The organism is Allobosea sp. 2RAB26 (genome assembly GCF_052115465.1).
Lineage (GTDB): Bacteria > Pseudomonadota > Alphaproteobacteria > Rhizobiales > Beijerinckiaceae > Allobosea.
In genome coordinates this window covers 281766-457090 of sequence record NZ_JBFRGS010000005.1, presented here as the reverse complement: position 1 = coordinate 457090, position 175325 = coordinate 281766, and the positions used below count along the sequence as shown (strand labels likewise).

Here is a 175325-nt window from a genome sequence, read left to right as displayed (position 1 = left end):
TCGACTTGCCCGAGCCTGAGGGTCCGCAGATCACCAGCTTCTCGCCGCGCGCCACCTTCAGGTTGATGTCGCGCAAGACATGGAACTCGCCATACCACTTGTTGACCCCGATCATCTCCACGGCCGTATCCGTGTTCAGGGAGGTCTGCTTCAGCGCCGCCGGACGCATCGAGATGTTGCTCTCTGCCATTGCCATGTTCTTGGTCTCCCTCAACGTCTTTGGCCGGCAGCAAGACGGCGTTCGACCGAGATCGAATAGCGCGACATGCCCCAGCAGCACAGGAAATAGAAAATCGCGGCGAAAGCATAGCCCGTCGCGCGTGTCGTCGGCGTCGCCCAGGTCGGATCGACCAGGGTCGCCTCGATGGTCCGCAGGAAGTCGAAGATGCCGACGATGGTGACCAGCGTCGTATCCTTGAACAGCCCGATGAAGGTGTTGACGATGCCTGGAATCACGATGCGCAACGCCTGCGGCAGGATGATCAGGCGCATCATGTTCCAGTAGCCGAGGCCGAGCGACATCGCCCCTTCGTACTGGCCCTTCGGGATGGCCTGCAGGCCGCCGCGAATGACTTCGGCCATATAGGCCGCCGCAAAGAGGGCAACACCGACCAGCGGGCGCAGCAAGCGGTCGGGCGACCATTCCTGCGGCACGAAGAGCGGCAGCATCGTGTTGGCCATGAACAGCACCGTGATCAACGGCACGCCGCGCACGAACTCGATGAAGATCACCGAGAGCAGCTGGATGATCGGCAGGCGGGAGCGCCGTCCGAGCGCCAGCACGACACCGAGCGGCAGCGAAAAGACGATGCCGACCGCCGCGATCAGGAAGGTCACCGTCATCCCGCCCCAGAGGCCGGTATCGACCCGAGGCAGGCCGACGCTCTGGTCCAGAATGGCGATCAGGCCAAAGGCGACAAGAGCCATCAGGATCAGGCGCTTGGGCCGATAGAAACGCTTCCAGGGCGGCAGCTCATGTTCGACTGCGAGCTGTCCGGCTCCGGTGTGGAAGCGCGCCAGCGAAGGCACGAAGGACAACACCATGTACACCGCCGCCAGCGCGACCGTGGCGATGATCAGGTAGCGCAATAAATTGAGCGCGCCGGGACCGCCGAGCAGCAGGACATAGGCACTGATCGGCAACAGCACGAAGAAGAAGAAGGCGCCGAGCTTCTTCAGGGGGGCGTTGTTCCAGAGCAGCCAGACGACGCCGAGCGCGAACATCGCAAAGACGATGTTGACGCGCCAGCGCTGGCTGACCGGATAGGAGCCGTAGACGAAATACTGGAAGCGGTCGGCCACATAGGCCCAGCAGGCGCCGACCGGCCGGCCGACCTTCTCGGCAAGGCAGGCATCGCGGTTTGAGCCCGTCCAGACCGCATCGAGGAAGTAGAAACGGATAATCTCTGGCAGGCTCGTGACGACGATATAGGCACAGACCAGCGTCAGAATCGTGTTGACGGGTCCGGAGAAGAGGTTGGCCCGGACCCAGGCAAGCGGGCCTGCCACGGATAGCGGAGCTGCTTCCTGCGGCAAGGTTTCGCGACGGATGAAGAAGGCGGAGTTCTCGGTGGTTGCATCGGTCATCGGGGCGCCCTCACCGTTCCACCAGCGCCATGCGCTTGTTGTAGATATTCATGAACAGCGAGGTGACGAGAGAGATCGTCAAATAAACCGCCATGGTGATGGCGACGACCTCGACCGCCTGCCCCGTCTGGTTCAGCACCGTGCCGGTGAAGACCTGGACGAGATCGGGATAGCCGATGGCGACCGCCAGCGAAGAATTCTTCGTCAGATTCAGGTAGTTCGAGGTCAGCGGCGGAATGATCACGCGCATCGCCTGCGGGATCACGACGAGCTTCAGCGTCGGCCCAGGCCGCAGGCCGAGCGCATGGGCTGCTTCCGACTGTCCCTTGGAGACGGCGAGAATACCCGCGCGCACGACTTCGGCGATGAAGCCCGCGGTATAAGTGGTGAGGCCGATCAGCAAGGCCACGAATTCCGGGAAGATCTGGATGCCGCCGCGCAGGTTGAAACCGGCGAGCTCGGGATAGATGAAGGTGATCGGCCGGCCCATCAGCAGATAGACGAAGAAGGGCAGCACAACGACGAGGCCGAGAGCGACCCAGCCGATCGGATACTGCTTGCCGGTTGCCGTCTGCTGCTTGCGGGCCCAGTAGCGGAAGGTGATCGCCGCCACGATCCCGAGCAGGAAGGTCAGGACGATCAGGCTGCCGCCAGGCTCGAGTTGCGGATCGGGCAGATAGAGGCCGCGGTTATTCAGCAGGATGCCGGCCGGAAGCGCGATCGACTGGCGTGGGTTCGGCAGCGGCTTGAGCACTGCGTTGTACCAGAAGAACAGCTGCAGCAGCAGCGGCAGGTTCCGGATGACCTCGACATAGACCATGGCGATCTTGGCGAGGATCCAGTTGCTGGACAGGCGCGCCACACCGACGAAGAAGCCGAGGAAGGTCGCCAGCACGATACCGATCGAGGCGACGAGCAAGGTGTTCAGCAGGCCGACCCAGAAGGCCTGGCCATAGGTCGAGCCCGAGGCGCTGAACGGGATCAGCTTCTGATTGACGTCGAAGCCGGCGGCATTGTGCCAGAAGCCGAAGCCCGAGGCGATCTTCTGCGCCCGGAGGTTCTCGATGGCATTGGAGGCGGCCGAGTAGATGAGGAACCCGACGACGGCCAAGAGGGCAAGCTGATAGACATAGCCTCGAATCTTCGGATCGTAGAGCAGTGAGGCCTTGCCCGGTTGGACCGGCTCCGTCGGTATGGTCGTCACGTGTCACGCCCTCTTGTTCTTGGGTGGCGGCCGGTGGTCCGGCAATGCCCGCGTCGAGCATCGCCAGTCGTCTTCTTCTCCGTGCCGTTCGGCGGTAGCGAGCGCTGCGCGGCGGTCGCCGCGCAGCGCGAATATCAGCGGATCGGCGGCGCGTATTGCAGGCCGCCCTTGGTCCAGAGCGCGTTCTGGCCGCGAGCGATCTTCAACAGCGAGTTGGCGCCGACGTTCCGTTCGAAGGACTCACCGTAATTTCCGACGTGCTTGACGATGCGGACGACCCAGTCGTTGCTCAGGCCGACAGCCTCGCCGAATTTGCCCTCGGTGCCGAGCAAGCGCTTGATCTCCGGGTTCTCGGATTTCAGCATCTCATCGAGATTGGACTTGGTCACACCGAGTTCCTCGGCGTTCAGCATGGCAAAATGGGTCCATTTGACGATATCGAGCCAGGCGTCGTCGCCATGGCGCACGACGGGACCGAGCGGTTCCTTGGAGATGATCTCCGGCAGGACGATATGGTCGGTCGGGACGCCGAGCTTCAGGCGCTCGGCATAGAGCCCGGACGCATCGGTCGTGAAGGCGTCGCAGCGGCCCGATTCATAGGCCTTGATCGTCTCGTCGGCGCTCGCAAAGGCGACGACTTCGTATTTCAGTTTGTTGGCGCGGAAGAAGTCCGCAAGATTGAGTTCCGTCGTCGTGCCCTGCTGGGTGCAGACGGAGGCGCCCGCCAGCTTCAGGGCTGAATCGATCCCGAGCTTCTTGCGGACCATGAAGCCCTGCCCGTCATAGTAGTTCACGCCCGCGAAGTTCAGGCCGAGCGACGTGTCGCGCGACATGGTCCAGGTCGTGTTGCGCGAGAGCAGGTCGACCTCGCCGGACTGCAGGGCAGTGAAGCGGTCCTTCGACGAAAGCGGGATGAATTTGACCTTGGCCGGATCATTGAAGACCGCAGCCGAAATGGCGCGGCAGAGATCGACGTCGAGGCCGCTCCAATTGCCCTGAGCATCGGGGATACCGAAACCCGCAAGGCCCGGGCCGACACCGCAGATCAATTGGCCCCGGCTCTTCACCTGAGCCAGAAGCCCCGTTTGGGCCTGCGCTCCGCCCGCGAAAGTAGCGGTTGCCGCAACGGCGAGCGCTGCACTGACAAACCTGTTCATTCTTATTTCCCCTGTTGCCGGAACGGGTTTTTCCCGTTCTCGAACCTTGCAAGTCTCGGACCAGATTTTTGGGCCCGACCGTACGTCCTTTCAGCGCGCCTCCGTCTTCGGCATCGGTCAATGAAGCGGAGGCAAGAATGCCCCCGCCTGGTCTTTTGTTCAACGCACCGGAGGAGCGTATTGCAGTCCGCCCTTGGTCCACAACGCATTCTTTCCGCGGGCGATTTTCAGGATCGATCCTGATCCGACATTCGCCTCAAAGGACTCGCCATAGTTGCCGACCTGCCTGACGATCCGATAGGCCCAATCCGGGCTGAGGCCGATAGCTTCTCCAAACTTGCCCTCGACACCGAGCAACCGCCGAACCTCTGGATTGGTCGATTTCAGCTGCTCATCGGCATTGGCTTTGGTGATACCGAGTTCCTCCGCATTGAGCATGGCGAAATGACTCCATTTCACCAGGTTGAACCATTGCGTGTCGCTGCTCCGAACGACCGGGCCCAATGGCTCCTTCGAGATGATCTCCGGAAGCACGATATGGTCATCCGGCGCCTCGAATTTCAGCCGTTGCGCATAGAGAGCCGAGGAATCGTCGCTGAAAGCGTCGCAGCGACCGGCCTCGTAGGCCTTGATCGTCTCATCCCCTGTGTTGAAGGCCACCACCTCGTACTTCATGTTGTTGATGCGAAAGAAATCCGCCAGATTCAGTTCGGTCGTGGTGCCCTGCTGGGTACAGATCGAGGCACCGCCCAGCTTCAGCGCCGAATCGACGCCGAGCTTCTTGCGGACCATGAAAGCCTGGCCGTCATAGTAGTTCACCGTCGAAAAGCTCAGGCCAAGCGCGGTATCCCGAGACATCGTCCAGGTGCTGGTCCGTGAAAGCAGGTCAACCTCGCCTGCCTGCAGGGCCGTGAACCGGTCCTTTGACGAGAGCGGCACGTATTTGACTTTGCTCGGATCGTTGAAGATCGCCGCGGCGATCGCCCGGCACAGATCGACGTCCAGGCCTGTCCATTTCCCCTGAGCGTCCGGGACACCGAAACCAGCCAAGCCCGGGCTGACGCCGCAATTCAGCTGCCCGCGGTTCTTGACCTGCGCCAAGGTGGTGGTTTGCGCCTGGGCGGCGCCCGCCGCGCAGAGCATGAGGCCTGTGGCTACAACCGCAGTTACGGTCCGTTTCATCTGTGTACTCCCAAGTTCCGAAGCAGGTTCGTCCCGCTCTCGATCATCTTGTCGGCTGGGAGCCAGATATTATGCCGTTTGTCGCAGGCTTCATGGCATGGACGGCGGTTTAGAGGGGGCCTCGGCTGATGCCGAGGCCCACATGTCTAGCTGCGTTCAGCGAACCGGCGGAGCGTATTGCAGGCCGCCCTTGGTCCAGAGACCGTTCTGGCCGCGGGCGATCTTGAGGAGCGAACCCTGGCCGACGTTCTTCTCGAAGGATTCGCCGTAATTGCCGACCTGCTTGACGATCCGGTAGGCCCAGTCGGGGGTCAGGCCGATGCCTTCGCCGAACTTGCCCTCGGTTCCGAGCAGACGCTTGATCTCCGGGTTGGAGGACTTCAGCATCTCGTCGACATTCGCCTTGGTCACGCCGAGCTCTTCCGCGTTCAGCATGGCGAAATGCACCCACTTCACCAGATTGAACCATTGGGCGTCGGTGTTGCGGGTTGCCGGTCCAAGCGGCTCCTTGGAGATGATCTCAGGCAGAACCATGTGATCATCGGGCGCAGTCAGCTTCAGGCGCTCGGCATAGAGGCCCGACGCATCCGTGGTGAACGCATCGCAGCGGCCAGCGTCATAGGCCTTGACCGTCTCGTCCGAGGAGGCGAAGGCGACGACTTCATATTTCAGGTTGTTGGCGCGGAAGAAGTCCGCGAGGTTGAGTTCGGTCGTGGTGCCCTGCTGGGTGCAGACCGACGCGCCGGAGAGCTGAAGAGCCGAGGTGACGCCGAGCTTCTTGCGGACCATGAAGCCCTGGCCGTCGTAATAGTTCACGCCGGTGAAAAGCAGGCCGAGCGCGGTGTCGCGCGACATCGTCCAGGTCGAGTTGCGCACGAGCACATCGACTTCGCCGGACTGCAGGGCCGTGAAACGGTCCTTGGCAGACAGCGGAATGAACTTGACCTTTGTCGGGTCGTTGAAGATCGCCGACGAGATCGCGCGGCAGTAATCGACATCGAGGCCTTGCCAGTTGCCCTGAGCGTCCGGCACGCCGAAGCCAGCAAGACCGGTATTCGAGCCGCAGTTGAGGATGCCGCGGGACTTGACCTGCGCCAGCGTTGCGGGCGCCTGGGCCGTTGCCACCGTAGCGGTCATCGCGAGGCCCAGCCCCGCGATCGCAACTGCCATGAACTTTTTCATCGAACTCTCTCCCGTTGAGGTCTCCCGGCTGGCCGCAGCCAGCGGGCAGTATTCAGTTGCGTCGCCAGTGGGAGTGCGCGCCCCACTTGTTGCCCATATATTGAGCGACGTTCCCCTGCGTCGATTGCCAGAGCAGCGCATGTGCGTCAAGCAAGGGACCCTTTCCTGGAACGCATCTATCCACCCCTTGCATCACATGCGACTTTCAAAATGTGGTCAAGCCTGACTGCCTCGATCGGGACCTCCCTCCAGCGCCGGCTCCATGAAAAAACTGTCTCCATCTGCGTTCGCGCAGCTTCGCGAAAAGACCCGCCTCGCCCTTGCCGGCCGGGATCCCGCCGACAGCTACGGTTTCGTCAATCCGCCGATCGTGCGAGGCTCGACGGTGATCTATCCGAACATGGAGGATTTCCTGGCGCGCAAGGCCCGCTACACCTATGGCACGCAAGGGAATCCGACGATCGATGCGCTGATCGCGGCGCTCAACACCATGGAAGGCGGTGCGGGAACCGTCGTTTGCCCGTCGGGTCTGCTCGCCTGCACCCTGCCCATGCTCGCGACCCTGTCGTCCGGCGATCACTTCCTGGTCACTGACAGCGTCTATCGGCCGACGCGTCATTTCTGCGACAAGGTCCTGCCGCGCATGGGCGTCGAGGTCACCTACTACGACCCGGCGGCCGGCGCCGACATCGCAAAGCTGTTCAAACCGAATACCAGGGCGGTCTGGACCGAGGCTCCGGGCTCACAGACCTTCGAGATGCAGGACATTCCGGCCATCGTCGCGGCCGCCCATGCCAGCGACATCCTGGTGCTGATGGACAACACCTGGGCGACGCCGCTGTTCTTCGATTCGCATAAATACGGGGTCGATCTCTCGATTCAGGCCGGCACGAAGTATTACGCCGGCCATTCCGACGTGCTGATCGGCACGATCTCGGCACGTACCCCCGAACTCTACAGGCAGTTGCGCGAGACCTGGGAACTGCTCGGCGTCATCATCGCGCCCGAGGATGCTTTCCTCACGCTGCGCGGCATCCGCACGATGCATATCCGCCTGAAGGAGCAGATGCCCGCCGGTATCGAGATGGCCAATTGGTTCGCCGCCCGTCCCGAGGTGGCGCGCGTGATGCACCCTGCCCTGCCGAACGATCCCGGCCACGATCTGTGGAAGCGCGATTTCACAGGCGCCTCCTCCCTGTTCGCGATCGAGTTGAAGCCGGTGGCGCAGAAGGCTGTCGGCGCGATGCTCGACGGACTTACCCTGTTCGGGATGGGGGCCTCCTGGGGCGGCTATGAAAGCCTTGCCCTCCCCTTCGACTGCAAGGGCTATCGCACGGCAACGGAGCCTGATTTCAAGGGGCCGACCATCCGCTTCCATATCGGACTGGAGGATCTCGAAGATCTCAAGGACGATCTTGATGCCGGCTTTGCCCGCCTCCGGGCAGCGGTGTGATTCCAAAGGCCGGAGCGGCGATGCGAGAGGCGATCATCTTCGCCTATCTCGATGAGCCGCCGTTCTGCTGGCCCGGCCCCGATGGCCGCGCGCTCGGCAGCGATGTCGAGCTGATGACGGAGACCTTGCGGGAGATCGGCATCGTCTCGGTCGAGATGCGCCTGACCAGCTTCCCCGAGTTGCTGCCAGGCCTTGTCGATGGGCGCTGGACCATCACCACGCCGCTCTTCGTCACGCCGGAGCGGAAGAGAAGCGTCGACTTCAGCCGGCCAGTCTGGGCGCTGAGCGACGGACTGCTCGTCAGGCGCGGTGATGAAGATCGCTTCTGCAGTTACGAGGCGCTGGCGCAGGATGGAAGCGCCCGCCTCGTTGTGGTGGCGGACCAGGTCCAGGAGCAGTCGGGCCTCGCGGCCGGCATTCCGCGAAACCGCGTCTTGCGCGTCGCGACGCAGGAAGACGCCGTGCAGATGGTCAGGGATCGAGGTGCCGAGGCCTATGCCAGCGTCGCCATGGCGCATCGTGGCTTCCTCGGTCACACCCCCGATGCCTCCCTTGCCATCGTGCCCGGAGCCGCCGAAGCGAAGGACAGAGAACCCGCAAAGGGCGCCTTTGCCTTCGCCAGATCGCAGGCGGATCTGCGGACCCGGTTCGATCAGGCTCTCGACGGGCTGATCGGCAGCGATTGGCACCGCGCCATGATGGCGCGATACGGCTTCGCGGCCAGCGATTTCGAAGTCGGTTAGCTCAGCGGCTTTCCCGCAAGCCGCAATCCAGTGTTGAGGACGTGCTTTAGCCTGGACCGGCGTTGGTATCCTCGCCCCTCGCCCTGGCGCGCAGGACGAATTGTAGGTTGCGGCAATAGACGAACAGGCCGAAGCCCTGCCCGAGAATGAAGACCGGGTCACGGCGGTAAAGCGCATAGACCAGCAGCAGGGCTCCGCCGCCGATCGAGAACCACCAGAAGGTCATCGGCACGACCGACCGCTTGGCCTTCTCGCTCGCCAGCCATTGCACCACGAAGCGCATGGTGAAGAGCGCCTGCGCCACGACGCCAAGCAGAACCCACCAGTCGATATTGTTCACGAAGACGTCGTGAAAATATTCGCCGATCATTTGCTGGAGGTCGATCAGCATCAGAGCGTCTCCGGCACGATCTGCGGCACGCGCTTGCGACGGCGGATCAGCCACCAGACGCCGGCGAGATCAAGAATACCGACCCAGAGCCGGTCGAAGAAGCCATAATTGGAGACACCGGTCAGGCGCGGGCGATCGCGTACATCGACATGCGTGACCTGGTAGCCCTCCCGCACCATCAAGGCCGGCATGAACCGGTGCAGCGCATCGAAATAGGGCAAGGCGAGATAGGCTTCACGGCGGAAGCATTTCAACCCGCAGCCCGTGTCGCGGGTGCCGTCCTTGAGAATGCGGCCGCGGACGCCATTGGCAATGCGCGACTGCCATTTCTTGAAGCCGGTATCCTTGCGTCCGACACGCTGGCCCTGGACGAGCCCGGCCTGCAATCCGGCCTTGTGCAGGGCCTGCACCATCGCCGGGATGAAGGCCGGATCGTTCTGGCCGTCACCGTCGAGCGTCACCACGACCGGCGCCCGGGCGTGGCGGACACCGGTACGCACTGCCGCGCTCTGCCCGCAGGATTGTTCGTGGCGGACCGCACGCAGCCAGGGGCGCGTCGCGCCGAGCTCGCTTAGCGCGGCCGCCGTACCATCGGTCGAGCCGTCATTGACATAGATCACCTCGAAGGCGCCGAGCGTTTGGCAGGCCGCCTCGATATCGGCCAGCAGCGGCCCGACATTGCCGACTTCGTTGCGAACGGGCACGACAACGCTGAGTTGCGGCAAGGTGATGGGTTGTGTCTCGGTCACGAAAGCTTCATCCGGGAAAACGGCGCGCAAACTGCGTCAAGCGCGCAAACAGGGCAAGCAGGTTTCACTGTCGCGCGAACACGGCCATCTCGAGCCGCTTGCCGCCATTGAGATTGAAGCCGGGAATCGAGGTGACGAGACGTGGCGTGATCCCGGCGGCGGCAACGCCGGCATGGAACTCCGCTTCGAAACGCTTCTCGACGAGCGCGATCCGGCAGCCAGGCTCCTTCAGGAAGGCAGCGGCCGCCGCACCATTCGCCCCCATGGCAAGATCGGTCCCGGTCAGGAAGACGAGGCTCGGCTCGCGATAACCCACGGTCATCACTGCGGGATCGGCACAGCCGACCGCCCGGACGGCTTCCGCCAGACGAGGCGAGAGCTTGAGCGAACGCAGGCTCTCGATCGCAAAGCCGTAGACGCCGATCGAGAGCAGGAGGCTCGCGAGGACGCAGCGCCAGAGCGCCCCCTCCAGGTCGCCCCGCCGGAACGCCATGACGACGCGCCAGGCCACGAACAGCGCCAGCGCGAAAACCGGAAGTGCGAGATAGGGTACGGTGCGATCCAGCGTCCAGTTGGCATAGATGATCACGCCGACAAGCGCCGTCGGGACCAGCAGGACCAGCGCGGCGGTCGCGGTCGCGCCACGCCGAACGCGATCGATGCCGCCATTGACCATCGCCAGAAGCAGCAGCGCCGTGACCGCCGGATAGAGCGGCAGCACGTAATGCGGCAGCTTGGTCGGCACCGCCTCGAAGACGATCCAGGACGGCACGATCCAGGCCAGCAGGAAGATGATCTGCGGCTCGCGGCGACGCACCCAGGCAAAGGGGATCGCCATCGCGGCGAAAGCAGCCGCCGGCCAATAGGTGCCGAAGAAGATCAGCAGATAGAGCCCGGGCGGACCCCAGTGCTTCTCCTGGCCCTCCGCGACCTTGCCCAACATATCGTTGCCGACGCTGGCCGTGAAGAAACTGCCGCCGGTCTTCCAGGCGATCGCCACGAACCAGGGCAGCACGACGAGCAGGCAAAGCAGCAGCCCCCAGGACGGGCGCAACGATGAGAACCAACGCCAGGAGCGCTCGCGGATGCATAGCACGATCGTGGCGAGTCCCCAGACCATCGGCACGATCGGCCCCTTGATCAGCAGGGCAATCGCTGTCGCGCCCCAGAAAACCAGCCAGTTGCGGCGGTCCGGCACGAAGGCGAGCGAGCGGGTCCAATCCAGCCAGGCGCGCGCCAATGCCCCCATCGTCGCCACCGCGCAGGCTGCGAGCACCGCATCGGTCTTGGCGATCCGGGCTTCGACGCCGAGCAGCACAGCAGCGGCCATAAGAGCCCCGCCGAGCAGCGCCACGCCCGGGCTGAAGAAGGCGAGCAGCGCCCAATAGGTCAGCAGCACCGTGGCAACCGCGCCGATCAGCGACGGCACGCGATAGAGCCAGATCTGATGACGAGGGTCCTGGACACCCAGCGCCTCGCCGGCGGTCACAGCCGCGCTCTGCAGCCAATAGATTCCGACGGGCTTCTTGTGCCGCGCCTCCTGCTGGAAGCGGATATCGACGAAATCGCCGGTCTCGAGCATCTGTTTGCTCGCCTGGGCGAAGCGCGGTTCGTCGCGATCGAGCGGCTGGAGGCTCGTGAATCCCGGCAGGAAGGCTGCGAGGGAGAGCAGAAGCAGGAAGACGCAGGCGCGCCAATGGCTGGCCGATGCGAAAACGGAGATGCGGTCAAACACGGGCCGGAGCGAAAGCATTGTCCATCCTCGCGACCGGCCAGGTCGCGTTCATCGCAGGCATGAATGTCGCAAGGCCAGGTATCGACCCAGGGCGCCGCCGGCATGGCGGGGCTTTCGGGCGCGATCAAGGCAAAACGGCCCGCGTCCCGGCGACGCACGCCGTTTACGACGCCACCTCCCCTCCTGCAAGCCAAACGCAGGATATCCCTTGCGGGCGCCGCAACCGCGACGACGAGGCAGGAGGATTATCCGTGGCCAGGCTTCTCTGGCGCAGTCCTCGCGGCCTTCGTCCTTTTCGGCCGGATGATCTTCGACCTACGATGCGCAGGCGCCGTCGATTCCGGCGGCTCCGAAACTCGGGGGAGAAGGTTGGACCCTTCGGGCCAGCGTCAGGCCTTCTTCAGGAATTCCGTTCTGAGCACAAGTCCCTTCACCTTCTCGGCGTTGCACTCGATCTCATCCTCGCTGCCGGTCAGGCGGATGTTCTTGACCAGGGTACCGCGTTTCAAGGTGACGGAGGTCCCCTTCACCTTGAGATCCTTGATCAGCGTCACGGAATCGCCGTCCCTCAGGACATTGCCGTTGCTGTCCTTCACGTCGCTCATCGCGGGAATCCAGTCTGTGCGATTCTTGGTGGATCTCAGCGCGTCCCGCGACTGCGATCGATAGAAGTGGCGAGCCCGGCAGGATTCGAACCTGCGACCAGCAGCTTAGAAGGCTGCTGCTCTATCCAACTGAGCTACGGGCCCGTAGTCGAAAGCGCCCGGTCAGGCGCCAAATGGTTGGTCAGTGGGTCCACTGCCCGACACGATTGAACTTGAAGTTATCCGAATAGGCCATGCCGCGCCGCTTCGGCACATGGGGCTGCTCCACCCGATAGGCGATGCCGTTGCGCGTGGCATAGGCCACTGCCTCATCCTCCGTGTCGAACCAGAGTTTCACCTGGCTCTTCATATCGGCAGAGGATGTCCACCCCATCAGCGGTTCGATCTGGCGCGGCTGCTCCGGCTCGAATTCCAGCAGCCAGCGCTCGGTCTTTGCCGTGCCGGACTGCATGGCATTGCGGGCTGGGCGGTAAATGCGTGCGGTCATGCTCTGGCTCGGCCGTCAGCTCGTCATTCCATTGGCCCGCGACAGCGGGCCAGGCGATCTCGAGAATGGTCGGGGCACCAGGATTCGAACCTGGGACCCTCTGCTCCCAAAGCAGATGCGCTACCGGGCTGCGCTATACCCCGACTGTCTGCAAGTGCATCAAATCACTCACGAAACGATCGCACACGCTCCTCGACGGCCACATGCGACGCGCAACGAGATAGCACCGAACTGCCGCCATGGGAACCGTAAGTTCCGATGAAATTCCCAGGCAAATTCGTCAGGCATTTCCCGCCGTGCCTTCGCGCAACCCAGAGCCCGAACGACGAAATTGGCCGTACGGCCGTCGAAGCACACTCAATTCGTTCGCCTTCGCGTGCGCCGACACCCTGCGCGCAGATGCAATCTACCACTTTCGCGCCCTGCCGTTCCTGCAACGAGCTAATGCGAGATGCTGCACTTTCGAGCCCTCTGGCCGGAATGCCTACCTTTTCGGATGACGAGGGAGCCTCGGGCGGGGTGTAGGCAAATCCCCCCTAAGGAGAAACGACCTAGCGTAAAAGCCAAATTGAGCAAAACCAACAAATCTCGATATGTTCAAAAATGAGAAAGCACGAAAAATAATGAAGATGAACTTCACATTTCAAAGAAAAACCAATTAGCGCCCTGGTGGCTTAATGCCTCCCTGGGCGGGAGGCATTGCTATGAAATATCTAAAATCCAGCATACTGATTGCCGGCTTGCTTGTTACAACATCAACATTATCCTACGCACAGAATACTGCCGCTCGTGGCCTTCCCGAATATTATGAAGGCCTCGCGATAGACGGCACTCCGACGCAACAGCCCTATCGTTCCTGCGAAAGCAAACTCATCGGAAGCCAGAGGCTCTGGCAGTGCGATCCGTCCGGCCGCAACAGGATGAGTGGACCTGTAGGCCTGGATTGGTCCGCGAGCAGTGCGGCTGCGACATCCGGATCGGCTTCCAGCCTCCCCGGTCCCGGCGGGGTGCGGTATTACAACGCGGTCACGGCCAACGGGCGCAAAACGCGGGCGCCGAGTCGGGACTGTGTCATTCAGGAATATGACAGCGGACCCTTGTGGGCCTGTCCACCGCGCGCCACGGCGGCGATCGGCACCGGGGCGCCCGCCTTCCAGGGGGCTGCCCCTGGCGGCGTTCAGTATTACACCGCTGTCACCCCCAACGGTCGCCGGACGCGCGCGCCCAATCAGGCATGTGCCCTCTACCAGCAGGACGGCGGCGAGTACTGGGCGTGCCCGCCGCTGACAACGGGAGCGCTGTCTTCAGGAGCACCCGGCAGCGCCGGAAATCCGGCAGGCAACGGTAACGGCAACGGCGGCGAAGGCGGAAATCCTGCTGGCGGCGGCGCCAGCACAGCGAGCAACAGCAGCGGTTCGGGTTCGGGCGGCGGGTCCGGCGGAGGCGGTGGATCCGGTGGGGGCGCTGGGTCCGGTGGGGGCGCTGGGTCCGGTGGGAGCGGCAGTTCGGGCGGCGGTGGCGGCTCCGGAGGTGACGGCCGTTCCGGCGGCAGTGGCGGTTCCGGCGGTAGCGGTGGCTCCGGTGGCAACGGTGGCTCAGGCGGCGGCCACGGCGGTGGCAATGCCGGTGGTCACGGTGGCGGCCACGGCGGTGGCAATGGCGGCGGTCACGGCGGCGGCAATGGTGGCGGCCACGGCGGTGGCAATGGCGGCGGTCACGGTGGCGGCAATGGTGGCGGCCACGGCGGTGGCAATGGCGGCGGTCACGGTGGCGGCAATGGTGGCGGCCACGGCGGTGGCAATGGCGGTGGTCACGGCGGCGGCAATGGTGGCGGCCACGGCGGTGGCAATGGCGGCGGTCACGGCGGTGGCAATGGTGGCGGCCACGGCGGTGGCAATGGCGGCGGTCACGGTGGCGGCAATGGCGGCGGTCACGGTGGCGGCAATGGTGGCGGCCACGGCGGCGGCAATGGTGGCGGCCACGGCGGCGGCAATGGCGGCGGCCACGGCGGTGGCAATGGTGGCGGCCACGGCGGTGGCAATGGCGGCGGCGATGGTGGCGGCAATGGCGGCGGTCACGGCGGTGGCAATGGCGGTGGCCAGGGTGGCGGCAATGGCGGCGGTCACGGTGGTGGCAATGGCGGTGGCCAGGGTGGCGGCAATGGCGGCGGTCACGGTGGCGGCAATGGCGGCGGCCACGGTGGCCGGTAACCGCCAGTGTCTTCAGAGCATGTGAAACGAGACACGCCCCGGGTCACTCCGGGGCGTTTGCTGTCTGGCGGCTAACGGCCGGATTGAGGATGGAACCCGTGTCGCGTCGCTGCGGTGAATCTCGCATTCCCGCCGTCGATCGATTCCCACTGGCGCGGATTGGCCTGCGCCACCCGGCTAAAGAAGACATAGCCTGTTTGCGACCAGAGCAGGATGCGCGATCTCTTGTTGTCCAGAACGAAATCTCCCGAATCGGTCACCACCGTCAGCACGGCATGGCCCTCCCCCTCGGGCGTTCCGACAACCGTCATCAGCAGCGCCGATGACGGCCAACCGCGCTGGATCAGCAGCTTGCGCTTCAGGAGCGCAAAATCTTCGCAATCGCCTCGACCATCCGCCGGTATGCTCCAGACATCTTCCTGACCATGATGCGCCAGGTCGGAGACCTCCTGAATGGTCGCATTCACATGCGCATTCACTTCCTGCAGCTCACCGTGGCGCTGGGGAGAAAGCGAGACGCTACGCACCACAGGCCCCGATCGTGCGCATTCCGCCGGATTCTTCGCGCAGAAGGTGAGGAACGCAGCTGGTGGCGAGGTGCGCCCCCGAGTCGCGGCCGCGATCTGCTCGGCATGGGCGTCATCCGGGCGGCCTCCGGTGATCAGCGCAACGCACATCGCTAGCGTTGCGACCACGGCACGTGTCGTCATGATCCGTCCTTCGCAAGCGTGCTGGGTAGCGGGGATGAAATCCGGGATGACCGCCTTTGATTAAGGAAGTGGGCAATTCTGTGATTCGCCGCCAGATTTCTTCCGCAATCCACAGAGCTTCGACGGCGCGACACCCTTCATGCGGTGGCCGTCACGGCCCGCGCGTTCACCAGGAATGCAGGAGGAGTACAGGCCTGGCCGACCGGTTTCGAGGGACGATCGCAACGCTGCCCTGCGCGCGAAAAACCGCCTCACCGCTTGAAGAGCGGATGCTCCACCTTGTCGCCAGGCTTGATGCCGAGCTTGGCGGCGATGCCGCCATTGATCTCAAGGACCGAGAGCACCGGCTCGCCTGAGGGTATCGTACGGGTCGAGAGCGGCTCGGTCTGCGCGGCGATACGCACGACAGTTCCATCAGCGCGGATAAACAGCATGTCGAGCGGGATGAAGGTATTCTGCATCCACATCGCGACCGGCTCGACCTGGCCGAAATCGAACAGCATGCCGCGGTCCGGCGGCAGGTAATTGCGGTGCATCAGGCCACGCGCTCGCTGATCGGGCGTGCGCATGACCTCGACCTGGAAGACATGGCGCTGCCCGCTGCCGACGATCGCAAGCGTTTCCAGGCCGGTCGCGGGAGCCGCCTGCTGCGCGAATGCCATGACGGGGGCAAGAGCCAGGAGCAGCAAGGCAAGGCAGGCTGCAGGGAATCGTCGGGCGGACCGCATCGTCTCTAAGCTCCATTGCATTCGTCGCCCGCACCGCTCCTGCACGGGCCGGATGGCGGATCTGAGACAGATACGAAAGATCACAGCGAGGCGGTCAAGTTTTTCCTGCGTCCGCGAGAGCAAGTCGTCTTCCTTTCCTCGCTGCGTTGCGGCAGGTTCGCTGCCGCCATCTGGAGACCGTCATGATCACGTCGACCCTTCGCAGCCCGATGCGCCGCCTGCGCATAACGGCGGCCGCAGCCTTTATCCTCGTTCTGGCGCAGCCGTCCTGGGCAGCCGATTTCCAGATCGACAATATCCGCCTGGACCTTGGCGCGATCGTCGTCGCCATACCGAAGGTCGACGTGAAGGGTTCCAGCCTCGAGCGCGAAGCCTTTGTCTCGTTGTTCAATGGTAGCACCGGCGAGAGCGCGGTTGCCCGGACGGGCCGCCTCACCGCGTCGGAAATCAGTGCGCCCGAATTGACGGTCGAGCAGGTTCTCGGGCCGCAAAGGCAGGTTACGACCTATCGCGACATCCGCTTCAGTGAGATTCGCGACGGCAAGATCGGCCGCGGCTCGGCGGGAGGCGGAGCGATATCCGCCACCGGTGGGCCGACCGGCGCGATGAAGGGCGAGATCAAGCGCATCAGCTTCGAAGCGTTCGACATGCACCATCTCGCACGCGTGCTGAGCGAGCGCGCCAAGCCCGGCGTGGAAGAAGCCATGCAGCCGATCTTCGGCCGTGTCGATCAGGACGGCTACGCCATCGATCTGGGCCAGCTCGGCAAGATCTCGCTCGGCAAGGCGACCGGCCGCGACTTCAAGATGCGTGTCGGAGACGAGCCTGTCGGAGAACTCCTGTCGCGGATCATCGCGCAGGCGGAGGCCGACCAGAAGGCAGGGATCGACTCGAAGGACCATAGCGACCCGGCCCGGCTCGAGGCCGACAAGCGCATGGCGCTTTCCATGTTCTCGCTGTTCGATGCCATCGACTATGGCAGCGGCGAGGTTCGCGATATGGTGATGGCACTCTCCGTTCCGCCGAATCCGGGCGAAGCGCCGGTCGCCATGGACGTGAGAATCGCCAGGATGGCGTATGGCGAAGATGCGCCGGCCAGGTCCGGCTACGCCGTGGAAGGTTTCTCTTTCGCGGGTGCGGGCGCCAAGGCAGGGTTCGAGTCGCTCAGCTATTCCGGCTTTTCGCTCGCGCCCATGTTCAAGGGCCTGAAGGAGGTCCTGGCCAAGCCCGAAACCGAGATCGATTCGCTCGATTTCCGCAAACTGATCCCCAAACTCGGCACGATCCGGCTTGCCGGGCTCTCGGTCGATGTGCCGCAAACGGCAAAGCCGGGTCAGCCAGCGCAGGCCCCAATCCGCGTCGGGCTCGGTACCTTCGAGATTGCTGCCGCCGACCAGATCAACGGCATCCCCACCAAGCTTGCCTTGACGATCGACAAGCTCACCGCTCCGGTGAGCGAGGCAACCGGCAATCCCGCGGCCGCGGATCTGATTGCCATGGGCTACCGCGCCCTCGACCTCTCCGCGAAGCTCGACCTCGCCTGGGACCCCGCACGCAACGAGCTTGCGATCCGTACGCTCTCGCTTGGGAGCGGCGGCATGGCGCAGTTCGAGGCCTCGGGTACCCTCGGTAACGTCACCAAGGACCTGTTCTCAAGCGATCTCGCGCTCGCACAGGTTGCAGCGCTCGGCGCGACAGCCCGCAGCCTGGATGCCAAGCTGAAGAATCTCGGTCTGCTCGAGAAGTTCATCGAGAACGAAGCCCGCAAGAACAAGCGCAAGCCCGACGATCTGCGGCGCGAATATGCGATGATGGCCAGCCTCGGCCTTGCCGCGGTCCTCGGCCCGTCCGATGCGGCCAAGACCCTGACCGCGGCGGTCTCGCGCTTTGCGGCGAAGCCAGGCACCCTGACCGTCCAGGCCAATGCGAAGGCGACCGGGGGTCTCGGCCTCGCCGACGTCATCACGATCACCGATCCGACCGAAATCTTCGACAAGATCGACCTCAAGGCCAATGCCGAATAACTGGTCTGTCGAGCTTCTTCCCGAAGACGAGTCCTGGCGGCCCTCCGCGATCGCAGCGTGGTGGGCCGGGCTGCCGCAGGGCCCGCGCAGCTTTCTGCGCCGGCGCTTCAACCCCGACAACCAGGCCCGGTTGTATCTGGCCAACCTGATCGCTCGGCACCCGGGGCAGATCGTTGTCGGACGCTACACCTATGGGCGGCCGAAGGTGCGCTTCGCCGGAAGCGGGGCGCGCCTGATCATCGGGCGCTACGGCTCGGTCGGAGACGGCGTCGAGATCCTGCTCGGCGGCAACCACCGCACGGAATGGGCGACGACCTACCCATTCCACGACTACCCACGGCTATGGCCCGAAGCGAAGCACCATCCAGGCAATCAGGTCTCGCGCGGCGACGTCGTCATCGGCCATGATGTCTGGCTCGGGTCGCAGGCGCTGATCCTCTCCGGAGTCCGCATCGGTCATGGCGCCGTCATCGGCGCGCGCGCCGTCGTCACGAAGGATGTTCCGCCCTATGGCGTCGTCGCCGGCAATCCGGCACGGCTGCTGCGGCACCGCCTGACGGAGGAGAAGATCGCGACCCTGCTGGCGAGCCAATGGTGGGCCTGGCCCGAGGCCGACATCAGACGACTGATCCCGGTCTTGATGTCCGACAGGATCGAGGATTTGCCTCCGAGAGCCGTTTCCTGATAGTTCGCCGTTCAGGATCGAAGGCTCCCCCTCCGATACGGCCTCCCTCCATTGCCGGACCGCCCCCATGCATGATTCTGCCAACGACAAGGCGCGGGTCTTCCGCAAGGCCTATCTCTCCGCCGTCGAGACCTCGCCGCTGACCGTGCTCGACGTCGGCTCGGCCATCGTCGACGGACAGAGCCTGTCCAACCGCGACGTCATGTCGAACCCGGCCTGGAAACTTGTCGGCATGGACATCGAGCCGGGGCTGAACGTCGATGTGGCTGTGGCCGATCCCTATGACTGGAAGGAGATCGCCACCGGCTCGGTCGATGTCGTGACCTGCTCGGAGGTCTTCGAGCATGCAGAGTATTTCTGGATCACCATCCTTGAGATTTCGCGCGTGCTGAAGGGCAATGGACTCGCGTTCATCACCTCACCGGGCGGCGGTCCACGGCACCGCTTCCCCGTCGATTGCTGGCGCTTCTACGACGATGCCTTCCCTGCCCTGGCCCGCTATGCCGGGCTGAACCTGCTCGAAGCCCAGGTGCAATGGGTTCCGGCCTATCGAAGGGGCATCCAGTGGCGCGATTCCAGCGCCGTGATGCAGAAGCCGGTCCGGGATGCCGCCGCAAGCCGCCTCGACGCAGCGCGCAGCATGATCGGCAAGAGCCTTCGCGGAGCCGCGCCGGCTCTGACGGAGCTCGATCTCTCGGCCTTGCCGAACACCCCGCTGCCGCTGAGCCCAATCCCTGCCCTGCAGGGCAAAGCCGCCTTTGCCGCACGCGAGGCCGAGTTGCTCGCGGCCGACAGCAACGTGCTGCGCAAGGCACGGCTCGTCTTCAGGCAGTTGCGCGAGATCCGCAGGATCATCACCACGCCCATGAAGGACCTGCACCTCTAAGGCATCGGCCCGAAAAGTGGATTGCGGTTTTCGGGGCAAAGCCGATGCAAGCACAAAGGGTGAGATCATCGAACCGGATACGATATCCGGTCCGATGATCTAAGGCGCGCGAGCTATTCGTCCAGGCCCTGCCGCGAGCGCGCCGTCCGTCCCCGCCGCCAGTCGAGCGCGCCAGCGGCAGATCCGGCATGCGCCATCATCTTGAGGCGGTTAAAGATCAAGGCGTAACCGACTGTCTTTGCAATGTTTTCGAGAATCGCCAGGGATGACGGCCCGGCTTGCCCGTATTTGGCCGCGATATAGGCGTGCGACCAGGCGAGATGCCAGCGTGCGTTGAAACGGCGGCCGGGGCTGGGCTTGCTGGAACGCCCGCGCGCGTGATGAGCCTGCGCCTCGTGCACATGCACGAGCGCATGCCCGGCGTCCCTCATGCGGCGGCAAAGATCATCATCCTCGTAGAACAGGAAGATTCGCGGATCGAAACCACCGAGCGCTTCGAAGACCTCGCAGCGGAGCAGGAGGCAGGCGCCCGAGAGAAACGGCAGGCAGGCATCCCCCTCCGGTACAATTGCCGCGCCGGAATGATTGAGATGAGCCGGTGACAGCAGCGAACGCGGCTGGATGAAGACGCGCCCTGACGGCTCGACAATGCGCGGAGCCAGCATCCCGGCATCGGGGTAGCGCCCAGCGGCCGCCAGCAGCCCTGCCATGGCGCCAGGCTGCAGCACGAGGTCGGGATTGACGATCAGGGCGTAGGGAGTGCGGCAGGCTGCGATGCCGAGATTGTTGGCTCGACCGTAACCTTCATTCCTGGGGCTCGCGATCACCGTTGCGCCACGCGCCCGCGCGATTGCGGCCGAATCGTCACTGCTGGCATTGTCGACGACGATGGCAGGCACGCCTTCGCGCCGCAGCGCATCCAGGCAGGCCGGCAGGACATCGGCGCTGTCATAGGCGACGACGACCGCGGTGACGGTTTCGTGGAGCGGGAGCAACTCGTTCGCGGGCGGCATTCCTGCCTTCTGGCCGGGATCGCCCCCGGCAGGCAAGCAGAATTCAGCGCCGTGTGAGGCCGGCGAGCTCGTGCTGAACCGCGCTACGCTCGGCGGCGTCGCAGTGGCGCGGCGCCTTGTAGGACTTCACCGCGAGGCTGGCATTGACGGCGACGAAGCGTCCGCGCTCGGCCGGAGCAAGCCCCGCCATCACACGGCGGCGATCGACGGCGACACCGCAATCATAGCCGCGCGAGACTTTGACGGCCGCAAACTCCGCCGTGCCGGGCACTGGACCGGCAGTCGTCGTACAGGCAGCAAGCGCAGGCAGAAGCAGGCTGCAGAGGAAGGCTCTGGCGAAGGGCATGGCTGATCGCGCTCAGAGCCCGCTGAAATCGCCGGCCCGGACGCGCGCCATGCGTGGCTTCAAGGAGCTGCGTTCTTCCGCAGAGCAGGCTTCGGGCCGGACTTCCTGATTGATGGTCGCCGCCTCCGAAACGGTGACATAGGTCGAGCGCGCTCCCGCGATCTGCTCCGGCGTCGCGCCACGGGCACGCTCGGCGTCGAGGAAGCGGTCGAGTGTGCTGGTGCGTGGTGCTCCAGCACGGCAGGCGATCGAGCGCGAGACCAGATTGGCAAGCTCCACCGCCCGCCCCGAGCTTGTGTGGGGCGCAGCGGTGACACAGGCGGTTAGCGGCAGCGCGAGCAGGCAGGCGAGCGCGGACAAGCGCGCTCCGGTCGGGGCAGGCATGGCGGGGGGTCAGCCGTTCTTTTCAGGCAGGTTCAGGCGGATATGGAGCTCGCGCAGCTGCTTCGGACCGACCTCGGAGGGCGCCCCCATCAGCAGGTCGACGGCTTGCTGGTTCATCGGGAACAGCGCGACCTCGCGCAGGTTGCTGGCGCCGGCGAGCAGCATGATGATGCGGTCGATACCCGCTGCCATGCCACCATGCGGCGGCGCGCCATACTGGAAGGCGCGGTACATGCCGCCAAAGCGCTCGATCACCGTCTCCTCGCCATAACCGGCGATCTCGAAGGCCTTGACCATCGCCTCAGGGCGGTGATTGCGAATGCCGCCCGAGGCGAGTTCGTAGCCGTTGCAGGCGATGTCGTACTGGAAGGCCTTGATCGCCAGCGGATCGTCTTTCTGCAGCGACTCCAACCCGCCTTGCGGCATCGAGAACGGGTTATGCGAGAAATCGACCCGCTTCTCGTCCTCGTTGTACTCGTACATCGGGAAATCGACGATCCAGGCGAAAGCGAAGGCGTTCTCGTCGATCAGGCCGAGCTCCGAGCCAACCTTGTTACGGGCGGCGCCGGCGAACTTGTAGAACTTGTCGGGGTTGCCCGCTGCGAAGAAGGCAGCGTCCCCATCCTTCAGACCAAGCGCGACGCGGATCGCCTCGACCCGCTCCGGACCGATATTGTTGGCGATCGGGCCAGCACCCGCGCCTTCGCGCCACATGATGTAGCCGAGGCCGGGCTGGCCTTCGCCTTGAGCCCAGGAGTTCATGCGGTCGCAGAAGGCACGCGAACCGCCGCCCGGCGCCGGAATCGCCCAGACCTGGTTCTTCTCGTCTTCCAGGATGCGGGCGAAGACCTTGAAGCCCGAACCACGGAAATGCTCCGACACATCCTGCATCTCGAGCGGGTTGCGAAGATCAGGCTTGTCCGAGCCGTATTTGCGGATCGACTCGGCATAGGGAATGCGCGGCCAGTTCTTGGTGACCGACTTGCCGCCGCCGAATTCCTCGAAGACGCCGGCGATCACCGGCTCCATGGTACGGAAAACGTCTTCCTGTGTGACAAAGCTCATCTCGACGTCGAGCTGGTAGAATTCGCCCGGCAGCCGGTCGGCGCGCGGATCCTCGTCGCGGAAACAGGGCGCGATCTGGAAATAGCGGTCGAAGCCCGCCATCATCAGCAGCTGCTTGTACTGCTGCGGCGCCTGCGGCAGGGCGTAGAAATGGCCGGGATGCAGCCGGCTCGGCACCAGGAAGTCGCGCGCGCCTTCCGGCGAGGACGCGGTCAGGATCGGCGTCTGGAATTCCGAGAAGCCCGAGGTCTTCATGCGGTTGCGCAGCGAGTCGATGACCTTGCCACGCAGCATGATGTTGTTGTGCAGCTTCTCGCGACGCAGGTCGAGGAAGCGATATTTCAGGCGCGTGTCCTCGGGGTATTCGAGATCGCCGAACACCGGCAGCGGCAGCTCGCCGGAAGGACCCAGCACTTCGAGCGCCGTGGCGAAGACTTCGATCGCACCGGTCGCAAGATTGGCGTTCCCGGTCCCCTCGAGGCGAGCCTTGACCTTGCCGTCGATGCGGATGACCCACTCGGCCCGAATCTTCTCGGCCTCGGCGAAAGCCGGCGAGTCCGGATCGATCACGACCTGGGTCATGCCGTAATGGTCGCGCAGATCGATGAAGAGCACGCCGCCATGGTCGCGGATGCGGTGGCACCAGCCCGAAATGCGAACCTGATTGCCGATATCGCTCTCGCGAAGGGCGCCGCAGGTGTGGGAGCGATAGCGATGCAAGGTCACGGGACTCGTCTCTCGGAAATGCGAAGGAGCCGGCGCAAGGCCAGCTGAAACCTTCGGCGTAAGCACACGCAGGCGCGCGGATTGTCAAGAATGGCAGCGACAATCGTGATGCGCGAAGCCGGCATTCCAGCTGTTCGCCGCAAGGAGGCGGCAGAGGCCGTCGCACCATGGTGTGAAGGTTTCAATACGTAGACAAGGCAGATGACCTTGCCCGGGCGCCGAGGGACAGGCCCGTTCTTCTGCAGGTCATGCGGCGCCGGCGAGCAGAAGCATGAAACGCGGACTCGACGGACAACCCGTTCCTCCGCTAAGCCGCTAATCATGAGCCTCATCACCACCACACAGGATCTGGCCGAGGCGTGCGCGCGGCTGGCCCAGCATCCCTTCGTCACGGTCGACACCGAATTCCTGCGGGAGACGACCTATTATCCGAAGCTCTGCCTGATCCAGCTCGCCTCGCCCGACGAGGCGGTGCTTGTCGATCCGCTCGCACCCGAAATCGACCTCGCGCCCTTCCTGGCGCTGATGGCCGACCAGAACGTCGTCAAGGTGTTCCACGCCGCACGGCAGGACCTCGAGATCATCTGGATCATCGGCAAGATGCTCCCGACCCCGCTATTCGACACGCAGGTCGCCGCAATGGTCTGCGGCTATGGCGACTCCGTCGGTTACGAGCAGCTCGCCAACGACCTCGCCAAGGCGCGGATCGACAAATCCTCGCGCTTCACCGACTGGTCGCGCCGACCGTTGACCGAGGCGCAGCTGACCTATGCCGAGTCCGATGTCACCTATCTGCGTGACATCTATCTCGCCCTATCGGCCGATCTCGCCGCCAGCGGCCGTGAGGGCTGGGTTGCCGAGGAAATGGCGATCCTGAATTCACCGGGCACCTATGAGGTCAGGCCCGAGAACGCCTGGCAGCGCCTGAAGGGCCGGATTCGCAAGCCCAAGGAAGTCGCGCTGCTGATGGAGATCGCCGCCTGGCGGGAGCGGGAGGCGCAAAGCCGCGACGTGCCGCGCCAGCGGGTGCTGAAGGACGATGCGCTGATGGATATCGTTCAGCGCGGTCCGCGCTCGGTCGAGGCGCTGGCGGAGCTTCGCTCCGTGCCAAACGGCTTCGAGCGCTCGCGCGCCGGCGGCGAGGTGCTCGCGGCGATCGAGCGCGGCCTGGCGCTCGATCCCAGGACCCTGCCCCGTCTCGAACGCGAGCGCGGACGCCCGACCAATGGCGCCGTACTCGACCTGCTCAAGGTGTTGCTGAAGGCGACCGCCGATGCCGAACGCGTCGCCCCCAAGATCCTCGCCTCGACCGATGATCTCGAGGCCATCGCCTCGGACGACCTAGCCGATGTACCGGCCCTGCAGGGTTGGCGCCGCGAAGTCTTCGGCAACAAGGCGCTGGCGCTGAAGAACGGGCAGCTGAGCCTGAAGATCTCCCGCGGGCGCGTGACCGTCGCCTGAGCGGCCGATGATCTAACCTTCTGCGCTTGCAGCAGCCTTCCCGAAAGCCGCAATCCGCGTTTCGGGCCGATGCCTTGCGTCAGAGACGCCCTGTCTCGTCGTCACGAGCGAAGCAATCCCCTCAGGCAGAGGCCGGGATTGCTTCGCCGCCGCGCCCCTCCCATGACAGATGAGGCTAAGGCCAGCGTCTCGTGCTGATGCTCACGCCGCCTTCTTTCGCTCGGCGATGCGCGCCAGATCGGTCAGCAACCGGCGCGTGCCCTTGAGCCGCTGCTCCGCCGTCTCGAAGTCGTCGATGAAGACGACGCGCATGTCGGGACGGACCTTGGCCAGCGTTCCCTGCTTCGCGACATAGCCGACCAGCCCCTCGGGATTGGCGAACTCGTTGTCGCGGAAAGCAACGATGATGCCCTTCGGTCCGGCCTCGACCTTCTCGACATTGGCCCGGCGGCAGAGCGCCTTGATCGCCACGATCTCCAGAAGTTGCTGCACCTCTTCCGGCAGCGGCCCGAAACGGTCGACCAGCTCGGCACCGAAGGATTGGATCTCGCCATCCTCGTCGAGCGTCGAGAGCCGCTTGTAGAGGGTCAGGCGCAGCGTCAGGTCGGTGACATAGTGCTCGGGGATCATCACCGGCGCGCCGATCTGGATACTTGGCGACCATTGGCTTTCGGCAACGATGTCGATGCCGGCCTTGAGCTGCGCCACCGCCTCCTCGAGCATCTGCTGGTAGAGTTCGTAGCCGACCTCCTTGATGTGCCCGGATTGCTCGTCGCCGAGCAGGTTGCCGGCGCCACGGATGTCGAGATCGTGGCTGGCGAGCTGGAACCCCGCACCCAACGTGTCGAGCGATTGCAGAACCTTCAGCCGGCGCTCGGCCTGCTCGGTCAGCTTGCGATTGGCCGGCATGGTGAAGAGCGCGTAGGCGCGGATCTTCGAGCGGCCGACGCGCCCGCGCAGCTGATAGAGCTGGGCGAGGCCGAACATGTCGGCGCGATGCACGATCAGGGTGTTCGCCGTCGGGATATCGAGCCCGGACTCGACGATCGTGGTCGAGAGCAGAACGTCGTACTGGCCCTCGTAGAAGGCCGTCATCACGTCTTCGAGCTGGCCCGCCGCCATCTGGCCATGGGCAATGCCGACCTTGGCCTCGGGTACCTGCTTGTCGAGGAAGTCCTTGACCTCGGCGATGTCCTCGATGCGCGGCACGACATAGAAGCTGCGGCCACCACGATAGCGCTCGCGCAGCAACGCCTCGCGCACGATCAGCGGATCGAACGGCGTGACGAAAGTCCGCACGGCCAGCCGATCGACCGGCGGCGTCGCAATGATCGAGAGCTCGCGCACACCCGTCATTGCGAGTTGGAGCGTACGCGGTATCGGCGTGGCCGACAGCGTCAGCATATGCACCTCGGCGCGGAACTCCTTCAGCCGCTCCTTGTGGTTGACGCCAAAATGCTGCTCCTCGTCGACGATGACGAGGCCGAGATCCTTGAACTCGACGCCCTTGCCGAGCAGGGCATGGGTACCGACGACGATGTCCATGGTGCCGTCGGCGATGCCCTGCTTGACCGCCTTGAGATCCTGAGCCGAGACGAAGCGCGAGGCCTGGCCGACCTTCACCGGCAACCCCGCAAAGCGCTCGGCGAAATTCCGGTAATGCTGGCGGGCGAGCAATGTCGTCGGCACCACGACCGCGACCTGCTTGCCGGCCAGCGCCGTCGTGAAGGCGGCACGCAGCGCCACCTCGGTCTTGCCGAAGCCGACATCGCCGCAGACCAGGCGGTCCATCGGCCGACCGGCCGCGAGATCGTCCAGTACCGCATCGATCGTGTTCTGCTGGTCTTCCGTTTCCTCGAACGGGAAGCGAGCCCGGAATTCATCATAGAGCCCGTCCGGCGGAACGAGGCGCGGCGCCTCCTTCAGCGCGCGGGCGGCAGCGATCTGGATCAGCTTGCCCGCCATCTCGCGGATGCGCTGCTTCAGCTTGGCCTTGCGCGCCTGCCAGCCACCGCCGCCAAGCCGGTCAAGAGGAACCTCGGTATCCTCCGAGCCATAGCGCGAGAGCAGCTCGATATTCTCGACCGGCAGGAACAGCTTGGCATCGCCCGCATAGTGGATTTCGAGACAATCATGCGGCGCTCCGGCCGCCGTGATGCTCTGCAATCCAATGAAGCGGCCAATGCCGTGATCGACATGGACGACAAGGTCGCCCGGCGCGAGCGATGACAGCTCGGCGATGAAATCCTGCGGCCGGCGCGTCTTGCGGCGCGGGCGCACGAGGCGGTCGCCCAGAATGTCCTGCTCGCCAATGACCGCAAGCTTGCCGGCCTCGAAGCCGGTCTCGAAGCCCCAGACCGCGAGTGCCGTGATGCCGGGCTTCAGATCGAAGGCCGCGCGCAGGGACCCCGTGGTCTGTACGGTCTTGAGACCATGATCGGCCAGCACATGGGCCAGGCGCTCGCGGGAGCCCTCCGACCATGCCGCAAGGATGACGCGCCGGCCATCGGCCTGCAGCGCTTTCACATGGGCGACCGCCGCATCGAAGACGCTGCCCGCATTGTCGGCGCGCTCGGCCGCAAAGCTCCGACCCTGGCGGGCGCCGAGATCGACGATCAGCTTGCCGTCGCTATCGGGCAGCTGGAACGGCGTCAGCGACGCGACGCCGGCATTGTCGATCACGCCGCGCCATTCGGCCGGGGACAGGTAGAGCGCATCGGGTGGCAACGGCTTGTAGGGCGTCCCTCCCGTGCCGCCCTGGTCGAGGGCGGCCTTGCGCGCATCGTAGTAGTCCTTGATCAGGCTGATGCGCTCGCCGACCGCATCCTCGGCCTGCGCGTCGAGAACCAGCGGCACATCCGGCAGATAGGTGAAGAGCGTGTCGAGCCGGTCGGCCAGCAAGGGCAGCCAATGCTCGAGCCCCGCAGGCCGCCGGCCTTCGCTGACCGCCTCGTAGAGCATGTCGTCACGGCCGGGCGTGCCGAAGCTCGTGATATAGGACTGGCGAAAGCGCTTGATGCTCTCGCTCGTCATCTGCGCCTCGGACATCGGCACGAGATCGAGTCCGCGCAACTGGCCCGTGGTGCGCTGCGTCTCGGGGTCGAAGGTCCGGATCGATTCCAACGCGTCGCCGAAGAAGTCGAGGCGGATCGGCGCAGGCATGCCGGGCGGAAAGAGATCGACGATGCCACCGCGCACCGCGAACTCGCCGGTCTCGCGCACCGTCGAGGTCCGCAGGTAGCCGTTCATGTCGAGCCAGCGTGCGAGCTGCTCTGTGTCGACCATGTTGCCTGGCGCAGCCGAAAAGCTCTCCGAGGCCACCTTGCTGAAGGCCGGCACGCGCTGCAGCGCGGCGTTGACCGTCGTCAGCAGCAGACGCGGCTTGTCGCCTGACTTGGTCTTGGCCAGTCGCGACAACGTCGTCATGCGATGGGCCACGATGGCAGGAGCCGGCGAGACGCGGTCATAGGGCTGGCAGTCCCAGGCCGGGAAGCTCATCACCTCCAGATCGGGCGCCACGAACTGGAGCGCATTTTCCAGAACCTGCAGCCGCTGCCCGTCACGCGCGACGAAGACGAGCATTGCCGCGCCTTCCACCTTCTTCGCCCGGGTCCGGACGAGATCGGCAAGGACGACGGCGTCGAACCCGTCCGGCACGCTGGCGAGCGTCGGCTTGTCGCCCCGCTTCAGCGCGTCGAGGATGCGGTCGATCTGCAGCTTGGCGAGCTGGGCGGGGGGCGGAATGCTCATATCGGATTGTCGCTGCGTGCTCAGACGTGAATCGGCTTGCTGTGGTTGTGGAACGCCTTCAGCCGTCGGAACACGGCCGTATCGTAGTTCACCGGCACCTCGGCCTCTCCTGTGATCCAGGACAGCAGGTCTCGGTCGAGAACCTCGATCAGTTGCTCGAACTCGTCGAGTTCGGCATCGCTCAACGTGCCGATCTCGGCGTCGGCGAAGCGGCCCATGATCAGGTCCGTCTCCCGCATGCCGCGATGCCAGGCACGGAACAGGATCTTGCGGCGGCGCGGATCGAGATCGGCACTGGTGCGGGAAGAGCCACTCATCGTAAGCCTCGCATGAAATGCAAATGGCGGAACGGGCCGGCCCCGTCGCGGAACCTGCCGATGCAGGCTATATAGCGATGGCGTCGGGGCGAGTCAGTGGCCGAACCGCCGCGTTTCCCGCAATTCCGGTTCCCACCCGAGGCAGATGCGTCCTTCCCTGCTTGATCCGCTCTTTGCTCCCGCGACGACATTGCCCGGCGTCGGCCCCAAGCTCGGCAAGCTTCTGGACAAGCTGCTCGGCGACGAGACGCAGCCGGCGCGGGTCGTCGACCTGCTCTTCCACCTTCCCACGGGCGCGATCGATCGTCGCCCCAGCGCCAGCATCGCCGACGCTCCGGTCGGCGATGTCGCGACCTTTTCGGCCCGTGTCACCGAGCATCGCCCGGCCCCGCCCGGCAAGGCCAAAGCTCCCTATCGCGTCATCGTCGAGGACGAGACCGGGGACGTGACCCTGGTCTTCTTCCATGCCGATGTCCGCCATCTCCAGCAGACGTTGCCGGTCGGCGAGTTCCGCATCATCTCGGGCAAGCTCGAGCTCTGGGACGGCATGCGCCAAATGGTCCACCCCGACCGCATCATGGATGCCCGGGCCTTCGCCAGCCTGCCGTCGATCGAGCCCGTCTACGGCCTGACCGAAGGCATCGGGCCCCGCGTCATGACACGCATCGTGGCAGCAGCGGCGGAAAAATGTCCGGAGCTCGCCGAATGGCAGGACCGCAGCTTTCTGCAGAAGGCCGGCTTCGCCTCCTTCGCCGAGGCCATCCGTGCCCTGCACCACCCGCCGGACCTGCGCGCCGTCGAGGGTGACACGATCGCACGCAGGCGCGTTGCCTATGACGAATTGCTGGCGAGCCAGATCGCGCTTGCCCTGGTGCGCCGGCAGCAGAAGAAGGCAGCCGGGCGCGTCACCGCCGGTGACGGCCGCATGCTCAAGGCGATCGAAGCAGCCCTGCCCTTTTCGCTCACCGATGGCCAGCGCCAGGCCGTGGCCGATATCCATTCGGACATGGAGAAGCCCGAACGCATGCTGCGCCTGCTGCAAGGCGATGTCGGCTCGGGAAAGACCGTTGTCGCCCTGATGGCGATGGTCGCAGCCGCCGAAGCCGGCCGGCAATCGGTGTTGATGGCGCCAACCGAAATCCTGGCGCGCCAGCATGCCGAACGGCTGGCGCCGCTGGCAGAAACGGCCGGGCTCAAGCTCGCCCTGCTGACCGGCCGCGAGAAGGGCGCCGGCCGACGCCAGGTGCTCGAGCGGTTGGCGAGCGGCGAGATCGCCATCGTGGTCGGCACCCATGCGCTGTTCCAGGAAGGCGTCGTCTTCCACGATCTCGCGCTGGCGGTGGTCGACGAACAGCACCGTTTCGGCGTCCATCAGCGCCTGATGCTGGGCTCGAAGGGCGAGGCCGTCGACGTGCTGGTCATGACGGCAACGCCGATCCCGCGCACCTTGGCGCTGACCTGGTTCGGAGACATGGATGTCTCGGTGCTCGCCGAGAAGCCGGCCGGCCGCAAACCGATCTCGACACGCGCGATCTCGCTCGAACGCTATGACGAGGTCGTTGGCGCAGTCGGCCGCGCGGTGGAGGCCGGCGCGCAGGTCTATTGGGTCTGCCCGCTCGTTCAGGAATCGGACACGCTCGATGTCGCCGCCGCGCAGGAGCGCTTCGAGGAACTGGGGGGGCACTTCGGCGCCAGGGTCGGGCTGCTGCATGGCCAGATGCCCGGGCGCGACAAGGACGCTGCGATGGCGGCCTTCGTTGCCGGCGAGACGCGCATCCTGGTGTCGACCACCGTCATCGAGGTCGGGGTCGACGTGCCCAATGCCAGCGTCATGGTGATCGAGCATGCCGAGCGCTTTGGCTTGGCCCAGCTCCACCAGCTACGCGGGCGGATCGGGCGCGGCTCGGCCGCATCGACCTGCCTCCTGCTCTATAAGGGGCCGTTGGGTCCGGTCGCGGAAGCGCGATTGACCATCATGCGCGAGACCGAGGACGGCTTTCGCATTGCCGAGGAAGATCTGCGCCTGCGTGGCGAAGGCGAGGTGCTCGGCACGCGCCAGTCCGGATCCCCCGACTGGCGCGTTGCCCGCCCCGAAATCGATGGCGATCTGCTGGCCGCCGCTCGCGATGATGCGCGGCTCCTGATCGAGCGCGACCCGCACCTCGCCGGCGAACGCGGCGAAGCCGTCAGGACGCTGCTCTATCTGTTCGAGAGGGACGTCGCGATCAAGCTCTTGCGCGCCGGCTAGATCGTCGGACCGGATATCGTATCCGGTCAGACGATCTAGCCATCTGTGATTGCATCGGCTTTCCCGAAAACCGCAATCCACTTTTCGGGCCGATGCTTTAGCGCTGGAGATCCTGCGGGAGATCAATCCCGATCAAGCGGCCGTAGCGCGGGATCGGCATCGTCCGGGTGTGCCTTCGTGAGAACCACAATGGACCCAATCAGCAAAGCCGTGTGGTGCGTCGAGAGCCGCTTCGCCTCCGGGATCTCGCTCGACGAGATCGCCTCGGTCAGCGGCGTCTCGCGCTTCCATCTCTGCCGCGCCTTCGGCAACGCGACCGGCCGCTCGGTGATGCGTTATGTGCGCGAACGCCGGCTGACCGAAGCCGCCCGGAGACTGGCGAATGGCGCGCCGGACATCCTCTCCGTCGCGCTGGACTGGGGGTACGGCTCTCACGAGGCCTTCACCCGCGCCTTTCGCGAGCAATTCGGCCTCACGCCCGAAGAACTGCGCGAGCGGCGCGACCTCTCGGCGCTCAAGCTCGTGGAGCCCATCGTCATGGACGCAAGCCCAACCGTTATCCTGGAAGAACCCCGCTCACTGACCGACAAGAGCATGCTCGTTGCCGGGTTCGGCAGCCGCTACACCTATGAGACCACTGCCGGCATTCCGTCGCTCTGGCAGAAGCTCACCCCGCATTTCGGCCATGTCCCGGGCCAGATCGGGGGCATCGGCTACGGGGTCTGCTACAACGCCGACGACGAGGGCAGCTTCGACTATCTCGCTGGCGTCGAGGTGAAATCCTTTTCCGACCTGCCACCCGAATTCGACCGCATCCGCATCCCCGAGCAGAACTATGTCGTGTTCCTGCATCACGGCCATATCTCGGGCATCAAGGGCACATTCGACGCAATCTGGCGCGACTGGCTGCCGAAGAAGGGCTGGAAAGCCTCGGAAGGGCCGAGCTTCGAGCGCTATGACGAGCGCTTCGATCCGCAAAGCGGTACCGGAACCGTCGAAATCTGGGTTCCGTTGAAGGCCTGACGACCTCCCGGACCAAAAAGGACGGCAAGTCCGCAGATCAGTTCTGGGACTTGCCGTTGCCTGGTGGCGCCTTCGAGCCATTCTCCCCCGGCTGGATCAGCCCGGCGGACATGATGAGCTTGGCGCCGTCCTCCACGGAGATTGAAAGCTCCACCACCTCGCGACGCGGCAGGTAGAAGAAGAAACCCGTGGTCGGGTTCGGCGTGCAGGGCAGGAAGACGCCGATCTGTTCGCTGCCATCCGGCAGCCGTGAGCTGATCTCGGGCGCCGCCTCCTGAGAGATGAAAACGATGGACCACATGCCCGGCTGCGGGAACTGCACCATGCCGACCTTGCGGAACGATGTGCCCGATTGCGAGAAGATCGTCTCGAAAACCTGCTTCACGCCCTTGTAGAGGCCGCGGATCACCGGCATCCGGTGCAGGATCGCCTCGCCGGCATCGAGCAGGGTACGCCCGACCAGGTTGGCCGTCAGGAAGCCGAGCAGCGTCAGGCCGATCAATCCGATCACCAGCCCGAAGCCGGGGATCGGATAAGGCAGATAGGTCTCGGGCAGATAATTGTTGGGGATCAGCGGCTTCACCACCCCGTCGATCAGGTTGATGAACCACCAGGTCACCGAAGCGGTGATCGCCAGCGGCCCCGCGATCACGAGCCCGGTCAGGAAATAGCGGCGTAGCCGCGTGCCCGCAGTCGGCCGCAGCAAATCCGGCTGAAGCATGTGGCTGGGATCAGGAGGGCCGTCTGACGTCATGGCGGTCCGGGAATCCGATCTCCACAGGGCGTGCTTGCCTCGGCGGCGCTGCATCGCGATATGAGCAGGATAGCCGAGCCGGTGCTGCTGACCAGCCCCGTCTCACGTGCCGACGCGAATGCGGATGGATTTCGTGACCGAAACACCCCGGCAACTCCGCCGCTGGTACAGGCCGCTGATGTTCGCCGCTGGTTGGGTGTTCACCGGAATCGGGGTTATCGGCCTCGTGCTGCCGCTGATGCCGGGAACAGTCTTCCTGATTCTCGCGGCCTGGTGCTTTTCGCGGTCTTCGCCTCGCTTCGAGGCCTGGCTGCTTGGCCATCCCAGGCTGGGTCCGCACGTCCGTCGCTGGCGCGCAACCGGCGCGATCGACCGTCGGGCGAAATGGATCGCCTGCGGCTCCATGCTGTTCAGCTTCGGACTGGTGGCGCTGAGCGACGCTCCGCCTGTCGCGCTCTGGGCCAGCGGCGCCAGCCTGCTCGCCGCCGGAAGCTATGTCGCGAGCCGGCCGGAGCCGACCCGCCAGGATTGATCACTCGACCGAGGATTGATCACTCGACAGTGACGGATTTTGCCAGGTTGCGCGGCTGGTCGACGTCCTTGCCCATGAAGACGGCCGTTTGATAGGCGATCATCTGGATCGGGACTGCATAGACGATCGGTGCGAATAGCGGGTCCATATCCGGCATCACGATCGTCACCTCGGGCTCGATGCCGCATTCGGCAGCGCCCTTGGCGTCGGTGATCAGGATGATCCGGCCGCCACGTGCCGCGACCTCCTGCATGTTGGAGGCGGTCTTCTCGAACAGCGTATCATGCGGTGCGATGACGATGACCGGCATGTCCTCGTCGATCAGTGCGATAGGACCATGCTTCAGCTCACCTGCCGGATAACCTTCGGCGTGTATATAGCTGATTTCCTTGAGCTTCAGAGCGCCTTCGAGCGCCATCGGGAAGCTCGTGCCCCGGCCGAGATAGAGCACGTCGCGCGCCTTCGACAGCTTTCGGGCGAGCTTCTCGATCTCGGGTTCCAGCGTCAATGCCTGCGCCATCAATCCCGGCAGCGCGATCAGCTCGCGGACATATCGGGCCTCTTCCGCCTCCGAAAGCGTGCCGCGGGCGCGAGCCGCCGCAAGGGCCAGGCTCGCGAGCGCGGTCAACTGGCAGGTAAAGGCCTTGGTCGAAGCCACGCCGATCTCCGGCCCGGCCAGGGTCGGCGCCACGACATCGCTCTCTCGCGCGATTGTCGAGGTCGGCACGTTCACGACGGCAAGGACGTGCTGCCCTTCCTGACGGGCGTAGCGCAGGCAGGCCAGCGTATCGGCGGTTTCACCCGATTGCGAAACGAAGAGCGCGAGACCGTCCTTGGGCAGCGGCGCCTCGCGATAGCGGAACTCGGAGGCGACATCGATCTCGACGGGCAACCGCGCCAGCTTCTCGAACCAGTACTTCGCCGTCAGTCCCGCATAATAGGCGGTTCCGCAGGCCGAGATGGACAGCCGCGACAGCGCCTTCCAGTCAAAGGGGGCATCGAAGGGCAGGCGCACGGTTCCCGCAGCCATGTCCAGATACTTCGTCAGCGTATGGCCGACGACCTCCGGCTGCTCGTGGATCTCCTTGGCCATGAAATGATGGTAGTTGCCCTTCTCGACCAGGAAGGTGCCGGCGGCGACCCGCTGCGCGCGACGCTCCACCTGCGCGCCCGTGACGTCGTAGAAGGTCGCGCCTTTGCGATGGAGCACGACCCAATCGCCTTCTTCCAGATAGGCGATGAGATTGGTGAAAGGGGCCAACGCCAACGCGTCAGAGCCGAGATACATCTCGCCATCGCCGACGCCGACCGCGAGCGGCGAGCCCTTGCGAGCGCCGATCAACAGGTCTTCCTCGCCCTGGAACAGGAATGCGAGGGCAAAGGCACCGCGCAGGCGTGGCAGGCTGGCTGCAACCGCCGCAACCGGATTCTTGCCCCGCTCCATCTCGCTGGTGACGAGATGGGCGACGATCTCGGTATCGGTCTCGGTCTCGAAGACGCGGCCCGCAGCTTCGAGCTCGGCGCGCAGCTCGCGGAAGTTCTCGATGATGCCGTTATGCACGACCGCGAGCTTCTCGGTCGCATGCGGGTGAGCATTGGTCTCGTTTGGCTTGCCATGCGTCGCCCAGCGCGTATGGCCGATGCCGATCATCCCATCGAGCGGCTCGTTCGACAGGCGGATCTCGAGGTTCCTGAGCTTGCCCTCGGCACGGCGGCGCGTGAGCAGACCCTTCTCCAGCGTCGCGACGCCGGCGGAATCATAACCCCGATATTCGAGCCGCCGCAGCGCCTCGACCACCTGAATGGCTACGGCTTCCTTGCCCAGGATCCCCACAATGCCACACATGCCCGACCTCTTTGAGTGTTGCCGTTGCCGGCCCGTGTAGCTGCGAACGCCAAAAACACCCAATCACGTTGAATGTCAGACTGTGAACAGGCGGTTTCGGCGTCGATTCAATCCGTATTCTTGGCCGCGCTCAGCTTCCTGACCTTTGCCCTATCTCGGAACACCTTCGCCCAACCGTCCCGCCCGACTTGCCTGCCGCGAGCGATCGCCAGCCCGTCAGGCGGAACATCGGAGGTGATGACCGAACCGGAGCCGACATAAGCCCCATCGCCGATCGTCACCGGGGCAACCAGCGACGAGTTCGAACCGACAAAGGCGCCGGCACCGATCGTCGTCTTGTATTTGAAGAATCCGTCATAATTACAGGTGATCGTACCGGCACCGATATTGGCCTCGGCGCCGACGCTCGCATCCCCGATATAGGTGAGATGGCTGACCTTGGCTCCTTCCCCGATATCCGCCGCCTTGATCTCCACGAAGTTCCCGACCTTGGCCTTGCGCGCCAGCTTCGCGCCGGGGCGCAGCCGGCCATAAGGCCCGACACTCGCCTGCGGGCCAACCTCGGCGCCCTCCAGATGCGAGAAGGCATGAATCACCGCGCCATCGGCAACGCTGACGCCGGGGCCAAAAACGACATTGGGTTCGATCAGGACATCGCTGCCGATTGTCGTGTCGTAGCTGAAGAACACGGTCTCGGGCGCAATCAGCGTCGCACCCTCCTTCATTACCGCCAGGCGCTTGCGGCGCTGGAACTCTGCTTCCGCAGCAGCGAGTTGGGCGCGGTCATTGACGCCCTGCACTTCGCTTTCGGGGGCGCTCAGCGCGACCACCTTCAAGCCTTTGGCGCGAGCGAGCGCCGGGGCGTCGGTCAAATAGAATTCGTTCTGGGCGTTCGAGCTGCCGATTGAATCGAGAATGGCAAGTGCGTGCCGACCGTCCAAGGCCATCAGCCCGGCATTGCAGAACCGGATCGTCCGCTCGGCCGCGCTCGCATCCTTGTGCTCGACGATCGCTTCCAGCACGCCGTCGCGCATCACAAACCGCCCGTAGCCAGTCGGGTCGGCAGCCTCGAATCCCAGCGCCACAACCGGCGCACCATCGGCGAGCCCAGCCCGCAGCGACAGGAAGGTCTCGGGCCGAACCAGCGGCGTATCCGCGAAGGCGACGAGGATATCGTCATAGCCCTCGGCCAGCGCCGCACGCGCCGCCAGCACCGCATGCGCCGTGCCGCGGCGCTCGGCCTGGACGAAGACGCGTGCCGACGGCAGGAGCGCCTCGACCTCGGCTGCGACGTCCGGCCGATCCGGCCCGATCACCACCGCGACCGCATCTGCCCCCGCCGCAGCAACTGCCGCGAGCGCATGACCGAGCAGCGAGCGGCCGGCCATCTCATGCAGCACCTTCGGGCGCTGCGATTTCATCCTTGTGCCCTCGCCCGCGGCGAGAATAACTGCAAGGCAGGTGCGTCCGGGCTGTATTTCGGTCATGATTGTCGGCTTCCCTGCGGATCTAGCCTTTCGCTCCCGTGACCCTGACGGTGTCGCGTGGGCGATTTGGTGCATGGTGGCATTGCGGTCGCCGTGGATAGCCGATCCTGATGGCATTTGCCAAAACCTCCGGAGAGATCTTCGGCCGGCGTATTCGAGGGGCGAGACGCAATGGCAATACCTTTCCGCCGGCAACGCAAACGCGTTGCCCAAGTCGCTGGCCGCACGCAATTTTTAAGCGGCGACCGCTTTTCAGCCAGCCGGGAAATGATCTAGAAGCGCTGGGGTGCGACTGCGCCGCCCGCGTATGTTGGAAATAATGTCGAAATCCTTGAATCGCCGATGGTTTCTGGAGGGTGCGGCGTACAGCCTCGCCGCCGCGCCGCTTATGGGCACGAGCCCTGCATTTTCTCAGGCCAGCTGGGCCGCAACTGTACAGTCGGTGATCGCGGAAGGTCAGCGTTTCGATGCCGCACTGGTTGTCGAGGCCGCCCGCATGCTGTCGCGGCGCCCGATGGTTCCGGTGACGACCAATGATCTGCCCGAAGGCTACGCCACCCTGCCCTTCGACCAGTTCTCCGGGATTCGTGCGCAACCCGGCGGCCTGATCTGGGCTGGAGAGAACCGCGGCTTCACGGTCGAGCCGCTGCATCGCGGCTACGTCTTTTCTGCTCCCGTCAGCCTGTTCACGGTCGAAGACGATGTCGTGCGCCGCGTTGCGTTCGATCGCGGCAAGTTCGACTACGGCAAGGTTGCTCCCCCCCCGGCGGGCGTCGATCTGCAGTTCTCCGGCTTCCGGGTCTCCGCCGGGCTCGAGCGGCCTTACGAGGTTGCGATCTTCCAGGGCGCGACCTTCTTCCGCGCCGTGGCGCGCGGCCAGAACTTCGGTGCGCTGGCGCGCGCGCTGATCCTGCGTCCCGGCGAGACGCGGGGCGAGGAGATTCCCTTCTTCCGCGCCTTCTGGATCGAGCGCCCCAATCCGGCATCGGGCATGCTCGTGATTCACGCCCTGCTCGATTCCGAGAGCCTGTCAGGTGCGGCCCGGATGACTCTGCGCCCCGGCGACGTCACATTCATCGATGTCGAGATGACCCTGTTCGCGCGGCAGGTGTTGGACCATGTCGGCTTCGGCTGCACCACGGGCACCTTCATGTCGGGGCCTCAGAGCCGCCGGACCTTCGACGACGTCCGCCCGGCCGTGCACGAGGTCTCCGGTGTCCAGATGCTCACCGGCGCCGGCGAATGGATCTACCGCCCGGTCAGCAACCCGACCAATCTGCAGGTCTCTTCTTTCGTCGACACCAATCCGCGCGGCTTCGGTCTCGTCCAGCGGGAGCGCGATCCGGCAGCGTTCCAGGATGACGACCAGCGCTTCGAGCTTCGCCCCAGCGTCTGGATGGAGCCGCTTGGAGAATGGGGAGCCGGTTCAGTCCAGCTGATCGAGATCCCAAGCGATTCCGACATCAACAGCAACATCATTTCCTACTGGCGGCCGCGCCAGCCGATCGCCGCGGGCAGCGAAACCACGATCGCCTATCGCCAGGCCTGGTGCTGGCAGCCACCCGAGCGACCACCGCTCGCCCTGGCCACGCGCATGCGTCAAGGCCGCGGCACGCAGGGTCGGCGTCGACGGTTCATGGTCGAGTTCACAGGTGACAAGCTGGCGGACCCCGCTGTGGTTGCCGCGACGCGCGCCAATATCACGGCGACGACCGGGGCGATCCAGGGTTTGCGTCTTTGGCCTTATCCGGAACGCAAGCTGATGCGGGTCCGCTTCGAGGTCGACCCTGGCAATGAGAATCTCTCCGAACTGCGCCTTGTGCTCGAAGCCGGCGGCCAGCCCGTATCGGAAACGTGGTTGAATCGATGGACGTGGTGACCGAGATGCCGCCGCGCGCGGTCGAAACCGCTCCCCGTCCGGGCTTGCCCCGTCCGGAGGCAGCGACCCCGCCTGAGAACCGGCTGGTGATGCCGGTCCAGTCCTTCCGCAGCTGGAAGGCCTCGGAACGCCGCAAGCCCGCCGCACCATTGGCCTGGACGACGCCGTGGCTGAAGCGCCTCTTCGTCTTCGGTGGCGGTCTCGCGCTCACCGCCTATGGCGCCTGGGAAATGTACCATGTCGTGTCGGTCAGCCGCACGACCTTCCTGCAGTACGTCTTGCTGCTGCTGTTCACGGTCAATTTCTCGTGGATCGCACTCGCCTTCACCAGCGCACTGATGGGGTTCTTCGGCCTGCTGTTTAGGACCGGCCGGACCGAACGGGCGGAATCCCTCCAGCATCGCACCGTCGTGGTGATGCCGATCTACAACGAGTCGACCGCGCGAACCTTCGCGGCGCTGGCCGCGATCCGGGAATCGGTAGAGGCCACGGGCCTCGGGGCGCATTTCGACTATTTCATCGTCTCGGACACGACCAATCCTGATGTCTGGATCGCCGAGGAGCGCGCCTTTCTCGCTCTGCGTGAACGGCTCGGCCCCGGCGCGCGCGTCTACTACCGGCACCGCCCGAAGAACCATCACCGCAAGGCCGGCAACATCGCCGATTTCGTCACCCGTTGGGGCGGTGACTACGAGCACATGGTCGTGCTCGACGCCGACAGCCTGATGACCGGCACCTGCATCGTGCGCCTCGCTGTCGCGATGGAGGCCGATCCCGACGCAGGAATCATCCAGTCGCTGCCGCTGATCATCAATCGCAACACCTTCTTCGCGCGGCTGCAGCAATTCGCGGCACGGGTCTACGGACCGGTGATCGCGACCGGCCTCGCCATGTGGTCGGGCCGCGACGGCAATTACTGGGGCCATAACGCGATCATTCGCACCAAGGCCTTCGCCGATCATTGCGGACTGCCCGATCTGAAGGGCAAGCCGCCCTTCGGCGGACATGTCTTGAGCCATGACTTCGTCGAGGCCGCGCTGATGCGCCGCGCCGGCTGGTCGGTCTATATGCTTCCCGACCTGACGGGTTCGTATGAGGAGAGCCCGCCCTCCCTGATCGACATATCAGTGCGCGACCGCCGCTGGGCGCAGGGCAATCTCCAGCACTCGCGCATCATCGGCGCGAAGGGTTTCGTCTGGTCGACGCGCCAGCATTTCGCCACCGGCATCATGGGCTATCTCGCCTCGCCGTTCTGGTTGATGCAGCTCGTGGTCGGCATCCTGATCGTGCTGCAGGTCAATTACGCGCGCCCTGAATACTTCACCCAGGAGTTCACGCTCTTCCCGGTCTGGCCGCGCTTCGACCCCGAGCGCGCCTTGAACCTGTTCGCCCTCACCATGGCGATCCTGCTCGCACCAAAGCTCTTTGGGCTGCTGCTGACCCTGTTCGACGGCAAGCTGCGGCGCGCCTGCGGCGGTACCATCCGGCTGATTCTCTCGTCGCTGCTCGAGATCCTGTTCTCCGCCTTCTTCGCGCCGATCATGATGCTGATCCAATCGGGTTCGGTCTTCCAGATCCTGCTCGGACGCGACACGGGCTGGAACCCGCAGCGCCGCGACGACGGCTCGATTCCGTTGAAGGACATCATCCGGCGCCACCGAATGCACACCGCACTCGGCGCCATCGCCGGTATCTCGGCCTTCATGATCGCGACCTCGCTCTTCGCTTGGATGTCGCCGACGATCGTGGGTCTCGTGCTGGCCATTCCGCTGTCCTGGGCATCGGGCCAGCTCGCGCTCGGGCTCTGGCTGAAGCGGCACAAGCTCCTGGTGACGCCGGAGGAAGGCGACCCGCCGGCGATCGCGCTGCGTGCCAATGCGCTGCAGGAGGAATTCGCCAAGGCGGGCTTCGACGAAGCCGACGGCCTCAAGGCGCTGCATGCCGATCCGCGCCTGCGTGCCGAGCACGACATGATGCTCCCCGAGGGGCATCCGCGCCGCCGCGGTGAAGTCGAGCCCGAGCGCGCCGTCGCACAGGCAAAGCTGGTCGACGCGGAAACGATCGACGAGGCGGCGATCTGGCTGAAGCCGAGGGAACGTATGGTCGTGCTTCACGACCGCGCTCTGGTTGGCTTGCTGTCCTCGTTGCAGCCGTCGAAGGACTAGACGGGGAAGCTCGTCAGTTTCGGAGCGACGGCGGGAGACGGGAAACAGATCGCCGGTCGTCGTCTGCCCTGCATACCCGCGACGCTGCGCTTGAGCGTCAGCCATTCGCTACATGGCCGCCTTCTGAGCGCCCGGTCGCTTCGCAAGCGGCTGCGGCCTCAGAGCACGCTGCATTCGAACCAGCATCCCGGCCGGGCGGCTTCGGCGGCTCGGAGCTGTGGCCCATGCGGGAAGAGAGCCTTCACTGGCCCGGTCAGGGTTCCCTGGGCTTTCCGGTCGCCGGAAGATCCGCGGTTCCGCATCATCCCAGCCGAAATCACCAGCCTCGTGCCAACGCGCATTCGCCGTCTGGCGCTTAAGTCCTCGGGCTGCTCACTGCCTGGTGAGGACATCCTGGATCGCCCGAGCGGCGACGGCGTGGCCATTCTCGTTCCAGTGAGCATCCGCCGCGAACTCGAATCGCCGCTGGTTGCGAGCCCAGTCCTCGGCGAAGACGGGGTGCAGGTCGAGGAAGGCGATCCCCGCCCGTGATGCGGCCTCGGCGGCGATACGGTTGAGCTTCAGCGCCGGGCTGTCGGGGCGGCCGGCGTAGATCGCGCTGCGATCGCCATCCATGGCCACCAGCAACTGGGCGCCGATACTGCGGGCCTGCGCCGCAAGGCGGACCATCATGTAATCCGTCGCGGCGCGGATATCGGCCTCGCGACTCAGCACCGACGCGACATCGATATTGGCCGCAAAGCGCGTATCCTCGGCCTGGGCCGGCCCGAGGAACGCATCCAGCAGAGCCTGCGGGCGCACCTGCCAGCGATAGAGGAAATAGCGCGCCGTCGCGGTCTGCCTGAGCCACTCCACGGCGCGGGGACGCCAGGGCTCAGGCGCGATCTCGCCTAGAACCTTGCCGCCCTCGACACGCAGCTTCAGGAAGCTCGACGTATACCGGCCCGGCGTGAAGACAAAGCTCTCGTCGAAGTCGTTATGGACCAGCAGCACGACGATCTGGTCCGGCCTCGCCGCCAGCACCTCACGGTCGATCATCTGGATATATTGGCTGAAGGGTGCCCCGGCGATGGCGTAGCGGTAGACCTCGACGGGGCCCGCGCTGGCAAGGCCACCCTGAATCACGTCGGCGACGCTGCGCCCGACCGGAACCTGCAGGGCCTCGACGAAGCTGTCGCCGACAAAGGCGACCCGTCGACGCCCGGGAATGCGCTCGGCCGGATAATCCGGCAAGGGCGAATTCCACCCCTTGGCGTTGATCGAGAATGGCGCCGCGATCTCGTCGCGCACGCGCCAGACGCCGGTCTGGTTCGGAGCATAGCGCACGAGTTCATTGGCGAAGTCGTTGCGCGGCACGTCGCTGCCCGGCAGCACGAAGCGAAACAGAACAAGCTCGCACAACGCGAGAAACACCAGCAGGCTGGCCAGCGACACGCCAAGATTGATCAGGCCGTTGCGCAGGCGGGAGCGAGGTTTCTCCACCGTCATGCTCCCGCTCATTGCTCTAGTCGATATCCTCGACTTCGACCTCGGTGCCATAGACGCGCTGCGCGAGCGACGCCTCCATGAACGGGTCAAGATCACCGTCGAGCACGTCCGACGGCGCCGTCGAGCTCACTCCGGTGCGCAGGTCCTTCACCAGCTGATAGGGCTGCAGCACATAGGAGCGAATCTGGTGGCCCCAGCCGATATCGGTCTTGGAGGCCGCCTCGGCATTCGCCTTTTCCTCGCGCTTCTTCAGCTCGACCTCGTAGAGGCGGGCGCGCAGCATGTCCCACGCCTTGGCGCGGTTCTTGTGCTGAGAACGCTCCTGCTGGCAGGTGACCGCAATCCCCGTCGGGATATGCGTGATGCGCACCGCCGAATCGGTCGTGTTGATGTGCTGCCCGCCGGCGCCCTGGGCGCGGTAGGTGTCAATCCGGCAATCCGATTCCTTGACGTCGATGACGATCCGGTCGTCGACGACGGGATAGACCCAGACGGATGCGAAGCTGGTCTGCCGGCGGGCGTTCGAATCGAATGGCGAGATGCGCACGAGCCTGTGCACGCCCGATTCGGTCTTCAGCCAGCCATAGGCATTGTGGCCCTTGAACTGCAGCGTCGCCGACTTGATGCCGGCCTGATCGCCATCCTGATAGTCGAGCATCTCGACCTTGAACTTCCGCCGCTCGCCCCAGCGCCGGTACATGCGCAGCAGCATCTCGGCCCAGTCCTGGCTTTCGGTACCGCCGGCGCCAGGATGGATTTCGACATAGGTATCGAGCATGTCGGCCTCACCGGAGAGCAGTGTCTCGACCTGCCGGCGTGCCGCTTCCTGCTCGACAGCCTTGATCGCGACTTCGCCTTCCGTGATGGAGGCGGCATCACTCTCCATCTCGCCCAGCTCGATCAGCGTCAGGGCATCGTCGAGATCGCGCTCGAGCTTCAGGATGCCGTTGATCTGGTCTTCGAGCGAGGTCCGCTCGCGCATGAGCTTTTGTGCCTGCTCGGCATCGTCCCAGAAGGTGGGGCCTTCGGAAAGTGCGTTCAGCTCCGCGAGGCGTCGTTGTGCGACATCCCAGTCAAAGATGCCTCCTCAGCAGTCCAATCGACTGCTTGGCGTTATCAAGTTGGGTCTGAACTTCAGGACGCATGATGCCAGCAGAACTTTCCTTGATGGGATTCGATCCGGCATGCCGGACGGAGCTGTTCAGATAGGGGCGAAAGGCGCGGGTGTAAACGGCACAGAATGTTTTCCAGCCTCCGCGAGGCCATCAGAGAGGTGCAGTCATCTCCACGAGCTTCGCCACCGTGTTCATGTTGCGCGCCGTGCCGGGGTCGCAGGCCGGAATGCGCAAGCGTGAATCCGCCATCCCGTCGCCATAAAAGATATAGACTTCGCGCTGGGCGAGATGCACCAGCTCACCCCGGATACCGCGGGCATGGTCCAGGGTGTCAGCGGGAAGCGGCTCGTCGACGAAGATCGCCACCGTGCGGTTACCAGGCTTGTCCGAAAAGGGATTGCGCGCCAGCACCCCGGACATCTCGGCGGCAGATCTGACCAGCACACCGACTGGCTTTCCCGCATGGGTCCGGAGTTTGTCCTCGAGCACCGACTTGATCTGCGCTTCGTCCGCATCGCTCGTGAACACCACATTGCCGCTGGCGATATAGGTGCGCACCTGGCTAAGGCCAGCTTCCTCGCACATCGCCTTCAAAGTGGTCATCGGGAGTTTTCCCGTTCCCCCGACATTAACCGCGCGCAACAGGGCTATATAGGCCGTCATGGCGTCTCGCCGCATGCAGAGTTCGGCCCAATGCCGGCGCCCTCGCCGGCCGGGATACAGAACGCCGGCGCGAGACACGGGGCCGATCTGGCCTTCGCTCCCACGCCGGCGATAACGGATCTAGTACAGGCCGCCGGTGCCGGACCCGACGCTGCGCCCGCCGCCGGGAGAGACGTTGAACGGCGCGCCGCCACCCTCACCCGCAGCACCGATGACCGAGTAGCTGTCGGGCGGAGCGGTACCCGGCTTGAAGGCTTCGAGAATGCCGCCTTCGCCACCGGCACGCATGCCGCTGCGCGGATCGACGCGGATCAACTTGATGCCGGCCGGCACGCGGAACGGCGTCGCCGGCTTGTCCTTCAGCGCAGCCATCATGAAGTCGCGGAAGATCGGAGCGGCATATTGGCCGGCCGTCGCCGAGTTGCCCAGCGACTTCGGCTTGTCGAAGCCCATATAGACGCCGACCGCGAGATCCGGCGAGAAGCCGACGAACCAGACGTCCTTGGCCTCGTTGGTCGTGCCGGTCTTGCCCGCGAGTGGCTTGCCGACCGACTTGACCACCTGCGCCGTGCCGTTCTGCACCACGCCTTCGAGCAGTGAAACCATCTGGTAGGCCGTCAGCGGATCGAGCACCTGGTCGCGATTGTCGATCAGGCGCGGTTCCTTCTGGCTCGCCCATTTGTCAGCATTGCAGCCTTCGCAGACGCGCTGATCGTGACGATAGATCGTGCCACCAAAGCGATCCTGGATGCGGTCGATCAAGGTCGGACGAATGCGCTTGCCGCCGTTGACCAGCATCGAATAGGCCGCCGTCATGCGCATCACGGTGGTTTCACCGGCGCCGAGCGACATCGAGAGCACCGGCAGCATGTCGTCATAGATGCCGAAGCGACGGGCATATTCCGCGATCAGCGGCATGCCGACATCCTTGGCAAGGCGGACCGTCATCAGGTTCTTGGAGAACTGGATGCCGTAGCGCAGGGTGCGTGGCCCGGTCGACTTGCCATCATAGTTCTCAGGCCGCCAGACACCGAGGCCGCCGCCCTGATCGACCTCGATCGGCGCGTCGAGCACGATGCTCGACGGCGTATAGCCGTTGTCGAGCGCAGTGGCGTAGACGAAAGGCTTGAAGGACGAGCCCGGCTGGCGCAGCGCCTGCGTCGCGCGGTTGAACTCCGACTGGTCATGCGAGAAGCCGCCGACCATGGCCAGCACGCGGCCGGAATACGGATCCATCACGGTGATGGCACCGTTGACCTCGGGCATCTGGCGCAGGCGGACCTGGCCGGGCCTGCTGTCAATCGGCTCGACATAGACGACATCGCCGACCGAGACGGCCTGGGCGACGCGGGCGCGTCGGGTCCAGCGTATGCCGTCACCCGTCAGCGTCACGGTATCGCGCTCGGTCCGGAGATGACCGGAATTCTCGCGTCCCGGATGCAGGCCGAGTCGCGCGCTGTCGCCACTGACATCGAGCACGACGGCAAGGCGCCAGGGCGCCACGTCGCCGAGCACCGGCAAGTCGCCGAGCGCAATGCCCCAGTCGCGCGCGCTGATGTCGAGCTTCTGGATGGCACCGCGCCAGCCGCGCGCCTCGTCGAAGCGCACGAGCCCGTCGACCAGCGACTTGCGGGCAAGCAGCTGCATCTTGGGATCGACGGTGGCGCGCACGGAAAGGCCGCCCTCGAGCAGCTTCTTCTCGCCATAGCGATCCTGCAGCTCGCGGCGAATCTCTTCGGCAAAATAGCCGGCCGCGATGTTGTTAGGTGAAACCGTACGCGGGTTGACGCCGAGTGGCTGCTTCTTGGCGGCCTCGGCCTCCTCGCGCTTGACCACGCCGTTCTCCGCCATGCGATCGAGCACGTAGTTGCGACGCTCGATCGCCCGTTCACGATTGCGGAAGGGGTGAAGGTCGGTCGGAGCCTTGGGCAGAGCCGCGAGATAGGCGACCTCCTGCAGGTTCAGCTCATGCACCGACTTGCCGAAATAATTCAGTGCAGCAGCGGCAACGCCGTAGCTGCCCTGCCCTGGCGCCGGAGCTCCGAGGTAGATCTCGTTCAGGTAGAGTTCGAGGATCTTGTCCTTGGAATAGGTCCCCTCGATGCGCAGCGCGATCAGCGCCTCGCGAATCTTGCGTTCCAGCGACTGCTCCGAGCCGACGAGGAAGTTCTTCGCAACCTGCTGGGTAATGGTCGAGGCGCCCTGCGGCCGGCGACCGGAGGCGCGGTTGCGGAAATTCGTGATCGCAGCACGGACAAGCCCTTCAGGGTCGACGCCCATATGCTTGTAGAAATTCTTGTCCTCAGCCGAGAGATAGGCGTCGACGACCAGCTTGGGAATCGCCTGGATCGGCAGATAGAGGCGGCGCTCGCGGGCGAATTCGGCGATCAGGCTGCCGTCACCGGCATGCACGCGACTCATCACCGGCGGCTCATAGTTCCGCAGCTGCGCCGAGTCGGGCAGATCCTTCGAATAATGCCAGATGAACCCGCCGGCCACGACCGCGCCGATGACGAATACGATCGTGCCCGCAGCGAATAGCCACCCGAAGAGTCGCAGAATAAACCGCATCTAAGGCCCATGCCCCTGATTGCTGTGCAGTGACCGGTCTTGCCGGGTTCGCCGCAACAGAGCCGATCTCGTGCAAGAAACGGCTGCCACCGTCTCGCTCCCAGCTCTCGTCCTCGTCGCTTCCAAATCAGGTCTATAACACGGCTGAGATGGCGGAACCGTGGCCTAACGACCACAATCTTCGCCAACCGCATCAACAGGTCTCAACGTTGGTTCGCGGCAGCTTTTCCAGCCGAAAGCGTACTGGTGAAATAGCCATCGATCGCGTTGTGGACCGCCCCGACTGCCTGCGCTCGCCAGGATGGCGAATTCAGCAACTCCGCATCCTTGGGGCTCGACATATAGCCGAGCTCGATCAGTACGGAGGGAACATCCGGCGCGGTCAGGACACGAAATCCTGCGGAACGCAAGGGTACCTTGTGCAGCTTGACCGAACCGCCGAGCTTCTCGACCAGATTTCGCGCGAAGACCGAAGAGAATGTCCGGGTTTCCCGCTTGGCGAGATCCATCAGGATGCCCGCGACGTCCTGCACATCCTCGGCCGCGTCGAGGCCCGCGACGGCATCCGCCTGGTTTTCCTTGGCGGCGAGCCGGGCCGATTCGGCATCGGTGGCGCGCTCCGAGCCGGTATAGATCGTTGCGCCGCGCACATCCTGCGCCTGCGTCAGCGAATCGGCATGGATCGAGATGAAGAGATCGGCGCCGGCGGCGCGGGCGATCTTCACGCGCTGCCCCAATGGTACGAAGGTATCGTCATCGCGCGTCATCATCACCCGATAGCGGCCGCCGGCTTCGAGTTGCTCCTTCAGTGCCAGCCCGAAGGCCAGGACGACCGATTTCTCGGCGATCGAGGCAACCACGGCACCGGGATCGATCCCACCATGTCCGGGGTCGATCACCACGAGTTGGCGTGTCTCGCCGTGCGGCTTGGGCACTTGAGACGCCGGCCCCTCCTGCGACTGCGGAGCCGGGCGAACCGAAGCCGCCTGGAACTCGGCCCGGCTTGCGCGCTTCAACTCGACGACGAGCTCACCGAATCCGCCGCGCACCTTGCGGACCTCGGCCTTCGCGACGACGGCTGGCTGAGCGAGATCCAGAATGATGCGGGAACGATCGGCCGTGAACATCCCGAAACGGAAGGCGCTGACGAAGCCAGCACTCTTGCGCGCCGTATTCGGCTGAACCTGGAAATTGACAGAAGGCAGATCGATCACCGCCCGATCGGGCGCGGCCATCACCGAGGCGCTGATCTCGACGGGACGCGAGAGCGCCATGGTGAGCCTGACGACCTCACCGGCCTGCTCGATCCTGGCATCGGTCGCGACTGGAAACTCGTTTGCAGGCCTGACCGCAGGATTGGCGTTTGCCGGCGCGCATGGCACTAGAATCAACCAGGACCCGAGCATCAGACGGACCACGCCTGAAACCGTCAGCCGGTTCAGGCCAGCGCTGTGGGAATGGAACGTCAGGCGAATGGATCCCATTGGCGTCACCAAGGCTTAACCATAGCGACGCAGAAGCTTAACAGCCGGTTACCACGCAATTGTGATGGCGAGAACCGCCCCGGCGCCACCGCCATGATGTTGCCCAAGCGATGTGACTTGCAAATCACTGTCACCTGTCTGTAATGGGGGTGGTTGCATTGCAAAGCCACCCGTAGCGCGCATCCGGATTCGAGGATCCGTTGGCGTCCGGGACACGGCGAAGCGACAGGCCCTTACAGGACTTGTCGCGGCAGGGCAGCCGCCAACGGATCGTCCGCGGACGGCCTGCGTCAGGCATGAGGTTCGACGCATGGCAGTCTTTCGCGAGCGTGCAAACGCGGTGCAATCGTCTTCGACGCACGCACTGCAGGTTAGGTCAGATGTCGGGGCATACGACGCCGCTTAGCTCATCGGTGCATCGTCCATACCTTCGGGACTGCGGCGGGTTTTTTGCCCGGGCAGGCTTCCCGATCCGCCATCGCGTCCTGATCCCTCACTCCCTCCTGCAACATGCCGGTTCATGCCGGCTCATGCGCGGCGCCCCTGCCCGCGGCAGCGGATATCCTTCCGCAGCCCGGCGGGTCCTGTCGGCGGCTGCGCCAATGGAAATCTCTTATGGCCAACAAGATGCTTATCGACGCAACACACCCGGAAGAGACCCGGGTCGTGGTGGTGCGCGGCTCGCGCGTCGAGGAATTTGATTTTGAATCTGCCAGCCGCAAGCCGCTGCGGGGCAATATCTATCTGGCGAAGGTGACGCGGGTCGAACCTTCGCTCCAGGCCGCATTCGTCGAATATGGCGGCAACCGTCACGGGTTCCTCGCCTTCTCCGAAATCCATCCGGATTACTACCAGATCCCGGTTGCCGACCGGCAGGCCCTGCTCGCCGAGGAGGCACGCGCCGACCGCGAGGAAGAGCGCGACGAGGAACGCCGTGAGAAGCGCGGCCGCCGCGACCGCGGCCGGCGTGACCGCGACGGACGCGCCAAGAAGGCGAGCAACGACGAGACCGTCAGCGCCGATGTCGTCGAGACCGACGGCAAGGAAGCCGCCATGGTCAACGAAGGCGCGCCCGCCTTCGGCGAGTATTTTGCACCGGAGGTCGCAGAATCGAGTGACGAGACCGTCGTCGAGAACGCTGCGCCCCTGACCTTCGAGACCGTGATCGAAGCCTCTGCAGAAGTCGGCGAGGCGTCCGCTGACAACGAGGAAGCGCGCCGTCCGTCCGAGAATGACGAGGACGAGAACGGCGAAGACAGCGACGACCACGGCCACGACGAGCCGCAGGAAGAGCCGGAGCAGCTCGGCGGCGGCGACGCCCTGGACGATATGCCGGAGCGCCCGCGCCACTCGCGCCGCCAGTACAAGATCCAGGAGGTGATCAAGCGCCGCCAGATCATCCTGGTCCAGGTCGTCAAGGAAGAGCGCGGCAACAAGGGCGCGGCGCTCACCACCTATCTCTCGCTCGCCGGCCGCTATTCGGTGCTGATGCCGAACACCGGCAAGGGCGGCGGCATCTCGCGCAAGATCACCAATGCCGAGGACCGCAAGCGCCTCAAGGAAATCGCCCAGGAACTGGAGGTGCCGGAAGGGATGGGCATCATCCTGCGCACGGCCGGCGCCTCGCGCACCAAGGTCGAGATCAAGCGCGACTACGAGTATCTGATGCGGATGTGGGAGAGCGTGCGCGAACTCACGCTCGGCTCCGTCGCGCCGGCGCTCGTCTATGAGGAAGGAAACCTCGTCAAGCGCTCGATCCGCGATCTCTACAACAAGGACATCGACGAGGTTCATGTCGCCGGCGAGGAGGCCTACCGCGAGGCCAAGGACTTCATGCGCATGCTCATGCCGAGCCATGCCAAGAGCGTGAAGGCCTATCGCGACCAGACCCCGCTCTTCGCCTCGTTCGGCGTCGAGAGCCAGCTCGACGCGATGTTCTCCAACACCGTCACGCTGAAGTCCGGCGGCTATATCGTCATCAACCAGACCGAAGCTCTGGTCGCGATCGATATCAACTCGGGCCGCTCGACCCGCGAACACAATATCGAGGACACGGCTCTCAAGACCAATCTCGAAGCGGCGGAGGAAATCTCCCGCCAGCTCAGGCTGCGCGATCTTGCAGGTCTCATCGTGATCGATTTCATCGACATGGAGGAGAATCGCAACAACCGCGCCGTCGAGAAGAAGCTCAAGGACTGCCTCAAGAACGACCGTGCGCGCATCCAGGTCGGCCGGATTTCGGCCTTCGGCCTGCTGGAGATGTCGCGTCAGCGCATCCGCACCGGCGTCCTCGAGAGCTCCTCGGTCCCCTGCCCGCACTGCGCGGGTGCCGGCATGATCCGCTCGACCTCCTCGGTGGCGCTGCAGATCCTGCGCGCGCTGGAAGAGACCCTGATCAAGAGCGCCTCGCACAATCTTTCGGTCCGGACGCGGCCTGAAGTGGCGCTCTATGTCCTCAACCAGAAGCGCGCGCATCTCACCGACCTCGAGACACGCTTCGCCATCGCGATCACGGTCTCGGCCGACGCGACCCTGCTCGGCACCCGCTATTTCGAGGTCGAGCGCGGCGAGTTCGTCGGCAATGAAGGCCGCGTCGTTCCGAGCCCCTTCAAGGCCGAGGCGATCGCGCATGTCGATGACGATGCGCTCGATGCAGCGGCCGAGGCGGAGGCCGCCGGAGGAAGCGAAGACGAGCAGGAAGACGCTACCCAGGCAGACGCCGTTGCGGAACGCGGCGATGGCGAAGCCCGTGGGGACGGCGGACGCAAGCGCCGCCGCCGTCGTCGGCGCCGGCGTGGTGGCGAGCGCGATGCGAACGGCCAGCAGATCGAGGGCGGCAGCGACGCCGAAGGCGATGAAGGCGACGAGGATGGCGACGAGCACGCCGACAGCCCCGCTGTCGCGGAAGCCACCCCGGCTCCCGTAGCCGAGCCAGCCGAAGCGCCTGTCGCCGAGGTTGCAGCCGAAGCCGTCGAGGAGGCCAAGCCGCGCCGCGCCCGCCGCAGCACGCGCAAGATCAAGGCCGAAACCGAGCAAGAGGCAGCCCCCGAAGCGGCGAAGGCAGCCGAGGGCGTGACGGAGACCGTCGCCGCCGAGGCCGCACCGGCCGAGAAGCCGAAGCGTAGTCGGGCACGCAAGAAGGTCGTACCGATCACCGAGGACGGCGTCGCCGCCGAGGCTCCCGCCCCCGCAGTCGAAGCTCCGGCTGCTCCGGTCGAGACGCCGATCACCTCCGAAGCTGAGCCCGCTCCCGAACCTGCCCCGCGTGTCGTCGAGGAACCCGTCGCGGTCGTCCTGACCCCGCCGGATCCGGACCGGCCGAAGCGCGGCGGCTGGTGGAACAAGCTCGCCGGACGCAAGTAAGACTTCCGGCCGCTGCGATCACTCGCAGCGGCCTTCTTCGTTAAGGGGGTGACCGTCGATGCCGCCGCCGAGAAGCTTTGAGCGACTGGCGCTCGTCGTCGTCTGCATCGCGGCGCTGCTCGGTCTCGCCTGGCTGGCTTTGCAGGCGATCGGCTGGTTCGGCGTCGGCTTGCTCGGCCTCTTCATCGCCTTCGTGGCGATCCGCTTCGAGCTCGAGGAAAACCGGCCCGTCGGCCACCAGATGACGCCGGATCTCTATGCCAGCCAATTCCACAAGCATGGCCGTGAGCATGAGGCAGAGCGAGCGGGCTTTCGCACCCAACTCGTCGCCCAGATTTCTGCCGCCCGCCTCGGACTCGGGCTTGGCCTCCTGCTGACAGCCATTGGCTTCGGCTTCTTCTTCATCCTCGAAGCCAGTCGTTGAGACCCTACCCGGCCGAAGGCGCCAGCGGCGTCGGCGGCTGGATGGTCGTGATCGATGCGGCGGCCCCGGCAGAGGCCTGCCCTTCACCGCCCCTGACGGTCACGGCGTTCGAGGCAAAGGCTACGCCGGCATCGTTGAGCGCCTGATACATCCGCTTCAGCGCCTCACGCTGGAGCGCACCGGCCTGAGCCGGCTTGGCGGTGAATTTCAGCCGGATGACGATCGCAGTGTCGGCAATCTCGGCCACACCCTGCATCTTGAGCTGCGCGATGAAGTGAGGTCCGAATTCCGGGTCCTCCAGCAACGCGAGGCCGATCTTCTTGATTGTCTTGCGCGCCTTCTCGATATCGGCGGAGCGGTCGAGCCGGACGTTGAACTTCACCGTTGCCCAGTCGCGGCTGGCATTGGTCAGGGACGGGATCTGGCCGAAGGGCACTGTATGGATCTGTCCGCTCTGATGGCGCAGTTGTACCGAGCGTAGCGAAATCTTCTCGACCGTGCCCTTGAGCCGCCCCGTATCGACGTATTCGCCGACGCGGAAGGCATCCTCGACCATGAAGAAGAAGCCGGAGACGATATCGCGCACGAGCGCTTGCGAACCGAAGGACACGGCGAGGCCCAGGATGCCGAAGCCGGCCAAGAGGGGCCCGATATCGACACCCAGCCGTGATAGCACGACAAGGCTGGTCAGGCCGATCACGGCCCCGAGCACGACACCGCGCAGCACCGGGAGCACCGTGCCGAGCCTGGACGGGACATGGTCGTCTGGGGGAGCTTCCTCGTCTGTCGGCCCTGCATGCACGGCACGCGGCGTATAGGCATCGAAGAAGGCACGCAGGAAGGTCAGCGCGATCCATCCCATGAAGGCCAGGGAGGCGACACTGAGGAGGCGTTGACCGAACGACACGGTATCGGGCGCATCGGCGTCCATGACGAAACCGCTCCAGAGCCGGACCAGCAAATAGAGGGCGCAGAGCCAGACGAAGCCCACCACGCTCGATTGCAAGGTCCTGCCCATTGCACTCGAGAGTGGGGTCTGCTCGCGCTCCACGGAGCGACAGTTCAGCCACGAGCGGATCAGCGCCCCAAGCCCCGACGCCACGATCGGAGCAAGCACGACGATGAACTGCGTGGTCCCCGCCTTGACGCCCCAGTGCGCGCCATCAGGCATGACAGCGGCGCTGCGGCCCACGGCCCAGATCAACACGGCGCTCGCCATCAAGAGCCAGGGCGTCGCCGCAGCAACCAAGCGGCGCAAGCCGCTTGCCGAGGGGCCGGGCTGCGCCAGGCTGACAAGGTCATGCCGTGCGTACCAGAACCACCAGACCTTGTAGGCCGTCAGCAGGAGCGAGGACACCGCGAACCATCCGGCAATCGAGGCAGGATCCGACGCCGAGCCTTCGCCGAGCGCGTTCACGACCAGAACGATATGCCCGAAGAAGGCATAGATCATGATCAGCCCGAAATGCCGTTCGGCGCGCGGCAGAGGCAGGATGCGCCGCGCCGGGTTCCCCGGGGAAAGCAGGAACCTCCCGGCCATCGCGAACGACCACAACATCCCCAGTCCGTAAAGTTCGGCCGTGGCGATGTGTTGCGCGAAATCGAGCTGCGGCAGAAGCCACCGCACCAGGGTTCGCCCGGCGAGCCATAGGGCCACGAGCGCGGCGAAATCGTGCAAAAGGCCGATCGAGGAGGCAACGAACCGTTCGAAGAGCGTGTCGTCCCGCGGCACCAGGCGCTTGGCGATCAAGCCGCGCGTCATTTTCCAGAGGATGACGGCGAAAGCCGTGGCGGCAAACAGGACGAGCAGGACGCGGGCCCCCGCCGACATTCCCGTGGCGCCATTCTGATTTGCGGCCCAGGCGCGAGCCCAGTCGCTCGGTATGCGCGTCGCGGACGGGATCGAGGCGTTGCCATAGTCGAACCCTTCGACGAAATGGTTGGCAACCTCCTCCAGCCGCGTTTCGGCAACCGCAACGCGCGTTTCCGCAGGCGCGGGCTTGACAGGTGTGGCCGCTGCCGCCGGTGCAGTTGCGACGGCCTCGCCGGGGCCAGCCATGCGGAGAATGACCTTGCGCCCCCCCGCCTCCAGCGTCGTGATGGTCTTGCGCAGCGCGTCTGGCGCCTCGTCCCCGCGCAGGATCAGGGTCACGCTGTTGTCACCGGACGCCTGGGCGAACGCTGCGGATCCCGATCCGATGAGCAGAAAGGCAAGGAGGACCAGCGCCGCCGGGAGGGCATGACCGCGCGAAGACGCAAAGAAAGCTCGCATCAAAACCGGTTCCCCCTTGTCTGCTCTCCTATGACTTGGACGGGAATACATCCGTTTGGCAAGCATTCCGCGCTGGCATCGTTACAGGCTCTCAGCGCCGTTTCAGCCACATGCCCAAGCGCGAGACCGCGTCCTCGCATTCAGCCAGCGAACCGGCGAAGGAAAGTCGCACCGTGCGTGCGCCACGCCCCCCGTCGAAATCGAGGCCGGGGGTGATCGCAACATGAGCCTGTTCGAGCACATCGCGGCAGAAGGCCATGGAATCGTTCGAATATCGTCCGATGTCGAGATAGATGTAGAAGGCCCCGTCGACAGGCAGGAAATCGCCCAGGCCGATTTCAGGCAAAGCCTTCAGCAAATAGGCTCGGTTGGCGGCATAGCCGGCCTTGATTGCCTCGCACTCGGCATTCGCATCGAAGGCCGCCTCACCCGCCACCTGGCTGAGATACGGCACCGAGATCGAGAAATTCTGCTGCAACCGCTCGATCGTGCGCACCATGCGCTGCGGCACCACGAGCCAACCGACGCGCCAGCCCGTCATGCAGTAATATTTCGAGAACGAATTGACGATGATCGCGTCCTGATCGGCGCTCAGCGCCGTCGTCGCGGGCGTCTCATAGGTCAAGCCGTGATAGATTTCGTCGGAAATGTACCACAACCCAAGGCGGCGGCATTCAGCGGCGACGGCAGCGATCGCGTCTGGTGCCATCACCACGCCGGTCGGATTGGCCGGGCTCATGGTCAGGACGCCCGCGAGCGGGCGCTCGGCGTGAGCTTTCGCAATCAGGTCCGGGGTCAGCGCGTAGCGGGTCTCCGGACCTACCTCGATCGCGACCGGTTCCAGCCCCAACGCGGTCAGGATGTTGCGATAGGCCGGATAGCCCGGCGCCGTGATCGCGACGCGTGCGCCCGGCTGGAAACAGGCGAGGAATGCGAGAATGAAGCCACCCGACGAACCGGTGGTCACGATGACACGCTCGGCCGGTATGCTGACGCCATAGGCGTCCTGATAGTGGCGCGCGATACGCGCCCTGAGAGAGTCGGTGCCGAGCGCCTGCGTATAGCCGATGCGACCATGCTCGAGCGCGCGCGCCGCTGCAGCGCGGATGCTGGCCGGTGTCGGCGCCGAAGGCTGCCCGACCTCCATATGCACGACCGAACCACCGGCCCGCTCGATCGCTGCGGCCTGGTTCATCACGTCCATGACGATGAAGGGTGCGACCTCGGCCGCACGAGCGGAGAGCGCGGGCGGCGTCGCTAGGCGGTGAACATCGGTTGTCATGCAGATCTCGCGTCGGGAACCGGCGGAGCCCCGCCCGCCACTTGAAGCAGTGCCCTAGAGCATCAGGAGGGAGCGTGGGAAGCCGTTTGTGGCACAGACGACGACCGGGGGGCCTCCTTCGAGAGGCCGGCTTGCGCCTGCCCCGTCTCCAACTCGGCGACAGGAGGTGACCGACCATCGCATTCGCAATGGTGTTGAGCGACGCTGCGCACAGGTCAGGTCATGCTCCCGCCGCAACCGCTGGCAAAGCTGTGAATTGACGCTGCCCGCGCGAGAGCGGAGAAGGGGCGCAAGATGACCGGTTCAACGCTTGCCGTGGCCAAGGGCCGGCGAGCCCGAAAGGATGACGACATGGCTCTGTTCACCCTGCTCCGCCCGGCCTTCGCCGGAATCAGGCGCGCGGGTCTGGTCTTGGGCGGGCTCGGCCTCGCCGTAACCCTGGCCGCCGCTCCGGTTCAGGCGCAGGGACAGCCCCTGTCACCCGAACAGCGCAAGGCCGTCACCGATCTCATTCGCGAGACGCTGCTGAAGAACCCTGAACTGATCCAGGAAGCGCTCGTCGAACTCGAGCGCCGCAATCAGGTCGCTCAGGCCGAGGCACAGCGCAGCGCCGTCGCCAGCGAAAAGGCGAACCTCGTCGATCCCGCGACATCGATCATCGCCGCCAATCCGCAGGGTGATGTCACCCTGATCGAGTTCATGGATTACAATTGCGGCTTCTGCAAAAGGGCGCTCGACGATGTCCGCACCCTCGCCAAGGACGACCCGAAGCTGCGCGTCGTGATCAAGGATTTCCCGATCCTCGGCCCCGATTCGGTCGAGGCGAGCCGTGTCGCCATCGCCGTGAAGAACCAGCTGCAGGGCCAGAAGTACTGGGATTTCCACAACAAGCTGATGGCGACCAAGGGCCGGATCAACGGCGCCAAGGCGCTGGAGATCGCCAAGGACGCCGGCGCCGATGTCGAGCGCGCCCGCAAGGACATGGACGCGCCTGCAACCCGCGCCGCGATCGAGTCCACTGTCGCACTCGGCGATCGGCTCGGCCTGACCGGCACTCCGGCCTTCATCATCGGTGACGAAGTTGTCTTCGGCGCCGTTGGCGCCGCGGCGCTGAAGGAGAAGATCGAAGCCGTCCGCAAATGCGGCAAGGCCACCTGCAGCGGCTGATGAAACCGGCCGGCCTGTGGTGGCTCTCATCGCAGGCCGGCGTCACAGGCTTCCCCTGTCCCGCCGTTCCGGTTAAGACGACGCCGACGCCGCAGCTTCGCGGCTTGAGGAATCAACGCGAGCCATGGTCGCCGTCCACGTCCTGAACGGACCCAATCTGAATCTGCTCGGCACCCGCGAGCCCGGAACCTACGGTTCGGTGACGCTCGCCGGCGTCGAGGAACGCCTTAAGGCGAGGGCCGCCGCTGCCGGGGTCGAGCTGACCTTCAGCCAGACCAATTTCGAAGGTGAGCTCGTCACCCGCGTGCAGCAGGCAGGGCTGGCGGGAGCCGGCATCATCATCAATGCCGGCGCCTACACCCACACCTCCGTCGCGCTGCGCGATGCGATCAAGGGCACCGAGGCCCTCGCCATCGAGGTCCATGTCTCCAACGTGCACGCCCGCGAGGAATTCCGGCACCATTCCTACATGGCACCGGTCTGCGTTGGCGTGATCTGCGGCTTCGGCGTCGCCAGCTACGACCTTGCTTTCGACGCGATCGTGCCGCTTCTCCAGAAGCGCGCGGAAAAGACGGCGGCCTGAACGGGCCGGCTCAATCCAGCAGGGTGGCGCCTCGCGGCTGCCCATCCTCTCAACCAAGACGACGAAGACGGTGAAACCCGCCATGGCGACCAAGAGCCCGATCGATCCCGAACTGGTGCGCGAACTCGCGCAGCTCCTCAACGAGACCGACCTGTCCGAGATCGAGGTCGAGAAGGGTGATCTGCGCGTCCGTGTGGCCCGCACCATCTCCGCAACCGTGCAGGTGCCCGTCGCCTCGCATGCCCCGGCCATGGCCCATGCACCGGTCGCGACCGCGCCGGTCGAGGTCAAGTCGGCAGCCGCCCACCCCGGCACCGTGCCCTCCCCGATGGTCGGCACCGCCTATCGCCGCCCCTCGCCTGAAGCGAAGCCCTTCGTCGAGATCGGCCAGGAGGTAAAGGCGGGTGAGCGGGTCCTTCTCGTCGAGGCGATGAAGACCTTCAACGACATCGTCGCGCCGCGCGCCGGCAAGGTCACGGCGATCATGGTCGAGGACGGGCAGCCGGTCGAATACGGCGAGCCGCTTCTGGTGATCGAGTGAGCGGGGCAGCGGGCGCGGACGAGCCGAAGATGTTCGACAAGATCCTGATCGCCAACCGCGGAGAGATCGCGCTGCGCGTCCTGCGCGCGGCCAAGGAGCTCGGCATTGCGACCGTCGCGGTCCATTCGACCGCGGATGCCAATGCCATGCATGTGCGCCTCGCCGACGAGAGCGTCTGCATCGGCCCCCCGAGCGCCCGCGAGAGCTATCTCAACATTCCGGCCCTGATCGCGGCCTGCGAGATCACAGGCGCCGATGCGGTCCATCCCGGCTACGGCTTCCTGTCGGAGAACGCCCGCTTCGCCGAGATTCTCGAGCGGCACAACATCGCCTTCATCGGTCCCAAGGCCGAGCATATCCGGGTGATGGGCGACAAGATCGAAGCCAAGCGCACGGCCAAGCGCCTCGGCATTCCCTGCGTCCCCGGCTCGGAGGGCGGCGTCAGCGAGGATGCGGAAGCCCTGCGCATCGCGCGCGATATCGGCTTTCCCGTGATCATCAAGGCCGCGGCCGGCGGCGGTGGGCGCGGCATGAAGGTGGCGCGCAGCGAGGATGATCTCGTCGTGGCGCTCCAGACGGCGCGAACCGAGGCCAAAGCCGCCTTTGGCGATGACGCTGTCTATATCGAGAAATATCTCGAGAAGCCGCGCCACATTGAAATCCAGATCCTTGGCGACGGCCGCGGCCATGCCATCCATCTCGGCGAGCGCGACTGCTCGCTGCAGCGCCGCCACCAGAAGGTCTGGGAAGAAGGCCCCTCGCCCGCGCTCAATGCCGGCGAGCGAGACCGGATCGGCTCGATCTGCGCCAAGGCGATGGCCGATCTCGGCTATCTCGGCGCCGGCACGATCGAGTTCCTCTACGAGGATGGCGAGTTCTATTTCATCGAAATGAACACCCGCATCCAGGTCGAGCATCCGGTCACCGAGATGATCACCGGGATTGATCTGGTGAACGAGCAGATCCGCATCGCCGCCGGCGCGCCGCTCTCGCTCAAGCAGAGCGACATCATCATCGAGGGCCACGCCATCGAGTGTCGCGTCAATGCCGAGCATCCGGCGAATTTCCGCCCCTCCCCGGGCAAGATCGCCTCGTTCCATACGCCGGGCGGGCTTGGCGTCCGCGTCGATTCTGCGGCCTACCAGGGCTACTCGATCCCGCCCCATTACGACTCTCTGGTCGGCAAGCTGATTGTCCATGGTCGCAACCGGGCGGAATGCCTGATGCGGCTGCGCCGCTCGCTCGACGAGTTCGTCGTCGACGGTGTCGACACGACCCTGCCGCTGTTCCGCACGCTCGTGCGCAATCCCGACATCCTGAACGGCGACTACAATATCCACTGGCTCGAAAAGTTCCTGGCCGCGGGCGGCATGGGGCCCGAGGGACAATAGCGCCGGTCACGGCCTGTCATGCCCGCCCAATGGCGGGCATCGACATCCTGCGATGTCTCGATCGCCAGCCCCGCCACAGTGACGGGGACGGTCGCGATGGGACCGGCCATGACGAAAGAGCGCAGCTTTCGCGTTTGACTTGGCGCCGCGCTCACGCTCCCATCTGCACATGAAGGCTCGTTCAGCGCCAGTACGCTCGCCCGTGATCACGCCGGAGATCCTGCTGCGCGCTTATGCAGCCGGCATCTTCCCGATGGCGGAGAGCGCCGACGATCCAAACCTGTTCTGGGTCGAGCCCGAGGTCAGGGGCGTGATCCCGCTCGCGAACTTCCATCTGCCTTCACGCCTTGCCCGTAAGCTCCGCGCCGATCCCTTCGAGATCCGGGTCGACACCGCCTTCGAAGACGTCATCGCGGCCTGCGCCGAAGCGCGCCCGGACCGGCCCGATACCTGGATCAATACGCGGATCAGGGAGCTGTTTGGCGCACTTCACGAACTCGGGCACGCGCACAGCGTCGAATGCTGGCGCGATGGAAAGTTGGTTGGCGGGCTCTACGGCCTGTCCCTTGGCGCAGCCTTCTTCGGCGAGAGCATGTTTCATCGGGCGACTGACGCCTCGAAGGTCGCGCTCGTCCATCTGGTGGCCCGGCTGAAGCGCGGCGGTTACCGCCTGCTCGATGCCCAGTTCCAGACCACGCACCTTGCCCAGTTCGGCACACAGGAAGTGCCACGCGAGGCCTATCGCATGCTGCTCGAAGCCGCGATCGCCCATGACGCGGAATGGTGGAGCTGGCCAAAAGGCCAGGACATCGGCGGTCGCGAGGCCCTGACTGAGCTCATCTGAGTTCAGCCCTGATCACGCTGCGTTTGAACGAAATTGTCCAAATGCAGCGCGATCAACTCTTATAGTTTAGAGCATGCTTTATGCGAAAAACCGTTGCCACTTTTTCGCAGCATGCTCGTGCCCCTGCCTCAGTTATTGCCGGCGGGATCACGTCCAGGAACAGGATTGGTCGGGAAGAAGCGCTGGCTCGGCGCCTGACGCGGCTCAACCGGCACACCACGCGGCGGAGCCACATCCATGCGCTGTCCGGGGGGAAGCTGGGTGCCAGGAGGCGGCTGGGTGCCCGGCGGCAGTTGGTTGACGTCGCGTGGCGGCGTGCGCGGCCTGCGCTCTTCCGGTGGCGGCGGCGCTTCCGGATCCTTGGGATCGACCACGAGCTCGGTACCGCCCTTGCAGTCGGTCAGCCAGACATCATAGATCGCGTGCTCGACGCCATGGAGACCAGGGCTCGCGGCATACATCCAGCCCGTGAAGATGCGCCGGTACTCGTTCGAGAAGGTCACCTCGTCCACCTCGACGAAGGAGGTGGTCTGCGGGTTCTCAGTCGGCGGGCGGGTCCAGCAAACGCGGGGCGTCAGTTGCAGCGCACCGAACTGAACGGTCTCGTCGATCGCCACCTCGAAGGAAATGATCCGGCCGGTGATCTTGTCGAGGCCCGCAAAAACCGCCGTCGGATTGCGGATGCGGTCGGCCTTCGCAGGCTGGGCGACCATCAGGGCCGCGAGAGCTGGAGCGGCCAGGGCCGCGACCTTCGACAATCTGCTGACGGACCGCATCTTCTGCTACGAATCTCCCCTCCCGCCAGAAGACGGGGGCTGCGGCTTAACACGGCAATCGCAGCGGAAAAAGGGCAGCGGGGCCACAGTGACGCCTGCGGCGGCACCGCATCACTGGCTCTTGCGCGCCCGGAAGCGGGCGACCTTGTCGCGGTTGCCGCAGGTGCTCATCGTGCACCAGCGCCGCGTGTTGTTTCGCCCTCGATCGTAGAACACCATCACGCAGTCATGGTTGGCGCAGTGCTTGAGTCGAGCCGGCTCGTGGTCGCAGACGAAGCGGGCGAAATCCAGCGAGATCCTCCACGCCGCTCCGACGCCCCGATCGGCCACGGAGATTAGCGCGTAGCCCTCGTCACCCCTTTGCAACTGATAACGCTCGGTCGCCGGCACGAGCAGGCGGTTGATCGCATCGATAGACCCTTCCGGCAGCGGCTTGCCCTGCCGCAACAGGTCAAAGGTCGGGCGAAGGGTTTCCCGCAAGCTCTTGAGCTCAAACCCGGTTTCAGGCGTCGCCGCCTCCCCCAGCCCAGCCGCGGCAAGCCACGCCGCCATGGAGTGCGGCTCGCCGAGCAGATCCCGCGGTCCGGTCTCGGTCAGCGGCGTGGTGTTGAGCAGATCGAGCCAGGGCCGGCCGCCCATGAAGGGAAAGCCATCCCGGAAATCATCATTGGTCGGGCTCGCAGACATGGGCCGCTCCGGTTGGCGCAGGTGATTGCCATTTGTAACCTCTAATTTAGTCATTGACAGGTTACGCGTCAAATGACACCGTTGAACGACAGATTGACAGGTTACGGACTCGAAATGCGAACTCTCGTCAGTTCTGCCGCGCTCGCCACGTTTCTCATGTTCGGAGCCCCACTCATGTCCACCGCACAGCCCATTGCGCCCGTCCTCTCCCCGTCGGTCGCGGTCCGCTACGGCACCGCCACGATACAGGGCCTCGACATTTTCTATCGGGAGGCCGGACCTCGGGATGCTCCCGCCATCCTGCTGTTGCACGGCTTTCCGTCTTCATCGCATATGTTCCGCGACCTGCTGCCGCTGCTCGCCAAGGGCTACCGCGTCGTTGCGCCTGACTATCCCGGCTTCGGTCACAGCTCGGCGCCCGCGCCGAGCGAATTTGCCTACTCCTTCGACAGGCTGGCTGAGGTGATCGAGGGCTTCACGGAGCAGGTCGGCCTCACCCGCTATGCGCTCTATATCCAGGACTACGGCGGCCCGATCGGCTTTCGCCTCGCGCTCAAACATCCCGAGCGCATTCGCGCGCTGATCGTTCAGAATGCCGTCGCCAATGAAGGCGCCTGGAGCGCGGAGGCCCGCCGTGACATGGAGCCGCTCTGGCAAAACTGGACGCCCGAGACCGAAAAGCCCTTCCGCAATCTGCTCGGTGCCGACGGCACGAAGTTCCAGTACACGCATGGCGCGACCAGATTGGAGCGGCTCTCGCCGGATGCCTGGCGCCATGATCAGGCCGGGCTGGACCGCCCAGGCAATCAGGACATCCAGTTGCGGCTCCTCCACAACTATCAGAGCAATTTTGCCGCCTACCCGGTCTGGCAGGCCTATCTCGCCCGACACCAGCCTCCCGCGCTGATTGTCTGGGGCAAGAACGATCCGTTCTTCATGCTGGCGGGCGTCGACTATCTGAAGGAGCAGTTGCCGGCCGCAGAGGTGCATCTGTTCGATGCCGGCCATTTCGCGCTCGAGACCCATTCCGGCGAGATCGCGGAACGCGTCGATGCCTTCATGCAGCGATTGCCGAAGGCCGACTGACGCGAAACGGGCACTCCGTTGAATCGAAAGGGGCCGCCGGCGTTCATTCGCCGGCGGCCCCTTTCTCAAACAGATCGTGCAGGCTTCAGCGCCCGGGCGTCCAGGCCTCGTAGTCGCCCGTCGCGGGCGGGCGCTCGCCTTCAGCCAGGGTCGAGCCCTGAGGACGATAGGCCATGGCCGTTCCCGTCCAATTCTGCTGGTGCGGCTTCTGCCAGTCGCGCGGCTGATAGCTCTCCTCGGAGGGAGCGATATCGACGGTGTGATGCAACCAGCCATTCCAGCCAGCCGGAATGGTCGAAGCTTCGGCCAGGCCGTTATAGACCACCCAGCGCCGCTGCAGGCCCAGCGCCTTGTCCTTCACCCCACCCTTGGTGCGGTAATAGGTATTGCCGAATTCGTCCTGGCCGACCTTCTCGCCGAAGCGCCAGGTGTGGAAGCGCGTGCCAATGGTCTGGCCGTTCCACCAGGTAAAGATCTGCAGCAGCGTTTGCTTCATGGCTCTCGTCCGCCGTGGTCCGCGTCGCGCGACTTATGGCGAGAGCATCCCGCCCTGTCCAGCCCGCAGGAGGATTTACGGCAGATTCGTCGGAAGCGCGCGTTTCCGGAATGCAGGCCGCCATGATTCGGCCACCTTGCGAACACGTCCCAGGCACGGTTCGAAACGCGAAGATCTCCTGTCTCCAGACACTTGGCGCAGGCTGTGTAGATGGCGCTTGCGATGGTCAGGCGCGGCTGGCCCATTCACCTATGGTCAACCATGACTGCCGCGAATTTTATGCTTTCCGCCGCCCGCGGGATCGTCCACCCTTCGCTCAAGCGCACCGATTCCGCCCGTGATTCCGGGTGCTTAGCTGGCAGCTTGAAACTTATCCCCAGAACACACAGATACACACAAGATGTCGTGTCCACAGGGTTTGCGGCGCACTAATCCTTGACGGACCACCCCAGTCGGGACTAGTTTTTGTCAGTCGCGTGACGGCTGGCGGAGACGCCTTCGACACCCGCGAGAGAGTTCCCGGACGGGTCGAGGTGATCACCGCGTGGCATGCCATCCCTGGCAGCGGCGAACGGTGGCGTGCGGTCTGTCTGGTAGCGTCCGGAGTGCCGACGGCGGGAAACACCGCCGCGGAATCCAGGGGCATCAAACCGAGTTGGGCTGACATCAGGAGCCGGTGATCAACCGGCCGCGCGGGGCATTTTCGCCCGCGGCATGCATTGGGGACCAAGATCATGCGCATCGAGCGCCGCTACACCACCACCGGACAGTCGCCCTACGCCGCGATTCCCTTCCGTTCGGCTGTCAGCGAGATCCGCAACCCTGACGGCTCGATCGTCTTCCGCCTCGAAGGCATCGAGGTTCCCGACGCCTGGTCCCAGGTGGCGAGCGATGTGCTCGCGCAGAAGTACTTCCGCAAGGCGGGCGTGCCCGCAGCGCTGAAGCGCGTCGAGGAGAACGAGGTTCCCTCCTTCCTCTGGCGCTCGGTTCCCGACGAGGCCAAGCTTGCCGAACTCCCCGAGAGCGAGCGCTACGTCTCCGAGATTTCCTCCAAGCAGGTCTTTGACCGCCTCGCCGGCTGCTGGACCTATTGGGGCTGGAAGGGCGGCTATTTCTCCTCGGAAGAGGATGCCGCCGCCTTCCATGACGAGCTGCGCTTCATGCTCGCCACCCAGCGCGTCGCGCCGAACTCGCCGCAATGGTTCAATACCGGCCTGCACTGGGCCTATGGCATCGATGGCCCCGGCCAGGGCCATTTCTACGTCGACTTCAAGACCGGCAAGCTGGTGAAGTCGAAGTCGAGCTACGAGCATCCGCAGCCGCATGCCTGCTTCATCCAGGGCGTGGCCGACGATCTCGTCAACGAAGGCGGCATCATGGACCTCTGGGTCCGCGAGGCGCGCCTGTTCAAATACGGCTCCGGCACCGGCTCGAACTTCTCGATGCTGCGCGGCGAAGGCGAGAAGCTCGCCGGCGGTGGCCGTTCCTCCGGGCTGATGTCCTTCCTCAAGATCGGTGATCGCGCCGCCGGGGCCATCAAGTCGGGCGGAACGACGCGCCGTGCCGCCAAGATGGTCGTGGTCGATGTCGATCATCCCGATATCGAGACCTATATCGACTGGAAGGTCCGCGAGGAGCAGAAGGTCGCTGCGCTCGTCACCGGCTCGAAGATCGTCCAGAAGCACATGAAGGCCGTGATGAAGGCCTGCGTGAATTGCGAAGGCGACGGCGATTCCTGCTTCGACCCCGAAAAGAACCCGGCCCTGAAGCGCGAGGTCAAGCTCGCCCGCAAGGCGATGGTGCCGGACAACTATATCAAGCGCGTCATCCAGTTCGCCCGCCAGGGCTATACCGACATCCAGTTCGACATCTACGACACCGACTGGGATTCGGAAGCCTATCTGACTGTCTCCGGCCAGAACTCGAACAACTCGGTCTCGCTGACCGACGACTTCCTGCGCGCAGTGGAAGCGGATGCGGACTGGAACCTCACCGCCCGCACCACCGGCAAGGTCCTGAAGACGCTGAAGGCCCGCGATCTCTGGGAGAAGATCGGCTATGCCGCCTGGGCGAGCGCCGATCCCGGCCTGCACTTCAACACCACGATGAACGACTGGCACACCTGCCCGGCCTCGGGACGCATCCGCGCCTCGAACCCGTGCTCGGAGTACATGTTCCTCGACGATACCGCCTGCAACCTGGCCTCCGCCAACCTGCTGCAGTTCTACGACCGCGAGACCAAGAGCTTCGACGTCGCCGCCTATGAGCATCTCTGCCGGCTCTGGACCGTCGTACTCGAGATCTCGGTGACGATGGCGCAGTTCCCGAGCCGCGAGATCGCCGAGCTGTCCTATGAGTTCCGCACACTCGGCCTGGGTTATGCCAATATCGGCGGCCTGCTGATGACCATGGGCCTCGGCTATGATTCCGAGGAAGGCCGCGCGCTTGCCGGCGCCCTCACCGCGATCATGACCGGCGTCTCCTATGCGACCTCGGCCGAAATGGCGGGCGAGCTTGGCCCCTTCCCCGGATACAAGAAGAACGCCAGCCACATGCTGCGCGTCATTCGCAACCACCGCACCGCCGCTCATGGGCAGGCCTCGGGCTATGAAGGCCTGCAGGTTACGCCGGTGCCGCTCGACCATGGCACGCTCGCCCGTCTCGGCGGCTCGAGCGCCACCATGTCGGAACGCGCCCGCGCCGTCTGGGACGAGGCCCTCTCGCTCGGCAAGATGTATGGCTATCGCAATGCTCAGACGACGGTGATCGCGCCGACCGGCACGATCGGCCTCGTCATGGATTGCGACACCACCGGCATCGAGCCCGATTTCGCGCTGGTGAAGTTCAAGAAGCTGGCCGGCGGCGGCTACTTCAAGATCATCAACCGCGCCGTTCCCGACGCGCTGCGCTCGCTCGGCTACCGCGAGGCCGAGATCGCGGAGATCGAGGCCTATGCCGTCGGCCATGGCTCGCTAGCCCAGGCTCCTGGCATCAATCACGGCTCGCTCCGGGCCAAGGGCTTCCCCCAGGCCAAGATCGACGCGGTCGAGAAGGACCTGAAGGCCGCTTTCGACATCAAGTTCGTCTTCAACAAGTGGACGCTGGGCGAGGACTTCCTCGTCAATGAGCTCAAGGTCCCGGCCGAGAAGCTGAACGACATGTCGTTCGAGCTCCTGCCCTTCCTCGGCTTCTCGAAGGCCGAGATCGAGGCCGCGAATGTCCACGTCTGCGGAGCGATGACGCTGGAAGGCGCGCCGCACCTCAAGCTTGAGCATTACAACGTCTTCGACTGTGCGAACCCGTGCGGACGCATCGGCAAGCGCTATCTCTCCGTCGAGAGCCACATCCGCATGATGGCGGCGGCGCAGCCCTTCATCTCGGGCGCGATCTCGAAGACCATCAACATGCCGAACGACGCCACCGTCGAGGACTGCAAGAGCGCCTATCTGCTCTCCTGGAAGCTGGCCCTGAAGGCGAATGCCCTCTACCGCGACGGCTCGAAGCTGTCGCAGCCGCTGAACTCGGCGCTGATCTCGGACGAGGATGACGACGCCGACGACGCCGTCGAGTCGCTGCACCAGCAGCCGATGGCGGCACGCGCCACCCATGTCGCCGAGAAGATCGTCGAGCGCATCGTCGAACGGATCGAACGCAAGCGCGAACGCGAGAAGATGCCGGACCGTCGCACCGGCTATATCCAGAAGGCCGTCGTCGGTGGGCACAAGGTCTACCTGCACACCGGCGAATACTCGGACGGACGCCTCGGCGAGATCTTCATCGACATGCACAAGGAGGGCGCTGCCTTCCGGGCGATGATGAACAACTTTGCGATCGCGGTCTCGCTCGGCCTGCAATACGGCGTGCCGCTGGAGGAATATGTCGAGGCCTTCACCTTCACGCGCTTCGAGCCCTCGGGCTTCGTGCAGGGCAACCAGTCGATCAAGAACGCCACCTCGATCCTCGACTACGTCTTCCGCGAGCTGGCGATCAGCTATCTCTCGCGCAACGACCTCGCCCATGTCGACCCGAGCGAGATCGGCCATGACGTGATCGGTGGCGGTGTCGGCCAGGACAAGGCGCCGGACGCGGTGGGTGCGATCACCTCGACCCCGCTGGCCTCGACTGGCTTCCGCCGTGGCAAGCCGATCAACCTGCTCGCCATCCAGGGCGGAATCGTCCACGAGACCGTCGCCCGCAGCAGCAGCAACGTCACCTCCTTCGCCACCGCAGGCGCGACTGCGCTGAAGCCGGACGCCGAAGAAGAGGCCGTGGGCGAAGCTGAACTGGCCAAGCTCGGCTTCGCGGCTCCCGCCGGCCAGCCGACAGCCTCGGAGCGTCGCGCCGAAGCGATCATGAAGGGCTATGTCGGCGATTCCTGCGGCGAATGCGGCAACTTCACGCTGGTCCGCAACGGCACCTGCCTGAAGTGCAACACCTGCGGTAGTACAACTGGCTGCTCGTAGCACGCAGAGTACTGATACTGCTGAAAATCGGGGCATAGTGTTGCCGCGATTGTAGGTCGAGTTCCGCAATCAGCGATAGGGCGCCCGGTCCCGGCCGGGCGCCTTTCATTTGAAGAACCGAGCGCTCCCGAGGTCCCCCAGTCGTTCATTTTTGGTTTTCGCGGACGGCTGAACGGCCTGAGCAGGATCTGAAACGGGCGAGCCATAAAGGTGCCGCCGTTGCGACGCGGTCCGGAAGCAGACAGCGTCAGGGAGCGCCTGAATTTCTGGCCAAGGCACTTCCAAAGCGCTCGTGGTCCGCCACGAACGCCGACTCATCCACACCTACGGCTCATCCGCTGCGCGGTCGTGATGGGCTCTGGTGCTGTGCTTGTCGCATAGCGCTTCACCAGCCAGAACGGTATCCACAACCGCCATAAACGAACTCAGCGCTGGATAAAAAATTGGGGGGGGCAACCTCACCAGCGCGGCGAATCCGGTATCGATACCGGCGGAACATGCATTGGCCATCTGGAACGACCTTCGCCGAGTTCCGGCACTCGGCCAGCCCTCTCCTCTTACATGTCTGTCTTGATGCTGTCGAAACCTGCCGCACGCTGGAGGGATACTTGCAAGGCTTCCGCCGCCGACAAGAAGCTTGCCGGTGCTGCACTGACGAGCTTCATGAAAAAATGCGAAAGCGACGCTGCTAAAGCGTGCGACGTGACTGTCGCCGAACGAAAACTGTCGGGCGCCGCGAAGTCGAGCTTCACTAAGAAGTGCGTCAGTGACGCTGTCGGGGCGTGACGCATCAGCTGCGCGGTGACCAAGGGGCTTGAGCGTCGCGGCCTCGATTGGATGAAGGGCGCCGCGGACGAAGCGATGACAACGGCGGGCAACCCCCGGCCGTTGTGCGCTCCACGCCCACCTGTGCATCGAACACGCGCTGGACATGGCCACGATCTCTTCATCAGGCACGGCGATAGGCCATGCGCATGCGCGCGACGACACCGCGGCGACCAGGCTCCCGCCGCGTAGAACCTGACACGAGCGCGCCTACGAAGGCATCGCCTTGAGAGCTAACGCCTTCCCGCTTTGGGGACTCAGAGACGCCCGGCGCGCCGTGATGGAGTAGCGGGCGTGATTGACGGCAAGGGCCATCGTCGCATCCTCGCCTGAACGCCCCCCGGACGCGACGGCTTCATCGACCAGTTGATGAAGGGAACGGTCCAGGGCCTCAAGCCCTTCGGCATCGGCCTCCCGCGCTTGGTCCGCAATCTGAATGAACTGCCCGATCCGCTTCTGCTCCTGGCGCATCCGGGACATCTTCACACGCCCCAGGATGATCGTCGTCAGCGAACCCAGGACGCTGAGGAGAGCCGCGGCAAGATAGAAATAGCCTTGGAACTCGTCGAAGAAGCTCTGTTCACCGTTGCTGAGATAGTTGGCGACGCCGGGATGGATGGGCAGGATCGGGTTCTTGTCATCCGGGTCGGGGGCCTCGATCTGGCTCGCCAGGGGCGTGAGCGCCATCAGCTTGGTTTTTGAGACGAAGAGGGTCCGGCCTATCGCCCCTGCGACGAGATTGAGCATCGTGTCGGGCGCGACAAGTCGGTAGGTCACTGCGAGTGTCGTCACGGTGTCGTCGGGGGTCGCGGGGTGCGATCTGAACGCGCCTTCGGGAACATCGTAGGATTCAAAGGCCGGAAAGCGTCGATTGAAGGCATCGGCGTCGGAGAACGCCAGGATCGTCGGTGTCCCTGCGGTACCCTTCGCCATGGCGTTTACTGCGCCAATAACCTCTCCCGGCCCAACCGGCCCGACGGCAAGGATCGCCGCGATATGCCGTTGGTGAACAGCGGCAATCATGTCGTCAGGCGCGAGAAAGACCCGCTTCACATCATGAGGCGCGACATTGTAATAGCCCAGGATGACATCGAGTAGCGCGGCGTTGACCTCCTGCAGACGCCCCTGCGGAATTGCGATCGTCTTGCCGGAAAGCTTGCCGATACTGTCGACGGGCGATTTCGGCGGCAGAACGAAGGCGACGACATCGCGACGGAGAATCGCAATCGTCTGTCCGTTGGTCGGTGGCGAGACGTCGCTGCGGATCACGGCGAGATCCGCCTCGTCAGCTTCGATCGCCTTCGAGCTCGCAGCCAGATCTTTGACCGGCAGCGGCTGAAGTCTGATCCGGGGATGATCCCTGGTCGTCTCCGTGATGAGGGCGCCAACGAGACGCTGCGCGTCGGTGCCAAGCGCTCCCGTCGTCACCCGCACGGTCGCGTGGGGTGACCAGAAATGGATCGTGGCGGCAATAGCGGCAACGACGAGAAAACCCGCTGTCCATGCTGCAAATCGCACAACCCTGGTCCTCAATCATCCGCCGACCTGGCCGAGACCGGCCACCGACGAAGCTGCTGCGGGAAACGTGCAGCCTCTCGGACGGCAAGACACAACGGGAAGGCAAGACTCTACTTAGAGGTTGGGACGCCTGCACCGTTCGCGCCTTCCGGTGATGATGAGGCAGCCGCACGCTGCCGTCCACCTTCAGACGGCTCATCAAGGTGCCCATTCCTCGCGGTGCAGCGTGTTCTGGCGCGCGAACAGGACATGCGCAGCAAAGAGAGTGCGGCCTGACACGGAGGACGAGCACGGCCTTCCGGCAGCGCGCCCTACCCGCATAGGCGAGCCGGAATGCGACAATCAAAGGCAGTGAAGCAACGCTGCTGGTCAGGTTCATCAGTCGCCCAAGGTAGAGGCCCCTCTCTGCGCTCCGGAGCAACGGACCCCTCCCCTTGGACGCAACTGAGCCCTTGCGATCATTGTAGGATGGGCTGCGGGTGGCGATCAGGCCGGGCATCAGAAGCGCCATCGTGAAGATCGGCTATCGCAGGAAACGCGGCAAAGCCGCCATACGCGAGACTATGGTGCAACGGCCACCTTGCGGGATACGCTGGATGTGCCGGGTCGAATCGCTAGCCTGGCTGCAATCGTCGGCGCAGTACTTGGCGCCTCTTCGGAGCCCCTAGGTCAATGACCATCACAGAGGAACTCGTGTCGCCGAAGACATCGCTCCAGAAAAACCCATTCGCCATCTTGGGCGCGACGACGAGAGACAACCGAAGCCGCCTTATCGAACTGGCCGATGAAGTTGCTCTGGTAGCCGATGGCGACGAGGGCCAGAAGGCCCAATCCACCCTGTTGAACATCCGGACGCGGCTAGCTGCGGAAATGGGGTGGCTTCCGGGCGTCGCTCCGCGAAAGGCCACTGCCGCCGTCGAGGGTCTCTCGAGCATGACGGGGCTAGAAGCGACGGTGGAATTGCCTCCTCTTGCCCGCGCCAACCTGTTGTCGGCATCTGCGCAGGCAAAGCCCGAGGCGAGGACGCCACAGGAAGCCGCCGCGATCTTCTATCGTCTCGCCTTGGCGGTGGAGGACGTCGACCTGGCTGGCGTATTGCGGGATATCAACGAGGATCGCTCGGTCGCCGGGTTCCCTCCCGTCCGCGACGAGGGGGCCATCCTGGAGGAATTCGAGGCCCGAAAGCGGGATTACCGAAAGGCCATCAACGACGTTCTGGATCGGCTCCCGAGTCGGACCCTCGTGAAGGTCATGGACATGGTGGTTCAGAAGGGCACGAAGGACGGCAGCGAGCACGCCCCGGCCTTCATTCAGGAGATTGTCGCGTCCTACGAGTTTGGACTGCGGGGGTTCATCGAAGCCGAGTCCTCAACCGTCGAGAGGCTCGTGACACGTGGCAATGCCGTGGCAGTCCATGGGGAAGCCCACGTCATCCCCGTGATCGACGAGATCAAGAAGGTCGCCGCGAACTTCAACGAGATCGTCGGGCCAGCCCAGCTCGTGGCGAGGGCGAACGGGATCGACCACCTGGCGACCCACAACCTGGCCATCGCGATCCGCGAACTCGCGATCGCACTGCACAATAAGTACGGCTTCGTCGACACGCCCGCCCGCATCGCCGCCTTCCTGAACGATCATTTCGGACTTCTGGACACGGTCACCGACCGAGTAACGCACGACCTCGCCTATCTCAAAGAGGCCGAGGAAGAAAAGAAGCAGTCGGAAGCCGACCGTGCCGAGTTCGAACACTGGCTCATCTATAGCGCCGGAATTGGAGCCCTGTTCAAGGACAAGGTCAGTATCTCGTCCACGGGCGTCTCCTGGCAGAACAATCACATCACCCTCGAAGCAGTGACGCGCCTGCGATGGGGTGGTGCCAGCGGACTCCCGGCCGGCACGGCCTATACGATCATGCTGGGCGATGATCGATCGGCCTTCACGATCAACACGCGCAAAGCCGATATCTATGCGAACCTCGTCGATCGCATATGGCGGACCGTCGGCCTCCGACTGCTACTTGAAACGGCCAGGAGGCTGCAGTCTGGGGAGGCACTGCGCTTCGGTGAGGCCATCGTGCGCGATGAAAGCGTCACATTGATACGTCACAAAATACTCGGCTCGAATGAGCCCGTCGCGCTCGACTGGCATCAAGTCAACATCTGGACCGAGGACGGGCATTTCGTCCTGGGCTCGCGAGCCGACAAGAAGGTCTATGTCCGCCTTTCCTACCAGAGCGACGATAACGTACCTGTCTTGGAACATCTTATCCGCACCTTCTTCAAGACAGGCACGGACAGGATTTCCGAGATCTTCAACTGATCAGCGCCAAGCAAGCATCTGCTCAGCGGCTTCAGATCGTAGTGCGGCGCGCATCGCTTCAACGTCCGACTTGGCAATTGTCATATCGGACACGCGATGGCGATAGCGTGTACAACGAGAATTATAGTCATTGATCCGCAAGTTCAAATTCCGAATATGCACCTCGCGCTTTAGGTCAGCAGTCGTTTCAATATGATCAAGCCTGATCACCTCCGCAAGGCAATACCTTATTTCTGCGACTGAGAACGTCAAACCCTGACCGACCGGCGGGATCTTCATCGACTCTGAACTACGGAGCGGCGTTGCTCGTGGAAGGGCCGACGTTGTCGAACCACCCGTATAGGGAGGAACATAGCTCGATGACTGCGGTCTTGCACTTAGGTATGCCAGGACACAGATGCCGGCTATGACGAGCGCCCACGTCTTCCGGCTTCCGGTCCAGAATCCAGGACCAGTCGAACGACGCCCCTGATGAGAGCGGGCCTCCGCAGGTTCGGGATCAGAGGGGCGCGCGCTGGAAGCTGGCGGCAACCCGATCGTCGGCGCGGCGGAGATCGTGGAGGCAAGCGCCGTCAATCCCGCGAACCCTCGAGGCACCTTTTCGTCGATGTCACTCACCGCCCCCTCCTAGACAAAGCCGACGCGTGGCTTGGGCGCCCCGCTTTGCGGGAGCGCATCAACGGCCTTCGAGAAGGATGCATCGTCGATGGTGCTCATACGGGCGCGAGCCGCAAGTCGCGCAGCTTCACGGACGACGAAGGCGGTGTCAGAGAGAGGCCGCCCGGCGAGGCGCATTGCATAAGTTTCGAGAGTCACGCCATCCGCCAGCGGCACGCCGTCCAGAAGCGCCCGCAACAAATCGAGCATCTCGGTCTGATCAGCGTGGTCGACCTTCACGACATGGTCGAAGCGTCCTCGACGGAGGATCGCCGGATCGATCATGTCGACGCGGTTGGTCATCCCGACAATCAGCACGCCCGCCTTGATCGCTTCCGGGATCGCTCTCAGGAATTCGGCGATCTCTTCTACCCTATGTTGCCCGCCGCCCGCGTCGCGCTCGGACAGGAAGGCATCCATTTCGTCGATGACCACCAGGGATGGAGCCGCGGCAATCGCGGCCTCGAACAACTGCCCCACCTTCCGGCTGGTCTCGTGGATGTATGGGCTGGCCACGCTGCTCGCATCCACGGCGAAATGGGGCCAGCCAAGATGGGCGATCAGTCGCTCGACAGCCACGGTCTTCCCGCAACCTGGCGGGCCCTCCAGGACGATCGCGCCGGGGTTGCCGATGCCGAGCGCAGTGTAATGCGACCGATTTTGGACGATGTCGACGACGTGGTCGTTGAAGAAATCCTCGAGCGCCGTCCTTCCCGGCAGGCGGAGGCGGCCATCGCTCGCCTTCGCAGCCGCGGTTCGGGCGAATTCACCGGCTTCAGCATCCGCACGCGGGATCAACATGGCGCCGGTGGGCTCCAATCCTGCTGCGCGGATCACATCGGCGAGTTGATCGACCGACATCCAAGAGAGCAGGTTTTGCACATTGGACATGGGATCGACCGAGACGCGCAAGCCGCCGGTCAGCCACGAACCCAGAACGAGCGCGTCGCCCGCGAGGGCATCTTCGGCATGGGTCGGGAGTATCCGCGACAGCTTCTCCACATAGAGCGCGCGCTCCAACGAGCCATCGCGGTAGCGAGCGCGCGTCTGCCGCATAGCGGCGGCAAAGGACAGTGCCTCCACCTTGTCCCGCGGCGAAGCACATCGATCCAGGGGCGCGAGCGCGAACGATCGCTCGCTCAGGATCGCGCCCATCCGTTTCTCGCCGAACGTGACCTTCAACACCTCGGCCTCGTCGAGCAGCCGATCCTGAAACCACCTGTGAAGCAGCGTGCCGCGTATCAGCAGCACAAGACCGCCGCCATCCGCCTTGACGATCTGCCAGCCCGGCCCGGAATGCATCACGCGGCCAGCGCCTACGCCGCGCGCGATTTGGAAACCGATCGGAAGCCAGGGATCCGTGGACATGTCAGGCGGTCACGATATTGGTCATCGCGATCAGATCGTCGGCCTCCGCGGAAACGATCCGGATGCCACCGAGGCCGTGAAACGCCGCCCGTAATCCCTCGATATCGCCTGCCGCAATGGCGCGCTCCCCCTCGGCAACGAGATGCTCGAACATCTTCGGATCGGTGAAGAGATGGGGCGCGGAGGCGTAGTCCTTGAAGCGGTCCACGATGAACCAGTCCTGGCGGCGAAGGATCGTGCCGATCTTGCGGCGGAGTTCCTGGAGATTGGCCTCGAAACCATGGCCGGGCGTACCGATCAGACGCTCCGTGGCTGCCTGCAAGGCCTCGAAGGAGCTGACCTCCGCCGGCTTTGCCAAGGCCCTCATGTCGTGGAAGAACGCAACGACCTGATCCAACTCCATGCGGCGAATGACGCGGAAATTCGCCTTTCGAGCGGAGGCCAGCAGGCTCTTCGCCCTCTGGACGTTGTCGGAGGCCTGCTTGGCGACTTCGGGATCGCTCTCCTGTTCACTGATCGAAGCCGCCAGCTCCAGCCTCTCGCGCGCTTCGGAGAGCGCCGGGTCGTCGACCTTGGCAGAGACCTCCGCAAGCTGTTCGGCCGCTTGCGACGCCTCGTCCAGGATGCGCCTCGCGGCACTGCTGTAGTCGATCATTCCGGAAGCGCGGGAATAGAAGTTCTTGTCGCTCTGGAACGACCCACCGATCGCCGGAATCTCGACTTTCAGGTCGATGTTCCCTCCATCGCCGATCTCGTAGGTGAGGATGAGCGGCGCCCCCGCAGGGATGACGCCATCGACGAAGTCATTGCCGGTAATCTCGAACAGGCCGATGAACGTATTGTCCGAGACGGGATGATCGATATCCCCCTCCCAGAGCTTGAATTTCAATGACCCGGAGGCTCCCGCGCGAAGTGCCTCAGCAGCCTTGAATGGCTGGACACCACGAGCCGGCAGCTGGTCTCCGGCCTTCACCAGGTAATGAAGCCTGGCGATGTCGCCAACGGTATCCAGGACCTCGACGCCGATCGAGTGGGAGGCAGGGATGGCGTCGATGGTAGCGGCCGTCTGCGTGATGACGATGCGATCCTGCGCCAAGGAGAGTGGCCCTCCGGCAGGATCGAAGACGAACATCTTGAAAGTATTCTCGCCCCGCTTCGAAAGGGGCACCTCGATGACAGTGCCGTTCTTGATCTCGGCGCGGCCCGAAGACCACCCGGTGTCGAGACTGTCGACCTGAAAGGACGAGCCCGGGGCCGCGGGTGATCCGAGCTTCAGCGCGATCTTCGCTTTCTGATCCGGAGTTCGTGCGGCGTAATTCACCGTCAGGTCCAGTGTCGACCCGACGCTGACGCTCCCCCTGGAACTCTTGCGGCCCCGGCTATGCGCGCTCCAGTCGATGGCCTCGGCGAAGATGGCGGCGCCAGTGGCAACCGCCGTCATCGGATTCACGTCCGTTGACGGCGCGATGCCAAGCTCGAACGCGACGCGCTCGCGCAGCGGCTTGTATTGGGTCGGACCGCCGACGAAGACGATACGTTCGATGTCGTGTGGAGTGAGACCTGCGTGCTCGATCGTGTCACGCGCCGCCTGGACGGATTCCTTGACCTTGCCCTCGATCAGCCCACCCAGCTGATCCCGGGTGATGTTGACGTCGAGATAGATCTCGGTCCCCGCCAGGTCCTTGCATCCGCATTCCGTCTCTTGTGCCCCGATCACCGCATTGTCCCGGCTGGAAAGCTCGATCTTCGCCTTCTCCACCGCCCGCTCCGCGACACGACGCAGCAGCTTGTATTCGGGCAGGGACGAGAACCCCTCGGGCAACGCAAAGGTCTGCTGAAGCCAGGGCATGACGAGGTTGTCGACGATCATGCGATCGAAATCCCGTCCTCCGCACATCTGGATGCCGCCCTGGCCGAGAAGGCTCACGCGGCCGCCAATGCTCTGGGCGATGGCGATGTCCAGGGTTCCCCCGCCAAGGTCGTAGATCAGGAAGATCCCATCGCCCTGGCGACTGCGCATGACGCTCATCACCGCCGCAACGGGCTCCTGCATCAGGGCCACCTTGCCGAGCCCCGCCGCGCGCGCAGCCTCGATCGTGGCGTCCTTCTGCATCTGGTTGAACGCCGCCGGCACGGTGATCACGGTGGCCACGGTCTCGTCGTTGCGGATCTGCTCCGGCAGATAGCCAAACAGCGTGCGAAGGATCTCGGAAGAGCATTCCTCGGGTGTCATGGTAATGCCCACGGAGGGCAAGCGGATTGGCGTCGAGGTACCTATGTGCCGCTTGAACAGCATGGCAGTGCTGTCCGGATTTCGCGGTGCGTTCTCGTAGGCCCGCTGCCCGATATAGCGGTTGCCGCGCCGGTCGATCGCGATCGCCGACGGCGTCACGTCGTTCTGCTCGGGGCTCTTGTAGAGCTGGACGGTCTCCCCGTCATAGGAGCAGATTGCGCTGTTGGTGGTGCCCAGATCAATGCCGACGTAGTGGCTCATCTTCCAACCTTCTTGAGCATGACCGTGCCCATGCGCAGCAGGCCGGCAGAATTCATCACGATCGGATCGATCGTTTCCGCGACGACCAAGGTGTCGTCTGGTCCAAAATCGGCAATATTGAGGGGCGTGGCGGCGGTCCCGGTGTCGAATTGCTGGCCTTCGAGGTTCACCAGGCGCATTCCCGATGCTCCCAGGCAGCTTTCGACCTTTCCGAGGAAATATCGATGCTGGTTCGTGAACCGTGTCGCTTCCAGTGGGTCCAGCTTGGACAACGCTCGCCCGAAGAGCTTCTGGAAACGCCAACTTTCAAGTGCGAGCTCAAGAAGCGCGTCCTCGGCCCTCTTGGCCGCCTGATCGGGATCCATCGACATTTCCGTAGGGTAAGACGGCTCTTGGCATGACCGGCGCAGCCGGAAATAGCCACACGCTAGAATTGTATGAGATTCGTATTCGACTGCAATGGCTTGCTCACGCTCTTCCCCTTCGCAAACCGATGAGGCGCACTTGCTCGGCGCATGGGCCGCATGGGCGAGATTGGCCTTCCCCGAGCACGGACAGAGTCGGAAGGCTGAATACCTGCAAGCGGCTGCATTTCAGCAGCGTCAGGCCTCGCCCTGATCCGTGCGCCCCGTGCGAGAACGCCAGCACCGGCAAAAATGACGGTGACTCGTGCGAGGAACTTGCCGCTAGCGGTCAGACGGCGTCGTGGCGCGGAGCATCACATCCGGCTCGATGATGATCCGTTGCTGCGCGTTGCGGCCGGCGAACCCGGCCGAGTTGGAGGCGATGCGACTCGCCCAGGAGCCAGCTCTGACGATCGAGCATCTCCAGATTGGCGGGGCACAGACGAGCTGCACGCTGCCGCTCGACATGCCCCTGTCTTCGGTCGCGCTCGTCGCCCTGGTGCGGCGCGATGGCGAGGTACCTCATGCGCCGACAGAGCCGAAGGCGCGCCGCTTCGGCGGCCTCAACGGCGGCAGCAACACGGTGCTGTTCTGGGAGCCGGCGGCGCATGGCGGCGTGCAGCTCTTCGACGTGCTCTGGAGCGCGACGGAAAACGGGCCGTGGCAGGTCATCAACCCGGTCGGGTTGCTGTCGAGCGTTTACCTGCATGCGACCCAATCAGAGGGGCATTATCGCGTCAGGGCGCGGGACCTGTTCGGCCGGACCAGCCAGGAGTCGACGACGATCAAGGCCTGAGCCGATCCCTCACGTGAGAAGGAAGAGCTTCGATCCCTGCGGCGTGCCAAACGGCCGTTGCGCCAGAACGCCGACTGACACCGACCGCGGCACAATACGCGCGGTCGGCGTCAGCAGCGCCAGGCCGTGCTCAAGCAGCTGCTGCCCGCGTGAAGTGGCTGGGTGAACTGCCGACCTCGCGGCGAAAGGCAGTGCTGAAGGCACTCGCCGATTGATAGCCCACCGCTGCAGCAACAGCCTCCAAAGGCGGCGCGTCGCGCTGGAGCATGCCCTTGGCCAAGGCGATGCGCCACTCGATCAGATATTGCATCGGTGGCACTCCAACCTTCCGATTGAAGCGCTCGCTGAAAGCCGAGCGGGACAGGCCCGCCTGCCGGGCCAGCGCATCGACCGACCACCCGCGCGCCACGTCGCCATGAAGATGCCGCAGGGCGCGGGCGAGAAGCGGATCCGCAAGCCCCGCCAGAAGCCCTGGCCGCACCGCTGCGCCCGCGCTTTCTGCGTGGAAGCGAAGCGCCTCCACGAGCAGGACCTCGATCAGCCGGTCGACCACGAGGTCGCGTCCCGGCCGGTTGGCGAGCGCTTCGTCGCTGATCAGGTCGATCATCCTGGCGAGGCGCTCCGCCGCCGGATCGGCAGCCCGGATATGGACGAGGCCCGGCAACAGGCCGGCGAACAGGCCGCGATTGCCGGGCTCCAGCTGAAAGTAGCCGCCAAGCTGCTTGAACTCGGCCTCTGGCGGCTCGGGACGCGCCCTCGCGTCGCTCATGCCCGGGACGCGGCTGTCGAGGTCGCCCGTCTCCGGAATGGTGCAACCGCGCATCGGTCGGGCAGGCCGTCCCTGGATGCCCTGTTGATGTTGGGGCAGCCGTGGTCGGATGGTATTCAACAACATGCAGGGCTGTCGCCATCCTGTCATGTGCGGCTGCAACTAGCTCACCCCATCCAAGGGATCACGGATTATCGGAGGTTGGGGATGCAACTGAGAACGCTTTGGCATGCGGTAGCAATTGGCAGCGCCTTCGCTGCGGCCCCTGTCGCCGCGCAGACGATCTATCCCATCAACCGTGCCGAAATCCTCGAGGGCTCGCGCTTCGACTTCAAGGTCGAGTTCCCGAACGCGCCGACCTCGGCCGACGTCGCGGTCACGATCAACGGCAAGCCGGCCGCCGAAATCTTCGGCAAGGCCACGATCTTCATGCAGAATGAGGAAGGCCAGAAGCATTCGGCGCTGTGGCTGCGTGGCGCGACGCTTCCGGCGGGCAATTATACCGTCGAGGCGACGCAGGGAACCAACAAGGCGACGGTCAAATGGGAGGTCTTCGCCACCACCCAGCCGCGCCGCGCCAAGAACGTCATCCTCTTCATCGGTGACGGCATGTCGGTCGCCAACCGCACCGCGGCCCGCATTCTCTCCAAGGGCTGGGACGAAGGTCGCTACAATGGCGAGCTCGCCATGGACGACATGTCCAACATGGCGCTGATCTCGACCTCGGGCACGGACTCGATCGTGACCGACAGCGCCAATGCCGCCCATGCCTACACCACCGGCCATAAATCCTGCGTCAACGCACTCGGCGTCTACTGCGCCAAGAACGCCCTGACGCTCGACCATCCCAAGGTCGAGACCATCGCCGAGGTGATCAAGCGTCGCGGCAAGATGGCGATCGGCGTCGTCACCAACTCGGAAATCGAGGACGCGACCCCGGCTTCGATGGTGGCCCACACCCGACGCCGCTCGGATTTCAACGACATCGTCAAGATGTTCCACGATGTGCAGCCCGACGTGATCATGGGCGGCGGCTCCCCGAACTTCCTGTCCAAGACGACCCCCGGTTCGAAGCGGACCGATGAGCTCGACTTCATCGCCAAGTTCAAGGAGGCGGGCTACACGCTCGCGACCACCAAGACGGAAATGAACGCGGCTGTCGCGGCCGGCTCGAAAAAGCTGCTCGGCCTCTACAACACCGGTAACATCGACGGCGCGTTCGATCTGCGGCTGACCAAGAAGGGCACGGTTTCGAAGTTCCCCGACCAGCCGGACGTGGTCGAGCAGACCAAGGCTGCGCTCGACATGCTCAAGGGCAACGAGGACGGTTTCTTCCTGATGGTCGAGTCGGCCCGCATCGACAAGTACAGCCATTCGCTCGACTGGGAGCGTTCGGTGTTCGATACGATCATGCTCGACAACGCGGTGAAGGTGGCGAAGGACTTCGCCGGCGACCGCAACGACACCCTGATCATCGTGGTGCCCGATCACGCCCATCCGATCTCGATCATCGGCACCTATGACGACGACCGTCCGGGCCAGCTCCTGCGCGACAAGCTCGGCGTCTACGCCGACTCCGTGCCGCCGAACTACGGCCCGCTCGACGCGGACGGCTACCCCACCAAGGTCGACACCTCGCGCCGCCTCGCAGTGGTCTATGGCAGCTATCCCGACACCTGCGACACCGGCCGCCCGGACATGACCGGCGAACGCGTGCCGGCGGTCAAGGGCCCGGATGGCAAGACCAATATCGCGAACGAGAAGGACTGCACCGGCCCGCTGGCCGCGCGCAGGACAGGCAACCTGCCCTTCGACGCCAATAGCGGCGTCCACTCCGCCGACGACGTGATCCTGACTGCGATGGGCCCGGGCGCGGAGAAGTTCCGCGGCCATAAGCCCAACACCTATGTCTTCCGCGTCATGGCGGAAGCGCTGGCGCTGGGCGGCAAGTAAGTAAGACAGCGAGTAGGCCGGCCATCCGCCGACAGGGACGAGCGATGCAACGGCAACGCCATGAGATGCTCGCCACCCGCCGCGTGACCCTCACGGGTCTCGCGGTGGCCCTGCTTTGCAGGGATGTCCGAGCGGCGGAGCCGGCCACGATCGCCTTCGACGGCCTCTACAAATCCTTCGGCGTGCTCGGCTTCCAGTTTTCCGACCGCGTCACGGCCCTGCGCGGACAAGAGGTACGTCTGACCGGCTACATGGCGCCTCCGCTGAAGCCGGAAAGCCACTTCTTCGTGCTCACGCGCGAGCCGCTGGCGATCTGCCCGTTCTGCCAATCGGATGCCGACTGGCCAGTCGACATCGTCGTCGTCTTCATGAAGGAGATCACGCCGATGGTCAGCGCCGGTCGCAAGGTCGTCGTGTCGGGTCGGCTGGAGATAGGCTCGGCCACGGACCCGGAAACCGGCTTCGTCAGCCAGATCAGACTCGTCGATGCCCGCTTCACACTCGCCTGAGCGATCCGCCGCTCGAACATTGCGGCTTTCCAGCGTGACGCTCGACCATCGCGGCGGCGACGGGCGCCCTTTCCGCGTGCTGGACATTCCCGAACTCACAGTGCCTTCCGGCGCTCATATTGGTTTGCGCGGCCCCTCGGGCTCCGGCAAGACCTCGCTTCTGCACCTGATTGGCGGGCTGATCGTGCCGAGCACAGGCAAGGTCTCATGGGGCGAGACGGAGATCTCCTCCCTGTCGCCCGGCAATCGCGACCGCTGGCGTCTCTCGACGCTCGGCTTCGTCTTCCAGGATTTCCACCTGATCCCGGAACTCGACATCCTTGCCAACATCACGCTGCCCACGACCTTCTCATCCTGGAGGGTTGGCCCGGCCGAGCGGGAGCATGCCGAGACCGTCGCAGCGCGCATGGGGCTCACTGATCTGCGCCGCCGGACAGGAGTACTTTCACGTGGCGAGCAGCAGCGGGTTGCGATTGCCCGCGCGGTCTGCCGGCAGCCTGCCATGATCCTCGCCGACGAACCCACGGCCAGCCTGGACGCGGCCCATGCCGATGAGGTGGGCGCCTTGCTGGTCGATGCGGCCGTTGAGGCCGGTGCCACCTTGATCTGCGCCACGCATGATGCCGCGCTCCTGGCGCGGATGAAGCACCGGCTCGATATCAAGGCCGCGTCTCCGATTGCGAAGCAGGCCGCATGAACCCCTTCGCAATGGTCCTCGCCGATCTTCGCGCCCTGCGTTGGACCGCAGCCGCGATAGTCGCCCTGATAGCGCTGGCGGTCGCGGTCGGCGTGGCGATCGGCGCGCAGGAGCGGGCGCTGCGGCAGAGTTCGGCCGCCGCGGCCGATGACTTCGCCCTCCTCATCGGTGCACCCGGCAGCCAGACCCAGTTGCTGATGTCGACGGTCTATCTGCAGCTCGACGCGATCCCGCTGATGGAGGGAAGCGTCCTGCAGTCGCTGGCCCGGGACGAGCGTGTCGCCGCCTTCGCGCCGATCGCCTTCGGCGACGTCACCCGTGGCTATCCGATCATCGGCACGACCGCGGCCTTTGCCACGCGCTGGGGCCGCGTCACACCGAGCGAGGGGCGCCTCTTCGCCAGGGAAGGTGAAGCCTTGATCGGCGCCGATGTCGACTATCGGCTCGGCGAGAGCGTCACGCCGTCGCATGGCGTTGCCGGCCAGACTCACAAACCGGGTGAGGCGGACGAGGACGAGGCCGGACATCGCCATGCCGGCCACGACTACACTATCGTCGGCCGCCTACCCCCGGTCGGATCGCCCTGGGACCGCGCGATCCTGGTACCGATCGAGAGCGTCTGGGAGGTTCACGGGCTCGGCAATGGACACGCCGGGGGAACCGAGACGATCGGGCCGCCCTTCGATGGCGTGCCTGTGCCCGGCGTGCCCGCGATCGTCGTCAAGCCGCGCAGCGTGGCCGGGGCCTATGCCCTGCGCAGCCAGTATCGCCAGGGCGGGACGATGGCGTTCTTTCCCGCCGAAGTCCTGGTCGGGATCTATCGTTCGCTCGGCGACGCGCGTGGTGTGCTTGTCTTCGCTTCCACGCTGAATGCGACGCTGGTGCTGGCCTCGATCCTTCTGCTGCTGATTGCAGTGACCGGGCTGCGGCGGCGGCGCTACGCCGTATTGCGTGCCATGGGCGCATCCCGGCTCTACGTCCTGCTCGTGATCTGGCTCGGTATGGCCCTGCTGATGGCGCTCGGCTGTATCGCCGGGCTGTTGCTCGGAGGTGCTGCTGCCGGCGTCGTGTCAGGCCTGATCGAGGCGCAGACCGGCCTTCGCCTCACGATCGCGCTGGACAAGCCTGAATTCCTGCAGATCGCCCTGCTGTTCGTCGTCGGCACCGTTCTCAGCCTGCTGCCGGCGATCGCCTCGTTCACCAACCCGATCGCGTCGGGACTGCGCGACTGAAGCGTGGCTGCTCCCGCTTCGCTGCCGAAGGTCAAGGTCGAACGGCCGCGGCTGATCATGGTGCCATTCCCAGCGGTTAGTGCTCGATTAACGAAACCGTCCAACGATCGCAACGCAGGGTTGTCATCGGCAGCGATGAGCCTAACCTCTCGCCGCACCATGATGGCATTCGAGGATGGCGATCGATGGCGGTCAAAAACGCGATGATCAGGAATGCGTGACGAACGACCAGAGCGCCGCCGAAACCGCGCTCCCGAGTTCCCTGGCCGGCGCCCAATCGTGCTGAATTCGGAGGCCGATTACCTGCGTGCTTGTGCGCGTGCCGGTGAGATCCACGCCGCAGCCGCCCATAATCCGATGACGGACCTTGAGCTCGAACGGCTCGCACTGGCGATACTGACCTGGGAATTGAAACGGGGTGGAAGTGACGTCTAGGGACGACACTGCATGTTGTGCCCGGGCCATCGCGGCAATGAACTCATCCTTCCGAGGAGATTGGCCGTCGGTCTTGCAGAGGCCTCCCCCCTGCCCCTGTGCCGCCCGGCACAGGCCCCGAACGCACGCATGGCCCGCAGGATCATTGCGTTCGGAGCACGCCTAGCCCGACAGGCTCGCAAGCTCCCGGACCAATTCCTGCCGCAACCAGGCAACCGATGGGTGTGCTCCCATCGTGCGGTGCGACAGCATTGAGATCTGAAGCGCCGGGCTTGGATAGGGCGGATCACGGAATTCAAGCCCCGGATTCTGCTCCGCCAATTGCTTGGGGACGAACGCAATCATGTCGGTGGCAGCGATAATCGGCGGCACCGTGAGAATATGAGACACGACCGCCCCGACCTTGCGTGTCAGGCCACGCTCCGCCATCAGCGCTTCGAGCTGGAGCGGATTGCTGCTGACATAGGCCCGTTCGAGGCCCTCCTGGTCGATTGTTCCTCCCGCAGTCATTGCGCCTTGGCCGGCGATGAGAATGTCGAGATGCGGGAATTCCGCCAGTTCCTCCACCCCAAAGGCACCGGTCGCAGCAGGATGCCCTCTCCGCATGACCCAGACATTCGGTCCTGTGAAAAGAGGCTCCATGACAAGGCGGGACGGGACGCGCCCGAACGCTCCAATGACGAGATGCAGGGTTCCGCGATCGAGTTCTTCCACGAGGTTGAGATCATTGAACGGGCGCAGCCAGAACCGCAGGCCAGGCCCGATCCGCCCCAGTTTTGAAAGAACGGGCGGCATCAGAGCGCCGATGACATAGTCGGATGTCGCAATGACGAAGCGCGTCTCAGATGAGCCCGATTCGAATACAGGCCCATGAAACGCCGCCTCGATCTGACGAAGTGCGCTCTTGATCGGCTGTGCCAACTCTTCAGCGCGCGGCGTCGGGTGCATTCTGCCGGGGCCGCGTACGAACAATTCGTCGTCGAGGATACGCCGCAGCTTGTTCAGGGAATGACTGACGGCCGATTGGGTCAAACCCAGGCGAGCAGCGGCGCGGGAGGCGCCTCGCTCTTCCATGACCGCATCGAAGACGCGGATGAGATTCAAATCAAGCTTGTGAAGGATACTCATTGGCCGGGCTTTATCCAATTGAGAATCGGGGAACTCTTGCTCGCGCTCCTTCGCGACCGGACCGCCAGCTGCCCCCGGAACCGAGCTCGCCAGGGGAAACCGCCTCGGCGCGCAGCTTGTGAATGCCAGGTTTCATTCGTCGTCCCTTCGCCAGACAGCCTGGCCGCCTGCCTTGCGACTACAGCCGGCAGCCGAAGCGCTCCGCAGCTCCCCTTGTCTCACGAGGTGCCCCGCTCTCATCGAGGTAAGACATATGAGCAGCACTCATTCTTCAAATGGCATAGTTTCATTTCAATCATAAGCCCCGAGATCCCATATTCGGGCCGCACCCGGCAGATCAGATTGGCCGGTGAGGAACATCGACATGAGCGCTGCAGTCGCCCGCCTTCGCCCGGCAGAAGGCCCCGCCGCAAAGACAAGCGAACAACCGGGACAGCACAAGAGAAAGCCGCGCCGCGCGCTGATCAACCTCGCCCGCACCTCCGTGCTGGTGGGAGGCGTCGGGCTTGCCATCGTCATCCCGCTGGGATGGGGACACTGGATCGCGGGGCTTACCGACCAGACGACCGACAACGCTTATCTTCGAGCCGACACCGTTCCGGTCAGCGTGCAAACCGGGGGCCGGGTCACCCGGGTCGTGGTCGCGGACTTTCAGCCGGTAAAGGCGGGTGACGCACTGTTCGAGATCGAAGACACGGAACACGCGGCGCGCGTCAGACAGGCAGAAGCCGGCGTCGCAGCAGCCGATGCCGCCTTGCGCAATACCGAAAGCCGGACCGAGCTGCAGCATTATGTCATCGCTCAGACAGAAGCCGGCATCGCGGCCATCCTGGCTGATCGCGACCGTGCCGTTCAGGAACGCGGTCGGCAGGAGGCGTTGACACGCGACGGCTGGACGACGGCACAGCGGCTCGAACTCGCCGTAGCCGATACGAAGCGCTTCGATGCGCGACTATTGGAGAAGCGGGCTGAAATCGCAGTTCAGCGGCAACAGCTCGCGGTGCTTGGAACCCAGGATCAGCAGGCTCGAGCCGAACTGCAAAGCCGGCGCGCGGCTCTCGACCTTGCGCGCGTCGATCTCGGCTACACGCGGATCTCTGCCCCGATCGACGGCATCACCAACGCGAGTTCGGTCCGCGAAGGGCAATATGTCCGCACAGGGTCGCAGCTCATCTCGATCGTGCCGCTGCCACGGGTGCATGTCGTGGCCAATTACAAGGAAACCCAGCTTTCGCAGGTCCGGCCAGGCCAAGCCGTCAGCGTGACGATCGACACCTTCCCTGGCCGCGCCCTGACCGGCCGCGTCGAGCGTCTGTCTCCCGCCAGCGGCGCGGAATTCAGCTTGCTGCCGGCGGATAATGCAACCGGCAATTTCACCAAGGTCGCCCAGCGTATCGGAGTTCGGATCGCGCTCGACCCCACTCCGGAGCTGGAGGGGCTGCTGCGTCCCGGAATGTCGGTCGTCACGACGATCCACACCGACCGGTTGGCGCCGGAACAGGCTCGACGCTGAACCAGCGACCTCGGGAGGCTCGATCATGGCGACCGCAATCCATCCTGCAGCCCCGGCGCGTCCAATCGCGGCCGCACCGAGCCTGCGCGCACTGGTCGGTGTCGCGGCGGTCTTGCTCGGCACGTTCACCGCACTCGTGAATGCGCGCTTGACTGAAATCGGCCTCGCCGACATTCGGGGCGCGCTCGGTATCGGAGCCGATGAAGGCTCCTGGATCACAACCGCCTACATCACGGCGGAGGTTGCCGCTATCCCTGCCGCGGTCTGGCTACGCGGGATCCTGTCCCCGGCCCGCGGCGTGCTCCTCGGTTCCCTGCTCTTCACGCTCTTCTCGTTGGCCGCGCCGTTCAGCCCGTCACTCACTGTCCTGCTGATGTTCCAGGCCTTGCGCGGGCTCAGTGCCGGCGTCCTGATCCCCATGGCCTATGCGGTGACGATGCGTCATCTGCCTCAGCCCATGCGCCTGTATGGCCTATCCTTCTATGCGTTGATCTCAGCCTTCACACCGAGCCTCTCGGTGTCGATCGAAGCTTGGGTGATGCACCACTTCACCTGGCAGTATCTGTTCTGGCTGAACGTGCTGCCGGGAACATTGACGCTGTTCGCCGGGTCCTATGGCCTGACCCGCGATCCGATCAAGTACATGCGCTTTCGAAGGCCTGACGGTTTCAGCCTGATCGCGCTTTCACTCGGGCTGGCGGCTCTTGTCACTGCGCTTGATCAGGGAAACCGCCTCGACTGGTTCGCCTCGGGGCTTATTACCGGACTGGCGGCCTCGGCCACGCTTCTCCTCGGCGGCGCCCTGGTCCACGCGCTCCTGCATCACGATCCGCTGGTCGATCCCCGCCTGCTCTGGCGGCGCAATACCGGGCTCGGCCTGTTCATGATGTTCCTGACGCGCATCGCGGCGATGTCGTCAGCTCTCGTGCTGCCGCAATATTTCGCGCGGGTGCAGGGCTACAGGGCGCTCGAGAGCGGCAGCGTGTTCCTGGCCTCCGCCTTGCCGCAGCTGCTCCTGATGCCGCTCGTCGCCAGCCTCTGCTACAGGGTCGATCCGCGCCGCCTGCTTGTCTTCGGCGCCGCGCTGCAGGGCGTCGGCCTCCTGATGATGGCAGGCCTGACCAGCCAGTGGAACGCGAGCCAGGTTCTCGTTCCCCTTGTCGTGCAGTCGAGCGCCGCGCCATTCCTGGCCATTCCGATCATGGTCCTGATCACCGAAGACATCTCGCTGCGCGAAATTCCCTGGATCGCATCGCTTGTTCACATCCTGCGCACGGTCGGCTCGGCGGTTGGCGTGGCCGCCGTTGGCACCTTCGTCCGGGTTCAGGAACAGGTGCATTCGAACCTGCTCGGCCAGCATGTCACGACCGCAAGCATCCAGGCCACGCAGCGGATCGAGACGCTGTCGCAGATGTTCTCGTCGCGCCTGCCCGAGATCGAAGCGACGCGGGCAGCTACCGCCCTCATCGCCCGCACGCTGCAACGGGAAGCCTTCGTCCTGGCCTATCGCGACGCGTTCCTGCTGCTCGGCATCCTGATGCTCGCATCGATCCTGATCGCATTTGGCTTCCGCAAGACCATGCTGCCCGGAAAGCTCTTGTAATCCCCCAGGGAGAGAACACCCATGTCTATTCGAGTGCCGACTTCGTCCAGCGACCGGGCTTCGCCCGAGGTCGAGACACATCATTCCGGATATCTGCTCGCCCGCATGCTGCTGGCCGGAGGCTTCGTCTTCAGCGGTCTCAGCAAGCTGTTCGACTTTGGCGGCGCAGTACAGGAAATGGCCCATAATGGATTGCCGCTACCGACCCTCATGGCGGCCGCCGTCATCGTGACGCAGCTGGGCGGATCAGCCCTGCTGGTCTGGCCACGGACGAGTTGGATCGGTGCGGGACTGCTCGCGGGATTTACCGCGATGGCGACCGTGGTTGCTCATGCCCCCTGGAATGATACGGGCCCGATCCCCCTGCCCCAGAGCGTGATCTTTCTCCAGAATGCCGGCCTGTTCGGGGGGCTTCTCCTCGCCTTGGCAATGGGAGGCGGACATCGTCAAATCCGCAGCCTGTTTCGATTGCTCCCTTCCCGGTGACCGGAAGGGAGCAGCCTCGAACTTGCGTGAACCGACAAGGAGGGAAGAAAGCCATGAATGGCATCGTCATCGACCGCCCGGACCTGAACCGCTTCGAACTGGCGGTCGATGGAGGCTTGGCCCTGGCCTATTATCGGCTCGACGCAAACCGTGTCGTGCTGACCCACACGGAAGTACCGCAGGAGCTTTCAGGTCAGGGCATCGGCTCCAGGCTGGCGAAGGGGACCTTCGATCTCATCCGTGCCAGTGGGCGAAAGATCGTCCTCCGCTGCTCCTTCATGGCGGGTTGGGCCAGCAGGCATCCCGAATATGACGATATCATCGACGGCTGAAAGCAGGCTGGGAACCGCCCGCGCGCCCGCTGCGAACTGCCTGGCTATTCCGGAAGAGGAATGAATTCGCTCTCATCGGGCACATGCCCGAAACGCCCCTGCTTCCAATCTTCCTTGGCCTGCTCGATGCGCTCCTTGCTCGATGACACGAAGTTCCACCAGATGTAACGGGGACCTTCGAGCGCAGCGCCACCCAGGAACATCATTGTCGTCGGCTGGGTCGCGCGGACCGTGATCCGGTCGCCCGGCTTGAAGATCAACAGGCGCGGGCCTTCGAACAGGTCGCCCGCGATATCGATCTCGCCGCTGACGACATAGATCGCACGCTCCTCATGATCGGCGTCGAGCGGAACGCTCATGCCTGCGCCAAGCGATACTTCGACATAGAACCACTCAGAGGCCATGCTGACGGGCGCCGCCTTGCCGAAGGCGGAACCGGCGATGATCCGCGCCTTCACGCCCTTGTCCTGGATGGTCGCCAGATCCGTCGCGCCATAATGTTGGAAGGAGGGAGCGATCTCCTCCTGCGCGACAGGAAGCGCAATCCAGCTTTGCAGCCCGAGCATCGTGTGGGTCCCGTCGCGATCGGTTTCAGGCGTGCGCTCGGAATGGGAAATGCCCCGTCCCGCCGTCATCAGATTCATGGCGCCCGGGCTGATCTCCTGCACATTGCCTTCGCTGTCCCGGTGCATGATGCGTCCATCGAACAGGTAGGACACTGTTGCGAGGCCGATATGAGGGTGAGGCCTGACATCCATGCCATGACCGGCGATGAACTGCACCGGCCCGAAATGATCGAAGAAGATGAAAGGGCCGACCATCTGGCGCCTTCCATGTGGCAGCGCACGCCGGACATTGAAGCCGCCGAGGTCGCGCAAGCGCGGAACGACGACAAGTTCGAGCGCATCGCAGGATTTTCGATCGCCCGTGATGGGGTCTTCCGTCGGTAGCCAGCTCATCGGCGTCTCCCTTGCGCACGGACCAAGCGGAATCGGGATCGATCGCCGCTGTATCATCGGCCCTGAGTTTCCGGGCAGCGATTATGAGCCTCACCGTGGGGGATGGCGAGGTCATGCACAGCACCATTGTTCGACCAGAAAGAACACAGAGTTCGGGAGCGGTACGCTTCCGGGGCTGAATCGCGGTGCTAGGCTGACCTGCCCGTTCGGACCCTGAGGCGACGATGTCGCGGGCGCCCGGCGCGGCTGCGCCACCGTCAAGGCACCCGGTCAGCGTGCCAAAGCAACAGCGAGGATGACGTCATGACAAGCGAAGCCATTCGCGACCCGCGCAAGGATCACCTGCTGACGCCGCAGAATTCGGCCTTCATCATCATCGACTATCAGCCGGTCCAGGTGAACTCTATCGCCTCGATGGACCGACAGTTGATGATCAACAACATCGTCGGTGCCGCGAAGGCGGCCGTCGCTTATGGGCTGCCGATCGTCCACTCGACGGTGAATGTGAAGACCGGCCTCAACAAGCCGCCGATCCCGCAGGTCCAGAAGGCCCTGAAGGGCATTCCAACCATCGATCGCACCACAATCAACTCCTGGGAGGATGTCGAATTCCGCCAGGCGGTCGAAGCGACCGGGCGCAAGAAACTGATCATGACGGCGCTCTGGACTGAGGCCTGCCTGACCTTCCCGGCGATCGACGCACTCGTCTCCGGCTACGAGGTCTATGTCGTCGCCGATGCTGTCGGCGGCACTTCGGTTGCGGCGCATGAGGCGGGCTTGCGGCGGATCGAGCAGGCGGGCGGCAAGATGATCAGCGTGCCGCAGCTCTTCTGCGAATTGCAGCGCGATTGGGCCCGCAAGGAGACCGTTCCAGCCTTCATCAACCTGTTCATCGAGACCGGCGGCACGGCCGGCATCCAGTTCTCCTACGATCGGACCGAGTAAGTCGGGACAAAGCCGCCGGCGCCGTGACGTGATCCAGGCTGGAGTGTCTCACTCGGGCTCGAATGACGCAGGTTCCGGCTCCTGTCGTCGGGAGCGTGCTGCATCGATCCGGATGAGAACCTGGGATCGATCAGGGCAACGGCCCGCCGGCGGGAGCCGCAGGGCGCTTCTCTGATTTGACCTGCCCACCGTGGAGGATCGGCAGAATGGGCGAGCTCTTCATCGTTGTTTCTCTCTACGCGAAGGACGGCAAGGAGGCGGACCTACGCCGCGACCTGACCAATGTCGTCGAGCCCTCACGCCGGGAAGAAGGCAGTCTGCGGTACGATCTCTTCGTCGACCAGAATGATCCGCGCCGCTTCGTCTTCGTTGAACACTGGGCGAGCACCGAAGCCCGGGACAAGCATCACAACGAAGGGGACCATATCCGGCACTTCCAGGACCATGGCGCCGCCAATGTTGAACGCACCGAGATCGCCTGCTTCCTGAACCGCATCGCGTGAAGAGCTCGGGACGATGCCTTAGCCGCGTTTGCTGCGTTCCAGCTCACACGGCCGGCGAAGACGCGTCCCGGCGCCGCTTCCGCTCTTCCTTGCCCCGAACGCAACAGGCCGCTGCGCCGCATCGCCGATGCGTCGCCCCACTCGACCGATCGATCACCCACGTTCCGCAATCTGGATCCCCGTCATGGCTGAAAACCTGGATAAGCAGCGCGCTGTCATCCCGAAATTGGCGCCCCTCTACGCCGCTCTGGAACCTCTGGCCTATGCGGCAATGCGCGCCACGTCCGGGCTGATCATGGCGACATTCGGCTGGACCAAGCTGTTCGGTGACGGCATGACCCGCGACATCGAACTGTTTCAACGGCTCGGTCTGGAGCCGGCCGTGCCGCTCGCCTATTTCACCAGCGGTCTGGAATTGCTCGGAGGTCTCGCCATCGCGATCGGCCTTCTCACCAGACCGCTCGCTTTCATGCTGTTCATCCAGCTCGTGGTGATCCTCGTGATGGTCATGATCCCGCGCGGCACCGGCTATCACCTGACCGTGGTCTGGCTCGGGACCTTCGCCCTGATGTCGGTGCATGGCGGTGGCCGGCTGTCGCTCGATCGCTGGCTCGGCCGGGAATTCTAAAGCATCGGCCCGAAAAGTGGATTGCGGTCTTCGGGAAAGCCGATGCAAACACAAAGGGTTAGATCATCGAACCGGATACGATATCCGGTCCGATGATCTAAGGGCGTCAGCTGGCCGAGCCCTGATCGCTTGGGATCATCCAGGGCACACCGTTCGCCAGCCGCTTGCTCAGGTAGTCCACAAGTGTCCGGACGCGGTGCGACAGATGGCGCGTCGGCGGATAGACTGCGTAGATCGTATCCGGCAGCGGCTCGTCATCGGGCAGGACATGGATCAGCCGCCCCGCGCGAACAGCATCGGCAGCGATGAACAGGGGCAGGACTGCAAGGCCGAGGCCTGCAATCGCCAGATCGCGCATGACCTCGCCATTATTGGTGACGAGATGGCTGCGTGTCACCACTGTGCGCGGGCGCATGTCCGGAGCGATCGGGAGGAACTGCCAGAGCCGGCTGGCATGGGCATTGGCGTAGTCGATGCAGTTATGAGCCGAGATCTCGTCGATGGACTTCGGCAGCGCCGTCTCCCGGGCATATGCGGGGCTGCAGCAGACGATGCGCCGGCTCTGGCACAGCTTTCGCGCGATAAGTGAGGAATCCGGCAACCGCCCGATGCGGATCGCGAGGTCATAACCGCCCGCAACCAGATCCAGCATGCGATCGTCAAGGTCGATCGCGAATTCGACGCCAGGGTGGAGCCGCGCGAAATCAGCCAGCATCGGACCAAGATGCAATGTCGCAAAGCTCATCGGCGCCGTCACCCGCAGGCGCCCCTTCAGCGGGCCCGTACGGTCGGTCACCACCTCGACGGCTTCATCGATGCCGCGCAGCGCGTCGCGCATATGGTCGTGGAACAAGGAGCCCTGTTCGGTCGGCGTGACGCTGCGGGTCGAGCGGTGGAGGAGCGCGACGCCGAGCGCCTCTTCGAGATCGCTGATGCGTTTGCTGACCACGGATTTCGACAGCTTCAGCTCACTCGCCGCAGCCGTAATTCCACCGGCTTCCACCACCTTGAGGAAAGTCAGCACATCGTCGAAACGCCAAGCCATTGTTCGATGATAGCGAACCATCACCCCTGAGCGAAAGGGCTTCGGCACCGTTTCAGCCGCACGGCCAGCGCCAGCTACGAAACCGGGGTCGGTGCGTAGGCCACGAAGCGCCATTCTCCAGCCTCTCGGAGCCATACGGCAAGGTAGCGATTGTTGAGGGATTTTGCGGTGCCGTTGACCGTGACCTCGGCCTTCATGACGCCGGTCACCAATGCGACATCCCCAAAAACCTTGATCTCCTGATCCTCGTTGGAAATCGCGTGATAGTCGAAGAACTTCGCGCCGACCTTCTCCAGGTAGCTTTCCTTGGCGTCACGTGCCGCATTGGAATGCGTATAGGCGAGGTTGTCGGAGAGCATGTCTCCAAGCACGGCGAGATCCGCCTGCAGCATGGCGTCATAGCGCCGCTTCTCCAGTTGCTCGATTGCGCGGATCGTCGGGTCGGTCATGAACGTATCCTCGAATGGTGTCGGGCAATGCCGGTCTGGATCTTCAGAGACCTGGATTCTCAGAGTCCGGGCCTTCAGATCGTCCGGCCAGCATCGATCTTGAGATGCGCTCCGGTCAGATGTGGAAGCTGATCGCTCAGGGCAAAGGCGACATAGCGCCCGAGTTCCTGCACATCGACGACCTCGCCCATCGGCAGGCTCTTCGCCACCTGATCGAGATAGCCGGGCATGGCACGCGTGGCATCCGTCGCCGTCGTGCCCGGGACGAGCGTGTTGACCCGGATCCGGTGCGGCGCCAGTTCCAGCGCGAGGCCTTGCATCAGCGCGTGAACGCCGCCCTTGCTCGCAACATAGGGCAAGAGGCCGGACACCGGCCGCAGGGCGGTCGACGATCCGGTCGCGATGATGGACCCGCCCCCGCCTTGCCTCACCATCACGCGTGCAGCCTCCAGGACCGTCAGGAAGGTTCCGGTGAGATTGACGTCGAGAACCTGCTGCCAGTCATCCAGCGTGAGTTCCGCAGCCGGTTTTCGCGCGCCGATGATGCCGGCATTCGCCACGGCAGCATCGACGCGCCCGAAGCGCTCGACCGCCGCAGAAAACAATCGGCTGACGGCCACCGCCTCTCTGATATCGGTTGCGACAGCCAGAGCATCACGCCCCGCGCTCCCAAGCGCTGCCGCCACGTCCGCGAGTTTGCTCTTGTCGAGCCCCGCCACGATGAGGCTCGCCCCCTGCTCTGCACAGGCCTCTGCTATGGCCCGGCCGATGCCGGATTCCGCTCCGGTGACGACGATGACCTTTCCGGAAAGCAGCACATCTCTCTCCCATCTCAGGATGTTCCCGAGCACCGCTGCTGCGGACTTGACCTCCGCAGCAACGCCGGACGATTCAGCCGCGCGCGGAACCGTGCCCGTCGAAGACAGCGAAATCGGTGTGGTGCTGGATCCATGGGCGCGGCGGCGGCGCGCCCCAACGGTTCACGACCTTGATATTGGTCAGGTCCGCATCGATATCGGCAACCTTCGGCTCATACCCGGTATCGTTCGCGATGACTTCCATCTCCGACGAACACTCCACCATGAAACCTGCCGGATCGAGATAATAGGCGAAGAGATTGTCGCCCGCGCCGTGACGCCCGGGCCCCCAGACTACAACGCGGTCCAATGCGTCGAGCACGTCGCCGAGCCGCATGAAATCGTTGAACTGGGCAAATTCCCAGGCGTAATGATGGATGCCCGGTCGAGCCCCCTTGACGATCCCGACCGTGTGATGCCGTCCGTCGGCAGCGCGAAGCCAGACCAGTTCACATCCCGAGGTGCGCTCCGAAATCTTGAGACCAAGGGTCTCGTGCAATTCACCGTAGATCCGCCAGGGATCGGGAGACGTCAGATTGACGTGACAAATGCCGCGCGGGTGAATCCCGGCCCCGGCGTAGCGCCGTGGCTGGTCCGCCGGCATCGGAGTATGAACTTCGAAGACATGGCCATCGCTGGTCGTGAAGGTGACCGAGCGCTCGATGCATGGCAGCGACGGCTCGCGGGACAAGACCGCAAGTCCAACCGCTGAGGCGCGCGAGGCCGCGGCCTCGACGGCATCGCCGTCGAGCGCCTCGAGGCCCACCGTCCGCGCTGCGTTGCCGGAAGCCTGATGCAACATCAACTCCGCGCGACGGCCTGTCGCCGTCAACACGGCGCGCCCGTCATGGTAGTCGACGATGCGCAACCCAAGGACGCTTTCTGCATCCCTTACGCATGCATCCAGATCCTCGACATTCAAGGCCATGTAGCTCTGGCGGGTAACCAGCGGCGTCATGAGCGTAAACTCCCTCGTTCAGTCCATTTCTTTTGGGCTATTCTTGTTCTTGCTTGGGTTCAGTGCGACGCGGCGGCGCGGCTAGGCTGCGCTCGCCACAGCGACCTCGTCGCGCACCGGATTCCGGAGCACGCCGAGCCCTTCGATCTCGACCTCGCAAATGTCGCCATCCTTCATGAAGAGCGGCGGCTTGCGGGCAAATCCGACCCCAGCCGGCGTTCCGGTAATGATCAGGTCGCCAGGCTCCAGCGTGATCGCCTCGCTGAGATAGAAGATCAGGTCGGCAAGCGGGAAAACCAGATCGCTGGTATTCGCGGACTGGACCACCACGCCATTGAGGCGCGTCTCGATCTTCAAGCCCTTGCCGCCCGGCGGCAACTCGTCGGCCGTGACGAATTCGGGGCCAAACGCGCCGGTATCGTCGAAGTTCTTGCCGACCGTCCATTGCGGTGACTTGAACTGGTAGTCCCTGATCGAGCCGTCGTTGAAGATCGAGTAACCCGCGACATGGTCGAGCGCCGCTTCACGCGAGATATGCCGACCGCCTCGCCCGATCACGGCCACGAGCTCGCCCTCGAAATCAAGCTGGGCTGATACCGCTGGGCGGACGATGGCTTCGCCATGGCCGATAAGGCTCGACGCAAAGCGCGGGAAGACGGCCGGATAGCTCGGAACGTCCTTGTAGGGGCTCTCGGCCGCGTGATCGACATAGTTCAACCCGACGCAGACGATCTTGGGCGGCCGGGCAACCGGCGGGAGAAAGCGAAGGGTGGCCTCGTCCAGTCGCTTGCCCCGCGGCGCGTGGGCCAGCGCGGCAACGGCACCGGGTCCATCCGCAAGGACCTTGCCGAGATCGACGGAGCCGAGATCGAAAAGCTCAGCGCCATCACGGACGGCCAAACCCGCCTGCTGACCCGAGACATAACTCACGTACCGCATCGCCATCTCCTTGATTGGATGTCGAGACGGTAGCAGCCAAAATCCGGGCGTCAACAGATTTTCGAATATCTTTCTATCTATCGATAATACCTAAAGGTCGGCCGACAGCACCCCGTCTGCCGCGAGAAGGATCTGCACGGTCCGATCCAGGTGGCGACGAATGAGGAAGACAGCGGCATCCGAATCGCGGGCGAGCGCTGCGTCCGCAATCTCGCGATGCTCGGCGAGATGGTCGCGAGGCTCACGCAGGTACTGCACCGACAAGCGCCGATAGCGATCGGCCTGGTCGTATAATTGCTCGCGAAAATGAAGCAGCCACGGAGAGCCACAGGCCGAAACCAAGGTCAGATGAAAGGCCCGGTGGCGCCTCTCCCATTCCGCATCGACAAGCCCGTCCGGTCCGAGCTTGGGCTTTTTGCTAAGCTCATGCAGGGAGGCGAGAATGTTGGCTTCCCAGGCATCATCACCCTTCTCGATCGACAATCTGACCCCCATGGCATCGAATTCCTTGCGCATGTAGGTGATATCGAGAAGATCGGACCGCGAGACCGGAGCGACACGGAAGCCCTTGTGCTCCTCCAGAACCACCAGCCCATCGGATGCCAGCTTCATCAGAGCTTCGCGCAACGGGCTGAGGCCGATCTCATAGAGCGTCCGCAACTCCTCGAAACGGAGGCGCATGCCCGGCTTCAGTCGGCACTCCAGAATGTCGCGCCGCAGCAACTCGTAGATGCCCGACATCCGCGTACGCCCCTTCGGCTCTTCATTCGCCTGACGAGCGAGCTCGCGCTGGGTTGGGCGGACCAGATTCAAGATTGCCTCCACATCCTGGACATCGACATCGTGCCGCGGGTTGTAACATAAGCCCCGGACTATCGCATGATATCTTTTATTTTCGAAAATATTTGACATGACGAGAAAATCTCGTAGCCTCCCCCTCAATCAAGGAGCGCGGCCAGCGCCCAATCCGGAGGGAGAAATCAGCCATGGCTCTGCCAGCCTATCGTTCGCTCATCGCACTCGCGCCGACCGCGCTGTTGTCGCTGTCCCCAATGCCTGCTCTTGCCCAGACGGCCGCCAGCGGAGCGCCGATCAGGATCGGTGCCGTGATCTCGGCCACGGGCGCCATTGCCGGTGTCGGCCTCCCTGAGCGGGAAGGCATTCTGCTTGCTCAGAAGACCTTGAACGCACGCGGCGGCGTGAACGGTCAGCCGATCGAGATTCTGATCGAGGACGACGCGTCGAGCCCGGATGTCGCCGTCAGCAAGGTCAACGCGCTGGTGCACTCTCACAAGATCAAGGCGCTGATCGGCACCTCCGGCATCGCCCAGACCGTCGCAGTCGGCGGCATCACGGCGCCGCTGAAGCTGACCCAGATCGCCTTTTCAGGGCTGGGACCTGCCGTCGAACGCGACCGGACCTGCGTGTTCCACATCACGCCGTCACAGGAGTTGAACGCGCGTGCGCTGCTCTCCTATGTCCGCGACATGAAGGCCAGCAAGGTCGGCGTCCTGCATGATTCCGGCTACGGTCAGGTCGTCTGGAACAGCATGAAGGACCTCGCCGGCGAGTTCGGCGTCACCTGGTCCCAGGTCGAGAAATTCGAGATCGCAGCCACCGATCTGACGACGCAGGCCGCCAAGGTGAGGGCGAGCGCGCCGGATGCCGTCATCGTCATATCGACGTCTCCGATGCCCTTCCGCAATGCGCGACAGGTGAGGCTCACGGCGCCGATCATCTCCGTCCACGGCACCGCGACCTATGACTACGTCAAGGCCATGGGCGATGCGGCCGACAACATCATCCATGCCGAGTTCCTGATCGCCGAAGACCCGCTGCCACATCAGCGCGAGTTCGTGGACCTGTTCCAGAAGGAACACGGCCGACTGCCGAAGCATTTCGAGGCCGCGGGCTGGGATGCCGTGATGTCGCTGGCGCAGGCGCTCAAGACAGCCGGGCCCGATGCCACGAACGAAGCCCTCTGCAGCGCCATGCGCCGTCCCTACCAGGGCGTCATGGCGAAATTCGACTTTTCTGCCCCGGATATGGGCGGGCTAACGCTCGCCAGCTTCAACTACTCGAAGCTGGTCAAGGGCAAGTTCACACGCCTCGATTACTCCGCCGCAAAGTGACCGTGGAGGAGCAGGTGCCGAGCGCCTGCCTTCCCTACCGGACCTCTCATCATGTCAGCCAGTCTCGTCATGCAGGCGATCCTGTCCGGGATCACCAACGGCTTCGTCTATGCGCTGATCGGCATAGGCCTCGCCGTGATCTTCAAGGGCACCCAGATCATCAACGCGATGCAGGGCGAATTCGCCGTGATCGGCGCGATGGTCACCGTCTTCGCACTGGAGCCCGCCGGCCTGCCCTATGGCCTGTCGATCCTTCTGGGCGTCATCTCCGGTGCGGCCGTCGGTGTCATCATTGATCGCCTGTTCGTGCAGCCGATGATGCGCCAGCGCGCGGGCGAGGAAAGCTTCTTGCTGCTCACCATCGGCCTGGCGGTCACGCTGTCTGCCGCAGTGCTCTATCTCGCAGGCCGCAACTCCTATCTCCTGCCGAGCTGGGGCGATGAAGGCGTCATCGAGATCCTCGATGCCTTCCTGCAGATCCAGGCTCTCTGGCTGATCGGTACGGCGATCATCGTGGTCGTCGGCCTGCGCCTATTCTACGGCAGGACGCTGCTCGGGCTGTCGATGATGGCGGCATCCATGGATCCCGACGGCGCCGCCACGAACGGCATCAATGTTCGGCGGATGCGCTCTCTGACCTTCCTGCTCGGCGGCACCGTCGGCGCGATCGCGGGCATCCTTGTCGCTCCCCTGGTTGCGGTGAACTACCACATGGGCATCGCCCTGACCCTCAAGGGCTTCGCAGCCGCCATCCTTGGAGGACTGAGCAACCCGCTCGGAGCGGTGCTGGGCGGCGTCACGCTTGGGCTGCTCGAATCCCTCGCCGTCGTCGGCTTTCCCTCCGGCTACAAGGACGTGATCGCGCTCGCGATGATGATCGTCATCATGATCGTCATGCCGAACGGCCTGCTGGGCCGTGTCGGGCGGATCGGGGGCTAGCGCCATGGATAACCTGCGCCGACCTCTCCTGCTTCTCCTGCTTGCCCTGGCCTGGGCCCTCGCGCCGCTCCTGCTGTCGCGGCACCTGATCGATCTCTTCGTGTTCGCCGGCCTGTTCACCATCGGCGGGCTCGGTGTCGGACTGCTGCTCGGTCAATGCGGCATCGTCAATCTGGCCCAGGCGCTGTTCTACGGCATCGGCGCATACAGCTCGGCCTATCTTACGGTTCAGCTCGGTTTGCCGACCCTGGCCGGGTTCCTGGCCGGCATGGTGGCAAGCGCCTTGATTGCCCTCGCCGTGGGCTGGCCGGTCCTGCGCCTGACCGGTTTCTTTCTCGCCCTGGCTACGCTTGCCCTCAGCCTGATCGGCAATGTCCTGTTCTTCGAATGGGACTGGCTGACCGGCGGCACGCTCGGCATTGGCGGCATTCCCAAGCTCAGTATCTTCGGCTTCGCCTTCGATACGCCCGAGCGCGTCTACTACCTCGTCTGGCCGATTGCGATCCTCGTGCTGCTCCTCGCCGACAACCTCGTCCGTGGGCGTCCGGGCCTTGCCATGCGCGCCATGCGCGATGCCGCCCCGGCCGCAGAAGTCCTCGGCGTCGACATGCACCGTCTCAAGACTGCGATGTTCGTCATCTGCGCCATGCTCGGCTCGCTCGCCGGATCGCTCTTCGCGCACTACGTCTCCTATATCAGCGTGCAGAGCTTCACGGTCGAACGCTCGATCGCATTCCTCCTGATTCCGGTCGTCGCCGGCTCGACATCGGTCTGGGGGATCATCGCCGGCGCGCTGTTCGTCACACTCATCCCCGAGCTGCTCAGCGGTCTCGGCGACATTCACCAGGTTCTGTTCGGGCTGGCGCTGGTGCTGGTCGTCACCCTCTTGCCCGACGGGCTGATCGGAGGCGCAGATCGCCTCGCGCAACTCCTGAAACGGAGGATGGCGTGATGACTGCTGTCGCCGACCTGAAACGCCTCCCTTCGCGGCCGATCGATCTGCCAGCGACCCTGGAATTATCCGGCATCGCCCATAGTTTCGGCGGCTTCAAGGTGCTGACCGATGTCAATTTCGCGGTCCCGCAGGGCCAGATCGTCGGGCTGATCGGGCCGAACGGGTCGGGAAAGAGCACCTGCTTCAATATCGTCTCCGGCTTCCTGCGCCCCAAGGCCGGGCGGGTCCTGCTGTCCGGGCGCGATATGGCTGCCGACAGCATCCAGGCGCGCACCCGTCATGGTCTGATGCGTACCTTCCAGACGCCGAAAGTATTCGAGCGCATGTCGGTGCTGGAAAATGTGATGGTGGGTCTGCACAAGGACGGCCGCAGCGGCATTCTGGCGAGCATGCTGCGCACGCCCACAACGCGACGCGAGTTCGATCGGCTACGCAATACCGCCGAAGAGGCCTGTCGCAAGTTCGCGCTCGGCAAATTCCTGGATGCGCAGACCGGACGCCTGCCGGCCGGCCAGCGCCGCGTCGTCGAGCTTGCCCGCGCCTATGTCGGGGCGCCGCGACTGCTGCTCCTCGACGAGCCCTCCTCGGGCCTCAACACCGAGGAGATCGGGCAATTGCGCAGCTGGATCGCGATGCTCAACAGCGAGGGCATGACCATCCTGCTGGTCAGCCACGACATGGGCCTGATGACGATCGCCGACACCGTGCACGCTCTCTATTTCGGCGAGATCATCGCATCCGGGCCCATGGCTGCGATCCAAGCCGATCCCCGCGTGCGCGAAGCCTATCTGGGAGGCTGAGCCATGCTGCAGATCCAATCACTCCAGGCTGGCTACGGCGCCTTGCCCGTGCTGCATGGAATCGAGATGTCGGTCGGCCGGAACGAGGCTGTCGCGATCGTCGGCCCCAATGGCGCCGGCAAGACGACGCTGGTGCGAACCTTGTGCGGTCTGGTGAGACCGATGGCCGGTCGGGTTCTCAAGGATGGCGTCGAGTTGACCGACCTGGCGCCGCACCGCCGGGCCGAGCGCGGCATCGCGGTTGTGCTCGAAAACAGAAATCTCTTCGTCGAGCTGACCGTTCGCGACAATCTGCGCCTCGCTGAAAGCGCCGGCCGAAAGGCCTCCGGAGGTAGCCCGCGCTTCAGCCTCGAGGAGGTGCTGACGCTCTTTCCTGACGTGCAGGAGCGCTACCACTCGTCAGTGGGGCTGCTCTCGGGCGGGCAGCAGCAAATGGTCGCCATTGCCCGCGCGCTTCTCCTGCAGCCAGACCTCCTGATCCTCGACGAACTCACGACGGGGCTCGCCCCGAAGGTCGTCAAGGAGATCCTTGGCGTCCTGAACAATCTGCGGAGCCAGGGCATGGCGATCCTGCTGGTCGAACAGAGCATCACGATCGCCGCCGAGATGACGGACCGGGCCTATGTGCTCTCCGTCGGCAAGGTCGCGCAGGAGATCAGGCGCGGCGAATGGCAGGGCGTCCTCGCCGACGACAGTCTCATCAAGGCCTACCTGCACGGCTGAGTGCGCCGCAGAGCTTCACGACATCAAGTCAAGGAAACATCTCATGGAACTGGGACTTTCTGGGCGAACCGCTTTGGTGTGCGGAGCCAGTAAAGGCATTGGCAAGGGCATTGCACGAGCGCTGGCGCGAGAAGGCGTCAACGTGGCGCTGCTGGCGCGCGGACGAGAGGCTCTGGAGGAAGCCGCCGACGAGATCCGCAAGGAAACGTCGGTGACCGTGACCACCGTCTCGGCTGATATCACCCAGGCGGATTCAGTCGCATCCGCTGCGCAGACGCTTCGAGCCGTCCCCGGGTTCTCGACCCTCAACATCCTGATCAACAATGCAGGGGCTCCTGTCACGCGCAACGACAGGCAGGTGCTCTGGAACGATGACGAGTGGCGGGAGCTCATCGAGGTCAAGACGCTTGGCGCGCTGCGCGTCATTCGCGAATTTCTGCCGATGATGGCTCGCGACGGTACCGGGCGCGTCATCAACATCACCGGCTCCTCGGGGATCGCGGTCTGGCGCCCTGCCATGCTGCACGGCTTGAACAATTCCGCGCTGATCCACACGACCGGCTATCTCGCCCAGGATCTCTGGAACGAGCGCATCACGGTCAATGCCATCGTGCCGGGATTGGTCGGCACCGAATTCCGGGAGGAATGGGCGGACGGCCTGGCCAAGCAGCAAGGCAAGACCCGCGAGCAGTTCCTCGCCGATTTCTGCCGCGAGCGCGGCATCTTCATGGAGCGTTGGGCCGAGGTCGACGAGGTTGCCGACCTGGCACTCTTCATCGCGTCCGATCGTGCCCGCTACATCAACGGCGCCAAGCTGAACATCGATGGCGGCTTCAGCGTCAACGCGCGCTGACGCCTGACAACACTCTCCACACCCGACCCGTCAACAACCAGTCTCAGGAGTAGCAGCATGAGCCACCTCATTCGTCAGATGGGCTTCGTCGCCTTCACGACGCCCGATCCGGACGGGTCCGCGCAGGACCTCGCCGAACTCGTGGGTCTCAAGGTGACGGGCCGGCGCGGCGACACAGTGTTCCTGTCTTCGAATGAACGGCGCTGGGAGGTCGCGCTGACGCGAGGCGACAGCCGCGCCACATTGGCGATCGGGCTCGAAGCATCCGACGCCGCAGCGGTCGACGAGATCGGGCGGCGGGTGCGCTCGGAAGGCCTGGAGATCCTGGACGACAGGCCGCTTCACGACGGCATCGAGCGCGCCATACGGTTCGCGACGCCATGGGGGCCGATCTTCGAGGTCCACACGCCCATCGCACGCGATCAGGCACAGCGCCATATCGGGCCTGGGGCGCGTGCCAAACGCATCGAGCACGTCAATCTCAAGGTTCCCGACCGGCTCGCCTTCAGTGACCTATTGGTCAAGCTGCTCGGCATGGAGCTCTCGGATCGCACCGGCGGTGACGAATTCCGCTGGTTTCGGGCCGCCGACGGCTATCACCACACCGTAGCCCTCTGCCCAGGCGATGGCGATCTCCATCACTACGCCTTCGACTTCCACGCCCTCGAGGACCTCGCCGGCATTGCTGACGGGCTTGTCCTCAAGAACCGCTCGCTGCTGTGGGGGCCGGGGCGCCACGGCGCCGGTGGCAACGTCTTCCAGTATTACGTCGACCCCAATGGCTGCGTCGTTGAAATGTCGGTGGGGATGGACCGCATCGACAATGACCTGCTCTATGAGCCTCGCAGCTGGACGATTTCCCCGTCGCTCTCCGACCGCTGGATCAATCTCTGGGGCTCGCCGCCGCCGGCCAACTTCATCGATCCGGCGCTGGGCTTTGCAAGGAGCGCAGCCGCCGCCGACGCGGCATGACCCTCCGCACTCGCGAACGGCCCGCCGACAGGCGACCGCGGCGGGCCATCGCCAATCCGGACGCGGACCCCTGATCCTAACGGGCGCGCCGCGGCTCGACCGTCAGGGGAAAGCAACGCAAGCCACGCGCTGGCCGCTCGTTTCAACCGGGCCTGCGAGCAGCGCCGGCCCAACGAGCGGCCGATGGGGTCGCAGCAAATCCCTATGTCGGCAGCGATTTGCCGGCCTGCTCCTGTACGATGTACTCGGCATACCAGTCCGGCCAGTTCTCATCATGCTGGCCGCCGTTTCGCTTCTCGTGTTCGCCATGCGCGGCCGCCGCACGCCGGAGCGCGGCCGCGAGCTCCCTGGATGAGGCGAAGCGTGTATCACCCGCCTCGACCCGTCCGGGCAGACGCTGGGTGACCTCCTGCAGCAGCCATTCATTGCCGTCCGGGTCCTTGAACGAGAGCCACGACGCGTAGCTGCGCCGTGTCGGCTCGGGCCCGCTGCGACGGTCTCCCTGCTCGCCGTAATGGTAGATCTCGCCAACCTCGGCTCCGCGAGCGGCGAGTGCAGCGCGCGCCGCCACGATGTCGGAGACGATGAGATAGGGGGCCACCGTGTTGCCCTTGCCGAAGATGACAGAAGCGGGCGAGCCTGGAGGCGTGACTTGGATAACCCGGAAATTGTCGCCTGCAATATCGGCATCAAGTCGCCAGCCCAAGCCACCGTAGAAGCGCTTGGCGCGATCGACATCCGCAACGGGGATGCTGACGACCTCAAGCTTCAGGTCGGCCGCCAGGGCTCCGAGGGTCTTGTCTCCAGTCTCGCTGCGCAGTTGAGTATCGCTCATGTCGAACTCCTTCCGTTCAGATGAGTGAGAGTTGCGACACCTCCAGGCGCCTGAAATGACAGAGATCCAGGCGATTGAAACATGTGTCGCGCTTCGACCGACCGCCCGTCGGGAAGTTTACGCCGCTTCGGGCCGGACGCCATAGCGAGCAGCAGGTTCGGCTCGGGAAAGATTGGGCAGCAGCGCCTGCCGTCCTGCCTCAAAGGCATTCCAGTCGGCCATATCCGGCAGGGACGGCACGGTGGCGAACTCACCCAGGTCCAGGCCGGCCAAGGCCGCGTCGACCATCGCCGCAGCGGTCATCACGATCTCGCTCGGCAGGTGCTCGACCGGCTTTCCGGCGATCTCCCAGAAGTCGGTGGCCGTCGCTCCCGGCAGCACGACGTGAACCCGCACGCCCTTGTCCGACAGTTCATGCTTCAAGGACTGGCTGAAGGCCAGGACGAAGGCCTTGGAGCCACCGTAGACGCCGTTCAGGCGCTCCGGCGCGACAGCGACGATCGAAGCGATATTGATGATCGTTCCGCCTCCGCGTTCGACGAATCCGGGCACCGCGGCGTAAGTCAGGCGCATCAAGGCGTCGACGTTCAGAGCAATCATGTCGCTCATCTTGTCGATGTCCGAGTGCAGGAGCGGAGCCGTCGCACCGACACCGGCATTATTGACCAGCGTGGTGATCCGCCGATTGCTCTTCAGTTCCGCCTCGACCTTGGCGAGATCGTCGCGCTTGCCGAGATCGGCAGCAATGACCTCGACCTTGCGGCCCGTCTCGGCTGCGATCCTGTTGGCCAGCTTGCGCAGCCGTTCGGCATTGCGCGCCACGAGAATGAGATCGTGGCCACGGCGTGCGAGACGCTCGGCGTAGATCGCGCCAATACCGGACGAGGCACCCGTGATCAGTGCGAAACCCTTGAGTACCTGGCTCATTGTTTCATCTCCATTGCCCCTGACGGGGCTCCATGGCGAGGAAAACTAGATCTGCTTGCTCATGTCTCAAATGTCATTTATACCACCTTTCAGGACATCAATGACCTGATCGGAGCGCGCCATGCATCGGATCGGTTTCGTCGTTTCACCAGGCTTCCAGCTGATGAGTTTCGCTGCGCTCTCGGCTTTCGAGTTCGCCAATCTCTCGGTCCCCACCACCCCCTTCTATGACGTCCGGGTGATGTCGCAGAGCGGAGGAGCGGTGAAGAGCTCACTCGGCCTGATGCTGCAGACCGAGCCCTTCGACGATACGCCCTATGACACGATGATCTTCGGTGGCGATCTGGCGGGATCGGAGGTGTCGGCTGCGATGATCGATTTCGTGCGCCGGGCGGCGACCAAGGCACGCCGGGTCGCTTCGATCTGCACCGGAGCCTTCGTTCTGGCTCAGGCCGGCCTGCTCGACGGACGCCAGGCGACAACCCATTGGGGAAGCGCCCGGGATCTCGCCGCGCGCTATCCCCGGATCAAGGTCGATCCTGACCGTATCTTCATCGTCGATGGTCCGATCTGGACATCAGCTGGCGCAAGCGCCGGCATCGATCTCGCCCTCGGCATGATCGAGAAGGACCTCGGCCCCGAAGTTGCACGCATGACGGCACGAAAACTGGTTGTCTATCACCGGCGCGCGGGAGGCCAGTCGCAGCATTCCGCCTTGCTCGACATGGACGCCAAGTCGGACCGCGTTCAGTCGGCACTCGACTATGCCAGGAGCAATCTCCAGTCGCGCTTGAGCGTCGAGGATCTCGCTGACGCCGCCAGGCTCAGCCCCCGCCAGTTCAGCCGCGCCTTCCGCGCGGAGACCGGCCAGTCGCCGGCCAAGGCGGTCGAGAACCTGCGGGTCGAAGCCGCGCGCCTGTTGATGGAGCAGACCGGCCACCCCGTCGAGGCCATCGCGGAGCAAACCGGTTTCGTCGACCGGGAGCGGATGCGGCGTGCCTTCCTGAGAAACTATGGCCAGCCACCACAGGCCATCCGGCGCAATGCACGCGCAGCAGGCTAGCGCGGCGTCCGAAGCCATCCCCGCCGTCCGTGCTATGATCGGACGACGTCGGGTTGCGAGTGGGACTCTCGCTCCCGGCCATGATCCTCATCGCGTATCGGCTGGCGGACGAGCCCGCAGGCGTTCCGGTTTCACCTTCAAGCCCCGCGCTCAGGTGGTCATCCGTCTGAGCCCGTTCAATCGCGAGTTGTTCAACCGAGGGAGTTGCGAAGATGAAGATCCTGATGGTGCTGACGTCACATGATCAGCTTGGCGATACGGGCAAGCTGACCGGCTTCTGGCTCGAGGAATTCGCGGCGCCCTACTACGTCTTCAAGGACGCTGGCGCCGAGATCACACTTGCCTCGCCGAAAGGCGGCCAGCCACCGATTGATCCCAAGAGCGATGAGCCCGGCAACCAGACCGACGCAATGACGCGGTTCAAGAAGGATCCGACTGCGCAGCGGACCCTGGCAAACACCGTCAAGCTCAGCGACGTAACGGCAGACGGCTACGACGCCGTCTTCTATCCCGGTGGTCATGGCCCGTTATGGGACCTTGCCGAGGATCCGGCTTCGATTGCGTTGATCGAGGCGCTCTACAATGCCGGCAAACCCGTTGCCGCCGTCTGTCACGCGCCGGGCGTACTGCACCGGGTAACCTCTCAGGGGCAGCCGATCGTCAAGGGCAAGCGCGTCACGGGCTTCACCAACTCCGAGGAGGAGGCCGTCCAGCTCACCAACGTCGTGCCATTCCTCGTCGAGGACGAACTGAGGCGCCTCGGAGGACGCTATGAAAGAGCAGCCGACTGGCAGAGCTTCGCGATCGTCGATGGCCGCCTGATCACCGGCCAGAACCCCGCCTCCTCGACCGCCGCTGCGCAGGAACTCATCAAGCTCCTGCGCTAGGCTCCTCGGCGGCAGGCGATTGCGAGCATCGAGCGCTCGGCGTTCTCTGCGGCGGGAACCACCCGTCCCCCAGAAATCGGCAGCCAAAGCTTGCATTTTCGCACCCAGCGACGATGGTGGCGCCTTGGCTGGGGGACGCAGTGGCATTTCGCTTTCTTCATACCGCCGACTGGCAGATCGGTAAGCCGTTCTCCAACATTGTCGGCGATCCCGGGGCGGAACTGCGATCACAGCGGATCAAGACCGTCGAGACGATTGCCAGCCTGGCGCATGAGCGACAGGTCGACGCCGTGCTGGTTGCAGGCGATGCCTTCGACAGCAACTCGGTCTCGGACCGGACCATCGTGCGCACGCTCGAAGCCCTCGCCGCCTTCAAGGGACAATGGATATTCCTGCCCGGAAACCATGACGCGGCCTTGGCCCACAGTGTCTGGACACGGATCCAGGCCATGGGCCCGGCGGCGAATGTCATCATCGCCGACAAGCCGGAACCGCTCGATCTCTGGAGTGGTCGGGCTGTCGTTCTGCCCGCCCCGTTGCGCCGCCGACGAGAGGCGCTCGACCAGACCACCTGGTTCGTCGATGCGCCATCCGGGGACGGCGCATGCCGCATTGGCCTGGCCCATGGCAGCGTTGCCAATCGACTGCCGGGCGCCGCGGAATCGTCGAACGAAATCCCCGAGGATCGATCAGAGACCGCCAACCTTTGCTATCTGGCACTCGGCGACTGGCATGGGGCTTTGAAGATCGCCCAGCGGACCTATTATTCCGGGACGCCTGAACCTGACCGCCACAAGGCCAATGACGCCGGGTCGGTCTACATCGTCGACATCCCCGGACCGCGAGCATCGGAGATCGTCGAGACCGTCGCTGTCGGGCACTTTCGCTGGAACAAGGTCGCGGTCGAACTCGTCGATGGCACATGCGATCGCGCCATCGAAACGCTCAGTGATCTCGCCGCGGGCCATCGCCATCAGGTGGTCTCGCTCTCGCTGGCAGGCAGTGTCAGCTTTGCCGAGCGCCGGCGCCTCGAAAGCGAGCTTCGCTCCTGGGAGGCCCGCCTTCACCATCTCGAGATCGATGACAGCGCGTTGGTCGATGAGCCAACCTCCGATGATCTCGATGCGCTCGACAAATCCGGTTTCGTTCGTGCCGCGGTCGAGCGACTGCGCGCGAAGGCAACCAATGACGGTGATCCGGAGGCCGGCGCTGCGCGGATGGCGCTTCGCATGATGTATCTCGACCATTTCTCCAAGGGCGCTTGAGCCATGTTCCTTCGCCGCCTGGAGATCGAGGATTTCCGGAAGCTCCGATCCGTCGTCATCGACGATCTCCAGGATGGCCTCAACGTCATCTCGGGTGACAACGAAGCCGGCAAGTCGACCATTCTCGCAGCACTGCGAGCCGCCTTCTTCGAGCGTCACCGCGTCGGAGGCGAAGCCGCGCAGGCGATGCTGCCCTACAACCAGAATGTCCGTCCCCAGGTCAAAGTCGACTTCGAGCTCGATGGGCAGGCCTGGTCGCTTCGCAAGGCCTTTTGCCAGAAGCCCGAGGCCGAGCTGATCGGGGCCAACGAGCGTCATATCGGCGACGCAGCCGATGATCGCCTGGCGGAGTTGTTCGGGTTTACCCCGCCAGGCCGCGGTGGTTCCAAGCCGCAGGATCACCAGGGCATATTCGGGCTTCTCTGGGTCGAGCAAGGGCTCTCACATCAGGCGCTTGGTGTCGGCGCCGGCCGGGACTCGCTTTCCTCAGCACTTGAATCCGAAGTCGGCCAGGTCATCGGCGGAGAACGCGGAAGAGCCCTGATTGCAGCAGCCGAGGCGCGGCGCAGCACCTACTGGGACAAACGCTACAAGCCGCGCGGTGACTACAAGGCGCTGCTCGACGATGTCGAAGCCCTCTCCGCTCGTCGCGAAGAGATGTCCTCTCGCCTCGCGGCCCATGACAGCAAGGTCGGCGACCTCGCAAGGAAGCGCGAGATTGTCGCGCGCTATCACAAGGACGCCTCTCTCGAGAAAGCCCTCTCCGCCCTCGCCTCTGCGCAGGAGGCAATGGTACAGGCCGAGATGCTCGAGACGATCGTTGTTGAGGCCGGCCGTGACGCCACGCGTTGCAAGGCTGGGACCGAGGCAGCCACAGAACGGCTCGCCGCGCGGCAGGCGCTCGTGAAATCGTCTGATGCCGCACGGGCGTCACTGGCCCAGGCCACTCACGATGCCGAGGATGCCAAAGGCGTCGTAAGCCGGCTCGAGCGCGCGACCGCCACGACCTCTGCGAGGCTCGCACAAGCGCGAACTGCGCGGAGCGCTGCGGACGAAGCTCTCGCCGCGGTCCAGCGGGCCATCGACCACGGTCGCGCGCTGCATCTCCTCGCCCGCTTGGAGCTAGATCTCAGGAGTGCCGAAGAGGCTGACGGCAAGCGCATGACCGCTTTGGCCGCCGCAGCAGCCATCACCGTCACGAAGGCCGAGGTCGACACGCTCGAGCGCGCCGGCGAACAGCTCGCGAAAGCCAGGGCCCGGCTCGAGGCGGCGAGCGTCCGGATCGAATTCAGGCCGAAGGCGCAACAGAACGTCTCTTCAGACGGCAAGGCAATCTTGCTGAGTGAGCCCCTGCTCCTCGCAAGAGACGCGACGATCGAGCTCGAAGGGTTCGGCCAGTTGGTCGTCCATCCAGGAGGTGGTGTCGGTGATCTCGCGCGAGCCTTTGGCGAAGCCGAACGCGCCTTCCAAAGCGAGCTGCGCAAGGCCGGCTGCGCCAGCTTCGAGGCGGCAAGATCGCAAGTACTGCAAAAGGGCGAAGCGATCGCCGAAGCAGAGCTGCAAAGGAAGCTGATCAGCGCCACCGCTCCCAGGGGGCTCGAAGTCCTTCGGCAGGAGACCCAGAACCAGCGCGCGCTCGCCGCCCAGTCCGCTGCGCGGGAGATCGACGCAAAGGAAGCGTCAGAGGAGAGCCGCGCCGGGGCAGTCGAGGCCCAACGCATCGCCATACAGGACGAGAAGGCCGCCGAAGACGCCGCGGCGCAGCATCGCGCCCAGCATGAGAAGGCCACGCTTGACGCAGCGGTCTGGAACGAGCGCCTGAATGCCGCAATCACGAGCGCCAGCGAGAAGGGGCGCGACCTCGTCGAGGCTCGCTCGAAGATCGCGGATACCGAGCTGCAGGCCAGTTTTGATGCCGCCCAATCGGCCCATATGACGGCCAAGGAGGCAGAGCAGGCTGCCATTCGCGCGCTGGAGCAGGCGAACCCCGAAGCCGCCTCGCTGGCCCTTTCCAGGGCCAGGAACGCAGCTGAGAATATCCGCGCCGATCTTGAGAAGACGGCCCGCGAGGCTCGCGATCTCGAGATCGAACTTCGGGCGCTTGGCCGTGATGGATTGGGCGAGCAGCTCGCCGAGATCGAAGGCCAGATCGCGCTCAGGCAAAGGCAGCTCGCGACGACCAAGGCTCAGGCCGATGGCGCCCGGCTTCTCTACGAGACATTGGCGGAAGCGCAGCGCGAGTCCAAGGACCGCTGGCTCGGCCCGGTACGCGAACGGGTTGCTCCGTATCTGCGCCTGCTCCATCCCGACAGCCAGATCGTGCTCAACGAGGACACGCTCGAGATCGAGCACTTCGTCCGCGCTGGCGTCGAAGAGCCCTTCAGACAGCTCAGCATGGGCGCCAGAGAGCAGACAGCGGTGATCACGCGCCTGGCACTGGCGGACATCCTGCGAGGCTTTGGCCAGCCATCGATCGTCATCCTCGACGACGCACTGGTGAACACCGACGAAGAGCGTCTCGACCGGATGCACCTCGTCTTGAACAAAGCTGCCGGTTCCCTGCAGATCCTCATCCTGACCTGTCGAGAGAAGGATTTCATCCAGCTCGGCGCTCCGATCAGGCGCATTTAGCCTCACCCGAGAGGCTAAGGGCCAGAGCCAGAGTTGCCGTGTTGCTGCCAAGGCTTATCTACGTCCCATGACCGCTATCCCCTTCGACAATTCCTACGCCCGCTTCCCCGAGCGCTTCTTCGCGCGGGTAACCCCCAGCGCGGTCCGTTCGCCGCGTCTGCTGCGGTTGAACACGGCGCTCGCGCAGCAGCTCGGTCTCGATCCGATCTGGCTGGCGGGCCCCGACGGCATCGAGATGCTTGCAGGCAACCGTGTTGCCGAAGGAGCCGAGCCGATCGCCACGGCCTATGCCGGTCACCAGTTCGGCGGGTTCAGCCCGCAGCTCGGCGACGGCCGCGCCGTCCTGCTCGGAGAGGTGATCGATCGCGATGGCAGGCGCCGCGACATCCAGCTCAAGGGTGCAGGGCTGACACCGTTCTCGCGTCGGGGCGATGGGCGGGCCGCACTGGGGCCGGTGCTGCGGGAATACATCGTCAGCGAGGCGATGGCTGCATTGGGCGTGCCGACGACACGGGCCCTCGCCGCTGTCATGACGGGCGAAACCGTCAGGCGCGAGACGCTGCTCCCCGGAGCCGTGCTGACCCGCGTCGCCTCCAGCCATATCAGGATCGGGACATTCCAGTTCTTCGCGGCCCGCAGTGATGTCGAGGGACTGCGCCTCCTCGCCGACCACGTCATCGCCCGGCACTATCCTGACGTCAGCGCCAGCGCAGCGCCGTATCTGGCCCTGCTGGAGGCTGTCATTGCCGTGCAGGCGGCGCTCGTCGCCCGCTGGATGCAGATCGGTTTCATCCACGGCGTGATGAACACCGACAACATGTCGGTTGCGGGCGAAACGCTGGATTATGGGCCGTGCGCCTTCATGGATGCCTACGACCCGGGCACGGTGTTCAGCGCCATAGACGAGCGCGGGCGTTACGCCTACGGCAACCAGCCGCCCGTCGCACGCTGGAACCTGACGCGGTTCGCCGAAGCGCTGCTCCCGCTGCTGGCTGATGACCAGGATCAGGCGGTCAAGCTCGCGCAGGAGGCGCTGGACCGCTTCGATGAGCTGTTCCAGACCGCCTTGATCGGCGGTTTCCGCCGCAAGCTAGGGCTTTTCGCCGATGAAGCGGATGATTTCGTGCTGATCAAGGCCCTGCTCGACACGATGCAGCGCGGCCAGGCCGATTTCACACTCGTGTTCCGGCGGTTGAGCACGGATGGAACCGCCGCTGCCGAAGGGAGCGCTTGCCGCGACCTGTTCGGCAATCCCGCGGCGTTCGACGACTGGGAGAGCACGTGGCGGCAACGGCTGGCGCGCGAGGCCATATCGCCCGCGGAGCGGGTGAAGGCGATGCGCGCCGTCAATCCGCTGTTCATCCCACGCAACCATCGCGTCGAGGCCGCAATCGAGGCGGCCGTGGAGCAGCAAGATCTCGCTCCCTTCGAGGAATTGCTGGCGGTTCTGGCAAATCCCTATGACGAGCAGCCAGGGCGGGGGGACTACGCCCGCCCCCCGGCGGCTCATGAGCGTGTGCTCGCAACCTTCTGCGGAACCTGAACTCAGCGGGCCTCGATCCGAGCCGGTGTCGGATTGCGAGGCTCGCTGAGAGGCTGCGTGCGCCGGTCTCGCCCTATCGCATCGCCCTAAAGCCGCCTACTCCTAGTAAACTGGCCGGACATTTCGGGTATCCTCCTGTGGCGACGCTAGATGAATTCTCCGACCGCCATCATGTGGTCGTGATCGGGGCCGGGTTCGGCGGGCTCGAGGCGGTCCATCGCCTCGCCGGTGCGCCTGTTCGGATCACCATCGTTGACCGGCGCAATCACCACCTGTTTCAGCCGCTTCTCTACCAGGTCGCCACCGCCTCGCTTGCGACGTCGGAAATCGCGTGGCCGATCCGGCATCTCCTGCGCAAGCGCCCGGAAATCACGACGCTGCTGGCCGGCGTCAATGACATCGACCCCGAGGCTAGGCGCGTTATCCTCGATGACGGATCCACGCTTGCCTATGACAGTCTGATCGTGGCGACCGGCGCGCGTCATGCCTATTTCGGGCATGACGACTGGGAGCCCTTCGCGCCGGGTCTGAAGACCCTCGAGGACGCTACGACGATCAGGCGCCGCATTCTCCTCGCCTTCGAGAAGGCAGAACGGGAAACGGATCCGCTGAGACAGGCCGCACTGCTCACCTTCGTGATCATCGGAGCCGGCCCCACCGGCGTTGAGCTGGCGGGCACGATTGCCGAACTGGCGCGCTCCACCCTTCCCGAAGATTTCCGCAACATCGATACCCGCAGGGCGCGCGTGGTGCTGATCGAAGCAGCTCCGCGCGTGCTTGGCGGCTTTGCGCCCGATCTGTCCGCCTATGCCCATCGCGCCCTCGAAGGGCTCGGCGTCGAGATCTTCCTCGGACAGGCAGTGTCGCAATGCACGGCCGAGGGTGTGGTCTATGGCGACACGACGCTTGCCGCGGCGACGATCATCTGGGCTGCCGGCGTACAAGCCTCCCCCGCAGCCGGCTGGCTGGATGCTCCCGCTGACAGAGCCGGACGGGTCAAGGTCGAGGCCGATCTCACGGTACCGGGCAGACCCGAGATCTTCGTCATTGGCGACACGGCAAGCGTCGCTGCGCCCGATGGAAGCCCTGTTCCGGGCATCGCGCCCGCAGCCAAGCAACAGGGAAAATACGTCGCAACGGCAATCCGCCTCAGGCTTCGCGGGGAGCGCGTGCTACCCGCCTTTCGCTACAAGCATGCGGGCAGTCTGGCGACGATCGGGAAGCGGCTTGCGGTGATCGATTTCGGCTTCTTCAAGCTCCGCGGCGCGCTGGCCTGGTGGCTATGGGGCCTCGCTCACATCTATTTCCTGATCGGCGTCCGCAATCGGGTGAGCGTGGCATTGAGCTGGCTGTGGGTTCACGCGCGCGACCAGAGAAGTTCGCGGCTGATCACGCAGGGGCGCGAAAACGAAAGCCGACCGAAACAACGATAGACCGTCCCTGGCGAAGAGCCTCACCGCGGCCGGCAGACCGCGCCGGCGCCCCCAAGCTTCCCTTACTTCGTCCAGCGCTTGTCCCCGATCCGGGCACCGAAGTGATGGGCGAACAGGAGCAGCGCATCGACAACCGACTGGTCGCTGCCGCCTTCGAAGGCAAACAACGGGTAGGAAACGCTGATGGCGATGTTCATGCCCTTATGCGGGTCCTCGAAAGCAACGGAGATGGCTTTCACGCCGTCGAAAAGCTCCTGATTTGAGATCGCATAGCCGCGCAATCGCGACATCGCGACCTCGCGCAACAGATCGTCGATCGAAACCAGGGTCTGCTTCGTCACCGGATCGAGCGCTGCAGCAAAGAGACTGCGTATCTCGGCATCCGGTTTGACGGCGAGGAGCGCCTTCCCCATCGCGGCGGCATGCGCGGGCAGCCTGTGGCCAGGCTCGACCGTGAACTGGATCGGCTGCGAGCCCCGCGCCGTCTTGAGGACGACGACCTCGGTGCCGGAGAGCACGCCCAGCCATACCGTGTGCTCGGTCTGGCGGGCGAGCTCCTCCATTTCCTTCTGCGCCTGTTCCACCAGATCGAAATTCCGGTGAAAGCTCGCAGCCAGCTGCACAGCGAGGATCCCCGCCCTGTAGCGCTGCGTCGCAGGATCCTGCTCGATCAGCCCCCCGCTCGCCAGCGAAGCCAGCAGGCGCGAGGCGCTGCTGCGCGTGACTTTCAAGTGGCGGCTGGTTTCGCCAACCCGCAGCTCGCCTCCCGAATTGACGAGCAATTGCAGCGCACTAACGGCCTTTTCAATCGACTTCATGAGCGCTCGCTTGGCGGCTTGACGCCGCGCAGATGTCCTGCGTACGATAAATAATCAACATGTTGCGTAATAAGCAACACTTTTTCCGACTGTCAAGAGGAGACACCCATGCGGGGCACCGGCGGCGCGCTACTTTACGAAACCCTGAAGAGCTACGGGGTGACCTGCCTGTTCGGCATGGAGGATCCGATCCATGTGTTCCACGCCGTCGACCGCGCATTCACGCGGATCGTCACGGTGCGCGACGAGAAGCATGCGGCCATCATGGCGCATGGCTATGCCCAGGTAACCGGCCGGCCAGGCGTGTGCGCCGCCACCTTCGGGCCGGGCGCGACCAATCTGATCACGGGCCTGCTGGAGGCGCAGCGCTCCTCCGTGCCGGTGATCGCGCTCGTCCAGGACCACCCGCTGCGGCTCAAGAACAAGAACGCCAGCAGCGCGCTCGATCATGCGGTTGCTCTTGCGCCCTATGTGAAGGACGTGACGCGCATCGATGCACCGGAGCAGGCGGCCGACGCAGTGCGCAAGGCCTTCCGGATCGCGACATCGGGGCGGCCGGGCCCTGTGGTCCTGCTTTGCCCTGGCGATGTCATGGCCGCCGAAGCCGAAGCCCAGACCTGGGCTGACCAAGCCTACACGCATTTCCCGGCCAACCGGGTCCGGGCGAGCCGCGAATCCATAGAGAAGGCGGCAGAGCTCCTCGCGACGGCCCAGCGGCCACTCCTGATCGCGGGCGGCGGATCGATTATCTCCGGCGCCGAAGAGGAAATCCGGATGCTGGCGGAACTGTTCGACATCCCCGTCGCGACAACCATGACCGGGCGCGGAGCCATTGCCGATGCGCACCCGCTCGCCGCGGGCCCGCTCGGCTCCACCACGGGCGGACGCTATGGTCGCGGGCAGATCTCCAACACGCTGTTCGCCGAGGCCGACGTCGTCTTCGTGCTCGGCTCGCGCACCGGCCAGATCTGCTACAGCGACTGGTCGCTGCCCAAGCCTGAAACCAAGCTGATCCATCTCGATATCGACCCGGCCGAGATCGGCCGCAATTTCGCAACCGACATCGCCATGGTCGGCGATGTCCGCGATACCCTGCGCGACCTGATGGCCTATTGCGCCGATCGTGGCCTGGCCCGAACCAACCCGGAGACCAGGGCGCGGATCGACCAGCTGACGGAGAACTGGAGGGCCGAGTTCCGGCCGGTCGCGGAGTCGGCGCAGACACCGATCCGGCCCGAACGCCTGCTGGCCGAAATCTCGGCACAGGTCGATGAACGGACCCTCATCGTTACGGATGCCAGCTACATCACCGGCTGGGCCATGAGCCATATCGATGTGCCAGGCTCGGGGCGCTTCATCCTCTCGCCGCGTGGAACCGGTGGAATTGGCTGGAGCCTGCCCGCCGCAATCGGCGCCAAGATGGCCGACCCATCGCTCAAGGTCGTCTGCGTGACCGGCGACGGCGCCTTTGGCTACGTCATCAACGAGCTCGAAACAGCCGCCCGCTACGGCGTCGATATCCTCGTCGTCGTGTTCAACAACGGCACCCTCGGCTTCCAGCGGCATTGGGAGCAGAAGGTGATGGGCCGCTATCTCGAATGCGACTTCCTCGACATCGACTATTCGGAAGTCGGTCGGGCCCTGAAGTGCCGCGGTGAGCGCGTCACGGCCCCGGAGGCGATCGCTGCGGCCCTGGCCGGGGGGCTTGCTGCCGACGGCCCCTTCGTCATCGACGTCGTCATCGATCCCAACGCCACAGCACCGATCGTCGGCTTCGAGACCATTCTCGCGCGCGACGCGGTCCATTGATGCGGTCGATCACCTCACGAGAGCCGATCTGTTCAACAGCGCCATACAAAAGGGGAAGAGCATGCTGAGAACCATCGCCAACGCACTTGCGTCGGCCGCTGTCGCAGCGGTCGTCGCGCTGACTGCTTCCGGAGCCTCCGCAGGCCCCACGCTCGATCGGATCATATCCGAAAAGAAGCTGGTCGTCGGAGTAGCCCCCTGGAACAAGTTCGTTCTGCTGAATCCGAAGACGAGCCAGTACGAAGGCCTCATCGTCGACGACATTCGCAATCTCGAGGCGATGACCGGGATCAAGGTCGAGCTCGTCAACACGACCTGGAGCGGCCTCGTGGCCGGGCTCCAGGCCGGCAAATGGGACGTCATCATGAGCGGGCTCGGAGCGACACCCGAGCGTGCGACGGCCGTCGCGTTTGGAGAGGCCTTCGGCTATCTCTCGTCCACCGCCATGGTGCGCGCCGATAGCCCGGTGCGGACCTTCGCGGACCTGGACAAGGAGGGCAATGTCCTCTCCGTGGTCTCGGGCACCGCTGCCCAGCAATATGCCCAGCGCACCTTCAAGAAGGCGAAGGTCACGCCCCTTTCCGATACGGGAGCGGCGGTGCTCGAGGTCATGCAAGGGCGGTCGACGGCCTATATCGGCGATTCCGTCTCGAATGAGTTGCGCGCTCAGGAGCGCCCGACCGAACTGCGCAATATCAAGTTCGCCAGCGATCAGACGGAATGGACCAGCATGAACCACGCTGTCCGGTATGCCGATCTCGACCTTCTGGTCTTCCTCGACACCTATGTCCGCTCCATGAAGCTGCGGGGCTGGTACCGCACCCTCGCCGAGAAGTGGAACCTGCCGCCTGAACTGGCTGTCGGGCCGCGCTAGCCGACGAACCAGGCAAGGGGCGGACGCCCGTCGCGTATCCGCCCCCTGTCACGTCTCTGCTCCGGAAAATGCTGGTCGAATGAGATCATGAATTACACATTTCAATTCGGCGTTCTGACCGAATACGGGCCCTATCTCGCGGGCGGACTCTGGCACGCGTGGTGGACGAGTTTTCCCAGCATCATCATCACGACCATTCTCGGCGTCGTACTGGCGGCGATGAGCATGTCGCGGCGCTGGTTGCTGCGCGGCGCCTCGGTGGTTTTCGTCGACCTGTTCCGCACGCTTCCGGTCGTGGTCCTGCTGATCTGGATCCACTATGTCATGCCGATCCTGACAGGGGTTTCGTTTTCTCCGACCGTGAGCTCGATCATCGCACTGTCCCTGAACGGGGCTGCGCTTGCCTGTGAAGCGTTTCGCGGCGGCCTTGAGGCGATCCCGGCCACGCAAACCCAGGCTGCACAATCGCTTGGGTTCTCACGCTGGAAAGTGATGCGTTACATCACGCTGCCTCAGGCTTTCTTTGCGACCCTACCGTCCCTCACCAATGTCCACATCACGGTCATCAAGAACGTCACCGTAACAGTACTGATCGCGGTGCCGGAGGTGATGTTCCGGGCTCAGGAACTAACGGTCCAATTCTTTCGCCCGCTTGAGTTCTATACTGGTGCAGCCGTTCTGTATGTGGCGCTTATCTGGGGATACGCCCTGCTCATGCGGATGCTCGAAAGGCTTCAAAAATGGCAACCGATCTGATGACGGGCGCGACTGCAGCCTCGGCTCAGGCCTTCATCCGTATTCGCGACGTTCACAAATCCTATGGCGCCGTCAGCGTGCTCAACGGCATTTCCCTCGACGTCGCACAGGGCGAAGTGCTGGTGCTCTGCGGCCCCAGCGGTTGCGGCAAGAGCACGCTCCTGCGCTGCATCAACGGCCTCGAGACGATCAATCGCGGCGACATCTCCGTGGACGGGCGCAATGTCGAAACGGCCAATCCCGATACGTTGCAGAGAATTCGCCTGTCGACGGGCTTCGTCTTCCAGAACTTCAATCTGTTCCCGCATATGACGGCGCTCGAGAACATCACCATCGCGCCGATGAAGATCCTCGGGACGCCGCCCCGCATGGCGACGGAACAGGGCAGAAAGCTGCTTGAGCAGGTCGGCATGGCGGAGAAGGCGAACGTCTATCCGTTCCAGCTCTCCGGTGGGCAGCGTCAGCGCGTGGCGATCGCCCGGGCACTGGCGATGAACCCCACCCTGATGCTGTTCGACGAGCCGACATCGGCGCTCGATCCCGAGATGCGCGAGGAGGTTCTCCAGGTCATCCGCAAGGTGCACCAGGAGCACAACATGACGATGGTCGTGGTGACCCACGAGATCGGGTTCGCCAAGAGCGTCGCCAGCCGGGCCATGTTGCTCGACGCCGGACAGATCGTCGAGGAGGCCCCTGCCCGCGCCTTCTTCGAGAACCCGGCGGAGGAACGCACCCGGCGCTTCCTGCGCGCCATCATCAACGATTGATCCTTGGCGATTGCCTTCCCCTCGCGCAACGCCGGCATTCGTGTGCCGGCGCGCCGTCACACGAGTCCCTGCAATGATCCAACCGAACTACATCGGCGGAGAGTGGCGTCACGCAAGTGAAGCGATCGCCAACATCAATCCGTCGAACACCAATGACATCGTCGCCCACTACGCGCAGGCCACTCATGCCGACGTGCAGGACGCCATCGACGCGGCTGCGACAGCCTTCCCGGCCTGGTCGCGCTCATCGATCCAGCTCCGGCACGATATCCTGAAGGGTATTGGCGACGAGATCCTCGCTCGCAAGGACGAACTCGGGATGCTGCTTTCCCGCGAGGAGGGCAAGGTGCTGGCGGACGGCATCGGTGAGGTCGTGCGGGCCGGGCAGATCTTCCACTTCTTTGCCGGTGAGTGCCTGCGCCTGGCAGGCGACAGGTTGGCCTCGATGCGTCCCGGCGTCGAGGTCGACATTACCCGGGAGCCTGTCGGCGTCGTCGGGCTGATCACGCCCTGGAACTTTCCGATCGCGATTCCTGCCTGGAAGATCGCGCCTGCCCTCGCCTACGGCAACTGCATCGTCCTCAAACCGGCCGAACTGGTGCCGGGCTCCGCGCATGCGCTGGCTGACATCCTTGCCAGAGCCGGCCTTCCGGCCGGCGTCTTCAACCTCGTGATGGGATCGGGATCTGTCGTCGGCGAAGCGATCCTGCGCAGCGATAACGTGGACGCAATCTCCTTCACCGGCTCTGTCACCACCGGCCGCAAGGTCGCAGAGGCCTGTGTCGCATCCGACCGGATGAAGAAGATGCAGCTCGAAATGGGCGGCAAGAACCCGCTTGTCGTGCTCGACGATGCCGATATCGAACTGGCGGTTGGGTGTGCGCTCAATAGCGCCTTCTACCAGACCGGGCAGCGTTGCACCGCAGCGTCCCGGCTGATCGTCACCGACAAGATCCATGACAGCTTCGTAGAGCGCCTGATCGATGCCATGCACGGGCTCGTCGTCGACGATGCGCTCAAGCCGGAAGCAAGCATCGGACCCGTGGTCGACCAGAGGCAGCTCGATCAGGACCTGCGCTATCTCCGCCTTGGTCAGGAGGAAGGCGGCCGGCTTGCGTGCGGCGGTGAGGTTCTCGCGCGGGCCACGCCAGGATTCTATCTATCGCCGGCGCTGTTCACCGAGATCGACCAGACCATGCGGATCGCCCGCGAGGAGGTCTTCGGGCCAGTCGCAGCAGTCATCCGCGTCAAGGACTATGACGCCGCGCTTGCCGCCGCCAACGATACAAGGTTCGGCCTCTCGGCCGGCATCTGCACGACGAGCCTCAAATATGCGAGCCACTTCAAACGCAACGCAGAGGCCGGAACGGTCATGGTCAATCTTCCGACCGCCGGCACGGATTACCACGCGCCCTTCGGTGGCCGCAAAGGTTCGTCCTACGGCCCCCGGGAACAGGGCCGCTACGCGCAGGAATTCTACACGACCGTGAAGACCGCCTACACGCTTCCGGCCTAGCCGCCGGAGGGTGGAGAATCGGCTGGCCGAATCACGGGCATTTTTCCGAGGTCCACTGCGCCGGGATGGCCGACGTCCGGCGCAGGCCGCGACGGGGGCATCGTCAGCACGCCGGTGCGAGCCATTCAGTCTCGACATGGCCTTCGGCTGGTCCCTGCCCGCACCTCGGTTTCGGGGCAGGTCTATCGTTGTGCCCTCTGCCAACTCTTGGTGCCCGCCCCAAACCTTCTCCAAAGCCATGTCATGAAGCCGCGTTGCTTGCTGCGGCTGTGGCCTGATCCACGCCGATACGCTTCGTTGCACGAACGCCCGCACGATCGGCGCATGCAGCATTGGCCATTCTGCAGCGCCCAGTTGACGCTTTCGCTGGCCCATGCCTTGCTGACGGCTGCTTGAGGGAAAAGCAGGGGGCGCAAGACCCCCGGAACATTATCAACGGCCTGTCGGCGGAGGGTATTTATGAACGAACACGACCTGCGAGGTTTGATCGCGGATGTGAAGGAAGGTGGCCTGTCGCGGCGCTCCTTCGTGCAGAAGATGGTGGCGCTGGGACTGAGCGCACCGATCGCAACCCAGATGTTGGCCTGGAACGGCGTCGCGATGGCCCAGTCGGCCGACGACTACAAGCCGACCAAGGCCGGTGGCGGCGGGCCGCTGAAGATCCTGCTCTGGCAGGCACCGACCCTGCTGAACCCGCATTTCGCCAGCGGCACCAAGGACCAGATCGCCTCGCGCGTTTTCTTCGAGCCGCTCGCCGGCTGGGACAAGGACGGCAATCTCGTTCCCCAACTCGCCGCCGAGATCCCGACCAAGGCCAATGGCGGAGTGTCTGCCGACGGCAAGGAAGTGATCTGGAAGCTGAAGCAGGGCGTCAAATGGCATGACGGCAAGCCGTTCACCGCTGACGACGTCGTCTTCACTTGGGAATATGCCGCCGATCCGGCCACCGCCGCCTACACCACCGGCGCCTACAAGGACATCAAGGTCGAGAAGATCGACTCCCACACCGTCAAGATCATCTTCAAGGATCCGACGCCGTTCTGGGCCGATGCCTTCGTCGGCGTCGCCGGCATGATCATCCCGAAGCACCATTTCGGCGATTACAAGGGCGCCAAGTCGCGCGAAGCCCCGGCCAATCTGAAGCCCGTTGGCACCGGCCCCTACAAATTCGTCGAGTTCAAGCCCGGCGACCTGCTCACGGGCGAACGAAACCCCGACTATCACGTCAAGAACAAGCCGCATTTCGACACGCTCGAAGTCAAGGGTGGCGGTGACGCGGTCTCGGCCGCGCGCGCCGTGCTCCAGACCGGCGAATACGACTATGCCTGGAACATGCAGGTCGAGGACGAGATCCTCAAGCGCATGGAAACCGGCGGGCGCGGGCGCGTGGTGGTGGTTCCTGGTGGCGACGTCGAGTTCATCATCCTCAACCCAACGGACCCGTGGACCGAGGTCGACGGCGAACGTTCGAGCGTCAAGACCAAGCATCCGACGCTCAGCGATCCGGCCGTGCGCCAGGCGATCAACCTGCTGATCGACCGCGACTCGATCCAGAAGTTCATCTATGGCCGCGGCGGCACCGCGACGGCGAGCTTCGTCAACGAGCCGAAGCAGTTCAAGTCGCCGAAGCTGAAGTATGAATTCAGCGTCGAGAAGGCCAACAAGATCCTCGACGACGCCGGCTGGAAGAAGGGCGCCGACGGCATCCGCGAGAAGGATGGCAAGAAGCTCAAATACGTCTTCCAGACCTCGATCAACGCGCCGCGCCAGAAGACCCAGGCCATCATCAAGCAGGCCTGCCAGCGTGCCGGCATCGATCTCGAACTGAAGTCGGTGACCGCGTCCGTGTTCTTCTCCTCGGACGTCTCCAATCCCGACACCTACACCAAGCTCTACTGCGACATGGAGATGTACACCACGACGCAGCCGCAGCCGGATCCGGAGCGTTTCCTGAACCAGTTCGTGTCCTGGGAAATCGCCAACAAGGAGAACAAGTGGCTCGGCCGCAACGTCTCGCGCTATGGCAGCAAGGAAGCGGATGAGGCCTACAAGGCTGCGCAGAAGGAGTTCGACCCTGTGAAGCGCGCCGCGCTGCTGATCAAGGTCAATGAGATCTTCTGCGAGGCCAACATCATCCTGCCGCTCCTGTCGCGCACGATCGTCGGCGCGTCGGCGAACAACCTCGTGCCCGATATTTCGGGCTGGGAAGTCACGACCTGGAACCTTGCGAGCTGGTACCGCACCTAGAGCATGCTGCGAAAAAGTGGCAACGGTTTTTCGCGCTAAGCATGCTCTAAACTATGAGAGTCGATCACGTTTTCTGCGTTTGGACAATTTGGTCCAAACGCAGCGTGATCTAGCCGTCCAGCGCTCCGGGACCGAATCTGGTCCATCGCTTCACCGCCCGCTCCCATTTGGATGGGAGCGGGCGGAACTCTGATCATCCGATGACAGGGGACGGAAGCCGGCTTGATCCGTCGGCACCATTCATGAAGGCTGCACCGTGCCCGACCTGATCCCGAATTTGCCCGATGTCGTTGCCGAAATCAGCGCATTGTTCGAACGCTACGAGCAAGCCCTGATCGACAAGGATGTGGCTGTGCTGGATGCCGCATTCTGGGACAGTCCACACACCATCCGCTACGCGTTGCACGAGAATGGCTATGGCTTCTCGGAGATCCACGCCCACCGCGTTGCTCGCCCGCCGGGGCCCGGCATCAAGGAAGAGCGGCTGCGGCTGGCGATTCTCACTCTGGGACGCGACATTGCCACGGTGAACCTGGAATTCAAGGTCCGCGGGCAGGACATGGTCGGCCGGCAGAGCCAGACCTGGGCGCGCTTCCCCGATCTCGGCTGGAAGGTGATCTCCGCTCATGTTTCAACGATGGAGGGACCGCGGCTCTGGTGAGCTGTTGCGACCCCTGTTTCGCTTTGACAGTCGGCCTCCCTGGTTCCCTCGTCAGCTTCCAATGGCGCTTGCCCTCAGCGCGGCAAGCGTCCGGCTGTCGACCGCCACGATCTCCTGCCGAAGCTTGGCGTTCTCCCATTTTGCCTGACCGGGGACACGGATGGCATTAGTACCGGGCGCGCGGCGCCCGCTGCTGATGCGCTCCCGCTCGGCGGCGGCACGGCGCGGCAGAGACTCAGCGCCGAAAGCCTGTGGGTTCAGGGTCAGGAACAGAAACGAGCAGTCATTCGGTTGCGCGGCGTCGCCGTAGAGCGCTTTCACCTCGGCTCCCACGGCACCACCGGACAGGAGCCCGCACAGCATGTCGACTGCGAGTGCGAGGGCAAACCCCTTGGGGCCGCCGGTAGGCAGAAGCAGCCCCCTGATTGCCTCGGCAGGGTCGGTGGTCGGAAGCCCCTCCGACGTTACGGCCCAGTTGGCCGGAATCGGCTCGCCGCGCTGCTGGTGATGGCGAATGCGGCCGAGAGCGCCTTCGCTCATGGCGACATCGACCACCACCGCAGGCTCGTCCGCAGTCGGAATGGCAATCGCGATCGGGTTGTTGCCGACAGCCGGCTCGGCCCCGCCGGGGGCCGGCATCAACGGCCGCGTATTCGACATCGCAATCCCGATCATGCCGGCCTCAGCGGCCTGGGCGGCATAGCGGCCGGCAGCGCCGAAATGAAACCCATGACGCACGGCAACCGCGCCGATGCCGAAACTCCGGGCCTTTGCGATAGCCAGGGTCATGGCCTGCTCGGCAGCCAGATGTCCAAGCATGTGACGGCCGTCGAGAACCGCAACGGCGCCATGGTCGCTCACGCACAGAGCTTCGTCATGCGGAGAGACGGATCCCTTGCGCAGGCGTTCGATATAGAGCGGCACATGCATCAGCCCGTGCGAGCTCAGGCCCTGCTGCTCCGCTTCGACCAGGGCTTCCGCAATACGGCTCGCGCCGGCGGGAGAGAGTCCGGCGCCGGCAAAGACAGCGGCAACCTCCGCGACAAGATCGGCAACGCGCATCGGAACGGCGCTTGGCATCTGCGACATCATCAGGCCTGTGACTGTGAAACTCGATCGATCCTAGGAGGGGCTGGATAGCAAAGTATGCGCAGCGCGCTCATTTCATCATGCGAAACGCCGGCGCTTTGAACCATCCCCCTGTCCGGGCCCGCTAGGTTGGGCAGAGATGAACTGGGCAGCGGCGCATGGCGATAACATATGATCTGGTGAAGGAGGTCACGGCCAATCTCTATGACTGGTCGCTGCGCCGGATCCCGGAGACATCGAAGAGCGCCCTGCGCAATGCGGTCGAGAGCGAGACCGTGCCTCATGCACGCAAGACGCTGGCCTTCATGCTCGACAGTGCGGAAACGGCGGAGCGGACCGGGCGCTTCCTGTGCTCGGATGCAGGGGTTCCGAGCTATGCCGTGAAGATCGGATCGGGTGTCCAGATGCGAGGCGACATCCGCCAGGCCATCGTCGATGGCTTCGAGCACCTCGTCCAGACGATCCAGCCGCCGATCCTGCGCTTCGTCACCAATCCGCTGACGAATGAGCGCAGCTACAAGGGCAAGGACATGCCGCTGGTCTCCTATGACCTGCTTGGCGATGTCGACTACATGGATATCACCTGCGCGCCGAAGGCGCTCGGCGGAGGCCGCTGGGCTGCGATCGAGACGCTGGTCAGCCCGAGCCTCGATGAGATCGAACGCTGCATCCTGGAGATGGTCATGCGTGCCGGCGGTCAGCACTGCCCTCCCGTGGTGATCGGCGTCGGCATCGGTGGCACCTTCGACCATGCCGCCAAGCTTTCCAAGGACGCGACGCTGCGGCCATTCGGCCACCATAATCCGGAGCCGATGGTCGCCGATATGGAGGAGCGCCTGACAAGGGCGGTCAACCAGACCGGTTTCGGGCCAATGGGCGTCGGCGGCTCGACCACGACCTTCGGTGTGCATGTCGAGTACGCGTCAGGCCACGGTTTCACCCCTGTCGCAGTCTCCTTCAATTGCTGGATCAACCGGCGGACGCGCGCGAAGATCCATGATTCAGGCGTTGTGGAGCGGATCGAATGAGCTCCTTCGACCTGCCCCGCCTGAAGCTGCCGCTGACACCTGCCGCGGCTCGGGCTCTGAAGCTGGGCGATCTCTTCCTGCTCGATGGCGACGCGGTGGCGACAGTCGGCATGCCCACGCAGAAGCGCATGGTGTCCGAGGTGGCGGCCGGTCGCGAGATGCCGACACCGATGCGGGGCAGCGCATTCTTCCATATGGGCGTCAGCTATGACGAAGTGGATGGCAGGCCGGGACGCCTCCATTATGTCAATCCAACGACCTCGAGCCGCTTCAACGGCCTGATGCCTGCCTTGATCCGGGAGCTCGGCCTGACCTCCGTCGGCGGCAAGGGCGGATTGTCACGCGAAAGCGCTGACGCCATGCGCGAGGTCGGCTGCGTCTATTTCTCCTTCGTCGGTGGCGCGTCGGCGCTGCTCAGCGAAGGCGTCGAAGAGGTCGTGGACAGCGCCTGGAACGACCTGATCATGCAGTTCCGGCTGAACCGCGTCAGGCTCGGAGGATTCGGACCGGTGACGGTTGCGATCGATGCCCATGGCAACTCCATCTATGAGCGCCTGATGACCTCCGCCCAGGCGCGCCTGCCGGAGATCCTGCAGGGCCTGCGGGCTCCCACCTCCCCCGTCGACGAGAAACACTGATGCAAGCGATTGAGATCACCCGGCCCGGTGGGCCGGAGGTGCTGGCCTTTTGCGAGCGCGCGTCCCCTGCGCTTGGCCCCAATGACGTCCTCATCCGGGTCCGGGCCGCGGCCGTGAACCGCCCGGATGTGCAGCAGCGGCGCGGGCTCTATCCGCCACCGCCCGGCGCGACCGACCTGCCTGGCCTCGACGTTGCAGGCATCGTCGAAGCCGTCGGCGCGGAGGTGGAATGGCCCAGGGCGGGTGACGCAGTCTGCGCGCTCGCCAATGGCGGCGGATATGCCGAGCTCTGCGCCGTGCCCGCGGTTCAGTGCATGCCCATGCCGAAGGGAGCGAGCTTCACTGAAGCTGCGGCACTGCCCGAGGCTTTCTTCACCGCCTGGAACAATGTGATCTGGCTTGGACGGCTCGCGGAAGGTGAAACGCTGCTCGTGCAAGGGGGCACCAGCGGCGTCGGCATGGCAGCGATCCAGATCGCCAAGAGCTTGCGGCAGGCCCGCGTGATCGCGACGGCAGGGACAGGCGCGAAGCTCGACATCTGCCGGGAGATCGGCGCCGATCACGCAGTGAATTATCGCGAGGACTGGGCGGCCGAGATTGTTGCGGCAATCGGCGCAGAGCAGGTCGACGTCGCGCTCGACGCGCAGGCCGGCCCCTACACCGAGAAGCAGCTGCAGCTGCTTGCGCCCGACGGCCGCGTCGTGCTGATCGCCAGCCATCTCGGCCAGATGGCGGAAGTCAATGTCCGCAACATCGTCCGGCGTCGCCTGACCCTGACAGGTTCGACCCTGCGCCCGCGTCCTGCGGCCTATAAGGGGCGGATCGCGTCGGAGCTTGTCGCCCATGTCTGGCCGTTGCTCGAGAGCGGTCGCATTCGCAACCACATCTGCGCAACCTTCGATTGGCGCGATGTACGGGACGCCCATGCCCTGATGGACGCCGGCGAACAGGTGGGCAAGGTCGTCCTCACGCTCGATAGCTGACACCAGCGTTTGACATCGCTTCGGGCAGCAGGTCTCCTTGGCATCGAGCAGGCGGATGCCCCAGCATCACGCATAACAATCCGTCTGGCTGGGACCGCCTCTTGCCCTCGTTCACTCCCGTCCAGTCCGTCGTCAAGGCGCTCGACCTTCTCGCTGAAATCAACCGCAGCGGATTGGCGACGGTCGGCGATCTCCATCGGCGAACGGGCCTGCCCAAGCCGACGATCGTGCGGCTCCTCGAAACGCTCATCGCCACCGGCTATGTCATGCGCGACAGCCGTGTGCGGGGATATCAGGTGACCTCCGGCGTGAACCGCCTAAGCGCCGGCTTCCACGGTGCGCCGATGGTGATCGAGGCCGCGCGCCCGTGGGCGACGGCCCTTACCCGGCAAATCAAATGGCCCTGCGCCGTCTGCGTCCTCGACTACGACGCCGTGATCGTACGGTTCAGCACCATACCCGACAGTCCGATTTCCCCGTTCCACGCCACGCTCGGCCATCGGCTAAGCCTGGGAGGGCGCGCGCTCGGGCGGGCCTATCTCGCATTCTGTCCCGAAGAGGAGCGCACGATCATGCGCTCTGCAATGCTGGCTTCCCCGGACCCCGAGAACAGCGGCCTCGGCGACGAGGATTTGGAACGGCTGATCGCCCAGGCACGCTGGCGCGGCTATACCGAGCGCGACCCTGCCGTCGAGCCGCGCACTTCTGCGACGATTGCCGTTCCCATCATGCTGGGCGAGCGCGTGCTCGCGACCTTCGGCGTCACCTTCTTCCGGTCCGTCGTGGCGACGCCCGATGACCGCGCGCGGATCATCCATCCCCTGAAGAAGGCGGCGGCAAGCATCGAGACGCAACTCAAGGCGCTGTCGCAATCAATGGGCGTCGCGTTTCAGGATGAGAAATAGGCCGCCTTCCCAACCTCCATCGCCAGGAAGCCGCGCATAGTTCCGGGGCACAACCGCGCCGAACGATCGGTTGCCGCTCCGGAGGAACAGCCACCATGTCATTGTATTCTCGCCGCGCGTTCGCGGCGTCGCTCGTCGGCCTCGGTGCTCTGGCGAGCACGCGGGGCGCGCTCGGTCAGAGCTGGCCGGCACGGCCGGTGACCATCATCGTGCCCTTCCCGGCCGGCGCGGCCACCGATGTCGTGGCCCGCCTGCTCGCGGAGAGGCTCCGCGCAGAGCTGGGGCAAGGTTTCATCGTCGAAAACAAACCTGGTGCCGGCGGAAACCTCGCCGCGGCCAGCGTCGTGCGCGCCGCCCCCGACGGGCATACGCTGTTCGTCTCCTCGTCTGGGCCGCTCGTCACCAACAAGCTGCTCTACAAGACACTCAGCTTCGACCCGCTCGTCGATTTCGAGCCGATCGCCATGATCGGAGATGTGCAGGTTGTGGTGGCGACGCACCCTTCCCTGCCAGTCAAGACACTGTCCGAGCTGATCGCCTACGGCAAAGCCAATCCGGGCAAGCTCACATTCGGAAGCCCGGGCTTCGGCCTGATGGGGCACATCGCCGGCGAACTGATCCAGCGCAAGGGCGGTTTCCAGATGACCCATGTGCCCTATCGCGGTTCTGCGCCGCTTGCGACCGATCTCCTCGCAGGAATCGTCAATGTCGCCGTCGATTTCCTTCCGCCCTATATTCCACATGTGAAATCCGGAGCCATCCGCGCACTCGCAGTCACGGCCGAAGAGCGGGCGCCGCAACTGCCCGATGTGCCGACCCTGTCGGAAGCGGGACTGACGGGAGTCAACGCCTCCTCCTGGTATGCGATCGTTGGTCCCAAGGGCCTTCCCGAGCCGATCTCACGCCGGATCAGCACGATCGTGAACGATTATGTGCTGAGCGCGGAGGGCCGCGCGAAGCTCGATCCGATCGGCGTGCGCTCGCTCGGCGGCGGACCGGACGTCGTCCGGAAAGCCCAGGCGCAGGAAATCGCCAAATGGAGCGAGGTCATCCGCACGGCTGCGATCGCCCTCGACTAAACCTTCGCCGCAAAGAAAAACCCCAGGTGAGCGCTACCGCTCACCCGGGGTTTTGCATGCTCAGGATCAGGCGGCGTTCGGCGAAACAACGTCGAGATTCAGCAATGCCGCCGCATGTCCGCCGATCATGGTCCTGATGTCCTTCTCCGCGAATTGCAGGTCGAGCAGCCCACCGACGATCTCGCGGTAGCCATCGACCGGGCGTGGCGAACCGAGCAAGCCGAGATCGGAGCACAGCAGGGTGCGTTCGACACCGGCGACCTCGATCAGATGAGCGAGGTCGGACATCTCGTATTTCTTCGAGCGCCCTTCGACGAACATGCAGATCGAGTGCTCCATATAGGCACCGAGCGAAACGAGCTGGCGGATGTCGGCATCCGTGCAGCCCACGATATAGGTCGGGTGGTTGACGATCATCTTGCGGACGCCGCGCGCACGCGCTTCCTCGAACACGAGGTGGAGTTCAGAGGCATGGAGGTGGCCACCCGCGAGAACGATGTCCCCCTCGGCAATCAGGTCGAGGATCTGCTTGACCGCGTCCGTCACCGTGCCGCTCGCATCGAGTGAGGTGAGCGGCAGCGCATCCAGCATCTTCCCTGCGGTCTTGGGGAAGGTCTTGACGGCGCCTGACGCCAGGACCGCGATATGGTTCGCGGCCGAGAGGGTCGGCAACCAGACGATCTTGCCGCCGATCTTGATGCAATGGTCGACGGCATGCGGATTGAACCCGCCCGAGGCATTGTTCAGCGCCACGCCGGAAAACAGCTTCAAGCCATTGTCGGGGAAGAGCTTCTCCAGCATCACGGCATGCGAGGTGCCGAGGTAGAAATGGTCCTTGTAGACAAGCGCGCGGAACTTCGCGGAGGCAGCGTCGAGCATGGCCTCATGATGGTCGAGGATGCGCGGCATCGCGGCGGGGCCGCTGTGACAGTGCAGATCGACCGCACCGACGAGCAGATCCGCGACCTGCCGGGCACGGTCGATTTGGGGGGCCTTGTCGAGAAGCATGCTGAAGTCCTCAGGGCGTTTCGCCGGGCATTGGATAATCTGCGGCGTTGATCACCCAACCGGGCTTTTCCGAGAAATCCATGCGTGGTGGTGAGAAGATGTCGATCATCTGATTCAGGCCGGGCAGCACCGACCGGGACGTGTGGATTGAAGGCGGGGGGATGACCGTCAGCGACGGAGCCGCCATCAACTCGTGCTCGTCCTCGCGCCAGATCCTCATATCCGGCGTCCAGGGCCAGCGGATATCGTGGATGTAGGCGCCGTCGATGACGAGTGAGCCCTGCTCGAAATCGTCATGGTGATGCGGCGAGAGCTTGGTGATGTCGCGCAGCCCGAGCCGCGGGTCGAGCACGTTCACCATCAGCGTCGTGCAGCGAAAAATCCGGCCGAAGCGGCTCTCGCCCCCCTCGCCTTCCAGGCTGTAGCGCCGCAGTTTCCAGCCACCGCGCGGCTCGGGCCAAGGCTCCAGGAGCGCGACATTGGCGTGCGGCTCGGCATAGGACGAGGCATTGGAGCAGGCCGCCGCCAGATCGGCCGCAGCAGTGGAGAAGATCCGGATGACGCGGCCATCCCCGGCTGCCGTGACCTCGGAATCTCCCGGCGGTACGAACAGGATGGATGCGCCTGGCGCGGCGAGGCTCTCCCCGCGGGCAGAGAGCGACGCGCCCATGGCAGCGTCCGGCAGGATCACGCAATACTCATCCGGCTGGCCAATGCGCGCCAGACTCGCCCCCGCGCGCACCTCCGAATAGGCGACGATGAAATTCTGCCCGCGCGCGATCCAGGTGCGGGCATCGGACCCGGCCTCCTGCGGCTCCTGCGCATAGAAGCGCGCATAATCCGCGCCGGCATAGGACGAAACGGGCGAAGCCTTGGCAGGCGCCCCGGTCGCGAGTTTGGCGCGGGGGTCGGTGGGGTGGAACATCGAAAATCTCTCCAGTTCAGCCGACGGCAGCCTGAGAAGCACGGGTTTTCATCGCCGACATCTCGCTGAATGCGTGGCCGGCCGCTTTCCTCAGGAAGCCCTGGTCGGACGAGACGATGAAGGCGCTTGCACCGCGCTCGGCAAAATCGGCGGCCTCATCGGCGCCGTCGGTCATGACGCAGACTGGCTTGTTCGCCCGTTTCGCTGCGGCGATGATCCTGTCCACCGCATCGCGGACCACAGGCGCGTCCCGTGTCGGCGCACCGAAAGCAACCGTAAGGTCGCCGCGGCCAATGAAGACGGCGTCGAGCCCATCGACGGCGAGGATCGCGTCGATCTCCTCGAGTGCAGCGGGATCCTCGATCATCGCGATGGCGGCCGTGGCGGCGTCGGCCGCATCGACATGGTTCCACATCTTCAAGGCGCCGTAACCGCCGGCCCGGGTCACGCCCGAAAATCCGCGCGCACCGCCCCGATAGCGGCAGGCGGCAGCAAGGATACGGGCCTGCGCGACACTCGAGACATGCGGCGCCAGGACACCGACTGCGCCGCAATCCAGGACCGACAGGATCGCGTCATGCGAAAGCACCGGAACACGCACGACCCCGGCGACCCCGGCAGCCCGGGCCGCGAGAAGCGCCACATCGGTAGAGCCCCTATCGAAGGGGGCATGCTCCTGGTCGATGACGACGAAGTCGAAGCCGACTGCGCCGAGGATCTCGATGGCGTGGCCGGTCGGTGTCTTGATGAAGCTGCCGATCAAGGACTCGCGATCGAGCAAGCGGCGCCGGAAGGAATTGTGGGGCGTGTTCTGCATGGACTCGGCACGGGATCGAGCGGCTGGGATGCGTCATCATCGCATCCGGCACCGGCGCAGCATGGCGATCTCCGCGCATTTCGCACTGTGAAATGGCGCGCGCGGCGCCCGTCGTTTCAAACAATGAAACGAACAAAGAACCCCGTTGTGGTCGGCCGATGGATCGCCCACCACCACAGACAAATGGGGAGGACCATCACATGCACGCTCGCTTGACCACGGCCTTGGGCTTCACTCTGGCGCTGGCGGTTTCCGCCCAGGCCGGCACACTCGAAAAGGTCCGCGAGCGCGGTCAGCTGCTCTGCGGCGTCAGCCCGGGTGTGGCGGGCTTCTCCGTCCCGGACGAGGCCGGTCGCTGGACCGGATTCGATGTCGACCTGTGCCGGGCCGTCGCCGCCGCCACATTGGGCGACGCAAGCAAGGTCAAGTTCATCCCCCTCAGCCCGAAGGACAGGTTCGTCTCGCTGCAGAGCGGCGAAATCGACGTGCTCTCCCGCCAGGCGACCTGGACGCTCTCGCGCGACACGCAACTCGGTCTGCGCTTCGCCGGGATCAACTACTATGACGGCCAGGGCTTCATGATCCGCAAGTCGCTCAACGCGGGCTCCGCCAAGGAGCTTGGCGGCGCGTCGGTGTGCGTACCGACCGGTACGACCACGGAACTGAACATCGCCGACTTCTTTCGCGCGAATGGGATGAAGTACGAGTCCGTCAGCTTTGAATCCGGCGACCAGGCTGCCAAGGCCTTCGAGTCGGGACGCTGCGACGTCTTCAGCAACGACGTCTCGGCGCTGTCGGCCTACAGGCTGAAGCTGGTCAACCCGGCAGAATTCGTGATCCTGCCCGAACTGATCTCGAAGGAGCCGCTCGGTCCAGTCGTGAGGCAGGGCGACGAGGCCTGGAACAGCATCGTCCGCTGGTCCTATTTTGCGATGGTTGCTGCGGAAGAGCTTGGCGTCAGCTCGGCCAATGCCGACCAGCTCGCCGCCTCCGGTTCCCCCGAGGTGCGCCGCCTGCTTGGCAGCGAGGGCAAGTTCGGCGAGCCAATGGGCCTGAAGAACGATTGGGCGATGCAGATCGTCAAGCAGGTCGGCAATTACGGCGAATCCCACGACCGCAATGTCGGCGCGGGCTCGCGGCTGGGGATCGCGCGCGGGCTGAACAATCTCTGGAGCAAGGGCGGTCTGCAATATTCGCCGCCGGTACGCTGACCATCCGCGTTGCCGCGCCCACTACGGAGAAAGCTGTGTCGAACCCCACCGTCATCCCGGTTCCGCGTATCGCACGCCTGCAGAACGTCCCGGCGCGCCGCACCCCCGCCCCCATTGAGGGAGCACCGCCGCCGGTGAGCCTGCATCTCAACGAGTCCTCGGAGCCGCCCGCTCCGAGTGTCGTGGCGGCGATGTGCGCCGCCGCCGGCCAGGTGAACCGCTACCCCGATCATGACGGCGCCTCGCTGATCGAAGCGCTGGCTTCGCGCCTTGCCGTACCGCCAGCACAGATCGTGCTGGGGGCCGGCTCGAACGAACTCCTCTTCGCCAGCGCCGAATTGGCCCTCGACGCGGACGACGAGGCGGTGGCGCCGCATCCTGGCTTTCCAGCCTATGCCAAGGGCGCCGCGATGCGCGGCGCAAAGCTCGTATCTGTTCCGAACCGGCGCGATGGCCTCGTCGACGTCGTGGGCACCCTGGGCGCCATCACCGACCGGACACGCCTCGTCTTCGTCGCCTCGCCGCATAACCCGACCGGCGGCATGCTCGACGAGGCCGAAGTGGAGCAACTCGTCGCCGGCGTCCCGGATCATGCCCTGCTGCATTTCGACGAGGCCTATTTCGAGTTCGGCCATCATGCCGGCGGGCCCGACGTGCTCGCCATCCTGCGCCGCCGCAGCGGCCCCTGGATCTCGACGCGCACCTTCTCGAAGGCATTCGGTCTTGCCGGCATCCGCGTCGGATACGGCATCGTCGGCTCACCGGCGCTGGCTGATTCCTATCGCAAGATCCGCACCAATTTCAGCGTCAACGCCGTGGCGTTGGCGGGAGCCGAAGCGGCATTGAAGGAGCCCGCCTATCTCACCGACCTGCTCAGCAGGACCGCGGACGGCCGCGACTGGCTGGCGGACCAGTTGAAGGATCTTGGCTTCGTGGCCTTGCCCAGCGCGGCGAATTTCCTGGCGGTCCTCACGCCCGCACCGGCCGCCGAATTCTTCTCGGCGCTGAAGGCGGCAAACATCCACATCATGATGTTCGATGTCCCCGGTACACAGGGAGCCCTGCGCATTTCGATCGGCGCAAGGGATGAGATGGCTGCCCTGGTCGCGGTGCTGAAGCGGGCCGTCGGCTGACCAAACGCAGGCGTTTCATTGTTCCTGGCGGCGCCCGGCAGGCGCCGCTTCGTGCTGCAGCGCTCCGGCGAGAGCCGACGCGAGGATGGCGCCTCCGCCAARGGCCATTACGGCACCTTCTTCGGCCACCGCGATGCTGTCCTGGGACAAACACATGCTGCTCCGCCCCACGTCGCGGAGCGTCAACCTGGAGCTTGACTAGCCGCGGCCTCACGCCGTCGGCAGCGACAACAGACCTCGCGCCTCTGCGACCGACGCCACGTGGCGGTCATAGCTGCCTGCCATCTCGGCGATGCGCTTCACGAGGGCGGCATTGGACGGCGCGAGCGTGTCGCGATCGAGGCGGACATTGTCCTCCAGCCCCGTGCGGCAGTGACCGCCGAGTTCGAGTGACCAGCGGTTCAGCGTGATCTGGTCGCGCCCGATTCCGGCGCCCGTCCAGGTCGCGTCGGGCGCCAGCCGCTTCAATGTCGCGATGTAGAACTCGAACGCAGCGCGATCGACCGGCATCGCGTTCTTCACGCCCATCACGAACTGGACATGCAGGGGCCCCTTGATCGCGCCCGCGATACCCATCTCGGCAGCCTTGAAGATCATCGAGAGATCGAAGGCTTCGATCTCGGGCTTGACGCCGTGTGTCAGCATCTCCGCCGCCAGCCAGTCGACGAGATCCGGGCTGTTCTCATAGACCCGCGTCGGAAAATTGCATGAGCCCGTCGAAAGCGAGCACATGTCCGGCTTGAGCGGGATCATGCCCCCGCGTTCCCTGCCCGCCCCAGAGCGCCCTCCGGTGGAGAGCTGCACGATGATGCCCGGGCAATATTTGCGCAGCCCCTCGAGCAGGCGGCCAAAGCGCTCAGGGTCGGAGGTCGGCGTGCCCTCGTCGGTGCGGACATGGCAATGCGCCAGCGTCGCCCCCGCCTCGAAGGCCTCCTGCGTCGACTCGACCTGCTCGGCAATCGTGATCGGAACGGCGGGATTGTCGCGCTTGGTCGGCAGCGAGCCGGTAATCGCGACAGTGATGATGCAGGGTGTGGTCATGGCAGCGCCTTCATGCATGGGTGGGCGCAGGCACGGTGATCGGACGGGACAGGCGCGCCTGCGCGGTCAGGCGGATGCCCGCATTGGCCGCACCATAGCCACCATAGCCATTGCGCTGGACGATCTCGAAGAACAACCCGCCATCGAGCGTCGCGGTATAGGCCTGCCAGAAATCGCCGCCGGCATCGCGGTCGTAGAGAATGTTGAGCGCCTTTAGCGCATCGATCTCCTCGGGAGGCAGATCGGACCGCGCTTCGAGGTCATCGTAATAGTTCTCCGGAATCGGCAGCATGGCGACGCCATTGCCCACCAACCGTTCGACGGTCGCCCGAATATCATTCGTGGCGAAGGCGATATGTTGCACGCCGGAGCCGAAGAAATCGGTGATGAAGCGGGCCGACAGCGTCCGGTGGCTTTGCGAGCCGTTGAGAATGAGTCTCAGGCCATGGCCGGCCTGACCATCCAGCCCGCTCTCGATGACCTGGCTCTGGACGACGCCCCCTGGATCGATCACCGCCTGGCTCGGCGTCTTCGTTGTCTTGAACAGCGACGAGTAGAACAGCAGCCAGCTCAGCATTTCCTCATACTGCATGCTCTGCGAGATGTGATCGACCCCCACCAATCCGGCGCTTGAGCCATTCGCGCCGGTGGGCTCGAAATCCACCTCCGACCAGCGTCCAAGGGCGGAAGACTGATCCAGGAAATAGAGCAGGCTGCCGCCAAGGCCGCGCACGGCCGGGATGTCGAGTTCGCCTGGCCCGACCGCGCCGGCATGAGGCACATCGAGCAGGGCCGTCGCGCGTTCTGTGGCCGCGCCCGCATCTGCAACCCTCAGCGCGATCGCGCAGACCGAGGTCCCATGCGTGATCTGGTAGCTATGGGCGAAACCGTCGATATCGCTGTTAAGCACGATGCGGATATCGCCCTGGCTCCAGAGATCGACATCCTTGGAGCGATGCGCGCCGACGCGGCTGAATCCGAGCGCGCTCAGAAGGCGCTGGAAGCCCGGCCGCTCGGCCTCGGCGATGGCGAACTCGATGAACTCGACCGCTTCGACCGGCTCGGGCGCCGGCATTTCGACCGCGCCGGGCACCGGCCGGCCGAGCTCCCGTGCCGTCTCGTCGAGCAGCCAGATCAGCGAACGATGGCCGTCGAGCGCCACCGAGCGGGCAGAGCCGGCCCGGAATCGGTCGTTGAAGATCTCGAGCGACAGGACGCCGTCATAGCCGGTCGACGCGAGCGCCCTCATGAAGGCCGCCAGATCGAGATCGCCCTGCCCCGGCAGGCAGCGCCAGTGGCGGCTCCAGGAGAGATGATCCATCTGCAGCTTGGGGGCATCCGCCATCTGCACCATGAAGATCCGGTCGCGCGGGATGGTGCCGATGCTCGCGGGATCGAGCCCGCGCGAGAGGATGTGGAAGCTGTCGAGGATGATGCCGACATTGTCGCGGCCGGCCCGGCGCACGATCTCCCAGGCATCGCGATAGTCGAAGACATGACGTCCCCAGGCCAGCGCCTCATAGCCGACGCGCAACCCTCGTTTGGCGGCCCGCTCGCCAAGCTCGGCGAAATCGCCGGCGAGCCTGTCGATGCCGCTCAAGCCCTCGGGCGAGACGCTCGAGCAGACGAAGAGCAGGTCGGTCCCAAGCTCCTGCAGGAGGTCGAATTTCCGTTCCGCCCGGTCGAATGTCCGCACCCGCCGCGCATCGGGCATGCCCTCGAAATCGCGGAACGGCTGGCAGGTCACGATCGCGAGCCCGAGATCGCTGCAGATCCGGCGCACCTCTGTCGGCGAGCCCGGAAAGGCGATCAGGTCGTTCTCAAAGATCTCGACGGCACGAAAGCCGGCTGCCGCAATGGCCTCGAGCTTCTCCTGAAGCGTACCGGAGACGCAGACGGTGGCGATGGAAGGGATCATGAGCGCGTCTCCTCATAGCCGAGCTGTGCGACCGAGCGCAGATCCTCCGATGTCGTGGTGGGGAATCCGAAGAACTCAAGATAGGCCGGGATCTGCTCGAACAACATGTCGACACCGATCTGGAATGCGCAGCCGCGGGCGCGAACGGCGGCCAGGAAGGGAGTGATCTCCTGCTTCATCACCACTTCCCCGACAAAGGCCGAAGGCGCGATGCGCGCAACGTCCATCGGCAAGGGATCGCCTGCCTTCATGCCGAGCGGCGTCGCATTGACCAGGATCTCGAATCCGGCCGGATCGTTCGAGCCGACAGTGACGACCAGTTTCGGATAGTGCTTGCGAAGCCTGTCAGCGAGGCCGTTCGCCAGAGGCGCATGGGTATCGAACAGGCCGAGTGCCGCGACGCCTGCCTTGGCGAGCGAGGCTGCGATGGCCGAGCCGACGCCGCCGGCGCCGACGACGAGCGCACGCGCGCCCTTGAGCACACGGCCCTTGCCCAGCACACCGCGCACGAAGCCCTCGCCGTCGAACATGTCGCCGACCAGCCGGCCATCGGCATCGAGCCGCACGGCATTGCAGGCTCCTGCGATCGCGGCCGTGGTTTGCACCTCGTCGACCAGCGCGGTCGTCGTCACCTTGTGCGGCATGGTGATAAGGGCGCCGTGAGCGTTGGAGAGCCTGAAGAAGAGCCTGAGGAAAGCCGGATAGTCATCCGCCTTGCAGCCCATCGGCACCACGACGGCGTCGATCCCTTCTCGCTCGAAATACGGGTTGTAGATCATCGGCGCCTTGAAGCTCTCGGTCGGATAGCCGAGATGGGCGATGAGTTTCGTCGTGCCGCGGATCATGACGAACTGGCCTTCCTAGGTGTTGATCTCGGCAGCGACGCTGACGGCTGCGCCCGACCGGGCGCTGGCCAGGATCGCATCCAGCGTCACCGCGATATCGATGGATTCCGCCAGGGTCGCGCCGGTCCAGTGCTCGGGTCCTTGCCGCACCAGCCGCTCGAACGACTCCGCTTCCGCGAGGAACCCATTGCCGGGCGCAACCTCGATGGTCTCGGGCGCGGTCTGAACGGTCGTTCCACGCCGGATCGTGAGCACCGGCGGCCCACCGAGTGGGGGATGGTTGAGATAGGTCGTCTCGATCGTTCCGGCATCTCCTGCGATCAGGGCGTGGCGGTGATAGGCCGTGGCAAAGCTGCACGAGATCTGCGCAAGCGCTCCGCTCGGAAATTCCAGCGTGGCCGCAACGCTGCGATCGACGCCGGTTTCGCTCCAGCGCGCCGTCGCGCTGACGCGCTCGGGCCGCGAGCCTGCGACGAGAAGCGCCAGGCTGACGGCATAACTGCCCGCGTCGAGAAGGGCGCCACCGCCGACTTCGGGCTTCAGGCGGATATTCGCCGGGTCGGAGAAGGCGACGCCAAAGCTCGATCGGATGAGCTGAACCTTGCCGATCGCGCCCGCGTTGAGCAATTCGCGCAGTTTCAGCGTCTGGGCTTGTGCGCGGTAGGGATAGGCCTCGACGAGATGGCGTCCGTGCTGGCGTGCAGCAGCGGCCATGGCGCGGACCTCGGTCGCATTCATCGCCAGCGGCTTCTCGCAGAGCACATGCTTGCCGGCTTGCATGGCCCGGATCGACCATTCCGCATGGAGCGAGTTCGGCAGCGGATTGTAGATCGCGTCGATCTCCGGATCGGCCAGCAAGGCTTCATAGGAGCCATGAAAATGCGGAATGCCGCATTCCATCGCAAAGCGTTCGGCCTTCCCGGCATCGCGGCTGGCGACGGCAGCGACCGTGACAGTCCTCGACGGCGCGACGCCGCTCGCAAAGCTGCGTGCGATATTCGCCGCACCGAGGACACCGAGACGCAGTGGCATCGATTGCAGATCGGCCATGCCGGCCTCCTCCTCAGTGATTGTGCAGGATCTCGCCGAGGAACTGCCGGGTGCGCTCGTGGCGCGGATTGGTGAAGAACGCAGCCGGCGGCGCTTCTTCGACGATCGCACCGCTCGCCATGAAGATCACGCGGTCGGCGACCTGGCGCGCAAACCCCATCTCGTGGGTGACGCAGATCATCGTCATGCCCTCCTCGGCGAGCCCGATCATGGTGTCGAGCACCTCCTTGACCATTTCCGGGTCGAGCGCCGAGGTCGGCTCGTCGAACAGCATGACCTTCGGCTGCATGCACAGGGCCCGCGCGATCGCGACGCGCTGCTGCTGTCCGCCGGAGAGCTGGACCGGATATTTTTCCGCCTGTTCGGCGATCTTGACCCGGCCGAGCAGGCGTCTTGCCGTGGCTTCGGCCTGCGCCTTGCTGGCGCGAAGCGAACGCATCGGCGCCAGCATGCAGTTCTCCAGCACCGTCAGATGCGGAAACAGGTTGAAATGCTGAAACACCATTCCAACCTCGCGGCGAACGGCATCGATGATCCTGGAATCATCGCTGAGAACCGTCCCACCGACGCGGATCTCGCCCTTCTGGTAGGGTTCGAGATGGTTGATGCAACGGATCAGGGTCGATTTTCCCGAACCTGACGGCCCGCACAGGACGATCTTCTCGCCCTGGCGGACCGACAGGTTGATGTCGGTCAAGGCCTTGAACTCGCCATACCATTTCTCGACGCCCGCCATTTTGATCATGGCGTCAGTCCCTTGAATGGTTGCAGTCGCGGACTGGCTGTTCATGGCCTCTGCTCCGTTTTGTCCTGCCGCGCTCAGCTTGCGGAGAAGGAGATGCCTTCGAGGCTGTCGGGGAACTTGTGGACGGGAACCTTCATCCACTTGTCGTAGACTTTCTGGAGCTCGCCATTGGCCCTGATCTTGTCGATAAAGGCGTTGAGGGCGGCGTTGATCTCCTTCTCGCCCTGCCGGGTGCAAGCGCCGTTGTAGAGGTTCTGGAATTCGAGCTTGTTCTCGAATTCGCCCGGCCGGGCCTGCTCGATACGCTGGATGTAGAAGATGTTGCCGCCAAGCGCCTGGACCTGGCCCGAGACCAGCGCCTGGATGCTGGGGGCATCGCCGTCATAGCGCCGGATCGTCGTGCTGGCCGGCGCGTTCTTGGTGACCTGGGTATCCTGGGCTGCGCCCTTGGCCACGCCGATGGTGAACTTCGCCATGTCCTCATTCGTCTTGATCACCGCCGATTTCGGCCCGATCAGCACGATCGTGTTGGCGACATAGGGCTTGCTGAACTGCACCACCTTGGCCCGTTCGGGCAGCATCGCCATCGTCGCAAACAGCACATCGACGCGCCCCGTGGTCAGGGTCGGGATGCGGTTATTGACCTCGAGCGGCACGAACTCGACGGGGACGCCGAGCTCCTTGCCGAAGAGCGCCGCGATATCGGCATCCAGCCCATCCTGCTTGCCGGCGCTGGTGACGAAGCCCCAGGGCGGATTGTCGCCCTGGATGCCCACGACCAGCTTGCCCTTCGCCTTGATCTCCGCCGGCGTCACCGCCAGCGCAGGCCGCAGCAGCAGGCTCGGCGCCGCAAGCCCGACCGCGCCGGCCAACAGAGCCTGACGGCGGTTGAGCAATCCCTTGTTCGAAGATGTCATGTCTCACTCCCTTGGTGGATCTTGCTTGGTTGATCTTGCTTGGTTGATCTTGCCTGGCTGGATTGGCGCGGTGTCTGGATATTGTTGCCGGCCTCGTCAGCGTGTTGCCGCGGCAAACTGGCGTTCCAGCCGCGCGCCGAAGAGCGAGAGCGGCCAGCACATGACGAAGTACAGAGCCCCCACAATCCCGAAGACGAGGAGAGGCTGGAAGATCTGGTTCGAGATGATGTTGCCGGCACGGGCCAGCTCGGTGAAACCGACGATGGCAGCCAGCGACGTTCCCTTGATCAGCTGCACCAGGAAGCCGATCGTCGCCGGCAGCGAGATGCGGATAGCCTGCGGCAGGACCACATCCTTCATCCGCGAGACATAGTTCAGGCTCAGCGCCTTGGCGGCCTCGGTCTGGCCCTTCGGCACGGCTTCGATTGAGCCACGCCAGATTTCGCCGAGATAGGCGCTGGCATGCAGCGTGAAGCCGATCGAGACGGCGACCCAGGAGTCGAGTTTCAACCCGATCAGCGCCAGTCCGTAATAGACCACGAAAAGCTGCATCAGCAGCGGCGTGCCCTGGAAGATGGCGATATAGCCTGAGGTTGCACGCTCCAGCAGCGGAATACCGGAGGTCCGCGCCAGAGCGACGCCGAGCCCGAAGATACCGCCCCCGACGAAGCCGATCACCGAAAGGAAGACCGTCCATTTCAGTCCGGTGAGGAGGAAGAGGAATTCGTTTGTACCCATGACGATCTCCTCACTTGACCGGATAGCTGAAATACCGACCGGAGATGAGCGCGAAGAAGCGCATCATCAGCCAGGATATGACGAGGTAGAACAGCGTCACCGTCCCGTAGACCTCGAAGCTGCGGAAGCTGTCCGACTCGATCCGTTGTGCGACTGAGGTCAGCTCATAGGCAGAGATCGCGGAGGCGACGCTGGTCGTCAGCGTCAGCAGCACGAACTGGCTGGTCAGTGAGGGAAAGATCGCGCGCAGCGCCGGCCGCAGAACGATCAGCCGGAAGACCTGCGCCTTGTGCAGGCCAAGCGCGAGACCGGCTTCGACCTGCCCCTTGCTGATCGACTGAACGCCGCCACGGATAATCTCGATGGCATAGGCGCCGCCATTGATGCCCAGCGCGATAATGGCCGTCGGCGTCGGGTCGAGCCGCACGCCCAGGAGCGGCAATGCGAAATAGATGAAATAGATCTGCACCAGGAAGGGCGTGTTCCGGATCAGCTCGACGAAAGCCATCACCAGCCAGCGCACCTGTTTGATCCGCGAGTCGCGCAGCACAACACCGCCGATGCCGATGACGATGGCCAGCACCATGCCGCCGAGCGCCAGGAACAGCGTTCCCAGACAGGCGGTCAGAAGGCTCGGCAACCCATCCAGTACAGGCGTGAAATCAAGCTTGTAGTTCATGGCGTTTCCCTGAGCGGCCGACCTTCTGAGTGGGTCGATCCGATTCCCGTCTTTGGCGGTAGCGCCTCTGGGTGGGCGCCTTGAGTATGAGCGATCGTTCGGCTTGCGCGATCGCCTGTCGATGTTAAATGTACGAAACGGTTCAATTGGTCAAGTCAATTGAACTGAACGGTTCATTTACAGCCGCACAGTCGGCGCCGGGGTCTGTCCATGCTTGGAAGCCGCAAGACGAATGAGATGCCGGCCTCGCCGGCGCGGCCGGCTGGCACGCGAAAATCCGCGAGCTGGACCCAGGACCCCGACGGCGTTCGCCGCAATATCCTGGCGGTCGCGCGTGACGAGTTCGTCGAGAATGGGCTGAGTGGTGCGAGGGTCGACGAGATCGCGGCGAAGACCTCCACCAGCAAGCGGATGATCTACTATTATTTCGGCGACAAGGAGGGACTCTACCGGGCCGTGCTCGAGGAGGCCTATGCCCGGATCCGCAATTTCGAGCGCAGCCTCGATCTGGCTGCCCTGCCCCCGCGCGAAGCGATCGTGTCGCTGACGGGTTTCACCTTCGACTATCACGCCGACAATCCGGATTTCGTCCGCCTAGTCATGGTCGAGAACATCCACCATGCCCGGCATCTCCAGAGCTCTCCCAAGATCGCGGATCTCAACCTCTCGGTCATCGACATGATCGGCGAGGTCTATGAGCGCGGACTGCGCGAGGGAGTGTTTCGGGAGGGTCTCGACCCGATCGACATCCATCTGACGATCAGCGCGCTGAGTTTCTACAATGTCTCCAACCGGGCTAGCATCCAGCAGGTCTTCGGGCACGACATGGGGGCGCCGGAAGCCCGCGAGCGCCGACGGCTCAGCGCGATCGAGACCGTGCTTCGCATGCTCTGCCGCTGACCGCATGGCGCGCAGGGATCAGCTGGGCCCGACCAGGCCGGCCATGGCCTGGATCGCCAGTTCGTAACCGGCTGCGCCGAAGCCGATCAGGATGCCGGTCGCCGTCCGGGAGATCAGCGAATTGTGGTAGATGCTCTCTCGGGCATGCACGTTGGAAATGTGCAGCTCGATCTTCGGACCGTCGAACATCTTGAGGGCATCGAGCAACGCGATTGAGGTGAAGGTGTAGCCGGCCGGATTGATGATGATCCCGCACGCCTCGATGCGGGCCTGATGCACGCTCTCCACCAGCTCGCCCTCGAAATTCGTCTGGCGGAAGTCGATCTCGAAACCCAGCGTCCCGGCTTTCTCGATACAGCGCTGTCGAACCTCATCGAGCGTGGTCGTTCCGTAGATCGCGGGTTCGCGCTGGCCGAGCAGATTGAGATTGGGGCCGTTGAGGACGTAGATGCGATTGCTCATGTCGATATCCTTGGCGCCTCGTCGCGCATGCGCGCCAAGGCGCGTGCAGGCCGGAGTCAACGCGGCCGGCCTGCAGGCAAAATCTGAAGGAGCGAGCGAGCAGCGCGCTCAGCTTGCGGTGAAGGAGATGCCTTCGAGGCTGTCGGGGAACTTGTGGACGGGAACCTTCATCCACTTGTCGTAGACTTTCTGGAGCTCGCCATTGGCCCTGATCTTGTCGATGAAGGCGTTGAGGGCGGCGTTGATCTCCTTCTCGCCCTGCCGGGTGCAGGCGCCGTTGTAGAGGTTCTGGAATTCGAGCTTGTTCTCGAATTCGCCCGGCCGGGCCTGCTCGATACGCTGGATGTAGAAGATGTTGCCGCCAAGCGCCTGGACCTGGCCCGAGACCAGCGCCTGGATGCTGGGAGCGTCACCGTCATAGCGCCGGATCGTCGTGCTGGCCGGCGCGTTCTTGGTGACCTGGGTATCCTGGGCTGCGCCCTTGGCCACGCCAATGGTGAACTTCGCCATGTCCTCGTTGGTCTTGATCACCGCCGATTTCGGCCCGATCAGCACGATCGTGTTCGCGACATAGGGCTTGCTGAACTGCACCACCTTGGCCCGTTCGGGCAGCATCGCCATCGTCGCAAACAGCACATCGACGCGCCCCGTGGTCAGGGCCGGGATGCGATTATTGACCTCGAGCGGCACGAACTCGACGGGGACGCCGAGCTCCTTGCCGAAGAGCGCCGCGATATCGGCATCCAGCCCATCCTGCTTGCCGGCGCTGGTGACGAAGCCCCAGGGCGGATTGTCGCCCTGGATACCCACGACCAGCTTGCCTTTCGCCTTGATCTCCGCCGGCGTCACCGCCAGCGCAGGCCGCAGCAGCAGGCCGGGCGCCGCAAGCCCGACCGCGCCAGCCAACAGAGCCTGACGGCGGTTCAATTTCGACTTGATCATTCTCGTTCCTCCCCGGGATGGCCGTTACGGCTCTGCCGTCATTGGGCGCCTCTTAGGCGACCTCGCGAGCACATTACATCTAGCGAAGCCGCCATCAACTTATAATATCATAATCATCCGATGATCTTGATTTCAGCCGTCACTCATTGGTTCTGGCGCGGAGGCCGCACGCGTCGTAGGACGGCCCTCTCGAAAAAGGTGCGCGCAGGGCATGGCGGACATCGTGACGGATTTTGCAGGCGACGACATCGCGCCGATCTCGACCGGAGAACAAGCTTATGAGCGCATCCGCACGGACATCGTCTTCGGGCGTCTCCGCCCCGGCCAACGCCTGCCATTGGAAAAATTGCGGACAGCGTATGGCGTCGGAATCGGCACCTTGCGCGAGATCTTCAGCCGCCTCACTCCGGAAGGATTGATCACGGCAGAGGGACAGCGCGGTTTCCAGGTTGCGCCGTGCTCGGCCGAGGATCTGAAGGAGATCGCGGCGCTTCGGCTGCTCATCGAGAGGAGCGCCCTGGCGCAGTCATTCCAGTCCGGCGACATGGAATGGGAAGGCCGCGTCGTTGCCGCCCATCACAAGCTGGCGCGGATGGAAGCGAGCCTGCTCGCGGGCGACCGCACGCAAGCGGAGCAGTGGAAGCGCTACGACTGGGAATTTCACCAGGCCCTGGTCTCGGCCTGCGGCTCCAAGGCCCTGCTGAATGTCCATTCCGGCGTCTATGACCGTTACCTTCGGTACCAGATGGTCTTCGTGATCTTCCGCGGCGCGATTGCAGCCGAAGAGCACAAGGCGCTGCTCGGCTGTGCACTGAGGCGGGACGCTGTGGAGGCTCAGGCTATTCTGGAGCAGCACATCCAGGGCTGCCTCGACTTCGCCTTTCACAATCAACTGATCACCTGATCCAGCAGACGCCATCGGCCCGGCCGTCGCAAGGCCGTTGGCGACAGCAGCGACGGACCGGCATCCAGCGTCCGGAGATGGCGCGCATTCATGTCGCGCATGGACGGGTTTGCCGCGGCCATCGTAACCAGAACGGGTGCGACTTTGGCTCTCCTAATTCTGGCAGGTGCAAGACTTATGGCTTCCTCCGACACCTTGGCCGCGGTTTTCGATCATATCGAGGCGAACCGCGCCCCTTTCCTTGATCGTCTGATCGATTATCTGCGCCACCCGAGCATCAGTGCCGAGAATATCGGCATCGCTGAAGTCGGAGAACTGCTGGTCAAGATGCTGACCGATATCGGGCTCGAGACCGAACTGGTGCCCACCGAAGGGCACCCCATGGTCATCGGGCGTTGGGAAAAGGCGCCGGGCAAGCCCACAGTGCTGCTCTACGGCCACTATGACGTGCAGCCTCCCGATCCGCTCGACAAATGGCTCTCGCCGCCCTTCGAGCCGACGATCCGCGACGGCCGGCTCTATGCGCGCGGGGTCGGCGACAACAAGGGCCAGCATTTCGCACAGATGATGGCGATCGAATCGCATCTTAAGGTGCATGGCACGCTTCCCTGCAATGTCATCCTCCTGCTGGAAGGCGAGGAAGAGATCGGCAGCCCGCACATCGCCGACTTCGTGCGGGCCAACAAGGACAAGCTGAGGGCCGATCTCGCCGTCACGGCCGATGGTCCGCGCCATGCCAGCGGTGCGGCCGCGATCAAGTTCGGCTCACGCGGCGTGATCTCCTTCGATCTGCGCTGTCGTCACGCCAATCGGGACGTGCATTCCGGCAATTTCGGTGGCGTGGTGCCAAATCCGATCTGGACGCTCGTACACCTGCTCGGCACCATGAAGGATGCTGCGGGCGAGATCACCATCGCGGGCCTCCACGACGATATCGAGCCGCCGACACCAGAGGAACTCGCGGCTATCGAGCGCCTCCCCCGCGCCGCCGAGGCGGTGAAGCAGAACCTGGGGCTTGATCGCCTGGACGCACCTGCCGACCGCCCCTTCTACGAGCGCCTCTGCTTTCGTCCGACACTGACCATCAACGGCTTCCACGGCGGCTATGGCGGGCCCGGCACCAAGACCGTGCTGCCGAACGAAGCTTTCGTGAAATGCGATATCCGCTTGGTCGAGGCGCAGGACCCGGAGGACATTCTGCGCAAGGTCGCGGACCATGTGGCCAAGCATGCCCCAGAGGTCGAGTTCATCGCTCAGGACAGGGGGATGCAGCCCTCGAAGACTCCCATCGCCTCGCCCTTTACGACGCCGTTGCGCCAGGCCTTTGTCAAGGCCCAGGGCGAAGAGCCACTGCTGATCCCCGCGGGGTTCGGCAGCCTGCCAGGCTATGTCTTCACCAAGATCCTCGGCATTCCCGCCTTCGTCACCCCTTACGCGAACCCCGACGAAGCGAACCATGCGCCAAATGAGAACCTGACTCTCGACTGCTTCTACAGCGGGCTTCGCACCGGCGCGGCGCTCCTGCACGAACTCGGTCAGTCGCCGGCACGCTGAACACCTGAGCCGGGCGAGCTGTAGCCCGCCCGGCCTTCACCGCAATCCACGATGACCACGGCTGGCCTCAGACGAAGATCGACTAGGCTCGGCGGACATGATTGAACCGCCGCCTGCTTCATGCGGGCTGCGGTTCAACCCTCACGTTCACGCTCGCGGCTTTCCAGGAGAACGCAATGTCCACGCCCCCCCTGAACGAGCTCGAGCAGATCGTTGGAGCCGACCATGTCCTGACCGACGCTGACGCCATCGCGCCGTTCTGCGAGGACTGGCGCGGCCGGCGACACGGACTTGCCCGCGCTGTGGTCCGGCCAGCCGACGTCCGGCAGGTCGCAGAGATCGCAGCTTGGAGCCAGCGCCACCGCGTTCCGCTGGTCCCGCAGGGCGGGAATACCGGCCTCGTCTTCGGGGGGATTCCCGATGACAGCGGCCAAGCGGTTGTCGTCCAGCTTGGCCGCATGAACCGCATCCGCGAGATCGACACCGTCAACGCCGTTGCCATCGTGGAGTCCGGCGTAGTTCTGCAGACTTTGCAGCAGCGCGCACGCGATGCCGGCCTGTTCTTTCCCGTCAGCCTCGCCGCCGAAGGCAGTTGCCAGATCGGTGGCACGATCGCCACCAATGCCGGCGGAACGGCGGTTTTGCGCTACGGCAACATGCGCGACCAGGTGCTCGGGCTGGAGGTCGTGCTGCCCGACGGCCGGGTGTGGAACGGCCTGCGCGCGTTGCGCAAGGACAACACCGGTTACGACCTGAAGCATCTCTTCATCGGTTCGGAAGGAACTCTCGGCATCGTCACCGCCGCCGTGCTGAAACTGCACGCTGCACCGCAGGCGCGCGCGACCGCCCTGGCCAGCGTCCGGGATTTCGCAGCGGCTTTGCGCCTGTTCCAGCTAGCCCGCTCGCGCGCTGCCGACGTCCTCTCTGGCTGCGAGTGCTTTACCGAGGACTGCCGCGCCCTGGTCGAAACCCATGCTCCGCATGTCATCCAACCGGCACTACGCGGCGGCGTCTATGTGCTGCTGCAACTCGATGCGGCGACGCCGGAAATTCCGCTCGAAGCGATCCTGGAGAGTGTTCTCTCCGAAGGCTTCGAGCAGGAGATCGTCGAAGACGCCGTCATCGCCCGTTCCCTGGCACAGGCCGAGCAGCTTTGGGCACTCCGCGAGAACATCACGGAAGCACAGAAGCGCGCAGGCCCCAGCTTCAGCCATGATGTCTCCACCCCGATCAGCGCCATCCCGGCTTTCGTCGATCGCTGCCTGACGGCGCTGAATGCGATCGACGCGCGCCTGCGCCCGATCGTTTTCGGCCATATCGGCGACGGCAATCTGCATTTCAATCTGTTGGCACCGGCCGGTGCCGACGCCACCGAGCGCCACGCACTGCATAAGCAGGTCGAGACGGCGCTCTATGATCTCGTCGAGGCTTTCGACGGCAGCATCAGCGCCGAGCACGGCCTGGGCGAGCTCAAGCGCGACCTCATCGAAATCTATAAGCCGCCATTCGACCTGGAGCTGATGCGAGGCGTCAAGCGCCAGTTCGACCCTGCGAACCTGATGAATCCGGGCAAGGCGGTGCGGCTGGTCTGACGCGGCCGCTCGATTTCGGGTCCGCGCGTCGCGGCATCACGGCACAATCGGAGCGGTAGCAGCAGGACGCGCGGCCCCTGCAAGGCAGCCTGCTCCGTTTGTCCTTCGTCAGGCGAATGCAACCAGCCAGACTTACTCGGCAAGCCGCGACAACACCTGATGCGCGGCCTTCACCCGCGCATCATTGGGGTAGTTCTTGTTCGCGAGCATGACGATCCCGATCTTCTTTGCCGGGACATAGGCGACGTAGCCGCCAAAGCCATTGGTCGACCCGGTCTTGTTGAGGATCACGTCGCTCCGCGGCGCCATCGGCGGCTCGATCGCAACCGCGGGGACGCCGTTCAGGATCATCTTGGCCGAGTTGCCGGCGACGAGTTTATCCAGCTCGACCGGATAGGGGTATTGCTCCCAGATCAGATCCTGGATGAGCTCGCTCGCGCGGAAATACCCGGTATGGGTCGCCCGCGCAGCGACGGCCGCCTTCCCCGGCACGGTGCCGATGCCCATGTTCACCTCCAGGAAGCGGATCATGTCGACGGCATTGGATTTGACCCCATAGGCTTCGGTCGCGAGGAGGCCCGGGGAGACCCGCATCGGCTTGTCCTCCCGGTTGTAGCCCCACGCGTAACTCTTCATTTCCGCCGCGGGGACGTTGATATAGGTCCGGCGCAGCCCGAGATCCGGGAACAATCGCCGCTCCATCAACGTCTCGAAGCTTGCTCCCATCGCCTTCGCGGTGACGACGCCGAGAAGACCAATGCTCGGGTTGGCGTAATTTCGGTATGTGCCGGGAGTGAAGCGCGGCTTCCAGGCGCGATAATAGGCCATGAGCTGCTTCTGATCCTTGACGTCGTCAGGGACCTGAAGCGGAAAGCCGCCAGCCGTATGCGTGCCGAGATCCAGCAATCGCACATCGTCCAGGGCACTGCCCTTCAACTCGGGCATGTGTTGGCTGACACTGTCGTTCAGCGACAACTTGCCCTCGATCTCGGCATAGGTCGCGAGCGTCGCCGTAAAGGTCTTGCTGATCGACCCCAGCTCGAAGAGCGTGTCCCGCGTAACAGGAACCCTGGGTTCCTTCGAGGCCAGGCCGTACTCGATGAAGTAGCGCTTTCCATCGATCGTCACGGCAACAGCCAGGCCGGGGATCCCGTGCTGCTCGATCACCGGCTTCACCGCTTCGTCGACGGCCTGGCGCACGCGGGCGTCCTGATCGGGGCCTGCGCCGTGGGCGCTGGACAGACTGCCCAGCGTGCCGGCGAGAACGCTGGCTGCCAGACCGGCATAGAGTCGTTTGGACAAGGGCATCTCCTTCCAATTCGGAATGAGCGCCGTTTATGACCCCTTCGAACTCCCGGCAAACGATGATAAGTCGGATCAGCCATAAGTTAAATTTGGGCATCGATGGTTCGACCTTTTCTGCCACTCAACGCGTTGCGGGCGTTCGAAGCATCGGCCAGGCATCTCAGCTTCACGCGGGCCGGCATCGAACTCGCGGTGACGCAAGCCGCCGTGAGCCAGCAGGTTCGCTCTCTCGAGCAGAGATTGGGCGTTCAGTTGTTCCGCAGGCTCCCGCGCGGCCTCAGGATCACGGCAGAGGGCGAAGCCCTCCTTCCCGTCGTGAGCGATGCCTTCGATCGCCTGGCCACGACGCTCGACAGGGTTGGGTCGGGAAAGGTCCGCGAACTGCTCGTGGTCGGAGCGGTGGGCACCTTCGCGGTCGGCTGGCTGCTGCCCCGGCTCGAGGACTTCAGGCGCGCTCATCCGTTCGTCGAGCTGAGGCTCTCCACGAACAACAATCGGGTCGATCTGGCTGCCGAAGGATTGGACTTCTCCATTCGGTTCGGCAACGGCGCCTGGCACGGTCTCGATGCTACGGAGCTGTTCGAGGCGCCCCTGACGCCGCTCTGTACGCCCGAACTGGCCGCCGCCCTCCATGCGCCGCAGGATCTCGGCACGCTCACTCTGTTGCGCAGCTACCGCATGGACGAGTGGAGCCGCTGGTTTGCTGCCACTGGCGCGGACATGCCGCCCAACATTGCAGGCGCCATCGTCTTCGACTCGTCGCTCGCGATGATGGAGGCCGCCGAACAAGGGGTCGGAGTAGCCCTCGCCCCGGCTCTCATGTTCTCGCGCCAATTGCGCAACGGCTCGATCCGGCGACCGTTCCCGGCCTCGATCTCGCTTGGAAGCTATTGGCTGACCAAGCTCAAATCGCGGAAGCCGACGGCTGCCATGCTGGCCTTCGCCGACTGGATTGCGGCCCAGGAACCGGATTCTCGGAACGAGTAATTCGGCAATTTGCGCCAGCAGCATTCGGCCGGCGGCCGAAGTGTCCAGTGCGCCTGCATTGAAGTGCCGGCAGAGGTTCGGCGATCGCACATCGCTCTGGAACGCGATACGCGAATGGCGATCGGCCAGGCGAGCAGGACGGGTGGAGATGGCCAATTGCGGACCCCAGACCCTGAGCTCACCGCAGGGCCTTCGTCCTTGGCTTCGAGGCCCAAAGCAATGCGAAAGGAGTGGAGCGCGAACCTGGCGCCCGCACTCAGAAGGGATGCCGGTCCTGCTTCTCATCCAGGCCTCATAGGCCTTGAGCCCGGTCTCGCGCTCGAAATTCTCGGTCACCGCGATGCAACGCGCAGACCAGGGTTTGGCAAAGTCCTCATACTGGAAGGCGTCGTCGAAGTCTCCGAACCAACTTGACCCCACCTTCACCATACGAAATCTGCCGTATTGACGGTGGGGAGATACGGCCGCAAAGCCTTGGACCGACGATCATCGACCGGACCGCCCGATTCCTGCCTTTGAGGCCTGCGTGCCGTCCTTGCCTAAGAAAGCCGCCGCTGCCCTGTTGCTGACGACGGCACTGGCGAGTGCTGCTTCAGCCCAGTCGGGCGGCCTCCTTACCGATCCCAGTATGTGGAGACCCCCCGAATACAAGGCTCAGTGGGGACTCGATTATATCAATGCCGCAAACGCTTATGCGCGAGGCGTCGACGGCACGGGCATCCTGGTTGGCGTTGTGGACAGCGGAGTGTTCACCGGGCATTCCGAATTCGCAGGCCGCTTTGGGGGTGGCTACGACTATATCGCGAACACCGCTCTTGTGACCGACCCCGGAGGGCACGGCACGGGCGTCGCCTCAGTAATCGCTGCCAATCGCGACGGCATCGGCATGCATGGCGTGGCGCCAGGCGCTACGATCCTCAGCGCGCGCGTCTTTGATCAGGATGGAATTCCGGCACCGTCTTCAGGCTTCGTTGCAGCCTACGATGGGCTCGTGGCCCGGGGGGTGCGCGTCATCAACAACAGCTGGGGCAGCTTCGATCCTGTCACGTCGGTGACGCAGAGCGAGCTTGCTCGATGGCAGGAGCTGCCGGCCTATCGTCGTGCAGTGGCATCTGGCGCCCTGTTGGTCTGGGGTACAGGGAATGACGAGCGGACCCAGCCGAGCATCGAAGCCGGCCTGCCCTATCATTTCCCGGAACTGGAGCGCGGCTGGCTGGCCGTGGTGGCCTACGGACCAGGCTACGAGCCATTGTACACGAACCGCTGCGGCGTGGCCAAGAACTGGTGCCTGACGGCTCCCGGCGGCGGGGACTGGTGGGGCGAATTTCCAGACGATCCCATCGTCGTCGCCGACAAGAACGGCGGATACACCAAGGTCAACGGCACGTCGTTTGCAGCTCCCCATGTCTCAGGTGCAGCGGCCCTGGTCTGGCAGATGTTCCCGTTCTTCAGCGCCGATCAGGTGCGCCAGACCCTGCTCGGCACCGCCCGGGACATCGGCGCTCCCGGCGTCGACGACATATTCGGCTACGGCCTGCTCGATGTCGGCAAGGCAGTGCTCGGACCTGGCCGTTTCGATTGGGGCGATTTCGTCGTCGAGCAGCCCGGCGGCCTCGCCGTCTTCGGAAACGACATCGTCGGGGCCGGCGGTCTCGTCAAACGCGGCGCGGGCGAACTCATGCTCACGGGCCACAGCTCCTATGCCGGTGCGACACGCGTCGACGGCGGCTTTCTCTCGATCATGGGCAGCATCGCCTCGCCGACCAGTATCGGTGCGGCCGGCACGCTCACTGGTACCGGCCTGATCACGGGCTCAGTCACCAATGCCGGCACCCTCTGGGCCGGCGATAGCCGCGGCGCTGGCACGCTGACCATCAGCGGCAATTACGTGCAGCAGGCCGGTGGCATTCTGGTTCAGCAGGTCAGCCCAATCGGTGGGCTGAACCACCTTGCCGTCACCGGCACCGGCAGCCTTTCCGGCCTCGTCGCCATGGGAGGCCGGGCGCAACTCTTGCCGCGCTTCCAGACCATGCCGGTGCTCAGCGCCGGACAGGGCCTCATCGGCCGCTTCGACGGCATCGAGGGGCCGCCGGGCGATGGTTCGGCGCCCTTCATCCAGGCGAGCCTGCGTTACCAGCCGAACACGGCGCATCTCGATATCCGCACCTTGCCCTTCGATACGCCAGGCGTCTGCGCCTCGGCCAACCAATGCGCCGCCGGCGCCGCGCTCGAACGCGGCGTTGCCGGTGCGGATCAGGATCTACGCGACGTAGCGGGGTTGCTGCAGGCCGCCGGCACGCGGGATGGCGCGCGACAGGCCCTTGCCGGCCTCTCCGGCGAGGCGCATGCCAGCCTTGGTACTCTCGCCCTCGGCGGCTCTGCCCCCTTCAGTGCCATGATCTCGCAACGGCTCAGCGATCTGCGCTCCGGCCAGGCCGAACCCACCGCAACCGGCACCGCAATGGCTTATGCATCGAGCGCCGCGGCGAGTCCCGCCGCAGCGCTGCTGATGCGCCTGCCGGCCGGGCCGGCTTCAGCCCAGAACAATGTCTGGGCGCGGGGCTATGGCATCATCGGGACGCTTGGTGGCGATGCCAATGCCGGCGGGGCCGAGTATCGCGGCGGCGGGATGATCGCCGGTTTTGACCGGCAGATCACTCCGGAAATTCTGGTCGGGCTCAGCGCTGGCTACTCCAGCACTGACGCCGAATTCCGCAACTTCTCCGGCAAGGGCGGCATCAAGGCCTATGAAGGCGCGCTCTATGGCGGCTACACACGCGGCCCGCTGCGCCTTGATGGTACCTTCGGTTATGCCCGCCTCGATTTCGAATCTGAGCGCAGCATCAGCTTCGGTGGGCTCTCTCGCCAGGCAAGGGCCGAATACGGTGGCGATCGCTTCACCGGCGCGCTCGAAGCCGGCTACGCCCTTGATCTCGGTTCGTCTAAGCTCGAGCCGCTGGCGGCACTGCGTTACAGCTATCTGCAGCAGGACGGATTCAGCGAGACCGGCGCTGGCAGCATTGGCCTGACGGCCGGCAAGCAATCCGCGGAAAGCCTCCTCGGCAGCCTGGGCCTGCGCCTGGCGAAGGAGTTCGATCTCGCCTCCAGCCGCGTCGCTGTCGAGCTTCGTGGCCGCTGGCAGCACGAGTTCCTCGACGATGCGATGGTGCTCGATGCCGCCTTCATTGGGGCGCCTGCGGCCTCCTTCCCGGTCCAGGGCGCGAGAGTGGCGCGCGACAGCGCCATCCTCGGCCTGGGCCTGTCGGCACGCGCTGGCCGCTACGCCACACTGTTCGCCGACTATGATGTCCGGCTCAATGCCGACGCCACCACCCATGTATTCACCGCCGGGCTGCGCGCCACATGGTAGCGACGCGTGATTACGGCCGCTCGCGCGCTCGTGGCGCTGACGGAATCCTGCTATCGCGCTCCTCGGCTCAGAGCAGGGATTCTTAGGCGATGCAGAACGGCACTCTCTCGATCGGGATCATTGGCGCAGGCATCATGGGCGAGCGGCTGCTGCACGCCATTCTCGACCAGTCCCAGGAACTGGTGAAGGTCAGCGGCGTCTGGGATCCGGCGCCTTCGGCAATGGAGCGCATGGCCGCAACCTTCCCGCAGGTTCCGCGGCTGACTGACGCCGCAGCGGTCGTCGCCGCCAGCGACTGCGTCTATATTGCCTCGCCTCCAGCCTCCCACCTCACCCACGCGCGCGCCGCCATCAGCGCCGGCAAGAGCGTCTTTTGCGAGAAACCGCTGGCGGTCGATGTCGCCGATGCGCGCGCCTTTGTTGCGGAAGCCGGCGACAGAGGCGCGGTCAATTTCCCCTTCGCGTCCTCGCTCGCCGTAGCGACATTGATGGAGTGGATCGCGCAGGATGCGGTCGGCACTCTGTCCCGCGTCTCGATCGAAGTCGCCTTCGCGACCTGGCCGCGCCCCTGGCAGGCCGACGCCGCGGCCTGGCTGGACAGAACCCCGCAGGGCGGTTTCACCCGCGAGGTCGTGTCGCATTTCCTCTTCCTGAGCCGCAGGCTGGTTGGCCCCCTGCATGGGCTCACGGCGAGCGTGGCCTTCCCGGAGGCGGGCAAATCGGAGCGCCGGATCGAGGCCAGGTTGCTGGCCGGGGACATCCCCGTCGCGCTCAAGGGCAGTGTCGGGAGCACTGGGAAGGATGACCACAATATCTGGATGCTGGAAGGTGATAGGGGCGCGGTCCGGCTTTGCGACTGGTCGATCGCCGAACGCCGTCTGCCCGATGGCAGCTGGGAACGCGCTGCCGACGCATTGTCACAGGCGGATGCACGCCCCGTCGCACTCAGGCGCCAGCTCGAGGGTGTCATCCGCCTCACGCAGGGCGGGCCGCATCATCTCGCGACGCTGCCTGAGGCCCTGAACGTTCAGGAGATCGTCGAGGCCATTCTGGCCAGCGAGCATGGCTAGGAATGGCGTTAGGGCGCGGGCCGCGCGCCTTCCCTCGCATTCTCATCACCGGCGCAAGGCTTCCGAAACCGTCCCCGCGCACACCCGCAGCGATTGCGACGCAGTGCCCCTCTCCCCAACGGAGTGTTAGGCACTCCGCTCGCAGGCTTGTGCGGTGAGTGCTTTGGAACAGGTCATAGACGCCGCGGAAAACGCGCCCCCGGCGCCTGCGCGCGACAGTTCCTATGCAAGGCAGCGCGCGCGAGGCTTCAAGCGCCTGCGCTTCGTCTCGGGGCTGGAAGACGAATACCGCCGCTATATGCGCATCGAGCAGCGGATGAGCACGCTGGTCTGCGCGCTCACCGCGCTCGGAATCTGGCTCGTCTTCATCGCGCTCGACATCGCACGGATCGACCCGCTGACGGAGTATCGGGCGCAGCGCTACGACGCCCTGGCCGCAGCCGCTCTGCGCTGGATCACGCTCGCCGTCCTGCTTTCCCTGATCTCGGTCCTCGTCGGCAAGCGTCTGCCCCGTGCCTATAACCGGCTGAGCTTCCTCGTTCTCGTGCTGATTGGAACGACGAGTGCAGTCAGCGCCAATGTCTTCAAGCTGCGCGGCCTCGCCCAGGCGGATCTGGCCGGCTTCGTCATCATCATGGCGGTGTTCCTGCCGGTCGGCCTGACCTTCCATCAAAGCGTCGCGGCAGCGATGCTGATCGCTGTCCTGAATGCTCTGCTCGGGTTCGTCATGCTCGATCCCGGCCATATCCATGAGCATATCCGGATCTCGATCCTGATGTTCTTTGCCGTCTTCGTCGGCGCGGTCGGCGCCTATCTGCGCGAATACACCCAGCGCGATCACTTCCTGCTGCGTCGGATGCTGCACAACCGCGCCATGTCCGACGCACTGACCGGTATCGGCAATCGGCGCTTCTTCGAGGAGCACGCCGCAACGGCCTTGCGCCAGGCCAGGCGCGAGCGCGCCGGTCTCGTCTTCGCCATTCTCGATGTCGATCACTTCAAGAAGTACAATGACCGCTACGGACACCAGGCCGGCGACCTGGCTCTGCGCAGCCTGGCCCGCGCGCTCGAAGCGAGATTGCGGCGGCCGATGGACATGGTTGGGCGCCTGGGAGGCGAGGAATTTGGCCTGATCCTCTATGGAGTCAGGCCTGATACGGCATGCGCCATGCTTGATAATCTCGTCCGCGCGGTCTCCTCGCTCGACATTCCCCATGACGCCTCGGACACTGCCCCTCACCTGACCGCCAGCGTCGGCGCGGCCCTCTTCGACGGCCTTGAAACACTGGAGCAAATCTACAGGCGGGCGGACGGTCTGCTTTACGTAAGCAAGGCGAAGGGCAGAGACCGGTTTACGCTTGGCTAGCGGCTGTGCAGGCGACGCGCTATGCTGGAGCAGGCCCGGTTTGAACGCGTAGAACGCGCGGGCACTCCTGCGGAGGTTCCGCCATGATCAGCGCAGCCCTTCTCTCACTATCACTATCAACCGGTCTCTTCGTTCCCGTTTCCGATGGGCCGCCGCGCTTCGATGTCGTCAACACGTGCCGCGACGTCGGCCGTTCCAGCATGGGGGTCGGTCGTACCGCCCAGGCCTGCCAGGACGACGAGAACCAGGCGCGCGCGACGTTGGTACAACGCTGGTCGGCCTATCCAGCGCAGAGCCGCAACACCTGCGTCGAGAGCGCGCAACTCGGCGGCCCGCCCAGCTATGTCCAGGTCCTGACCTGCCTCGAGATGGCCCCGCGCTAGCTGCGCAAGCCTGATGATCCTGGATTGAGCATTGGCAAAGAGCGCGCTAGGCTGCTCCCGCTCCGTCACGGGAGGCTGTCATGAAGCCCGCATTCCTGACCGATGCCCAGATCGATGCCCGCGCCTTGAGCCATCGCCGCGAACTCGGCTTCCGCGACGAACAGGGCATTGATTTCATGATCCTGATGGCGCGGCTGAAGGCCCGCTACCCGAATTTTGCCTATGAACGTGTACCGGACGGCCAACTCGCCGACGCCGAGGCGCAATGGGATTCTGAGACCAAGCGCCTTCGGATCCCGGAACCCGTGTTTCTCGCGGCCCTGCGCGGCGAAAGCCGGGCGCTGATGACCATCGCCCATGAGGTCGGACATGCCCTGCTCGGCCATGAAGGCATCCTGCATCGCGCCCCTGCCGGCTCGCAGGCCGAGCGCCTCTCGGCCAAGGTCCGGGCGATGGAGTATCAGGCCCGGCGCTATGCCGCCGCCCTGCTGATCCCGAATATCGAAGCGATCCGCCATATGAGTGCGGGCGAAATGAGCGAACATTTCGGAGTCAGCATGAGCGCCGCCATGCTGCGCAAGAGCGAGTTGAAATAGCCCCGCTTGCCCGGGCTCGTCCGGCGGCCCAATCTTGCATCGAGCCGACTCGATTCAAGAAGTGAACCATGCCGCACAAGACATTGATGATCATGGCATTCCTGACTTTGACAGGAATGCCTGCGCCGGCTCTCGCGCAGCAAACCTGCGATGAGCTCTGGTATGCCCGCAACGAGATCTACAAGGCGCAGGGCTACTGCTTCCGCACCCAGCGCGGTATCGCGGCCTTTGGTAATGCCGGCTGCCAATACGACAATGCCGAGGAACTGCCGCTGTCGAACACCCAGCGCCGCATGATCGCCGACATTCAGCGTGAAGAACGCGCGCGGCGCTGCCTGCGCTGATCTGCCGGGGCCGATAGTTGTGGAAGGCCGGCCGTATCCGGCCATCGGCCAGTTCCAGTGTGTTAGAAGCGCCGGTCCGGGAACAGGGCGGCAGACGGAGCAGCAAGACCAGAGCATGACGACGGGCATCGACATGGGCTTGACCCAGGGTGGACAACCCGCGCTGCTTGATCTCGCCGAATTGCTGGCGACGCGCCTGCTGGTCCAAGGCAATTCCGGCTCAGGAAAGTCGCATCTGCTGCGCCGGCTGCTGGAGCAAAGCGCACCGCTGGTCCAGCAAGCCGTGATTGATCCGGAGGGCGATTTCGTCTCGCTGGCCGGTCAGTTCGGCCATGTCGTGGTCGACGCCGCCTGCGGCGAGGCCGAATTGCAGCGTATCGCCATCCGCGTCCGCCAGCATCGTGTCTCGATCGTGCTCAACCTCGAGAATCTCGACGCCGACGAGCAGTTGCGCGCGACGGCCGCCTTTCTCGGCGGGCTGTTCGACGTCGATCGCAGCCTGTGGTTCCCGATCCTGGTCGTCGTCGACGAGGCGCAGCTCTTCGCGCCCGTCATGGCCGGCGAAGCGTCGGACGAAGCGCGTCGCCTCTCCCTCGGCGCCATGACCAATCTGATGTGCCGCGGCCGCAAGCGCGGCCTCGCCGGGGTGATCGCGACTCAGCGTCTCGCCAAGCTTGCCAAGAACGTCGCGGCCGAGGCCTCGAACTTCCTGATGGGCCGCACCTTCCTCGATATCGACATGCAGCGCGCCTCCGACTTGCTCGGCATGGACCGGCGCCAGGCCGAGATGTTCCGCGACCTCGAGCGTGGCCAGTTCGTCGCATTGGGCCCGGCGCTGTCGAAACGCCCCTTGCCGCTCAGGATCGGCGCCGTGTCCTCGGTCGATCGCGGCAGTGCGCCCGGCCTGATGCCCCTGCCCGAACAGGCCCCGGAGGATGCAAGCAAGCTGATTTTCGAAGCGGGCGAGAACGAACCTCCCGTCACCTCCTGGGTCCCGCGCCCCACGCCGCGGCCGCGCCCGGCAGCCAACGAGGTGCTCCGCCAGATCGAGAGCTACCGCCCTGCCCCCGCCGTCGAGCCGGAGCCCGAGATTCCGATGGAACCGGAAGAGCGCGAGGCGATCATGACCGAGATCCTGCGCGATCTGATGGAGGATCCGGAAACGCGGAGCCGCCAGGTCGCCGTGGTCTATCAGGACTTTACGGTGCGCTGCCGCATGCGCCGCGTCGGTCAATCATCGCTCAGCCTCGATGACTTCCGCCGGCGGCTCGCCGTAGCCCGCGCAGGCGCGAGTGAGGACATCACGGCGTCCCATGCCTGGCAGGTCTCGCTCGACGCCGCAGCCACCCTGCCGGACGACCTCCAGAGCCTGTTTCTCTACATTGCCCGCACCGCGATCGAGGGCGCTCCCGCCCCGACCGACGCCGAGCTCGCCGAGGTCTATGGCAGTCATTCGCCGGGCCGCGCCCGCCGCGTTCTGGGTTATATCGAGGAGCGTGGGCTCCTCGTCTGCCATGTCGATTTTCGCGGCCAACGCACGCTGGCATTGCCGACGATCGGCGTCGAGACTGCGCCAGGCCAGGCGCAGCCGCGCAGCACCAAGGGGACGCCGCGCGGTCTCAGGGCCTGACCCGCGGCTCAGTGGCCCTTGCCGGCCGGCAGAGTGATCTTGTCGACCCAGGCGATGCCCATGGCCGAGAAGATGAAGACGACGTGGATCACCGTCTGCAGGATGACCCCGGTCTCGGTGTAATTCGTCACCCGCCCCGTATTGCCGATATTGCCGGCCTCGATGAAGGTCCTGAGCAGGTGGATCGACGAGATCCCGATGATCGCCATGGCGAGTTTGATCTTCAGGACGCTCGCATTGACATGGCTCAGCCATTCCGGCTGATCGGGGTGACCATGGAGCTTCAGGCGCGAAACGAATGTCTCGTAGCCGCCCACGATGACCATGATCAGCAAGTTGGAGATCATCACCACATCGATCAGCCCGAGCACGACCAGCATGATCTGCTGCTCGCCGAACTGCGTCGCATGTGTAACGAGGTGGACCAGTTCCTTCAGGAACAGGAAGACATAGACGCATTGCGCGACGATGAGGCCGAGATAGAGCGGCACCTGCAGCCAGCGCGAGCCGAAAATGATCATCGGCAACGGCTTCATCGCCTCGGCAGGGGGCAGCGTCGGGTTCTGGTGCAGCATAGAGTGGTTCCGGATGCGGGAAGGGATCGTGTTGCGAAGCAACATCATGCCGTCGCTAGATGGTGCGGAAGCGCCTGCGAGACAAGCGCCAATCCTGAGCCGAACTTTGCATCGAAATGCTGAAATGCGATGACGAAGCGCTGTAAGGACGAAATTTCACGGATCTTGACGGCCGGGGCTTTCACGCCGTCGCCTTGCACTATAAAATTGCCATGGATTGGAGGAACACTGGCGTTCCTCTCACGTTCGAGAGGAAAGGAGAAAGTTTCGTCATGATCAAGACCCTCGCCATCGCCACCGCGCTGCTAGGAGGCGTCATCCTGACTGCCCCGGCGAGCGCCGCGCCGTTGAGCGCGACGACTGGCTCAGCAGCGGCTGTCGCCGAATCGGTCAAGGATCTGATTCAGAGTGTGCAGTACCGGAGATATTACGGCCCCGGCTACGGCTACCGCGGCGGCTATTATCGCGGCGGACGCGGTGCGGCCGTCGGTGCCGGCATTGCAGCGGGCGCCATCGGCGCACTGGCAGCTGGCGCATTGCTTGCGCCTGGTCCGGTCTACGCCGCTCCGGCCCCTGTCTATGGCGGCCCCGTCTATGGAGGCCCGGTTTATGCCTCCCCGGATGCCGATGCAGTCGCCTATTGCGCGCGCCGGTTCCGCAGCTACGACCCCGAGACCGGAACCTATATCGGCGCGGGCGGCGTGGTGCGCGCCTGTCCCTGAGCGCTGACGCGCATTCAGCGCCACGACATCGAGCCTCTCCATGGCGACATGGGGAGGTTTTTTGATGGGGAGATGTGCTGTTTGGGCACGGATGCTGACGCCATTTGGCATGACCGGCACCACTGCAGGGTTGTCAGCGGCCGATCTCTGACGCTTATTCAGCCCTCGACCTGACTCGGAGCCAGCCCGTTGCGCATTGCCACCTGGAACGTCAATTCGGTCCGCCAGCGGCTTGGCCATCTGCTCGATTTCCTCAGGGAATCCGAGCCCGACGCCCTCTGCCTGCAGGAGCTGAAATGCGTCGACGGGGATTTCCCGCGGCGCGAAATCGAGGAGGCCGGCTGGCAGGTCGAGACCCATGGCCAGAAGACCTTCAACGGCGTCGCGATTCTCAGCCGCGCCAGGCTCGAGGATGTCCGCCGCGGCTTGCCGGGAGACGATGCCGACGAGCAGACTCGCTATCTCGAGGGCGTGCTGCCCTATGCCGGTGGCGTAGTCCGTATCGCCTCGATCTACCTGCCGAACGGCAATCCGCCCAATACCGAGAAATATCCCTATAAGCTTGGCTGGATGCGCCGCCTGACCGCCCATGCGCAAATGCTGCTTGCCCAGGAAGAGCCGCTGGTCCTGGCCGGCGATTACAACGTCATCCCCGAGCCGCGTGATGCACGCGACCCCGCGGCCTGGGTCGATGACGCGCTGTTCCTCCCGCAGACCCGGGCCGCCTTCCGCGGGCTCGTCAATCTCGGTTTCACCGAAGCGCTACGCTCGACCACGGATTCCGGCGGGCTTTACACCTTCTGGGATTATCAGGCTGGCGCCTGGCAGCGGAACAACGGCATCCGGATCGACCATCTGCTGCTTTCGCCGCACGCTGCAGACAAGCTTGCCGCTGTCTCGATCGCCAAACATGTCCGCGGCTGGGACAAGCCCTCGGATCACGTGCCGGTCATCGTGGAGTTGAAGGCAGCGTGATCAGCGCGTCCTTGCGCGGCTATTGCCCGGACCAAGCGTCGTCCGCGCCGCATGGAACGGCTTGTCAGTAGCAGACCAAGACGCGGCGAGCGACAGCGTAACCCCACTGGTCGTAGTGCTGCTGCCACGCATAGTAGCAGCCGTCATTGTAATAGGTGTTGTAGTAATAGGGCGCGCCGACGCCGAATGCGAAGGCCGGGCCGACGAAGAACCGGTTATGGTTGAACCGCTGTTGGTGGAAGAAAACCGACCGACCGGCAAAGGCTGGGCGGGCAAAACCGGGATGGGCGAAACCGCCCCCTCCGAAGCCAGCCATTCGGCCGCCGCCGCCGTGGAAGGCCATGCCGCCACTGTGGAAGCCTCCGCCACCGCCATGGAAGCCTCCGCCACCCTGGAAGCCGCCGCCGCCGCCGAACCGCGCCTCGGCTGGCGCCGACCATGCGATGACACCGACTGCCATGACCGCGGCGAAAGCAGCGGCAGTCGTCTTGGTGATGCTGAGCATTGAGGTCATGACGAATCTCCCATCAAGTGAGCCTCGCCTTGTGGTGAATCTCCACCTTACCGCATGAACATACGATGAACATTGATCCGTGTTCAGGCCTCGGACAAGCCGGCGCCATCACATCTCGGTGTGCGCCCGTTTCGCCCGGTGCGGCCCGCTTCCGGAAATGTGCGGCCGCCGAAGAGCAGACGGCGTGCGCCAGAAAACCGGCGCGGTTCGCGGCAGCTCCGACTCGCGACATCAGGCGCCGGGGCGCGAGCAACGGTTTTCCCACGCAACGACAAGGCGAGGATGTATGCAGGGCTGAAGGAAAGAGCGATGCGGTGGGCACGTCAGGGCGTACTTGCCCGCCGCGGGTTACGCCGCCGCGTGGGGCGGCCAGAGACGTCGGTGTACGGCTTTCAGCGTTCGCTGGAGCGGCCTGCAACCTGCTGGCGCTCAACCAGCGATAGCGCCGCGTTGCGGTCACTCACGGAAGCCGCAGCGAAGGCCGCGTCATAGCGCTCGAAGATCCAGGCTTCACGCGCCGGATCGGCAGCATCGCGTGCCAGAGCAAGCCACATCAGCCCTTGTGAGACCTGACGCGGAACGCCATCGCTGCCACGAACCAGCATGTCGCCAAAAACGGCACGCGCCGGCACATGCCCCTTCTCGGCTGCAAGCTTCATCCAGCGCGCTGCCTGTCGCTGGTCGCGGCCGGTGCCCTGCCCGTTCATGTAGAGCCGGGCAAGATTGTACTGCCCGTCGGGATCGCCGAAATAGGATGCGGCATAGTGGAACATATCGAAGGCCCGGTCGATATTGGGCTTCACATAGGAGCCCTTGATGCCGTCCGTGAAATAGCTGCCGAGCGCTACGAAGGCGCTGCCAACGATACGCCCGTCGGCCGTGCCGGGAATCGCATCGGCATTCTCGTCCGCGATCTTAGAGAAGTACTCGAAGGCCTTCAGATCATTGCTGGGAACGCCTTCGCCACCGGCATACATCCGGCCGAGCTTGTACTGGGCCGTGAGGTGGCCGTGAGCCGCGGCATATTCGAGCGCGCGCACGGCGCCGGCCTGATCACCAGCAGTCGAATCGCGCATCCAGGCCTTCAGCGCATCGCGCGCGCTAGCGAAGGGCGCCAGCGGCAGCGCGGCATGCGCGGCGGGAGCGTTCGGCGCAGGCGCCAGCACGCGGCCATTGGGGAGGGCCTGCAGGCCCGCGGGAGGCGGCCCCTCGGGCTCCGGCAGCGGAGCGCCCGGAATCGAGCGCGGCGGGATCGGTGCCCGGCCCATGACATCCTGCGACCAGGCTGCCGACTGGCAGCCCAGGATCAGGAATGCTCCAGCTATGATGGTCTCAGATATCCGCATAGCAATGGGTTTCTGCCGCCCCTCCTGGGTGGGTCACGGCCCCGCCCTTGGCGGAGCCGACCGTTTGCGCGTATTTCCACAGCGCGCCCGAATTGTAGTCGGTCTTGCGCGGTTTCCAGGCCTTACGACGCTCCTCAAGTTCGGCATCAGAAAGGCGGCACGCGAGCTTTCCTGTGATGGCATCGAGCTCGATAATGTCACCATCGCGGATGAGGCCAATCGGCCCGCCAACAGCGGCTTCGGGGCCGACATGGCCGACGCAGAAACCGCGCGTCGCGCCGGAGAATCGCCCGTCCGTGATCAGCGCGACCTTGTCGCCCATGCCCTGGCCGTAGAGGGCCGCGGTCGTCGACAGCATCTCGCGCATGCCGGGGCCGCCCTTGGGGCCCTCATAGCGGATGACCAGCACGTCGCCGACCTTGTACTCGCGATTGGTGACGGCCCTGAAGGCGTCCTCCTCGCAGTCGAAGCAGCGAGCCGGCCCGGTGAAGACCAGGCTCTCGGCCGGCATGCCCGCGATCTTCACGATCGCGCCCTCAGGGGCGAGATTGCCCTGCAAACCGACGACACCGCCATTGTCGGACAGCGGCTTGTTGGCGGGGCGGATTACGTCCTGCTCATCGTTCCACTTCACCGAAGCGAGGTTTTCGGCAATCGTGCGGCCCGTCACGGTCATGCAGTCGCCATGCAGGTAGCCATGGTCGAGCAGGGTCTTCATCAACAGCGGAATGCCGCCGACTTCGAACATGTCCTTGGCGACATATTTCCCACCTGGCTTCAGGTCGGCGATGTAGGGGGTCTTCTTGAAGATCTCGGCGACGGCGAAGAGATCGAAATCGATACCGCATTCATGTGCGATCGCCGGCAAGTGCAGCGCACCATTGGTCGAGCCGCCCGAGGCCGCCACGACCATGGCCGCATTCTCCAACGCCTTGCGGGTGACGATGTCGCGCGGGCGGATGTTCCTGGCGATCAGCTCCATCACCATCTCGCCGGCGGTGTAGCAGAAGGTGTCGCGCACATCGTAGGGCGCAGGCGCGCCACAGGAATAGGGCAGCGCAAGGCCGATAGCCTCGGCAACCGTCGCCATGGTGTTGGCGGTGAACTGGGCGCCGCAGGAGCCCGAGGACGGGCAGGCCGCCTCTTCTAGTTCCTTCAGGTCCTCGTCCGACATGGCGCCGACGGAGTGTTTGCCGACGGCCTCGAACACGTCCTGGACGGTGACCGGCTTGCCCTTGAAGGTGCCCGGCAGGATCGAGCCGCCATAGATGAAGATCGACGGCACGTTGAGGCGAACCATCGCCATCATCATGCCCGGAAGTGACTTGTCGCAACCGGCAAGGCCGACCAGCGCGTCATAGCAGTGACCGCGCATGGTGAGCTCGACCGAGTCGGCGATGCATTCGCGCGAGGCCAGCGACGACTTCATGCCCTGGTGGCCCATGGCGATGCCGTCGGTCACCGTGATGGTGCAGAACTCGCGCGGCGTGCCCGCGGCCGAAGCAACGCCCTTCTTGACGGCCTGCGCCTGGCGCATCAGCGAAATATTGCAGGGAGCCGCCTCGTTCCAGCAGGACGCAACGCCGACGAAGGGCTGCGCGATCTGCTTCGAGGTCATCCCCATCGCATAGTAGTAGGAACGATGCGGAGCGCGCGCCGGCCCGACGCTGACATGCCGGCTGGGTAGCTTCGACTTATCGAAAACGCGCGCGTCCATTCTACCTGTCCTCGCTCCACCCTGCGCTTGAGCGCGCGGCAGATGTGCCACGCAGCCCGCGCCAGGCGCAACGTTCAGTCTCTTTGCAGGCTCGGGAAGGACATAATCTTCCAACCGGACAAACCCGACTTTAAATCATCTAAATCTCAGTGACTTAACGTCCCTCTTTGCTGGGGGCGCTTTGTGGCGGCATCGCGGCATCTGATCCAGCTCAGGACAGCGCGCATGCGATGCCTCAGCGGTGTTGCCACGATGTCACAATTTGAGGAACCGCAGCTCAGAGAACCATGGGCAGGACGAAGAACCCGCCAACGACCACCACGAGCAGAAGCGTCACGCTGAGCGGCAGGTGCTTCTCGATGAAGATGCGGATGTTGTCGCCGTAGAAGCGTAGCGCGAGCGCGATCATGGCGAAGAAGGTGACGCGTGAGATCACCATGCCGATGGTGAACTTCCAGATGTCGAAATGCAGGAAGCCCGACATGATCGTGACGATCTTGAACGGGATCGGCGTCAGCCCCTTGGTGACGAGCACCCAGAACCAGAAATCCTGCGAACTCGAGATCAGATGGGCGGCCTTGTCCTGAAGCCCGTAGATGCTGATCAGCCAGACGCCGACGGATTCATACAGGAAGGCGCCGATCGCATAGCCGAGATAGCCCCCCGTGACGGCGCCGAGCGAGCAGATCCCGGCGTAGAACCAGGCCCGGTCCGGCCGCGCGATGCACATCGGCAGCAGCAGCGGAATCGGAGGCAACGGGCTGACCGAGCTCTCGACAAAAGTCAGGGCGAAGAGCAGCCACGGCGCGGCGGGGTGGGATGCGTAGGAAACGCACCAATCATAAGCTCGCTTGAGCATGCGTCGGTTCAGTGTCTCGTGCAGTGGATCGAACGGCGCATGGCAGACTTGCACCCCGCGCGCATCTAATCGTGTCCCCGGGAATTTGCCAGAGGTCTCTTAGTTCAAGGTCAATTTGGCGACCGATTCATGTCCTGATACGGGCAGCGCAGACAGCGGTTCATTTCGGCGACATCCCCGGTTTTCCGGCCTCGACGACGAAGCTGGCACGGGTCGAGATCGCGGCTCCGGCAGTGATAACCCGGTCCAGCACGCGGTAATCGGCCTGCCAGCCGCCTTGTGAAAGGGTATGGCGCATGTAGCCGCGCTGATTGTTGAAGAACCCGATATGCGGGTTCTTTTGCAGGGCGACCTGTCCCGCCTTTGTCGTGTCGGCTCCGTCGCCGCCCGAGGTGATCGAGGTGGCGACGAACTCGACGCCAAGCGTCCTGGACTTGGGATCGTCGAAATTGGCCTTGAGCTCGCCCGCCCAGTTCTGGTGGATGTCTCCGGTGAGCACGACTGCGTTGGCCGTGCCAGCGCTCTCCAGCGTGTCGAACAGACGCTGGCGTGCCGCCACTGCACCGTCCCATTTATCCATGCTGTAGCCGACCTTCCTGGGGTCGGGATCGCGGTCGTGGCGCATCACCATGACCTGCTGAGCCAGCACGTTCCATCGCGCTCTCGAACTGCGCAGGCCCTCGGCAAGCCAGGCCTCCTGCTTTTCGCCAAGCATCGTGTTTTCAGGCTTCAGCGCGTCAGCGCAGGCTGCGTGCGAGCCATCTCCGCAAGGCTGGTCCGAGCGGAACTGGCGGGTGTCGAGCACATCGATCTGGGCCAGATCGCCATAGAGGAAGCGCCGATAGGCCTGGATCGAAGGACCGCTCGGGATCGACGCCCGGCGCAACGGCATATGCTCATACCAGGCCTGGAATCCGGCAGCGCGGCGCAGCGCGAAGATCTCCGGGGGAACATTCTGCTCGGAGACCAGGCCTGCAAAATTGTTGTCGACCTCATGATCGTCGAACGAGACCAGCCACGATGTCGAGGCATGGGCCAGTTGCAGGTCGGGATCGGATTTGTAGATCGCATAACGATGCCGGTAGTCGGCGAGCGAATAGATCTCGTCGGGATCTCCGGGCATGACGCGCGCGACAGCCAAGGGCCGCTCGTTCGGCCGCACCATGCGGTACTCGTAGATGTAGTCGCCGTAATGGTAGATGAAATCGAAGTGTTCATCCGCAACATGGCGAAAGGCGGTGAAATGGCCGTCCTCGTAGCGCTGGCAGCCGAGCACACCGAAATGGACCCGCTCAACCGACACATTCGCCGACGGGAAGGTACGGGCACGGCCCGTGATGGTGCGCTCGCCGCCGCACGTGAAGCGGTAGAAATAGTCGCGGTTCGGTTCCAGCCCGGAGACCTCGACATGGACGGCGTGGCCGAGCTCGGGCCGGGCCAGGGCCGAGCCGCGTTGCACGATCTGGCGCATATTCGCCTCGGCACCGATCTCGTAGGTGACCTCGACAGCCTTCATGGGCATGCCGCCATTGCGCGCAAGCGGCAGGGGCGCGAGCTTGGTCCAGATCACGAAGCCATCGGCAGACGGATCGCCCGAGGCGATGCCGAGCCCGAAAGGATAGGCAGCGAAGACCGGATTGGCCCAGACCCGCTGGTCGAGCACAGCGCCGCCGGTGAGCAACAGGCCCGAGGCCGCAAGCCCCTGCAGAAAACGCCGGCGCGAGGGCGTACCAGCTTCCGTCAGGAAGTCATCGACAAGGAACCGATCGAAGGCATTGCGGCGAAACATGGCAGGGCTCCAGCAAGCGCGTTTGGAACCCTACCAGTCTTTGCATAACGCGGGAGTGACGCGCTACCGGGCTATTGCAGCCGCACCAGCGCTTCGCCGATCTTGACCTTCCGTGCCTCGGCCTGCGCCTTGCGCTCGCGGTTTTCCTCGACGACCTCTTCCGGCGCACGAGCGACGAAATCCGGATTGCCGAGCTTGCGCTCCACCGCGAGAATGTCCTGGTCGAGCTTGGCGAGCTCCTTCGTCAGGCGCGCCCGCTCCGCGTCGAGGTCGATGATGCCGGCGAGCGGCAGAGCCGCGACTTCGCCACGCACGATGATCTGGGCGGATTGCGGCGGGGCGATCTCGGCGAAGCCGATCGCGGAGACGCGCGCCAGCCGTTCGATCATCGGAGCCCAGGCTTCGATCGTCGCCTTGGTCGCAGCACTCGCCTTGACCAGGACCAGAGGCGCTTGCGCGCCGGCCGGCACATTGGTCTCGGAGCGGACCGAGCGGATATCGGAGATCAGATCGACGACGAAGCCGATCTCAGCCTCGGCCGCCTCGTTCGTGAGGCCGGCAAGCTCGGGCCAGCGCGTCAGGCAGACCAGCGCGGCATCACCCTTGGCAAGCTTGCGCTGAGCCCCCTCTCCCGCCTTCACGGCCCAGAGCTCCTCGGTGAGGAACGGCATGAAGGGGTGGAGAAGCTGGCAGATCAGGTCGATGACATGGGCAACGGTCGCCTGTGTCTCAGCCCGCTCCGCTGCGGCTGCACCGTCGCCCTGCAGAACGGGCTTCGCCAGCTCGAGATACCAATCGCAGAACTCGTTCCAGACGAAGCGATAGGCGGCGCCTGCCGCTTCGTTGAACTTGAAACTGGCAATGCCGGCCGCGATCTCGTCGGCGGCCCGGGCCGCCTCGCTGAGGATCCAGCGATTGAGTTGCTGCGTGACCAGAGCGGGATCAAAACCCTCGACGCGCTGGCAGCCATTCATCTCGGCGAAGCGCGAGGCGTTCCAGATCTTCGTTGCGAAGTTGCGATAACCCTCGACACGCGAGGTCGCGAGCTTGATGTCGCGCCCCTGCGCCGCCATGGCAGCGAGCGTGAAGCGCAGGGCGTCGGCACCATACTTGTCGACGAGCGTCAGCGGATCGATGACGTTGCCCTTCGACTTCGACATCTTCGCGCCCTTCTCGTCGCGAACGATGGCGTGGATATAGACGTCCTTGAATGGCACCTCGTCCATGAAGTTGAGGCCCATCATCATCATCCGGGCGACCCAGAAGAAGATGATGTCGAAGGCGGTGACGAGCGTCGCCGTTGGGTAATAGCGCTTGAGCTCCGGCGTATCCTCCGGCCAGCCCAGCGTCGAGAACGGCCAGAGCGCCGACGAGAACCAGGTGTCGAGCACGTCCTCGTCGCGCGTCAGCGCAACCGGGCCGCCGTAATGGCCGACCGCCAGAGCCTGTGCAGCGGTCTCGGATTCGGCGACGAAGCACTCGCCATCCGGTCCGTACCAGGCCGGAATCTGGTGCCCCCACCACAACTGACGCGAGACGCACCAGGGCTCGATGTTCTCGAGCCAGTCGTTATAGGTCTTGGTCCAGCTATCGGGCGTGATCTTGGTGCGCCCATCCTTCACGGCCTTGAGCGCGCGTTCCGCCAGCGGCTTGACGTCGACATACCACTGATCGGTCAGCCAGGGTTCGATCACGACATCGGAGCGATCGCCATGCGGCACGGTATGCGCATGCGGTTCGATCTTCACCAGCAAGCCGCGCTCTGCCATCAGTGCAACGACGAGACGGCGGGCAGCGAAGCGGTCGAGGCCGTGCAGAGCCTGCACCGCCTGCTCGGGCTTGGCGCCGGCCAGGAAGTCCTCGTTCGCTTCGAGAAGCATGCGCGCTTCGCCGTCGAGGATGTTGATGACCGCAAGCTTGTGGCGCTTGCCGACCTCGAAATCGTTGAAGTCATGCGCCGGCGTGATCTTGACCGCGCCTGTGCCCTTCTCCGGGTCGGCATAGTCGTCGCCAAAAATCGGGATGACGCGCGCAACCAGCGGCAGGATCGCGTTCCGGCCGATCAGGCCCTTCAGCCGCTCGTTCTCGGGGTGCACCGCGACGCCGGTATCGCCCAGCATCGTTTCCGGCCGGGTCGTCGCAACCGTGATGAAGGTCGAAGCGTCGTCGAGGTCGTAGACCACGCCTTCGAGGGGGTAGTTGAAATAATAGAGATGCCCGCTCGGATCGCGGTTCAGCGCCTTGTCGAGCTTGGCGGAGTCGAATTCCTCCTCGCCGCCGCGCTGCCATTTATACGAGCCGGTCTTCTCGACCTGCAGGACCTCAAGATCGGAAATGGCGGTCTGGAATTTCGGATCCCAGTTCACCAGCCGCTTGGCGCGGTAGATCAGCCCCTGCTTGTGCAGGGAGACGAAGACCTTGAGCACGGCCGCGCTCAGCCCCTCGTCCATGGTGAAGCGCTCGCGCGACCAATCGCAGGAGGCGCCGAGCCGCTTCAGCTGGTTGACGATGGTGCCGCCGGACTCCGCCTTCCAGCGCCAGACCTCCTCGAGGAAGGCCTCGCGGCCCATGGTCCTGCGGTTGGTCTTGTTCTCGGCGGCAAGCTTGCGCTCGACCACCATCTGGGTCGCGATGCCGGCATGGTCGGTGCCCGGCTGCCAGAGCACGTCCTTGCCGCGCATGCGCTCGAAGCGGCAGAGCACATCCTGCAGCGTGTTGTTGAGCGCATGGCCCATATGCAGGGAGCCAGTCACGTTCGGCGGCGGAATGACGATGCAATAGGGCTCAGCGCCCGGCTCGGCGCCACGCCCTGCCCGGAAGGCCTCGGCCTCTTCCCAGGCCTTGCTGATGCGCGCCTCGACGGTGGCGGGCTCGAATGTCTTGTCCATCATTGCTTCGCTCGAACGCAAAATGGCCGGGGAAAGCCCCGGCCGAAGGTCAGGCCAAAAGGTCGTTGGTCTTAAGAGCCCATGCGTGGGCGTCCCGTCAACGCTTTCGACAATGCGGATGTCAGGCCGCGCTCGACTCCAGGAACCAGAGCGCCTTGTCGAGCGCCCGAGAATAGCCGGTCAGGATATCGGCCGTGTCCGCATCTCCAGCCTCAGCCGCGGTGTCGATCGCGGTGCGGACGGTCTTGGCGGTCTCGGCGTAGCGCTCGATCAGTTCGGCGAGGTGATCCTTCACCGCAACGATCTCTGTCGGATAGGGCTTCAGCGTCGTGCCCGACGCGACAGTCTGCGTTGTGCCCAGCGCAATCCCGCCAAGCTGTGCCACGCGCTCTGCGACTGTATCGACATGGGTATCGAGCTCGGCGCGGAAGCCATCGAGCATCTCGTGGATAGCGATGAAGCCCGGGCCCTTCAAATTCCAGTGGGCCTGCTTGGTGACAAGCGCAAGATCGATGCCGTCCGCCAGGCGGGCATTGAGCAGGCTGATCATTGAGGTTTTGGTGTTGGACTTCAGATCGATGCGTGACGTGGGCTTCTTCATAGTCAGTCCTCGCGTTGAGACTCGCTGAAGGTGGCGTCGGGCTCGCGAAACTGTCTGCCCCCGAGGACGGCTTCGCACTCCTTCGGATCCGAATCAGGCACGCCCCGGCGCAATCGTCAAACGACGGAGATACGGAACCACGACCTGTCTCAGCGGTTAGGCCTTCATCGATCAGATTGTCCCCGCCCCTCAAGCACAGCAGGATGACCGGATGAAGCTCCTCGTTCACAGTCTCGGAGCATGGCTCGCCGTCGAAGCGGCTTCGGGACGTTTTTCACGCCCTGTCGCGGTCGGCCTGGCGATGCTGGTCTCACGACTTGGCGGGCCAACCGCCGCGTTGACCCTCGCCGGGTTCGCCATCAAGCAGTTGCACGATGCCGGCGCCTTTGACGACATCAGAGTGCCACAACGGGTCCACGGACGGCTACGCGGGCGTTAGATCATCGGACTGGATTTCGTATCCGGGCGGATGAACCGACCTTCTGTGTTTGCATCGAGACTGCAATCCACCTTTCAGGCCGATACCTTAGCCGACCAATCTCGTCCTGGTGAGCGGGAAATGCCTCAGTGCCGGTTACCGCGGGCGACGCGTTCGATTTCGGCGCGCACCAGACGTTCCACCATGGTCGGCAGATTGTCGTCGAGCCAGGTCTTGAGCATCGGCTTCAGCATGTCCTTGACCAGATCCTCGAGCGTACGCGCGTTGTTGGTCAGGACTGTGTGGGCGAGCGCACCGAAGGCATTGTTCACGGCCGAGCCGGCCTGTTCCGAAATCAGAGCAGCCATATCGAGCGATGGCGGTGCGGACTGTGCCGGAACGAAGGCTGGCGGCACGAACATCTGCGCCGGCGGCTCCGGTTGCGGCTCCGGCTTGAACTCGGGCTCGGCCGCTTCGAGGAAATCGACATCCAGGCTGGGCTGAATGGCCACAGCCGGAGGCTCGGGCTCAGCCATCGTCGGTGATACGACCAGGCTCGCCTCGGCTCCGAGATCGAGCACGTCGTCATCGATCTCCTCGACGAGCTGCAACTGGGGCGCCGCGGGTGGCGGCTCTGGCGTCGGCGCAGGTGCGCTAGCCTCGGCGGGCTTGACCTCGTCATCCGCGATGATCCGGCGAATGGAGGCGAGAATCTCCTCCATCGACGGTTCGTTGGGCTTGGGTTGCGCGCTCATGCTGGGTCCGACCACTCGACACCGGGCGCGCGGATCGAATCAAACGCAGCCCCAACGTTGAGTATTCCACGCAAAGAGCGCCAAGCAAGGCAGGTTCCGGCCCACCCACAGGAGAAATCCGGTCTGTTGCCGGAATGTCTCCCATCGATCAGCGCGCAAGCCCGCTGCAAAACAGAGCGGGCGGACCACAACAGAAACGGGGGCCTTCAGCCCCCGTCATTAACACTCAAGGCTGCCTCAGCGACCGTCAGGAACCTGGGTGCCCCAGAGCAGACCCTTGACCTGATCGTAATGCTTGCGGGAGTCATAGACCGCGGTCTTGAGCTTCAGCGTCTCAGCCGAAAGCCGGCCAACGGCCGAGAGCACGGCATAGGATGCGACGACCCGATCTCGCTGCGCCGTCACCAGCGTCGACCGGGCAATCACCAGTTCCTGCTGCGCGTTGAGCACGTCGAGCGTGGTACGCTGACCGACCTTGGCTTCCTCGCGGACGCCTGCAAGCGCGGTCTCAGCCGCCTGAACCTGTGCCTGAGCCGCAATGATCTGCGCCTTGGCGGCATCAAGGGCGCCCCAGGCGGAGACGACGGCAGCACGCACGGTGTCGCGCGACGTGTCGACGTCGATCCGGCGCTGGCCGGCCGTCTCCTTGGCCTGCCGGGTCCGTGAGTAGACCTGGCCGCCCTCGTAGATCGGGATTGTCAGCGTCGCCACAGCGCTCGCCGAGAAGCGATTGTCACCAAAAAGCTGGCTGTCATAGCGCTGCGCAACCAAGCCGCGCACACCCACGGTCGGATAGAGGTCCGCTTCCGTGACCTTCACCTGCAACTCCGCCGCATCGACGCCGTGCAGAGCCGCGATGACCGCAGGATGCCCTACCAACGCGATGTCAAGCGCGGCCGGCAGCGACTTCGGCAGCAGGTTCTCAATGGGCCGTCCGGGCGCGAGCTGCTTTGGCTCGACACCGACATTCTGGCGAAAGCGCGCGATGCTGGTCTTGAGGTTCGATTCCGCCAGAATCTCCGCGGATTGCGCCTGCGACAGCCGGGCTTCTGCCTGCGCCACGTCGGTCCGGGTTACTTCGCCGACTTGAAATCGGTCGCGCGTCTGGCGCAGTTGCTCCTCGAGAACCTCGACGTTGTTGCGGTTCAAACTGAGAATCGCCGTGTCGCGCAGCACGTTCATGTAGGACGTGGCGGCATCGAGCAGCACGTTCTGCTCGGTATTGCGCAACGTCGCCCGCGCACCCAGCACCTGCGATTCCGCCTGGCTGACGGAGCTGCGGGTCTTGCCACCGTCGAAGATGTTCTGGTCGATCTGGACGCCTGCGCCACGCGGCGCCAGGCGGGACGTGCTGTTGCCCTGTCCGGGCTGATTGGCGTCAAGCAGGCTCGCGCCGATATCCGCCGAGGCGGTGATTCGCGGCCGGTAGCCGGACAGTGCCTGGGGCACGTTCTCGTTGGTGGCGCGCACCAAGGCGCGCTGCGAATTCAGCGTCGGGTTGCCATTATAGGCCCGCGCCAGCGATGCATCCATCGTCTGCGCAGAAGCCGTCGTGATCTGGCTGGCGGCCAAAACGGTGGCCAGAACCGCAGCGAGACCGTATCCGGCCGACTTCCGCCTAATTTCTTTTTCGTTCACGTGGACGCCTCTTGTGCGGACTCAAGTCTCGCCCAGGCATCGCCCCAGCCTCGGCATAGTTGTAGTGATTCATACCCGGAGCCGCGGCCCGCGCCAATCTCACCAAGGCGCGAACAATCGTTTCCATGGCGCAGTGCCGCATAAATGCGACACTGCCGAATCAAAATTCGAAACTCGGAACGCGGCGGAATTCTTCCAAAACAGGCGCGGCAGCATCGAAAACCGGCCTCGCCGACATGGTTTGGGCGCTCTTTTGATAAAGCTGCACCCGCGCGGCCCGCCCCTGCCCCTCGACCAGGATCAGCCGGCCGTTATCGTTGACGAGACCAAAAAGGCTCTCTGGAACGGTCTCGCAGGCGCCGCTGACGAGAATCGCGTCGAAATGAGATTCGGCAGGCCGTGTGGCGCTGAGCGTGACGCCAACAGCGCCAGCCAGCGCAAGCGCGCCACGAGCCTGATCCAGGGCAGCCGCATCAGGCTCCCAAAGCGTGGCGACCGCGCCCATATCCGACATCAATGCAGCGCCATATCCCGTGCCGCCGCCATATTCGAGCACGCGCTCGCCAGGCTGAATGCCGAGCATCTGGATCATCCGCACGATCACCATCGGCGTCATCAGCGCCCGGCTCGTACCCGGCAAGGCGACAGACTGATCGAGATAGGCAAGGTGGGAGAGTTCGGCGGGAAGAAATGCTTCGCGCGGAACGCGGTCGGCAGCCGTGAGAACCGCACGGTCCGTCACGTCATAGGTCCGCAACTGGCAATCGACCATCATCCGGCGCAGCTCGGTGAAGCTGTCCATATCCTCAATCTCCGTCTGCGCGGCGCGTGTTCGCCGTCCTCAGCTTTTGTTCGAGGCGGTCGCAAAAGGCAAGATGGCCGCGGCAGGACACCGGTTCGGCTGCAGCGAGTTCTCACGGCCGAGGAGCACATGCGCGCCGCATCCACAGACGACCTGACGGCGTCGTCGCGAGGCAATCCGGCCAAGATTCGACCGGCAGGATTCTGCCGGCGACATCTCGATTGATCTGCGATCGCGGCCTCTGAATCAGACCGGTTTGGATTCGGTCATTCTGCCCAATAGCGATCGCTCAGCGATCCCTCGATCCTGATCATGACATCGAGAGGGCTCGGCCCATCCTCTCCACGCAGCTCCGCGCCCGCGCCGTCGATCGGCGCCTGGCGGCCACGCCCTGATCAACGAACCTCGGCGGATCGTGGTGAGGGGATCGCGCAA

Annotated in this window: 152 protein-coding genes, 2 tRNA genes and 1 pseudogene; 76 read left to right on the top strand and 79 right to left on the bottom strand. The window is 64.4% G+C overall.

The window, feature by feature from the left end; all coding sequences use genetic code 11:
• From AB4118_RS12540 to AB4118_RS12515, 6 genes and pseudogenes are all read right to left on the bottom strand, one after another.
• Positions 1–169, bottom strand: a pseudogene (locus AB4118_RS12540) (amino acid ABC transporter ATP-binding protein); the annotation flags it as partial.
• A 41-nt stretch (positions 170–210) separates the two neighbouring features.
• Positions 211–1587: an amino acid ABC transporter permease gene (locus AB4118_RS12535; protein WP_441490027.1), complete on the bottom strand. Its 1377-nt coding sequence runs from the start codon at positions 1585–1587 to the stop codon at positions 211–213.
• Between the two features lie 10 nt (positions 1588–1597).
• A complete protein-coding gene (locus tag AB4118_RS12530; protein WP_441490026.1) occupies positions 1598–2791 on the bottom strand; it encodes an amino acid ABC transporter permease in 1194 nt (397 codons plus the stop codon).
• A gap of 134 nt (positions 2792–2925) precedes the next feature.
• A complete protein-coding gene (locus AB4118_RS12525) occupies positions 2926–3948 on the bottom strand; it encodes an amino acid ABC transporter substrate-binding protein (protein WP_441490025.1) in 1023 nt (340 codons plus the stop codon).
• Positions 3949–4107: 159 nt separating this feature from the next.
• Positions 4108–5130 carry an amino acid ABC transporter substrate-binding protein gene (locus tag AB4118_RS12520; protein WP_441490024.1) on the bottom strand — a complete coding sequence of 341 codons (1023 nt, stop codon included), beginning with the start codon at positions 5128–5130 and terminating at the stop codon, positions 4108–4110.
• Positions 5131–5286: 156 nt separating this feature from the next.
• Entirely contained in the window at positions 5287–6312 is a 1026-nt protein-coding gene (locus AB4118_RS12515) for an amino acid ABC transporter substrate-binding protein (protein WP_441490023.1), read from the bottom strand.
• A gap of 262 nt (positions 6313–6574) precedes the next feature.
• Here AB4118_RS12515 and metC point away from each other — a divergent pair, with 262 nt between their 5' ends.
• Both metC and AB4118_RS12505 read left to right on the top strand, forming a co-directional pair.
• Complete coding sequence (gene metC, locus AB4118_RS12510; protein ID WP_441490022.1) at positions 6575–7765, top strand: cystathionine beta-lyase; 1191 nt, start codon at positions 6575–6577, stop codon at positions 7763–7765.
• 20 nt (positions 7766–7785) lie between these two features.
• Positions 7786–8508, top strand: a complete 723-nt coding sequence (locus tag AB4118_RS12505) for a transporter substrate-binding domain-containing protein (protein ID WP_441490021.1) — start codon at positions 7786–7788, stop codon at positions 8506–8508.
• Positions 8509–8554: 46 nt separating this feature from the next.
• Here the strand turns inward: AB4118_RS12505 and AB4118_RS12500 are convergent, their stop codons facing one another.
• The 10 genes from AB4118_RS12500 to AB4118_RS12455 form a co-directional block, all read right to left on the bottom strand.
• Positions 8555–8899 (bottom strand): lipid-A-disaccharide synthase N-terminal domain-containing protein, encoded by a 345-nt coding sequence (locus tag AB4118_RS12500; RefSeq protein ID WP_113519074.1) that lies wholly within the window; start codon positions 8897–8899, stop codon positions 8555–8557.
• Complete coding sequence (locus AB4118_RS12495; RefSeq protein WP_441490020.1) at positions 8899–9648, bottom strand: glycosyltransferase family 2 protein; 750 nt, start codon at positions 9646–9648, stop codon at positions 8899–8901. Before AB4118_RS12495 ends, AB4118_RS12500 begins: the two co-directional genes overlap by 1 nt.
• 64 nt (positions 9649–9712) lie before the next feature.
• Positions 9713–11401, bottom strand: coding sequence for an ArnT family glycosyltransferase (locus tag AB4118_RS12490; protein WP_441490019.1), 1689 nt, complete (start codon positions 11399–11401; stop codon positions 9713–9715).
• A gap of 371 nt (positions 11402–11772) precedes the next feature.
• Positions 11773–11988 (bottom strand): alkylphosphonate utilization protein, encoded by a 216-nt coding sequence (locus tag AB4118_RS12485; RefSeq protein WP_441490018.1) that lies wholly within the window; start codon positions 11986–11988, stop codon positions 11773–11775.
• 67 nt (positions 11989–12055) lie between these two features.
• A tRNA-Arg gene (locus AB4118_RS12480) sits at positions 12056–12132 on the bottom strand.
• Between the two features lie 37 nt (positions 12133–12169).
• Positions 12170–12475 (bottom strand): ETC complex I subunit, encoded by a 306-nt coding sequence (locus tag AB4118_RS12475; protein ID WP_441490017.1) that lies wholly within the window; start codon positions 12473–12475, stop codon positions 12170–12172.
• Between the two features lie 66 nt (positions 12476–12541).
• Positions 12542–12618, bottom strand: a tRNA-Pro gene (locus AB4118_RS12470).
• Between the two features lie 1452 nt (positions 12619–14070).
• Entirely contained in the window at positions 14071–14673 is a 603-nt protein-coding gene (locus AB4118_RS12465) for a hypothetical protein (RefSeq protein ID WP_441490016.1), read from the bottom strand.
• 83 nt (positions 14674–14756) lie between these two features.
• Complete coding sequence (locus tag AB4118_RS12460) at positions 14757–15362, bottom strand: transglutaminase-like cysteine peptidase (protein WP_441490041.1); 606 nt, start codon at positions 15360–15362, stop codon at positions 14757–14759.
• A 284-nt stretch (positions 15363–15646) separates the two neighbouring features.
• A complete protein-coding gene (locus AB4118_RS12455) occupies positions 15647–16123 on the bottom strand; it encodes a DUF192 domain-containing protein (protein WP_441490015.1) in 477 nt (158 codons plus the stop codon).
• Between the two features lie 182 nt (positions 16124–16305).
• On the opposite strand from AB4118_RS12455, the gene AB4118_RS12450 reads away from it, so the two are divergent.
• The 3 genes from AB4118_RS12450 (at position 16306) to AB4118_RS12440 (ending at position 19718) form a co-directional block, all read left to right on the top strand.
• Positions 16306–18147, top strand: coding sequence for a hypothetical protein (locus tag AB4118_RS12450; protein ID WP_441490014.1), 1842 nt, complete (start codon positions 16306–16308; stop codon positions 18145–18147).
• The gene (locus tag AB4118_RS12445; protein WP_441490013.1) at positions 18137–18832 is read left to right on the top strand and encodes a CatB-related O-acetyltransferase; all 696 of its coding nucleotides are present in this window, start codon (positions 18137–18139) and stop codon (positions 18830–18832) included. The genes AB4118_RS12450 and AB4118_RS12445 overlap by 11 nt, the downstream gene beginning before the upstream one ends.
• A 67-nt stretch (positions 18833–18899) precedes the next feature.
• Positions 18900–19718 carry a class I SAM-dependent methyltransferase gene (locus AB4118_RS12440; RefSeq protein ID WP_441490012.1) on the top strand — a complete coding sequence of 273 codons (819 nt, stop codon included), beginning with the start codon at positions 18900–18902 and terminating at the stop codon, positions 19716–19718.
• Between the two features lie 113 nt (positions 19719–19831).
• Here the strand turns inward: AB4118_RS12440 and AB4118_RS12435 are convergent, their stop codons facing one another.
• The 4 genes from AB4118_RS12435 to aspS are packed head-to-tail and all read right to left on the bottom strand — an operon-like array spanning position 19832 to position 23246.
• Positions 19832–20731, bottom strand: a complete 900-nt coding sequence (locus AB4118_RS12435; RefSeq protein WP_441490011.1) for a glycosyltransferase family 2 protein — start codon at positions 20729–20731, stop codon at positions 19832–19834.
• A gap of 43 nt (positions 20732–20774) precedes the next feature.
• Entirely contained in the window at positions 20775–21077 is a 303-nt protein-coding gene (locus tag AB4118_RS12430) for a hypothetical protein (protein WP_441490010.1), read from the bottom strand.
• 12 nt (positions 21078–21089) lie between these two features.
• Entirely contained in the window at positions 21090–21437 is a 348-nt protein-coding gene (locus tag AB4118_RS12425) for a hypothetical protein (protein ID WP_441490009.1), read from the bottom strand.
• Between the two features lie 33 nt (positions 21438–21470).
• Positions 21471–23246 (bottom strand): aspartate--tRNA ligase, encoded by a 1776-nt coding sequence (gene aspS / locus AB4118_RS12420; protein WP_069882711.1) that lies wholly within the window; start codon positions 23244–23246, stop codon positions 21471–21473.
• A gap of 327 nt (positions 23247–23573) precedes the next feature.
• On the opposite strand from aspS, the gene rnd reads away from it, so the two are divergent.
• Entirely contained in the window at positions 23574–24713 is a 1140-nt protein-coding gene (gene rnd / locus AB4118_RS12415) for a ribonuclease D (RefSeq protein ID WP_441490008.1), read from the top strand.
• A gap of 201 nt (positions 24714–24914) precedes the next feature.
• On the opposite strand, the gene mfd is transcribed toward rnd, so the two are convergent.
• Both mfd and AB4118_RS12405 read right to left on the bottom strand, forming a co-directional pair.
• Positions 24915–28463, bottom strand: coding sequence for a transcription-repair coupling factor (gene mfd / locus AB4118_RS12410; protein WP_441490007.1), 3549 nt, complete (start codon positions 28461–28463; stop codon positions 24915–24917).
• 20 nt (positions 28464–28483) lie between these two features.
• Positions 28484–28780 carry an FAD assembly factor SdhE gene (locus AB4118_RS12405; protein ID WP_441490006.1) on the bottom strand — a complete coding sequence of 99 codons (297 nt, stop codon included), beginning with the start codon at positions 28778–28780 and terminating at the stop codon, positions 28484–28486.
• A 145-nt stretch (positions 28781–28925) separates the two neighbouring features.
• Between AB4118_RS12405 and recG the strand changes: the two genes are divergently transcribed.
• Entirely contained in the window at positions 28926–31028 is a 2103-nt protein-coding gene (gene recG / locus AB4118_RS12400; protein ID WP_441490005.1) for an ATP-dependent DNA helicase RecG, read from the top strand.
• Between the two features lie 189 nt (positions 31029–31217).
• Positions 31218–32051 (top strand): AraC family transcriptional regulator, encoded by an 834-nt coding sequence (locus AB4118_RS12395; RefSeq protein WP_441490004.1) that lies wholly within the window; start codon positions 31218–31220, stop codon positions 32049–32051.
• Positions 32052–32088: 37 nt separating this feature from the next.
• Here the strand turns inward: AB4118_RS12395 and AB4118_RS12390 are convergent, their stop codons facing one another.
• Positions 32089–32772 carry a DUF502 domain-containing protein gene (locus AB4118_RS12390; protein ID WP_441490003.1) on the bottom strand — a complete coding sequence of 228 codons (684 nt, stop codon included), beginning with the start codon at positions 32770–32772 and terminating at the stop codon, positions 32089–32091.
• Between the two features lie 166 nt (positions 32773–32938).
• On the opposite strand from AB4118_RS12390, the gene AB4118_RS12385 reads away from it, so the two are divergent.
• Positions 32939–33337: a YbaN family protein gene (locus tag AB4118_RS12385; protein WP_441490002.1), complete on the top strand. Its 399-nt coding sequence runs from the start codon at positions 32939–32941 to the stop codon at positions 33335–33337.
• 19 nt (positions 33338–33356) lie between these two features.
• On the opposite strand, the gene glmS is transcribed toward AB4118_RS12385, so the two are convergent.
• Both glmS and glmU read right to left on the bottom strand, forming a co-directional pair.
• Positions 33357–35183, bottom strand: coding sequence for a glutamine--fructose-6-phosphate transaminase (isomerizing) (gene glmS, locus AB4118_RS12380; protein WP_441490001.1), 1827 nt, complete (start codon positions 35181–35183; stop codon positions 33357–33359).
• A gap of 107 nt (positions 35184–35290) precedes the next feature.
• Positions 35291–36670 carry a bifunctional UDP-N-acetylglucosamine diphosphorylase/glucosamine-1-phosphate N-acetyltransferase GlmU gene (gene glmU, locus AB4118_RS12375; RefSeq protein ID WP_441490000.1) on the bottom strand — a complete coding sequence of 460 codons (1380 nt, stop codon included), beginning with the start codon at positions 36668–36670 and terminating at the stop codon, positions 35291–35293.
• A 442-nt stretch (positions 36671–37112) separates the two neighbouring features.
• On the opposite strand from glmU, the gene AB4118_RS12370 reads away from it, so the two are divergent.
• A complete protein-coding gene (locus AB4118_RS12370) occupies positions 37113–38549 on the top strand; it encodes an OpgD/OpgG family glucan biosynthesis protein (RefSeq protein ID WP_441489999.1) in 1437 nt (478 codons plus the stop codon).
• A 5-nt stretch (positions 38550–38554) separates the two neighbouring features.
• Positions 38555–40714 (top strand): glucans biosynthesis glucosyltransferase MdoH, encoded by a 2160-nt coding sequence (gene mdoH / locus AB4118_RS12365; protein WP_441490040.1) that lies wholly within the window; start codon positions 38555–38557, stop codon positions 40712–40714.
• A gap of 372 nt (positions 40715–41086) precedes the next feature.
• Here the strand turns inward: mdoH and AB4118_RS12360 are convergent, their stop codons facing one another.
• The 5 genes from AB4118_RS12360 to AB4118_RS12340 all read right to left on the bottom strand — a co-directional run bounded on the left by AB4118_RS12360 (position 41087) and on the right by AB4118_RS12340 (position 48035).
• The gene (locus AB4118_RS12360) at positions 41087–42202 is read right to left on the bottom strand and encodes an SGNH/GDSL hydrolase family protein (protein ID WP_441489998.1); all 1116 of its coding nucleotides are present in this window, start codon (positions 42200–42202) and stop codon (positions 41087–41089) included.
• A 16-nt stretch (positions 42203–42218) separates the two neighbouring features.
• Positions 42219–43347, bottom strand: a protein-coding gene (gene prfB / locus AB4118_RS12355) for a peptide chain release factor 2 (protein WP_441489997.1) whose coding sequence is annotated in 2 segments (ribosomal slippage) — positions 42219–43277 and positions 43279–43347 — 1128 coding nt in all. Because the reading frame shifts where the segments join, the coding sequence is not laid out codon by codon here.
• Positions 43348–43467: 120 nt separating this feature from the next.
• The gene (locus tag AB4118_RS12350; RefSeq protein WP_441489996.1) at positions 43468–43980 is read right to left on the bottom strand and encodes a DUF1697 domain-containing protein; all 513 of its coding nucleotides are present in this window, start codon (positions 43978–43980) and stop codon (positions 43468–43470) included.
• A 120-nt stretch (positions 43981–44100) separates the two neighbouring features.
• The gene (locus tag AB4118_RS12345) at positions 44101–46551 is read right to left on the bottom strand and encodes a penicillin-binding protein 1A (RefSeq protein WP_441489995.1); all 2451 of its coding nucleotides are present in this window, start codon (positions 46549–46551) and stop codon (positions 44101–44103) included.
• Between the two features lie 203 nt (positions 46552–46754).
• Positions 46755–48035, bottom strand: coding sequence for an N-acetylmuramoyl-L-alanine amidase (locus AB4118_RS12340; protein WP_441489994.1), 1281 nt, complete (start codon positions 48033–48035; stop codon positions 46755–46757).
• 615 nt (positions 48036–48650) lie between these two features.
• On the opposite strand from AB4118_RS12340, the gene AB4118_RS12335 reads away from it, so the two are divergent.
• Positions 48651–51398, top strand: a complete 2748-nt coding sequence (locus AB4118_RS12335) for an Rne/Rng family ribonuclease (protein ID WP_441489993.1) — start codon at positions 48651–48653, stop codon at positions 51396–51398.
• Positions 51399–51456: 58 nt separating this feature from the next.
• Positions 51457–51822, top strand: a complete 366-nt coding sequence (locus AB4118_RS12330) for a hypothetical protein (RefSeq protein WP_441489992.1) — start codon at positions 51457–51459, stop codon at positions 51820–51822.
• Between the two features lie 4 nt (positions 51823–51826).
• Here the strand turns inward: AB4118_RS12330 and AB4118_RS12325 are convergent, their stop codons facing one another.
• Both AB4118_RS12325 and AB4118_RS12320 read right to left on the bottom strand, forming a co-directional pair.
• Positions 51827–54094 carry a mechanosensitive ion channel family protein gene (locus tag AB4118_RS12325; protein WP_441489991.1) on the bottom strand — a complete coding sequence of 756 codons (2268 nt, stop codon included), beginning with the start codon at positions 54092–54094 and terminating at the stop codon, positions 51827–51829.
• A gap of 91 nt (positions 54095–54185) precedes the next feature.
• Entirely contained in the window at positions 54186–55376 is a 1191-nt protein-coding gene (locus AB4118_RS12320) for a pyridoxal phosphate-dependent aminotransferase (RefSeq protein ID WP_441489990.1), read from the bottom strand.
• A 351-nt stretch (positions 55377–55727) separates the two neighbouring features.
• Between AB4118_RS12320 and AB4118_RS12315 the strand changes: the two genes are divergently transcribed.
• From AB4118_RS12315 to aat, 5 genes are all read left to right on the top strand, one after another.
• On the top strand, positions 55728–56543 hold the full coding sequence (locus AB4118_RS12315; protein ID WP_441489989.1) for a DsbA family protein: 816 nt from the start codon (positions 55728–55730) through the stop codon (positions 56541–56543).
• 124 nt (positions 56544–56667) lie between these two features.
• Positions 56668–57126, top strand: a complete 459-nt coding sequence (aroQ, locus tag AB4118_RS12310) for a type II 3-dehydroquinate dehydratase (RefSeq protein WP_113512750.1) — start codon at positions 56668–56670, stop codon at positions 57124–57126.
• 82 nt (positions 57127–57208) lie between these two features.
• Positions 57209–57667, top strand: a complete 459-nt coding sequence (gene accB / locus AB4118_RS12305; protein ID WP_441489988.1) for an acetyl-CoA carboxylase biotin carboxyl carrier protein — start codon at positions 57209–57211, stop codon at positions 57665–57667.
• 29 nt (positions 57668–57696) lie between these two features.
• Complete coding sequence (gene accC / locus AB4118_RS12300) at positions 57697–59058, top strand: acetyl-CoA carboxylase biotin carboxylase subunit (protein WP_441489987.1); 1362 nt, start codon at positions 57697–57699, stop codon at positions 59056–59058.
• Positions 59059–59227: 169 nt separating this feature from the next.
• Entirely contained in the window at positions 59228–59902 is a 675-nt protein-coding gene (aat, locus tag AB4118_RS12295; RefSeq protein WP_441489986.1) for a leucyl/phenylalanyl-tRNA--protein transferase, read from the top strand.
• Between the two features lie 128 nt (positions 59903–60030).
• Here the strand turns inward: aat and AB4118_RS12290 are convergent, their stop codons facing one another.
• Together AB4118_RS12290 and AB4118_RS12285 are read right to left on the bottom strand one after the other, a co-directional pair.
• The gene (locus AB4118_RS12290; protein WP_441490039.1) at positions 60031–60615 is read right to left on the bottom strand and encodes a DUF2155 domain-containing protein; all 585 of its coding nucleotides are present in this window, start codon (positions 60613–60615) and stop codon (positions 60031–60033) included.
• A 174-nt stretch (positions 60616–60789) separates the two neighbouring features.
• Positions 60790–61365 carry a CGNR zinc finger domain-containing protein gene (locus tag AB4118_RS12285; RefSeq protein ID WP_441489985.1) on the bottom strand — a complete coding sequence of 192 codons (576 nt, stop codon included), beginning with the start codon at positions 61363–61365 and terminating at the stop codon, positions 60790–60792.
• A 174-nt stretch (positions 61366–61539) separates the two neighbouring features.
• On the opposite strand from AB4118_RS12285, the gene AB4118_RS12280 reads away from it, so the two are divergent.
• Positions 61540–62451, top strand: a complete 912-nt coding sequence (locus AB4118_RS12280; protein ID WP_441489984.1) for an alpha/beta fold hydrolase — start codon at positions 61540–61542, stop codon at positions 62449–62451.
• Positions 62452–62536: 85 nt separating this feature from the next.
• On the opposite strand, the gene AB4118_RS12275 is transcribed toward AB4118_RS12280, so the two are convergent.
• Positions 62537–62947 (bottom strand): NADH:ubiquinone oxidoreductase subunit NDUFA12, encoded by a 411-nt coding sequence (locus AB4118_RS12275; protein WP_441489983.1) that lies wholly within the window; start codon positions 62945–62947, stop codon positions 62537–62539.
• A gap of 734 nt (positions 62948–63681) precedes the next feature.
• On the opposite strand from AB4118_RS12275, the gene AB4118_RS12270 reads away from it, so the two are divergent.
• Entirely contained in the window at positions 63682–67410 is a 3729-nt protein-coding gene (locus AB4118_RS12270; protein WP_441489982.1) for a vitamin B12-dependent ribonucleotide reductase, read from the top strand.
• Between the two features lie 557 nt (positions 67411–67967).
• Here AB4118_RS12270 and AB4118_RS12265 read toward each other — a convergent pair.
• Positions 67968–68219 carry a hypothetical protein gene (locus tag AB4118_RS12265; protein ID WP_441489981.1) on the bottom strand — a complete coding sequence of 84 codons (252 nt, stop codon included), beginning with the start codon at positions 68217–68219 and terminating at the stop codon, positions 67968–67970.
• Between the two features lie 226 nt (positions 68220–68445).
• The gene (locus tag AB4118_RS12260) at positions 68446–69753 is read right to left on the bottom strand and encodes a TAXI family TRAP transporter solute-binding subunit (protein ID WP_441489980.1); all 1308 of its coding nucleotides are present in this window, start codon (positions 69751–69753) and stop codon (positions 68446–68448) included.
• A gap of 672 nt (positions 69754–70425) precedes the next feature.
• Here AB4118_RS12260 and AB4118_RS12255 point away from each other — a divergent pair.
• Positions 70426–72072, top strand: a complete 1647-nt coding sequence (locus AB4118_RS12255) for a hypothetical protein (protein ID WP_441489979.1) — start codon at positions 70426–70428, stop codon at positions 72070–72072.
• Here AB4118_RS12255 and AB4118_RS12250 read toward each other — a convergent pair whose 3' ends face one another.
• Genes AB4118_RS12250 through AB4118_RS12235 form a run of 4 tightly spaced genes read right to left on the bottom strand, consistent with a single transcriptional unit; the run spans position 72073 to position 76956 of the window.
• Complete coding sequence (locus AB4118_RS12250) at positions 72073–72690, bottom strand: hypothetical protein (RefSeq protein ID WP_441489978.1); 618 nt, start codon at positions 72688–72690, stop codon at positions 72073–72075.
• A gap of 9 nt (positions 72691–72699) precedes the next feature.
• Positions 72700–74097, bottom strand: a complete 1398-nt coding sequence (locus AB4118_RS12245; RefSeq protein ID WP_441489977.1) for an ATP-binding protein — start codon at positions 74095–74097, stop codon at positions 72700–72702.
• A 1-nt stretch (position 74098) separates the two neighbouring features.
• The gene (locus AB4118_RS12240) at positions 74099–76591 is read right to left on the bottom strand and encodes an Hsp70 family protein (RefSeq protein ID WP_441489976.1); all 2493 of its coding nucleotides are present in this window, start codon (positions 76589–76591) and stop codon (positions 74099–74101) included.
• The gene (locus tag AB4118_RS12235; RefSeq protein WP_441489975.1) at positions 76588–76956 is read right to left on the bottom strand and encodes a hypothetical protein; all 369 of its coding nucleotides are present in this window, start codon (positions 76954–76956) and stop codon (positions 76588–76590) included. The genes AB4118_RS12240 and AB4118_RS12235 overlap by 4 nt, the downstream gene beginning before the upstream one ends.
• Positions 76957–77377: 421 nt before the next feature.
• Here AB4118_RS12235 and AB4118_RS12230 point away from each other — a divergent pair, with 421 nt between their 5' ends.
• Positions 77378–77791, top strand: coding sequence for a hypothetical protein (locus tag AB4118_RS12230; RefSeq protein ID WP_441489974.1), 414 nt, complete (start codon positions 77378–77380; stop codon positions 77789–77791).
• Between the two features lie 130 nt (positions 77792–77921).
• Here the strand turns inward: AB4118_RS12230 and AB4118_RS12225 are convergent, their stop codons facing one another.
• Positions 77922–78560, bottom strand: coding sequence for a helix-turn-helix transcriptional regulator (locus tag AB4118_RS12225; protein ID WP_441489973.1), 639 nt, complete (start codon positions 78558–78560; stop codon positions 77922–77924).
• Between the two features lie 207 nt (positions 78561–78767).
• On the opposite strand from AB4118_RS12225, the gene AB4118_RS12220 reads away from it, so the two are divergent.
• From AB4118_RS12220 to AB4118_RS12200, 5 genes are all read left to right on the top strand, one after another.
• Complete coding sequence (locus AB4118_RS12220) at positions 78768–80513, top strand: alkaline phosphatase (RefSeq protein ID WP_441489972.1); 1746 nt, start codon at positions 78768–78770, stop codon at positions 80511–80513.
• A 44-nt stretch (positions 80514–80557) separates the two neighbouring features.
• Positions 80558–81022 carry a hypothetical protein gene (locus AB4118_RS12215; protein ID WP_441489971.1) on the top strand — a complete coding sequence of 155 codons (465 nt, stop codon included), beginning with the start codon at positions 80558–80560 and terminating at the stop codon, positions 81020–81022.
• A gap of 34 nt (positions 81023–81056) precedes the next feature.
• A complete protein-coding gene (locus tag AB4118_RS12210) occupies positions 81057–81719 on the top strand; it encodes an ABC transporter ATP-binding protein (protein ID WP_441489970.1) in 663 nt (220 codons plus the stop codon).
• Positions 81716–82951, top strand: coding sequence for an FtsX-like permease family protein (locus AB4118_RS12205; RefSeq protein ID WP_441489969.1), 1236 nt, complete (start codon positions 81716–81718; stop codon positions 82949–82951). The genes AB4118_RS12210 and AB4118_RS12205 overlap by 4 nt, the downstream gene beginning before the upstream one ends.
• Before the next feature lie 279 nt (positions 82952–83230).
• The gene (locus tag AB4118_RS12200; protein WP_441489968.1) at positions 83231–83386 is read left to right on the top strand and encodes a hypothetical protein; all 156 of its coding nucleotides are present in this window, start codon (positions 83231–83233) and stop codon (positions 83384–83386) included.
• A 162-nt stretch (positions 83387–83548) separates the two neighbouring features.
• On the opposite strand, the gene AB4118_RS12195 is transcribed toward AB4118_RS12200, so the two are convergent.
• Complete coding sequence (locus AB4118_RS12195) at positions 83549–84514, bottom strand: LysR family transcriptional regulator (protein ID WP_441489967.1); 966 nt, start codon at positions 84512–84514, stop codon at positions 83549–83551.
• Between the two features lie 364 nt (positions 84515–84878).
• On the opposite strand from AB4118_RS12195, the gene AB4118_RS12190 reads away from it, so the two are divergent.
• From AB4118_RS12190 to AB4118_RS12175, 4 genes are read left to right on the top strand one after another with little or no spacing between them, the layout of a single operon-like run.
• The gene (locus AB4118_RS12190) at positions 84879–86027 is read left to right on the top strand and encodes an HlyD family secretion protein (RefSeq protein WP_441489966.1); all 1149 of its coding nucleotides are present in this window, start codon (positions 84879–84881) and stop codon (positions 86025–86027) included.
• Between the two features lie 25 nt (positions 86028–86052).
• Positions 86053–87630, top strand: coding sequence for a DHA2 family efflux MFS transporter permease subunit (locus tag AB4118_RS12185; RefSeq protein WP_441489965.1), 1578 nt, complete (start codon positions 86053–86055; stop codon positions 87628–87630).
• 21 nt (positions 87631–87651) lie between these two features.
• Positions 87652–88116 carry a DoxX family protein gene (locus tag AB4118_RS12180; RefSeq protein ID WP_441489964.1) on the top strand — a complete coding sequence of 155 codons (465 nt, stop codon included), beginning with the start codon at positions 87652–87654 and terminating at the stop codon, positions 88114–88116.
• Between the two features lie 53 nt (positions 88117–88169).
• Positions 88170–88448, top strand: coding sequence for a GNAT family N-acetyltransferase (locus AB4118_RS12175; protein WP_441489963.1), 279 nt, complete (start codon positions 88170–88172; stop codon positions 88446–88448).
• Between the two features lie 44 nt (positions 88449–88492).
• Here AB4118_RS12175 and AB4118_RS12170 read toward each other — a convergent pair whose 3' ends face one another.
• Positions 88493–89407, bottom strand: a complete 915-nt coding sequence (locus AB4118_RS12170) for a pirin family protein (RefSeq protein WP_441489962.1) — start codon at positions 89405–89407, stop codon at positions 88493–88495.
• Between the two features lie 303 nt (positions 89408–89710).
• Here AB4118_RS12170 and AB4118_RS12165 point away from each other — a divergent pair, with 303 nt between their 5' ends.
• From AB4118_RS12165 to AB4118_RS12155, 3 genes are all read left to right on the top strand, one after another.
• Positions 89711–90352: a hydrolase gene (locus tag AB4118_RS12165; RefSeq protein ID WP_441489961.1), complete on the top strand. Its 642-nt coding sequence runs from the start codon at positions 89711–89713 to the stop codon at positions 90350–90352.
• A 206-nt stretch (positions 90353–90558) separates the two neighbouring features.
• Positions 90559–90855 carry a putative quinol monooxygenase gene (locus AB4118_RS12160; protein ID WP_441489960.1) on the top strand — a complete coding sequence of 99 codons (297 nt, stop codon included), beginning with the start codon at positions 90559–90561 and terminating at the stop codon, positions 90853–90855.
• 184 nt (positions 90856–91039) lie between these two features.
• The gene (locus AB4118_RS12155) at positions 91040–91483 is read left to right on the top strand and encodes a DoxX family protein (RefSeq protein ID WP_441489959.1); all 444 of its coding nucleotides are present in this window, start codon (positions 91040–91042) and stop codon (positions 91481–91483) included.
• 106 nt (positions 91484–91589) lie between these two features.
• On the opposite strand, the gene AB4118_RS12150 is transcribed toward AB4118_RS12155, so the two are convergent.
• The 6 genes from AB4118_RS12150 to AB4118_RS12125 form a co-directional block, all read right to left on the bottom strand.
• Entirely contained in the window at positions 91590–92528 is a 939-nt protein-coding gene (locus AB4118_RS12150) for a LysR family transcriptional regulator (RefSeq protein WP_441489958.1), read from the bottom strand.
• 74 nt (positions 92529–92602) lie between these two features.
• Positions 92603–92977, bottom strand: a complete 375-nt coding sequence (locus AB4118_RS12145) for a nuclear transport factor 2 family protein (protein ID WP_441489957.1) — start codon at positions 92975–92977, stop codon at positions 92603–92605.
• 74 nt (positions 92978–93051) lie between these two features.
• Positions 93052–93795 (bottom strand): SDR family NAD(P)-dependent oxidoreductase, encoded by a 744-nt coding sequence (locus AB4118_RS12140; protein WP_441489956.1) that lies wholly within the window; start codon positions 93793–93795, stop codon positions 93052–93054.
• A gap of 73 nt (positions 93796–93868) precedes the next feature.
• A complete protein-coding gene (locus AB4118_RS12135) occupies positions 93869–94792 on the bottom strand; it encodes a VOC family protein (protein WP_441489955.1) in 924 nt (307 codons plus the stop codon).
• An 81-nt stretch (positions 94793–94873) separates the two neighbouring features.
• On the bottom strand, positions 94874–95731 hold the full coding sequence (locus AB4118_RS12130) for a fumarylacetoacetate hydrolase family protein (RefSeq protein WP_441489954.1): 858 nt from the start codon (positions 95729–95731) through the stop codon (positions 94874–94876).
• 90 nt (positions 95732–95821) lie between these two features.
• Positions 95822–96643 (bottom strand): FCD domain-containing protein, encoded by an 822-nt coding sequence (locus AB4118_RS12125; protein WP_441489953.1) that lies wholly within the window; start codon positions 96641–96643, stop codon positions 95822–95824.
• 74 nt (positions 96644–96717) lie between these two features.
• Between AB4118_RS12125 and AB4118_RS12120 the strand changes: the two genes are divergently transcribed.
• From AB4118_RS12120 to AB4118_RS12090, 7 genes are read left to right on the top strand one after another with little or no spacing between them, the layout of a single operon-like run.
• Positions 96718–97863 (top strand): ABC transporter substrate-binding protein, encoded by a 1146-nt coding sequence (locus AB4118_RS12120; RefSeq protein WP_441489952.1) that lies wholly within the window; start codon positions 96718–96720, stop codon positions 97861–97863.
• 51 nt (positions 97864–97914) lie between these two features.
• Positions 97915–98802, top strand: a complete 888-nt coding sequence (locus tag AB4118_RS12115; RefSeq protein WP_441489951.1) for a branched-chain amino acid ABC transporter permease — start codon at positions 97915–97917, stop codon at positions 98800–98802.
• A gap of 4 nt (positions 98803–98806) precedes the next feature.
• Positions 98807–99754 (top strand): branched-chain amino acid ABC transporter permease, encoded by a 948-nt coding sequence (locus tag AB4118_RS12110; RefSeq protein ID WP_441489950.1) that lies wholly within the window; start codon positions 98807–98809, stop codon positions 99752–99754.
• Positions 99754–100557, top strand: a complete 804-nt coding sequence (locus AB4118_RS12105) for an ABC transporter ATP-binding protein (RefSeq protein ID WP_441489949.1) — start codon at positions 99754–99756, stop codon at positions 100555–100557. The genes AB4118_RS12110 and AB4118_RS12105 overlap by 1 nt, the downstream gene beginning before the upstream one ends.
• A 3-nt stretch (positions 100558–100560) precedes the next feature.
• Entirely contained in the window at positions 100561–101280 is a 720-nt protein-coding gene (locus AB4118_RS12100; RefSeq protein WP_441489948.1) for an ABC transporter ATP-binding protein, read from the top strand.
• A 43-nt stretch (positions 101281–101323) separates the two neighbouring features.
• Entirely contained in the window at positions 101324–102133 is an 810-nt protein-coding gene (locus AB4118_RS12095; protein WP_441489947.1) for an SDR family NAD(P)-dependent oxidoreductase, read from the top strand.
• Between the two features lie 57 nt (positions 102134–102190).
• Positions 102191–103105, top strand: coding sequence for a VOC family protein (locus AB4118_RS12090; RefSeq protein WP_441489946.1), 915 nt, complete (start codon positions 102191–102193; stop codon positions 103103–103105).
• Between the two features lie 202 nt (positions 103106–103307).
• Here the strand turns inward: AB4118_RS12090 and AB4118_RS12085 are convergent, their stop codons facing one another.
• Together AB4118_RS12085 and AB4118_RS12080 are read right to left on the bottom strand one after the other, a co-directional pair.
• Entirely contained in the window at positions 103308–103940 is a 633-nt protein-coding gene (locus tag AB4118_RS12085; protein WP_441489945.1) for a VOC family protein, read from the bottom strand.
• 117 nt (positions 103941–104057) lie between these two features.
• On the bottom strand, positions 104058–104867 hold the full coding sequence (locus tag AB4118_RS12080) for an SDR family NAD(P)-dependent oxidoreductase (RefSeq protein WP_441489944.1): 810 nt from the start codon (positions 104865–104867) through the stop codon (positions 104058–104060).
• A gap of 121 nt (positions 104868–104988) precedes the next feature.
• Here AB4118_RS12080 and AB4118_RS12075 point away from each other — a divergent pair, with 121 nt between their 5' ends.
• From AB4118_RS12075 to AB4118_RS12050, 6 genes are all read left to right on the top strand, one after another.
• The gene (locus AB4118_RS12075; protein ID WP_441489943.1) at positions 104989–105930 is read left to right on the top strand and encodes a GlxA family transcriptional regulator; all 942 of its coding nucleotides are present in this window, start codon (positions 104989–104991) and stop codon (positions 105928–105930) included.
• 212 nt (positions 105931–106142) lie between these two features.
• Positions 106143–106817 (top strand): type 1 glutamine amidotransferase domain-containing protein, encoded by a 675-nt coding sequence (locus tag AB4118_RS12070; protein ID WP_441489942.1) that lies wholly within the window; start codon positions 106143–106145, stop codon positions 106815–106817.
• A 140-nt stretch (positions 106818–106957) separates the two neighbouring features.
• On the top strand, positions 106958–108082 hold the full coding sequence (locus tag AB4118_RS12065; RefSeq protein WP_441489941.1) for a metallophosphoesterase family protein: 1125 nt from the start codon (positions 106958–106960) through the stop codon (positions 108080–108082).
• A 3-nt stretch (positions 108083–108085) separates the two neighbouring features.
• Positions 108086–110713, top strand: a complete 2628-nt coding sequence (locus AB4118_RS12060) for an AAA family ATPase (RefSeq protein WP_441489940.1) — start codon at positions 108086–108088, stop codon at positions 110711–110713.
• A gap of 67 nt (positions 110714–110780) precedes the next feature.
• A complete protein-coding gene (locus AB4118_RS12055; protein WP_441489939.1) occupies positions 110781–112256 on the top strand; it encodes a protein adenylyltransferase SelO in 1476 nt (491 codons plus the stop codon).
• Between the two features lie 137 nt (positions 112257–112393).
• A complete protein-coding gene (locus AB4118_RS12050) occupies positions 112394–113689 on the top strand; it encodes an NAD(P)/FAD-dependent oxidoreductase (protein WP_441489938.1) in 1296 nt (431 codons plus the stop codon).
• Between the two features lie 62 nt (positions 113690–113751).
• Here AB4118_RS12050 and AB4118_RS12045 read toward each other — a convergent pair whose 3' ends face one another.
• Positions 113752–114507 carry an IclR family transcriptional regulator gene (locus AB4118_RS12045; protein WP_441489937.1) on the bottom strand — a complete coding sequence of 252 codons (756 nt, stop codon included), beginning with the start codon at positions 114505–114507 and terminating at the stop codon, positions 113752–113754.
• 108 nt (positions 114508–114615) lie between these two features.
• On the opposite strand from AB4118_RS12045, the gene AB4118_RS12040 reads away from it, so the two are divergent.
• The 7 genes from AB4118_RS12040 to hpxZ all read left to right on the top strand — a co-directional run bounded on the left by AB4118_RS12040 (position 114616) and on the right by hpxZ (position 123137).
• Positions 114616–116316 carry a thiamine pyrophosphate-binding protein gene (locus tag AB4118_RS12040; RefSeq protein WP_441489936.1) on the top strand — a complete coding sequence of 567 codons (1701 nt, stop codon included), beginning with the start codon at positions 114616–114618 and terminating at the stop codon, positions 116314–116316.
• A gap of 61 nt (positions 116317–116377) precedes the next feature.
• Positions 116378–117190, top strand: coding sequence for a transporter substrate-binding domain-containing protein (locus AB4118_RS12035; protein ID WP_441489935.1), 813 nt, complete (start codon positions 116378–116380; stop codon positions 117188–117190).
• An 87-nt stretch (positions 117191–117277) separates the two neighbouring features.
• Complete coding sequence (locus AB4118_RS12030) at positions 117278–117946, top strand: amino acid ABC transporter permease (RefSeq protein ID WP_043235261.1); 669 nt, start codon at positions 117278–117280, stop codon at positions 117944–117946.
• Positions 117946–118713 (top strand): amino acid ABC transporter ATP-binding protein, encoded by a 768-nt coding sequence (locus AB4118_RS12025; RefSeq protein ID WP_441490038.1) that lies wholly within the window; start codon positions 117946–117948, stop codon positions 118711–118713. Before AB4118_RS12030 ends, AB4118_RS12025 begins: the two co-directional genes overlap by 1 nt.
• A 73-nt stretch (positions 118714–118786) precedes the next feature.
• On the top strand, positions 118787–120229 hold the full coding sequence (locus AB4118_RS12020; RefSeq protein ID WP_441489934.1) for an aldehyde dehydrogenase family protein: 1443 nt from the start codon (positions 118787–118789) through the stop codon (positions 120227–120229).
• A 459-nt stretch (positions 120230–120688) separates the two neighbouring features.
• The gene (locus AB4118_RS12015) at positions 120689–122476 is read left to right on the top strand and encodes a peptide ABC transporter substrate-binding protein (RefSeq protein ID WP_441489933.1); all 1788 of its coding nucleotides are present in this window, start codon (positions 120689–120691) and stop codon (positions 122474–122476) included.
• Between the two features lie 256 nt (positions 122477–122732).
• Complete coding sequence (gene hpxZ / locus AB4118_RS12010; protein ID WP_441489932.1) at positions 122733–123137, top strand: oxalurate catabolism protein HpxZ; 405 nt, start codon at positions 122733–122735, stop codon at positions 123135–123137.
• 51 nt (positions 123138–123188) lie between these two features.
• Here hpxZ and AB4118_RS12005 read toward each other — a convergent pair whose 3' ends face one another.
• Positions 123189–124217: an Ldh family oxidoreductase gene (locus tag AB4118_RS12005; RefSeq protein WP_441489931.1), complete on the bottom strand. Its 1029-nt coding sequence runs from the start codon at positions 124215–124217 to the stop codon at positions 123189–123191.
• Between the two features lie 167 nt (positions 124218–124384).
• Between AB4118_RS12005 and AB4118_RS12000 the strand changes: the two genes are divergently transcribed.
• The 5 genes from AB4118_RS12000 to AB4118_RS11980 all read left to right on the top strand — a co-directional run bounded on the left by AB4118_RS12000 (position 124385) and on the right by AB4118_RS11980 (position 128859).
• Positions 124385–125254, top strand: coding sequence for a fumarate hydratase (locus tag AB4118_RS12000; protein WP_441489930.1), 870 nt, complete (start codon positions 124385–124387; stop codon positions 125252–125254).
• A complete protein-coding gene (locus AB4118_RS11995; protein WP_441489929.1) occupies positions 125251–125892 on the top strand; it encodes a fumarate hydratase C-terminal domain-containing protein in 642 nt (213 codons plus the stop codon). Before AB4118_RS12000 ends, AB4118_RS11995 begins: the two co-directional genes overlap by 4 nt.
• A complete protein-coding gene (locus AB4118_RS11990; RefSeq protein WP_441489928.1) occupies positions 125892–126875 on the top strand; it encodes an NAD(P)H-quinone oxidoreductase in 984 nt (327 codons plus the stop codon). Before AB4118_RS11995 ends, AB4118_RS11990 begins: the two co-directional genes overlap by 1 nt.
• 101 nt (positions 126876–126976) lie before the next feature.
• Complete coding sequence (locus AB4118_RS11985) at positions 126977–127780, top strand: DNA-binding transcriptional regulator (protein WP_441489927.1); 804 nt, start codon at positions 126977–126979, stop codon at positions 127778–127780.
• Positions 127781–127875: 95 nt separating this feature from the next.
• Positions 127876–128859, top strand: coding sequence for a Bug family tripartite tricarboxylate transporter substrate binding protein (locus tag AB4118_RS11980; protein WP_441478970.1), 984 nt, complete (start codon positions 127876–127878; stop codon positions 128857–128859).
• A 66-nt stretch (positions 128860–128925) separates the two neighbouring features.
• Here AB4118_RS11980 and AB4118_RS11975 read toward each other — a convergent pair whose 3' ends face one another.
• From AB4118_RS11975 to AB4118_RS11965, 3 genes are read right to left on the bottom strand one after another with little or no spacing between them, the layout of a single operon-like run.
• A complete protein-coding gene (locus tag AB4118_RS11975) occupies positions 128926–129867 on the bottom strand; it encodes a DUF6282 family protein (RefSeq protein ID WP_441489926.1) in 942 nt (313 codons plus the stop codon).
• A 10-nt stretch (positions 129868–129877) separates the two neighbouring features.
• Entirely contained in the window at positions 129878–130792 is a 915-nt protein-coding gene (locus AB4118_RS11970; RefSeq protein ID WP_441489925.1) for a cupin domain-containing protein, read from the bottom strand.
• Positions 130793–130808: 16 nt separating this feature from the next.
• Positions 130809–131609: an HpcH/HpaI aldolase family protein gene (locus AB4118_RS11965; protein ID WP_441489924.1), complete on the bottom strand. Its 801-nt coding sequence runs from the start codon at positions 131607–131609 to the stop codon at positions 130809–130811.
• 200 nt (positions 131610–131809) lie between these two features.
• Between AB4118_RS11965 and AB4118_RS11960 the strand changes: the two genes are divergently transcribed.
• Together AB4118_RS11960 and AB4118_RS11955 are read left to right on the top strand one after the other, a co-directional pair.
• Positions 131810–132820 carry an amino acid ABC transporter substrate-binding protein gene (locus AB4118_RS11960; RefSeq protein ID WP_441489923.1) on the top strand — a complete coding sequence of 337 codons (1011 nt, stop codon included), beginning with the start codon at positions 131810–131812 and terminating at the stop codon, positions 132818–132820.
• 35 nt (positions 132821–132855) lie between these two features.
• Complete coding sequence (locus AB4118_RS11955) at positions 132856–133953, top strand: pyridoxal phosphate-dependent aminotransferase (protein ID WP_441489922.1); 1098 nt, start codon at positions 132856–132858, stop codon at positions 133951–133953.
• Between the two features lie 210 nt (positions 133954–134163).
• Here the strand turns inward: AB4118_RS11955 and AB4118_RS11950 are convergent, their stop codons facing one another.
• The 8 genes from AB4118_RS11950 to AB4118_RS11915 all read right to left on the bottom strand — a co-directional run bounded on the left by AB4118_RS11950 (position 134164) and on the right by AB4118_RS11915 (position 141886).
• On the bottom strand, positions 134164–134994 hold the full coding sequence (locus AB4118_RS11950) for a 3-oxoadipate:acetyl-CoA acetyltransferase (RefSeq protein ID WP_441489921.1): 831 nt from the start codon (positions 134992–134994) through the stop codon (positions 134164–134166).
• Positions 134995–135004: 10 nt separating this feature from the next.
• Positions 135005–136912 (bottom strand): bifunctional sugar phosphate isomerase/epimerase/4-hydroxyphenylpyruvate dioxygenase family protein, encoded by a 1908-nt coding sequence (locus tag AB4118_RS11945; RefSeq protein WP_441489920.1) that lies wholly within the window; start codon positions 136910–136912, stop codon positions 135005–135007.
• Positions 136909–137757 (bottom strand): shikimate dehydrogenase family protein, encoded by an 849-nt coding sequence (locus tag AB4118_RS11940; RefSeq protein WP_441489919.1) that lies wholly within the window; start codon positions 137755–137757, stop codon positions 136909–136911. The genes AB4118_RS11945 and AB4118_RS11940 overlap by 4 nt, the downstream gene beginning before the upstream one ends.
• 15 nt (positions 137758–137772) lie before the next feature.
• A complete protein-coding gene (locus tag AB4118_RS11935; protein WP_441489918.1) occupies positions 137773–138807 on the bottom strand; it encodes a Gfo/Idh/MocA family protein in 1035 nt (344 codons plus the stop codon).
• Between the two features lie 13 nt (positions 138808–138820).
• Positions 138821–139552, bottom strand: a complete 732-nt coding sequence (locus AB4118_RS11930) for an amino acid ABC transporter ATP-binding protein (protein ID WP_441489917.1) — start codon at positions 139550–139552, stop codon at positions 138821–138823.
• Between the two features lie 74 nt (positions 139553–139626).
• Complete coding sequence (locus AB4118_RS11925) at positions 139627–140469, bottom strand: transporter substrate-binding domain-containing protein (protein WP_441489916.1); 843 nt, start codon at positions 140467–140469, stop codon at positions 139627–139629.
• Between the two features lie 96 nt (positions 140470–140565).
• Positions 140566–141207 carry an amino acid ABC transporter permease gene (locus tag AB4118_RS11920; protein WP_441489915.1) on the bottom strand — a complete coding sequence of 214 codons (642 nt, stop codon included), beginning with the start codon at positions 141205–141207 and terminating at the stop codon, positions 140566–140568.
• Positions 141208–141217: 10 nt separating this feature from the next.
• Positions 141218–141886 (bottom strand): amino acid ABC transporter permease, encoded by a 669-nt coding sequence (locus tag AB4118_RS11915; RefSeq protein ID WP_441489914.1) that lies wholly within the window; start codon positions 141884–141886, stop codon positions 141218–141220.
• A gap of 210 nt (positions 141887–142096) precedes the next feature.
• On the opposite strand from AB4118_RS11915, the gene AB4118_RS11910 reads away from it, so the two are divergent.
• A complete protein-coding gene (locus AB4118_RS11910; protein WP_441489913.1) occupies positions 142097–142786 on the top strand; it encodes a TetR/AcrR family transcriptional regulator in 690 nt (229 codons plus the stop codon).
• Positions 142787–142804: 18 nt separating this feature from the next.
• On the opposite strand, the gene AB4118_RS11905 is transcribed toward AB4118_RS11910, so the two are convergent.
• Positions 142805–143248: a type II 3-dehydroquinate dehydratase gene (locus AB4118_RS11905; protein ID WP_441489912.1), complete on the bottom strand. Its 444-nt coding sequence runs from the start codon at positions 143246–143248 to the stop codon at positions 142805–142807.
• A gap of 108 nt (positions 143249–143356) precedes the next feature.
• Positions 143357–144190 carry a transporter substrate-binding domain-containing protein gene (locus AB4118_RS11900; protein WP_441489911.1) on the bottom strand — a complete coding sequence of 278 codons (834 nt, stop codon included), beginning with the start codon at positions 144188–144190 and terminating at the stop codon, positions 143357–143359.
• A gap of 211 nt (positions 144191–144401) precedes the next feature.
• On the opposite strand from AB4118_RS11900, the gene AB4118_RS11895 reads away from it, so the two are divergent.
• The 3 genes from AB4118_RS11895 to AB4118_RS11885 all read left to right on the top strand — a co-directional run bounded on the left by AB4118_RS11895 (position 144402) and on the right by AB4118_RS11885 (position 148240).
• Positions 144402–145094 (top strand): GntR family transcriptional regulator, encoded by a 693-nt coding sequence (locus tag AB4118_RS11895; protein WP_441489910.1) that lies wholly within the window; start codon positions 144402–144404, stop codon positions 145092–145094.
• 177 nt (positions 145095–145271) lie between these two features.
• Positions 145272–146648 (top strand): M20/M25/M40 family metallo-hydrolase, encoded by a 1377-nt coding sequence (locus AB4118_RS11890; protein ID WP_441489909.1) that lies wholly within the window; start codon positions 145272–145274, stop codon positions 146646–146648.
• Positions 146649–146824: 176 nt separating this feature from the next.
• Positions 146825–148240 carry an FAD-binding oxidoreductase gene (locus AB4118_RS11885; RefSeq protein WP_441489908.1) on the top strand — a complete coding sequence of 472 codons (1416 nt, stop codon included), beginning with the start codon at positions 146825–146827 and terminating at the stop codon, positions 148238–148240.
• 132 nt (positions 148241–148372) lie between these two features.
• Here AB4118_RS11885 and ampC read toward each other — a convergent pair whose 3' ends face one another.
• On the bottom strand, positions 148373–149548 hold the full coding sequence (ampC, locus tag AB4118_RS11880; RefSeq protein WP_441489907.1) for a class C beta-lactamase: 1176 nt from the start codon (positions 149546–149548) through the stop codon (positions 148373–148375).
• A gap of 96 nt (positions 149549–149644) precedes the next feature.
• Between ampC and AB4118_RS11875 the strand changes: the two genes are divergently transcribed.
• The 8 genes from AB4118_RS11875 to AB4118_RS11840 all read left to right on the top strand — a co-directional run bounded on the left by AB4118_RS11875 (position 149645) and on the right by AB4118_RS11840 (position 159291).
• Positions 149645–150532 (top strand): LysR family transcriptional regulator, encoded by an 888-nt coding sequence (locus AB4118_RS11875; protein ID WP_441489906.1) that lies wholly within the window; start codon positions 149645–149647, stop codon positions 150530–150532.
• Positions 150533–151160: 628 nt separating this feature from the next.
• The gene (locus AB4118_RS11870; RefSeq protein ID WP_441489905.1) at positions 151161–153902 is read left to right on the top strand and encodes an autotransporter domain-containing protein; all 2742 of its coding nucleotides are present in this window, start codon (positions 151161–151163) and stop codon (positions 153900–153902) included.
• Positions 153903–153991: 89 nt separating this feature from the next.
• Positions 153992–154972 carry a Gfo/Idh/MocA family protein gene (locus AB4118_RS11865; protein ID WP_441489904.1) on the top strand — a complete coding sequence of 327 codons (981 nt, stop codon included), beginning with the start codon at positions 153992–153994 and terminating at the stop codon, positions 154970–154972.
• A gap of 154 nt (positions 154973–155126) precedes the next feature.
• Entirely contained in the window at positions 155127–156338 is a 1212-nt protein-coding gene (locus tag AB4118_RS11860) for a GGDEF domain-containing protein (protein WP_441489903.1), read from the top strand.
• 83 nt (positions 156339–156421) lie between these two features.
• Positions 156422–156721, top strand: a complete 300-nt coding sequence (locus AB4118_RS11855) for a hypothetical protein (protein WP_441489902.1) — start codon at positions 156422–156424, stop codon at positions 156719–156721.
• 80 nt (positions 156722–156801) lie between these two features.
• Positions 156802–157317, top strand: coding sequence for an ImmA/IrrE family metallo-endopeptidase (locus AB4118_RS11850; RefSeq protein WP_441489901.1), 516 nt, complete (start codon positions 156802–156804; stop codon positions 157315–157317).
• A gap of 68 nt (positions 157318–157385) precedes the next feature.
• Positions 157386–157661 (top strand): YARHG domain-containing protein, encoded by a 276-nt coding sequence (locus tag AB4118_RS11845; RefSeq protein ID WP_441489900.1) that lies wholly within the window; start codon positions 157386–157388, stop codon positions 157659–157661.
• Positions 157662–157776: 115 nt separating this feature from the next.
• On the top strand, positions 157777–159291 hold the full coding sequence (locus tag AB4118_RS11840; protein WP_441490037.1) for a helicase HerA domain-containing protein: 1515 nt from the start codon (positions 157777–157779) through the stop codon (positions 159289–159291).
• An 8-nt stretch (positions 159292–159299) separates the two neighbouring features.
• Here AB4118_RS11840 and AB4118_RS11835 read toward each other — a convergent pair whose 3' ends face one another.
• Complete coding sequence (locus AB4118_RS11835) at positions 159300–159866, bottom strand: TIGR00645 family protein (protein WP_441489899.1); 567 nt, start codon at positions 159864–159866, stop codon at positions 159300–159302.
• A gap of 272 nt (positions 159867–160138) precedes the next feature.
• On the opposite strand from AB4118_RS11835, the gene AB4118_RS11830 reads away from it, so the two are divergent.
• Together AB4118_RS11830 and xth are read left to right on the top strand one after the other, a co-directional pair.
• On the top strand, positions 160139–160588 hold the full coding sequence (locus AB4118_RS11830; RefSeq protein ID WP_441489898.1) for a BA14K family protein: 450 nt from the start codon (positions 160139–160141) through the stop codon (positions 160586–160588).
• 189 nt (positions 160589–160777) lie between these two features.
• Complete coding sequence (xth, locus tag AB4118_RS11825; protein WP_441489897.1) at positions 160778–161563, top strand: exodeoxyribonuclease III; 786 nt, start codon at positions 160778–160780, stop codon at positions 161561–161563.
• A 64-nt stretch (positions 161564–161627) separates the two neighbouring features.
• Here the strand turns inward: xth and AB4118_RS11820 are convergent, their stop codons facing one another.
• The 7 genes from AB4118_RS11820 to dps all read right to left on the bottom strand — a co-directional run bounded on the left by AB4118_RS11820 (position 161628) and on the right by dps (position 171277).
• Entirely contained in the window at positions 161628–162077 is a 450-nt protein-coding gene (locus AB4118_RS11820; protein ID WP_441489896.1) for a hypothetical protein, read from the bottom strand.
• Between the two features lie 392 nt (positions 162078–162469).
• On the bottom strand, positions 162470–163423 hold the full coding sequence (locus AB4118_RS11815) for a tetratricopeptide repeat protein (RefSeq protein ID WP_441489895.1): 954 nt from the start codon (positions 163421–163423) through the stop codon (positions 162470–162472).
• Positions 163410–165140: a dihydroxy-acid dehydratase gene (gene ilvD / locus AB4118_RS11810; protein WP_441489894.1), complete on the bottom strand. Its 1731-nt coding sequence runs from the start codon at positions 165138–165140 to the stop codon at positions 163410–163412. The genes AB4118_RS11815 and ilvD overlap by 14 nt, the downstream gene beginning before the upstream one ends.
• A 277-nt stretch (positions 165141–165417) precedes the next feature.
• A complete protein-coding gene (locus AB4118_RS11805) occupies positions 165418–165999 on the bottom strand; it encodes a YqaA family protein (RefSeq protein ID WP_113519105.1) in 582 nt (193 codons plus the stop codon).
• Between the two features lie 160 nt (positions 166000–166159).
• Positions 166160–167788 carry an alkaline phosphatase D family protein gene (locus AB4118_RS11800; protein ID WP_441489893.1) on the bottom strand — a complete coding sequence of 543 codons (1629 nt, stop codon included), beginning with the start codon at positions 167786–167788 and terminating at the stop codon, positions 166160–166162.
• A 71-nt stretch (positions 167789–167859) separates the two neighbouring features.
• Complete coding sequence (locus tag AB4118_RS11795) at positions 167860–170679, bottom strand: valine--tRNA ligase (RefSeq protein WP_441489892.1); 2820 nt, start codon at positions 170677–170679, stop codon at positions 167860–167862.
• A gap of 118 nt (positions 170680–170797) precedes the next feature.
• Complete coding sequence (gene dps / locus AB4118_RS11790; protein ID WP_441489891.1) at positions 170798–171277, bottom strand: DNA starvation/stationary phase protection protein Dps; 480 nt, start codon at positions 171275–171277, stop codon at positions 170798–170800.
• A gap of 211 nt (positions 171278–171488) precedes the next feature.
• Here dps and AB4118_RS11785 point away from each other — a divergent pair, with 211 nt between their 5' ends.
• The gene (locus tag AB4118_RS11785; protein ID WP_441489890.1) at positions 171489–171716 is read left to right on the top strand and encodes a hypothetical protein; all 228 of its coding nucleotides are present in this window, start codon (positions 171489–171491) and stop codon (positions 171714–171716) included.
• Positions 171717–171841: 125 nt separating this feature from the next.
• Here AB4118_RS11785 and AB4118_RS11780 read toward each other — a convergent pair whose 3' ends face one another.
• The 3 genes from AB4118_RS11780 to AB4118_RS11770 all read right to left on the bottom strand — a co-directional run bounded on the left by AB4118_RS11780 (position 171842) and on the right by AB4118_RS11770 (position 174890).
• Positions 171842–172450 (bottom strand): PopZ family protein, encoded by a 609-nt coding sequence (locus tag AB4118_RS11780; protein WP_441489889.1) that lies wholly within the window; start codon positions 172448–172450, stop codon positions 171842–171844.
• Positions 172451–172687: 237 nt separating this feature from the next.
• Entirely contained in the window at positions 172688–174088 is a 1401-nt protein-coding gene (locus tag AB4118_RS11775; protein WP_441489888.1) for a TolC family outer membrane protein, read from the bottom strand.
• Between the two features lie 160 nt (positions 174089–174248).
• The gene (locus AB4118_RS11770) at positions 174249–174890 is read right to left on the bottom strand and encodes a protein-L-isoaspartate O-methyltransferase family protein (protein WP_441489887.1); all 642 of its coding nucleotides are present in this window, start codon (positions 174888–174890) and stop codon (positions 174249–174251) included.
• Positions 174891–175325: the final 435 nt, after the last annotated feature.

Excerpts from the sequence above, each read along its gene's own strand:
- AB4118_RS12535 (WP_441490027.1), bottom strand. The coding sequence starts at position 1,587 with ATGACCGATGCAACCACCGAGAACTCCGCCTTCTTCATCCGTCGCGAA.
- AB4118_RS12525 (WP_441490025.1), bottom strand. The coding sequence starts at position 3,948 with ATGAACAGGTTTGTCAGTGCAGCGCTCGCCGTTGCGGCAACCGCTACT.
- AB4118_RS12520 (WP_441490024.1), bottom strand. The coding sequence starts at position 5,130 with ATGAAACGGACCGTAACTGCGGTTGTAGCCACAGGCCTCATGCTCTGC.
- AB4118_RS12515 (WP_441490023.1), bottom strand. The coding sequence starts at position 6,312 with ATGAAAAAGTTCATGGCAGTTGCGATCGCGGGGCTGGGCCTCGCGATG.
- metC (WP_441490022.1), top strand. The coding sequence starts at position 6,575 with ATGAAAAAACTGTCTCCATCTGCGTTCGCGCAGCTTCGCGAAAAGACC.
- AB4118_RS12505 (WP_441490021.1), top strand. The coding sequence starts at position 7,786 with ATGCGAGAGGCGATCATCTTCGCCTATCTCGATGAGCCGCCGTTCTGC.
- AB4118_RS12500 (WP_113519074.1), bottom strand. The coding sequence starts at position 8,899 with ATGCTGATCGACCTCCAGCAAATGATCGGCGAATATTTTCACGACGTC.
- AB4118_RS12490 (WP_441490019.1), bottom strand. The coding sequence starts at position 11,401 with ATGCTTTCGCTCCGGCCCGTGTTTGACCGCATCTCCGTTTTCGCATCG.
- AB4118_RS12485 (WP_441490018.1), bottom strand. The coding sequence starts at position 11,988 with ATGAGCGACGTGAAGGACAGCAACGGCAATGTCCTGAGGGACGGCGAT.
- AB4118_RS12475 (WP_441490017.1), bottom strand. The coding sequence starts at position 12,475 with ATGACCGCACGCATTTACCGCCCAGCCCGCAATGCCATGCAGTCCGGC.
- AB4118_RS12460 (WP_441490041.1), bottom strand. The coding sequence starts at position 15,362 with ATGTGCGTTGCGCTGATCACCGGAGGCCGCCCGGATGACGCCCATGCC.
- AB4118_RS12455 (WP_441490015.1), bottom strand. The coding sequence starts at position 16,123 with ATGCGGTCCGCCCGACGATTCCCTGCAGCCTGCCTTGCCTTGCTGCTC.
- AB4118_RS12450 (WP_441490014.1), top strand. The coding sequence starts at position 16,306 with ATGATCACGTCGACCCTTCGCAGCCCGATGCGCCGCCTGCGCATAACG.
- AB4118_RS12445 (WP_441490013.1), top strand. The coding sequence starts at position 18,137 with ATGCCGAATAACTGGTCTGTCGAGCTTCTTCCCGAAGACGAGTCCTGG.
- AB4118_RS12440 (WP_441490012.1), top strand. The coding sequence starts at position 18,900 with ATGCATGATTCTGCCAACGACAAGGCGCGGGTCTTCCGCAAGGCCTAT.
- AB4118_RS12435 (WP_441490011.1), bottom strand. The coding sequence starts at position 20,731 with ATGCCGCCCGCGAACGAGTTGCTCCCGCTCCACGAAACCGTCACCGCG.
- AB4118_RS12430 (WP_441490010.1), bottom strand. The coding sequence starts at position 21,077 with ATGCCCTTCGCCAGAGCCTTCCTCTGCAGCCTGCTTCTGCCTGCGCTT.
- rnd (WP_441490008.1), top strand. The coding sequence starts at position 23,574 with ATGAGCCTCATCACCACCACACAGGATCTGGCCGAGGCGTGCGCGCGG.
- mfd (WP_441490007.1), bottom strand. The coding sequence starts at position 28,463 with ATGAGCATTCCGCCCCCCGCCCAGCTCGCCAAGCTGCAGATCGACCGC.
- AB4118_RS12405 (WP_441490006.1), bottom strand. The coding sequence starts at position 28,780 with ATGAGTGGCTCTTCCCGCACCAGTGCCGATCTCGATCCGCGCCGCCGC.
- recG (WP_441490005.1), top strand. The coding sequence starts at position 28,926 with ATGCGTCCTTCCCTGCTTGATCCGCTCTTTGCTCCCGCGACGACATTG.
- AB4118_RS12395 (WP_441490004.1), top strand. The coding sequence starts at position 31,218 with ATGGACCCAATCAGCAAAGCCGTGTGGTGCGTCGAGAGCCGCTTCGCC.
- AB4118_RS12390 (WP_441490003.1), bottom strand. The coding sequence starts at position 32,772 with ATGCTTCAGCCGGATTTGCTGCGGCCGACTGCGGGCACGCGGCTACGC.
- glmS (WP_441490001.1), bottom strand. The coding sequence starts at position 35,183 with ATGTGTGGCATTGTGGGGATCCTGGGCAAGGAAGCCGTAGCCATTCAG.
- glmU (WP_441490000.1), bottom strand. The coding sequence starts at position 36,670 with ATGACCGAAATACAGCCCGGACGCACCTGCCTTGCAGTTATTCTCGCC.
- mdoH (WP_441490040.1), top strand. The coding sequence starts at position 38,555 with ATGCCGCCGCGCGCGGTCGAAACCGCTCCCCGTCCGGGCTTGCCCCGT.
- AB4118_RS12360 (WP_441489998.1), bottom strand. The coding sequence starts at position 42,202 with ATGACGGTGGAGAAACCTCGCTCCCGCCTGCGCAACGGCCTGATCAAT.
- AB4118_RS12350 (WP_441489996.1), bottom strand. The coding sequence starts at position 43,980 with ATGACGGCCTATATAGCCCTGTTGCGCGCGGTTAATGTCGGGGGAACG.
- AB4118_RS12345 (WP_441489995.1), bottom strand. The coding sequence starts at position 46,551 with ATGCGGTTTATTCTGCGACTCTTCGGGTGGCTATTCGCTGCGGGCACG.
- AB4118_RS12340 (WP_441489994.1), bottom strand. The coding sequence starts at position 48,035 with ATGGGATCCATTCGCCTGACGTTCCATTCCCACAGCGCTGGCCTGAAC.
- AB4118_RS12335 (WP_441489993.1), top strand. The coding sequence starts at position 48,651 with ATGGCCAACAAGATGCTTATCGACGCAACACACCCGGAAGAGACCCGG.
- AB4118_RS12330 (WP_441489992.1), top strand. The coding sequence starts at position 51,457 with ATGCCGCCGCCGAGAAGCTTTGAGCGACTGGCGCTCGTCGTCGTCTGC.
- AB4118_RS12325 (WP_441489991.1), bottom strand. The coding sequence starts at position 54,094 with ATGCGAGCTTTCTTTGCGTCTTCGCGCGGTCATGCCCTCCCGGCGGCG.
- AB4118_RS12320 (WP_441489990.1), bottom strand. The coding sequence starts at position 55,376 with ATGACAACCGATGTTCACCGCCTAGCGACGCCGCCCGCGCTCTCCGCT.
- AB4118_RS12315 (WP_441489989.1), top strand. The coding sequence starts at position 55,728 with ATGGCTCTGTTCACCCTGCTCCGCCCGGCCTTCGCCGGAATCAGGCGC.
- aroQ (WP_113512750.1), top strand. The coding sequence starts at position 56,668 with ATGGTCGCCGTCCACGTCCTGAACGGACCCAATCTGAATCTGCTCGGC.
- accB (WP_441489988.1), top strand. The coding sequence starts at position 57,209 with ATGGCGACCAAGAGCCCGATCGATCCCGAACTGGTGCGCGAACTCGCG.
- accC (WP_441489987.1), top strand. The coding sequence starts at position 57,697 with ATGTTCGACAAGATCCTGATCGCCAACCGCGGAGAGATCGCGCTGCGC.
- aat (WP_441489986.1), top strand. The coding sequence starts at position 59,228 with ATGAAGGCTCGTTCAGCGCCAGTACGCTCGCCCGTGATCACGCCGGAG.
- AB4118_RS12290 (WP_441490039.1), bottom strand. The coding sequence starts at position 60,615 with ATGGTCGCCCAGCCTGCGAAGGCCGACCGCATCCGCAATCCGACGGCG.
- AB4118_RS12285 (WP_441489985.1), bottom strand. The coding sequence starts at position 61,365 with ATGTCTGCGAGCCCGACCAATGATGATTTCCGGGATGGCTTTCCCTTC.
- AB4118_RS12280 (WP_441489984.1), top strand. The coding sequence starts at position 61,540 with ATGTCCACCGCACAGCCCATTGCGCCCGTCCTCTCCCCGTCGGTCGCG.
- AB4118_RS12275 (WP_441489983.1), bottom strand. The coding sequence starts at position 62,947 with ATGAAGCAAACGCTGCTGCAGATCTTTACCTGGTGGAACGGCCAGACC.
- AB4118_RS12270 (WP_441489982.1), top strand. The coding sequence starts at position 63,682 with ATGCGCATCGAGCGCCGCTACACCACCACCGGACAGTCGCCCTACGCC.
- AB4118_RS12255 (WP_441489979.1), top strand. The coding sequence starts at position 70,426 with ATGACCATCACAGAGGAACTCGTGTCGCCGAAGACATCGCTCCAGAAA.
- AB4118_RS12245 (WP_441489977.1), bottom strand. The coding sequence starts at position 74,097 with ATGTCCACGGATCCCTGGCTTCCGATCGGTTTCCAAATCGCGCGCGGC.
- AB4118_RS12240 (WP_441489976.1), bottom strand. The coding sequence starts at position 76,591 with ATGAGCCACTACGTCGGCATTGATCTGGGCACCACCAACAGCGCAATC.
- AB4118_RS12235 (WP_441489975.1), bottom strand. The coding sequence starts at position 76,956 with ATGGATCCCGATCAGGCGGCCAAGAGGGCCGAGGACGCGCTTCTTGAG.
- AB4118_RS12230 (WP_441489974.1), top strand. The coding sequence starts at position 77,378 with ATGCGACTCGCCCAGGAGCCAGCTCTGACGATCGAGCATCTCCAGATT.
- AB4118_RS12225 (WP_441489973.1), bottom strand. The coding sequence starts at position 78,560 with ATGAGCGACGCGAGGGCGCGTCCCGAGCCGCCAGAGGCCGAGTTCAAG.
- AB4118_RS12220 (WP_441489972.1), top strand. The coding sequence starts at position 78,768 with ATGCAACTGAGAACGCTTTGGCATGCGGTAGCAATTGGCAGCGCCTTC.
- AB4118_RS12215 (WP_441489971.1), top strand. The coding sequence starts at position 80,558 with ATGCAACGGCAACGCCATGAGATGCTCGCCACCCGCCGCGTGACCCTC.
- AB4118_RS12205 (WP_441489969.1), top strand. The coding sequence starts at position 81,716 with ATGAACCCCTTCGCAATGGTCCTCGCCGATCTTCGCGCCCTGCGTTGG.
- AB4118_RS12195 (WP_441489967.1), bottom strand. The coding sequence starts at position 84,514 with ATGAGTATCCTTCACAAGCTTGATTTGAATCTCATCCGCGTCTTCGAT.
- AB4118_RS12190 (WP_441489966.1), top strand. The coding sequence starts at position 84,879 with ATGAGCGCTGCAGTCGCCCGCCTTCGCCCGGCAGAAGGCCCCGCCGCA.
- AB4118_RS12185 (WP_441489965.1), top strand. The coding sequence starts at position 86,053 with ATGGCGACCGCAATCCATCCTGCAGCCCCGGCGCGTCCAATCGCGGCC.
- AB4118_RS12180 (WP_441489964.1), top strand. The coding sequence starts at position 87,652 with ATGTCTATTCGAGTGCCGACTTCGTCCAGCGACCGGGCTTCGCCCGAG.
- AB4118_RS12175 (WP_441489963.1), top strand. The coding sequence starts at position 88,170 with ATGAATGGCATCGTCATCGACCGCCCGGACCTGAACCGCTTCGAACTG.
- AB4118_RS12170 (WP_441489962.1), bottom strand. The coding sequence starts at position 89,407 with ATGAGCTGGCTACCGACGGAAGACCCCATCACGGGCGATCGAAAATCC.
- AB4118_RS12165 (WP_441489961.1), top strand. The coding sequence starts at position 89,711 with ATGACAAGCGAAGCCATTCGCGACCCGCGCAAGGATCACCTGCTGACG.
- AB4118_RS12160 (WP_441489960.1), top strand. The coding sequence starts at position 90,559 with ATGGGCGAGCTCTTCATCGTTGTTTCTCTCTACGCGAAGGACGGCAAG.
- AB4118_RS12155 (WP_441489959.1), top strand. The coding sequence starts at position 91,040 with ATGGCTGAAAACCTGGATAAGCAGCGCGCTGTCATCCCGAAATTGGCG.
- AB4118_RS12150 (WP_441489958.1), bottom strand. The coding sequence starts at position 92,528 with ATGGCTTGGCGTTTCGACGATGTGCTGACTTTCCTCAAGGTGGTGGAA.
- AB4118_RS12145 (WP_441489957.1), bottom strand. The coding sequence starts at position 92,977 with ATGACCGACCCGACGATCCGCGCAATCGAGCAACTGGAGAAGCGGCGC.
- AB4118_RS12135 (WP_441489955.1), bottom strand. The coding sequence starts at position 94,792 with ATGACGCCGCTGGTTACCCGCCAGAGCTACATGGCCTTGAATGTCGAG.
- AB4118_RS12130 (WP_441489954.1), bottom strand. The coding sequence starts at position 95,731 with ATGCGGTACGTGAGTTATGTCTCGGGTCAGCAGGCGGGTTTGGCCGTC.
- AB4118_RS12125 (WP_441489953.1), bottom strand. The coding sequence starts at position 96,643 with ATGTCAAATATTTTCGAAAATAAAAGATATCATGCGATAGTCCGGGGC.
- AB4118_RS12120 (WP_441489952.1), top strand. The coding sequence starts at position 96,718 with ATGGCTCTGCCAGCCTATCGTTCGCTCATCGCACTCGCGCCGACCGCG.
- AB4118_RS12115 (WP_441489951.1), top strand. The coding sequence starts at position 97,915 with ATGTCAGCCAGTCTCGTCATGCAGGCGATCCTGTCCGGGATCACCAAC.
- AB4118_RS12110 (WP_441489950.1), top strand. The coding sequence starts at position 98,807 with ATGGATAACCTGCGCCGACCTCTCCTGCTTCTCCTGCTTGCCCTGGCC.
- AB4118_RS12105 (WP_441489949.1), top strand. The coding sequence starts at position 99,754 with ATGACTGCTGTCGCCGACCTGAAACGCCTCCCTTCGCGGCCGATCGAT.
- AB4118_RS12100 (WP_441489948.1), top strand. The coding sequence starts at position 100,561 with ATGCTGCAGATCCAATCACTCCAGGCTGGCTACGGCGCCTTGCCCGTG.
- AB4118_RS12095 (WP_441489947.1), top strand. The coding sequence starts at position 101,324 with ATGGAACTGGGACTTTCTGGGCGAACCGCTTTGGTGTGCGGAGCCAGT.
- AB4118_RS12090 (WP_441489946.1), top strand. The coding sequence starts at position 102,191 with ATGAGCCACCTCATTCGTCAGATGGGCTTCGTCGCCTTCACGACGCCC.
- AB4118_RS12085 (WP_441489945.1), bottom strand. The coding sequence starts at position 103,940 with ATGAGCGATACTCAACTGCGCAGCGAGACTGGAGACAAGACCCTCGGA.
- AB4118_RS12080 (WP_441489944.1), bottom strand. The coding sequence starts at position 104,867 with ATGAGCCAGGTACTCAAGGGTTTCGCACTGATCACGGGTGCCTCGTCC.
- AB4118_RS12075 (WP_441489943.1), top strand. The coding sequence starts at position 104,989 with ATGCATCGGATCGGTTTCGTCGTTTCACCAGGCTTCCAGCTGATGAGT.
- AB4118_RS12070 (WP_441489942.1), top strand. The coding sequence starts at position 106,143 with ATGAAGATCCTGATGGTGCTGACGTCACATGATCAGCTTGGCGATACG.
- AB4118_RS12060 (WP_441489940.1), top strand. The coding sequence starts at position 108,086 with ATGTTCCTTCGCCGCCTGGAGATCGAGGATTTCCGGAAGCTCCGATCC.
- AB4118_RS12055 (WP_441489939.1), top strand. The coding sequence starts at position 110,781 with ATGACCGCTATCCCCTTCGACAATTCCTACGCCCGCTTCCCCGAGCGC.
- AB4118_RS12045 (WP_441489937.1), bottom strand. The coding sequence starts at position 114,507 with ATGAAGTCGATTGAAAAGGCCGTTAGTGCGCTGCAATTGCTCGTCAAT.
- AB4118_RS12040 (WP_441489936.1), top strand. The coding sequence starts at position 114,616 with ATGCGGGGCACCGGCGGCGCGCTACTTTACGAAACCCTGAAGAGCTAC.
- AB4118_RS12035 (WP_441489935.1), top strand. The coding sequence starts at position 116,378 with ATGCTGAGAACCATCGCCAACGCACTTGCGTCGGCCGCTGTCGCAGCG.
- AB4118_RS12030 (WP_043235261.1), top strand. The coding sequence starts at position 117,278 with ATGAATTACACATTTCAATTCGGCGTTCTGACCGAATACGGGCCCTAT.
- AB4118_RS12025 (WP_441490038.1), top strand. The coding sequence starts at position 117,946 with ATGACGGGCGCGACTGCAGCCTCGGCTCAGGCCTTCATCCGTATTCGC.
- AB4118_RS12020 (WP_441489934.1), top strand. The coding sequence starts at position 118,787 with ATGATCCAACCGAACTACATCGGCGGAGAGTGGCGTCACGCAAGTGAA.
- AB4118_RS12015 (WP_441489933.1), top strand. The coding sequence starts at position 120,689 with ATGAACGAACACGACCTGCGAGGTTTGATCGCGGATGTGAAGGAAGGT.
- AB4118_RS12005 (WP_441489931.1), bottom strand. The coding sequence starts at position 124,217 with ATGCCAAGCGCCGTTCCGATGCGCGTTGCCGATCTTGTCGCGGAGGTT.
- AB4118_RS12000 (WP_441489930.1), top strand. The coding sequence starts at position 124,385 with ATGGCGATAACATATGATCTGGTGAAGGAGGTCACGGCCAATCTCTAT.
- AB4118_RS11995 (WP_441489929.1), top strand. The coding sequence starts at position 125,251 with ATGAGCTCCTTCGACCTGCCCCGCCTGAAGCTGCCGCTGACACCTGCC.
- AB4118_RS11990 (WP_441489928.1), top strand. The coding sequence starts at position 125,892 with ATGCAAGCGATTGAGATCACCCGGCCCGGTGGGCCGGAGGTGCTGGCC.
- AB4118_RS11980 (WP_441478970.1), top strand. The coding sequence starts at position 127,876 with ATGTCATTGTATTCTCGCCGCGCGTTCGCGGCGTCGCTCGTCGGCCTC.
- AB4118_RS11975 (WP_441489926.1), bottom strand. The coding sequence starts at position 129,867 with ATGCTTCTCGACAAGGCCCCCCAAATCGACCGTGCCCGGCAGGTCGCG.
- AB4118_RS11970 (WP_441489925.1), bottom strand. The coding sequence starts at position 130,792 with ATGTTCCACCCCACCGACCCCCGCGCCAAACTCGCGACCGGGGCGCCT.
- AB4118_RS11965 (WP_441489924.1), bottom strand. The coding sequence starts at position 131,609 with ATGCAGAACACGCCCCACAATTCCTTCCGGCGCCGCTTGCTCGATCGC.
- AB4118_RS11960 (WP_441489923.1), top strand. The coding sequence starts at position 131,810 with ATGCACGCTCGCTTGACCACGGCCTTGGGCTTCACTCTGGCGCTGGCG.
- AB4118_RS11950 (WP_441489921.1), bottom strand. The coding sequence starts at position 134,994 with ATGACCACACCCTGCATCATCACTGTCGCGATTACCGGCTCGCTGCCG.
- AB4118_RS11945 (WP_441489920.1), bottom strand. The coding sequence starts at position 136,912 with ATGATCCCTTCCATCGCCACCGTCTGCGTCTCCGGTACGCTTCAGGAG.
- AB4118_RS11940 (WP_441489919.1), bottom strand. The coding sequence starts at position 137,757 with ATGATCCGCGGCACGACGAAACTCATCGCCCATCTCGGCTATCCGACC.
- AB4118_RS11935 (WP_441489918.1), bottom strand. The coding sequence starts at position 138,807 with ATGGCCGATCTGCAATCGATGCCACTGCGTCTCGGTGTCCTCGGTGCG.
- AB4118_RS11930 (WP_441489917.1), bottom strand. The coding sequence starts at position 139,552 with ATGATCAAAATGGCGGGCGTCGAGAAATGGTATGGCGAGTTCAAGGCC.
- AB4118_RS11925 (WP_441489916.1), bottom strand. The coding sequence starts at position 140,469 with ATGACATCTTCGAACAAGGGATTGCTCAACCGCCGTCAGGCTCTGTTG.
- AB4118_RS11920 (WP_441489915.1), bottom strand. The coding sequence starts at position 141,207 with ATGGGTACAAACGAATTCCTCTTCCTCCTCACCGGACTGAAATGGACG.
- AB4118_RS11915 (WP_441489914.1), bottom strand. The coding sequence starts at position 141,886 with ATGAACTACAAGCTTGATTTCACGCCTGTACTGGATGGGTTGCCGAGC.
- AB4118_RS11910 (WP_441489913.1), top strand. The coding sequence starts at position 142,097 with ATGCTTGGAAGCCGCAAGACGAATGAGATGCCGGCCTCGCCGGCGCGG.
- AB4118_RS11905 (WP_441489912.1), bottom strand. The coding sequence starts at position 143,248 with ATGAGCAATCGCATCTACGTCCTCAACGGCCCCAATCTCAATCTGCTC.
- AB4118_RS11900 (WP_441489911.1), bottom strand. The coding sequence starts at position 144,190 with ATGATCAAGTCGAAATTGAACCGCCGTCAGGCTCTGTTGGCTGGCGCG.
- AB4118_RS11895 (WP_441489910.1), top strand. The coding sequence starts at position 144,402 with ATGGCGGACATCGTGACGGATTTTGCAGGCGACGACATCGCGCCGATC.
- AB4118_RS11890 (WP_441489909.1), top strand. The coding sequence starts at position 145,272 with ATGGCTTCCTCCGACACCTTGGCCGCGGTTTTCGATCATATCGAGGCG.
- AB4118_RS11885 (WP_441489908.1), top strand. The coding sequence starts at position 146,825 with ATGTCCACGCCCCCCCTGAACGAGCTCGAGCAGATCGTTGGAGCCGAC.
- ampC (WP_441489907.1), bottom strand. The coding sequence starts at position 149,548 with ATGCCCTTGTCCAAACGACTCTATGCCGGTCTGGCAGCCAGCGTTCTC.
- AB4118_RS11875 (WP_441489906.1), top strand. The coding sequence starts at position 149,645 with ATGGTTCGACCTTTTCTGCCACTCAACGCGTTGCGGGCGTTCGAAGCA.
- AB4118_RS11870 (WP_441489905.1), top strand. The coding sequence starts at position 151,161 with ATGTGGAGACCCCCCGAATACAAGGCTCAGTGGGGACTCGATTATATC.
- AB4118_RS11865 (WP_441489904.1), top strand. The coding sequence starts at position 153,992 with ATGCAGAACGGCACTCTCTCGATCGGGATCATTGGCGCAGGCATCATG.
- AB4118_RS11855 (WP_441489902.1), top strand. The coding sequence starts at position 156,422 with ATGATCAGCGCAGCCCTTCTCTCACTATCACTATCAACCGGTCTCTTC.
- AB4118_RS11850 (WP_441489901.1), top strand. The coding sequence starts at position 156,802 with ATGAAGCCCGCATTCCTGACCGATGCCCAGATCGATGCCCGCGCCTTG.
- AB4118_RS11845 (WP_441489900.1), top strand. The coding sequence starts at position 157,386 with ATGCCGCACAAGACATTGATGATCATGGCATTCCTGACTTTGACAGGA.
- AB4118_RS11840 (WP_441490037.1), top strand. The coding sequence starts at position 157,777 with ATGACGACGGGCATCGACATGGGCTTGACCCAGGGTGGACAACCCGCG.
- AB4118_RS11835 (WP_441489899.1), bottom strand. The coding sequence starts at position 159,866 with ATGCTGCACCAGAACCCGACGCTGCCCCCTGCCGAGGCGATGAAGCCG.
- AB4118_RS11830 (WP_441489898.1), top strand. The coding sequence starts at position 160,139 with ATGATCAAGACCCTCGCCATCGCCACCGCGCTGCTAGGAGGCGTCATC.
- AB4118_RS11820 (WP_441489896.1), bottom strand. The coding sequence starts at position 162,077 with ATGACCTCAATGCTCAGCATCACCAAGACGACTGCCGCTGCTTTCGCC.
- AB4118_RS11815 (WP_441489895.1), bottom strand. The coding sequence starts at position 163,423 with ATGCGGATATCTGAGACCATCATAGCTGGAGCATTCCTGATCCTGGGC.
- ilvD (WP_441489894.1), bottom strand. The coding sequence starts at position 165,140 with ATGGACGCGCGCGTTTTCGATAAGTCGAAGCTACCCAGCCGGCATGTC.
- AB4118_RS11805 (WP_113519105.1), bottom strand. The coding sequence starts at position 165,999 with ATGCTCAAGCGAGCTTATGATTGGTGCGTTTCCTACGCATCCCACCCC.
- AB4118_RS11800 (WP_441489893.1), bottom strand. The coding sequence starts at position 167,788 with ATGTTTCGCCGCAATGCCTTCGATCGGTTCCTTGTCGATGACTTCCTG.
- AB4118_RS11795 (WP_441489892.1), bottom strand. The coding sequence starts at position 170,679 with ATGATGGACAAGACATTCGAGCCCGCCACCGTCGAGGCGCGCATCAGC.
- dps (WP_441489891.1), bottom strand. The coding sequence starts at position 171,277 with ATGAAGAAGCCCACGTCACGCATCGATCTGAAGTCCAACACCAAAACC.
- AB4118_RS11785 (WP_441489890.1), top strand. The coding sequence starts at position 171,489 with ATGAAGCTCCTCGTTCACAGTCTCGGAGCATGGCTCGCCGTCGAAGCG.
- AB4118_RS11780 (WP_441489889.1), bottom strand. The coding sequence starts at position 172,450 with ATGAGCGCGCAACCCAAGCCCAACGAACCGTCGATGGAGGAGATTCTC.
- AB4118_RS11770 (WP_441489887.1), bottom strand. The coding sequence starts at position 174,890 with ATGGACAGCTTCACCGAGCTGCGCCGGATGATGGTCGATTGCCAGTTG.